Genomic DNA, 227,031 nt, shown 5'->3' with positions numbered 1-227,031 from the left:
CGCCGCTGAACATCTCTCCGGGAACAGGCGAGCGGCTGCGCGTCGTGGCGACCAGCATGTCGACGCGATCGGCGCGAGGAGCAGTCTCTGCGACCGGGGTCAGCACGCCTTTCGGATGCCCACCGCAGCCTGACAGGCACATCATTGCAACGCAGATCAGAAGCCGTCGCAGCGTCTGCCGAAAAGCGGCCTGACTGCCGCGCATGTTGCTTATGTTCACACTGCTCCCCACCCTGACGCATGCTGCCGGATCGACCCGGTCCTGCATGGAAGAGATTGGGCCAAAGACGAAGCCGCAGGCATGTATGATCCTGTATGTTACAGGTAACAGCACCCTGCGCTTCGTTTGGCCGATGGCGAGGACAGCCGGTCGCACACCGCCGTCAATTCGCCGGCCGGTCGTTTGGAACGGGCAGGCCGGCAGCCTCCAATCCGGCAAAAAAACGTTCCTGGTCCTCGATCCTTGCCAGCCGCCGGACGACCTCACGCCGGACATTAAGGATCAAGGCGGGCGATCGGGCCTCGATCCAGTCGATTTGCTCCTTTGCCTCCGCCGATTTTCCGAGGGTGCCGAGGATCGAAAGCAGGACGAGGCGATGCATCGGATTGTAGTTGAGGTCCGACATGCGGGACCATAATTCGGCAGCCTGGGTATCGCCCCGCATGAAGGCACAAAGCGCCATCCCAACTTCATAATACCCTTGCGGTCCCGCATTCTTGCTGACCGCCTGCGAAATCAGCTCGCAGCCCCTTTCCCAATTCCCCGACATTGCCAGGCGCAGGCCGTATTCGCCGGCAACTTCCGTGTCGTTCGAATTGCTGGCGTAGGCCGCTTCACCGGCTCGGAGGGCCTCGGTCGGGTCATTGCCGAAAAAATTGGCAAGCATCAACGCCTGCAGAGCTCGGGCATTCTTCGGATCGAGCCGCACGGCTCGTTCGGCTAGCTCCTTGGCAGTTGCCAGCGTGGCAGCGGTCGGTTTCGTGTCCAGCTGATATGGAAAGCGGAATTCGTCGAGATAGGTGAGCGAAAGAAAAGCCGCGATATTGGAATCATCGGGCATCTTTTCGGCAGCATGCTTCAGGCATGATTTTGCCGTTTCCTGCGCCTGCGGGGTCATTTCGCTCCGGTAGCTGTAGTAGGACAGGATGCAGGAAAACGCGTCTGCGTTTCCTGCGATGCTGGCGGTGTCCGCCTGAAATATCACGCCGAACGGGCGCGCAACTGCCGTCGCAATGTCCTCGGCAAGACTTGCCTGCGTTTGCAGGAGACCCTGGACTTTCATGTCGGCGTCGTAATTATTGGCCCAGATGACGGTCCCATCGCCTCGCCGCACAAGCCTGGCCGTCGAGCGCAGCGTTTCGCCTTCCAGCCTGATACTGCCCTGCAAGGCATAGATCGGTTGCGACGACAACTGACCATCGCGATTGCGCGGCAGAACGGCGGCGACGATGATATCGTTGAAGGGAACCAGTTTCTCGATGATGTCGTCGGTGATGCCCTGGGAGATGTCGGATGCTACCCCGCTGCCGGAGGCGCTTTCGAAGCGCTCGACGACGATGATTGGGCGGCCGACAGCTCCGGACGGCATCTCTTTCCCGGTATCGAACAGCCTCACATGCTGAAGCGCCGCGGCAGCGGCGGCAAACACGACCACCGCGCCTGCGGCAAGCCAATATCGGGGCCATGACACACGCCGGTCCGCCTTGTCCCGGCGGCGCCCATCCGCTGCCGGAGGGACCTGCTGCGTATAGTCTGGGGAGGGCCGCAGCTCAGCGGACTGTCCCATTTGCAGCCTTTCTGCAGGCTCGGCTCCTCGCCTTACCTCGAAGATGGGCGCATAGCCGCCTCTGGGAATTGTGATGATAACCCGGTCGCTGGCTCCGGCGGTCAGGTAATAATGTTCCAGTTCCCTGCGCAGTCGTCCTGCTTCGATACGGACACACGGATCCTGCTGAGCATCGAAACTTGCATCTCGGCCGAAAACGGCCTGTGCGATGGTAAATGCCTTCAGGTAGTCGCGATGGCCGGCAAGCGTCTCGGTCACCACGAATTCAAGGAATCTTCCTGCCCGCTCCGGAAGACGAAACTCCGGACTGGACAGAATACGCTCAAGTTGCTGCTGCACCTCTTCGGGTGAAGAAATGTCGCTGCCTGCCCTGTCAGCGCCTGCATTTTGCATCGGCTCCCCCAAGACTCCGATTGCGATCAACCTGCAGTATTAGCCATCGACGATAGACCCGAGTCGGCATAACGGCAATGCGATTTGCAAGAATGTGCTAATTAAGGATCACCTTAGTCGATGGTCGCCAATAGCCAATGCAGGCCAGTATAACCCGTATCAGCGTAGGATACCGTATCCTACCGGCGCGGACATGTATTTTACTGCCATCGTCACTCCGTGCGCTCTATCATCGCCTAAACATTCTGGAGGAGGCGACGATGACATCACCCGAAGCGTCCACATCATCCATGACGAGCGCCGAGGACTTGCGCAAACGCGCTTTGGAACTACAGCTTCTGGAAATCGAGCGCAGCGAAAAGATCAAGTCGCGCGAAGCGAAGAAGCATGCTGACTTCGTCGAGGATTTCTTCCGCAAGCAGATCGGAGAAGCGGAACGCGCTGTCATCAAACGCCTCGTGATGAAGGCGGCCGCGGACGGCAAATACGAGGCGCTGATCTACAGCTTTCCATCGACGTTCTGCACGGACAGCGGCCGGGCCATCAACAATAACCTTCCTGGGTGGCAGAAGACGTTACAGGGAAAGGCGAAGGAACTGCATGGACTGTTCGAGGAGGTCGCCAAGCCGCAAGGCTACGGGCTCAAGGCGATGATCATCAATTTCCCCGACGGCATGCCCGGCGACGTCGGCTTCTTCCTCACCTGGGAACCCCCCGTCGAGTAACGGCAAAGAGCAGGCGTGAGCAAGGAAATATCCTATTGAAAGCGATAGAGATCGAGCGAAAGTTCCTGGTCCGGGACGACAGTTGGCGCGCTTGCGCCGACGAGCCGCACGTTCTGCAGCAGGCCTATCTCTGCCTCGATCAGAACTGCATACGCGTCCGCCTGATCGACGGGCATTCCGCGCGCCTGACGATCAAATTCCGCTCGCCAGGCCTCGCTCGCGAGGAATTTGAGTATGACATTCCGGTCGAGGAGGCACGCGACCTCCTGCTCCATGCAGGTCATGTCCTTGAAAAGACGCGATACCGCGTCCTGCATGACGGCCGGAGCTGGGAGGTGGACGTATTCGCCGGCGCTTACCAGGGATTAACGCTCGCCGAAATCGAAATGGCGAGCGAGAATGACCGGTTCAATCTGCCGCAATGGCTGGGGCGCGAGGTCACGGGCGAGAAGCGATACTCAAACCGCGCCATGGCAGCTGCTCCCCGTACTCAGCTGGCGGCGCAGGGCACTGCTGGCTGGCCTCTCAATCCTTTACCACAGTCCAGCTTGCGTCCGGATTGAAATTCTTGATCGCCGCGGCACGCTCTTCCGTTGTCGGACCCAGATCGCGCTGGTAGATGACGCTCATCCCGTTGACCATGAACGTCTGCACGCCGGTGACCCTGTATTTGACCGGCCAGGCGATCAGTGCAAAGCCGCCGGTCATATAGCCGTTGATGATATAACTTTGCTTGCCGCCAAGCACGTTGTCGCCCTGGGATGTCAGAATGCGGTAGCGATATCCGTAATAGCCCTCGCCGCGTTTGGCGGCTCCGAAAGCGGCCGTTTCGACCAGCGCGCTTGCCGGGCTTTCCTCGGGGTATACGCTGGGATCCCAGTAAAGACCATCGAGCTTGCCGGGGCTGCTGATCAATTTCTTCGCGAACTCGTAGATGCCGTCGCCGTCACGATCCTCGGATGCGAACCAGTACTGGGCAGCCACATATTCACGCATGGTATCGATGGTGGCGAGCTCGTTCTCGCCGACGCGGCGATTGATGATTTCTTCAAGGCCACGCTGAGTATCGAAGAACCATTTGCCATCCTTGTCTTCGGTCAGCGGAAACGGCAGCGGCCAAAGCCGATCGCCGATCGCAGCGACCTTCAGATTGCCGAGATCCTTCAGAACCACTTGGCGCTCTGCGCCCTCGCGGATCAATCCGTATGCGATCATCGCCTCGTTGCTTGAACGGAGCTTGTCGGCGTTGAGGCCCAGCAAGGCGGCAAGATCGTCGATGTTGTTGGAAGCCAGCACCGACTTCAGTTTGTCGATCGCAAGCTGCGCACTGTCGAACTTGGGCGAGGACGTCGCCGCCTTGTAGGCGGAGAGATCCGCCTGCGCCAGTGAGAGCGTCGGCGTTGCCGAAAAAGTGCAGAGCGCTGCTGCGAACATGAGCGAAATTACAGTCGATTGGCGTCTCATGATGTCACTCCCTGAGCTGAAACAGGTGTTACCGCCGTCCACCGCCGCCACGGCCACCGCCGCCACGACCACCGCCACCGCCACCGCGGCCACCGCCGCCGCCTGGTGGGCGGCGATACTGAGGTGGACGGGCCGAAGGACGCTGGCCCATGCTCTGCGAGCCGCGGTGTGAGGAGACGGCCTCCCGGCGACCCGACTGCGGGTTGCCGAGAGCGCTTGGCTGGCGTCCGCGATTGTCTGGTCTCGCAGCCATTTGCGGCTTGTTGGCTTTCTTGACGGATTTCTGGGCCGGTTTGGCCGGGCGATTGGCGGCCTTCTGAGGACGGGCTTCGGGCCGGGAGGCGGCCTGCCGATTGCTCGCCGCCGGTCGATTGGCGGCGGGCTTGGCCTTCAAACCTTGCGCCGTGTTTCTGCGGATGTCTTCAGCGCGTGCGGCGTTACCGCGATTGCCGGGCCTCTGGCTTGCCTGGATATCGTTGGCCCTGTTGCGCAGCTGGTTGCGATTGTCGCTCTGGAGACTGGATTTGATCGACGACCGGTCCAGCTTCGAAAACTGGTCCTTGCCTATACTCAGTTTGCTGCGATCGACATTGCTCCAGTCGACGTCGTTAAGCTTGAGCTTCCCATTGAAATTGCGGTCGTTCAGGCAATTGTTGCAGTCGATGTCGATATCGCCGCCGTCCCAACGGCCGCCCCAGACGCCCCAGTCGTCCCAGTTGACGATGGCCGCCCACGTCAACCCGGTTACCGCAGCCGCAAAAAACCCCGCCCCGGGGTAATAGTAGCTGTCGTAATAATCCGGATAGTAGGAGATAGGCTCCGAGGCATAACCCGGTTCGTAGAGCATTTCCGGTGGATATTGCGGGATATAGATCTTCTCGGGATCGGTCGGCCGGATGATGATATTCTCGTTCTCGGTAACGACGGTCACCTTGTCATCCGTCTTGATGATGTTCTTTTCCACCGCTTCGTCGCGAAGCTGCTGGATGGCAATCAGAACATCCTTTTGCTGATTGGTGAGCGCATCCGCCAGCGATTGCGTCCAGTCGAGGTCCTCGCTCATCATCTTGACGATGTCGGGATAGTTGAGCAGCGAAATGACGCTGCCGTCCCAATCGCTCTTCGGCTTGAGATCGGAATTCTTCTTTTTTGCCTCCAGGAAACGCTGTGCCTCGATGATCTGCAGCGGAAAGAGCGAGGCAGCCGAAATTGCTGCGACCAACTCGTCTGGATAAAGGGCAATGCGCGCCACGAGCACTTCCAGTTCATCGTCCGACAGAAGCGCCGAAGCAGGCTGTTCGGCAGCAGTCTGTGTCGGCGCGGCCGCTGGTGCAGGCGCCTGGGCGCGCGCGGGCAAGGCCGGCTGCAGCGCGATGATCGCGACAGCCGACAATCCAGCAATGACTTGGCCGGCGATGAGTTGGCCAAGTGGGAATCGGCCCCCAAACACTTTGCAGGAAATGGCTTTCATCGCATCGACCTCCCTTGGATCAGACAATGACGGATGCCTTTATGAAGACTTCGGAGCGATGAGAGGCGGTCGCCCCAGCACGACGACTTTCGATTGGGCGATTGCCTCCCCCATCTCTTTCAGCAGAGCCTCGACCAGTCCCGCATATTCTTGCCGCCGCGCCTCGCGAACCGCCTCCGGCAGACCTTCGACATGGGCCAGAGCCTGGGCGGCGGCCGCGAGATCCTCACACATGCTGTGAAAGGCCTCGTTAACGTAGAAAAGCCGCTGTACAAGCCGCGTCTGGTTGGGAAAATAAGTCTCGGCCGTCTCAAGGGCGGATAGATATGTCGAACCTTTATCTCCCGACGCCATCTCCGCCCCCGCCGCCGACTGCGCTCAGCAGATGTCAAAACTATACAACAGCCGCACCCGTGGCTGACGTAAAATACGCGATCCTCTACGGTAGCCGGCTTTTGAGTCACCGGGGGAATTCGAGGCTACGGCCGAATGGCAGGAATCTAGACGATCGAGTCGCGCCGCTCCTCAGGCGCTGACGATCACCGCAAGGGCCTGGCGGCTAGCGATCCGATAGAGATTACACGATGCTACGAGCCTCCACGCCGAAACGGGCCTAATATCGACCGTTGATAGAGATAAAGGGTGAGCCAGACCGGTCGGAAGGAGCGGCCGTGTTTCGACTATCTTGCCTTGAGCCTCCCTGTTTTCGTCGTCACCATCCTTGTCTGAGACGTGATGGCGATCGGCGTTCAGATCTGATTGCTAACGTATCAAACCACCCTCATCAGCACGCCGCGAACGCTGCCAAACGGGCGGTTTCAATTCGCGGTCTTGCGATTTGGCTATCGTAGTTGACGCCACCGTGCGGCCAAGCAGCGCGATGATCGGGAAGAACAACGGTAAGAGCATAGGAGCCAGCGGTGATAGGTAGCATTCCGATGTTGCGAGGCCTGAGCGGTTTCAGCTGGGATTGGCTTCGCAGCGATATCCCGGCCGGGCTGTCGGTCGCTGCCGTCGGCCTGCCAAGCGCCATCGCCTACCCGGCGATCGCCGGTCTGCCGCCGGAAACCGGCATCTATGCCAGCATTCTTGCGCCGATTGCTTATGCGATTTTCGGGCCGTCGCGGTTGCTGATCGTCGGGCCGGATGCCGCGACGATGACGGTGCTTGCCGCTGCCATGGGCGCCATCATCGCGGCCTTGCATGCCGGTACCGCTGTCGATCGGGTCGCGATCGCTTCGGCGCTTGCCATCGGTGTCGGCCTCTTCTGCATCGCTGCGAAACTATTGAGGCTCGGCGTTCTCGCAAGCTTCCTGTCCCGGCCAATTCTGGTCGGGTTTTTCGCCGGGGTGTCGCTTTCGATCCTGGTCGGACAGATCGGCCGCTTCACCGGAGTTAAGATCGAATCCGACGGGCTGATCGCGCCGCTCGTCGAAATGCTCGCCAAGAGCGGCCTGATCCATTGGCCTTCGCTCATCCTCGGCCTTGCGATGTTTGCGCTGCTATGGATCGTCCGGGCGCTGCACTTGAAGGTTCCCGGCCCGGTTCTCGTCGTAGTGGTGTCTGTCGTTCTGTCGGCCATCTTCGATTTCCGCGGGCAGGGCATCGCCGTGGTCGGCGACTTGCCAAGCGGCCTGCCGGCCCTCTCCCTGCCCGCGTTTCATCAGATGCCTCTCGACAAGATCGTGCTCGGTTCAGCCGCGATTTTTCTCGTCAGCTTCGGTGCGGGCATAGTGGCGGCGCGCAGCTTCGGCTCGCGCACCGGCGAGGAAGTCGATGCAAACCAGGAATTGATCGGACTTGGCGCCGCCAATATCGCACCTGGTCTTTTCGGTTCGTTTCCGATTAGCGTGTCGGATTCCCGCACAGCCATAAACCTGTCGACGGGAGGTGTCTCTCAACTTGCAGGTCTGGTCTCTGCCGCGACGCTGGTTGCGGCGCTGGTCTTCCTGAATGATGCGCTGCGCATTCTCCCGATCCCGGCGCTGGCGGCCATCCTTGCAACGGCGGCGATCAGCCTCATCGATGTCGATGAACTCAGGAAGATCTGGCGCATCAGCCGCATCGAATTCATCTTCGCGCTGATCGCGATGTGGGGCGCGATCAGCTTCGGCGTCCTCAATGGGGTGATTGTCGCTATCGCGGCGACCTTCGCCTATCTCCTGCGTCAGACCATGTTTCCGCGCGACGGCCTTCTTGGCCGCATCGAAGGGCGGCACGGCTTCTTCGATCTGCAGCGCTTTCCGGAAGCCCGTCCCATCGATGGCGCGGCCGTCTTTGCAGTCCAGGGCAGCATCCTGTTCTACAACGCCGATTATGTGCGCTTGCGCATAATTTCGGTGATAAAGGGGCTGGCCGCCGAGACCAGATGCCTGGTCCTCGATGCAAGCGCCATCACATATATCGACAGCACCGGGGCAACCGCGCTCGAGGCCGTGGCTGAACTGCTTGCCAAACGCAACATCATCTTCGCGATTGCCGATCTCAGCGATGAAAGCCGCGCCATTCTTACCCGCGCCGGGGTCATCGAGACGATCGGCGCCGACAATCTCTTCAACGGCAGGGAAGAAGCCTTGCGGGCGCTGATCGGCGATATCCCCCAGCCCGACCGCACCGTTCAGGCCAGCAATATATCTCAGTGACAGAAGGAGGGAGAGCCATGGACGAAAATTATGAGCCGAGAGAGGCCGACGCAGAGCCAACCCGCAGCGGCAAGGATAAAAATAAAAAGAAATCTTGGGATTATGAGAAGGAGATCAACCGGCTGCAGGTGGAACTGGCGCATCTTCAGGCCTGGGTGAAAAAGTCGGGCGCAAGGATCGTCATCATCTTCGAGGGGCGGGACGCCGCCGGCAAGGGCGGCATGATCAAGCGGATAACGGAGAGGGTCAGTCCTCGGGTTTTCCGCGTCGTGGCGCTGCCCGCGCCCACCGACCGCGAGAAGTCGCAGATCTACATGCAGCGTTATATCGCTCATCTGCCGGCGGCCGGTGAAATCGTGATATTCGATCGCAGCTGGTATAACCGGGCCGGCGTCGACCGTGTCATGGGCTTCACCAGCGAGAAGAAGGCGCAGCGCTTTCTCGAGCTTGCCCCTCGCTTCGAAGCGGCGATCGTCGAGAGCGGCGTCATTCTGCTCAAATATTTCCTGACGGTCAGCGAGGAGGAACAGGAGCGCCGCTTCAGGCGCCGGATCGACGATCCCCTGCGGCAATGGAAGCTCAGCCCGATGGATGTCGAATCCTACCAGCGCTGGTGGGATTATACGCGCGCCTATGACGATATGCTGCGGATGACCGACTCCAAACACGCTCCGTGGTGGATCGTGCCTTCCGACGACAAGAAGCGCGCCCGGATCAACTGCATCTCGCACATCCTGCAGTCCATTCCTTATGAACGGCTGAAGTTCGACGAGCCCGACCTGGGCAAACGGCAAAAACGGCCGGCCGATTTCACTGAGGATCGCAGCGTCCGCCATGTCGTGCCTGACATGACATCGTAGGGCATGACGGTCCGGCCTGTAACCCGACGGATGCGACGATGGAGCAGACAGCCGATACGACAACGCAAGGGACCGGCGCAGGTCAGATTTCGATAGAGGCGAGAGTAAGCGATCTCGTCCGTCTGGGCATTATCGGCCTTTTCGCTTATTGGACGATGACGCTGATTGCTCCTTTCGCGCTTATTCTCATCTGGGCCGCCATCCTCGCCGTCGCTCTCTTTCCGATGTTTGCGACGCTCTCGCGGCTGATCGGAAACCGGCCGGTGATCGCCGCCATCGTCATCGTCGCCGGTTGCCTCGTCCTGATCATCGCGCCGCTCGCCCTTGTCGCGGTCAATTTCGCCGACACCGCAGAGGCGTTGATCGGCAAGTTACGAACGGGAGAATTTACCCTGCCGGCAGCGCCTGACGCCATCAGGGATTGGCCGGTTGTCGGTGAGCGGCTCCATGACATTTGGAACCGCCTTGCCGGCGATCTGGCTTCGACGATCATCAAGTTTCAGGCGCCCATCCGTGAGGTCATGGGCGCAGTGGTCACAAAGCTTGCCTCGATCGGCGGCGGTGTATTGAGTTTCGTCGTCTCTATAATGCTCTCCGGCCTGTTCCTCACCCAGTCAACGCGCCTGGCGGCAGCGATACAGATTCTGGCAAGCCGGGTCGCGGGCGACAAGGGCGTCGGTTTCGCCCGGCTGTCGGGAACCACGGTCCGGAATGTCTCACGCGGTGTCATCGGTGTGGCTTTCCTGCAGACTCTGCTTTGCGGATTGTGTTTTGCCATCTTCGACGTTCCAGCGCGTGGAGCGCTCACCTTCGTCGTCTTCATCCTGTGCGTCATGCAACTCGGGCCAGCGCTGGTGCTCCTTCCCCTCGTCATCTGGGCGTGGTTCTCCTGGTCATTCGCCAGTGCCTTTGCCTTTACCTGCCTCGCCGTGCCGATCTCGATCGTCGACAACATCCTGAAACCCATCCTGATGGCGAGAGGCCTCTCGACTCCCATGCCCGTCATCCTGATCGGCGTGATCGGCGGCACTCTGTCCCACGGGCTGCTGGGGCTTTTTCTGGGGCCGGTAGTGCTCAGCGTCTTCTACGAGCTGCTGAGAGCCTGGGCCTGGCCTGCGGCAATGACGGAAGGATCAGAACATGATCGCGCGCCGGCCCTTGAGGTCGAGCGCGCCGGATAGTCTTCTTCGGCGTATCTACCTGCTGGTACAGTAGACCACGACCTCCTGCTCTATGTCGCGACAGAGCTCCTCATATTCCGCAATGAGCCTGTCTTCTCTCGGGCTCTGGGTCCGGAACCGATCCAGCGCATCGACTGCAAGATCGTAGGCCTCGAACAGTTCTCCGAGGGTCTCGTTGGTTATGTCCGCCAGCAGATGGCGGATATCCGGAAGCCGCAACATCAGTTTTCTGCGGCCGCGTTCTTGGCTCATGAACTAGCTCCGCATTGGTACCGCGTCCTGCAATTGGTACGAAGTCACAAAGGTGCCGGATTGTTCCCGAGGTAACATTGACTGTATCAGACCGGAAGACAACATTGCCAGATTAGTTCGGTACCGGACAATCGGCGCCGCTCATCCGCGCCAAGAACGGTCCGCGCCCAAATTTGTGGCGTTCTGCGCGAATCCCAAAGCAAAACTTGCAACCAAGGGCAGGCGCGGTATGATGTATTAGAACGGGCTTAGATAATTGCGTGACTTGTCGTGGGGCGATCATGAGGTACGCAAAAGTCAATGTTTTGGGCAGTCTCGAGCCGACGGTTGATGAAATCTGCCGTCAGGTCGAACGAATTCTCGCAAGCGAGGAATTTCATGCGCCGAAGCGGGGGCGGGATTTCCTCGAGTTCGTCGTCAACGAGACGCTCGCCGGCCGATCGGGGTTCCTGAAAGCTTTTACGATCGCGAATGTTGTTTTTGGCCGCGAGGCTTCATTTGACCCGCAGAATGATCCTGTCGTCCGGATCGAGGCCGGTCGGATCAGAAAGGCGCTCGAGCGTTATTACCTCGTCGCAGGCCGCACGGACGAGGTCGTCATTACCGTGCCGAAAGGCGGATATGTGCCGCATTTCGAATATGCCCAGGAAGTCCCGCCTCCGTCTTCGATAAATCCGGAAGAACCTCAGGCTGCAGAGCTCAACGTCCATGACAGCCCTCGTAGCACGATGCGTGCTCCGACGCTGTCGGCAGCTCGAGGCTTCGGGATCGTCATATCAGTGGGGTTTGGGGTCTTCGCCTTGGCCCTTGCAATTGCGCTGTCTGTTTGGAACGGGCGACCGACTGCGACGCTGCCGCTGGCGAGCGCCCATCCGAAGGTGCTCGTCGAATTCTTTTCCGAAAGCGGCTCCGCCGGCGCCGGTTCGGACATCGCTCGCGGCCTGAGGGACGATGTAATCGGTCAGCTTGCCCGGATCGACGACATCATCGTCGTTGCCGATCCGCTACGCGGCGGGCGGGCCGCCGTTGCCGACTACTCGCTCCACGGCAATGTCCAGCTCGACAAAAGCAGGTTGCGCGCCTCAGCGAGGCTCGTGCGCCAATCGGATGGCGCGGTCATCTGGGCCAGAAATTTCGATGCCGATCTTCAAGCCGAGAACAAGCTCGTCATCCAAGCCAACATCTCCCGGCAGATTTCCACCGCTATCGCGCATCCTAATGGCGCCATCCTTCAAACCGAGACGGATAAGATCGTCGGACCAGCGCAGAATGGCGACCAGGATGACTATGCCTGCACGCGCGCCTATTACAGCTACCGTCAGGCCATGACCGCGCAAAGCCACGCTGCCGCACTGGAATGCCTCCGGCAGGCGACACAGCGTTTCCCCGATAACGTTGCTTCCTGGACATTGCTTTCCATGGTCTATCTTGATGAGGTGCGGTTTCGCTACAAGCTCAGCACCCCCTCTTCGGTTCGATCGCTCGAAATGGCAAACGCTGCGGTGGAGAGGGCGGCATCACTCGCGCCCGGCGATCCCCGGGTTCTGCAGGCGCTGATGTTGGTGGGCTTCTTCCAGGGAGATGTCGACAAGGCGCTGAAGGCTGGCACGGCGGCCTACGCCGCCAATCCCGGCGACGTCGAAGTCGCGGGCGAATATGGCTATCGACTGGCGCTTTCCGGAAAATGGCAGTCAGGCTGCGAACTACTCTCGATCGCCCTCAACAGAGGCGTCGGTCCCAGCGGATATTATGAAGCCGGCATGGCGCTCTGTGCATTCATCAAAGGCGATCTCGAACAGGCGGAGCGCTGGTCGCGAAAATCCGATCTCGGCTCGAACCCTGTCCATCGTCTCGTCCTGCTATCCATTCTCGGGGCCGCCGGCAAGACCGAGGAAGCCGAAGCGGAAAAGCGCTGGCTTTATACCCATGCGCCGGCATTGATGGTCAATATCCGCGAGGAAGTTTCGCTGCGCTTGCAACGGCCTGAAGATCAGGAGCGCTTGCTGAACGGATTGCGTGCCTCGGGGCTTGATATCGACGCCACCGCGGCAAGATAAGGCGCTTATCGATCAGGCGGTGTGGTGCTCTGCTTGCGGCTTTCCGAAATTTCCAGAGCGATTTGCATGGCGATCTCGTCCTCGATATCGAGAATGGTTCGGCCTTGGAGCTCGCGATCATATCGATTTGCCCATATGACCGTGCCGTCGGCGCCATTGATCAGGCGGACATGCAGATGAAGGGCCGATCCCTCGATAACCACGCTTCCCTGCAGATTGAACTGTGGAACGATCGGTTGGGCACCCGGCCGATCGGGCCCGAGCACGACAAGATTTTCCGCTTTCATCAGCTTCGTCAGCAGCTGGTCTGCTAAGCCTTTCGCAAAATTTAAGCCTTCGGAGCTGCCGCCGAGAGCCGCGAAGGGCTCGACGACGATGCTGGCCTTGCTTGCAAGCGTCGACGCGGCGGGCGCCGGCGGCGCCTTTGGCCTTGAAAAATAATCTTCCAACGGGCGGATGACAGCCAGAATCGCGATCACGCCCAAGAGCGCCGGTAGGCCAATCGGCAGCAGAAGATCGCGATAGGCGATCGGCCGATCAAGACCGCCCTGCTTGTTTCCGGGGTTTTGCGAATTCATTCCAACAACGCCGGAATTCGCGGTGCCATTGGTGCTTGAAAAATGCGGCGAATAGCCTCCTTTGGGGATGGTTATCCCGATCGGATCGCTTCTTCCGCTGACGAGGTAATATCGCTCGAGCGCGCGGCGAATCCGCCCCGCCTCGATGCGCACGACCGGGTCATTCTGCGCATCGAACGAGGCGTCGCGCCCGAAAACCGCCTGCGCAATCGTATAGGCCTTGAGCTGTTCGCCGCGTCCTTCCAGCATCTCCTCGACGATATATTGCAGGAAACGCCTCCCACGCTCGGGAGCATGAAATTCGGGACTGGCGAGGATGCGATCGAGCTGCTCGCGAACGGCTGCGGGATCGTAATGTGCGGGGCTGGTTCTTCCCTCATCCGATACCATCGAGCCCTCCCGCGACGCTACCTGTTGCCTTATACACCCGCTGATGGCTCTGGACTTCCGTAGCAATACGTAACTGAGCGGCACTCCCGGGCGCGTCTTGCGCAATGATTGAGAACTAAGTCCGGCCGCCGGCGACGCCGTTGCAATAGCGCAGCAGAGCAGGAATCAAGGCTCCTGGTCGTCCGCATTCAGAGCTTTCACCGTAACGGCCGCGACGACGCCGGTCAGCACGATGCCCGCAAAGCCGATCACCAGCGCCAAAATCCGCGACGTAATATGTTTGGGGGTAAAATCGCCGTAGCCGATCGTCAGGCCGGTGACGAAAGTGAAATACATCGCTTCGTCAATGCGCCAGTTTTCGATACGCCAGATTGCAAGCCCGGATCCGACCATCAGGGAGACGATCCCTGACACGATTGGCCAGATCACACGAAGCTGCGTTGCGAGCGCGATGAAAAACAGGCGCCGCATCCGTCTATGGCTCGACTTTCGGCCAGCTCTTACCGACACCTTCCGGCCTTCCTGCAGTTGGATCAGGGCATTGGTCAGACTTACGCAGCATTATCGCCGGCAACCGAGCCTCACGTCGATCTCGCGCATTTGCCAAGCCATTATGCGGCCTCAAGAGCCCCGATCGGGCAAAACATACAAAGTCGTGGCGAAGATCATGTAAACCATCAGCACCAATATGCCGACGAACCACGCTGAACGCCCGCTGTTGGTGACGAACATCGCCGTCATGGTCGCCAGCAAAACCATGACGACCACGCCCGGAGAAAACTGCAGATCCATCGGCGTCGGCCCGATGACGTAGCTCAACAGCACCAGCACGGGCGCCACGAAAAGGGCTATCTGCGAGGCGCTTCCAAGCGCTATGCCCACGCTCAGGTCGAGGCGGTTCTTGCGTGCACCGGAAAATGCCGAAGCCATTTCGGCTGCGCCGCCCACCAGTGCTACGACGATGAAACCGACAAAGGCGGACGTCATTCCAAAAACCTTGGCAGCCTCCTGCACCGACTCGACGAAGATTTCGCTGACCAGGGCGACCAGTATCGTCACACCGGCGAGTGTGGTCAGCGCCACCCCGATCGGCCACGGGGTTTCGTCGGTCTCGGCGTGCTCGGCGGCAGCAAAAAACTCCCGATGCGTCTTGAGGGTGAACAGCAGTCCCAGCGCGTATCCGACGATAAGCAGGACCGCCAAGCCTAAGCTGAGCTTGTTGATCACTTCCGTAGCCGAGGTCGAATCCATTGACGCAACCGCCGATGGCATCAGCAGGCCGATCGTGGCGAGGAAGAGCAGACCGGCCTGAAGACGCGCATTGGCTCGGTTGAATTCCTGGCTGTGATGTTTGAGGCCGCCGAGCAAAAACGATGCCCCCAGCATGAACAAGGTGTTGGTGACGATCGCACCGGCAACCGATGATTTTACCAGCGTATATTGGCCTGCACTTAAGGCCGTCAGCGCGATGACGAGCTCCGTCAGATTGCCAAGCGTGGCATTGAGCAGCCCGCCAGCGGCGTCGCCGGTTTTCGCCGCAACGGATTCGGTAGCGTGACTGAGGAGCCCAGCCAGGGGTATCACGGCAAGCACCGACAGGATGAAGAGCACCGTATGAGCCTCGGGGGCAACGCCCGCAGCGACGAAGACCACCGGCACCGCGGCGAGCAGCCACAGCATGGGATTGTGACGGATTTCTTTCCAGAGAAGACTCACCCCGTCGCTCCCGTTCAGTTGCTTCAGCCGTTCAGCGGGTTTGCAGATCAATATGGCCCGCTCCGGAGCACGCCACGTGTTTGGCGGCTCGATCCGTCGCAGTGCTATTCCGGCAGCGCTGTTTGCTGGAAAAATGTCACGGTCCCTTCGTCCGGCGGCCCGAACCAGGTTGTGAAGAATGTCCGGAAATCCGGCCCGGCATAGGCCTGGCTGAGCGCGCGATCGACGGCAAGGCGGAAGTCCTCATCGCCGCGCGCGAGCTCAAGGCCGAGCGGTTCGTAGGTGAAATGGCGCTGCAGGACGATCAGATTGCCGGAATTGTCACTGCGGGCGGCGGCATCCATCAGGATCGGCATGTCGCCGAAGAGCACCGCCGAACTGCCATCTACGACGCGCTCGATCCCCTGCTGGTAATTGTCGACCGGCGCAGCCGTCGCAGCGAGTTGAAAAGTCTTGATCCTGTCGCTTAGCCAGCCTTCGCTCGTCGTGCCGGCAATTGAGGAGAAGGTCTTGTGCTCGAGGATCGTGCGCGCCGGTGAACCGCGCCAGACGGGGCGGGTCGAAGGTTCGCCATACTGCAGCACTTCCCGCAAGGCCAGCGGCGAGCTGGCGCTCAGGAGCGCGCCGGTGCCGCTCGGGAAGATCGGGATGGAAAACGACACCTGCTGCCGGCGCGTCAATGTCACCGGCTCCGCACCGCAGACAATATCAGCGGTACCGCTCTCTATCGCTCGTGTCTTGACGTCGCCTGAAAGCGAAACCCATTCGACATCGAGCTTCGGCAGGTTCAGCTGTGCCCTCAGGCTATCGGCAATCTTGTTGCAGAGGGCGACGGCATAGCCATCCGGCCGTCCCTGTTCGCCATTGAACGAAAAGGGCCTCGCATCCGGATCGTAGCCGAGCTTCAGCGCGCTGCTTGTTCTGACGCGATCGAGCGTCTGAGCCTGCGTGGGCGTGCTGAGGGCAAACAAAGCCGTTGCGGCGAGGGCAGAGGCTGTGATACCCGCCCACCGAGCATTTTCTCGTGACATGTCTGATCCTCCTCTGTTACTCGGCCGGAAGCCGGTTCGTGCCGCTGGCGAAACGCGGGGCGATCAAGCCGTAGATGATGAAGCCGATGCCTGTGACGATCATGCCGCCGAGCACCGCATCCTTTCCGGAGGCATAGATGGCGAAGAGGCTGTAGGCCATCCCGACCAGGGCGATGGTCGCATTCAGCCGGTATTTCGGCTGTGGCACGCGGGCAGCCTTCATCATGACGAACAGCGACGAAAGCGCGATGATATAGGGCAGTACGTTGGTGACGACGGCGAGGTTGACGAGCGCTGAGAACTGTTCGCTCAAAGTCGGCGATATGGTCATTAAGGCAAGGCATGTCTGCACGATGCCAAGAATGATCATGCCGGCCATGGGAGCCCCCATCTCGTTCACCCGCGAGAATATGGATGGGAACATTCTCTCATCGGCGGCGGTTTTCGCCGTCTGCGCGATCGTAAACTGCCATCCGAGTAGCGAGCCCAGGCATGCCAGCACGGCAAGCGCCATGACGATGGAGCCAATGGTGGAATTGAACATGGTGGCATAGGCGAGTGCGAAAGGTCCCGTTGAGGTAGCAAGATCCGCATTCGGCACGATGCCTTGAATGACCGTCGTCGACAGGATGTAGATGACGGCGGCGCCCAGCGTGCCGAACATGCAGGCGAGCGGTACGTCACGCTTGGGATTTTCGACGGCATCGGAATTCTGCGCCGCGGACTCCATGCCGAGGAAAGCCCAGAGGGTAAGCGAGATGCTCGATCCCATTCCCTGCCCAAGTGTCAAGCCTTGCGGGTTCCAGGCGGCGGCGAAGGTACTGGAGCTGAACCAGAGCCAGCCGAGGATCGACAGCAGGCCGACGGGAAGGATGACGCCCCAGACAGTGACCGAGCCGATGCGGCCGGTAATGCGCGGTCCACCGAAATTGGCGGCCGTGGTCAGCCACAAGAGCACGATCAGCGCCAGGCAGGTCATGATCGGCGTCGAGGTCAGCACCGGAAAGAAACCGGCAAAGTACCCGACGGCCGAGATGCCGATCGCCACATTGCCGACGGCAAGCGACAGGAAATACAGGAAGAACACCATGAAGTAGCCGTCCTTCCCATAGGCATCCTCCGCATAGGCGGACATGCCACCGGGGCGCTGGTTGAACAGCCCGGCCTGGGCGAAGCCATAGGCGATCGCCATCGAGCCGATGGCGGTCACGAGCCAGGAGAGCAGCGAGATCGCCCCGACCTGCGCCATATTGGCAGGCAGCATAATGATCCCCGACCCCATCATGTTGACGGCGACGATAAAGGTGAGCTGCACCAGGTTCATCTTTTTCTTGGTTGTGGCCTCGGCCGCAAGATGCATCGTGTTGTCGGTCATGACGAAATCCTCCCTAAAGCGCGTTGCGATCCTGCAGGTTGGCTTGGCTCACGCTTTAACTCTCTGTTTTCACACATGTCGTTTCCGCAAAAACCGCTTCGCACTTTTCATGACTGCTCCAGCCCTACTCGCGCACGACATATGTGTGGAACTTGATCCGCCCATCGATCCGCTCCTGGAACACGCCTTGGACCTCGTAATTGAAGCCGGGGAAGCGGTTGAAGGATTCTTCGAAGGCGAGGAAATAGTCCCGCATCGGCCGCGCCCTCTCGTCCCAGCGTTCTCCAGGCACGATCACGCCGATACCGGGCGGATAGATCAGCGCCAAGGTTGCCGAGATGCGGCCGGCGGCTTCCGTCAGCGGCACATAGTCGACATTGTTGGCGACGAGTGCCTCATAGGCCTGTTTGGGTGCGATTGCCGGTTCCGGGAAGCTTTCGGAGCGGAAGCACAGGCGCTGCAGCTCCTTGACACCCGCGTCGCGATAGAAGGAATGCATCTCCCTGCAGACCTGGCGGACGCTGTAGCCGGCATAACGCTCGCGATTGGCCGCAAAGACGGTCGGCAGCACTTCTGGCAAGGGTGCGTCGCGATCCCACAGGTTTTTGAACTTGACGAGCTTGGCGACCAGCGTGTTCAGCTTGCTCTCGTCTTCAGCCGGCGTCAGCAAAAAGAGCAGGCTGTTCAAGTCGCATTTTTCCGCCACGACCCGCTGCTCGCGCAGATAGTTGGCGACGACGGTCGCCGGAATGCCGAACTCGCGATATTCGCCGGTCTTCCGGTCGATGCCGGGTGTCAGTATTGCAAGCTTGTTGGGGTCGACCATGGTGTAGCCGGGCGCGTAACCTGAATAACCGTGCCAGCTCGCCTCTGGATCGAACCGCCAGCATTGCTGCTCGCGTTTCAGCACCTCCGTCGGGACATCTTCCCACTTGGCGGCGGCAAGATCGCCGGTGTGCTTCGAGCGCGAAACCGTCACCCTGTCCGGCACGAAAGGATCGAAGAACCACTGCTCTTCCGGGTGCGCGGCCTTGGTTTCGTAATGCTCCACGAAACCGCGCAGCTTCTTGCGAACCTCGATCCCGAGTTCGATGCAGCGGTCCCAGAGCATCTCGCCAGCCTTGCCCTCATGCACCTTGGCATTGACATCGAGCGAGGCGAACAGCGGGTAGAAGGGAGACGTCGACACATGCATCAGCAGCGATTCATTGAAGCGCTTATGTTCGACGAAGCGGCGCTGGCCGCTGATATGTTCGTCGCGTTTGTGGATCTGCGATGCCTGCGAGAAGCCGGCGCCCTGCTTGTGCACCGATTGCGTGGAGAACAGCCCGGGCATGTCAGCCCTGAGATCCTTGAGACGCATCGGGCTGTGCCCCTCGAAGAGCGGGTGGAAGGCGTTGTAGCCGATCCAGGCCTCGTCCCAGAGGACGTAGTCGCAGAGATGGCCGAGCTTCTCCATCACTTGGGCGACATTGTAGATCGTGCCGTCATAGGTCGCGAGCTGGATGCAGGCCAGACGGAATGGCCTCTCCGCCTGCGCACGGCTCTTGTCCGTGACGAGCGGGTGTTCCTCGATCTTTTGCCGTAGCCAGGCTTCGTCCCAGGCTGCCCAGTCGACAGCGCCGATCATGCCGAAGGAATTGCGGGCGGTCGGCAGAAAAATCGGGATCGCCCCGGCCTGTACGAGGGCGCCCTGGTGCAGCGACTTGTGATTGTTGCGATCGAAGAGCACGAGATCGCCGCTACGCAACACTGCGTTCGCCACCACCTTGTTGGAGGTGCTCGTACCGTTCAGGATGAAATAGGTGCGGTCGGCGCCGAAGACGCGCGCGGCCGCTTTCTGAGCTTCGACGGCTGGCCCTTCATGGATGAGCAGATCGCCGAGGTCCACATCTGCATTGCAGAGGTCGTTGCGGAAAATGCTTTCGCCGAAATATTTGAAGAAGAGCTGGCCGGCCGGTGACTTTCGATAGAACTGGCCGCCCTGGTGCCCTGGGCAATCGAAGGCGATATTGGCTTCCCCATCATAGGCCATCATGCCGCCGAAGAATGGCGGGAGCAGCGATTTGCCGTAGTTGATGGCGCTGGACACGATCTGCTTGGCATAGAAGACTGGTGTCTGCTGACCGAGATAGACGAACCCATCCACTTCGCCAGCCATTTCCACGACATCCATATCCGCGATGGTCAGCGTATCGGCCATCGCCCAGATCGGCGTGCGAAAACCGATCTCCCTGACGCAGCGAAGGAAGCTGCGTGCCGAGAGCAGCCGCCCGTCCTCGACCGAGCCGATATAAGCGCCGACGTCGGCATCCTCGGATACATCGGCTGAATAGTCGCCCCGCACTTCCACCTCGAAGCCCTGGGCGGTGATCTGCGCCACGAGCTCCTGCGCCTGGGGATTGTCGCGGTCGACGACGGCGACGATTTTCAGCAGCTTGTGGAACGGTATGGCGACCGTTGGAGACTTCACATCGCGCGGGATCATTCTGGCGCCTCCTCTGCAATGCAATCGACGAGATAGCGGCGTCCGCCGTCGCCGGGAGCGAAGCGAAGACCATGGATATCGGTTTCGAAACCGGGGAACTTGCGATCGAAATCGCGGGCGTAGAGCAGGTAATCCTGAATCGATTTCGTCGATTGGGTGATCCTCTCGCCGGGCATGATCAGCGGAATTCCCGGCGGATAGGGAACGATCATCACGGCGAGGATGCGGTTCATGAGATTGTTAATCTCGACGCTCTCGATCCTGCCTTTGACCAGCCGGTCATAGGCGTCCGCCGGACGCAATGCCATTTCGGGCAGGACAGTGTACATCTCGCGCTGCGCCTTCGGGACGTCATCTTTGCGGTAGATCGCATGGATCTGCGCGCAGAGATCCTTCAACCCCATGCCGGCATAGGCTTCCTGATGCGCGGCGGCGAGCGCGGGCAGCGCTCGCGTCAACGGCGCGTTGGCATCATAGAGATCCTTGAAATTGAGGAGCTCAGTGATCAGCGTGCTCCATTTGCCGCGGGTAATACCCATCGAGAAAAGCACGAGGAAGGAATAGAGACCGGTTTTCTCGATCTCAATGCGCCGCGACGACAGGAACTTGGTGATAACGGCAGCCGGTATGCCGTGCTCATCCATCACTCCGCTCGCCGACAGGCCCGGCGACAGGATTGTGACCTTGATCGGGTCGACCATGACATGGTTTTCGGCAAGGCCGGCAAAACCATGCCAGGCATCATCCGGCTTCAGGACCCAATCGGCACGGGTATCGCTCGGCGTCTGTCCGGCAGCCGTCGGCTCCCAGACGTCAAACCACCAGGTGCCTTCCGTCTGTTTCCTCACCGCGTTCATCGCCCGGCGGAAGCTGATCGCCTCATCGATCGTCTCCTGCACCAGGGCGCGGCCGGCTGGCTGTTCCATCATGGCGGCCGCGACATCGCAGGAGGCGATGATGCCATATTGCGGCGAGGTCGAGGTATGCATCATGAAGGCTTCGTTGAAGCGGGTGATGTCGAGACGCTTGGTCTCGGCATGCTGGATATGGATCATCGATGCCTGGGAAAGGGCGGCCAGCAGCTTGTGCGTCGAGTGCGTGGCAAAGGTGATGGCGTTCTTCGACCGTGCCGGCTGGTTTGACGATATCCCGTGGAAACCGTCGTAGAATTCGTGGAAGTTGCCATAGGCGTACCAGGCTTCGTCGAAATGCAGCACCTCCACCGCGTCGCCGAGCGACGCCTTGATCGCATCGACATTGTAGCAGAGGCCATCATAGGTCGAGTTGGTGATGACCATCAGCCGGACTTTGCCGCTGGTCTGTCCGGCAAAAGGGCTGGCGGCGATCTTGCCGGCGATGGCTTCAGGCGTGAACTGATCCTTGGAAATCGGACCGATGATGCCGAGCCCGTTGCGCGACGGCGTCAGATAAATTGGCGTGGCGCCCGTCATGATGAGGGAATGCAGGATTGATTTGTGACAGTTACGGTCGCACAGGACGAGATCGCCGCGCCCGACCATGCCGTGCCAGATGATCTTGTTGGCAGTCGACGTGCCGCCGACGACGAAGAGGGTTTTATCGGTGCCGAAGATGCGCGCGGCATTGCGCTCGCCCTCGGCGATTGGCCCGACATGATCGAGAAGCGAACCGATGCTGCCGACCGATACGGAAATATCCGATCGCAGCGTATTTTCGCCGAAGAACGTGTAGAAGAGCTGGCCCACCGGACTCTTGCGAAACGCAATGCCGCCGCCATGGCCGGGCGTATGCCATGAATAAGCGCCTTCCAGCGTATAATCCATCAACGCCTTGAACATCGGCGGCGGTAGCCGGTCGAGATAGTTGCGGGCAGCCTGCGCGATGGCGCGCGCCATGAATTCGGCCGAATCCTCGAACAGCCGAAAGAAGGCATTGGCATGGCGCAATACCGGCGTCGGCACGTCTTCCGCCGTCGTGTCGTCGCCGAAGAGGAAGATCGGCAGGCGGTCGTTCCTCTGCCGCTTCGCGGCGAGCACCTCTCCCAGCACCTGCCAGCGCGTTGTCTTGTCTTCGGTGCCGTCGACGGAGACCAGCCAGCAGGACTCTGTGTTGAAGACATGGACGAGACGGCGGGCATCTTCATAGGAAACGCCGGAAACGATCCGGAACCCTTCCCTTTCGATGGCGGCAGCGAGGTCGCGCATACCGCGTCCGGCAGCGCTCTTGCCGTCAAAATCCTCGTCGATAACGGCTATCGGAAATGCCATCTGGAATTCCATGCGTTCCTCCAGAACCGGACGTCAAAGGCTGCGGCCGCCATGCAGCCCGCGTGCATCTCAGGTTGGAGGATCGTACATGACGGGTCGTGCAGCGTCCTTGATTGCAATCAAGGTGACCCGAAGCATTTCGACGTCGTCGGGGGAACTTGGATTTTGATTAGGCTATTCGGCCCACTCCGCATCGGCGGTGAAGGCGATCGTCAGCCAGCGATTGGCGCTTTCGTCGCCGATCGCGTTCCCTATCTCGTCGCGGAGCGCGTCCCACTCCTCCACGGTCTTTGCAGGAAGCCCTTGAGGGACGATGAAATAAAGTTCGATCTGCATCGCGCGGCCGACCCGGGCAACATAGGAGCGGTGGTAGAGGAAGCCGAGGCGGCGGACCGTTTCCGAGGCGACACGATCGACGTGCTCCTGGAGGTCGACAGGGGCGATCAGCAGGATCTCCGTCAACGACCTCCAAACGACGCCAATCGGAAGCGGAATCATGATGAGGCAAACCAGCGCCAGAACCGCCGGGTCCATATAGCTAGCAAGCCAGGCAGCCGGGGTCGCCTGCACGGCCATGCCAATTAGGAATGCAATGAGCAGGGCAAGCGCAATGCCGCCCGACATGATCCAGGCCTTGATGTCGAGCGAGATGAAATCGGATTTGGTGTGGGCATTCACTCTGACGCCGAGGAAGGCCATGGCGGCGCAAACGAGCAGGGTCGCCGCAGAATAGGCGATCGCCACGCCGAAGCGCAGTTCGTGACCGCCGTTTAAGATGCTGATGATCGCGCTGATCAGCGCATAGATGCCAACCGTCATCAACAGGCAGCCGTTGAGCATCAGCACGATGGGCTCGAGATGCCAGAATCCCATGGTGAAGCGGTTCCGGATTCTGCCGGATCGAGCGTCGCTCTGCGTCGACTTCAGGATCAGGCTGGAAACCCAGAGCGCCAGTCCGGTCATCGCCGCATCAGCCAGCGAATAAACGCCGTCGAAGGCGATCGAGAAGGAGCCGGAAAAAATGCCGAAGACGACGCCAAGCGTGGCGACCACGACGGTCGCTGCAATCGATGTCCGGAGAAACCCTTGCTCGCTTAACACTTGCCCCGCCTCGACATCCGCAGCCCCAATACTCAATCTAAGCATCGGCCCGAAAACCGGAAGCGATTTTCGAGCCGAGCGCTAGTACTTACGCTGGTCGCTGAGGCGCGGTTTGAAACGGTGGGGTCGACAAGGAGGCCGTGTGGCCTGCTGCAGCCTGAAGTTAGCCTGGCGGAGACCGGTCATTTTGTGTAGAAAGTCATGTTGCCATTGCGGGCCCGCGAAACCCATTCGATGTCGTTCGCAGTGAGTTTCTTCGTCTTGAGCTGCGCTACGAGCCATTTGTTCGAGCGAATCGCGTCTCTTATGGCTTTGACATGCTCTTCGCTTCCCGGTGTAGGATGTGAGCCGGTCTCTGAAAAATCTGCAACTCGATAACTGACGATCGTGAATCGCCTGTCGTGGTAAGCTCGCACCGCGTCAGGCAGGTTCTCGCTCCAGTTCATCCTCCGATATTCACGTCGAGTCTGTTGAGCCTCGACCGGCGCAATCCCAGCGGCGGCAGTTACTACGGCAAGTCCAATTATCATGGCCATCTTCATCACTCTAACTCCCGAGGACTGATTGATGTTCGGTTGCGGAAGATAGCTCATGCGCAGGAGCTCGGCATTGAGTAGGATCAATGATCCTCCAACAACTGGGCTACGGACAGCAACCAGATTTTCCGAAAGCGCGACGCCTGACGTCAACGCAACTGTTCAGGCGGTCGCCCCACTACGCATTGAACCGGATTGCGGCGCCCATCCTTTGAGTGGAAGATTGTCACCGAGAGCCGATGTCCGAGGCGACATCGGCACCGGAAAGGGCATCTCTCGGAGGGAACCATGACAACCTCGCCAAATGGCAAGAGCCTCGGACTTGCTGCCTGCACCGCCATTGTCGTCGGCAATATGGTGGGATCGGGCTTTTATCTTTCACCGGCCGCGGTTGCGCCCTATGGCAACCTTGCGATTGTCGTCTGGATCATCATGGGCGCCGGCGCGATTTGCCTGGGTCTGACCTTCGCGCGTCTGGCGAGCCTCGTGCCCGCTGTCGGCGGCCCCTACGCCTATACCAGACTCGCCTATGGCGATTTCGCCGGCTTTCTGATCGCCTGGGGTTACTGGATCTCGATATGGACATCTCTGCCCGTCATCGCGATTGCCTTTGCCGGCGTGATGGTCGATCTCTTCCCTGCTCTCGCCAACCGCTTCGCCGCGACCGTGTTGACGCTCGGTGTGATCTGGGCGATCGTGCTGGTCAATCTTCGCGGCGTTCACGCGGCGGGTGTCTTCGCGCAGGTCACGACTTACGCCAAGCTGCTGCCGTTCGGCGCCGTTGCCATTATCGGCCTTCTCTACATCGATACGTCGCATTTCGCCGAATTCAATCCGAGCGGTCAGCCGCTACTGCAGTCCTTTGCGACACTGGCGCCCCTCACCATGTTTGCTTATCTGGGGCTGGAATCGGCGACCGTTCCAGCCGGCGACGTGGAGAACGCGGAGCGGACAATCCCGCGATCCACCGTGCTCGGCATTTCCATCGCCGCTGCCCTCTATGTGCTCGGCACGATCGTGGTGATGGGCCTCGTACCGCGAGAACAGCTCGCTCAGTCTGTCGCGCCATTTTCCCAGGCGGCGGGGATCATGTGGGGACGCACCGGCGAGTTGGCGATCTCGCTTGCAGTTCTGGTCTCCTCGATCGGCGCGCTCAACGGCTGGACCCTGCTGATGGGGCAGGTTCCGATGGCTGCCGCCCGCGACGGACTGTTTCCGCCGCTGTTTGCCCGGCTCTCCCCACGAGGCGTGCCGGCGTGGGGCATGATCATCTCGGCCTCGTTCGCAACGCTCCTCGTGCTCGTCCAGGCGCTCGGTTCCGAAGGCTTTGCCGCCGTCTATCGGCTGATGGTCGGGCTCAGCACCATGGCCGCCGTCGTTCCCTATGCTTTCTGCGCGCTTGCCGGAAGCCTTGTCGCGGGCATGACTGATGGGCGAATGCCGCGAGTGAGCGTGATCGAACTCATCGCGTTCCTCTTTGCGATCTTCACCCTTTACGGCTCCGGCGCCGAACCGGTGCTCTACGGCCTCGTGCTGCTGATGCTCGGCATCCCCGTCTATGTCTGGCAAAGACGCAATGCGGCTGGCGCGACAGACAAGGAGACGGCAGCGAGCGCCGTAACGCAACCGCTGCCGTCTCAGGATAAGTTTGCCTGATCGACCGGGCCCTCAGGCATGCCAGCTCAGGGTGTCAAAACGCTCGTTGATGATCGTCCCGCGGTCGCCGCGCACCATCCCGGCGATTTCGGCAAGAGAGCCGATTGCGGCCGTCTTGCCGTTTGCCCGGGCAAAATGGCAGGCAGCATCGACCTTCGGGCCCATAGAGCCGGCCGGGAAGGAGAACTGGGCGAGATCGTCAGGACGAGCGCGGTGGATCGCCTTCTGTGACGGCTTGCCCCAATCGATGCACACAGCCTCGGCATCCGTCGCCATGATCAAAAGATCGGCCTGGAGTTCTCGCGCCAGCAGTTCCGAGCACAGATCCTTGTCGATCACGGCCTCGACGCCGATCAGTTTTCGATCGGCGCCCTTTTCGTACATCGTTGGAATTCCGCCGCCGCCGGCACAGATGACGATGGTGCGCTGCTCCAGAAGCCAGCGCACGGGCCGGATCTCGAAGATGCGCTTCGGCGCCGGCGAGGCGACGACACGTCGCCATTTTTCGCCATCCTGCTTGAACACCCAACCCTTCTCCGTGCGGATCCGATCCGCCTCGCCCTTGTCGTAGACCGGCCCGACGAATTTGGTAGGGTTCTGGAAACCGGGATCCTCGGCGTCGACTTCAACCATGGTGAGAAGCGTTGCCAAGGGCTGCTCGAACGGCAGGAGATTGCCCAGCTCCTGCTCCAGCATATAGCCGATCATGCCCTCGGTCTCGGCGCCGAGAACATCGAGCGGATAGGCCTCTTCTGGTTTGTAGGCCGCCCCCTGGAGCGCGAGCAGCCCGACCTGCGGCCCGTTGCCGTGGGTTACGACGATCTCGTGTTCGGCCGCCAGGGGCGCGATCGCCTCAGCGGCGATGCGCGCGTTCCGCCTCTGGGTATCGGCGGTCATCGCTTCCCCGCGCCGGAGAAGCGCGTTGCCGCCAAGCGCAATGACCACACGCATGCTAATCTCCCAAGGTTGCAACGAGTAGGGCCTTGATCGTGTGCAGGCGGTTTTCTGCCTGTTCGAAGGCGACGTTGGCTTCGGATTCGAAGACGTCGTTGGTCACCTCGAGCCCGTTCTCCATGCCGTAATCTTCGGCAATCTGCTTGCCGAGCGTTGTCTCGGTGTCGTGGAATGCCGGCAGGCAATGCATGAACTTGGTCTGCGGATTGCCGGTCGCCTTCATCAGGTCCTGATTGACTTGGTAAGGGGTGAGCAGCTTGATGCGTTCGCGCCAGACGTCCTTCGGCTCGCCCATCGAGACCCAGACGTCGGTGTGGATGAAATCAACGTCCTTGACCGCCTCTCTCGGATCTTCGGTAACCAGGAGCCGCGCGCCCGAGGCCTGCTGCAAATCCCTGGCGATCTTCATGTATTCTTCCGAAGGCCACAGCGATCTCGGGCCGCAGATGCGCACATCCATGCCGAGTAGGCAGCCCACGATTAGCAGGGAATGCCCCATATTCGAGCGGGTGTCGCCGACATAGGCATATTTGATCTCAGCGATCGGCTTGTCGCTGTGCTCGCGCATGGTCATGACGTCTGCGATCATCTGCGTCGGATGATACTCATCGGTCAGGCCATTATAGACCGGGACGCCGGCGTATTTTGCCAGCGTCTCCACTCCCTTCTGGGCGGAGCCGCGATATTCGATCGCATCATACATGCGCCCCAGCACCCGCGCCGTGTCCTCAAAGGATTCCTTGTGGCCGATCTGTGAGCCGGACGGATCGAGATAGGTCACGTTGGCGCCCTGGTCCGAGCAGGCGACTTCGAAGGCGCATCTCGTTCTTGTCGAGGTTTTCTCGAAGATCAGGCAGATTTCCTTGCCCTTCAGATGCTCCTGCTCGGTGCGGGCGTATTTGGCCCGCTTCAGATCGCGGGCGAGATCGAGGAGATAGCGGAATTCCCGCGGCGTATAGTCCTGCACGGTCAGAAGCGATCGATTGCGCAGATTGAAACTCATGGTCTTGCTCCGTCGTCTGGTTCGTGGATGGAAGGTCAGTAAGCGGGGTCGCGCCAGATTGGGCACGTCATGCAGTGCCCGCCACCACGGCCACGTCCGAGTTCGGAGCCGCGAATGGTGATGACCTCGACACCCGCCTTGCGCAGCAGCGTATTCGTGTAGGTGTTTCGGTCGTAGGCGACGACAACGCCGGGTTCGAGTGCAACGACATTGTTGCCGTCGTCCCATTGTTCGCGTTCGGCCTGATAGGAATTGCCGCCGGTCTCGACGGTTCGTAGCTTCGACAGGTCGAGCGCTCCGGCGACGACATCGAGCATCGGCGTATTTTCGGGATGGATCTCGAATGTGCCGTCGTCGTCCTTGGGATGCATGCTGTAGCAGCGGATCTGGTCGACCACCTCGGCAAACAGCGTAACGACGTCGCGGTCGCAGAAGCTGAAAACCGTATCGAGATGCATTGCCGCGCGGCTCTTCGGCATCAGGCAGCCGATCACCCGTTTCGCCGCCTTGCTTCTGAAAAGGGCCTGAGCCACCTGGCCGACGGCCTGATAGGTGGTGCGCTCGCCCATGCCGATCAGCACCGTGCCGTTGCCGATCGGCATGACGTCGCCGCCTTCCATCGAGGCGTTGGCGAATTGATGGTCGGCATCACCCCACCAGATCTGGAAACCGCCGCCCTGGAAGATTGGATGAAATTTGTAGATGGCACGCTGAACCAATGTCTCGGCACGCCGCGCGGGCCAAAACATTGGATTGCAGGTCACACCGTTGTAAATCCAGCAGGAGGGGTCGCGTTGGAACAGCGTGTTGGGGATTGGTGGGATGACGAAATCGCTTTCCGGCAAGGCGCTGAGCATCAATGCCTTGGCCTTGACATCGGGGAGGTCGGAGATTGCGATGCCGCCGATCATGAATGCGGCAAGCTGTGTGGCCGGCATTTCGTCGAGCCATGGCCGCATCGCCTCGGCAACCTGCGAGCCAAGCACGTTCGGGGTTATCCGCCGATCGAGAATGAAATCGCGCGCCTGCTTGTTTGAGAGCGTCTGACCAAGCAGATCGTGGAGCTCGAGAACCTCGACACCTCTTTCCTGCATCTTCAAGACGAAATCGTAGTGGTCCTTCTGCGCCTCATGGACCCAGAGAACATCGTCAAAAAGAAGATCATGGCAGTTTGCAGGCGTCAGGCGCTGATGAGCCAGGGATGGTCGACAGACCATGACTGTTCTCAGCTTTCCGACCTCAGAATGAACACCGAAACCACGCATGTAGTCCTCCTTCCAGCCATAGGGGATAGCGGCCGCGCGGCCGGCTCTTTGAACCGCATCAGAATATTTTGGCCGGTCCACTCATGTCATTGATTGCAGACAAGGTGCGGTGCAGCATTTGAGCCCGGCGCCGCCCAGCACCTGGAAGCGCTCAGTGAAGATCGGACAGATCATTTCGCGGTATCTGCCATGGGCGCCAATGGGTGGGATGAACGTCCAGGATCTCGCCCGTCAGGGCATTGGCCCATCCGCTTGTGAAGCGCTGGCAGGGAAAAACCAGGGCATGGATACCATCGCCGTCTATGACGGCGAGCTCGATATCCTCGTCGAAGGGCGCTTCGACCACCAACCGCCACATCACCGATCCCTCCCCGATGATGCACGAGCGTCGATCGGATACGGTGCTATTCTTAGGCAACCCGGTTGCTCGTCCGGAACAGCTTTTCCAGCTGGCGTTTTGCGGGCGGCGGCGTAACAACATCATCATCCCGCCCTTCCGATCTTCCTGCTCATTGGTGGCCGTGTACCAATCGCCTATAAGAGTAGCGGAAGAATGAGGCCGCGGCATTGAGCCGGATCAATGCAAGCAGCCGATCAAAACCGAGGCAGGTCAGGCCTTTCGACCGGTCATTTGCACGGAGATACCCATAGAGGCTACGCGATACTACACCGACCCTTTTTCCAAAAGTGGTAATCTCAAGTCTTGTGAGAGGCAAAAAGCCCGTCAAGGGGCTGACCGGGTCAAAGGGCGGAGGAAACCATCGTGACTATCAAGATGGAGGCGCCGCATGTTGACGAATGCGATAGCACTGAACCGGACGTCGCGGGAAGGACCTCGTTCATAGAATCTCGCATGACGCGCCGCGACGGGCCAGGCGCTTTGCGCGAGGAGGATGACGGACCGTCGACGGACTGGATCCGGCAATTCTATCAACAGCTGCCTGACGCGGTATTCTTCGTCACCGATTGCCACCGAATTTCGGCCTGCAACAGGGCTGCTGTGGCGTTGTTCGGTTATGAGGAAGACGAATTGCTGGGTCAGAGGATCGACCTTGTCTGGTATCCGACGCCGGATGTACCGTTGAAGGGACGTTGGGCGGACCGCGGAGTGGTGCGGGCCGGTATGGCGATGACCAGAAGCGGCGTTCAATTTCCAAGCGTCCTGACGATCATCAGAGAGCAGGGTGGCAAAGGACACTTCTCTGCGGTGATCTTCGAGGACTTCCGCACCGAGCGCGAGACTTTGCAGCGTGTTCAGGAGCTTCAGCGTGAGCTTGCCCGTATCGCCAGAATAGTTGCGCTCGGGGAGATGACATCGACGCTGGCTCACGAACTTGCCCAGCCGCTGACATCGATCGCGGCATACGCGCAAGGTTGCGAGCTGCTTGTGAGGAAGGATCGTCGTAGCCACGGCGAAGAACTCCGTGAGGCCTTGTCCGAGATTACGCAGCACGCCCTGTGGGCGGGAAAGATCGTACAGAACATCGCGGAATTCGCGAAGCGCGGCGCCGAAGAGAGAAAGATTGAGGCGATGCACGCGCTCATCCATGAGGCGACGGCTTTCGCGCTTGCCGGATCACAGCGAAACGGCCTTTGCGCCGATTTTCGGCTCGAAGCGGAGCGGGACGTCGTGCTTGCCGACCGTGTCCAGATCGTGCAGGTGCTGACGAACCTTGTTCGCAACGCCGTGGAGGCTACCGACGGTATTGCGCGGCCGCATATCACCATCCGAACCAGAACCGACGATTTATCCCGTCTCATTGTCGACGTGTCCGACAACGGCTGCGGAATTGCGGCCGATATCGAAGAGGCGCTGTTTCATCCCTTCGTAACCAGCAAACCGCGCGGCCTCGGCATGGGTCTGGCACTGTCCAAGCGCATCATCGAGGCGCATGGCGGCCGTATAAGCGCGCAAAATCAAAGGGATGGCGGTTCCATCCTTTCGTTTTCCCTTCCGCTGCTGGAGACAACAACCAATGGCAAACGACCTTACGATCCATCTCGTCGATGACGAGGAGTCGCTCAGGCGATCTTTGACGTTTCTGTTGGTATCGGCAGGTTTCGCCGTTCGGACGCATAGTTCTGCCAAAGCCTTTCTGGAACTGTTGCCGCTTTCGAGACGAAGCTGCCTCGTGACGGACCTGCGCATGCCCGAAATTGATGGCATCGAGCTGCTCCAGCGCCTGCGCCGTTTGAGACTGAACGTTCCGGTCATTGTCATTACCGCTCAGGGCGACATCGCCGCCGCCGTCCGGGCAATGAAGGCCGGCGCATCGGATTTCCTTGAAAAACCCCTCAGAGAAGAGGCGCTGATAGCGGCGATCAACGCGGCGGTAGGACAGAAGCGCTCGGGTGGGATCATCGCAGATTCTGAGAGCGTTGCAGCACGGCTTCGCCAGCTCACGGAACGCGAACACCAGGTTCTGGCCGGCGTTCTTGACGGCTTGCAGAACAAGATGATCGCGTATCAGCTTGGTATCAGTGCACGCACCGTCGAAGTCCACCGCGCCAATGTGATGGCGAAAATGGGCGCCCGTAATCTGGCGGAACTCATGCGAATGGCCATTGCGGTAGCGCAGCCTATCGAAAACGCCAAGGCCCTTTCCGGCCACGGTGCTTGGGCGCCTGCCCGATAGGCCAGGCGCCGCGGCAGAGAGCTGTCGGTGACCAGGCTTCCGTAGCGATACTTAAGGGGTTTCTCGAATATCGGGGCAGGCGGCGATTGGTTATGTTGCCAAGCGGATTTGGGGGGCAACGCATATGCTTCAACACCACGCGACCATAAGGCAAACGGCAATTCCGGCCAGTCGACACGGAACAGCTGTCGGAACAACCAAAGATCAGTCGATCAAGCTCAAGGCCAACGAGACAATCTACAGCGAAGGCGAACATGCACTTGCGATCTATCAGGTCGAAACCGGTGCGGTGCGAATTTATCGCCTGATGGCCAGTGGACAGCGATATATCCTAGCATTTTGCGGCGAGGGCGAATGGTTCGGCCTTGAAACGAATGTTCGAACCGACTTCGCGGAAGCCGTCTGCGAGACCTCCATCAAGCCCTTTCGAACCAATCAGAACGCAGTCGTTCCTGTCGATCTTCTTCACATCGCGCTGACGAACCTCGCAAAGGCGCAGCACAAGCAGCTCGTCATCACTGAGCAAAGTGCGCTGAAGCGGGTCGCGGCTTTCGTTTGTGAAATGGCCGACCGTCATCCGAAAGATCTGGAATTCGACATGATGATGTCGCGCAGCGATGTCGCCGACTATCTCGGGCTGACAGTCGAGACGGTTGCCCGCTGCTTCACGAAACTCCGCGAAAAAGGCGTCCTTTGCCTGAAAGGCAAGCTGCAGCGTGTCGTTCGCCTTCTGGATCGTGATGCGCTCATCGCGCTCACCACCTGACGCATTTCGCCCGGACGTCGGGGGCGCTTCGGGAACAAGGTAATGCAGAAGCACGGAAGCAAAAGCCGCGATGGATTGATCGTTCAAAGAGGGGTTAAACAATGAGATATTTATTCGGCCGGAGATCGAATGCCGCGGTCACTACATGCGTTGCGGGTCTGCTGTGGCTGGTGACCTTTCTACTCGCCGTACAGGCGCAGGACGATCTGTTTGAGCAATTTCCTTTGGTCATCCAGTGCAAGTACAATGAAACCTACCACACCTTCTACTTGTCACGCATCTCGCAGGATGGCGTTGCAACCTATCAGGCGTCCGAACGCATCGCCGGCACGATCACCCTTGACGGCAAGGCCAAGGCGATCGGCGGCGAAGGTGGAGGCACCTGCGTCGGCAAAACCTTGGCGGAGCTTCGCGCATCCCATCAAACATATGATCTGAAACGCTAGGCTATGGAGACATCCTTGATGGGCTTCGTCAGACTCCAGGAAAGGCCGATCCCTCGATAACCACGCTTCCCTGCAGATCGAACTGTGGAACGATTGGTTGGGCACCCGGCCGATCGGGTCCGAGCACGACAAGATTTTCCGCTTTCATCAGCTGGTCTGCTAAGCCTTTCGCAAAATTTAAGCCTGCGTGCACCGGAAAATGCCGATGCCATTTCGGCTGCGCCGCCCACCAGTGCGACGACGATGAAACCGACAAAGGCGGGCGTCATCCCAAAAACCTTGGCAGCCTCCTGCACCGACTCGACGAAGATTTCGCTGACCAGGGCGACCAGTATCGTCACACCGGCGAGTGTGGTCAGCGCCACCCCGATCGGCCACCGGGTTTCGTCGGTCTCGGCGTGCTCGGCGGCAGCAAAAAACTCCCGATGCGTCTTGAGGGTGAACAGCAGTCCCAGCGCGTATCCGACGGTAAGCAGGATTGCCAGGCCCAGGCTGAGCTTGTTGATCACTTCCGTAGCCGAGGTCGAATCCATCGACGCAGCCCATATAGCTGTCGCAAATCGACGGCTCCTCAAAGCCCGGAAAATTTGGCTGCATGGGAGAAAGTTTTCAGCTACGCGGCAGGCGGCGCATCGCCTCGTCGATCAGCAGATTGGCGATCATCATGCGCCTGTTGGCATTGTCGCGGAAAGGCGCTGCGACACCATCAGGATGATTGGCCTTGGCAAAGGCGCGCCGCTTCTCGTTCAGCGTCTGTTGCGTATCGGCGGCAGCGATCGCCAGTTCGATGGCGATCTCTTCGGGGGCAATGCGGGCGAGATGGTTTGGCATGACGGGCTCCGGCTGCGGCGGGGGAGCCTCCTCGGCCGCAGGCCCGCTTGCCAGATAATCGAAATAGGCTTCGCCAATCCGCTGCGAGGCGACCGAGATGCCTTGCATGACATCGAATGCGAGGCCGGTGGCAAGCCCGGATACGCGGTGGGCAGCCGGCGCTTGCGTCTCTTCGGCCGGTTCTTCTTCCGCCCTCAGCCGCTCGAGCACTGATTGAAATACCGATTGTCCGAACAGCATGCGCCTTCCTCTCGAAGACATTAGATCCTGGCAAGATGGCGCAGGGCTTGCCGGGTTAAACTCGGTGGAGCATCTGTCGTCCGAGAACCGCGGCCCGGCGCCGGGATCTAACCGCCCTGCTTGCGGCTCTCCTCGATGATGATGTTATAGAGCAGCTTGGCGCTCGGCGGCAGGGCCCGTTCTCTCGCGGTGATCAGGCTGTAGGGCTTGACGTTGATGTCGAAATCGATCGGCAGCATGCGCACATCGGACGCCCTCGCGCCTTGGCTTGCGAGGAAATGGGCAACGTCGACGGCGACGGGGGCGATCGCATCGGTTTCGCAGACGATGGCGCAGGTGAGCAACAGTGACGAGGTGTTGACGATGTTCTCCGGCAGTGCCACGTCGTGTGACAGGAAGATGTCCTCGATCGTGCGGCGTAGCAGCGTGCCCGGCGGCTGGAACACCCAGTCGTAATCCCGGACATCGATAAGGCTGCTCGTCTTCTTCCTTTTCAAGAGCGGATGGCGGTTGCGCACGATCAGGCAGGCCCGTTCGATGCCGATCTCTTTCACCTCGAACAGGCGCGGGTTGAGGTCGTCGGGAATGCGGCCGATGATGAAGTCGTGACGGGCGGCAAGCAACTCGCGGGCGAGCACGTTGCTCGTCTCCACCTGGATGTTGATCTCGATTCCAGGATAGGCCTTGCGCACCCTGTCGATCGCCGGCACGACGAGGCTCATGGCCGGCGCCGTCACCGCACCGATGAAGACCGAGCCGCCCTTGCCGCTCTTCAATTCGCCGATCTCGCGGCTCGCCTCTCGCAACTCCAGAAGGATCTTGCGGGCGCGTCTGGCAAGCGCCGCGCCGAAGGTCGTCAGCACCACGCCGCGGGCGACGCGCTCATAGAGCGATGTCTTGGTAATCGCCTCCATTTCCGACAGCATGCGCGATGCGGCGGGCTGTGAGATGTTGAGAACTTCTGCGGCCGCGGAAATCTGTCCACTATCTTCGATTGCGACGATAATGCGCAGGTGATTCAGCTTAAGTCCCGAACGGAGAAAGCTGTCGTCGCCAAAATTGTCGCTGTGGATATCGACGTGATCCATCAAAACGGGCTCTGAAACGATCGTCATGGTTGCAGCCTCCCCACTGCGCTCCATCAAAAGTAATACTTTTTAACGATATACCAAAATTGTTATGCACATTACCACTTATTCTATTTGACAGTTATAGGAATCCATACCAGTTTGCCGCCGTGTGCTGGTTGGCACTCAACACGTGTGAGATCGTGGAGGAGACCTACTTCGTTTCTCACCATCTGAAGTAACTATCCAATACGGAACCTGCCACAGTTTCGGGGCGGGCGATTTTTCGTCCGCTGCTCTATTAACAAGGGAGAGAGAAATGAAATCCATTATCTCATTGATGGCTGCGGCTGCCTTCGGCGTCGCTTCATTCGTTGCACCGGCGATGGCCGCGGACAAGGGCACCGTCGGCATTGCAATGCCGACCAAGGCTTCGGCTCGCTGGATCGACGACGGCAACAACATTGTCAAGCAGCTGCAGGCCGCCGGTTACGGCACCGACCTGCAGTATGGCGACGACGACATTCCGAACCAGCTGTCGCAGATCGAAAACATGGTGACCAAGGGCGTCAAGGTCCTCGTCATCGCTTCGATCGACGGCACGACGCTTTCCGACGTTCTCCAGAAGGCCCATGATGCCGGCATCAAGGTCATCGCTTATGACCGCCTGATCCGCGATTCGGCCAACGTCGACTACTACGCCACCTTCGACAACTTCCAGGTCGGCGTTCTTCAGGCCAACTCCATCGTTGACGGTCTCGGCCTCAAGGACGGCAAGGGCCCGTTCAACATCGAACTCTTCGGCGGTTCGCCGGATGATAACAACGCCTTCTTCTTCTATGATGGCGCCATGTCCGTCCTGCAGCCCTACATCGACTCGGGCAAGCTCGTCGTGAAGTCCGGCCAGACCGGCATGGACAAGGTCGGCACGCTGCGTTGGGATCCGGCAACGGCCCAGGCCCGCATGGACAACCTGCTCTCGGCCAACTACACCGACGCCAAGGTCGACGCCGTCCTGTCTCCCTATGACGGCCTCTCGATTGGCATCATCTCCTCGCTGAAGGGCGTTGGTTACGGCACTGCCAGCCAGCCGCTGCCAATCGTCACCGGCCAGGACGCTGAAATCCCGTCGGTCAAGTCGATCATCGCCGGCGAACAGTACTCGACGATCTTCAAGGACACCCGCGAACTCGCCAAGGTCACGGTTTCCATGGTCGATGCCGTCATGTCCGGCAAGGAGCCCGAGGTCAACGACACCAAGACCTACGACAACGGCGTCAAGGTCGTACCGTCCTATCTGCTGAAGCCGGTTGCCGTCGACAAGACCAACTACAAGCAGGTCCTGATCGACAGCGGTTACTACACCGAAGACAAGCTGAAGTAAGTTAAGCTGGAGGCCGGAGCCTGCGCTTGCGGGTTCCGGCCTTCGATTTTATGATTACCCACCCATTGACGGGCTGGGGACGCTGGAAATTTGACTATGGACAATACCATCCTCGAAATGCGGAGCATCACCAAGACGTTCCCGGGCGTCAAGGCGCTGGAGAACGTGAACCTCAAGGTTCGCAAGGGTGAAATTCACGCATTGGTAGGCGAAAACGGGGCCGGCAAATCGACCCTGATGAAAGTGCTATCGGGTGTTTATCCCACCGGAAGTTATGACGGCGATATCGTCTATGAAGGCGAGACGCGTCACTTCAAGGCGCTGAGGGACTCCGAAGAAATCGGCATCGTCATCATCCACCAGGAACTGGCGCTCGTGCCGCTGCTGTCGATCGGCGAAAACATCTTTCTCGGCAACGAGAACGCCAAGAATGGCGTCATCAGCTGGGATGAGACCTTCAACCGCACCAAGCAGTTGCTCAAGAAGGTCGGCCTGTCCGAATCTCCGAACACGCTGGTGACCGACATCGGTGTCGGCAAGCAGCAGCTCGTCGAGATCGCGAAGGCGCTGTCGAAGAGCGTCAAGCTGCTCATCCTCGACGAGCCGACGGCCTCGCTCAATGAAAGCGATTCCGATGCGCTGCTCATGCTGCTGATGGAGTTCCGCAAGCAGGGCATCACCTCGATCATCATTTCCCACAAGCTGAACGAAATCCGCAAGGTCGCCGACCAGATCACGGTCCTGCGCGACGGCATGACCGTCAAGACGCTAGACTGTCACGCCGACGAGATCAGCGAAGACATCATCATCCGCAACATGGTCGGCCGCGATCTCGAAGACCGCTATCCCCCGCGTTCGGTGCCGATCGGCGAAACCATTCTCGAAGTGAAGAACTGGAACGCCTATCACCAGCAGCACCGCGACCGTCAGGTCCTGCACAATATCAACATTACGGTCCGCAAGGGCGAGGTCGTCGGTATCGCCGGGCTGATGGGGGCAGGGCGCACCGAATTCGCCATGAGCCTGTTCGGCAAGTCCTATGGCCACAAGATCTCGGGCGAAGCATTGATGCACGGCAAGCCGGTCGATGTCAGCACCGTGCGCAAGGCGATCGACGCCGGTCTCGCCTATGTCACCGAAGACCGCAAGCAACTGGGCCTGGTGCTCAACGACACGATCCTGCACAATACGACCCTCGTCAATCTGAAGGCTGTGTCGAATGCCTCGGTCATCGACAGCGTCAAGGAATCGCGCGTTGCGGCCGACTATCGGTCGAAGCTGCGCATCCGCTCCTCCAGCATCTTCCAGGAGACGGTCAATCTTTCCGGCGGCAACCAGCAGAAGGTGGTGCTGTCGAAGTGGCTGTTCTCCGGCCCCGATGTCCTGATCCTGGACGAGCCGACGCGCGGCATCGATGTCGGCGCGAAATACGAAATCTATACTATCATCAACCAGCTTGCCGCCGATGGGAAAGGCGTTCTGATGATCTCGTCGGAAATGCCCGAACTGCTTGGCACTTGTGACCGCATCTACGTGATGAACGAAGGACGCATCGTCGCTGAACTGCCGAAGGGAGAAGCAAGCCAGGAAACCATCATGCGCGCTATCATGCGCTCAGGGGAGAAGAAACAATGACGCCGATCAATCAACCCATCGCTGAGCAGGGGCGTGTCGTCTCGATCGGAGACTACATTCGCGGCAACATCCGCGAATACGGCATGTTCATCGCACTCATCGCGATCATGGTGTTCTTCCAGTTCTCGACCGGCGGCGTTCTCTTCAGGCCGCTCAACCTGACCAACATCATCCTGCAGAACTCGTTCATCGTCATCATGGCGCTCGGCATGCTGCTCGTCATCGTCGCCGGCCATATCGATCTGTCGGTCGGCTCCGTCGTCGGCTTCATCGGCGCCATCGCCGGCGTGATGACGGTGCAGTGGCACATGAATTATGTCCTGGCAGGCGTCGTCTGCCTGGCGCTCGGCGCGCTGGTCGGCGGTCTGCAGGGCTATTTCGTCGCCTATCACAAGATCCCGTCCTTCATCGTCACACTCGCCGGCATGCTGGTTTTCCGCGGTCTGACGCTGTTCGTGATGACGGCATCGGGCACCGGCACCAGCATCGGTCCGTTCCCGCCGGAGTTCCAGCTGATCAGCATCGGCTTCCTGCCCAACCTCTTCGATATGGGCGGCATCAACTCGACCTCGATCATCCTGACCGTCGTCGGCGCCGTCACCCTGTTCTACTTGGCCTGGCGCAAGCGCCTGTCGAACGAGAAGCACGGCAATGACGTCGAGCCGATGGGCTTCTTCCTCGCCCAGAACATTATTGTCTCGCTCGCGATCCTGGGGCTCGGCTACCAACTGTCGATCTATCGCGGCTTCCCGAACGTGCTGGTCGTCATGCTCGTTCTCGTCGCCGCCTATGCCTTCATTACCCGCCGTACGACGATCGGCCGCCGCATCTACGCCATGGGCGGCAACGAGAAGGCGACGAAGCTTTCCGGTATCAATACCGAGCGGCTGACCTTCCTGACCTTCGCCAATATGGGCCTGCTTGCCGGTCTTGCCGGCCTCATCGTAGCGCTGCGCCTCAACTCGGCGACGGCCAAGGGCGGTTTCGGTCTCGAACTCGACGTCATCGCCGCCTGCTTCATCGGCGGCGCGTCGGCCCAGGGCGGCGTCGGCAAGGTGACGGGTGCGGTGATCGGCGCGCTTATCATGGGTATCATGAACAACGGCATGTCGATCCACGGTCTCGGCACCGACTCGCAGCAGATGGTCAAGGGTGCGGTGCTTCTCGCCGCCGTGTTCTTCGACGTCTACAACAAGAACAAGGGCTGAGCGCCTAAGCGCAGTCCAGGCATTCGCAGTCATATGAATGATGGATTCCGGCTCCCGTGGGAGCCGGACAGGCGGAGCTTTTTCTCAAGACTCGCCGAAACGAGAAGGATTGAAGTCGTGCTTATTTCCCAGATCAAGGGTGCCAACGGAGAGATCGTCGTCGCCGTGCGCGAGCAGGGCGGTGCGGCAAGGTCGGTCATAAATGCCGGCAGTGTCTATGCGCTGGCGATGGAAGCCGCCGACGGCGGCATGTCGCTTGCCACGGTTATCGAGGCTCATGGTTACGGCGATGCCGTCGATCTCGAAAAGGCCTATGCGGAAGGCCGCTTCCTGCCGCCGATCACCCATCCCGACGCCGCCCACCTGCATCTGACCGGCACTGGCCTGACCCATCTCGGCTCCGCCGCTACGCGCGATTCGATGCACAAGAAGACCAGCGAGGCGGCCGAGGAAACGCTGACCGACTCGATGAAGATGTTCAAGATGGGCCTGGAGAACGGCAAGCCGAAATCCGGTGAAAAAGGCGTGCAGCCCGAATGGTTCTACAAGGGCAACGGCTATGGCACGGCTGCCCCCGGCGCTCCGCTCATCTCGCCCTCCTTCGCGCTCGATGGCGGCGAAGAGCCTGAAATGGCCGGCATTTACGTCATCGCCAAGGACGGTACGCCGTTCCGCATCGGCTTTGCGCTGTCGAACGAGTTTTCGGACCACGTCACCGAACGGATCAACTATCTCTATCTGGCCCACTCGAAACTGCGCCCGGCCGCCTATGGTCCGGAAATCCGCATCGGCGCCGCACCCGACGATATCCGCGGCACTTCGCGCATCAAGCGCGGCGACAAGGTGATCTTCGAAAAGCCCTTCCTGTCGGGCGAGGCGAACATGTCGCACACCTTCGCGAACCTCGAATATCACCATTTCAAATATGGCCTCTTCCGTGTTCCCGGCGATGTCCATGTCCATATGTTCGGCACGGCGACCCTGTCCTTTGCCGACGGCATTAAGACGGAAGAGGGCGACGTCTTCGAGATCGAAGTCGCCGAATTCGGCCTGCCGCTCAGGAATCCGCTGAAGATCGCGGCCGAAGAAGAAATCGCCGTCAAGCAGCTCTGATTTTTGAGATCCGGCCGCCTGGTGGCCGGATCGTGATGTAAACGGTAAAGGAGGCTTGTTCAGCCCATGACCATTTATCAAAACCTGATCGCCGGCGAATGGGTCGGCACGAACGCGACGAAGAACATCAATCCGTCGGATACGAACGAGGTCGTCGGCCTCTATGCCGACGGCAGCGCGGAAGATACGAGAAACGCCATCGCCGCCGCCAAGGCCGCATTTCCGGCCTGGTCGCGCTCGGGCATCTGGGAACGCCACGTCATCCTGAAGAAGACTGGCGACGAGATCATGGCGCGCAAGGACGAGCTCGGCGCGCTGCTTGCCCGCGAAGAGGGCAAGACCTTGCCGGAAGCGACCGGCGAAGTCATCCGCGCCTCGCAGATTTTCGAATTCTTCGCTGGCGAGGCCCTTCGGCTGGCCGGCGAGGTCATCCCGTCGGTTCGCCCGAACATCGGTGTCGAGATCACCCGGGAGGCGCTCGGCGTCATCGGCATCATCACGCCGTGGAACTTCCCGATTGCCATTCCCGCCTGGAAGATCGCGCCGGCGCTCTGCTATGGCAACACGATTGTCTTCAAGCCGGCCGAGCTGGTGCCGGCCTGCTCCTGGGCGATCGTCGATATCCTCAACCGGGCAGGGCTGCCGAAGGGCGTCCTGAACCTCGTCATGGGCAAGGGCTCGGTCGTCGGCCAGGCCATGCTCGAAAGCCCCGACGTTCACGGCATCACCTTTACCGGTTCCACCGGCACCGGCCGGCGCGTCGCCGCCGCCTCCATCGAGCATAACCGCAAGTTCCAGCTCGAGATGGGCGGCAAGAACCCGATGGTCGTGCTCGACGACGCCGACCTCAACGTCGCCGTCGAAGCCGCCGCCAATTCCGGCTTCTTCTCCACCGGCCAGCGCTGCACGGCTTCGTCGCGCCTGATCGTCACCGAGGGCATTCATGACAAGTTCGTCGCGGCTCTGACCGACAAGCTGAAGACGCTCGTCGTCGACAATGCGCTCAAGGCCGGTACCCATATCGGTCCCGTCGTCGACGAACGGCAGCTGAAGACCGATACCGACTATATCGAGATCGGCAAGAAGGAAGGCGCCAAGCTCGCCTTTGGCGGCGAGGTCATCTCGCGCGAAACACCCGGCTTCTACCTTCAGCCGACGCTGTTTACCGAAGCGACCAACCAGATGCGCATTTCGCGTGAGGAAATCTTCGGGCCTGTGGTCTCGGTGATCCGGGCGAAGGACTACGACGAGGCGCTTGCCATCGCCAATGACACGCCGTTCGGCCTTTCCGCCGGCATCGCCACGACCAGCCTGAAACATGCGACGCATTTCAAGCGCAATTCCGAAGCCGGCATGGTCATGGTCAACCTGCCGACGGCAGGCGTCGATTTTCACGTTCCGTTCGGCGGCCGCAAGGGCTCGTCCTATGGCCCGCGTGAGCAGGGCAAGTATGCGAGCGAATTCTTTACTGTGGTCAAGACGGCCTACACACTGGCTTGAGAGATATCCGATGACCCGGGCCGTACGAGGCGGCCCGGCAATCACCTGAAGGACAGAGATTATGAAGAAGAAAGCGGAATGGCCGCGCAGGCTGAGGTCGCAGGAATGGTACGGCGGCACGAGCCGCGACGTGATTTATCATCGCGGCTGGCTTAAGAACCAGGGTTATCCGCACGATCTGTTCGACGGACGGCCGGTCATCGGCATCCTCAACACCTGGTCGGATATGACCCCCTGCAACGGTCATCTGAGAGAACTCGCCGAAAAGGTGAAGGCGGGTGTGTGGGAGGCCGGCGGCTTCCCGCTCGAGGTGCCGGTGTTCTCCGCGTCCGAAAACACCTTCCGCCCGACTGCGATGATGTATCGCAACCTCGCCGCGCTGGCGGTAGAAGAGGCGATCCGCGGTCAGCCGATGGATGGCTGCGTGCTGCTCGTCGGCTGCGACAAGACCACGCCGTCGCTGCTGATGGGCGCTGCCTCCTGCGACCTGCCGTCGATCGTCGTCACCGGCGGACCGATGCTCAACGGCTATTTCCGCGGTGAACGCGTCGGCTCCGGCACGCATCTCTGGAAGTTCTCCGAGATGGTGAAGGCCGGTGAGATGACGCAGGCCGAATTCCTCGAAGCGGAAGCGTCGATGAGCCGTTCGTCGGGCACTTGCAATACGATGGGCACGGCCTCGACGATGGCGTCGATGGCCGAGGCGCTCGGCATGGCGCTGTCAGGCAATGCCGCGATCCCGGGCGTCGATTCCCGCCGCAAGGTCATGGCGCAGTTGACCGGCCGCCGTATTGTGCAGATGGTCAAGGACGATCTGAAGCCTTCAGAGATCATGACGAAGCAGGCCTTCGAGAACGCTATCCGCACCAATGCGGCGATCGGTGGATCGACCAATGCCGTCATCCATCTGCTCGCCATTGCCGGCCGCGTCGGCATCGATCTGACGCTCGACGACTGGGACCGCTGTGGCCGCGACGTTCCGACGATCGTCAACCTGATGCCGTCGGGCAAGTACCTGATGGAAGAGTTCTTCTATGCGGGCGGCCTGCCTGTCGTGCTGAAGCGCCTCGGCGAAGCCGGCCTTCTGCACAAGGACGCGCTGACGGTCTCCGGCGAAACCGTCTGGGACGAAGTCAAGGATGTCGTCAACTGGAATGAGGAGGTCATCCTGCCCACCGAGAAGGCGCTGACGTCGTCCGGCGGCATCGTCGTGCTGCGCGGCAACCTCGCGCCCAAGGGCGCAGTGCTGAAGCCCTCGGCGGCTTCGCCGCATCTTCTGGTGCACCGGGGCAGGGCGGTCGTGTTTGAGGACATCGACGACTACAAGGCCAAGATCAACGACGACAATCTCGACATCGACGAGAATTGCGTCATGGTGATGAAGAATTGCGGGCCCAAGGGTTATCCCGGTATGGCCGAGGTCGGCAATATGGGGCTGCCGCCGAAGGTGCTGAAGAAAGGCATCCTCGACATGGTGCGCATTTCCGACGCTCGCATGTCCGGAACGGCCTACGGAACCGTCGTGCTGCACACCTCGCCGGAAGCGGCAGTCGGCGGCCCGCTCGCAGTCGTGAAGAACGGCGACATGATCGAGCTCGACGTCCCGAACCGCCGCCTGCATCTCGACATCTCAGACGAGGAACTGGCGCGCCGTCTTGCCGAATGGCAGCCGAACCATGATCTGCCGACCTCGGGGTATGCCTTCCTGCACCAGCAGCATGTCGAAGGAGCCGATACCGGCGCCGATCTCGACTTCCTCAAGGGATGTCGCGGAAATGCTGTCGGCAAGGACAGCCACTGAGCGAAAACGCATTCAGAGATTGGAATCTTTGAAAGGGCGGGGTGAGAGCCCCGCCTTTTTGTTGCTGACAAGTCGCGAAGTAAGCCCACGGTGAAGGCCGTCTTGCGATAGAGGGCTTCTGACTGCCAGTCCTAGTGGTAACACTAGGAGTAGTCATATGACGAAGCATCCAATTGAGGTGATCACGTCTGTAGAGCGCCGTCGGCGCTGGTCACGCGAAGATAAAGAGCGCCTTGTCGCTGCGTGCTTTGAGCCAGACGCGGTCATCTCCGAGATTGCCCGCGCGGCCGGCATCCATGTCAGCCAGTTGTTCCGTTGGCGCAAAGAGCTTTGCCGGATCGAGGAGCCAAGGTCTGATACGGCGACTTTGGTGCCGGTGATCGTATCCGAGGCCGCTTCGACAGTCTCTCCCGTTCAACCGGAATCGCCCACCACATCCCACCCTCGTCGGAAGCGTAGCGATGTGACAATCGAGCTTGGACGGGGTCGGCGCGTGCGCGTGGATAGCGACATCGATACGGATGCCCTTGGCCGGATTCTCGATTGCGTGCTGGGGCTGCGATGATTCCGGTTCCGAGTGGCGTGAAGGTCTGGCTGGCGACAGGCCACACCGATATGCGAAAGGGCTTCCCCGGTTTGTCGTTGATGGTGCAGGAGGCGCTGAAGCGCGACCCGATGTGTGGACACCTGTTCGTATTCCGCGGCCGCGGTGGCGGTCTGATCAAGGTGATCTGGCATGACGGCCAGGGCGCTTGCCTGTTCACGAAGAAGCTGGAGCGCGGCCGCTTCATCTGGCCATCAGCGGCCGATGGCACGGTGGTGATCACGCCTGCGCAGCTCGGTTATCTGCTGGAAGGTATCGACTGGCGGATGCCGCAAAAGACCTGGCGGCCGACGTCGGCCGGATAAGCAAAAACACTGGAATGACAGGGTCGAATATGATTCCATCCTGTCATGAGCAATGCGACCGAAGAGCTTCCGGACGACCTTGCCAGTGCGCTTGCACTGCTGGCCCAGGAACGCGCTCGACGTGTCGCAGCCGAAGCAGAAGCAGCGACCTCCAAGGCAGAAGCCGCCAGCGCAAAGGCACTCGTATCGCATTCCGAGGCGCTGATCGCGCGGCTGAAGCTGGAGATCGACAAGGTTCGCCGTGCACTCTACGGCAGCCGGTCCGAGCGCAAGGCGCGGCTCCTGGAGCAGATGGAACTGCAGCTCGAGGAGTTGGAAGCGGACGCCGGTGAAGATGAACTGGCGGCGGAGATCGCAGCCAAAGCTTCAGCCGTCAAAGCCTTCGAGCGCAAGCGTCCGTCACGCAAGCCCTTTCCCGAACACCTGCCGCGTGAGCGCGTCGTAATCGCCGCTCCCACGAATTGCGCCTGTTGTGGATCGGTTAAACTGTCGAAGCTTGGCGAAGACATTACCGAGACCTTGGAAGTCATCCCGCGTCAGTGGAAGGTCATCCAGACGGTGCGGGAGAAGTTCACCTGCCGCGAGTGTGAGAAGATCACGCAGTCACCCGCACCCTTCCATGTGACACCCCGCGGTTTTGCCGGGCCGAACCTGCTGGCGATGATCCTGTTTGAGAAGTTCGCCCAGCACCAGCCGCTCAATCGCCAGAGCGAGCGCTACGCCCGCGAGGGCGTCGACCTCAGCTTGTCGACGCTGGCCGATCAGGTTGGAGCATGTGCCGCGGCGTTGAAGCCCATTCACTCCCTGATCGAGGCGCATGTCCTTGCTGCCGAACGTCTGCACGGCGACGACACGACCGTGCCGATCCTGGCCAAGGGAAAGACCGATACGGGCCGCATCTGGACCTATGTCCGGGACGATCGGCCGTTCGGAGGGCTCTCTCCGCCGGCGGCCCTTTACTATGCCTCGCGGGACCGACGGCAGGAGCATCCGGAGCGCCACCTGAAGACCTTCAACGGCATTCTGCAGGCGGACGCCTATGGCGGCTACAATCCGCTGTTCAAGGTTGATCGCGATCCAAATCCTCTAAGGCAGGCGTTTTGTTGGGCACACTCGCGGCGTAAGTTCTTCGTGCTCGCCGACATCGCCGCAAATGCCAAGCGTGGAAAGAATGCCGCGCCGATCTCGCCTATGGCGCTCGAAGCCGTCAAACGGATCGACGGCCTGTTCGATATTGAGCGCGAGATCAACGGGCTTACGGCCGATCAACGCCTGGAGCGTCGCCGGAGAGACTGTCTGCCACTCGTCGATGATCTGCAGGTCTGGCTTCAAACCGAGCGGGCAAAGCTCTCACGCAGTTCTCCGGTGGCGGAGGCGATCGACTACATGCTCAAGCGCTGGGATGGCTTCACATCATTTCTGCAGGACGGCCGGATTTGCCTGACGAATAATGCGGCAGAGCGAGCGCTCAGAGGCTTTGCGCTCGGCAGAAAATCCTGGCTCTTCGCCGGATCAGACCGCGGTGCAGATCGTGCGGCCTTCATGGCCACATTGATTATGACGGCAAAACTCAACGACATCGATCCGCAGGTGTGGCTGGCCGACGTTCTTGCCCGCATCGCTGATACGTCGATTACCAGGCTGGAGCAGTTGCTTCCGTGGAATTGGACGCCGCCGACCGTCAACGCTCAAGCGGCCTGACCTGCGGCCTTCACCGGAGGCTTACGTCGCGAACGCCTCTTTCGTCATGCTCGGGCCTATCCCGAGCATCTGCCTCCGTTCGATAGGGCAGCAGATCCTCGGCACAAGGCAGCTCAAGGCCGAGGATGACTTTGAGTGAAGAGCTGAAGGCGGGTGAGAGCCGCCTTCCCCGTCGCAGTGTTCGATAAGGATATGGTGGCGACGATATCAGGCGATGGATCGACAGACCGCTGTCGTTGCCTGGCTTCAGCTCGCGCCCATCGAGCCTTCCATCGCGATGGACAGCGGCCGGCTAACCTGGCGAGTTTCATACCCCGCCGACCGCATCATTGCCGCTACGGCCCGGTTTCATCGCGTACCGTTGCTGATCGCCGCTTCTAGCCAAGTTTCCGGAATGGCTGGCTATGGGCTGTGAGATGCCGCTCAGCTTTGGCTCTGGCTCTGCATCTGTCCACCGTCCTCGACCTTCACGGTGACCGACAGCGTTTCGCCCGGTGTACCGATGCGCATGCCTGAAATCGGGGCAGCGTCGCGGTAGCAGAGGCCCGAGGCGATGCGGACATATCGTTCATCCGGGCAGATCTCGTTGGCCGGATCGAAGCCGACCCAGCCGAGGCCGGGAATATGGGCTTCGGCCCAGGCATGGGTCGCCGCCTGTTCGACCTTTTCTTCCATCATCAGATAGCCGGAGACATACCGCGCCGGCACCTGCAGGGCGCGGGCGGCGGCAACGAAGATATGCGCGTGATCCTGACAGACACCGCTCTTCTTCTCCAGCGCCTGTTCGGCCGTCGTCGCAGCGTCGCTGGTTCCTGGCCTGTAGATGACGGTCTCGTGAATGGCTGCCATCAGCGCATGCATGCGGGCGAGCTCGTTATCGCCGTTGACGGTTCTGATCAGTTCCTTCACCAGCTTGCCGCTCCTGGTGAGCGGCGTTTCGCGCAGGAAGAGCCAGAGTGGACAGAAACCGGTATGCGGCCCGGTGACGCCGTTCTGATCCATGGTTTCAACCTCGCCTTCGGCGAGAATGCGCGTCACCTGCTGCTCGCCTTCCAGCGAGACCAGATTGACGTGGTTGCCGAACTGGTCGTCATATTCGACTTCGGGCGTCGCACCCTCGACCTTCAGCGACCAGCCGAGCACAGTCTGGCCATTGTTTGTCGGCGGTGTCAGTCTCAGCCGTTGCAGGGAGAATTTCGCCGGATCGTCGTAGCGGTATTCGGTGAGGTGGCTGATCTTCAGTCTCATATTCTGATCCGCTTAAACGTAGAACCGGTAGCCGTCGGAAATTTCCATGCCGAGCTGGTTGTTGCGCGCGACGAAATCCTCGAGGAACTCATGCAGGCCTTGATCCATGATGTCGCGGATCGCCCGCGTCTGCAGGGTGGTGCGGATCGCGTCCGCCGTATCGTGGGCGGGAAGCCTTTCCTCGTAATCCTGGGCGAGATAGCCGAGATTGCTGACGATCTTCTCGTAGCAATAAGCCAGCGAGCGGGGCATCTGCACATTCAGGGTGAGGAAGTCGGCGATGTTCATCGCCCGGTACTCGCCGTCATAGGCCCAGCTATAGGCGCGGTGCGCGGAGACCGAGCGCAGGATCGATTCCCACTGCACGTTGTCGAGTGAGGAGCCGACGGCCGAAACCGAGGGCAGCAGCACGTAATATTTGACGTCGAGGATGCGGCTCGTATTGTCCGCCCGCTCGATGAAAGTGCCGATGCGGGCAAAGTTATAGAGTTCGTTGCGTAGCGTCGAACCGTGGAAGGCGCCGCGGATGAGGCCAGCGCGGCGCTTGATGACGTCGATCACCTCCGGCATGTCGGCGGCTTTCACGCGCTTTTCGAGCAAAGATTTCAGATCGATCCAGCATTCGTTGGTTGCTTCCCAGGTCTCCCGCGTCAGCGCGGTGCGCACCATGCGGGCATTGTTGCGGCCCGAGTCGATGCAGGACATGACGCTTGACGGGTTAGAGCGATCGCGCAGGAGATAATCGATCGCATCGGCATTGGTCAGCTTGGCGTGGCCCTCGTCATAGGCCTCGCGCACGCCGGCACTTTGCAGCACGCCATCCCAGTTGTCGTCGCCGGCGCTGCTGCGGGTCAACGACATGCGCAGCCCGGCGTCGATCAGGCGGGCGATATTTTCGGCGCGCTCGATGTAACGGAACATCCAGTAGAGGCCGTTTGCAGTTCTTCCGAGCATCAGTCCTCCAGTACCCAGGTGTCTTTGGTGCCGCCGCCCTGACTGGAGTTGACCACCAGCGAGCCCTGCTTCAACGCCACGCGGGTGAGACCGCCCGGAATGATCTGGACCTTGTCGGAAACGAGTACATAGGGACGAAGGTCGACATGGCGCGGCGCGATCCCTTTGTTGACGAGGATCGGCACGGTGGAGAGCGACAGGGTCGGCTGGGCGATGTAATTGTTCGGTTTGGCCTTCAGCTTTTCGGCGAAATCTGCGCGTTCCTTCTTCGATGCCGTCGGTCCCACAAGCATGCCGTAGCCGCCGGAGCCGTGCACTTCCTTGACGACGAGCTCCTCCAAGTGCTCCAGCACGTATTTCAGGCTTGATGCTTCCGAGCAGCGCCAGGTCGGGACGTTTTCCAGAAGCGCCTTGCGGCCGGTATAGAATTCGACGATCTCCGGCATGTAGGAATAGATGGCCTTGTCGTCCGATATGCCGGTGCCCGGCGCATTGGCGATGGTGATGTTGCCGGAGCGGTAGACATCCATGATGCCGGGAATGCCAAGGGCGGAATCGGCCCGGAATGTCAGCGGATCGAGGAAATCGTCGTCGACGCGGCGATAGAGCACGTCGATCGCCTCGTAGCCACGGGTCGTGCGCATCTTCACCTTGCCGTCAATGACGCGCAGGTCCGAGCCCTCGACCAGTTCGACGCCCATCATGTCGGCCAGGAACGAATGTTCGTAGTACGCAGAATTGTAGATGCCGGGGGTCAGCACCGCGACGCGCGGCTTGCCGGTACAGCCGGGGGGCGCAAGCGACGCAAGGCTCTGGCGCAAGAGATAGGGGTAATCCTCGACGCGCTGCACCTTGTTCTCATGGAAGAGCTCCGGGAACATCTGCATCATGGTTTCCCGGTTTTCCAGCATGTAGCTGACACCGGAAGGCGTGCGGGCATTGTCCTCCAGCACGTAAAACTGGTCTTCGCCTGTTCGTACGATGTCGGTGCCGACGATATGGGTGTAGACGCCGCCAGGCGGCCGGAAGCCGATCATCTCGGAAAGGAAGGCGACGTTGTTTTCGATCAGTTCACGCGGGATGCGACCGGCACGGATGATCTCCTGCTTGTGATAGATATCATCCAGAAAGGCGTTGAGCGCGATCACCCGCTGCTCGATGCCCTGGGCCAGCTTGCGCCATTCGCGGGCGGAGATGATGCGGGGGATGATATCGAAGGGGATGAGCTTTTCGGAACTGTCGGCATGGCCGTAAACGGCGAAGGTGATGCCGGTCTTCCGGAAGATGTTTTCCGCGTCGCGGGACTTGGCAATCAGATGCGACCGGTCTTGGCTGTTGTACCACTCGAAATATTTTTCATAAGGCGGGCGGGGGCTTTCGTCCCCGGTAATCATTTCATCAAATGCCAAAGGTGCGGCTCCCCTTTTTTTGTTCATTTGAATACAACGCAAATTGCAATGCAAGAACCATGCGCAGTTCGGGGAAAAGATTTTGCGCTGCGAGAAAACGGTAAAAATCCGGGCATTCGGAGTGAGGTGGCGCGGCGGAGAGGGTGGTCAGTCTGCCGGGGCTGCGCAAAATCCAGGCAGGTGATGGTTTTTCGGTCAAGCGGTTTAAAGGGTGCATGCGCTTCCTCCCTCATTCCTGTGCCGGTCACAGCAATCCAGCCACCGCGCGTCTGCGGGTGAATGACTCTGTGACGATGATGAGAGTCTCCCGCGCCCAAGGACTTGGGGCGCACTGGATTCCTGTGACGAGCACAGGAATGAGGGAGATTGGGAAAGTGCCGGTGATTCTTCGCCGTGGTGGCATGGCCCCGCCTGTCGCCCGCAACATCAGCGAAATTTCACGTAAGCATCAACGCTTCGCCTTTGACTGCGGTGCCCGGGTGCCGTTATCAGCACGGCGAATCTTTCTTGCGAGCCCCCATGTCCCTCGATCGCCTTGCCCCCGCTCTCTTCGTTCTGCTCTGGTCCACGGGATGGGTGGTGGCGAGATATGCGGCGCTGCATTCCGAGCCCTTCACCTTTCTTTCGATACGCTACGCGCTGTCGGCCCTGGCATTCCTGGTGCTCTGCCTGTTGATGCGGGCGCAATGGCCGACAAGCCGGGCGACGTGGCTGCGCGCCATCTATTCCGGCTTCTTCCTGCATGGTTTCTATCTCGCCGGCCTCTGGTGGGCGATTGCCAATGGCGTGCCGGCCGGCATATCGGGGATCATCGCGGCGCTGCAGCCGCTGCTGACCGCAATGGCGGCGCCCTTTCTCGTCGGCGAGCGGTTGCAACAGACACAGAAGCTCGGCCTCGGGCTCGGTTTCATCGGTATCGCCATCGCGATTTCGCCGAAGCTCTTCGATCCGGCGACGGCCGATCTCAGCCATGCGGCGCTGCCGCTGGCGATCAACCTCATCGCCATGGGCTCCGTCACTTACGGCACGCTTTACCAAAAGAAACACTTGCAGTCGGGTGATCTCAGAAGCATCGCGACGCTGCAGTATGTCGGTGCGTTAATCCTCACCCTGCCGTTGTCGCTGATCTTCGAAAACCAGCATTTCGATGGCACCGCGCAGGCCTGGGGCGCGCTTCTCTGGTCGGTCTTCGGCCTCTCGATGGGCGGTGTCGGGCTGCTGCTTTACCTCATCCGCCGCGGACAGGTCTCGCGCGCCGCCTCGCTCATCTACCTGATGCCGCCGGCGGTGGCGTTGGAGGCCTTCGTTGCCTTCGGGGAACCGCTGACGCTGCCGTTGATCATCGGCACCGCGATCGTAGTGATGGGCGTATATATGACAAACCGCAGGGTCGTTCAGCAAGCGCAGGCGAGCGTATAGGCTGATGGCTGGGCCAAGGTCGAACAATCGGATGGCTTGAACCTCAACTGAGCGAGGTCGCCGGCGATTGCCGACGACCTCATATCTAGAGCGTCGTAGAGTGCTACTCGGCCCATCAAGCAGCAAGCGACGATCAGCTGCGGGGCTGCAGCAGCGCCAAGGCAACCGTCGACGCCGCCAGGAGAGCGGTGAGCGTCAATGGTCCCGCAGCGCCGTAGTGGTCGACGATATAGCCGCCAAAAATCGCGCCGCTACTGATGGCCACCTGAAAGGAGACGACCATCAGGCTGCCCGCCGCCTCCAGAGCGTCGGCGGCCGCGCGGGAAAGATTGGTCGGCAGCACTACCGGCGCCATGCCGAAGGCAAAGCCCCAAAGCGCAACGAGCGCAAACGCGACGGCGGTATGAGCGCCCCAAAGCAACAGAGCGAGTGCGGCAAAAGCCATCAACACCGCCGTGACTGCGAGCGCTATGCGGATGCTCGCGTCGGCCATCCGGCCACCGGCAAGATTGCCGATCACCGAGGCGATGCCAAACCCGAGCAGTGCCAGGGCGATCGATCTGGTTTCAAGGAGCGTCACTTGTTCAAGGAAGGGACGCACATAAACCGATCCGGCAAAATGTCCGGTCATCAGCAAAAGGATAGCAAGCATTCCCAGTTGAACACCGCGCCGTCGTGTCAGCCGGAAAACATCAGCGAGACTGTTGCTTGTGTTTGCCGGGAGCGTCGGCAAGCTGAGCACCTGCAGCAGCATGGCAAGCGCGGCAAGCCCGGCTGTCATCGCCATGGCGCTGCGCCATCCCAGCCAATCGCTGATCAAAGCACCCATTGATGGTGCAGCTATCGTGGCGAGCGAAACGCCGAGGGTGACGATAGCCATGCCCCGACCTGTCGCGTTGGCGCCGACCAGCCTCGCCACGACCGCCACGGAAAGCGCCCAAAAGCCGCTCAACGCGATGCCCAGCCCAGCCCGGCCCAACAACAACAGCCAAAAATCGGTTGCTAAAGATGCGAGTATATTGGAGCCGACCGCCAACGCACTGAGACCGACCAGCACCACCTTGCGGTTCAGTCTGCCGATAAGAACATTGCTCAAAAGGGCCGTCACAGCGCCGACGGAAGCGGTGGCGGTGACGACCTGTCCGGCCGTTCCCTCGGAAATGCCGAGATCGCGCGCCATTGGCGTCAACAGTCCCGCCGGCAGGAACTCAGCAGATACCAGTGCAAAGCTGGTGGCCGCCATCGAAACAACGGCAAACCAAGTCGCCGCGCTCCACGCGGATGGTTCAGCCGTCTCCAGGCCAATTGCAGCCTCGTCGAATTGTGATGTTGTGTCCGTCATAGATGGATCTCCTGTGTTCGGAGATTTCATAGACGAAGTTTTCAGGATGATATGTGTCTTAAAATCCGAAATCCATGTCCGTTCGTCCGGAATTTGTGCGACGCACAATCCCCGGTGAAAGGTTGGTGACCCGCTTGAAGGCACGCGCGAAAGACGCCTCGGACTCATAGCCCAATCGTGAGGCTACCTCGGCGACCGACATGCCGTTCTGCGCCAACAAATCGCGGGCAAGCTGCATACGCAGACGGGCGAGATAATGTGCCGCGCCTTCTCCCAAGATAGCGCTGAAGCGCTCGGCGAAGATCGAGCGCGACTGGCCTGCCACACCAGCGAGGCTTTCAAGGGTCCAGTTATGGCCGGGATCTCGGTGCATGGCCGCCAGCACACGACCGATCTGGGGATCGCGGATGGCAGCGAGCCAGCCGGTGGTCGAGGCTCCGCTGCAGTTGACCCAGCAACGGATAAGCCGCGCAGCGAGCAAGTCCGCCATACGTGACAAGACCGTCGCACTTCCCATCTGGGGTTGTGTCGCCTCCGCCGACATAGCGGCCAGCAGGGGGCCTACGATCGGGTCGTTGCCGGCCACATCGCAGCCCTTGATGATTGGGGGCATCAAGGCGATTAAGGGATTAAGCGCATGGGCGCCCAAAGCCATGGAGCCGCAGAAAAGGGTGCTGGTGGCGCCCGTTCCTTCCCGCACGACGTCGCAGACGTTGCTGCCCAATTTTGTAATCTGGCAACTTTTAAGCGAGTCGCCCTCAACATCAGGCGCGCTCGCCAACCGGTGTGCGTTACCTTGCGGCAGCAGCACCAGATCGCCATCGTTCAACGCCTGCCATCCGTGGGTTTCGGTATGGATCCAGCATGGACCCTGGCTGACGAAGTGAAAACGAAGCAGCTGTTGTTGCGGAAAGGCGATGCTCCATGGATGCCTGAGCTCGCAGCGTCCATAATTGACTCCACTCAAGCGAAAGTCTTGCAGGACTTCGCTCAGGGCGTCCATTGGGATAGTTGGCGGCGACAATGGCCGGGACGGATGGTCAAGCATGGAGCCAATTTAGGTCTCAAACGTCCGGGACGCAAGCGGTCCGGCTTCGCGGCGCGGTTCTTTGCGGCGTCACGCTGCCCGTCGACGGCGGGTTCACAGCGCATTGATACCGCAAGGCTCCCGCCGGCGCTGCGAAGGGCTTCGATCTCGTCAACTGCGTGCGTTCAGAAACCGGGAAACGTGACCGAGTACTGCCGTCGCAGTGGTGTCGTCACTACAATGAGAAAGGCCGGGCATCCCACCAGATGCTCCGGCCTCCTAATATTCAAGGCCGAAGGTCCGGCCTCTTCTCCTTTGAATCAATTGGCGCTCAGGCGCGTTCGCGGCGCTGGCCGCCGCCATTGCGAGAGCCCGAGCCGCCGCGGCGGTTGCCGCCATTGCCGTCGCGGCGCTGTTCGCCGCCCTGAGCCTGATGCGGTCCACGGTCTTCGCCGTGCTTGCGGGCCGGGCGGCCGTGAGCGTGGCGGCCGTTGCCGCGGTGATGGCCGCTCGGTTCGCCATTGGCATGATGGCCATTGGGGCCGTTATGCGCAGGGCGCTGCGGCTTTGCCGGGCGGAAATCGGAGGTCGAGGCAAGATCGTTGTCGGGGCCGAAATCCGGGGCTGCTTCGCCGCGGCGCTGACCGCGGAAGTCCTCGTTACGGCCTGAGCGTTCGGGACGAGGACGGCGCTCGCGGCGCTCCTCGCCGCCGGCGCGGATTTCGCTGCCTTCGCCTTCGCGGCGCGGGCGGCGTTCCTGGCGGCTGCCGCGATGCTCCGAGCGGTTGGCATCGCCGCGGCCTTCGCCGCGCCCCTGGCTGCCGCCCCGATTGCGGTTGTTGCCATTGCCGTTGCCTCGGCGCGGGCCGCCGGCGCTGATATGTGCCGGCGGTTCACCGCTGGCAACTGATATGTCGATGCCCATCAGGCGCTCGATATCTCGCAGCAGCTTGGCTTCGTCAGGGGCGCAGAAGGCGATGGCAATGCCGTCGCGGCCTGCGCGCGCCGTGCGGCCGATGCGATGGACATAGGCATCCGGCACTTCGGGCAGGTCGTAGTTGTAGACGTGGCTGACGGCCGGGATGTCGATGCCGCGGGCGGCGACGTCTGTCGCGATCAGCGTCTTGATGCTGCCCTCGCGGAAGGCCTTCAGCGCCCGCTCGCGCTGACCCTGGCTCTTGTTGCCGTGGATCGAGGCGACGGAATAGCCGATATTGTCGAGGTGCTTCATCAGCTTCTCCGCACCATGCTTGGTGCGCAGGAAGACGATGGCGCGGCCGTCCGGATTTTCGGTCAGCGATCTACGTAGCAGTTCCGTCTTGTCGTTCTTGCCGCCGACGAAATGGACATACTGCTCGACCTTGTCGGCAGCCTTGCCGGGAGGCGTGACTTCGACCTTGACGGGATCGACGAGATAGTCGCCGGCGAGATCGGCGATCGCCTTCGGCATGGTGGCCGAAAACAGCATGGTCTGACGCTTCTTCGGCACCAGTTTGGCGATCTTGCGCAGGTCGTGCACGAAGCCGAGGTCGAGCATCTGGTCGGCCTCGTCGAGCACGAGATAGCGCACCGTCGTCAGCGTGATGGCGCGGCGGTTGACGAGATCGAGCAGGCGACCGGGGGTCGCGACCAGGATGTCGGTTCCCTTTTCGAGCTGCAGCTGCTGCTTGTTGATCGACACACCGCCGACGACGACGTTGATGCGCAGCGGCGACTTGCGGATGAACTTCTTCAGGTTCTCGGCGATCTGGTTCACCAGCTCGCGGGTCGGCGCCAGGATCAACGTCCGCGTCGTGCGGTTGTCGGGGCGGCGCTCGTCAGCGAGCAGCTTTTCGATGAGCGGCAGGCCGAAGGCGGCGGTCTTTCCGGTGCCGGTCTGGGCAAGGCCGATCAGATCGCGGCCTGAAATGAGGAGGGGAATGGCCTGTTCCTGGATCGGCGTCGGCGTTTCGATGCCGAGCTGGAACAAGGTGGCGACGATCGGCTTGGAGACACCAAGCGATTCAAAATTAGTCAAGGCATAACCTTTCGGGGCGCCACAACGACTAGCGCCGGAACGCACCATGCGATCCGGTTTCATTCTGGCGTCAAGAACCCCGCGTGAAGTGGGAACTTGCAAGTTGGAAAAAGCTTTCCAGCGCTTCTGGCCGCTCTTGAGAGTGCGGCGCTCTGTCGAAATGCGCTTTTGTCCCTTCTTCCTGCGTTTCGTATTTTCGAGCAGGGGCACGCTCACGCGGCGGCCGGAAGGGTGAAAGCTGAGCCGCATTTGGGCTAGTTTGCGTGGAAAGTCAAGTGCAGCGCACAAAAAGGCATTGGCCCGGGTCAGGCGACGGCATTCTGAGGACGAAACTTTCCGATGCGCTTTCGGCGCCATTGACGAGCACGGCGATGCGGTGCTCGCCGGGATAATAGCGCCGCGTCGTGATCGGCCGCATGGCATGGCGGCGCTCGATTGCGTGGCTCTGCCCCGGCGCGAGCGTGAGCGTCTTGCATTTGAAGACTTTGGGCGAGAGCGAGCCGTCGGCCTTGATGTGGTGAATGGCGTAGTCGATCATTAGTGAGTGCGCGGTTTCGCCTGAATTGGTCAGGCGGATTTCAAAATCCAGCCCTTCGCCGAACGCCACTTCGCCGTTCTGAAGGCGCAGCTCGCATGTCAGCGCGGTTGCCGGGTCGAAACCGAAATTGGCAAGCGCCTGCGCATGGCCTTTCTTGAGCATCGTGCGAGAGGCGTGTTTCAGCAGCCGGCGGCGCTCGGCGGACGCGCCGTCGATATGGCCGGCGATAAAGGCGGCGACCAGATCTGGATGATCCTTGGCGATGTCGTTCAAGCTGTTGGCGACGGAGCGGCGCACATAATCCTCCGGATCATCCATCAGCGCGGTCAGGATCGGCAGGATCGGTGCGGGGTCTTTCACAAGTTGCGGCAGGCGCATGGCCCAAGGCAGGCGCGGCCGCGTTCCCTCGCTCGCCAGCCGGCGCTCATGCTGGTCGGGATCGCCGACCCAGGTGGAAATGGTGGCGAGCGCACGTTGCTGGTCGCGATGGATGAATTGCCGGATGCCGAATTCGCCGGTGAAATGCGGCGTCAGCGCCTTGAGGAGGTCGAGGCCGAGATCGAAATGATCGGTGCCGCGGGCGGCGATGAACTGATTGACCGGCAGCAGCATCCAGCCGGAGAGTCCCGGCGTGTCGGCGGCCGGCAGGCTTGCCTTGAGGATAGAGGCTGCTTTAGGAAAATCTCCGGGAAGCGTGGCAAGCAGCGCGTCACGGATCAATGCGGAGCGCTCCATCAGTTCCAGGGCTACAAGGCCATCGGTCGCCAGAGTTACGAAACGTTCCCGGTCGAAGGCGGGCGCATGGGCCGCAACGTGATCGGCCATATCACCGACGAGCTCTTCATGCAGCAGTTTCTTGAGCGGTTCCGGCATGCTGATCCTCCTGCGGGAGGATTGGACCAGCGCCGCCGGGAGGTCAAGCGGCGCCGGATGCGGTCTTGCTATTCCGGGCAGACTTTCACGCGGTAGGACTCGCCCCAGCGGTCGTAACGCCATTCGAGGTGGCAATAGTGCGGCCGGTAATAGGTCCGATAGACGGGGTAGGGACGGTAGACAGGGTAAGCCGGATAGACGGGGTAGGCGGGGCGGGCGGCCTCCGACAGCAGGGCGCCGCCGACGACGCCGGCCGCAAGGCCGCCCCAGAAGGCATCGCGCGGACGGGCATCGGCGGTGGTGGCAGTGGCGAGCGAGGCGCCGGCAAAGGTCAGCGCGATCAGGCCCGTCGCCATGGTCTTATGAAGAACGGACATGGTAACTTCCTTATCTAGACTGGCTTCTATAAAAGCCATGGCCAGACTCCGCCCGGATCGCGGCGGAGCGATGGCCGCACAAGGGCGGCCCGCATTAAATTTTAGTCATGATTTCAATGGCCAGCCAAGAGTAAAGAGCGGATTGCGGCCGGCCGCAGTTCTGCAGTCATCCCTTCGGTTTCGTGCAGCATACGGCGCTTCTCCGGTCTGTACGCCGATTGTAAAATTCCGCCTTCGAAATTTATGGTTAAAACCTTGTTAAAAGCCTTGGCGTTATAGTCTTTGTCGTTGATATTCCACTCATTGCGGGAGCGACGATTTCTTGAAATCATCCGGGGACATTCTCGAATTGGCTTGCCGCCGGATCGCCGATCTGGACACCCCGGCCTATGTCAAGAATAGCGAGCTGCGCTATGTCGCCGTCAACGAGGCCTATGCCAATTTCCTGGGCCGCGAGATTTCCGATTTCATCGGCAGGCGCAGCCGCGAACTCTTTGACCGCCCCGAAGAAGAGGATCGCGAGGATAGGGAACGCCGCGCGCTGGTGTTCGGCACCGAGGAAAACGCCATCTGCTTCGATGCCGCAGGCCAGGGCCATGAGCGCGTCCAGATCGAAAGCTTCTCGCCGTCGCCGGACCGAATCTATGTGCTCGGCATCTTCGAAGCCCGCGAGCGCCGCGCCGTTGCCCTTGGGGGGGGTGCCGGCAAACCCGGGATTGCCGGCAGCTCTAAGACTGTAAACGATTTCGGAAGTGCCGCCGATCTCGCCCAAGTGCGCGAGGCACTGGAGAACCTTGATCACCCAATCGGCATCTTTGCAGCCGACGGACGCCCGCTGGTCGTCAACGCAGCCTATCGCAACGGCGCGACGCCTGTGGTCGCCGGGGAATCGGCCTGGGGAGAGAGTGTCAATGAACTCGACGTACTCCGCACCGTCTTGGAGGATCTGCCTGTGGCGGTCTTCGTCCGCGACGACAAGCATCGCCTGGTCTATGCCAACAAATATTATGAAACCTTCAGTGGCCGCGCCCGCTCCGAATATCTGGGAATGACCGAACACGAAATGTTCGGGCCAGAAGGTGCTGAGGCGATCTACCAGGAAAACCTGCTGGCGCTCAGGGACGGCATTTCGGTGGAGCTCGAAAGCGAGATGCCGAGCAATAGCGGCCATGTCTATCCCGTCATTTCGCGCGTCAATCGCGTGGTGACGGCGGATGGGCGAACCTATGTCGTCGGCTCCTTTTCCGACATCTCGCCGCTCAAGGAACGCGAGAAGGCGCTGATTGAATCGCGCAAACAGCAAGAAATACTACATCGGGACATCGAGAGCATTCTGCGATCGCTGCCAATCGGCGTGCTGATCCTCGATAATGACCACCGGATTCTCTACGCCAACGACGAATTCTACAGCATCTGGGAACTGCCGCTCGACGATCGCTTCGACGGCCGCCCGTTCATCGACGTCATCCGCCGTAATGACGAGCTCGGCCGCTATGACGGGACGAAGACGCCGGAAGAGATCTACGCCTTCCGCAAACATCTGTTCGAAGCCGAGGAGCCCGAGCCGATCGAGCTTGGCTGGGCGGGCGGCAAATCCGTGATCTTCGACAGCCGCCGCATCTCCAACGAGCGCATTCTGCTCACCTATGCCGATATTTCGGCGGTGCGCGAACGGGAAAAGGAAATCCACGAGACGCGCGCAGCCCTCGAGCGGCTCGGCGAAATGATGCGGGATGCGACGCATGCCATGTCGCAGGGCATTGCCATCGTCCAGGACGGCATCATCAAAATGTCCAATGAGGCGATGGCCGAGATCCTGCAGATCCCGCCGCACTATATCGAGGCCGGCCAGGGCTGGCTCGGCATGTTCGAATTCTGCGCGGCACGCGGCGATTTCCACGATGCGGTGGATGAGATCCTGCAGGAGTGGCGGGCGAATATCGCAGCCAGGCAGCCAATTTCCGCCGTCTTCCATGTCGGCGGCGAGCGCTGGGTGAATATGGATGCGACCCTCAGCCGGGGACAGCATTGGGTGGCGCTGTTCACCGACGTCACCGAGCTCAAGCGCCGCGAGGAGGAACTGCGCCAGCTCCTGTCGCGCGCCGAAGCCGCCGACCGCGCCAAATCCGAATTCCTTGCCAATATGAGCCACGAGATCCGCACGCCGATGAACGGTGTGCTCGGCATGGCAGAACTGCTGGCCAAGACCAATCTCGACACGCGCCAGAAAACCTTCATCGACATTATCGTCAAGTCGGGAAATGCGCTGCTGACTATTATCAACGACATCCTCGACTTTTCGAAGATCGATGCCGGACAGATGAAACTGCGCAAAGCCGCCTTCGATATCACCGAAGCGGTGGAGGACGTGGCGACACTCCTCTCCTCGCATGCCGCCGAGAAGAACATTGAACTGCTGGTGCGGGCTGCACCCGATCTGCCGGCCGCGGTGATCGGAGACGCCGGGCGTTTCCGCCAGATCGTCACCAATCTCGTCGGCAACGCCGTCAAGTTCACCGAGCGCGGCCATGTCTTCGTCGATGTCGGCTTCGAGACGATCGCCGGCGGGGAGATCATGGCGATCATCCGCATCGAGGATACCGGTATTGGCATTCCCCGAGAAAAGCTCGAATCGGTCTTCGACAAGTTTTCGCAGGTCGACACCTCGTCGACGCGCCGGCATGAGGGAACGGGGCTCGGCCTCGCGATCACCGCCGGCCTCGTCGATCTCTTCGGCGGCTATATCAATGTCGAGAGCGAATGGGGCAAGGGCTCGGTCTTCACCCTGAACCTGCCTTTTGCGGTGGCGGCCGCCCACCTTGAACCGAAGCCGCTGCCGATCAATGTGCAGGGCGCGCGCATCCTCGTCGTAGACGACAATGAAGTGAACCGGCGCATCCTGACTGAGCAGCTCTCGCTCTGGGGCTTCGACGGAGTGGCTGCCGAAGGTGGCGGCACCGGTCTGGCGATCCTCGAGGCAGCGGCCGATCTCGGTGTCACCGTCGACGCCGTCGTGCTCGACTATCACATGCCCGACATGAACGGCGCCGACGTCGCGCGCCGGCTGCGCGCCGATCCCCGCTTCGTCGAGCTGCCGATCATCTTCCTGACGTCGATGGATATTTCGGGCACGGAAAAGGAATTCGCCGCGCTGAATGGCCATGCGCATCTGATGAAGCCGGCACGCGCGAACGTGCTGCGCAATACTGTCGTCGAGGTCGTCCGCGCCCGCCGCGTCAAACAGGCCTCTGAAGCCGATATCGCCCGGCTGCGGGCGGAAGCGGTCGGACCGGCGCCTGCACTTGCAACTGCGCCCGAGCCGCAAGAGCGGGCGGCCGAGTTCGTCGACGTGCTGGTTGCCGAAGACAACGAGGTCAACCAGATCGTCTTCACCCAGATCCTGCAGTCGACGCGGCTTTCCTTCCTGGTCGTCGACAACGGGCAGGAGGCTGTCGCCGCCTGGGAAAGCCACACGCCGCGCATCATCATGATGGACGTCTCGATGCCCGTCATGAACGGCCATGAAGCGACCCGGACGATCCGCGAAAGGGAAAAGGGGCAGGGCCACCGGGTGCCGATCATCGGCGTTACCGCCCATGCCCTTGAAAGCGACCGCGAAGCCTGCCTCGACGCCGGCATGGACGATTACATGTCGAAGCCGATCAGCCCTGAACTTCTGGAGGAGAAGATCCGGCAATGGCTCGGCAAGGATGAGCTGCAGCCGGAGCGCACGAGTTACTGATCTCCATCGAGTAGCAGTCGTAGGGCTTACCGAGCAGGTGCCTTAATGCCGCAGAGCATTTCGCGCTTGCCGGCGAAGCCCCGGCGGCGTTCGACTGCAAAGCCGGCGGCGATGAGGTTGCGGCGAACGAAGCCGGCCGCGGCGTAAGTTGCGAAGGTGCCGCCGGCCACAGTCTTTTCGTTGACCTCACGCAGCAGTTCCTCCGACCACATGTCGCCGTTGCGCGAGGGCGCGAAACCGTCGAGATACCAGGCGTTGAAGCCCGGCTTTGCCGCTGCGACGCCGTCGAGTGCCGCACCGCAGACGACGCTGAGCCGCGTTTGGGCATCGAGATCGAGCGAGACGGTTCCGGCTGGCGTTTGCGGCCAGGCCGCCGTCAGCGCCTCGCATTCCGCGTCGATCTCCGGCCAATGCGACAGCGCCCGGCCGATCTCTTCGCCGCGCATCGGATGGAGTTCGAAGGAGATGAAATGCAGGTGCTGGCCGTGTTCACGGTGAAGCTTCCATTGCCGCCAGGTCTCGGCGAAATTCAGGCCGGTGCCGAAGCCGAGTTCCCCGATCATGAATTCCTGCCTGCCGGCCCAGCGCTCCGGCAGGCCGTTGCCGGCGAGGAAGACATGGCCGCATTCCAGCCGGCCATCGGTCTGGCAATAAAAATGATCGCCAAAGACGGTGGAATAGGGCATATCGCCGTCGCGCCATTCGAGCGGCTGCGGCGCGCCCGCGCCAATCTGATCGGGGTTCACGTCTCTCATGGAAAAAGCCGATAGTCCTCAGCCGACGTCCGGTCAATCTTCTTGCGACTTGCTGATCGTCGGCGGCGGCATCATGGGTCTCTGGGCGGCCATTCATGCCGAACGCCGCGGTATCAGCACCGTCCTCGCCGACGGCGGCAGATTGGGCGGAGGCGCGAGCGGCGGACTGCTAGGCGCGCTGATGCCGCATATGCCGGACCGGTGGTCGGAGAAAAAGCAATTCCAGTTCGATGCGCTGGTCTCGCTCGAAACCGAAATTGCGGCGCTTGAAGCAGAAACCGGGCTGTCGGCCGGCTACAACAGGTCGGGGCGGCTGATCCCGTTGCCGAAACCGCATCTCAAGCGCATCGCCCGCGGCCATTCCGAAGATGCGGAGCGCCATTGGCGGACCGGCGAACGCCGCTTCCACTGGCATGTCATCGACAGGCCGCCGGTCGATGGTTGGCCTGACGCATCTGCCGGCGAAAGTGGCTTCGTGCACGATACGCTCGCCGCCCGTGTTGCGCCCCGCTCCTTGATCTCAGCGCTCATCGCATTGCTGCGGCGGGCAAAACATGTGCGCATCATGGAAAATGCTGTTGTCTCCGATCTCAATCCCGATCGCGGGACGGCCGAGATCGGCGGCGAAATCATCACGTACGGCCGCTGCATCCTGGCCGCCGGCCATCAGTCCTTTCCCGCGCTGCAGCGGCTGACGCCGGGCTTGAAGCAGCCGCTCGGCCAGCCGGTGAAAGGGCAGGCGGCGCTGTTGAAAGCAGATGTCGACCCGGCGTTGCCGACGATCTTCCTCGATGGACTCTATATCGTCGCGCATGAGGGGGGGCATGCGGCGGTCGGCAGCACCAGCGAGAACCGTTTCGACGACCCCCTCTCGACCGATGCACAGCTCGACGCGTTAATCGCGGCGGCGCGGGCGATCGTGCCGGCGCTCCGCAGCGCCCCTGTCATCGAACGTTGGGCGGGGCTTCGCCCGAAAGCCATCGACCGCGATCCAATGATCGGCCGCCATCCCATCCATCCCCGACTGATCGCACTGACCGGCGGTTTCAAGGTCAGCTTCGGGCTGGCCCATCGGCTGGCGGAGGCTGCGGTTTGTATGGCAGGCGACACAGATTGCGAATTTTCGCTGCCGGAAAGCTTCGCGATATCAAGCCATATCGCTGTCGCTTCACGTTAAACGTGAATTAGATACAGCTGCGTTTCGTTATTCTGTCATGCAAATCACCTATCTGCTTGCGCATCGGCAGCGCCGGATTTTCCCGGCGCTCACTTCCTTCATGGAGGAAATTGCATGCGCTATGCCATTTGCTTCACGCCTCCGGCGAGCGACCCCTTGTCGCTCGTGGCCGCTAATTGGCTTGGCCGAAACGTGTTTTCAGGCGATATGGTGGAGCCTCCGGCCGTCCGCGGCCTCGGCATTCATGAGATCGCCTTTTATACTGCGGTGCCGCGGCGCTATGGTTTTCACGGCGTTCTGAAAGCGCCTTTTCGCCTCTCCGCCGAGACGTCCGAATCGCAACTCCTGCGCGATCTCATGCGTTTTGCCGGAACATATGCTCCCTTCCAGATCCCAGGTCTCGAAATCGCCCGGCTCGGCAATTTCTACAGCCTGGTGCCGAGCGCCCCCTGTGAGCGGATCCAGTATCTGGCTTCGGCGATCGTTCAGGAGTTCGATCGTTTCCGGGCGCCGCTGAGTGAAGCCGATATCGAACGCAGCGATCCCGACGGATTGTCGGCGGCGCAATTCGCTAATCTGCATCGTTGGGGCAATCCCTATGTGATGGAGGAGTTCCGCTTCCATATGCCGGTGACAGGCCCCATCCACACGATCGACATGCCCCGCATCGAGCCAGTGCTGGGAACGATCTTCGAGCCCGTCTTGAGGGAGCCGGTGATCGTTTCGAATGTCGCTTTGATGATCGAGGAGGGCACTGGCGGTCCCTTCCGCGTTCACTCGCTCCACCCGATGGGCAAGGTCAGCGCGCGCAGGATCGCCTGAGCAGATGTCGATCTAACCGGTTGTTTTAAAAAGAGAAATGCTCCTGTGCAGTTTCCGTCTCGACATTCCGGCTGCGGATGATACCGTTCCTTCGTCTTTTCAGAAGGTGATTTGATGGTATCCGAGACCTACCCGCGCAATCTCGTCGGCTACGGGCGTCAGACGCCCGATCCGAAGTGGCCGGGCGACGCCCGCGTCGCCGTGCAGTTCGTCATCAATTACGAGGAGGGCGGCGAAAGCTGCATCCTCGAAGGCGATCCGGCTTCCGAAAACCTGCTGTCGGAGATTGTCGGTGCGGCGGCCTGGCCGGGGCAGCGCAATCTCAACATGGAATCGATCTACGAGTATGGTTCGCGCGCCGGGTTCTGGCGGCTCTGGCGGATGTTCACGGGTCTCAAGGTGCAGGCGACCGTCTATGGCGTGACGCTGGCGATGGCGCGCAACCCCGAAGCCGTCGCGGCCATGAAGGAGGCCGGTTGGGAGATCGCCAGCCACGGTTATCGCTGGCTGGAATACAAGGATTTCCCCGAGGATCTCGAGCGCAAGCATATCCTCGAAGCCGTGCGCCTGCACACCGAACTCACCGGCGAGCGGCCTTTCGGGATGTATCAGGGAAAGCCTTCCGACAACACGCTGCGACTGGTGCAGGAAGAGGGCGGTTTCCTCTATTCCTCCGATTCCTATGCCGACGACCTGCCTTATTGGGTGAAGGGCGTCGACGGGAAACCCTTCCTGATCATCCCCTATACGCTCGAAACCAATGACATGCGATTTGCCACACCGCAGGGTTTCAATGCCGGCGACCAGTTCTTCACCTATCTCAAGGACGCTTTCGACACGCTTTACGAGGAAGGCAAGGACGGCAGCCCGAAGATGATGTCGGTCGGCCTGCATTGCCGCCTCGTCGGGCGTCCGGGCCGGGCAGCCTCTCTGAAGCGCTTCATCGAATATGTGTTGAAGCATGACAAGGTCTGGATTCCGCGCCGCATCGAAATCGCCGAGCACTGGCACAAGAATCATCAGCCGGATGCGCTCTGATGTTGTCGCGCGAGGATTTCGTTTCCCGCTTCGGCGGCGTCTTCGAGCATTCGCCTTTCATCGCCGAACGCGCCTATGACGCCGGGGGTCTGAGGGAGCCTTTGACGGCATCAGGCGTGCATGCGGCTCTTGCCGCCGTCTTCCGTGCAGCGAGCCGGGAGGAGCGTCTCGGCGTGCTGCGTGCCCATCCCGATCTTGCCGGGCGTCTGGCGATAGCGGGCGAACTCACGGAGGACAGCCGCAAGGAGCAGGCCGGCGCCGGTCTCGATCGGTTGAGCCCGGCCGAACATGCCCGCTTCACCGAACTTAATGCAGCCTATGTCGAAAAATTCGGCTTTCCCTTCATCATCGCCGTCAGAGGGCTCGACAAGGACGATATCCTTTCGGCCTTCGAAAGGCGGATCGGCAATGACCTGGATGAAGAATTCGCGACCGCCACGACACAGGTCGAACGGATCGCGCTGCTGCGCCTGACATCGATGTTGCCGGAGGGCAAATGAGCGAGCCTCGTGCTATCGACTATCTCAATGAAATGCAGAAGGCGGCAGCCGAAGCACTATACTTCGTGGGCGGAATGGATGAGGCGGCCTTCGCCGAGGATAATCTCACCTTCAAGGCGGTCGCCTTCTGCCACTTCACTATCGGCGCGGCTGCTTCCCGACTGCTCGTAGCCCATCCGGAATTCGCAACCGAGCATCCCACTCTGCCGTGGACGAAAATCTGCGGAACCGGCAACCGTATCCTGGAAGACGTCTTCGCTCTCGATCCCTCGGACATCTGGGATGCAACCTATCGCACGCTGCCGGAACTTCTCGTCGAGATCGACGCTATTCGTCACTGGCACGCCGAAGGTGAGTGAACCCGTTGGCTGATTTTCTCGATATCCGCCCGCTTACCAGATCGGCCTTTGCTCCTTTCGGCGAAGTGATCGAAGCCGATCCAGCCTCGATGCGGCTCATCAACGGCGGCACGACCGAACGCTTCCATGCGCTGGCCACGGCGGAGGCGGCGGGCGAGGGCGCGCGCGTCATCATCAATCTCTTTCGCGGCCAGCCGCGCAGCTTCCCTTATAACGTCGACATGATGGAACGCCATCCCTTCGGGAGCCAGAGTTTCTCGCCGATCTCCGGCCGCCCATTCCTCGTCGTCGTCTCCGAGGACGAGGGCGGACGTCCGGGCAGGCCGCAGGTGTTTTTCGCGCGCGGAGACCAGGGTGTGAACTACCGCCGCAATGTCTGGCATCATCCGCTGATGGCGCTCGGCCAAACCTCCGATTTCCTGGTCGTCGACCGCGACGGCCCTGGCAATAATCTGGAGGAATTCTTCTTCGACCCCCCCTATGTCATCAAAGAGCCAGGCCCATGACCGGACTGACGACACATGTGCTCGACACCGCCCTTGGCAAGCCCGCCAATGGGCTCAGGATCGATCTTTTCCAGCTCGACGGCGAGATCCGCAGACATCTGAAAACGGTGGAGACCAATGCGGACGGCCGAGTCGACGGTGGCCCGATCCTTGCGGGCGAAAATTTTCACGTAGGCATCTACGAGCTGGTCTTCCACGCCGGCGAGTATCTCAGGGCCTGCGGCACGCCGCTGCCGCATCCGGCCTTCCTGGATCTCGTGCCGATCCGCTTCGGCATCGCCGATGTCACGGCGCATTACCATGTGCCGCTCCTGCTTTCGCCTTACGGCTATTCAACCTATCGCGGCAGCTAAATGAGGTTTGCTGCGATCGCCGATATTCACGGCAACCATCTTGCACTCGAGGCGGTGCTTGCAGATATCCGGGCTCAGGGCATCGAGGACGTCGTCAATCTCGGCGATTTCTTCAGCGGGCCGCTGGAGGCAGGCCGAACGGCTGACCTGCTGACGCCTCTCGGGCTGACCTCGGTTCGGGGCAATCACGACCGCTATCTGATCGAGCAGTATCCCGCCTCTATGCATGCCTCGGATGCTGCCGCCTACCGGCAGCTGACGCCGTCCCACCTCGAGTGGCTGCGGGCTCTACCGTTCGATGCTGTCTATCGCGGCGAGGCCTATCTCTGCCACGCGACGCCGAAAGACGACAATCTCTATTGGCTGGAGTCGGTCTCGCCGCAGGGGCAAGTCTTCTTGAAGCCGATCGAAGCGATAGAGGCGCTCGCCGAAGGCATCGACCTGCCGCTGATCCTCTGCGGACACAGCCACATTCCCCACGCCGTCCGCCTCTCGGACGGCCGGCTGATCGTCAATCCCGGAAGTGTCGGCTGTCCGGCCTATGACGATGTGCTGCCCTACTACCACAAGGTAGAAGCCGGCCATCCGCTGTCGAGCTATGCCATTTTGGAAAAGACGGCGGCCGGATGGATGTGGCAGTTCCGGACCGTCGCCTACAACCATATGGCGATGTCGGCACTGGCCGCCGAAAGGGGTCGTGCCGACTGGGCGAGCGCGCTGGCGACAGGCTGGGTGCGATAGCCCGGACCTGCCTGCGCTGCGATCAATCCTTCTCGGGTGCCTGAGGGGCGATCGTCTTTGCAGGAGCCGCGGCCGGTGCCGCCGGTTTTGCCGGAGTGGCAGGCGGGATTGCCTGCTTTGCCGGCGCCGCTGCTGAAATTACCGGTTTTTGCGCCATCAAAATTTCGAAGGAGGATGAGATGGTGTTGTCGTCGTCAAAAGGCGGCCTCTGAGCTCAAGTCCGTTCGACTGGAGGTCGGCGCCGACGGTTTCCTGCACGGCCTTGACGAAGCCCATGCGCTGTTCCTGCAGCTTCCCGTCACGCACAAGTGAGAGAACCGGCAGTGGATCATATCCGCGTCTATCGGGCGGCCGTTTGCGCCTCGCGAATACCGGCGCTGATACGGTTGACGATGGTCCAGATAAGAAGAAGAGCCACCACCGCCCAAAACCACGAGGTCCATCCCGCAAACCCACCGCCAACTCCAACATAGGTGCCGAGCGAGCCGAAAAGCACCGCACGGTCGCTCTTGCCCAGCGGCCCGTCATAACGCCGGCTTGCCCCAACCGTTTGACCCAGGATGCCGGCAAATTCCGTCAGTGCCGAGAGGAATATGACAGCCATGACCGGCATCAGATCGTTCGGATCGATGAGCGCAAACGGGAAATAAAGGGCGGCATCCGACACGACGTCACCGATCTCGTTGAGATAGGCGCCCAAAATGCTCTTTTGCCCATGTTCGCGCGCGAGCATGCCGTCAATGGCATTGAGGCCCATGCGCAGTAGAAACCATACAGGCACCAGCAGGAACCAATGCGGAAGCGGGGCGACGCTCAGGAAAAGCCCAAGTGCAACCGAGACGGCGGCAGCAACTGAAGTCACCTGATTGGCGGTAACACCTCGTGCTGCAAGCGAGCGCACCAGGGGGCGAAGAATATTCTGAAACCGGGACTTCAATTGATAAACAGACATGCTACCTCAGTGGAATTTCGCGGCAATTGAACAGTCTATCCCGGCTGGGTCCGTGCGGATCATCGTAGCTGTGGGAAAGCCCGCACTTCAAATCGGCTCACCCAAAGGACTTATCATTTGCAGCTAGACTTTTGCAATGAAAGCAACTCACTGTTGCCCGCAATAGATGCAACCTATCCAGTGATCAGAATTGGAGACGACCGTGCTGCAGACTACCGACAGCGAGCAACCCTCCTCGACGACCAGACCCATGCATGAATCCGAATTCGCATCGCATGACGGGACTCGACTGTTTTATCGGACGTGGCCTGCGACCGGTGCTTCACCGAAGGGCGCCATCATTCTTCTCCATCGCGGCCACGAGCATAGCGGCCGCGTCGCCCATCTCGCCACCGAGCTCGGCCTCGATGATTTTGCCTTCTACGCCTGGGACGCGCGCGGTCACGGACGTTCGCCGGGAGAGCGCGGTTATTCGCCATCCTTCGCTGCCTCGGCGCGTGATCTCGATTGCTTCGTCCGCCATGTCAGCGAGACCAGCGGTACTGCGGTCGAAGACATCGCCGTCATTGCGCAGAGCGTCGGCGCCGTCCTTGCCGCCACCTGGGTGCACGACTATGCGCCGCCGATCCGCGCGCTGGTGCTGGCCTCACCGGCCTTCAGCGTCAAGCTCTATGTGCCTTTCGCCAAGGAAGGCATTGCGCTCTGGGAAAAGTTCAAGGGGACATTCTTCGTCAATTCTTACGTCAAGGCGAAGTTTCTGACGCATGATCCCGAGCGCATTGCCTCTTTTGAATCCGATCCGTTGATCACGCGGCCGATTGCCTCCAACATTCTGCTGCAGCTCTACGAGGCGGCGGCCCGCATCGTCAACGACGCCCGCGCCATCACCGTGCCGACCCAGCTGCTGATCTCCGGCAGCGACTGGGTGGTACGGCACGCGCCGCAGCATCGGTTTTACGAAAACCTCGGCAGCCGCATCAAGGAACGGCACGTGTTTGCCGGCTTCTACCACGACACGCTCGGCGAAAAGGACCGCGCGATTGCGCTCGCCGAAATCCGCCGCTTTATCGATGCGCGTTTCGCTGAGCCGCGGGCGCCTGCCGACCTGCGCACCGCCCATATCCAGGGCTATACCAAGGACGAAGCCGACCGGCTCGCGAGCCCGTTGGATGCGACATCCGCACGCGGCATCTACTGGGCGCTCAGCCGCCTTAACATCCGGATCGGGGCGCTGGTGTCCGCAGGCATAAGGACCGGGGCGAAGACCGGTTTCGATTCCGGCTCGACGCTCGATTACGTCTACGAAAACAAGCCCCGCGGGCTCGGTCCCGGCGGGCGGTTGATCGACCGGGTGTTCCTCGAGGCGGTCGGCTGGCGCGGTATCAGGCAGCGCAAGCTGCATTTGCAGGAACTGATCGACCACGGGCTGCAGCGCCTGAAAGCCGCCGGCCGCAGCACTCATATGCTCGACATAGCGGCCGGGCACGGGCGATATGTCCTTGATGCTATCGAGACCGCTGCAGTGCGTCCCGATAGCGTGCGGCTGCAGGATTATTCCCTCATCAACGTCGAGGCCGGCCGCAACAGCATCGCCGCGCGCGGCCTCAGTGATTTTGTGAGCTTCCGCCAGCAGGATGCCTTTGACGGCGAGGGGCTGGCCGCAATCAGGCCGGCTCCGGACCTCGCGATCGTCTCCGGCCTGTATGAGCTGTTTTCCGACAATCAGATGATCGCCGCTTCGCTCGAGGGGATCGCCCGCGCGATGCAGCCCGGCGGTCTGCTCGTCTACACCAACCAGCCATGGCATCCACAGCTGGAGATGATTGCCCGCGCGCTCACCTCTCATCGCGGCGGTCAGGCATGGGTGATGCGGCGGCGCACGCAAGAGGAAATGGACCAGCTGGTCGCCGCAGCCGGTTTCCGCAAGATCGAACAGCGCATTGACCAGTGGGGCATTTTCACCGTCTCGCTGGCGGAGAGAGTTTGAGGGCAACGCCGTTGGGGCAGGCACATTCTCCACTTTCCCGAACAGCGCCGGTCATGAAGCGGGCGGCGTGCTGGCTCGCCTTCCTGGCGCCGTTCTTCTATCTGACCTATGGCGGCGCCAACTGGCTGGCGTCGCAACGCGCTGATGTGCCGAACATTGCCTTCGCATGGGAAAGCGCCATTCCGTTCTTGGGATGGACGATCATTCCATATTGGTCGATCAATCTGTTCTACGGGCTCTGCCTGTTCATCAACACGACGCCGCGCGATGTGGATATGCTGGCAAGGCGTTATCTGACGATCCAGTTAATCGCAGTCGCCTGTTTTATCGCGTTTCCGCTCGAAGCAATCTTCGTGCGGCCGGCCACGAGCGGCCTGCCCGGTTTCATGTTTGCTGTCCTCGGTGGCTTCGACAAGCCGTTCAACCAGGCGCCGTCGCTGCATATCGCGCTGCTGGTGGTGATCTGGGACCATCTGCGCGGCCGGCTGCCGCGCAGGGCCCGGCTTGTCTGGCACTGCTGGTGCTTCCTCATCGGCGCCTCCGTGCTGACGACGTGGCAGCATCACGTCATGGACATACCGACCGGCGTGCTGCTCGGTCTGTTTGCCGCCTGGCTTTTCCCACGCGATGCCGGTTCGCCTCTTGCCAATTTTGCGTTGAGCGACGACCCGAAGTCGCGCCGTCTCGGCATCTATTATCTGTGCGGTGCTCTCGCATTTCTCGGCCTTGCAGCGCTCTTTACTCCTCTGTCGGCCGCAGCGCTTCTGTTGCTCTGGCCGGCGGTTGCGCTGGCGATCGTCGCAGCCGGATATCTCGGCGCCGGCCCGCAGATATTCCTGAAACGCGCCGATGGCCGGGCCGCACTTGCCAGCCGCTGGCTACTGGCGCCCTACCGGCTCGGCGTCGTCGTCAATGTTTGGCTCTGGACACGCAAAATACCGGCATCCGTGATGATCGTTGACGGTGTCCATCTCGGCCGTTTTCCGCGCCGCCACGAGGCCGACCATTTCGCCACGGTGATCGACATCACCGGCGAGTTTCAGCGCCCAAGCGGGACATCAAGGCGCTGGTGCAGTTTTCCCACCCTCGATCTGACAGGCCCCGACGAGATCCAGACGCGAGCCGCGGCGAACCTCATCGAGATTGCGCGCCACCAGGGACCGGTCCTCGTCTGCTGTGCGCTCGGTTTCCAGCGGAGCGCCGGCGTCATCGTGCGGTGGCTGCTCGTCAGCCGACGTTGCGAAACTCCAGCAGAAGCGCTGCGGCTGATCGAAAGGGCAGGGCGGCGTGTTCATCTGCCCGAGGAAAGCATCCATGCCGTGACGGAGGGCTTGCAATGACGCAATGGAATGCCAAGGCCTCGGCGGCTGCGCGAAATCTCGGCCGCAATTCAATCGTCTGTGGGCTGACAGCGCTGTTGCCGCTGATTTTCGGCCCGATCACTCAGGGATATCGAGGTTTCGCTCCAGCATTCGGCTGGCTCTTGATGCTCGTCTTCTGCGGGATCGTGCTCGCGCTGGCGATCCATCTCCTTTTCGATGCGCTGTTGTTTCGCCTCGCGTCGAGCCATGAGACAGAGGCCGCCGGTCTTGCCGCCGTCGACGACCTGCTCTCCCGAATGCAGCTGCGCAAGCCTGACGGGACATCGCCTGGCCTCGAGAGGCGGATTGCCGGATCGCGCCGCATCGTGGTGGCGGCAGCGTTTGGCTCTCGCCATCTGTCTCGCGATTTTTGCGATCCTGCTTTTCACCGCGGGTGACGGCCGGCCGCTGTGCTGAATCGCATGCCGTTGCGCAGATCGAAGATCTTGCCGACCCATCGGGGCGTTCAGCCAGTGCCGACTTCTCTCAGCCGCGCTCCGATATGATCGACGCATCCACGTCGTTGATGTCGCGCTTGCCGCAGAGGGCCATCGTGATGTCCATCTCTTTGCGGATGATGTCGAGCGCCAGCGTGACGCCTTCCTTGCCCATGGCGCCAAGCCCGTAGAGGAAGGGGCGGCCGATATAGGTGCCCTTCGCGCCGAGCGCCACGGCCTTCAGCACGTCCTGGCCAGAGCGGATGCCGCCGTCGAGATGAACCTCGATGCGGTCGCCCACGGCGTCGACGATCGAAGACAGCATGCTGATCGAGGAGGGGGCGCCGTCGAGCTGACGGCCGCCATGATTGGAAACGATGATCGCATCGGCGCCGGTATCGGCGGCGGCCTTCGCGTCTTCGGGATCGAGGATGCCTTTGATGATCAGCGGGCCGCCCCATTGCTCCTTGATCCAGGCGATATCAGCCCAGGACAGCCGTGGATCGAATTGCTCGTTCGCAAACTTGGGCACGGAGGCAACGTTGGCGACGTTCTTGGCATGGCCGACGATATTGCCGAAGTACCGGCGCTTCGTCTGCAGCATATCAAGGCACCAGAGGGGCCGGGTTGCCATCTGCCAGATATGTTTCGCGGTCAATTTCGGTGGGGCCGAGAGACCGTTGCGCAGGTCCTTATGGCGCTGGCCGAGGATCTGCAGGTCGGCGGTCAGCACCAGCGCGGAGCATTTCGCCGCCTTGGCGCGACGGATGAGGTCGAGGACGAAATCCTTGTCCCTCATCACGTAGAGCTGGAACCAGAAGGGACGTGTGGTCACTGAGGCAACATCCTCGATCGAGCAGATGCTCATCGTCGAGAGCGTGAAGGGAACACCGAATTCTTCCGCCGCCCGCGCCGCCAGCATTTCGCCATCGGCATGCTGCATCCCGGTCATGCCGGTCGGTGCGAGCGCTACCGGCATCGATACTTTCTGGCCGATCATCGTCGTTTCGAGCGTGCGGTCGCTCATGTCGACCAGCACGCGCTGGCGCAGCTTGATCTGACCGAAATCGCTTTCATTCGCCCGATAGGTGGATTCCGTCCAGGCGCCTGAATCCGCATAGTCGAAAAACATTTTCGGCACGCGGCGCTGCGCGAGTTTTTTCAGATCGTCGATGGTGAGCGGAGTTGCCATGAATCGAACCTTCTACAGGTTTAAATGCGACCATCGCCCATAACATGAATCCCAAAAGAAGGGTTACGGGAAACGTCCGCCTCAGACGGTCTTCACTGTACCTCGTTGGGGGGAACCGATATCGTCAAAGCCCTGTTTTCAAGGCAATGCCGGAAACGTAGGTCTCGGCGATCGCTCTGTCGTCGCCCATCGTCTGAAGCAGGAAGAGTTCCTCGGGCAGGGTCTTTACCGTTTCCATCTTCAGCGCCATGGCCGGGGTCGCGGCCGCGTCGAGGACGACGAGGTCCGCTTCGGTGCCGGGGTCCAGCGTGCCGATCCGGTCGGCGAGCGACAGCGCCTCGGCATTGCCGCGCGTCATCAGGTAATAGCTTTCCAGCGGGTTCAGCCGCTCGCCGAGCAGCTGCTGGATCTTGTAGGCCTCGTCCATTGTTTTCAGCATCGAATAGCTGGAGCCGCCGCCGATATCGGTTGCGACACCGATGCGGACCGGGTTTTGGCGCCGCGTCAGCGCCTTCAGCGGAAAGAGACCGGAGCCGAGGAAGAGGTTTGAGGTCGGGCAATGGACGGCGACGGCGCCGGCGTCGCTCATGACATCGGCCTCGCGTTCGGACAGGTGGATGGCGTGGCCGAAGAGACTCTTCGGCCCGAGCAGACCGTAGCGGGCGTAAATGTCGGTATAGTCGATCGCCTCGGGATAGAGCTCGCAGGTGAATTTAATCTCGTCGGGGTTTTCCGAAAGATGCGTCTGGATGTGAAGATCGGGAAATTCGCGGGCGAGCGCCGACGTAGCCTCCATCTGCGCCGGCGTCGACGTGATGGCGAAGCGCGGGGTGATGGCGACGTGGTTGCGGCCCTTGCCGTGCCAGTCCGCTATCACCTGGCGGGTCTCGTCATAACCCATCTCAGGCGTGTCGAGCAGGCCCTGGGGGGCGTTGCGGTCCATCATCACCTTGCCGCCGACCATGCGCATATTGCGCTTCATCGCCTCGGCGAAGAAGGCGTCGGCCGAGGTCTTGTGCACGGAGCAATAGGCGACCGCCGTCGTCGTGCCGTGGCGTATCAGCTCGTCGTAGAAATGTGTGGCGATCCTTTGCGCATGCGCACTTTCGACGAAGCGGCATTCCTCGGGGAAAGTGTAGGTATTCAGCCATTCGAGCAGGTTGGCTGCATAGGAGGCGATCACCTGCATCTGCGGAAAATGCAGATGCATGTCGATGAAGCCGGGCAGGATCAGATGCGGACGATGGTCGATCTCGGCCACACCAGCGGCTGCCTTTGCCTTGATGTCGGTATAGGAGCCGACTGCGGCGATCAGCCCGTCCTCGATCAGCAGGCCACCGTCTTCCTCGTAGAGATAACTCTGGCTGTCGGCGAGACTCAGCGGCGCGCGATGGAAAGAGAGGAGGCGGCCGCGGAGAAGTGTCGTCGTCATTGTTTCTTGCCTTCGACTGCGCTTTCGAACCAGGCGACGAGCAGCCTGCGTTCGTCCGGGGTAATATCGGTAACGTTGCCGGGCGGCATGGCATGGCTGCGGCCTGCCTGTATATAGATTTCTCGGGCATGGGCGGCAATTTCCTCGTCGTTTTCGAGCATCACGCCTTTCGGCGGCCGCACGACGCCTTCATAGGCGGGCTCGGCCGCATGGCACATGGAACAGCGTGTCGAGACCAGTTGCTTGACGGCCGGAAAATGCGGATCTCCGGCGAATTTCTGGAAGGCCGGCGCCACTGCCGTCGCATGCGCATCTGTCTCGCCGGTCAGCAGCTTTGGCGCCGTCGAAAGCCACATGATCAGGATGAAGAGGATGACGGTAACGATCCAGGTCCAGGTTGGGCGGCCTTTCCTCGCATGGGTGGTGTTGAACCAGTGGCGGATGGTGACGCCCATCAGGAAGACCAGCGCCGCAATCACCCAGTTGAACGCCGTGCCGAAGGCCAGCGGATAATGGTTCGACAGCATGAAGAAGATGACGGGCAGCGTCAGGTAGTTGTTGTGGAGCGAGCGCTGCTTGGCGATCTGCCCGTATTTCGGATCGGGCGTGCGCCCGGCGATGAGGTCGGCGACGACGATCTTCTGGTTCGGGATGATGATCATGAAGACGTTCGCCGACATGATCGTCGCGGTAAAGGCGCCGAGATGCAGGAAGGCGGCGCGCCCCGTGAAGAGCTGCGTATAACCCCAGGCCATGAAGACCAGCACCACATAGAGCACTGCCATCAGCCCCCAGGTGTTGCGGCCAAGCGGGGATTTGCACAGCAGGTCATAGACGATCCAGCCGAAGGCCAGCGACGCCAACGAGATCAGGATCGCGACGGGCGGACTGATATCGAGGACGTGGCGATCGATGAGAAACAGGTCGGCGCCGCCATAATAGACGATGCAGAGCATGAGGAAGCCGGAGATCCAGGTGAAATAGCTCTCATATTTGAACCATGTCAGGTGTTCCGGCATCTGAGCGGGCGCCACCAGATATTTCTGGATATGATAGAAGCCGCCGCCATGAACCTGCCATTCCTCGCCATAGGCGCCGGGCGGCAGATGCGGGCGTTTCACCAGTCCCAGATCGAGTGCGATGAAATAGAAGGATGATCCAATCCAGGCGATCGCGGTGACGACATGGAACCAGCGGGCCGCGAAGGCGAGCCATTCCCATGCTATGGCATATTCATACATCGAGTTCCCCTATCTTCCTCCGACTCGCGACATTGCGGAAATTTTGGCGGGGAGGAAAGAGGAGAATGATGAACCGCACAGGCCCTTCGCAAGGCGGCGGGCCGGGGCGGGGCGCTGGCAGTCGCCATTGGTTTCGCCTATGTCGGCGACCGCTGACGCATCGCCGATCTGTCGTCCCGTGCCTAAAAGCTGCCGAGAAGGCCATGCATTATGACTGTCTCATACTGGATTGGCAAAGATTTGCCGATCTTGAAACTATGATGAGCAGATACAGTTAGGTTTGCAGGCCGCCGGCATGAAATAAAAAGAAACGTTAGATATCGGCGGCGCATTCATCGACGGAGAGATGCCCATGCGCAGCATTCTGACGTGTGTGATGATGGCATACGCATCGTTGGCGACGGCTCACGACGCACCTTCGGGGTGGAGTTATGACCCCTATTGTTGCAATGGCGACAGTCATAATGGCGATTGCCAGATGATTCCGTCGAAAAGCGTGGCGGTGACACCAAACGGATATCGTGTGACGCTGATGCCGGGCGACCACCGGCTGGTCACGCATGCTCACGTCTTTCTGCTGCCGATGACGAAGGCAATGCAGTCCGGCGATGGTGATTATCACCTCTGTCTGTTTCCCAACGAGAACACGCCGCGCTGCTTCTATGCGCCGGAAATGGGGTTTTGAAGCCGAACCTAGCAAGGCCTATTCAGCCTGATTGGATCTGATCTGTTTGCCGGATCAGTTTCCGGCGGCTTTCATCTCTTCCAGGATCCAGTTGCGGAAGGCCTTGATCTTCGGCACGTTGCGGCGATTTTCGGGATAGGCGAGCCAGTAGGCCTTGCCGTCGCTGCGGGTCAGGTCGAAAGGCTGATAGAGCCGGCCGAGCGCGATCTCCGCCTCATAGAAGGCGGGGTGGAGGATGGCGACGCCGTGACCGGCGATCGCCGCGTCGGCTTCCATCGCCTGAGAGCCCAACTGATTGCGCGGGCGCCGATCGAGATCCGTATCGGTAACGCCGGCAGCTTCGAACCATTGCTTCCACCAGATGTCGCCGGCGTCGAAAAGGTCGAATTTCAGGAGATCGCGCGGCTCCTTAATGCCGCCTGCCGATTCCGCCAGCTTCGGGCTCAGCATCGGCGTGAACTCCAGGCCCATCAACCGGTGCAGCGCGAGCCCCGGCCAGTTGCCGTCGCCCCAGCGGATGCCGACGTCGATCTGTTCGCGGGCGAAGTCGATGATGTCGGAGGTCGCCTGAAACCGCACCGCGATCGCCGGATGCTTCAAATGGAAGGAGCCGAGGCGGGGCGCCAGCCATTTCGAGGCGAAGGTATGGGTCGAGCTGATGGCGAGCGTGCCTTCGACGCTGTCGCGCGCCGTTGCCATCGCATCATGCAGCATGGCAAAGGCCTCGGTCACCTTCGGGGCCAGCCGCTCGCCGGTCTCCGTCAGCGCGATCTGGCGGGGACGGCGCAGGAAGAGCGGCTCGCCGACATTCTCCTCCAGGAGCTTGATCTGATAGCTGACGGCCGTCTGCGTCATGCCGAGCTCATCACCTGCCCTGGTGAAGCTGCCGAGCCGGGCTGCGGCTTCGAAGACGCGCAGCGCATTCAGCGGAAATTGCTTCGACAGTTTCATGGATAAGTTCTCTTGATGCAGGCAGACGATCGTTCGATTGGAATAGCAGCATTTTTAGCGGCAAGCTGCAACTCATACCATCAATCTGATGAGGTGACGTCATGGATTGCCAAGCTATCGAAGAGAGCCGGCCGCAACGGAATAGCAGTTTTTTCCTGCGTCTTGCCAGTTGGCTGGCGGGAAGCGCCAATCGCTTCTGCCGTTTGCCGCGGCTCGACCTTTCCGCCACGCCAGACCGCGTCAAGCGCGACCTTGGTTTCCTCGACGGCCGCGATCCCTATTATGAAGACGAGCGCATGCGGTAGGCTGCGAGTGCCGTCAGGATTTCGGCGGCCGTCATCGCGGCGATCACTTCCGGGCGCTTATCCCTGACGGCCGAACCGCCGATCGGCAGCGTCAGCCGCTCTATCCAGGCGTGGTCGCCGCCGGCCTCACGGGAAAGCCAGCTTGCGAAGGTGGCGCGTTTGGTCGCCGAGCCGATCATGCCGATATAGGCGAGGTCGGTTCTCTCAAGCGCCTCGCGGGCGATGAGGAAATCCAGCGCGTGGTCGTGGGTGAGGATGACGACCGCTCCGCCGGCGGAAATATCCTTCACCAACGCTTCCGGCATTGGCACGAGCCGGGTGTTGATTTCATCCGGAAGGTTAGCGAGCTCTTCCTGCCTCGTTTCGACGACAGTCACGGACAGCGGCAGCGGCGCAAGGGCCGACGCCAGCGCCCGGCCGACGTGGCCGGCGCCGAAGAGAAAGACCTCCGGCAGCCTGTCGATCTCGCCGGCAAGCCTTGCCTCGAGCTCATCCTTCAGCGCCTGCGTCAAGCGCCGAAACCGCAGTTGCGTGCGCCCGCCGCAACATTGGCCGATTTCGGGGCCGAGCGGGATGTCCATGGTAATCGCTCCGCCGGTTCCAGCCAGAATCTCACGCGCATTTGCAATTGCCATGAACTCGAACTGCCCGCCGCCGATCGTGCCCCAGAGGGCGTTCACCGAAACGAGCATGAAAGCGCTGGCCTCGCGCGGAGTGGAGCCTTGCGTGCCGGTGATGTCGACGAGGATTGCGTCGGGGTGGGCAGTGAGAAAGGTCGAGAGGTCAGTCATCAGGGATGGACCTCGCGACCTTGGGAGTATGCCGCGAAGACCCCCTCATCCAACCCTTCGGGCCACCTTGTCCCCGCTGGGGAGAAGAGGGAGATCGCCGCTTCGCCGTTGATCCCATCATCCGTTCTAAAAGGGCGCTCTCCGGTGCAACCGTTCGGACGGGCAGTGCGCGAGCGGCTTGCTCCCTCTTCTCCCCGGCGGGGAGAAGGTGGCCCGAAGGGTCGGATGAGGGGGCCTGATTCAAGTGCATTACGTTTTCACACCCTCGGAACGAACGATCGCAGGATAGAAGCGAAAGGATATCATTTCGCTGGAATATTCGCCCTTCAAGTGCCGTAAGGATCGTGTCGAGGACTGCTCTTCGCTCTCGGGTTATTTCGTGATTCCAAAATCGGAGGATCTGGTTTTGCCACAAGGTGCAAGCCATGTCAGACATATTGTCGGCATGTTGAAATCCATCGATTTCGACAATCAGTCGCTCTTCGCGACAGAGAAAATCGGCGATGTAGGTCGTCCCGAGCGGAGCTTGTCGCGTAAACTTATATCCGTTCAGCCGTCGATTTCGCAGATCGCCCCAAAGCCGATACTCCACTTCCGTTTCGGTTTGACGCAGTTTGAGGGCCTGACGAGTTTTGCCTGGACGTCTCTTCCTAATATCTTCGGGATCGGACACCTCAGCCGTCATCTACACCCGCTTCATCCGCTCCACCGCCATCAGCACCCGTTCCGGTGTCGCCGGCGCATCGAGTCTGGGGCAGACCTTATAATCGGCGACGCTAGCGGCCGCCATCGACAGGGCTTCCAGAACCGAGATCGCTAGCATGAAGGGCGGTTCGCCGACGGCCTTGGAGCGGCCGATCGTCGCTTCGGCATTCTCCGACCATTCGGCAAGCCGCACGTTGAAGATCTTCGGGCGGTCGGAGGCGAGCGGGATCTTATAGGTCGACGGGGCATGGGTGCGCAGCCGGCCCTTATCGTCCCACCAAAGTTCTTCTGTCGTCAGCCAGCCCAGGCCCTGCACGAATCCGCCCTCGACTTGGCCCATGTCGATCGCCGGATTCAGCGAACGGCCGACATCGTGGAGAATGTCAGTGCGGTCGATCAAATATTCGCCGGTCAGCGTATCGATCGAGACCTCGGTGCAGGCGGCGCCATAGGCGAAATAGTAGAAGGGGGTGCCGCGGCCGGCCTTGCGGTCCCAGTGGATCTTCGGCGTCTTGTAGAAGCCGGCGGCGGAAAGCTGGACACGGGCGAAATAGGCCTGCTTGATGAAATCTGGGAAGGGAATCTCGCTCTCGCCGACGCGCACGCGGTTCGGCAGGAAGACGATCTCGGAAGGCGCCACTTCCCATTTCTCCGCAGCGAAGCCTACCAGACGTTCCTTGATCTGGCGGGCGGCATCGAAGGCGGCCATGCCGTTCAGATCCGAGCCGGAAGAGGCGGCGGTGGCCGAGGTATTCGGCACTTTCGCCGTTGTCGTCGCTGTGATCTTCACGCGGTCGATGTCGACCTGGAAACTGTCGGCCAGCACCTGCGCCACCTTGGTATAGAGGCCCTGGCCCATTTCGGTCCCGCCATGGTTCAGGTGGATCGAGCCGTCCTGATAGACATGGACGAGGGCGCCGGCCTGGTTGAAGGCGGTCATCGTAAAGGAGATGCCGAATTTAACCGGCGTCAGCGCGATGCCTTTTCTGATGTAGCGGCTGTCGCGGTTGAAGCCGATGATGGCGTTGCGCCGCGCCCGGTAGTCGGCCGTTTCCTCCAGCTCTTCGACGACGCGGGCGATGATATTGTCCTCGACCTCCTGATGGTAGGGGGTCAGCGTGCGCCCGGAACCCGGCTGTCCGTAGAAATTCAGCTTGCGGATATCGAGCGGATCCTTGCCGAGGGCATAGGCTACCTCCTCGATGATGCGTTCGGCGCCGAGCATGCCCTGTGGCCCGCCGAACCCGCGGAAGGCGGTGTTGGAGACCGTGTGCGTCTTCAAGGGTTTCGACTGCAGATGCACATGCGGATAGAAATAGCTGGAATCGGCGTGGAAAAGAGCTCTGTCGGTCACCGGGCCCGAGAGATCGGAGGAAAAGCCGCAGCGGGCCGCATAAGTCGCATCGACGGCGTGGATACGACCTTCGGCGTCGAAGCCCACCTCGTAATCAACGAGGAAATCGTGGCGCTTGCCGGTGGCGCTCATATCTTCGTCGCGATCCGGACGGAATTTGACGGCGCGACCGAGCTTCTTGGCGGCGATCGCCGCGAGTGCGGCGAACTGGTTGCCTTGGGTTTCCTTGCCGCCGAAGCCGCCGCCCATGCGGCGCACATTGACGGTAACGGCGTTAGACGGGATATCCAGCACATGGCCAACGATGTGCTGGATCTCGCTCGGATGCTGTGTCGAGGACCAGACGGTGACCTCGTCATCTTCGCCGGGGATCGCCACGGCGATATGGCCTTCGAGATAAAAATGCTCCTGGCCGCCGATGCGCATCTGGCCCTTTAGCCGCATCGCGGCGTTCGACATTTCCGTTTCCGGCTCGCCGCGCTGCAGCGTCATCGGCGTAGTGACCAGCGGGCTGCCATTGGCAAGCGCGCCGTCGATATCGTGCCAGTGCGGCAGGTCACGATAGTCGATCTTGGCGAGCCGCGCGGCGCGGCGGGCGGCGTCGCGCGTTTCGGCGATGACGGCAAAGATCGGCTGGCCGTGGAACTGAACCAAAGTTTCGGCCAGCAGCGGTTCATCATGGCTGCCGTTGGAGCTGGTGTCGTTGACGCCGGGCACTTCCTTGCCGGTGAAGACCAAGACGACGCCGGGATAGGCGGCGACCGCGGAAAGATCGATGCTGAGGATTTCGGCATGCGCCCGGTCGGAGAGGCCGAGCGCGCCGTGCAGCAGGCCGGCGGGTTCGGGAATATCGTCGATGTAGTCGGCGGTTCCGGTGACGTGTTTGTGCGCGGAATCATGGCGCAGCGAGCCGTGCATGGGGCCGGAGATGACGACTTTAGGGTCCTCGAAGGTGGACTTGTCCATTAGATCAGTCCTCCGTGACCAGCCCTGTTCGCGCGGTGGCCCCTTATCCGGCTGCCGCCACCTTCTCCCCGTTCTGACGGGGAGAAGGGATATGCCGCACCGCCTCTTGCTCTCGCAAACATTGCGCGAGGCACGTTCCCTCTCCCCGCAAGCGGGGAGAGGGTTAGGGCGAGGGGCCAATTTGCGAAACAACCCATCATGCCACCTCCTCGAACCGCTTCAGTTCGGCCGGCGCCCCTACCGTTTCCAGATAGAACCGCGTCAACAAATTCTTCGCCGTCAGCTGGCGATATTCCGCCGTGGCGCGCCAGTCGGTGAGCGGCTGGAAATCGGCGTCGAAGGCGGGGCGGGTCGCCTCGATCGTTGCTTCCGTCCAAGGTTTGCCGATCAGTTCTCCCTCCACCGTACGAGCGCGTTTCGGCGTTGCAGCCATGCCACCGAAGGCGACACGGATGTCGGTGACCGTCTCGGCATCGTCAAGGGTCAGCAGGAAGGCGCCGAGCACGGCGGTGATGTCCTCGTCGCGGCGCTTGGTGATCTTGTAAGCCGCAAAGCGGCTGGCCTTGGGATAGGGCACGAAGACGCTTTCGACGAACTCGCCTGGCCTGCGGTCTTGTTTGCCATAGGCGATAAAGAAATCCTCGATCGGCATTTTGCGCTGGCCTTCCAGGGAGCGCAGCGTCAGCGTCGCACCGAGCGCGATCAGCGGCGGCGGGCTGTCGCCGATCGGCGAGCCGTTGGCGATGTTGCCGCCGATCGTGCCCATGTTGCGCACCTGCTCGCCACCGATACGGTCGATCAGCCGTCCGAGCGCCGGGATCTTTTTCGCGATCGCCGCAAAGGCGCCGGTATAGCTGACGCCGGCGCCAATGGTGACACCGTCCTCGTTTTCCGTGACCGACTGCAATTCGCTCAAGTGATTGATGAAAACGACGGGGCTCAGCCGGCGCATCTGCTTGGTCACCCAGAGGCCGACATCGGTCGAGCCGGCGACCACGATCGCATCAGGTTCCTGCGAGAGAACTTCAGCCAGCGCCTGGACCGAAGCAGGTACGATCAACCGGTCTTCGCCCTTGGCAATGCGGACGGTGTCGCTCGCCTGCATGGCCCAGAGCCGCGCGATGATTTCCGAACGCGCGCGCTCCAGCGGATCGAACAGCGCGCTCGGCCGCATCAGGCTCACCTGCTCGGCGGCCTTGACGATCGGCTCATAGCCAGTGCAGCGACAGAGATTGCCTTGCAATGCCTTTTCGATCTCGCGGCGGCTTGGTTTTTCCTTGGTCAGCCATAACCCGTAGAGCGACATGACGAAGCCCGGGGTGCAGAAGCCGCATTGCGAGCCGTGGCAATCGACCAGCGCCTGCTGCACCGGATGCAACGCGCCGTCCCGACCGGCCAGATGCTCGACCGTCACCACGTGCGTGGCGTGCAGCGAGCCGGTGAAACGGATGCAGGCATTGACGGATTCATAGGCAAGCTTGCCGTCGACGAGCCGGCCGACGAGCACGGTGCAGGCGCCGCAGTCGCCTTCCGCGCATCCCTCCTTGGTGCCGGTGAGGCGCCGCTTCAACCGCAGAAAATCGAGAAGCGTCTCGGTCGGCCCGACATCGGTGAGTTCGATGTCCTCGCCATTCAGGATGAAGCGAATGCTGTCGTTCATGGTATTCCCGGTTGTCTTTTCCAAATGGTTAGGCCGCCGTCCAGCCACCGTCAATCGAGATGTGGGTTCCCGTCACCTGGCGGGCGGCGTCACTGGCGAGGTAGAGCGACAGCGCGCCGATCTCCTCGGCCTTGACGAATTCACGCGTCGGCTGCGCCTTGAGGATGACTTCGCTTTTCACCTGCTCCTCGGTTATGCCGCGGGCCTTGGCGGTATCGGGTATCTGCTTTTCGACGAGCGGCGTCAGCACATAGCCCGGGCAGATGGCGTTGACCGTCACGCCGAATTCGGCAAGTTCCAGCGCCGCTGTCTTCGTCAGTCCTAATATACCATGTTTTGCCGCCACATAGGCGGATTTGAACGGGGAGGCGACGAGGGCGTGAGCCGAGGCGATGTTGATGATGCGGCCATGCTTCTTTGCCTTCATCAGCGGAATGGCGGCGCGCATGGTGTGAAAGGAGCTCGACAGGTTGATGGCGATGATCTGGTCCCATTTTTCGATCGGGAAATCCTCGATCTTCTCGACATGCTGAATGCCTGCATTGTTGACGAGGACATCGACGCTGCCGAAGGTTTTTGCGGCCGTTTCGATCAGGTCGGCGATCTCGGGGGGCTTGGTCATGTCGGCCGGATGATAGATCGCCCGGCCTTTCGATACCGATTCAAGTCGCTCGACGATCGCCTTGATTTCATCGGCATTTCCAAACCCGTTGATGACGACGTTGTCGCCGGTTTCGGCGAAGGCGGTGGCGATCGCAAGGCCGATGCCGCTGGTGGAACCGGTGACGACGACTGATCTGCTCATGCTGTTTCTCCCTGAATGCCGATGCTGCGTCGCAGCGTTAGCCGCGAGGTTATTCCCAAAGCCGGCTGGCTGGCAATTCCGCTTTATTGGCTTTTCTCGCCCGCATCCGTCTCCTTGTCATGATAATCAGCCTGGAGCAGTTCCGTTTTCTCCGAATCGCGGAAATGCTCTATTTCATTGTTCCACGCAATTCCGGGCGCAAAACCGCTGCGCACTTTTGCTGGAATTGCTCTAGGGAGAAGGATTTCATGAGCGGATATGTTCTGGCGATTGATCAGGGAACGACGTCGACACGGGCTATCGTTTTTGATGGCGACATGCTGGTCGTCGGCAAGGGCCAGAAGGAATTCACTCAGATCTATCCGCGATCCGGCTGGGTGGAGCATGATCCCGAGGAGATCTGGGACTCGGTCGTCACCACCGTCACGATGGCGCTGAGCGAAGCGAAGCTGACGGCGAAGGACATCGCCGCGCTTGGCATCACGAACCAGCGCGAGACCGTGGTGGTCTGGGAGCGCGAGACCGGCCGGCCGATCCAGAACGCCATCGTCTGGCAGGACCGGCGCACGGCAAGCTATTGCGACAACCTGAAACGGCAGGATCTGGAGCGGGTTTTCACAAAAAGGACCGGACTCATCCTCGATCCCTATTTCTCAGGCACCAAGCTCTCCTGGATGCTCGCCAATGTGAAGGGGGCGCGGACGCGCGCGGCCAGAGGCGATCTCTGCTTCGGTACGATCGACACCTTCCTGATCTGGCGGCTGACCGGCGGCAAGAGCTTCGTGACCGATGCCACCAACGCTTCACGCACACTGATGTACAACATTGCCGAAAATGCATGGGACGAGGATCTGCTCGACATTCTGAGAGTGCCGGCCGCTATGCTGCCGGAGGTCAAGGACTGCGCTGCCGATTTCGGCACGGTCGATCCGGAGATTTTCGGCGCGGCTATCCCGATCCTCGGCGTCGCCGGTGATCAGCAGGCGGCAACTATCGGTCAGGCCTGCTTTGCGCCCGGCATGCTGAAATCGACCTACGGCACCGGCTGTTTCGCGCTGCTCAATACCGGCGCCGATATGGTGCGTTCGAAAAACCGGCTGCTGACCACCATTGCCTACCGCCTGAACGGCGAGACGACCTATGCGCTCGAAGGTTCGATCTTCATCGCGGGTGCTGCCGTGCAATGGCTGCGGGACGGGCTTCGCATCATCGATAGTGCTGCCGAGACCAATGCGCTTGCCGAAAAGGCCGATCCCACGCAGGAGGTCTATCTCGTCCCGGCCTTCACCGGGCTTGGCGCGCCATATTGGGATGCCCAGGCGCGCGGCGCGATTTTCGGGCTGACGCGCAACAGCGGCCCTGCGGAGCTTTCCCGGGCGGCGCTCGAAGCCGTCTGTTACCAGACTCGGGACCTGCTCGATGCCATGCAGAAGGACTGGAAGAATGGTGCTGAGGATACGGTGCTCCGCGTCGACGGCGGCATGGTCGCCTCCGATTGGACGATGCAGCGCCTCGCCGACCTGCTCGACGCTCCTGTCGACCGCCCGGTGATCCTGGAGACCACCGCCTTGGGTGCGGCCTGGCTCGCCGGCAGCCGGGCGGGGGTGTGGCCGGATAGGGATGGGTTTTCGGCAACTTGGAAACGCGACTGGCGGTTCGAGCCCGACATGGACGAGAAGGTGCGGACGGCAAAGATCAAGGGCTGGAAGAATGCAGTCAGGCGGACATTGAGCGAAGGCTAGCCTTCGGTAAGAGCCGTGGTTCCTGCAATCGCCGCTGAGCTGGATATTTTTTTGATGCGGCCTGTCGGGTAAGCGGTTACTCCTTCGTCATTCGGAAAGAGGAGTGACCGATGCTTTATGCAATCCTTTGTTACGCCCATGAGGAAACCGTCTTCGCCTGGAGCAAGGAGGAGGAGGCTGCCGTCATGGAGAAGCTTTACGCTGTGCAGGAGCCGCTTGCCAAAGCCGGCAAGCTGGGCCCCGTCGGCCGGCTCATGCCGACGACGGCGGCGACGACCGTGCGCAAGGGCAAGGACGAAGCTCTGGTGATTGACGGGCCGTTCGCGGAAACGAAAGAGGCGCTTCTCGGCTTTTACGTGGTTGACTTCGATACGCTCGACGAGGCGGTCGCCTTCTCGAAACAGCTATCCTCGGTCAATCCCGGCTCCACCTCTTACGAAATTCGGCCTTTCTACGTGTTCCGGCCGGGAGATGCTGCATCATGACCGACATTGCCTGGATCGACCTCGCGCTTGCCTCTGCCCGGCCGAAGGCGCTCGGCGCGCTGCTACGCTATTTCCGCGATCTCGACACCGCGGAAGAGGCGTTCCAGGAGGCGTGCCTGAGGGCGATCCGGACCTGGCCGGAGAAAGGGCCGCCGCGCGATCCGACGGCCTGGCTCATCTTCGTCGGGCGCAACAGCGGTATCGATGCGGTGCGCAAACGCTCGAAGCTGCAGGCGCTGCCGGACGAGGACGTCATTTCCGATACCGAGGATGCCGAAAGCGACATTGTCGAGCGGCTGGATGATGCCAATTATCGCGACGATATCCTGCGGCTTCTCTTCATCTGCTGCCATCCCGATCTGCCGGCGACCCAGCAGATCGCGCTGGCGCTGCGCATCGTCTCCGGCCTTTCGGTGACACAGATCGCGCGCGCATTCCTTGTCTCCGAAAGCGCCATGGAGCAGCGCATCACCCGGGCCAAGGCGCGTGTCGCGAAGGCGGGGGTGCCTTTCGAAACGCCGAGCCCTGAGGAGAGGGCCGAGCGTCTTTCGATCGTCAGCACGATGATCTATCTCATCTTCAACGAGGGCTACAGTCAGGCGGATCCCGAACATGAGGCGGCCGCCTTCAGCGACGAGGCGATCCGGTTGGGACGGCTGATGCTGCACATCTTTCCGTCGGAACCGGAGTTGATGGGGTTGCTTGCGCTCATGCTTCTGCAGATATCGCGCCGCCCGGCGCGCTTCAGCGCCGGAGGAGAGATCGTGCTGCTCGAGGATCAGGACCGCTCTCTCTGGAATCAGCTTTTCATCAATGAGGCCCTGGCGCTCCTCGACAAGGCGCTGCGCCACCGCCAACCTGGCCCCTACCAGCTTCAGGCTGCCATCGCCGCCGTCCATTCCCGCGCGAAACGGGCCGAAGACACCGACTGGACGGAAATCGATCTGCTTTACCGCGCGCTGGAGCGTGTTCAGCCGTCGCCTGTCGTAACGCTTAATCGCGCGGTCGTCGTTTCCAAGCTGCAAGGGCCGCAGGCGGCGCTGGATCTCATCGATCCGCTCGGCGAGAAGCTCGGGGGCTATTTCTATTATCACGGTCTGCGGGGCGGGCTGCTGAAGCAGCTTGGCTTGACCAGCCAAGCGCGCGAAGCCTTCGACCATGCCATCGCGCTTGCCCATTCGGCGGCGGAAGCCGCCCATATCCGCCGGCAGATCGACAAGATGCAGGAAGAGGCGGCGCAGCCGATTGCAAATTAATTTCGGCGTGCTGTCGGAACGGCGAAGTTTGACACGTCCTCATAACAACCTGATACGAAACGGGTTTCACTCAAACGGAGAGATGTTGAAATGACCGCCAGCACGCAACATGAACTCGTCCTTGTTCGCGAATTCGACGCTTCGCGCGAGAAGATTTACAAAGCCTGGACCGATCCGGACCTGCTGAAGCAATGGTTCGTGCCGCGCCCCTGGGGTGTGGCGGAAGCAACGCTCGACGTGCGGCCCGGCGGCTCCAGCGTCGTCGTCATGCAGGATCCCGAGGGCAATCAGTATCCGAACCGCGGCGTCTATCTGGAGGTGGTCGAGAACGAGAAGATCGTCTTCACCGACGCCTATAGCAGCGCCTGGGTGCCGGCTGACAAGCCTTTCTTCACCGGCGTCATCCTGCTGGAAGACCTCGGCAACGGCAGGACGAAATATACGGCCAGGGCGCTGCACTGGCGCGCCGAGGACAAGGAAGCGCACGAGAAGATGGGCTTCCATGAGGGATGGGGCAAGGCCGCGGACCAGCTGGCGGAACTGCTGGCGACGATGTGATTGCTGCGGACGGCGAGGGGTAGGCCTCGCCTTCCCGACGCTTCAAGTGCGGCGTGAGGTTGCTTGGAAGATGATTCCGCTGGGGCTTGGAAGTCGTTGAATTCAGATTCGAAATGGGGATTCGGGCGCGTCGGTGTCTCTGTCGACTTGGGATCTATCCTGTGCCAATCTGCTGTTATGAAAGGGTACGTCTATATCCTCGCATCCGCAGGCAACGGCACGCTCTATACCGGCGTGACGCGTTGCCGGCCGGCTATACGAGCATCAGAATGAGCTGACGCCGGGTTTTATGTCGAAGTAGGGTGTCAAGACGCTGGTGTGGTTCGAAGAACATGACCTGCTGACGACAGCGATCACCCGTGAAAAGACGGTTAAGAAATTGCCGCGACTGTGAAAGCTCAATCTGATCGAGCGGGAGAATCCCGAATGGGAGTACATTTCATTTCATATCTTGGGCCTGGAGAGGATGAGTCTCCTGTCGCGCGGACAACGACTGCTGGATTCCTGTGACAAGCACAGGAATCCAGCAGCGTCGTGTCTACGGCGCAATGACTCTTTAAATCGTCCTGTCTTCACCCAATCATACCGCGCAGTTGGTGCCCGTCGAGCCCGTGAAAACTAACGCCTATCAAGATTCTCGAACGATCCGTTCCACAATTTGTGTTTGCGCTCCATCACCTCCATCCTTATCTCCGGATCGAGTTCAACACGATGCCGATGATGGAACTGGGGCTTTACACATTCGCCGATGTCAATCCTAATCCCTCCCGCAGTAAGGGAGCTGAGGGGGCCGAGCGGCTGAAGCATCTGATCGAGGAGATCGAGCTTGCCGATCAAGTGGGGCTCGACGTCTTCGGACTCGGCGAACATCATCGGCCGGATTATGCGGTATCGGCCCCCGCCGTGGCGTTGGCGGCTGCGGCCGTCAAAACCAAAAACATCCGGCTGACCAGCGCCGTGACGGTGCTCTCCTCCGACGATCCGGTGCGGGTGTTCCAGCAGTTTTCGACACTTGATCTCATTTCCAACGGCCGTGCCGAGATCATGGCAGGGCGTGGCTCTTTCATCGAGTCCTTCCCGCTGTTCGGCTACAATCTCGAGGATTACGACCAGCTGTTCGAGGAGAAGCTCGATCTGCTGCTGGCGTTGCGCGACGACGAGACTGTCACGTGGAAGGGGGAGCTTCGCGCGGCGATCAACGGACGCGGTGTCTATCCGAGGCCGCTGCAGGATCCGCTGCCGCTGTGGATCGCGGTTGGCGGCACACCGCAGTCGGTGGCGCGCGCCGGCGCACTCGGACTGCCGGTGGCGCTCGCGATCATCGGCGGCGAGCCGCGCCGGTTTGCGCCGCTGTTCGATCTCTACCGCGAGGCGGCGCGCCGGGCGGGGCAGGATCAGGCGAAACTGAAGACCAGCATCAATGTCCATGGCTTCATCGCCGACACGACCGAGAGAGCGGCTGACCAGTTCTACGGTCCTCAGGCCGAGGTAATGAACCGTATCGGCCGCGAGCGCGGCTGGGGACCGACGAGCCGTGCGCATTTCGATCTGTCGCGCGGGCCGAACGGCGCGCTCTTCGTCGGCGGCCCCGAAGCGGTTGCGGAAAAGATTATCGCCCATCACGCGATATTCAAGAACGACCGCTTCCTGCTGCAGATGGCGATCGGCTTGATGCCGCATGATCAGATCATGCACGGCATCGAGCTCTACGGGACAAAAGTCGCGCCGATCGTCAGAAAGGCATTGACTGAAAGGGGCGAAGGGGCGAAAGCCACGGCTTGATTAGCGCAATTCCTCAGCGCGTCCTGCCGGACGCGTGCTCTAAGGCGGCCGCGGCCGTCGCGTGCAGGCCGGATGAGACGAATGGTAATCGCAAACGACGATGAACTGACAAAGCTCAAAGAGATCGGCCGGATCTGCGCCAACGCCATCCAGGTGATGGCGGCGGCGATGGAGCCGGGCATGACGACGCTGGAGCTCGACCGGATCGGCCGCAAGGTGCTCGAGGATTCCGGCGCGCGCTCGGCGCCGGAGTTCTGTTACCAGTTTCCCGGTGCCACCTGTATCAGCGTCAACGAAGAAATCGCCCACGGCATTCCAGGTGCGCGTGTCATCCAAGCCGGCGACCTGATCAATATCGACGTCTCGGCGGAAAAGGACGGCTTCTTCGCAGATACCGGCGCTTCCTTTGCGATGCCGCCGGTCAAGCCGAAGATCGAACGCCTCTGCCGCGACGGCAAGCGGGCGCTCTGGGTGGGGCTCAATCAGGTGAAAGCGGGCGAACCTCTGGCAAAGATCGGCACCGCCGTCGGCGCTTTCGCGCAGAAGAACCGCTATACGCTGGTCGCCAATCTGGCGAGCCACGGAGTCGGCCGCTCGCTGCACGAGGAGCCGGCCGAGCTCTCGACCTGGCCGGATCCGTCGGAAAAGCGAGTGACGACAGATGGCCTCGTCTTCACCGTCGAGCCGTTTCTTTCGCTCGGCGCGACCTGGGCCGAAGGCGGCGACGATGCGTGGACGCTTTATGCCGATCCGAAGGCGCCGACTGTGCAATTCGAGCACACGGTGGTTGCGACGCGGAATGGGCCGGTGATTTTGACGCTGCCGGATGGGCGGGTGTAGGGTTTCATCGTCAGCGCGCCCGCCTCGTCCTTCGAGGCCCCTGCGGGCGCCTCAGGATGAGACTCTCTTGGAGGCTGTGCCCATATTCCTGCGCCCGCGGTCATAAGCGCGGCATCCTCCCAAGCCGCTCATGCTGAGGTGCGCAGCCCATAGGGCGAAGCCTCGAAGCACGCCGTAACGCCGCTCCTTGCATCCATCGAACTCGGAGCGCTCACCTCATCCATCGACTTTCGCAGAATTGATCAATCAATCAGAAATAGTCGTTTGCGATGCCGGTGCTGCAGGGCGATAAGCGCTGCATGCTTTCTCGCCCACCCCATTCTTTACCAAACTTAGTTTCGACGGCCGCCGCTGGCGCCGTAGCCATGGCGGCGGCCATGGGCTTCGGGCGCTTCTCCTACACACCGATCCTGCCCGGCATGATGAGCGGCGTGCCGCTTTCTGCGGCCGATGCCGGTTTTATCGCGTCGGCGAATTTCGTCGGCTATCTCGTCGGCGCCGTGCTGGCGGCCTATGGCTGGGCGACGGGCCGCGAACGGCTGGTGGCGCTTGCGGCATTGCTGGCCAACGCAATCCTGCTCGCCGCAATGGCCGCCACCGATTCCGTTGCGGTCTTTGCCGTCATCCGGTTCTTCGCCGGTCTCGCCAGCGCTTTTGCGATGGTCTTCACTTCGTCGATCGTGCTGAGCCACGGTGCTGCTGCCGGCAATGACCATGTGCAGGCGGCGCATTTCGGCGGGCCTGGAGCGGGCATTGCGCTTTCGTCGGTCATGGTGCTCCTGATTGGTCTTGGCTTTCACGATGAGCCGGGCGGCTGGCGCGCCGATTGGATCGGCGGAGCGCTCTATTGCGCGGCAAGTCTCGCCGTCGTCTGGTGGCTCTTGCCCACGGCGCCGGCACAAACAGCGCGAACGGGCAAGGAACCGGCGCTCAACTGGAGCCGGCCGATGTTGCTTGTCACGCTCTCCTACGGCCTGTTCGGCTTCGGCTACGTCATCACGGCGACCTTCCTAGTCACCATCGCCCGCATGGCGGCGACGGGAGCTTTCGTCGAATTTCTCTGCTGGTTCATTGCCGGTGTGACAGCGGCGGTGGCACTGTTTGCCTGGAAGCCGCTTGTCAGGCCGATCGGGCTCGGCGGCGTCTATGTCGCGGCGCTTCTCATCGAGGCCGCCGGTGTGCTCGCCACCGTAGCGCTGCCGCCCTCGGTCGCGCCGCTGATCGGCGGGGCGCTGTTCGGGGCGACGTTCCTTGCGATCACTGCCTACGGGCTGCAGATCGGCCGCAAGCTTTCCCCGGAGAGTCCGCGGCGGATCCTGGCGATGATGACGGCGGCCTTCGGCGTCGGCCAGATCGTCGGGCCGATTGTTGCCGGCTGGATTGCCGAACGCTCGGGCAGCTTTACCCTGCCGACGGTGATCGCTGCCGCAGCACTTCTTGTCTGCGCGGCGCTCGTAATGCCCGTCGTCAGGAAAATCGCCTAACCGGTTACATCTGCGTAACAATCGGCCAAACCCATTGCTGCTTCCTTCGAACTGCCGTAGTTTCCGGCACAATCAGTGTTCCGACACTCCCGAGACTCTCAGTTCAGGAAAGCAAAGCCCCCCGTGTTTCATTCCTTCTTTCCCCAGCCGAAACCTTTCTTCATTTCGCTTGTCGTCTGGACGCTGATTTCAATATTGGGCTGGTATTTCTTCGCGGCCGGTCTCGGCGCGTCGCTTGGCTTTGCGCCGGTTCCCGAAGAGCAGCAGCCGATTGATCTTTCCTTCTTCTTGCTGCCCGAAAATGTCTGGTTCTACAGCTATTTCTTTCTCTCAGCGCTGATCTTCTGCGGCGCCTGGCATCTGATAGCGCGCAATCATCCCTGGAAGCTGTGGTCGATCTGGGGTTCGGCGCTCATCATTTTCGTGACCTATTTCGGCGTGCAGATCACGGTCGTGATCAACAATTGGCGCCGGCCGTTCGGCGATCTTCTGCAGAACGCCTTGTCGAAGCAGCCGGGCATTTCAGTGGATAATTTCTACAGCCTGATGTGGGTCTTCTGTCAGATCGCGTTCCTGAGCATGTTCGTGTCGATCATGACCGACTTCTTCACGAGCCACTACATCTTCCGCTGGCGCGCCGCGATGAACGATTTCTATATGTCGAAGTGGGAAAAGCTGCGTCACATCGAAGGCGCTTCACAGCGCGTGCAGGAAGACACTATGCGTTTTTCGAGTACGCTCGAAGGTCTCGGCATCAGCCTCATCAATTCGGTGATGACGCTTGTGGTCTTCCTTCCGATCCTTCTGGCGCTGTCGCATTATGTGACCGAACTACCGGTCATCGGACCGCTGGCGAATTCGCTCTTCTGGTTGGCGCTCTTCTGGTCGGCATTCGGCACGTTGCTTCTGGCGGTCGCCGGTATCAAGCTGCCGGGCCTGAACTTCCGCAATCAGCGCGTCGAAGCCGCCTATCGCAAGGAACTCGTCTACGGCGAGGATCATGCGGACCGGGCGCAGCCGCTGACGGTGAGGGAGCTTTTCAACAACGTACGGCGCAACTATTTCCGCATGTATTTCCACTACATGTATTTCAATGTCGCCCGCTATTTCTACATTCAGGCGGACGCGCTCTTCGTGATCTTCATGCTGGTGCCGACGATCGTGGCCGGGACGATCACTTACGGTATCTTCCAGCAAATCTCGACGGCCTTCGGCCAAGTCAGCAACTCGTTCCAGTATCTGGTCAATTCTTGGACGACGATCATCGAGCTGCTCTCCATTCACAAGCGCCTCAAGGCATTCGAGGCGGCCATCGACGACGAGCCGTTGCCGGCCATCGATCGGCACTATCTGGAACGCGAGGCGGGTGTCGTGCATGCGGATGGTTGATGGGTAGAGCCTGCCCCTGATCGAAACGTCGGCGTGTGCGGCCCCCTCATCCGCCTGCCGGCACCTTCTCCCCGGGGGAGAAGGGACTCGAGGCAGCCCCTCGTGATTATCCATTTCTTGAGAACATATCCGGCGACATCTCGATACCCCCTTCTCCCCAGCGGGGAGCAACCATGTTTAATTCTTGCGGTGTTGTGGCGTCCATTCGGTCTTGCGAAAGAGGATTGTGTTGGCGAGAACGATGAGTTTTCGGGCGACGGCTATAACGGCGCGCAGGTGCTCCTTTCCGCTCTGACGCAAGCGCGTGTAGAAAGCGGCGAGATCCGGATTGTGCCGGGTTGCCGTGAATGCGCACATGAACAGGCTCTTTCGCAGGCGTTCGCGACCACCCGGGATGCGGCGTCTGCCGTGATATTTTCCGCTATCGTCGTCATAGGGTGCGACGCCGGCAAGGGCGGCGATCTCGGCGCGGCTGGCATGGCCGAGTTCGGGTAGCCGAATGATCAAGCACAGGGCGCTGCGCAGCCCGATCCCCTTGATGGAGATCAGCAGATCGAGCCGTTGCGCCAGGTCGCAATCGTCGCGAACCGTCTTTTCGAGCCGCAGCAGATGGGCCTTGCGGCAGGTTTCGAGGCGGGCGACCTCGCGCAGGTGGCGGCGTTTGATCGCCTCCGACAAGGCGGTCTCGGCAGAGGTCTTGACCAGCGCGATCTGCTGCTCGATCTGTTCCAGATAGGTCAGTTCGGCGGCCAACTTGTCGAAGCGTGCGTCCGGCAGCGCCGGCAACTGCTCCAGACTTGCCGTGAACAACGCAATCAGCACGGCATCGAGCCGATCGTTCTTGGCCCGCTTGAGCCGGCTCTTGGCAAAGAAGCGCAACTGCGCCGGCTGCAGACGCGCCGCCGGCCGCTTGCCGGCCCGCAGATGCGCCAGCAGCCGCCATTCATAGCCGCCGGAGGCTTCGAGGCCGATGCGGCTGACGTCATGCTCTCGAAGAAAGGCGTCAAGCGCCTTCAGGCCAGCGGTGTCGTACGTGACCCTCAGCCTTGCCTTACCGGGATGGAGGGCAATGTCGAGATGGCTTTTGCCGACATCGATTCCGGCACAAATCATGCTATTATCGGTCATCTTCGTCGTCCCTGTCTTGGATACGAACCCCAAGGTTCCTGCAACCACACGGGCCAGATGAAGAGCCGGTTGCGATCCTGCTCCCCACAGCCCAAAACGGCTAAGAAGGTGACGATCCGACAACCAGCTGCCGGGCGGGCGGCCACCCGCCCGGCAAGCATCAATATCCTACATTTTTCTTATCCAAGAAGGTGCCGGCAGGCGGATGAGGGGGTTACACGGCACCCCCGGTCGTTCTCAAAAGGCGCCCATCAGAGCCCTGACGTCTGCTGCAGTTTCCCGCGTGCTTCGATCATCGGGATCGCTTCCGAATAGCTGACGCAGGCCACGTCCGCCCGGTGGCAGATGTCGCTGACCAGGCGGTCAAGCGCGCGCCAGTAGGCGCCGCCGTTCATTTCGACGAAATGGAAGCCGAGCTGGAGGGGGATGCGGTCGCCGTTATACTGGCGGTCGAAAACCTGGGAGAAGGCGGCGTAGGCGCGGTCCTCGAATGCCTTCGTATCCGCGCTGTCCTCCTGACCCTTGGAATGGCGAACGAAGAGGTTGTAGTCCATGCCGATGACCGGCTTTTCGCTGGGGCCTTCGGGAATCAGGGGGAGGCCGAAGCGGAGGATGCCGTCTTCCTCGACAGGCATCGCCGGGCCTTTGGTCACGAGGCTTGCGTCATAGGTGAAGCCCGCCTTCTTTTCGGCGGCGATCATGTCGGCGCCCGCCGTCGCCGAGAGATAGGGGGCGCGAAAGCCTTTGATGCCATGGTCGACCAGATCCTGCCAGCCGGCGGGTTCTTCGAGGCCGACGCTCTTCCAGGCATTTTGCAACGTAGCATGGAAGGTCGCGTATTCGGCTGACCAGTCGGCTGCGCTCCAGAGGCGGCCGTCAAAATGGCCGCAGGCATGGCTTGCTATGTCGTGCCCTTCAAGATGTGCATGCCAGATATTGCCGAGGCGCTCGCGGATCTCGTCGTCACTCTGGGCAAAACCGACATTGGATTTTCCGCGTTTCTGGTGCGGCGCCTGGTAGGCTCTCTTCGCCGCCTCGTTCATCAGGAAGGTGCAGGAAAGGAAATAGGTGAAGTGGGCGCCGTTCTTCGCCGCCATCTCGCGGCTCTTCAGCCAGAGCGCGTTGTCATGGGCGCCGTCGAAAGAGATGATGACGAGTTGCTTCGGCCGGTCGGCCGCGTTTGCCGCCGCGGGAAGAACGAGGGAGGCGACCAGACAGGTGGCGAGGAGAGGACGAGACATGGGCACCGCGACAATTTGTTCGCGGTTTCCCTCCGATAGAATTGCGGCGAAGCTGCGGTCACAACTGGCATTTTTTCCCGCCAGCCGCTAAGCAATGTCAAACTGCACGGAAGGGACCGCAATGGTACTGCTTATCATCGGCATCATACTTTTTCTCGGTGTGCATCTGGTGCGGGTGGTGGCTCCTGGCCTGCGCCGCTCGATGATCGCAAGCCTCGGCGAGAAGGGTTGGCGGGCCGGGTATTCGATCGCGAGCATTCTCACGCTGATCCTCCTGATCTACGGTTTCGGCCAGGCGCGGCAGGTGACCGGCATGCTTTACAATCCGCCAGTGTGGACGGCGCATATCGCCATCACGCTGATGCTGATCGCGATGATCTGTCTCGTCGCCTCGCTGCTGCCGGCGGGGCATATAGCTACCAAGACCAAACATCCGATGGTGCTGTCGTTGAAGATCTGGGCGCTGGCGCATCTGCTCGCCAATGGCGAGACGTCGTCGGTCCTGCTGTTTGGGGCGTTTCTTGCCTGGGGCGTGATCGTGCGCATTTCGCTCAAGCGCCGCGAGCGGGCGGGCGAAATCACGCTTCGGCCCTTCGTCTCGGCCAAGTACGACCTCTATGCTGCCGTCATCGGTATCCTCGTCTGGGCGCTGATCATCTGGAAGCTGCACGAATGGCTGATCGGCGTTTCACCGCTCGCTACGTGACGAATCTTTCACATCCCCCTTACAACGGCGGCAAAATGGAGTAGAAGGCCGGGCAATGCGCATTTTGCGCAAAGTTATGGGTATTTCCGCGGCCGGAGACGAGAATGGCATTTAACGACGACAGCTTCATCCGTGAGGTCAATGAGGAATTGCGGTCCGACCAGATGAAGGGCGCCTGGCGCCGGTTCGGCCGCTATATTATTGTCGTCGCAATCCTGATCGTCGCCGGCACCGCCGGCAAGGTTCTCTACGAATATTGGGATGATACCCGCTCCTCCGGCGCCGGCGACCAGTTTTTGGCAGCGATGAAGCTTGCCGACGAGAACAAGAACGACGAGGCGCTGGCCGCGCTTGAAAAGCTGGAAAAGGAAGGCCATGGCGCCTATCCGGTGCTGGCGCGCATGCGGGCCGCGACCGTCCAGGCGCAGAAGGGCGATGCTGCTGCTGCAATCGCCGCCTTCAACGAGATCGGCAAAGACAACGGCGTGCCGGCTGCCGTGCGCGATGTCGCCAAAATGCGCGCGGGCTGGCTGCTGATCGAGAACGGTTCCTATGAGCAGGTTTCAGCCGCGATCGAAGAAATGGCCGTGCCGAGTAACGCCTTCCGTCATTCGGCGCGCGAAGCACTCGGTCTGGCCGCCTACAAGGCCGGCAACATGGCGCAAGCGCGGCAATGGTTCCAATCGATTGTCGACGACACCGGCAGCCCGCGTCCTGTTGCCAATCGGGCTCAGATGATGCTTGATCTCATTACCGCATCCGGCAAGGCGCCCGCCGCGCAGGGCTGAGTTTTAAGGAAAAAGAATGAGTTTCACGGTCGCCATCGTCGGTCGTCCGAATGTCGGCAAGTCGACGCTTTTCAACCGTCTGGTGGGCAAGAAGCTTGCGCTCGTCGATGATACACCCGGCGTGACGCGCGACCGCCGGCCGGGTGATGCGCGGCTGATGGGGCTGACCTTTACGATTATTGACACGGCCGGTCTGGAAGAAGCCGACGAGGAGAGCCTGCAGGGCCGCATGCGCGCGCAGACCGAAGCGGCAATCGACGAGGCCGATCTTTCGCTTTTCGTCGTCGACGCCAAGAACGGGCTGACACCGGTCGATACGGCGCTTGCCGAAATGCTGCGCCGGCGCGGCAAGCCGGTCGTGCTCGTCGCCAACAAATCCGAAGCGCGCGGCTCCGACAGCGGCTTCTATGACGCCTATACACTGGGGCTGGGCGAGCCGACGCCGATTTCGGCCGAGCACGGGCAAGGCATGCTCGATTTGCGCGACGCGATCGTCGAGGCGATTGGCAAGGACAGGGCCTATGCCAAGGAGGATATTGCCGTCACGGACGTCGATATTCCCCACTCGGCTGATGAGGGTGAGGACGAGGACGAAGAGCCAGCTTATGACGAGACCAAGCCGCTGCGAGTGGCAATCGTCGGCCGGCCAAATGCGGGCAAATCGACGCTGATCAATCGCTTTCTCGGCGAGGATCGGCTTTTGACCGGCCCGGAAGCAGGCATCACCCGCGATTCCATCTCGGTCGAATGGGACTGGCGCGGCCGCACCATCAAGATGTTCGATACAGCTGGCATGCGCCGCAAAGCGCGGGTGACGGAGAAGTTGGAAAAACTTTCCGTCGCCGATGCGCTGCGCGCCATCCGTTTTGCCGAAACAGTCGTCATCGTTTTCGATGCGACAATCCCGTTCGAGAAGCAGGACCTGCAGATTGTCGACCTGGTGCTGCGTGAGGGCCGCGCGGCCGTGCTTGCCTTCAACAAATGGGACATGATCGAGGACCGCCAGGCGGTGCTTGCGGATCTCCGCGAAAAGACCGACCGGTTGCTGCCGCAGGCGCGCGGCATTCGCGCCGTGCCGATCTCCGGCCAGACCGGCTGGGGACTCGACAAGCTGATGCAGTCGATCATTGATACGGACAGGGTCTGGAACAAGCGGATCTCGACGGCGCGGCTCAATCGCTGGCTGGAGACGCAGCAGATCCAGCATCCGCCACCGGCTGTTTCCGGCCGCCGCATCAAGCTGAAATACATGACACAGGTCAAGGCCCGTCCGCCGGCCTTCATGATTTCCTGCACCCGCTCGGACGCGCTGCCGGAATCCTATACGCGCTACCTGATCAACGGGTTACGCGCCGATTTCGACATGCCGAGCGTGCCGATCCGCATCCATTTCCGTTCGCCTGATAATCCGTACGAATCGAAGAAGAGGCGGACGTAGGGCGCGCTTGCAATGATTGGTGGCCCATTAGGGGTGCGCCATGCGGCAGCCATCTGCAGGTGCTAACACGCTTCTATTCAGCGCCTCGCTCAGCGCTAAGATCTCGGATAGCAGCCCGCTGAAATCGACTGCATCAGGGCCGATCTCGGCGGCGATGCAGTCGGGGATGATGGTTTTTTCTTGTAGGCGCTTGCCTTCCCCGTCGGCCGAAGCGCGACCACGCGTTGGTCATCCTCGCGTCTGATGTAGCCGGCGCTTTTCCAGGCGTTCGAGCAATGGGGTCCGGGGGTCCGATTCCAGGAGGAGCTTTTCGCAGAGGCTGCCGACGCTCTGGCCTTCCTCGCCTCACAGCGCGACCCTGACGCCGGCCGTCCGCAGCACGATTGTGGTCGCGAACGATACGCTTCTAGACCTGCACAAAAGGGAACGATCAATCTCCAGAAGGGAGAGGCCCGGCGTTTTCGCCGGGCTTTCTGCTTCTTGGAAGCGACTTGGCAAATTGCCACGCCTTCTTCCATTTCGGCGTGATCACGCCGTTGGCGGCGCGAATGTTGTTGATGAACTGCTGCGTCGCCGCTTCCCAGGAATATTGCATGGCGAGCGCATGCGCCTTCTCGCGCGAAGCCGAGAGGGCAGCAAGGCAGGCGGCGCGCAGGTCCGTGTCGAGCGCGCCGACTTCGCTGTCTTCGCCGATGATGTCGAGAGGGCCGGTCACCGGGTAGGCGGCGACCGGCACGCCCGAGGCCAACGCTTCGAGAATGGTGTTGCCGAAGGTGTCGGTGAGCGAGGGGAAGACGAAGACGTCGGCCTGGGCATAGGCTTGCGCCAGCTCCTCGCCGAACCTTACGCCGGCGAAGAAAACATCGGGATATTGCTTTTCGAGCTCGGCGCGCGCCGGCCCATCGCCGACGACTACCTTCGAGCCCGGCAGATCGAGATCAAGGAAGGCCGGCAGATTCTTTTCTAATGCCACGCGACCGACGGTCATGAAGATCGGGCGCGCCAAGCCGAACGGCCTTTCCTCGAGCGCCATAGGGCGGAACTGCGCGGCGTCGATGCCGCGGCTCCAGGGCATGAGATTGCGGATGCCTTTTTCCGACAGTTCACGCGCAAGGCTCGGTGTCGCCACCATGCAGCCGGCGCCGCCATTGTGGAACCAGCGGATGAAGGAATAGAGCCAGCTCTTCGGGATCGGCAGGCGGGCCGCGACATATTCCGGGAAGCGGGTGTGGTAGCTCGTCGAAAACGGCATGCGGTTCTTCAGGCACCAGCGGCGGGCAGTGAGCCCCAGCGGCCCTTCGGTGGCGATATGCACGTAGGAGGGATTTTGCTTTGCGATCTCCCGGGCAATGCGGCGATAACTGGCGATCGACAGACGGATCTCGGGATAGGTGGGGCAGGGGATGCTGTTGAAACGCTCCGGCGTCACCATCCCAACCTCGACGCCCATCTTTGCCAGTTCGCGATTGGTGTTCTCGATCGAGCGCACCACGCCGTTCACCTGCGGATGCCAGGCATCGGTGACGATCACCAGCCGTTCCGGCAGTTTGCCGGCAGAGGTGGCATTGGCCCAGCTCTCGCCGCTGTAAGTGTTTGCCGGACGTTGCAGCATGTCGCGATTTCCATCCGCGTTGCAGTGATCTGTCAACGCTCAACCCCAAAGCGGGGTTCCGGAACGGCGATTCCCGCTTGCCTATTTTGAGGCATGACCATGATGGAAATATTACAGCCGCTTGCCAGTCTTTTCAGGCGTTTAGCGGTCCGATCGGCGCGAATATGTCAGCGGCCGATCATCATTTCAGGCAGAAAGAATGACGGCGCCGGTCGAGGACCGGCGCCGCTTGGGAGGTTAGGCGGCAGCGGAAGCCGAACCGGCGAGCGGAACTTCCGAGATCGTCTTCAGAACCTGGGAAGCGATCTGGTAGGGGCAGCCCTGCGAGTTCGGGCGGCGATCTTCCAGATAGCCCTTGTAGTCGTTCTTGATGAAGGAGTGCGGCACGCGGATCGAAGCGCCACGATCGGCAACGCCGTAGGAGAACTTGTTCCACGGAGCCGTCTCGTGCTTGCCGGTCAGGCGCTTGTCGTTGTCAGGACCGTAAACGTTGATGTGGTCCATCAGGTTCTTTTCGAACTGCGCCATCAGCGCTTCGAAGTAGGCCTTGCCGCCGACTTCGCGCATGTACTTAGTCGAGAAGTTGCAGTGCATGCCCGAGCCATTCCAGTCGGTGTCGCCGAGGGGCTTGCAGTGATACTCGATGTCGATGCCGTATTTTTCGGTCAGACGCTGCAGCAGGTAGCGTGCCATCCAGATCTGGTCGGCAGCCTTCTTGGAGCCCTTGCCGAAAATCTGGAATTCCCACTGGCCCTTGGCCACTTCGGCGTTGATGCCTTCGTGGTTGATGCCCGCAGCGAGGCAGAGATCGAGATGCTCTTCGACGATTTCACGGGCGACGTCGCCGACATTCGAATAGCCGACGCCGGTGTAGTAGGGGCCCTGCGGAGCCGGATAGCCCTGCTCGGGGAAGCCGAGCGGGCGGCCGTTCTGGTAGAAGAAATATTCCTGCTCGAAGCCGAACCAGGCGTCTTCGTCGTCGAGGATGGTGGCACGGGCGTTGCTCGGGTGCGGCGTGACGCCATCGGGCATCATGACTTCGCACATGACGAGAACGCCGTTGGTGCGGGCCGGGTCGGGATAGATGGCGACGGGCTTCAGCACGCAATCGGAGCTGCGGCCTTCGGCCTGCATCGTCGACGATCCGTCAAAGCCCCAGAGCGGAAGCTGTTCCAGCGTCGGGAAGGCGTCGAATTCCTTGATCTGCGTCTTGCCACGCAGGTTCGGTACCGGGGTGTACCCATCGAGCCAAATATACTCGAGCTTATATTTTGTCATCGTGACTCTCTCAATACGACGAAGGTGAGCAAACCCGGAGACGATCTGGGCGCGCAAACGCATCCGACCGCCAGGGGATGCACCTATTGAAGCACGTAGCGTGCCAGTTTGATCGCGGGCGAAAGAAAAATTGTAAATCAGCCGGTCAATCCGCGCTTTTCCTTTCTCGAAGGAAGCCCGTTTGAACGATCGAAGATTGATTCATCAGGAGGATAGAGAGGTTTTCTGCCTCGGAACCGGATGAAAAATTGGGCGTTAATCTGAAACGGTGAAGTGTTGAACAAATAGGCGGAAGCTTCAGCCATAGACAGCATATGGATCAATCATTAGTTAGATCATGCATTTATTTTGTGCAATTTGCATAAACGATGTGCATCATGCTATGGTCGCGGTCCTGATGTCGATGCGCCGAACGGAATGGAGGCGAGTCTCATGCCCACCGGTTTCCATCGTGAATCCGCGACGATTTACCAGTTTCCCGTCAAGCCGACGCGGGCCGCAAGCCGGTTCGAACGCGCCAGGCTGATGGAGCGCGAGGCGGCTGATGTCTGCGACGCCGCGCTCGATAGCTGCTGGTATCATGACGAGGCCGTTCGCGAGGCAGATCGGCCGACGAAGTCCTGATTTTCATCCCTTAGGGGGAGGCATGCCGACAAGGCGGGGAGCGCCCGCGCATGGCATATGTACGGTCGTGCGCGGGCTTCAGGCGCCGCTCAACCCGAGCTTCTCTCTTGCAATCAACGCCCCATGCTCACTGACGACGCGAGCCGCAACGCCTGCGGCGAAGCGCGCAGCGGCCGGCGCGTCTTGACTCTCGAGATATCGTGCGAGAAAGGCACCATTGAAACTGTCGCCGGCGCTGGTGGTGTCGACGACGTTCTCGACCTTTTCGGCCGGCACGAAGGTCTCCTCGCCGCCGAAATTCAAGGTAACGCCGTCTGCGCCATTTTTGACCACGACATCGAGAGCGCCCAGCGCGCGGTAGCGATGGATGGTCGCCTCGATGGAATCGTCGCCGAAATGGGCGGCCTCGTCGTCAAAGCTCGGCATGACGAACACGGAGGAGCGGGCGCCTTCGCTAATCGTCGCATGCATCACGTCGTAGCTCGACCAGAGGCGTGGACGGATGTTGGGGTCGAAAACCACGAGCTTGCCGGCTGCCTTGGCGCGACGGATTTCGGCGAGCAGCGTTGCGGCATCCTCCTGCGGCAGGATGGCAAGGGTGATGCCGGAGAAATAAACGACGTCAGCGCTTTCCACCGCCTCGCGTAGATGATCCGGATCGGCAGCCAGGCTGCGGGCGGCCGAACTGTCGCGCCAATAGCTGAAGGAGCGTTCGCCGTTCTTCAGATTGATCATGTAGAGGCCCGGCGTCTTGCCCTTGACGCGGCGGATGAGGTTCGTGCCGATACCCGCTCCGGCGATAAAAGCAGCCATCTCGTCCGACATGGCGTCGTCTCCGAGCGCGGTGAAATAATCGACTGACCAACCGGGGCCGAGGCAAGCGCGGGCATACCATGCGGTATTGAAGGTATCGCCGGCAAAACCCTTGCGCAGCAGGCCGTCGCCGGCCTGCGAGAGCTCCACCATGCATTCACCGATCGACAGAAACCGTCTTCCGTTCACCTTGTCCTCCCGGCATCGGAGCGCCGTTGATGCAACAGGCCGCTCTATCGCTTCGAATTAACGCTTCATCCGCTGATACGCGGAGCCGGGCGGAGTGACAAGCGTCGATATTGCAAGCGCCATTGCGACAAGGAACCGAAAGCCGCCTTCGCGGGCAAGCGAAGGCGGCAAGCGCGAAAGGTGTTTATTCGTGGATGGTGTAGCTGCCGAGCGCGCAAAGATCCTGCGTGTCTTCGGTGGTGTCGAGGTCCGAGTCTTCGTCGAATTCGAAGCGCATGTCGTATTTGCAGACGGTACGGCCGTCGGCGATGGTGATGTTCACGGTCTCGCCTGGATTGAGGACATCCTCGCCGAACACGTCTTCTTCCCAGCTGTTGACGCCTGTCGGCGAACTGTAGAAGCGTGTCAGGACGGACTTGGTCCCGTTGGTGAGCTGGAATTTCAGATCTTCGGCATGTGACGATACGGCGGAGGTGGCGATGATCGCAGCGGCAAGCGCGATCAATCCTGATAGTTTCGATTTCATATTGCGTTCCCCAAGCCCATGATTGGGCGGAGGCAGGGATAACATGCGCGCATCTAAATCTTTGTTATCGGAGATTATAGATTCCGACGCATGTGTGTTTTGGCCGATTCACCGCAAAGGGGACGTGACAAGTGTTACGAGTGAAGGCCGCTTCATGCGGCCTCCACTCACGGCCGGTCCATATGATAGCAGGCCGCCTTCTGACCGGGACGAACCTCTTCGGTCGGCGGCATTTCCGTGCGGCAGATGTCGGTCGCCTTCCAGCAGCGGGGAGAGAAGACGCAGCCTTTCGGCGGGTTGAGCGGCGAGGGCGGATCGCCCTGCAGGCGGATGCGGGTGCGCAGGCGCGCAAGCTTCGGATCCGGGATCGGTGCGGCGGAAAACAGCGCCTGTGTATAGGGGTGAGCGGGATGATCGAAGACAGTGGCGCAGTCGCCTGATTCCACCACGCGGCCGAGATAGAGTACCAGCACATCATCGGAGATCAGGCGCACGACCGAGAGGTCGTGGCTGATGAAGATCAGCGTCAGGCCGAACTCCCTACGCAGCCTGCGCAGAAGCGTGATGACCTGGCCCTGGATTGAAACGTCGAGGGCCGAAACGGGCTCGTCACAGACAATGAGCTTCGGTTTGGTGATGATCGCACGCGCAATGCCGATGCGTTGCGCCTGGCCGCCGGAGAATTCGTGCGGATAGCGGTTGATCATCTCCGGCACCAGGCCGACGGCGCCCATGATTTCGCGCACGCGCTGGGTACGCTCGGCCTTCGAAAGCTTCGGTTCGAAGACAGTGAGCGGTTCGGCGATGATGTCTCCAACCGTCATGCGCGGGTCGAGCGAGGCGATCGGATCCTGGAAGATGATCTGCATGTCGCGGCGAGCGACACGCATTTCCTCCTCCGTGAGGTCGAGAAGATTGCGGCCCTGCCAGAGGATGCGGCCCTTCTGCGATTTCAAGAGCCGCAGAATGGACCGGCCGAGTGTGGATTTGCCGCAGCCGGATTCGCCGACAACACCGAGCGTGCGGCCTTCGGCGAGATCGAAGCTGACATTGTTGACGGCGGTAAGGAAGACCGGCGGCTTGAAGAGGCCTTTCGCCGGCAGTTCGAACTGGGTGGTGAGGTTCTCGACCCTGAGCAGCGAGCGATCAGCCATGGTTCAGCAACTCCTCACGGCGCGGAAACGGATGGTAACAGGCCGCACAGTGGCGCGGCGCCAACGGTTCGAGGGAAGGCGGACGGTCGATGCAATCGTCCTGGACCTGCGAACAGCGCGGCGAAAAATTGCAGCCCTTCGGCAGGTGCTGCAGGTTCGGTGGGCGGCCGGGGATGACGACGAGATCATCGACATCCTGGTCTGGGCGCGGGATCGAGGCATGCAGCGCGGCCGTATAAGGATGGGCGGGACTATCGAAGAGTTCGTCGACCGGCGCCTCCTCGACGATGCGGCCGGCATACATTACGGCGACGCGGTCGGCGAGACCGGCAACGACGCCAAGATCGTGGGTGATCATGATAAGCGCCGTGTTCATCTCCGCCGTCAGATCGTTGAAAAGGTCGAGGATCTGCGCCTGGATGGTCACGTCGAGCGCCGTCGTCGGCTCGTCGGCGATCAGGAGCTTCGGCTTGGTGAGCAGCGCCATGGCGATGACGATGCGCTGACGCATGCCGCCTGACAGTTCGTGCGGATAGAGGTGGAAGCGCCGCGTCGGGTCGGGGATGCCGACGCGTTTCAGCATGTCGAGGGCAGCGTCCGAAGCGGCGCGCGACGTCAGGCCGCGGTGAACCTCCAACTGTTCCGTCAGCTGCCGCGAAATCTTCAGCGACGGGTTCAGCGCTGTCATCGGGTCCTGAAAGACCATGGCCATGTCCTTGCCGCGGATCTGGTCGAGCTCGCGCGGTTTCAGCGACAGCACGTCCTTGCCTTCGAGCAGCGCCTGTCCCGCCGTCCGGCCGTTCTTGGCAAGCAGGCCCATGATGCCGAGGAAGGTCTGGCTCTTGCCGGAGCCGGACTCGCCGACGATGGCGATGCGCTCGCCGCGCCGCACCGTGAGGTTCATGTTGGAGACCGCCTTCACCTCGCCGTCGGGCGTTGCGAAGGTGATCGAGTAATCCTTGAGTTCGAGCAGGATGTCTTTTTCTTGGAGCATTCTATCGATCCTTCGGGTCGAACGCGTCGCGCAGGCCGTCTCCGATGAAGAGCAGGCTGAGCAGCAGGGCGACGAGGAAGCTTGCCGGGAAGATCAGCAGCCAGGGCATGCTTTCCATCGCATCGGTCCCTTCCGCGATCAGCGTGCCGAGCGAGGTCAGCGGTTCCTGCACGCCGAAGCCGAGATAGGAAAGGAAGCTTTCCGTGGCGATGATCTCGGGCACTGTCAGCGCCGCAAAAATGACCACCGGCCCGACGAGGTTCGGGATGATGTGCTTGACGATGATCTTGAACGGCCGCTGCCCGGATGCGCGGGCCGCTTCGATGAATTCGCGATGCTTGATCGACAGCGTCTGGCCACGCACGATGCGGGCCATTGTCAGCCATTCCAGCGCGCCGATCGCGGCAAAGAGCAGATAGACGTTGCGGCCGAAGATCACCATCAGCAGGATGACGAAGAGGATGTAGGGAAGCGCGTACATGATGTCGACGAAGCGCATCATGATTGCATCCAGCCTCCCGCCGATATAGCCCGATATCGCGCCATAGAGTACGCCGATGACGACCGAGACGACAGTCGCCGTCAGCGCTACGGCCAGCGAGACGCGGGTGCCGTAGAGCACGCGGGCGAGAAGGTCGCGGCCGTTCGGGTCAGTGCCGAAATAATGGCCGGTCTCGATCGAGGGCGGGATGCGGAACGCGGCCCAATCCGGGTCCTCGTAGTTGAAGGGAATGAACCAGGGACCGAGGAAGGCGGCGAGGATCAGGAGCCCGAGGACGGCGATCGACAGAACGGCCGCCTTGTTGCGCCCGAGGCGGCGAAGCGCATCCCTGGTGAGCGAACGGCCTTCGGGCGCCAGGCCTTCGGCCTGCAGAAGCTCCTCTGCGAGCAGCTCGCGTTTTGCGGGATTGAGGATCATCGGTTTCTCACTTTCGGATCGAGCCACGCATAGGCGATATCGACGAGAAGGTTCAGGAACACGATCAGCACCATGTAGAAGATGACCGTTCCGAGAACCATGCCGTAGTCGCGGTTCAACGCCGCATTGACGAAATAGCGGCCGATGCCGGGCAATCCGAAAATGCTCTCGACAACCAGCGAGCCGGTGAGAAGGTAGCTTGCCGCCGGTCCGAGATAGGAGACGACCGGCATCATGGCGGGCTTCAGCGCGTGGCGCATCACCGTCAGCCGCGGGCCGATGCCCTTGGCCTTGGCGGTGCGGATGAAGTTCTGGTTCATCACTTCGATCATCGAGCCGCGGGTTATGCGCGAGATGCGCCCGGCATGGGGAAGGGCTAGAACGACGATCGGCAGGACAAGGAATTTGAGCGAGCCGTCACCCCAGCCGCCGACCGGAAACCAGGCAAGATGGATGCCGAAGATCAATTGCAGAATCGGCGCGATCAGGAAGTTCGGCAGCACGACGCCGATCAGGATCAGGCTACCGAGAATGTAGTCCGGCGTCTTGTTCTGATAAAGCGCCCCGAGACAGCCGACGGTCACGCCGACGATGATGGCGAGCAGGAAAGCAGCCGTGCCGATCGTGAAGGTATAGGGCAGACCGATCATGATCTGCTGAGCGACGCTGAAATCCTCACTGGAGAAGGAGGGGCCGAGATCGCCCTTGAGCAGATCTCCGACGTAGAGCAGGTATTGCTGGATCAGCGGCTTGTCGAGATTGTAGTGGGCCGCAAGATTCTTGAGGATGACCGGCGGCAATGGCCTTTCGCCATCGAAGGGGCCGCCGGGAGCAAGGCGCAGGACGAAAAACGAGGCTGTCACGGCGATCCACATGACGGGGATCGTCGACAGCAGGCGACGGAGAGCGTATTTGATCATGGTCGTGGGCCGGTCCTTCCCGCAGTGTGCGGGAAGGACCGTTTTCCCTTACTCTTTCATCGACAGCCAGCGCGTGCGGTGGATGTCCTGGATGTTGTCGACGAAGCCTTCGATCTTTGGCGAAACGACATTCTTCGAGACGTAATAGTAGATCGGCAGGGCGGCGGATTCATCAAGCGCCAGTTGCTCGGCCTTCTTGAAGATTTCGGCGCGCTTGGTGAGGTCCGTCTGAGCATTGCCGTCCTTGATCAGCTTGTCATATTCAGGATTGGACCAGCGGCCGTAATTCATCTGCACGCCCGTCACCAGGAGGTTCAGGAAATTGTCCGGATCGTTGTAATCGGCAAGCCAGCCCGCACGGCCGATTTCCACCTGGCCGCGCTGCATCTGGTCGTAATGCACCTTGGTTTCGGCGTTGACGAGCTCGACATCAACGCCCAGCGGCTTCCACATCGAAGCGATCGCGACGGCGATGCGCTTGTGGTTGTCATTGGTATTGTAGCTGAGGACCGCGTGGAGCGGCTTATCTGGGCCGAATCCGGCGTCGGCAAGCAGTTTCTTGGCCTCGGCGACCTTGTCCTTGTAAGGCAGGTCCTTCCAGCTGACATAGGCCGGCTCGCCGTAATTGGCAGTGCCTGGCGGAACCCAGGAATAGGCCGGAAGCTCGCCTGTGCCGAGGATCTGCGGGCCGATCACTTCGCGGTTGATCGCCATGGAGAGAGCCTGGCGGACGCGCTTGTCGCTGAAAGGAGGCTTCTGCGAGTTGACGACGTAATAATAGAGGCCGGAGAAGGGGGCGACATGCGCCTGGCCCGGCAGGTTCTTCTTCATCCATTCGTACTGGTCTGTGGGAAAGTCGGTGAGGATGTCGAATTCGCCGGCGCGGTAGCGTTTCAGCGCCGCTTCCTGGTCTTCGAGCACGAAGAACTTGGCGCCGTCGATCTTCAGCTCTTTGGTGCCATACCACTGGTCGTTCTTGACTGTTGTGACGTGTGAGCCGGGAACCCATTCGACCGGCTTATATGGACCGTTGGTGACGATGTTGCCGATTTTAACCCAATCCTGGCCCTTCGCCTCGACGACATGCTTCGGCAGCGGATAGGCCGTGTAGTGCATCAGCGCATTGAGGAAATAGGGAGTCGGATTTTCCAGGGTGATTTCGAGTGTCTTGTCGTCGATCGCCTTGACGCCAAGCTGGCTGAGATCGGTGATCTCGCCCTTATTGATCTTTTCGGCGTTCTTGATGGTGAACTGCAGATAGGCGTAGTCGGCGGCGTTCTTCGGATCGACGAGGCGCTGGAAGGCGAAGACGAAGTCTCCTGCCGTTACCGGCCGGCCATCGGACCACTTAATGCCGTCGCGGAGCTTGAAGGTGTAGACCTTGCCGTCAGGCGAAATGGTCCAGCTTTCGGCCTGGCCAGGGACCGGATTGTCCTTGGCGTCTTCGGTGACGAGGCCTTCGAAAATGTCGCCGGCAATACGATTCTCCCAGTCGCCGGAAAGTTTCTGCGGATCGAGCGACTGCGGATCGCCACCATTGTGGATGTTGAGCGTCGCCGCGTGCGCCGAAAACGCCAGCAATGTGCCAAGCATTGCGGAGGCGAGAAATTTTTTCGTGAACTTGTTCATCGTGGGTCCACCTTTCTAGGCTTTGCGCCTTTATTAGACATCTGTTCCCGGTTTTCGACCTCTTACGTGCAGGTCAGTGCGCACCTTATCGCAAAGGCTTTGCGTTGCAACCCCAAATCCGGAGGCTGGTTTGCGGTTGTGGACAAGCCTATATACGTCTCCCTCTTGCGGGATCGCGACGAAGCGTCGCGGCGGTTTCGGCTCCATTCATAACGGCTTCACATGGTTGTCTTTTGTTTCGTCCGCTTTAGTGTGGCGAGCGCGAACAAGGCGGGAGACGTAGCCGATGGCATTGCAGGCAGGCGGGAATGCGGACTGGTGGCGCGGAGCGGTGATCTATCAGGTCTACCCGCGCTCGTTTCAGGACACCAACAGCGATGGGCTCGGCGATCTCAAGGGGATCACCCGCCGGCTACCGCATATCGCCAGCCTCGGTGTCGATGCGATCTGGCTTTCGCCCTTCTTCAAGTCTCCGATGGCCGACATGGGTTACGACGTTTCCGATTATTGCGACGTTGACCCGATCTTCGGCACGCTCGCCGATTTCGACGAGATGATGGCCGAGGCGCACAGGCTCGGCATCAAAGTGATCATCGACCAGGTGATCTCGCACACCTCCGACCGACATCCCTGGTTCGTCGAGAGCCGGGCGAGCCGGAGCAATCCGAAGGCGGATTGGTATGTCTGGGCCGATCCGAAGCCCGATGGGACGGCGCCGAACAACTGGCTGTCGATCTTCGGCGGCCCGGGCTGGGAATGGGACGGCGTGCGCCGGCAATATTACCAACACAATTTCCTGACTTCGCAGCCTGACCTCAATTTCCACAGCGAAGAGGTGCAGGAGGCGGTGCTGGAGACGGTGAAGTTCTGGCTCGACCGCGGCGTCGACGGTTTCCGGCTGGACACGGTCAACTATTATTTCTGCGATAAGCAGCTCCGAAGCAATCCGCCGCATGAGCCCGATACCAGTGACGGGGGCCTCGATGCGCCCGACACCAATCCTTACGGCATGCAGAACCACCTCTACGACAAGACGCAGCCGGAAAATATCAGCTTTCTCAAGCGCTTTCGTGCGCTGCTCGACCGCTATGAAGATCGCACGACCGTCGGCGAAGTCGGCGACGGCGCTCGCTCGCTGAAGACGGTGGCCGCCTATACGAGTGGCGACGACAAGCTGCACATGTGCTACACCTTCGATCTGCTGGGGCCTGATTTCACCGCCGCGCATATCCGCGGCTGCGTCGAAGCCTTCCAGAAATCGGTGACCGACGGTTGGGTCTGCTGGGCTTTCTCCAATCATGACGTGATGCGACATGTCAGCCGGTTCGCGCTGACGGAGGAGGAGCGGCCTGTTATCGCCAAGCTCGCGCTCTCCGTACTTGCGGCGCTGCGCGGTTCGATTTGCCTTTATCAAGGCGAGGAGCTCGGATTGCCGGAGGCGGAGCTTGCCTTCGAGGATCTGCGCGATCCCTACGGCATCCGCTTCTGGCCGGCCTTCAAGGGCCGCGACGGATGCCGCACGCCGATGCCATGGGAAGCCGGAAAGGCGCATGCGGGCTTCACCTCGGCCGAGAAGAGCTGGCTGCCGGTGCCTTACGAGCAGGCGGCGCTTTCCGTGGATACACAGGAGGACAGCGACAACTCGGTGCTGCACCACTACCGCCGGACGCTCGCCTTCCGGAAGAGCCATCCTGCGCTTGTTGACGGCGAGATGACCTTCATCGGCACCAATCAGGACCTGCTCGCCTTCACCCGCGAAAAGGACGGAGAGAAACTGCTGTTCGTTTTCAACCTGACGCGCAAGCCGGCGGAATTCCGCGTGCCTGACGGCATGGTATTCGGAGAGCCCTTGGCCATGCCGGGCTACGAGGCTGTGGACGGTGCCGGGACGGTGACGGTTGCGGCGCTGGACGGATTTTGTGCGCGGGTTGGCGGCCTCTCGAAGCTGCTCGGGAAGGTGCCCGTTGCGAAACCTGTTGAGGGTGAATTGCCGGAGGCCTGGCAGTAAGCACTCCCAACCCGGCGCTACTCACCCGATCAGCGCGAACTTGTCCACGTCGACCATGCCACGGTCGGAAATCTTCAGATGCGGGATGACGGGCAGCGGCAGGAAGGCCAGTTGGAGGAAGGGCTCCTCCAGCGTGGCGCCGAGTGCCAAGGCGGCCTGGCGCAGATGGTGCAGCGTGTCGCGCACTGTCTCGTAAGGCTCGATGCTCATCAGGCCGGCGACGGGGAGCGCGATTTCGCCGGTGATCTTGCCATCCTCAACAACGACGAAGCCGCCCTTGATCTCTCCGAGGCGATTTGCGGCGAGCGCCATGTCGTCCTCATCGACCCCGACGACGCAGATATTGTGGCTGTCATGGCCGACGGTGGAGGCGATCGCACCCTTCTTCAGGCCGAAGCCCTGGACGAAGCCATTGGCATGATTTCCGTTCTTGCCGTGGCGCTCGATGACCGCGACCTTGATGATGTCGTTGGTTAGATCGACCGTCGCCTCGTTGCCCTTGGCCGGCAGGCGGTAGCGGCGATGCTCGGTGATGATCTTGCCCGGCATGACGCCGATGACCGATGTTTCGCCCTCGGTGACCGGTACTCCAAAATGGGCGGCATTGACCCGCCGGGCCTTGACGCTGTCGAGGCCGATCGGGGCGACCGGCTTGCGCGTGGCAAAAAGTGCGTCGGTGACGCGGCGGCCGGCGGAAAAAACCATCTCTGCACGGCAGCTTTGCAGGCTGTCGAGAACCACGAGATCGGCGCGCCAGCCCGGGGCCACCAGGCCGCGGTCTCTAAGGCCGAAGGCCTGTGCGGCAGAGATCGAGGCGGCGCGGTAGATGGCGAGCGGCTCGACGCCGCTCGCGATCGCAGTGCGGATCATATGATCGAGATGGCCCTGTTCGGCGATATCGAGCGGATTGCGGTCGTCGGTGCAGAGCGCGAGGTAGGGTGAAAGCCGCTCGGTGATGATGGGGATCAGCGCGGCGAGGTCTTTGGAGACAGAGCCCTCGCGCACCAGGATGTGCATGCCCTTGCGAATCTTTTCCAGCGCCTCGGCGGCGCTCGTGCACTCATGCTCGGTGCGGATGCCGGCCGCGAGATAGCCGTTGAGGTCGTTGCCGGAAAGAAGCGGCGCGTGGCCATCGATATGGCCCCCCTGGAAGGCGTCGAGCTTAGTCATGCAGATGGGATCCTTGTGGATCACCCCGGGGAAATTCATGAATTCGGCAAGACCGATCACCTTGGGATGGTCGCGGAAGTGCAGCAGGCTTCCGATCGGCAGGTCAGCGCCCGCAGTTTCGAGATGCGTGGCCGGCACGCAGGAGGAGAGCTGGACGCGAATGTCCATGATCGTCTCCAGCGCGGATTTAAGGAAGAATTCGATGCCCTCGGCGCCGAGCACATTAGCGATCTCGTGCGGATCGCAGATAGCGGTCGTGACGCCATAGGGCAGGACGCAGCGGTCGAATTCATGCGGCGTCACCAGCGAGGATTCGATGTGCAGATGCGTGTCGATGAAGCCCGGAACGACTATTCTGCCCGAGATGTCGATCTCGGTCTCGCCCGCATAATCGCCCGCAGTGCCAACAATGCGGTCAGCGCCGATGGCGATGTCGGAGCGGACGATTTCGCCGGTGACGAGATCGAAGAAGCTGCCGCCCTTCAGCACGATGTCGGCGGGGATACGGCCCACACCCTGGTCGATGAGACGTTCGAGTCTGTTGGTCATGGCACCGCTCACATTGCAAACCGATTCCGGAACTTATAACCGATCTGCTGCGACATGCGATGCCACAAACGAAACCGGGCGCTTATAGCGCCCGGTCGCAATCTGCAAATCCGGGATTATTCCGCAGCGACTATCTTCCCGCCTTCCCACTTATAGAGCGAGAAGCTCTGCGAGGTCAGGTCGCCGGTCTCGCCGTAGGTGAGCTTGCCGATGGCGGTCGGAACCTCCATGCCGCCCTTCAGTGCAGCCGCGACGGCTTCCGCATCCTCAGCGCTGCCGGCCTTTTCGATACCGGCTTTCAGGACTTCGACAGCGGCGTAGGCATTGAGCGTAAACGCCTCGGCCGGAATGTTCTTAGCGGTAAGTGCTTCGGCGGCAGCCTTTGAGTCCGGGTTCTTTGTGGCGTCGGAAGCATTGGTGAACAGCGTGCCTCCCGCCGCATCGGTTCCGATCGCCCAGAATTCCGTATTGGAGAGGCCGTCGCCGCCGATGATCATCGCGTTGGCGGAGAGATCGTGCAGCTGGCGGGCGAGCAGGCCGCCTTCCGGGTGATAGCCGCCAAAATAGACGATGTCGACCTTTTCGGCCTTGATGCGGGTGGTGAGGGCGCTGAAATCCTTGTCGCCTGGTGTGATTGCGTCATTGACGACTTCGGTGACGCCGCCGGCATTCAGCGTCGCCTTGAAGGCGTCGGCAAGACCCTTGCCGTAGGCGCCCTTGTCGTTGACGATGGCAATGCGTTTGTCCTTGAAATTCTTCAGCACGTATTTGGCGGCGACTTCGGCCTGCTGATCGTCGCGGCCGCAGGTGCGCAGCACGTTGGCGAGGCCGCGCTTGGTGAGGTCGGGAGCTGTCGCGGTCGGGGTGACCATCAGCACGCCGTTTTCAGCCAAAACGTCCGACACGGGGATCGCTACGCCCGATGTCACCGGGCCGACGACGAAGCGGATGCCGTCGCCGACAAGCTTGTTGGCGGCGGAAACGCCCTGCTTCGGTTCGCCGGCATCGTCGGCCAGTTCCAGCACGACTTTTTCACCGAGAATGCCGCCCTTCTTGTTGATCTCATCGACGGCAGTCTGAGCGCCGTTCTTCACCTGATCGCCATAGGCGGCGACGGGACCGGTCAGGGGCGCGATCAGGCCGATGGTGATATCGGCATGAGCAAGGGGCGCAAAGGCGAGTGACGCGACGAGGGTCGCCGTCAATGTCTTGAGGGTCATTGTCTGTCTCCTTGGATGGGGTCGTCGACCCGCGATGATGTGCCGCGCCGGCTTTCCCGATCATTCAACAGCCTTCAGAGGCTGTGCCAAGGACGACCGGTAACGGTGCGATCAGCGAACCCGCCGGCCATGTTTGACTCGGTGAGGGCTCATGGCGAGATTTCTAGAAATTTTGATGAGATTGCGCAAGTTCATAACAAAATGGAAAGAAAATTCGGCCGATCCGGCCGAGAATTCAGTCGAAGCCGATCACTTCCTTCGATTTTCCATTGTTTTCAGAGGCGAGGCGGCGAATGGTCACGACCTGCCTCCGGACAAAATCACCCCCATAAGGTTGTCTTTAACTTTCCTATTAACCGTTAGTTTGGCCAAGGGCAGTAGTATCCAGGAGACCCCGAATACCGCCGCATTGAAAAAGAGTACTGTACAATATCGGGAAACAGAGATCTGATGCTCAAGCGTATCGACGCCGATCAGGTGTGTATCGGAATGTTTGTGGAGGTTGTCGAGGGCCTGTGGCAGGATCCATTTTTGTCCAGGCGCAGATTTTCCCTGCGACGCGAAGTTGATGCTGCAAAAATTCGTAAATGCGGCACTGCCGGCGTCGTCATCAATACCAGCAAGGGGCTCGATACCAACGGCCTGCCGGGCCGTGACGTCGAGATCGACATTCAGGCCGCGCGCGACACCGTCCAGAGATCCATGCCGTTGTTGGAACAGGCTTTCGCAAAGCTGCGGAACGGCGATGGAGTCAGCATAGATCATGTGGCGCCGGTGATCTCGTCCGTCTCCAAGTCGATGGACGAGAACCCTGCGGTGTTCCTGAGCGTCACCCGCCTGAAATCAAAGGACGAGATAACCTTCCTGCATTCCATTTCGGTGAGCGCGCTGATGATCCTTTTCGGCCGCCATCTCGCACTCGACGAGCATACGATTCAGATGCTCGGCACTGCGGGTTTGCTGCACGATGTCGGTAAGCTTGAAGTTCCAATTGAGGTGCTGAACAAGGCAGGGCCCCTGGAAAAGGATGAGATCGGCTTGCTTCGGGGCCATCCGGAGAAGGGGCACGCGATCCTGTCGCGGCAGGAGGGCATGTCGGACATCGTTCTCGACGTTTGCCTCAATCATCACGAACGCGTCGACGGCAAGGGCTATCCGCGCAGCTTGCCCGCCAGCGAGGTGAGCCTCCACGCGCGGATGGCCACGATCTGCGATGTTTATGACGCCATTACCTCTGTGCGGCCATACAAGGCGCCTTGGAGTGCCAGCCAGGCACTGAAATGGATGTTCGGTGCCGAGGGGCATTTCGATCGTCAGCTCCTGAAAAAGTTCGCCCTCTGCCTCTCCGTCGCCTCTGTGAGCTGAGGTCTGCATTTTCAGACGAAAAGACCCGCGAGAACATTGCCCATCGCGGGTCTTTGGCACCGACCTTCGTGAGCCTCTTCAGATGTTGTTCTGAAGGATGGTCCTCAGCTTGCCGAAGAGCTCGTCGATATGCTGCTTCTCGATGATCAGCGGTGGTGAGAGCGCGATGATGTCACCGGTGGTGCGGATCAGAAGCCCGCTCTCATAGGCCTTCAGGAAGGCGGTGAAGGCGCGCTTCGTCGGCTCGCCGGCGATCGGGTCAAGTTCGATTGCGCCGATCAGGCCGGTGTTCCTGATGTCGATGACGTTGGGGCAGTCCCTGAGCGAATGCAGCGCATCGGCCCAATAATCGGAAAGCTCAGCCGCGCGGGTGAGCAGACCTTCTTCCTTGTAGGTGTCGAGCGTGGCGAGGGCTGCGGCGGAAGCGATCGGGTTCCCGGAATAGGTATAGCCGTGGAAGAACTCAATCATGTGCTCCGGGCCGTTCATGAAGGCGTCATGGATCTCGGAGGTGACGAAGACGGCGCCCATCGGAATGACGCCGTTGGTCAGCCCCTTGGCGGTGGTGATCATGTCGGGCTTGACGTCGTAATATTCCGCGGCGAAGGGGGCGCCGAGACGGCCGAAGCCGGTGATGACTTCGTCGAAGATCAGAAGGATGCCGTGTTTGGTGCAGATTTCGCGCAGCTTCTGCAGGTAGCCCTTCGGCGGAATCAGGACGCCCGTGGAGCCGGCCACCGGCTCGACAATGACGGCGGCGATGGTGGAGGCATCATGCAGCGTGACGATGCGCTCGAGTTCGGTGGCGATGTCGCCGCCATGCTCAGGTTCGCCGCGGGTGAAGTTGTTCTTGCCGGGCTGGTGGGTGTGCGGCATGTGATCGACACCGGTCAGGAGCGTGCCGAACATCTTTCGGTTGGCGACGATGCCGCCGACGGAGATGCCGCCGAAATTGACGCCGTGATAGCCGCGCTCGCGGCCGATCAGGCGGAAACGAGAACCGTTACCCTTCACGCGGTGATAGGCAAGCGCGACTTTGAGGGCAGTCTCGACGGATTCGGAACCGGAATTGGTGTAGAGGACGTGGTTCATGCCTTCCGGAGCGATATCGACCAGGCGGTTCGCCAGTTCGAACGCCTTGGGATGGCCGAGCTGGAAAGCCGGCGCGTAATCGAGTTCGCCCGCCTGCTGGCGGATCGCTTCGGTGATCTTCGGGCGGCAGTGGCCGGCGTTGACGCACCAGAGGCCAGCCGTGCCGTCCAACACCTGACGACCGTCATGGGTGGTATAATACATGTCCTTGGCGCCCACGAATAACCGCGGCTCCTTCTTGAACTGGCGATTGGCCGTAAAGGGCATCCAGAAGGCACGAAGATCATTCGGTGCATTGAGGCGGTTGGACATGCTGTTCTCCTGGCCGTTGGCGGCCCGTTCCCGAGGGGTTTGTCGTCCGAATTTTTACTGCCCGGTCAAATTATCAGCGCTTCCCAACGCGTCAACGAGAAAAGTCCCAACGCTTCCTTCTGTCAGCATCCGAAGTTGCGTCGCCGGCAAGAAGTCGCGGGTTGGGCTGATGTCAGGCATCAGACGAAGGTCACACAGAATCCGAAAAAACGACCGGCAAATCGCGTGATTTGCCGGTCGTGTCTTTAAGGTTTAGGTGCTGAAATACGTTGCCGATGCTCCCAGGGTATTCCCATGCGGCGCGGCACCGGTGCACTGTTATGTCAGCGCTATCATCAGGCTGCGGATCTATTTCGGCTCGGAACGAGGTAGATATCTTCGAGCGTCGCCAGGATCTTCATGACAGGCTCGGATGTGCTCGAATAGTAGATGGTCTGGGCGTCGCGGCGGGTCTTGACAAGCTTCTGCGCGCGCAGTTTCGAAAGGTGCTGTGAAAGCGCCGACTGGCTGAGGCCGACTTGTGTGGCAAGTACGCCGACGGCGACTTCGCCCTTCACCAGGCTGCACAGGATCAGCAATCTTTTGGGGTTGGCCATGGCTGACAATAGTGCTGCCGCCACATTCGTGTGGTCAGCCAAATCAGGGGTTTCCATATTCTTATCTTCCTAATGCGAAACGTACGTCATCTATCTGGTAAGGGCTGTCTGCCGGAGCCCGCGGCAAAATTAGCAACTGGGCTCGAAGATTGTATATACCTAAAATTAAGGTATCGAGTATGCTATTTTAGATATGTTTGAACAAATGTGATCGGAATCCACAGCGGGCGTTTCGAATTCGTATCGCAGCAAAAAGTCGCCGGAAATGATTTCAAAGCCCGCCGGATCGATGCCGCAGATGCGCCAAGAAGCCGATTTCGGGGCTTTTAAGCGCGCTGCAAGGGTTTCCGCCACATCGGGATGGCGCTCTACTAAATCTCGCACTGTTTCGGCCGCTTTGGCGGCAATCTCTTCGATTGCCGGCGATTGGATGATGAGATCCCCGCCGTCGAGATGGTAGGCGCGGCCGAAGCCGGCGTTGAGGCTCGCCTGCTCCGGTTTGAGACGGAAGAAGAGAAAATCGGGGAAATCGATATAGAGATTTGCCTTGGGATGGCGATCGAGAAAACGCGTGCGAATGCGCTCGTGGAACCGATGACCATGCTCAATCGGCTCCGCCGTGCATTGGGTCGTCAGCCGGCTATGGGCAAGCGGATCGCCCTTGCCCGGCTCACCGGTCAGCAACGAGGCGCGCGGGTCTCGTACTAGCGCTTTCGTGTGAGCCGAAAGCTTCGAAACGAGGATAACGGGCGCGCCGTCGACATCGGTAGCGAGAAGGACACGGCTGGCAAAGGGAAAACCAGTGTCGGGATCGAGAACGGCAATTGCCGCGTGCCGTGCGGAGCGCAGCAGCACGCGGGCGAGCCTACGGGCCTCGTCGTCGGTTTCGCGTAAGGGCGAGGGCTGATCTTTCATGTCCGCTTTGTGGCAAAGCGGATCGAAAACATCAAGCGTCCTCCTTGCGGCGATGGCGCGTGAGGCCGGCGACGATATCCTGGGCGGTGATGGTGCCGATGACGGTGCCGTTTTCCACGATGCCGATGCTGCCCGGCTGGCGGGCGAGTACGTCGAGGACATCGACGAGCGGGGTCGCGGCGCGGGCCGTGGCGCTGACGCTCATACCGGCAGCGGTCTGGCCGAGGCCGGGCTGCATAACGTCGGCGGCCGTCAGCATGTTGATGGGGTTGAGGTTTTGCACGAAGTCGGCGACATACTGGTCCGCGGGGTTCTTGACGATGTCGTGCGGCGTTCCGCACTGAATGATCCGACCGCCCTCCATGATGGCGATGCGGTTGCCTATGCGGAAGGCCTCGTCGAGATCGTGGCTGACGAAGAGAATGGTCTTCTTCAGCCGCCGCTGGAACTCCAGGAGTTCGTCCTGGAGGCGGGTGCGGATCAGCGGGTCGAGCGCAGAGAAGGGCTCATCCATGAGCAGGATAGGGGCGCCGGTGGCAAAGGCTCGGGCAAGGCCGACACGCTGCTGCATGCCGCCTGACAGCTCGTTGACCTTACGGTTCGCCCATTTCGTCAGGTTGACGAGTTCGAGCTGCTCGCCGACGCGGGCCTTGCGTTCGGCCTCCGGCATGCCGGCGAGTTCGAGACCGAAGCCGACATTTTCGGCGACGGTGCGCCAGGGCAGGAGGGCGAACTGCTGGAACACCATGGAGACGGTGTGGGTGCGCAGTTCGCGCAGCGCCTTGGCATTGCATTTGTAAGGGTTGACGAGGCCGGTGGTCGTGGAGACCGCGACGTCGCCGCGCACCACGGGAGCGAGCCCGTTGACGGCGCGCAGCAAAGTCGACTTGCCCGAACCGGAAAGGCCCATCAGCACGAGGATCTCGCCTTCCTCGATCGTCAGCGAGGCATTGGCGACGCCCAGCACCAGGCCGGTCGCGGCGCCGATCTCGTCGCGCGTTTTGCCCTGGTCGGCCATGGCAAGGGCGGCTTCCGGCCGATCGCCGAAGATAATGCTGACATCCTTGAAGCTTACCGCGGTCATGCGCCCTCTCCTTCACCCGCCGTGCGGAACATGCGGTCGAGAATGATCGCCAGGATGACGATACAGAGACCGGCTTCGAAGCCTTTTGCGACATTGACAGTGTTCAGCGCACGCACGACGGGCACGCCGAGACCATCGGCGCCGACGAGTGCGGCGATGACCACCATCGACAGCGACAGCATGATGGTCTGGGTGAGACCCGCCATAATCTGCGGCGCGGCGAAGGGAAGCTCGACCTTGCGCAGCACCTGCATCGGCCGCGCGCCGAAGGCGACCGCGGCTTCGACGAGGGAAGGTGGCGTCGAGATGATACCGAGACGCGTCAATCGGATGGGAGCGGGGATCGCAAAGATGACAGTCGCGATCAAGCCCGGAACCATTCCGAGGCCGAACAGGATCAGCGCCGGGATCAGGTAGACGAATGTCGGAATGGTCTGCATCAAATCGAGGACCGGGCGCATGGCTGCATAGACCCAGGCGCGGCGGGCGGCCGCGATACCCAGTGGAATACCGATCACCATGCTGACGAAGGTGGAGGCGAGCACAAGCGCGAGCGTCTCCGTAGTCTCCTTCCAGTATCCTTGATTCATGATGAGCAGCAGCCCAACACAGGTGAAGAGCGTAATCGCGATCGACCGCCGCAGCCAAAAAGCGAGGGCGGAAATGACCGCAATGACGATCAGCGGATGCGGCTTTTGCAACACGAAGAGCAGGCCGTCGATGACGTGCGACAGCAGAAAGGCAAGCTGGTTGAAGAACCATTCGCCATTCGAGGTCAGCCAGTCCACGAAGGATTTGGCCAATGGGCCGATGGGAATCTTAGAGTCGGTGATCCAATTCAAGAGCGCGCCTATCCCGAAAAAATTAACAATCGGACAAAAATGAAACGGGGCGGCGAGCCGCCCCGTTCATGTGATCAAAGGCCCAGGCTGGTCTTGGCGGCCGCCAACGCGTCGCCCTTGCCGTCGCGGGTCTTGACGCCGGCGAGCCAGGGCTCGAGCGCCGACGGGTTGGCCTTCAGCCATTCGGTAGCCGCAGCTTCCGGCTCCTTGCCGTCATCGAGGATCTTACCCATGATCTGGTTCTCCATGTCGAGGGAGAACGTCAGGTTCTTCAGCATGGAGCCGACATTCGGGCATTCGCCGAGGTAACCGGCGCGGACATTTGTGTAGACCTTGGCACCGCCGAAGTCGGGACCGAAGACGTCGTCGCCGCCTGTGAGGTAGGTCAGTTTGAAGTTGGTGTTCATCGGATGGGGTTCCCAGCCGAGGAAGACGACGGGCTTGCCTGCTTTCTCGGCCCGAGCGACCTGGGCGAGCATCCCCTGTTCGGAGGATTCGACGACTTCCATATCCTTCATTCCGAAGGTGTTCTTTTCGATCAGATCCATGACGAGGCGGTTGCCGTCATTGCCGGGCTCGATGCCGTAGATCTTGCCGTCGAGATCGTCCTTGTGGGCGGCGATATCCTTGAAATCCTTGATACCGAGCTCTGCACCCTTGGCGTTGGTGGCGAGCGTGTACTTGGCGCCGACGAGGTTCGGGCCGAAGGATTCGACCGACTTGTCATCGATGTAGGGGCGAACGTCCTTTTCCTGCGTCGGCATCCAGTTGCCGAGGAAGATGTCGATATCCTTGTTCTTCAGCGAGGTATAGGTGACCGGCACCGAGAGAACCTTGATGTCGGTCTGGTAGCCGATGCTTTTCAGGACGACGGAAGCGGTCGCCGTCGTGGCGGTGATATCAGTCCAGCCGACGTCGGAGAAGCGGACGGTGGAGCAGCTGTCGGGATCGGCGGCGAAGGCGGCGGTCGCAACGGAGAGGGCGGCGACGGCAGTTGCAGTGACGAGTTTGAATGTGCTTGTTGTTTTCATTTTAGACTCCCAGTCTTTAGGTCCCCAAGCCAATCACCAATAACCCAGTTTGACAAGCGACCTCAGTGCGTTTGCGTCGTATCGGAGGGTGCGATTGCGACGTTTGCGGTTTTTCTGATGTGCCCAGTTTTCGAGGCTTGCGACGGAGTCCAGACGGCGATTCCTGTGATTATTGCCCTTGCGGGGCTTTTCTTTGCCACTCCGAGCTTTCAATAACCGATCAAGGAGACTCTGATGGCAAAGCTCTATTTCAACTATTCGACGATGAATGCCGGCAAATCGACGATGCTGCTGCAGGCCGCCTATAATTACCAGGAGCGCGGCATGCGCACGGTGCAGCTGATCGCCGCCTTCGACGAGCGCGCCGGCCGGGGCGTGATCGGCTCGCGGATCGGGCTGGAGGCGAGCGCCATTCCCTTCGAACCGGACGAGGATCTGTTCCGACTGGTCATGACGCTGAGCGGTGAAGGGGCGCCGATCTCCTGCGTCTTCGTCGACGAGGCGCATTTCATGACGCCTCTCCATGTCTGGCAGCTTGCCCGCATCGTCGACCGGCTCGGCATCCCCGTCATGGTCTACGGGTTGAGGACGGATTTTCAAGGCAAGCTGTTTCCGGCCTCACAGGAGCTTTTGGCGATTGCCGACGAAATGCGCGAGGTGCGGACGATCTGTCACTGCGGGCGTAAGGCGACGATGGTGGTGCGGCTGGACGCGCAGGGAAAGGTGCTGCACGAAGGCGCGCAGATCGATGTCGGCGGCAATGAGAAATATGTCTCGCTCTGCCGCAGGCACTGGGACGACGAAGTGAACGGGGCATGGACGGCCGAACCGGTCTGAGACCGTCTAGGAAGAGAGCGCCCTGGAGCTCGAATTCGTTAGACGGGAATGCGTCGAAGGCAAGCTAGCGGGGAACCTACGGAGGTCGACCCCGTGGCGTTCCTTGAGGAGCTGAAAGCCGAGCGGCGTTCCGAGCGCGTCCAGTTAGAAGCTCCCTCGATCCTAACCGCTCACACTTTTCGGCGTTATGCTCTAGCTTGAGGCAGAAGATTCCCTGGAGAGATTAGGTGCGCAGAGCCCCGCCATTCGATAGCCTGTACGAAGCCGCAGGCGGCCTTGCCGAAAAGATTTCGGCCGAGGGAGCCTATTGCGAAGCCTGCATCCGCGGCTTTGACAGCGACGAAACGCGGTCGGCCGACGAGGGTTTTCTCGAACAGAACGCGCGCTTCCAGGCCCATATTGCCGATGGCACGGCGCTCGATGCGTTGCTTGCCGAACTGGTCTTCACATTGGACCGAATGACGGCGGAGGTTTCGGCCGATCTCGATAGTTTCCGCGGATTGACGCTGCGCGAGAAAATGGCCGGCTGGACGTCGCGCCAGAGAATGTGGCGCATGTATACCGAACGCGTGCGCGAGGCACCGGTCATCGAGCGGCTGCTCGATCTCCTGGCGAAATCGGACGCGCTCGCCAGGCTGATCGTGAGCCAGCGCACCTCGATCATCGAACGCCACAAGATAGCCGAACACGGGCTCGTGGGCATTGTCGAGCAACGGCGCCGGCTGGTCGATTCCATCGATATCGCCCGCCTGAAGATGAAGGAGCTCAACGCCAAAGCACTGACGACGCAGGGTCGTATCGGCGTCTATGGCAACAGGGCGCACTGGGAGCAGATGGAGGCAGAGCGGCGGGCGTTGAAGGCAGAGGCCGAACGAATTTCGGCCGAGGAGCACGAGATGCGGGACGACAGCCAGCGGCGCGAGCGCTTCATCGGCCTGTTCCAGGCTTTCGTCGATTCGCTGAATGGCCGGATCGGTGCCTGCAACGTCTTGCTGCGCAAGCTGATGATCGATGTCGAGGAGCGGCTGATCATCTATCAGGCGCAGGTCGATACCGACCGGCCGGGCATGAAGGTCAGGATCAAGCCGGAACTGTTCCCCGATATTGCAACCCCGATCAGGCTGTTCGAGAAAGATATGTTGGTCGCCCAGGATCTGGAGCGGCGCAAGAGCCGGGCCGACCTCGACGTCGCCGGAAAATTTCCGGCTTACGCCGAGCTGGCACCGGAAACGTCGGGAGCGCCGCTCATCGATACGGCGCGCAGATCCTTCCGCTTCAGGTTGCCGTTCCTGCGTTCCTGAGCCGTGACGCGCGCGGTTCGCGCTGCTTTCATTCGTAAAAATCAAGGGCTCTTGTTGTGCTCGGGCTGGCGAGCGCATATGTGGATGCAGCGGGGCGGCGATGTCCTCCTGCATAATTCCTTAGATTGGAACCATTTAAGGAATTATGCAGTGACTCAAAGTGCTACAGCGTCCTTAGCGCTTCTAAAACGCGCGGCGCGGTAGTGTTCGCCTCGCCTGACAGGAGACGACGATGCTTGACCGGATTGCCGGTTTTTTCTGGCGGATCGGCCAGACGATCGCCCGTTGGGCCCGCTTGTTTTCCGCCTGGGCCTTTTGGCCCTTTCTTGCCGCGCATGGCTGGTACCAGCGCCGGAGCTGGTTGATCCGGCTGCCGATCATCGCATTCGTGGCGCTCTTCGCCGTACTTTACGGCTATTTCTTCTGGCAGACGCAGGTCTGGTCGAACTTCAACACTGCCTTCGTCGACCAATACCGCTTTTCGGAACGCAAGATTGCCGCCGGGCAGGAACTGCCGTCCGCCGAGGGCGCGAGCGGCGCGGCCACCAAGACCTGTCAGCGCTCAGCCATTGTCGATGTCACGGCTGACCTTGCCGATTTCAACGTCAACCAGAACGCATGGATTTCTTCCATGCTGCTCTACAAAATGGGCTTCTTCGGGATCGACTGGGATCACACGCCCTTCCTCGACAACAAGGCCTCGTTCCAGCGTGGCATCAACCAGGCAGTCCGGCGTACCTCGGCGGAGCTTGTCGATACACTCGGGCGCGTGCGCGGCACGTCTGGCATCAACAACGATCTGCAGAGCGCGCGCGGCAATCTGCAGTTCGACGAATATAGCTGGTATTTCGGGCTCAATCCGTTCGGGCCTAAAACGCCAACGCCTTCCTACTACCGCTCGGCGATCGGCAGCCTGCGCAAGTTCAATACTGATCTGTCCGCCTGCAACGTTATTTTCGACGGCCGCGCCGACAATCTGATGCAGTTCATCGACCGCATCGCCAACGATCTCGGCGCCACTTCCGACATGCTCGCCGAGCGCTCGGAACACCATAATCGCGGCTGGTTCGACACGCGTGCCGACGACCGGTTCTGGTTCGCCTACGGCCAGCTTTATGCCTATTACGCCATCCTGACGGCTGCACAGGCGGATTTCTCGCAGGTGGTGCAGGAACGCAATCTCGGCGCGATTTGGAGCGGCACTACGCGGCAGTTCCAGGCGGCACTGCGCATCCAGCCCTCGATCATCTCGAACGGGCGCGAAGATGGCTGGATCATGCCGAGCCACCTCGCGACCATGGGCTTCTATATTCTGAGGGTGCGCTCGAACCTCGTCGAGATCCGGTCGGTGCTCGATCGTTAGAGCGTTGCGCGTCAGCGGCGCCCCGTATGATCCTCGAAGCCAACGACGCGCAGCCTCTCGACGAATTCATAGGTGACGCCGACGATGCCGCCGCCGCTGGCATCGTCACGGAAGCGGCCGATGCTGCGCACCAACTTGTAACCGCCGAGTTGTCGACGCGATAGACGAAATGGTAGCCGATGCCGTGACGGCTTGCCTCCTCGGAGGTCTGGGCGATCAGGCTGCGGTCTTCGGCGTGAATTCGAGACATCAGTTCGGCCAGATTGACCGGCCCGTAGGGAAGATCGAAGATCGTGTGCACATCCTCGCTTGCAAAGAAATGTCCGGTTTCGATGTCGATGCGCCAGAAGCCGAAAAGGCGATAGGCCGCAACCATCTGGACGATTTCCGCATCGGTGATGCCGATATGGACGTGGGACTGTGCTATCTTGTCGACGACAGGCTGTTCGAAACGAAGAGACACGATCCTCCCAATCACGGGACAACGTGCTGACCCTCTTCTGATTTTTCAGCTGATCAGCTTCAATCGAATTGCTTTTGCTACCAACTGGGTGCGATTGACGCAATCGAGTTTCTTGATCGCGTTGGTCATGTAGGCGTTTACCGTGTGATCGGAGAGCGCCAGGATCTGGCCGATTTCGATCGAAGTCTTGCCCTGTGCCGTCCAGCGCACGACTTCAAGTTCACGCGCCGACAGCGCATTGTGCGCGTTTTCCTCATTACGCCTGACGGCATTGTATGCGTCGAGGGCATGCAGGATGATGATCGCCAGCTCGTTGACCTCGCTCTGGCCGAGCGCCGCACGCTCGCCGCAGAACCAGAAGACCAGGCGCTGCCCATCGAGTGCAATCGTCGGCATGGCAACACCCGCAGGTATCGCATGGCGCAGCATCAAGGCGCGCAGTTCGGCTGGAAAGGCCTGTCCATTGACGGTATCGTCGAGGTGCCAGGCCTGCGGCACGGCCGACTCCCTCAGCCGTACGCCGAAAGGGCAACCGCGCATCATGTTGGCGCGATCGAAGTCTCTGATATAGGCCGCGGGAAGCGAGCTTTCGATCAGTAGCGGTTTCAGGAGGAGGTCTTCTGGCGAGGGAGCGTGCATCAGCGTCGCATAGGACAGTCCGAAAGCCGCAGAGACCCTGCCGAGCCCTTGTGCAAACAGGCCGCGCGTTCCTGCAACAGCTAGTTCCGCCGCAAGCAACGACTGTCTTTCAGAGGTGGTCATATAAGACATTTGTACGCCTCCGGCAGCCCCAATGTTAACGCTATCAAATACACAAACACTGCTGGATGCTAGTCCCAATTGCCTTATCTCAAGCCGATTAGTACGAAACGCGCAGAAATAGTCACGACTGCGCGCGCCCCGGTTGAGTTGGGGCTTGTGCAAATAGCGTTGTGGTATCTTTGACTTCTTCCGCGGCGGGCTAGCTGCGAATCTCGCCTGCTCCGGGAGCGACGAGAATCACGCCGGAAGAGCTTGGGCAGCGAGAGGTGTCGAAATCTGGCTTGCTGCGGCACGATGCAATTGATAGGCGTATTATCATGTATAACTGAGGCGATTTAATCGTGCGCTTTGCACCTGCTCTGCATTTTAAGCATCTGTTTTCTCTGGCACTACTTGTTTTTCTTTTGTTGAACTTGTCGATCGGTGCCGCGCCTTCGCAGGCGGCTGGGCAGAGGAAGCCGGCAGGGCAGCCCCCGATGCGTTTCATCATCGTACACAGCCTCCTCTGTATAGAAGACTGTCCTGAATGGATATCGGCGGAGGGCCGCATAACCGCCGATACTCCCGCCCAGCTTAGAAGAGTTCTGAAGAAAATCGGGGACCGGAAACTGCCCGTCGTCTTCCAGTCGGAAGGCGGTGAGGTGGATGCTGCCTATGCGATGGGCCGGATGATCCGCAAGGCAGGCCTGGAAACAGCCATAGGCGGCACGCGATTGAAGGATTGCCCGGAGGATGATGCGCGTTGCGCCGCAGCTATCGCCAAGGATGGCAGCTCGGTCGGCGTCACCTATTCGGATGGTGCATACTGCTTTTCCGCATGTCCGCTGGCCTTCGCCGGCGGCATCTCACGCGTCTCGTCGCAATGGGCCTTCATTGGCGTCCACCAGATCACGACCGTCTACAACAGGGTGCGTATCTCCTATCGCATCGAATATAAGATCGTGAACGGCAAGAAGACGGAAATTTCCCGCAAAGAGGTTGGACGCAAGGCGGTGGGACAGAGCAGCTCCACCAAGCTCGGCAAGAAGGCGACTGCTGCGCTGACGACCTATTTGAAGGAGATGGGCGTTAGCGGCGATCTGATCGCCTTGATGATGAGTACGGCTCCTGATCGTATCACGATCATACCGCCCGCAGATGCACTTCGCATGGGGCTGAACACCGACATGCTGGCCTACAATGAGTGGCCGGGCATGCCGCAATGCCGGCTGGGTGCAGCCGCCGATGCCGTCTGCCACGGCCATTCGGCGGTCGAAGCGGCTGGGGCGCTTGCGCAGGCTGCAGTCGCGGACCCAAGCGAGAAAGTGCCGACAACCCAGCCGATGGACTTTCTGCTGATGCATCATGGCAATTGTCAGGAGGAGTGCACGCAGTGGATTTCTGCGGAAGGAGACATCACGCAGGATACCCCGGTTCGGCTGAAGGCGATCTTGGAGACGCTCGGCGAAAGAAAGCTGCCGGTCGTGCTTCAGTCCAATGGCGGGGACATGGATGCGGCTTTCGCGATGGGACGTATAATCCGTGCTGCAGGCCTGGAGACCTCGGTTGGCAGAACGCGGTTGCCGAACTGCCCGACGCTAAATCCGCGTTGCAAGGCGAGCATGGCCAAAAGCGGCCCAACTGAGGGGGAGGTCTCCGCCGGCGGGGCATACTGCCTTTCGACCTGTGCTCTCGTCTTGATGAGCGGAACGCCGCGAATTGTCGGATACTCCGATATCGGCCTCGTGAGACCCACCACGGCTGAATCTGCAAAATTCTTCGCCTATTTCGACGAGATGGGTGTCAATTCCGAGTCTTTCGAGGCGATGATGATCGCGACCTCGATTGAGCGAAAAGAAATTCCTCGTGCTCAGGCGCTCGAGCTTGGGATCGTCAATGGCATCATCCCTTATGGCGATGAGCCCGGCGACCGCCTGTGTGGACCCGATGCCAAGGAAAGTCTTCGATGCCCCAAAAAAGCTGAGGCAGAGATCATTCCTGCTGCTGGGGCCTCGAACTGACGCGGAAAGGAAGGCCTTGACTGACGGCTTGCCCGCGCATCGACCTGACAAGCGGTTCGTCGTCCCTCTATCCCTCGTCCTTCAAATCGTTCTTCGACGTCACACTCATCAGCTTCTCCAGGAAGCCGAGCATGACGGCGGAGGCGACGAAGGTGAGGTGCATGAGCGTCAGCCACATGATCTTGGCGTCTTCGTATTGGTCGGCATTGAGGAAGACCTGCAGCAGATGAATAGAGGAGATGGCGACGATCGAGGAGGCGACCTTGATCTTGAGGCTGCCTGAATCGAGCTTGCCGAGGAAAGAGACCTCGTTGTCGGCGCCGTCGGCTTCATCGAAGCGGCTGACAAAATTCTCGTAGCCTGAAATCATCACCATGACGATCAGGCTTGCGACGAGGGCCGCATCGATCAGGCTGAGCATGGCAAGGATCATCCCCGCCTCGTCGAGAATGAAGACGTTGGCGGTGATCTTCAAGAGCTTATAGCCGAAGGAAACGGCATAGGCGGCGAGCGCCAACACCAAGCCCATGTAGAAGGCGACGAGGAGCCAGCGGCTCGACAGGATGATACGCTCGACGAGGAGTTCCAATGCTTTCATGTCTTCACCTTCAAAAGCCGCGACGGTTGAGCGCCCCATAACCATCCAGCGTGGCGGCTGCAAGGCGAGCGCTATTCACAGCTTGGCGATATTTCGATATCCCACTGACGAGGGAAACGCCTTCGCGCCCGCGCAGGCCGCAATGGGGAGCATCCATGCCAGCAATCAAGTCGGATATCGAGATTGCGCGTGCCGCGGCCAAGAGGCCGATCTTTGAGATAGCGGCAAAGCTCGGCATCGGGGCCGAGCAGCTCGTCCCCTATGGTCACGACAAGGCAAAGGTCAGCGCCGAGTTCATCGCGGCGCAGGCGGGCAAGAAGGACGGCAAGCTGATCCTTGTCACGGCGATCAATCCGACCCCGGCCGGCGAAGGCAAGACGACGACGACTGTCGGCCTAGGCGACGGTCTGAATCGGATCGGCAAGAAGGCGATCGTCTGCATACGCGAGGCTTCTCTCGGCCCCTGCTTCGGCGTCAAGGGCGGTGCGGCCGGCGGCGGTTATGCGCAGGTCGTGCCGATGGAAGATATCAATCTGCATTTCACCGGCGATTTCCATGCGATCACCTCGGCGCACAATCTGCTGGCGGCGATGATCGACAACCACATCTACTGGGGCAACGAAGAGAATATCGACATTCGCCGCATCACCTGGCGGCGTGTCATGGATATGAACGACCGGGCGCTCAGGAGCATGGTCTCTTCGCTCGGCGGCGTTGCCAACGGTTTCCCGCGCCAGGGCGGCTTTGACATCACCGTCGCCTCGGAAGTGATGGCGATCCTCTGCCTTGCTACCGACCTCAAGGATCTGGAGCGGCGGCTCGGCGACATCATCATCGGCTACCGCTTTGATAGGACGACGGTGCGTGCGCGCGACCTGAAAGCCGATGGCGCGATGGCGGTGCTGCTCAAGGATGCGATGCAGCCGAACCTCGTACAGACGCTGGAGAACAATCCGGCCTTCGTGCATGGCGGCCCTTTCGCCAATATCGCCCATGGCTGCAATTCGGTGACGGCGACGAAGACGGCGCTGAAGCTCGGCGACTATGTGGTGACGGAAGCGGGATTCGGGGCCGATCTCGGGGCTGAAAAATTCTTCGACATCAAATGCCGCAAGGCCGGGCTGAAACCGGACGCGGCCGTTATCGTCGCGACCATCCGGGCGCTGAAGATGAATGGCGGCGTGAAGAAGGAGAATCTCGGCACGGAGGACGTCGCGGCGCTGAAGAAGGGCTGCGCCAATCTCGGCCGGCACGTTGCCAATGTGCGCCGCTTCGGCGTGCCCGTCGTCGTCGCGATCAATCATTTCGTCATGGATACCCATGCGGAGATCGCGGCGGTGAAGGAATTCGTCTCGCGGCTCGGCGCCGAAGCGATCCTCTGCCAGCACTGGGCCAAAGGTTCGGCCGGCATCGAGGAACTGGCGCATAAGGTGGTGGAGCTGGCCGAATCGGGCCAGGCGAAATTCCAGCCGCTCTACGGCGACGACATTTCGCTGTTCGAGAAGATCGAGATCGTCGCCTCGAAGATCTACCATGCCGGCGAGGTGACCGCCGACAAGGCGGTGCGCGATCAGCTGCAGACATGGGAGGAGCAGGGCTACGGCAAGCTGCCGGTCTGCATGGCGAAGACGCAGTATTCCTTCTCTACCGATCCGAACCTGCGCGGCGCGCCGGAAGGCCATATCGTCTCTGTGCGGGAGGTGCGGCTTTCAGCCGGAGCCGGCTTCGTCGTCGCCATCACCGGCGAGATCATGACGATGCCCGGCCTGCCGAAATCGCCGTCGGCGGAGCGGATTTTTTTGAATGAGCAGGGTTATATTGAAGGGTTGTTCTGATCGGAGGCAGACTTCCCGAAACGCTCGACCAGACGGTGTTTCCGACGCTTTTCAAAGTCTGGATCGATAAACAACCGGATAAGGCTTTGCATCGTGCCGAGGAACAACGGTCCGATGGCAAAGGCTCAATGGAATTCACCGGTAAATATGAAGTCGACAGCGATGATCAGGAAACTGCTTCATCAGTGACAATAGCGATAGCCGCCCTTCCTTTCAATGACGTCGAGATGAAAATGGGTCTCGTGGGCGGCATCACTTTCGGGGTCGAGGACAGTGGTGAAATAGAGACAGCCGGCGGCGCTGACGGTTCGCTGAAAGGCGCCGGTCAGTGTGGAGTCCTCGCGGCGGGAGCGGACGGCGACGTCCTCGCCTTTCTCGAAATGGAAGCTTGCAATGTCGATAGCGTTGCCGCGAGCATGTTCGGAGATCTTGCCGGTTCCGGCGCCGTTGCGCAGGCGGCACATATAGGACGTTGCCTGGTTAACTGATGTGATGCGGCCCTGTCCCGGCAGGGCAGCGGCGGCGGCGGGGATGACGCTCTCCTTTATCCAGCGGGCAAGCGCGAGGGCGGCCGGGCAGCGCATTGTCGCTTCCGGCTTGAGCGCAATGCCGGGCAGGGCTTCGGAGACGATGATCGGCTTGTCGATGCCGCAGCCATTGCCGTCGTCGATGCGCGGCGCTTCCTTGAAGACAACGCCCAGAGCCTGAAGGGCGGCGGTGCATTCTGCATGTTCAGCATCGCTCTCCGGCTCGATTGTCAGTTGCTGCTCTTCGAGCGTCTGCTCGCCCTGCGGCCTGGTTTCTTCCGGCGCATGGGGGCGACCGGCAGTACCCGGCGGCAGCGGCGGACCTTGCATCGGTTCCGTCGGCTCCGGTTTTGCCGGGGCGGCCTGCGGCGCGGGCGTCTGGCTGGATGCCGGCGCCTCCGGCTCCTTCACGTCCGGTTTCGGCTGAGGGGCGGGAACTTCCCCCGGTGCGGGCGGTTCCGCCTTTTCCGCTGGCGGGGCAGACGGGCTGGCCGTCTGTCCGGTATCGGGCCGAGGTTCTGGCAAGGGGCCCTGCGCAGGCAGGCGGGCGCCGGCAAGAAAGACGCTAGCGGCGAAAAGGATCGCCAGTGTCGAAAGTTTCCTCAATGGGCAGAGATCCTAGTATCGTCGCGGGTAACAACGCATGAGGGCGTTTTTCGTTGCAATTGTGCAACGTCCTACGAGATCGTCAAAACTTGATTTCAACATAAGGCACCCACTTATGTTGACAATAGTTCTCATGTTTTTTATGCGGCGAAAAGAGGGCGGAATTCTGCTTCGTCTTCATCCAAAAAAGCCCAGCCAGCCCCTCGAGCGTTCGACGCGCCACGACCAGCCAGCCCGGTAATCACCATCAGAGGGTAGGTTATGATCATCCGGTATTGGCGCTCGGTTCTATCGGTCTGCACGGCAGCCGCAGTTATTCTTCCTGTTTCGCAGTCTTTCGCACAAAGCGTTCCGGCCAGCACGCCGGAAGCCGCGTCGGAGGACAGCACCGTGTTGCAGAAGATCGTCGTCAAGGGCAAGCGCGTGGCGCCGGGCAGTGTTGCCGATACGCCGCTCGCGACCGAGATCACTCAGAAGCAGCTGGAAGAGAAGCAGGTCACTAATTACGACGACATCGGCCGCAGCGTCGATGCAGGCGTGAACTATTCGCGTGCCGATGCGGGCTTCAACCTGCGCGGTCTTTCCGGTGCTCGCATCTTGACGACGATCGACGGCATTCCGCTCCCTTACATCTCAAATAGCTCGCGCCAGGGTGCTTTTGCTCCTGCCAACGCCAATGGCGGCGGCGATATGTTCGATTTCGATTCGCTGTCCTCGCTCGATATCGTGCGCGGCGCGGATTCGAGCAAGGGCGGTTCGGGCATGCTCGGCGGCGCCATCGTCCTCAATACGCTGGAGCCGGAGGATCTGATCCCCGAAGGCCGCGATTGGGGCGCGATCCTGAAATCGACCTATGACAGCGAAGACCGCAGCCTCTCCGGCTCGGCCGCCGCCGCCAAGAAGATCGGCGGCACCTCGATCCTGTTCCAGGGCGGTTACCGCAAAGGCCATGAGCGGGCGAACATGGGCAACAATGACGTTTACGGTGCTCTCCGCACCGAGGCGAACCCGGCTGATTTCGACCAACACAACCTGCTCTTCAAACTGCGCCAGGAGCTGGAAGGCGGTCATCGCATCGGCTTGACGGCGGAACGCTTCCGCCGCGACCTGGAAACCGACCTGCACCATCTTCAAGGAGGAACCAGCCCTCGCAACTTCATGATCGAAAATTATGACGGCCGCGAACAGCGTGACCGCGATCGCGTATCGCTCGACTACGATTATGAAGCGCAGTCTTCCGACGCGGTCTTCAGCAGTGCGCGCGCCACGCTTTATTGGCAGGATTTGAAGAAGGAGGCCGGCAGCGGGGGCCGTACGACCGCCAATGTTGCCTATGGCCGCAACAACGAGGTCGAAAACGAAACCTGGGGCTTCAGCGGCACCGCGACGAAGGATTTCGAATATTCCGGTCTCAGCCACTCCCTTCGCGTCGGCCTTGACGTCGGCGTCTCCAGCTGGAGCCAGTACAGCTGGGCTCTGTGCCCGACATTGACGACGTGCCCGGCGCTGAACAACCAGGCGGAAGTGCCGAATGTGGACAGTCAGAACCTTGGGCTTGTTGTCGAAGACAAGATCGAGATCGGCAACACCGGTTTCACGCTGACGCCCGGCTTCCGCTTTGACTGGTTCAACTACGATCCCTCGACCGGCGGCGGTTTTGCCAACAATACTGGCCTTACCCGTTTCGGCGATCTTCGCGACCGAACGGAAGCCGCCATGTCGCCGAAGATCCTTGCCACATTCGACCTGACGCCTGATGTAGAGCTCTATATGCAGCTGGCGGTCGGCTTCCGCGCGCCAACCATCGACGAACTCTACAGCCGCTTCTATAACCCCACCGGCCGCTACGCCCAGCTCGGCAATCCTGATCTGGAACCGGAAATCGGCCGCGGCATCGAAGTCGGCGCCAATTTCGACACGGGCGATTTTACCGGCAGGGTCGCGGCTTTCCATACCCGTTATCAGAACTTCATCGAGACGGTGACGAGCGTCGACGCGACAGGCTTTACTGAGTTCAATTACACGAACGTGGCTGCGGCGACGATCTCGGGTATTGAAGCCAGCACCGTCAAGACCTTCAATAACGGCATCAATCTGCATGCTTCGCTGGCCTATGCCTATGGCAGGAACGAAGAGACCACCCAGCGCCTGCGCTCGGTGGCGCCGTTCAAGGCGATCATCGGCGGCGGCTGGAGCAATGCGACCTTCGGCTTCGACCTTTCCTCGACGCTTGCGGCCGGCATGCTCACGGACCATCTCAATACACCGGTCACGAACACCAACGACACGACCTTTGATGCGCCCGGTTACGCAATCGTCGACTTGACCGGCTGGTGGACGCCGGAACAGTTGCCGGGCCTGCGCGTCCAAGCTGGTGTCTACAATATCTTCGACCAGGAGCACTACAACGCGCTCGCCGTGCGCGACGTCAATCTCAGCTCGGCGACGGCGTCGCAGCCGCGGGAGTGGTATTCCGAGCCGGGTCGCACATTCAAGGTCTCGCTCACCAAGACTTTCTGAGCCAGTCATGCCTTCAAGGCTGGGGAGGGGCGGCTTTCGGGCCGCCCTTTTCATTCGTGCGATCGCCTCTTGCGTGGCGGCTGATCTCAGGCTAACAATTTTCGCATGATCAAGTCTTTGAACATTGCTGTTTGGTGGTGGGCTCGCTGAGGCGGCCTCGACCAATCGTGTCCAAAGACGACGACGAGTGAGCCGCCCGAAACTTCGAGGCGGCTTTTTTGTTTTATCGCCGCCTGTCGTCCGGGCCCCGATAACGGAGTGGAACTATGGTAACGATCCTGCGGGATGATGGTGCGGAAATCTACGAGACCAAGGGCGGCATCACCGTCACCCGGCAGCGGCGGGCGATCCCCTATGCCGACGCGGTCTCTTCCTATGTCGACAAGCTCGACGAGCGCCGCGGCGCGGTCTTCTCGTCGAACTACGAATATCCGGGCCGTTATACGCGCTGGGATACCGCCGTCGTCGATCCGCCGCTCGGCATCTCCTCCTTCGGCCGCGACGTCTGGATCGAGGCCTATAATGAGCGCGGGGAGGTGCTTCTCGGCTTTGTGACCGAGCGGCTGAAGACGGTGCCCGAGCTTGTGATCGGCGCCTCCTCCGGCCGCCGTCTCGACCTTTCCGTCAAGGCGCCGGATCGGGTGTTTACCGAGGAAGAGCGTTCGAAGATGCCGACGGTTTTCACGGTGCTGCGCGCCGTGACCGACCTTTTCTATTCGCAGGCGGATGCGAGCCTCGGCCTCTACGGCGCCTTCGGCTACGACATCGCCTTCCAGTTCGACGCGATCGAATTGAAGCTGACGCGGCCCTCTGATCAGCGCGACATGGTGCTCTACCTGCCGGACGAGATCCTGGTCGTCGATAACTATGCCGCGAAAGCCTGGATCGACCGCTACGATTTCGAGAAAGGCGGCGTGACGACCGAGGGCAAGGCTGAGCAGATCGCGCCGGAACCCTTCAAGCAGACGGATGCCATTCCGCCGAAGAGCGACCATCGACCGGGCGAGTATGCCGAACTCGTCGTCAAGGCGAAGGAGAGCTTCCGCAAGGGCGATCTGTTTGAAGTCGTGCCCGGGCAGAAATTCATGGAGCGCTGCGACAGCAAGCCTTCCGACATTTCCAAGCGGCTGAAGGCAATTAATCCATCGCCCTATTCCTTCTTTATCAATCTCGGCAATCAGGAATATCTGGTCGGCGCCTCGCCCGAGATGTTCGTGCGCGTCTCCGGCCGGCGCATCGAGACCTGCCCGATCTCGGGCACGATCAAGCGCGGCGACGATCCGATCGCCGACAGCGAACAGATCCTGAAGCTCCTGAACTCCAAAAAGGACGAATCCGAACTTACGATGTGCTCGGATGTCGACCGCAACGACAAGAGCCGCGTCTGCGAGCCTGGCTCGGTCAAGGTGATCGGCCGCCGGCAGATCGAGATGTATTCGCGCCTCATCCATACGGTCGACCACATCGAGGGGCGGCTGCGCGACGACATGGACGCCTTTGACGGGTTCCTCAGCCACGCCTGGGCCGTGACCGTCACCGGTGCGCCGAAGCTCTGGGCGATGCGCTTCATCGAGAGCCATGAAAAGAGCCCGCGTGCATGGTATGGTGGAGCGATCGGCATGGTCGGCTTCAATGGCGACATGAATACCGGCCTGACGCTGCGCACCGTGCGCATCAAGGACGGCATCGCCGAAGTGCGCGCCGGGGCGACGCTGCTCAACGATTCCATTCCTGAGGAAGAAGAAGCCGAAACCGAATTGAAGGCCTCTGCCATGCTTTCCGCCATCCGAGACGCCAAGACCGGCAATTCCGGCAAGATCCAGCGCGACGTTGCCAGCGTCGGCAAGGGAGTCAACATCCTGCTCATCGATCATGAGGACAGCTTCGTCCACACGCTGGCCAATTATTTCCGCCAAACCGGGGCAACGGTTTCAACCGTGCGCACGCCGGTGCCGGAAGAAATCTTCGACCGGTTGAACCCGGATCTAGTCGTGCTGTCGCCAGGTCCCGGCAATCCCAAGGATTTCGATTGCAAGGCGACGATCAAGAAGGCACGGGCGCGCAGCCTGCCGATCTTCGGCGTCTGCCTTGGCCTGCAGGCGCTCGCCGAAGCCTATGGCGGGGAATTGCGCCATCTGGCGCTGCCGATGCACGGCAAGCCTTCGCGCATCCGCGTGCTGGAACCCGGCATCGTCTTCTCCGGCCTTTCGAGGGAAGTGACGGTCGGCCGCTACCACTCGATCTTTGCCGATCCCTCGACGCTGCCGCGGGAGTTCATCATCACGGCGGAAAGCGAGGACGGCACGATCATGGGCATCGAACATGCCAAGGAGCCGATCGCTGCGGTGCAGTTCCATCCCGAATCGATCATGACGCTCGGCGGCGATGCCGGCATGCGGATGATCGAGAATGTCGTGGCGCATCTGGCGCGCAAGGTGAAGACGAAGGCGGCCTGAGCCTAGCTCTATCCCGCCCCTTTCCATGTGCGGATAGGGGCGAGGGTTGACTCCGTTAGGCAAATCAGAACATTTCCGGAACGATCAACCGGGAATTATCGCCGTGGCCAGTGCCGAGAAGTTCATCGTCCTTCCCTACCGCAAGAACCGCGGCAGTCTCGTGCCTGGCGAAATGCGTCAGGCCTCGAACGCCGTCAGCGCGGAAAAGATCGCTTCGGCGATGGCCGAGCGTTTCGTCGGCGTTGCGGCCTATGCGGTCATGGTCGACGAGGAGACCGGCGACATGACCTCGCCGCGACTGCTCGCACGATATGGCGAGATTGCCGATCTCAACGCCGCCTGAGGCGCGATTTTCTGATGGAGACATCGCTCTATCTGCCGGTCAAAGCCTTCCTGGAAGCGGCCGGTTATGTGGTCAAGGGTGAGGTCGGCGGATGCGATCTCGTCGGGTTGAGCGATGGCGAGCCGCCGGTCGTGGTGATCTGCGAGCTCAAGCTCTCCTTCAATCTGGAACTGCTGCTTCAGGCGGTCGACCGGGCTGCCGTGAGCGACGAAGTCTGGATCGCGGCGCGCGTTTCGGCCAAGGGGCGCGGGCGGGAGACGGACAAGCGCTACCGCGACCTCTGTCGGCGCCTCGGCATCGGTATGCTCGGCGTCTCGGATGGCGGCGAGGTCAACGTCATCGTCAGTTCGATCTCGCCGATGCCGCGCACCAATCCCAAGCGGCGCTCACGCCTCGTCAAGGAGCATCAGCGCCGTCGCGGCGATCCTGCCGTCGGCGGCGGCTCGCGGGCGCCGGTCATGACGGCCTATCGCCAGCAGGCGCTGCTCTGCGCGGCCGCACTCGACCGCGGAATTGTGCGTCCGCGAGATATGAAGGCGCTGACGCCAAAGGCCGGTCCGATCCTGCGCGACAACGTCTATGGATGGTTCGAGCGCCGGGAAAAGGGCGTCTACGCCCTGACGACGGCAGGCCAGGCCGCGCTTCTGCGGTGGCCGCAATCTCTCGGGTAAGATTCCGCTCCCCCGGCGCTGTAGAGGATCGCGTATCGGGTGCCGGCACTGCTTCCCATCGGGAAGCGACCACTGGCTGTGAAGCGACCCCTCATTCTCTTTGACAAATCCTCCATCATCGCCCATATCAGCCGCAACTGGGCCGCCTGCGCGACATTCGCGTGGGCGGTTTTGCATTTCAATGGCTTGGACCCTGCAATTCATTCGCAACCGCAGGAGGACGATATGAGCGACAACGGCGATCTTACTGTTCAAAAGCTGGCGATATGGGGTATTCCGCTGTCCCTCGGCGTCATGGGCCTGAAGATGGTGGCCTGGTGGGTGACCGGATCGGTGGCGTTGCTGTCGGACGGGCTCGAATCGACGGTCAACGTCGTGGCCGCCTTCATCGCCTTCTTCGTCATCCGCTACGCGCAGAAGCCGGCCGATCACGACCATCCTTTCGGCCATCACAAGGCGGAATATCTCTCCGCCGTGACCGAAGGCGTGCTGATCGTCGTCGCCGCGCTGCTGATCGTCAAGGAGGCGATCAGTTATCTCGCGGAACCGCGCATGCTCGATGCGCCGGTGCTCGGTCTTGCGATCAATATTGCCGCCGGCCTCATCAATGCGGTCTGGGCGCGGCTGTTGATTCGGACCGGACGCAAACATCGCTCGGCGGCGCTGGCGGCGGATGGGCAGCATATCATGTCGGATGTGGTGACATCCGTCGGCGTGCTCGTCGGCCTGCTGCTGGCGCTGGCGACGGGTTATGCGATCTTCGACCCGGTTCTTGCCATTCTGGTTGCCATCAACATTCTCTATCAAGGCTGGAAAGTGATCTCGCAATCGATCAGCGGTCTGATGGATCAGGCGGTCGAGCCGCAGGAAGAGGAAGCGATCAAGCAGGCTATCGCGACCCATGCGGCGGGTTCGATCGGCGTGCATGACCTGAAGACGAGGCGCGCTGGCACCGTCACCTTCATCGATTTTCACATGGTGGTGCCCGGCACTATGTCCGTGCGGCAGGCGCATGATATATGCGACCGCCTTGAGGATGCCATCAGAGCGGTGCATGAGGGCGCCAAAATAGCCATTCATGTGGAGCCGGAGGGCGAAAAGGCCCATGGCATCCGCGTTAAAGTCATCAAGGAGGCATGATGCCGAATACCGATGTTTCCAGCCTGTCGATGCTGGGTCAGCAAACCGAAACTGCGAAATCGCCGGAAGAGGCGGTGCTGGAGAAAGTGCCGGCCAATCATGCCGGCACCGACTATGTCGTGCGCTTCACCGCGCCGGAGTTCACCTCTCTCTGCCCGATGACGGGGCAGCCGGATTTCGCCCATATCGTCATCGACTACATCCCAGGCGAATGGCTGGTGGAATCGAAGTCGCTGAAACTCTTCCTGTTTTCCTTCCGCAATCACGGCGCCTTCCACGAGGATTGCTCGATCTACATCGCCAAGCGCATCGTCGAATTGCTCGACCCCAAGTGGCTGAGGATCGGCGCTTACTGGTATCCGCGCGGCGGCATTCCGATCGACGTCTTCTGGCAGACGGGCAAGCCACCGGAAGGTGTGTGGCTGCCGGAGCAGGGTGTTGCCACCTATCGTGGACGTGGGTGAGGAGCGGTCGGGCAAAGCCCGAGCAATCGATCCAGTGAATCGATTGCAGCGACGAACGCCCTGAGCTTAAAGCGAAGGGCGGGGATACGGTGCGGCAATTGATTACAAACTGCCGCTCATTTCTGCTCGTTAGACCTCAAACATCCGTCACGTCGTCGCCGGACGAATCATCACTATAATCATCGCCGTCATCGTAATCGGCCTGCTGCAGGTTGTCGTCATTGTCATTGCCGGCAATATCCGCGGCCTGACGGACGTCGTCATTGCCGTAATAATTGTTGATGATGGTTTCCTCGGTCGGGGCGGCTGCATTGCCGAAGGGGTTGGCGCCGAAGGGTGAGCCCCAGCCGTGCGAGGACATGTGGTTGCCGAAAATGCCGCTCAGGGAGTTGGCAAGCAGCATGCCGCCGGCAACGCCCGCGGCCGTGCCGAGTGCACCTCGCAGAAAGCTGCCGCCGGCAGACGGCGCGTAGGCCTGCTGACTCCAGGGGCCGGTGGGCTGCTGCGGCGTCTGGCGATCGTAGCCGCGCGGCTCGTCATAGGCGCGGGACGGTTGCCCCCAGGGGCCGGGGTTGGAGGGGACAGGCGCGGGCTGCTGCGTCTGGGTATTGCCGAAGATTGAGCTCAGGAAACCGCCGCCCTGTTCGGCCTGTCGGTGCTCGCTGGCTCCGGCTTCAAACTGCCGGACGCGCTCCTCAAGTTCCTTGATGTGGTTGGCGGCCGCTTCCAGCCCCTTTTCCTGCACGATGACGGCCTGGGCGAGATAATAAGTGGCGGACGGCTGCTCGCGCGTCGCCTGGTCGATCAGAGCTTCGGCCTCGCGGTCGCGCGGCTGGGCTTGCGCGGTGCGCACGCGATCGAAGAGGGCGGTCAGCAATTGGCGTTCTTCCGGTGACATGTCCGGTCTCCTGTTGATCTCTTTTGGCGATTGCCATGTGAGAGGTGAGGTAGGAACCGATTCCGGCTTTTCAAAGCCTTCCACCGTTACATTTCAGTAAGGCTTGCGGAACAGTGCGCGGCTTCTTAAGGATATCTCCACCGCTTCGGTGCCTTGTGTTTTTCTCGCATTGTTTTAGGCATTGAGTCGCACTATGTGCGAGGAACCCGAATTCATCTCCGAGAGGTTCGAATGAACGACGAAGAACAGGACGACAAGACGAAGGAACTGCCGCTCGGCAAGGAAACGGAGGCGAATCTTTTCAAGTCGCGTTCGATCTTCATCTATGGACCGATCAACCAGGAACTGGCGCAGAAGGTCTGCTCGCAACTCGTTGCACTTGCTGCGGCCAGCGACGAAGACATTCGCATCTATGTCAATTCGCCCGGCGGTCACGTCGAATCCGGCGATTCCATCCATGACATGGTCAAGTTCATCAAGCCGAAGGTCTGGATGATCGGCACCGGCTGGGTCGCTTCGGCCGGCGCGCTGATCTATGTCGCGGCTCCCAGGGAGAGACGCCTGTGCCTGCCGAACACGCGCTTCCTGCTGCACCAACCGTCGGGCGGCACACGCGGCATGGCATCCGACATCGAGATCCAGGCACGCGAGATCATCAAGATGAACGAGCGCCTGAACAAGATCATGGCGGAGGCCACCGGCCAGCCGCTCGAGAAAATTGCCAAGGACACGGATCGCGACTACTGGCTCTCAGCCGAAGAGGCGAAGGACTATGGCCTTGTCTCGCGCATCGTGACGTCGCAAGCCGACATCTGAGTTTCTCGACCGAAACCTTCGAAACGCCCTTGCCTGCCGACCGCAGGTGAGGGCGTCTTGATTTCGGTTATGCTTGCGGTCATTGACCGGTAGGGCTGGACGGAAAGCCCTCCATCTGGACTTGCGCGGGCGCCAACCATCATGCTCCATGCGCCATTCCAGCAGCTCAGAGTCCGCCATGCTCAAAGATTTTTCCGTCCAGCCCCTGTTCATGGGTCTGCTTACCGCTTTCGTCGGCTCCGCCAGTTCCTTCGCCGTCGTGCTGCATGGGCTGCAGGCGGTGGGTGCGACGGATGCGCAGGCCGCTTCGGGGCTGATGGCGTTGTCGATCTCCATGGGCGTCTGCGCGATCGTGCTCAGCGCCGTGACTCGACTGCCGATCAGCATCGCCTGGTCGACGCCGGGGGCGGCGCTGCTCGCAAGCACTGGCGCAATCGAGGGCGGCTTCAATGCAGCGGTCGGCGCATTCCTGATCTGCGCCGTGCTGATCATCATTGCCGGGTTGTTCAAGCCGCTCGGCCGGGCGGTCGCCGCCATTCCCGCGCCGCTCGCGAATGCGATGCTATCAGGTGTGCTGATCGGCCTCTGCTTTGCGCCGGTAAAGGCGATCGGCTTCAATCCGCTGCTCGGTCTGCCGATCGTCATTTGCTGGATCGTCGTCGGCGCCTTCAAGCGGCTCTGGGCGGTGCCGGCCGCACTCGCCGCCTTCGTGCTGGTGCTCGCCTTCGGCGTCGACATTCCCGACGGCGCTTTCGCCTCGCTCGAACGATCGCTGGTGCCGACGGCGGAACTCGTGCGGCCGGTATTCACCCTGGCGGCCTTCATCTCGATCGCGCTGCCGCTTTTCATCGTCACCATGGCCTCGCAGAACATTCCCGGCATCGCCGTCCTAAAAGTCAATCACTATGATCCGAAGCCGGGTCCGCTCTTCGCCGTCACCGGCTTCTTTTCGTTGCTGTCGGCGCCTTTCGGCGGCCATGCCGTCAACTTGGCGGCGATCACCGCGGCAATGTGCGCCGGGCATGACGCGCATGCCGATCCCAAGCGACGCTATTGGGCATCGCTGATCGCCGGCGTCGGTTACGTGATCCTCGGGCTGCTCGCCGGCGCGGTCACGGCCTTCGTCGCCTTGGCGCCGCCCATTCTGATCGAGGCGGTGGCGGGGCTGGCGCTGGTCGGGGCCTTCTCATCCTCGGCGATGTCGGCCTTCCAGGCGCAGGAATCGCGCGAGGCGGCGGCGATCACCTTCCTCGTCACTGCATCCGGCGTTTCCTTCGCCGGCATCTCGGGTGCCTTTTGGGGACTGATCGCCGGCGGGCTGATGCTGGCGCTGTCGCGGCTGGTGAAGATGTCGAAAGATCGCGCTCGGCAGAAGTAACGGAAAGCCGGCAGGCTGAGAGGGCTTGCCAGGTTCACCGCCCAACGCTATAAGCGCGGCCATGAAGACCTCTGGCGCCAAGATTTCTGATACGATTGCACGCGGCCGCATCGCCCTGCGTGACGTCTCGAGCGCCGTGACCTCGCTTCTTCTCCTCGGCCTTACGCGCGGTTGCCGGGTCCGTTGAGGAGCGCCCGGCGGCCGAAAGCCCGCCCGGCATCGCTCCTCGCGATTCACTTTCAAAATTGACCTAACGACCGACGAAGGTCCGCATTTGTTTATCGCCAAGGCCGATGCGATCGGCTAAGAGGCGGGGCAAATGCCGGGACGAGGAGACAAGATAATGGATAACACCACCGGCCGATCCTCCGCAAAAGGCATGCCTGATGCCGCGGTGAAATACCGGCCCTATCCGCAGGTAAACATTCCCGACCGCACCTGGCCGACGAAGACTATCACCAAGGCGCCGGTCTGGTGCTCGGTGGACCTGCGCGACGGCAATCAGGCATTGGTCGACCCGATGGGCCACGACCGCAAGGCCCGCATGTTCCATCTGCTGCTCGAGATGGGCTTCAAGGAAATCGAGATCGGTTTCCCTTCCGCCTCGCAGACGGATTTCGATTTCGCCCGCTGGTGCGTGGAAGAGGGCAACGTGCCCGCCGACGTGTCGCTGCAGGTGCTGGTACAGTGCCGCCCGGAGCTCATCACCCGCACCTTCGAAGCGTTGGAAGGCGCAAACCGGCCGATCGTGCATTTCTATAACTCGACCAGCGAGCTGCAGCGTCGTGTCGTTTTCGCCAAGGATGTGCAGGGCATCAAACAGATCGCCGTCGATGCCGCCAAGATGATCACCGACATGGCGGCCAAGGCCGGCGGCGGCTACCGTTTCGAATATTCGCCCGAGAGCTTCACCGGCACGGAGCTGGAAGTGGCGCTGGAGATCTGCAACGCCGTCATCGAGGTGGTGAAGCCGACGCCGGACAACAAGCTCATCATCAACCTGCCGTCCACCGTCGAGATGGCCACGCCGAACGTCTATGCCGACCAGATCGAATGGATGTGCCGCAATCTCGACAATCGCGAGAACCTGATCGTCTCGCTGCATCCGCATAACGACCGCGGCACCGGCATCGCCGCCGCTGAACTGGCCTTGCTGGCAGGCGCCGACCGCGTCGAAGGCACGTTGTTCGGGAATGGCGAGCGCACCGGCAATGTCGACGTCGTCACGATGGCGCTCAACATGTTCACGCAGGGCGTCGATCCGGGGATCGACTGCTCGAACATCGAGCGCATCAAGGAAGTGTTCGAATATTCGAACCAGATGACGATTGCCGAGCGTCACCCTTATGTCGGCGAGCTGGTCTATACGGCGTTCTCCGGCTCGCATCAGGATGCGATCAACAAGGGCATGAAGGCGGCACAGGTCGCCAACCATCCGGTCTGGGAGGTGCCGTACCTGCCGATCGATCCGCGCGACGTCGGCCGTTCCTACGAGGCGATCATCCGCATCAACTCGCAGTCGGGCAAGGGCGGCATCGCCTATATCCTGCAGCAGGATTACGGGCTCAACCTGCCGCGCAACCTGCAGGTCGAATTTCGGGAGGATATCCAGCGCATCACCGACGTGGAGGGCAAGGAGCTTCCCTCGAAGCGCATCTACGACCGCTTCATCGAGCGCTACGTGACGCAGCCCGAGGCGCGCCTCAAGTTCGTCGACCACCACACCTATCCCGACACCGAGCGCAAGGGCCAGCGGATCGTTGCAGCTGAAATCACCGACAATGGCGAGATCAAGCGCATCGAAGGGCGCGGCAACGGTCCGATCGACGGCTTCATCAACGCACTGTCGCATTATCTCGGCATCGAGATGTCGGTCGAAGATTATTCCGAGCATTCGCTACAGCACGGCTCGAATGCGGCGGCGATCTCCTATGTCGAGACCTCCTATCCCGGCGGCAAGCTCTTCGGCGCCGGCATCAATACCAACATCGTCGCGGCATCGCTGGAGGCGATCGTGTCGGCTGCGAACCGGGTGCTCGAAGTGAAGGCTGGCAGGGCTTGATCTGCGAAGGGTTCAGGCCGCGATCGTTTTGGTACGGCGCGGCCTGACGATTCGGTTGATTTCGTTGCGTCTTCGCTAAGCGAAAGCAGCGAATAGCCGTGTGGCCCCCTCATCCGCCCTACGGGCACATTCTCCCCGCTGGGGAGAAGAGGGAGCGAGTGGCGGCCTAACGTCCTTCGGCGCCCTCTTACGAATGAGAGGGAGCGAGACGTTGCGGGATATCCCTTCTCCCCAGCGGAGAAGGTGCCGGCAGGCGGATGAGGGGCGGCTGATGCTGATGGTCGATTTTGCCATTTACCGCCTCAGCTCCGCTGGCAGTCGTTCACCTCATACGACAGGCGGCAATCAAATCGCCGTGGCAATCTTCATGGCGAGCTGGCCGAGGGTGGCTTCGGCGGAGGGGCCGGCGAGAACGTAGGAGGTGCCGGCATTGTGCCAGGTGACCAGGCCAATCTCGTCCTTGATCGTTTCCTTGAAGTCGTCGGTCTCAGGCGGCTGCGCGTCCTTCCGGAAGCAGATGGAGATTATATCGCCGTCGCTGTTGGAATAGACGAGCTGACCGACGGGGCGATTGTCGCCGAGAATTATGCGGGCACCCTGGAAGGTCCAGGATTCGGCGCTGAGATCCGGCACACGGAAAGGCACGCCGATGACGGTCGTCAGCCAGCTGGAGATTTCTTCGGCCTGCGATGCCGGCACTTCGACGAGGTGACGGGGTTGGCGGATCAGCAGGCGTTGATAGGCTGTGACGTCGCCGAGCCAGTTGTTGTTATTGGCGGGCGCCGTGGCGGTCGTGGTGGCGATCTCGTCGGCATCCGGGGTGGCGCCGGCAAAATAGCCGATGCCGCAACCGACGACGAAGAGGATAAGAGCCGCTGCCAGCGCCTGCGGGCCGCTCGGGGCCAGTTTCACCTGGGGGCGCATGGCGCGCTGGGCGATCGGCGTCTTTGGCGGCTGCGTGCTCTTGATCGAGCGGACGAGGGCGAGCGGCACTGGCTCCTTCAGGACATCGTCCAGGCGGCGGCGGCCGAAATCGGCGCCATGACGCAGCTTTTCATGCAGACGGCGCGCATTCTCGTCGGTTGCCAGGCGCTGCTCCAATTCGTGCCGTTGTTCGGGAGAGACCTCGCTGTCGAGAAGGGCGGTGAGCTGGGCTTCGAGCGGCAATTTCCTAAGATCGAGCAATTCAGTACCTGTGGATGGGGTGGGTGCCGGCAAGCCCGGCGAAATGCAGCCTTGCGGTGGCAAGCTGGGAGACGACGCTTGCCGTCGAAATGCCCATGATCTCGGCCGCCTGCTGATAGCTGTGGCCTTCGACATCGACGAGCAGGAAGATCGAGGAAACACCGTCCGGCATTTCGGCGATCATGCGATGGATGGCGTGGGGATCGACCGAGGCCGAGCGTTCACGGGCAGCCTCTCTGATGTCGGTGACGTTGCCGCGTGCCGACGCCTTCGGCTTCCGCTTGCGGCTGTCCTCCGTCCACTGCTGGCGGGCAAGCGTATATACCCAGCTTTCCAGTCGGCCCTCGCCACTCCACTGATGCCCCTTGGCAATGGCACGCAGACAAACGGCTTGGACAAGTTCATCGGCCACGCCAGCCTCGCCCGCGAGCGTGATCGCGAAGCGGCGAAGGTGGGGCAGAAGGCCGACGAGATCACGCCGGAGGTCGATGGTGGTTGCGGGCTGACGCATTGTCTATCCAAGAAGCATTCACAATGGTTTCGCGGACGAAAGCTTCGGCATCGGACGCGAAACCGGCTTTGTCGGCACCGGAGATGCAGGCTCTTTATGAAGCAAATCCACTGCACTTCGCAAGCATCCGGTCATCTTATCCCCTTTCCCAAGGGGTTTTCCTAATCTAGCCCGCAGAGCTTGCGTCAATATGTCCTGTAACCGTTCAAGCTTTGCAGCAGAGCGCGGTAGGCCCAGGTGTCTTCGCCGCCGCGGTCGCGAATTTCGACGAGCTGGACGCGAGCCCCCTGGATGTCTCCTTGTTCCACCAGCGCCATACCCATGTAGGAGCGGGCGAGAATATAATTCTCATCCGCCTGCAATGCCTTGCGGTAATAGGACATGCCGAGCTCCATGCGACCGGCTTTGCGGTTCGCATAGCCGAGATAATTCAGAATGCGCGGGTCGTTCTGGTTACGGGCAAGATTGAGCACGGTGATGGCGTTCTCATACTGGCCGGCATAGGCAAACTCGCGGGCGAACTTATAGAGATCGTCGTCGTTGAAGCTGTTCTTCTTCGGAGTGACGCATTCCTTCTTCTGCTTATCCCAGACCTTGCCGCCGGTGCAGGTTTTGGTCGTCTGGGTCTTCGGCGGCGGATTGGTGTCGTCGTTGCTGTCGCCGACCGCGAAGGCGGCGCTCGCCATGCCGAGTACAAAGCCGGCGGCAAGTGTTGTTCTGCACAGGCGATGGAAGGGGGAAGTCATTGGCGGCTCCGTTCTGAGGCGATGCAGTCGGCCGGATTGTACGCTTACCGGTAAAAATACCAAGAGGGTAGGCCGCCTCCATGACAAATGTTGCGACGGTTGCGAAGCGCTTTCCGAGATTGATTCAAGTGCCGCATAAAAAGAGTCGGAAGTCAGCGCTAAGGTGCGAAAATATCGACGCTTTCCGACATCATCGCATCGCCTGTCCTGTTCAGGCTGAAGCGCTCGCCGGTGAGTTCCCAGGCGCCCGGAGAGCCGTCGATGGAGAAGAGGTTGTAGGCGGCCGGCGGCTTAATGCTGCCCGGTCCCTGCGAGGCCGACGCGATGCCGACGACCGGCACCGGCTGCACCTGGCCGCGCAGCCAGTGGAGCGTGTTCAGATGCGTGTGGCCGTGCAACACGAGCTCGGCGCCGCCGGTCGAAATCACGGCCGCGAAGCGACGGATGCCGATCATGCGTTTGTGAAAGGCGGTGGCGCCGCGGATCGGCGGATGATGGATCATGACGACGCGGAAGAGACCGGCTTCGCCGGCCGCGCGCAGCATGTTCACCGTATCGCGGGCCTGGCGAGCGCTGAAAAAGCCGGAGGCGGCGAAAGGGGGCGTGGCGACTGCCGTGGAGCAGCCGACGATCGCAACTTTATCGCGGACACGTAGATAGGGAAAGATGCGGCGGTCTTCCTGCCATTGCGGCGAGGCGAGGTCGCCGCGGACATAATCGTACCAGGCGCGCATCGATTTCTCATAGGCACCCGGCACATAGGCGTCGTGATTGCCTGGAACGACCGAGGTGTCGGCGGGATCGCCGAGCGCACGCAGCCAGGCGGCGGCGGCGCGGATCTCGATGTGGCTCGCCAGGTTGACGAGGTCGCCGGTGACGGCCAAATGATCGGCCTGTTGGGCGCGGATGTCATCGAGCAGCACATCGAGAGTGCCGCCGAAAAGGTGCTTGCGTCGATTTCGATGCCAGTTCACAAAGCCGGTTATGCGTTTTGAAAACAGCTCCTGTATGGAAAGACGGGGCAGCGGTCCAAGATGGACATCGGAAATATGCGCGAGCTTGAACATGCTACGAGACATAGACCAGCTTATTGACAAATCAAACACATCCGGCGCGATGAAGAGCCGAAACGGAACGATGGTGGATAAAGAGAAGCGGCCCCCTCACATCAGGCTGGCCCTGCGCCTCCTGCATGTCTATTTCTCCTTCGCCCGCGGCATGACCATGGGTGTCAGGGCCGCCTGCTTCGATAAGGATGGGCGGATTTTCCTCGTGCGCCACAGCTATGTCGGTGGTTGGCATATGCCCGGCGGCGGGCTGGAGCGCAATGAGACGGCCGAAGAAGCGTTGGTCAAGGAACTGCGCGAGGAGGGCAACCTCAGAATCATCGGAAAACCGCAGCTGGTCCAAGTCTATTTCAACACCACGACCACCCGGCGCGACCACGTCGTATTCTATCGCGTAACCGTCGAGCAGACGGCGCCGCGGCCGCCGGATTGGGAGATTTCCGACAGCGGGTTCTTCTCGCTCGACAGCCTGCCCGAGGGCACGACCGAGGCGACGTATCGCCGCCTCGCCGAGCTTCGGGGCGAGCAGGAGCCTGACCATCGCTGGTGAGAAGCTTCAAGCTGCATTCAGCCCGCCGCACAATTTCTTAAATCGGAATCGATTTAAGAGTAAATTATGCAGCAATTTAAAGTTCTACAGCGTCCTTTGCGCGTCTAAAAAGACGCGCGGCGCTATAGCGCGGTCATGCGGGCTGTCGAGATCGAGCGCCGGGCCGGCGGGGACGATGCCGGTCGGGTTGATCGTCTTGTGACTGCGGTAGTAGTGCTGCTTGATGTGCTGCAGGTTTACCGTCTCGGCAACGGCTGCCGTTTGATAGAGATCCCTGAGATAGCCGGGCAGATTGCGATAATCGGCGATGCGGCGGATGTTGCACTTGAAGTGGCCAACATAGACCGGATCGAAACGCACCAGCGTGGTGAAGAGGCGCCAATCGGCCTCGGTCAATCTGTCGCCGAAAAGGTAACGACCCCTGCCCAGGCGTTCGTCGAGAATGTCGAGTGTTTCGAACAATTTGACGACATTTTCCTCGTAAGCTTCTTGAGTTGTGGCAAAGCCCGCCTTGTAGACGCCGTTATTGACCGTGTCGTAGACGGTGGCGTTCAGCGCGTCGATCTCGGCACGCAGATCCTCCGGGTAGAAATCGGCCTTCGAGCCCGTCAGCCCGTCGAAGGCGCTGTTGAACATGCGGATGATCTCGGCCGACTCGTTGTTGACGATCGTGCCGGTCTGCGTGTCCCAGAGGACGGGAACCGTGACACGGCCGGAATAATGTGGATCGGCCTTGGCATAGATTTGCCAGAGGGTGGCCGCGCCGTAGAGGTGATCGCCGGTAGCTCCGTCGCCCACTTTGAATTCCCAACCGTTTTCGGCCATTAGTGGGTCGACGACAGAAACCGAGACCAGGTCCTCCAGTTTCTTCAGCTTGCGGAAGATCAGGGTGCGATGCGCCCAGGGGCAGGCGAGAGAGACATAAAGATGATACCGCCCGGCCTCGGCCCTGAAGCCGCCGCTTCCGGAAGGTCCAGCCTCGCCGTCTGCCGTCACCCAGTTGCGAAATTGCGAGGGCTGACGTTTGAAGTGGCCCTTGCTTTCCTTCGTGTCGTACCAGACGTCATGCCAGACGCCGTCCACAAGCATTCCCATGATTCATTCCCTGGTTGCCATGTTGGAATTGATGTTAGCTGAGATAGTGGGGCTTTGCAGGCGGTAAAGATCGAACAGTGCGTCACGCCCCCGACGCCAGCAGGCTCGGGTGTGCATTTTGCGTTGGACGTCGGAAATTTTTCCTGCTATCGGCCTTTTCACGATTTGAGGAACACCTGCCTGATGTTCATTTCCAGAAACCTGCGACGACGCTGATGCTCCGAACGCCAAGAGCGTGTTCGAGACCCATCAATCTGTCCAACCGGTTTCTGTCATCATGTACAAGCACGATCTCGTCTACCTCACCGAAGACGCGTCCCACGACGCCGCCATCGAACACATCAATGAAGAAGCCTTCGGTCCGGGCCGCTTCGCGCGGGCTGCCGCGCGTATCCGCGAGCAGGGGCCACATGACCTGTCGCTCTCCTTCATCTGTGCTGACGACGGCGAGACGATCGCCTCCGTGCGCATGACGCCGGTGCTGGCCGGCACGGTAAAGGGGCATCTTCTTGGCCCGCTTGCCGTTCGACCCTCGCACAAAAATATAGGTATCGGCAGGGAACTGGTGCGGATCGCGGTGGAAGCTGCGCGGCGCAAGGGTTCGGAAGCCGTCATCCTCGTCGGCGATCCGCCCTATTACGGTCCGCTTGGCTTCGAGAAGGTGGCCTATAACGCGCTTGCCTTTCCAGGCCCCGTCGATCCGGGCCGGGTGCTGGTCGTTCCGATGGCCGAGGGCGTGCACGAGCGGCTGAAAGGTATGATCGCCTGGCGCGGATGATCAGAGCTTTTTCCGGAGGAAGCTGCGGGTGCGACCTTCCGGGAAATTTTCAAGCTCGCCGAAGACTTCATAACCCTGGCGCAGATAGGCGCGGAGAGCCTGCGGGTTGAAGGTATCGATCCAGGCGCCACGGCATCCTCGCGTCTTGGCCTCGTCTTCCGCTTTTGCGAGAATCTTGCCGGCTATGCCCGTTGCGCGTAGCGTATCGGGGATATAAAGCAACTGGATGAAGAGCCAGCCCCAGGCGGTAAAGCCCGACAGGCCGCCGGTCACCTTGCCGTCGGAATCGCGGATGAGGACGGCGAGCGGCTGGCGGTCCGAAGGGCCGACATCGCTGTTATTGAAGGCCGAGAGCGCATCGGTGATTGCCGCGAGTTCCACAGCCGAAGGCGATGCCGTGAGCTCGAACTCCGGCATGCGGCTATCGCCCTTCGCGCCACCACATGGCGCCGAAAGCGAGCAGCAGGATGCCGACGCCGGCGAAACCGGCAAAGAGCGGCAGCGTGTTGATTCCCTTCAGGACCGTTTCGTTGGTCATGCGGATCATCATTCGCTCGTTATCGGAGACGCGGACCTGGCCGCGCACCGGCAGGATCGGCGGAACGCTGATTGCGCCCTTTTCGCTTGCGACGCGGGTCACGAGACCTTTGCTTCTGTCGACGACAGGCTTCAGCACATCGGTCGTCGAGATCATCGCCTTGAATTCCGGCGCATCGACAGCGCCGATGTGCACAAGCGTCGATAACTTGCCATTACGGATTTCGAAGAGGCCAACCTCGTTCATGCGTTTCTCGGCCTTGTAAAGCCCGGGTTCTGTCTGGGTGAGCGGCAAGGTTTCGGTCTTGCCCGAGGGATAACGCACGGTGGCGTTACCAGGATTGTCGCCGATTGTCTGGCGGGTGACCTCAAGGGTTCGGCCGGACGCGCGCGCCGTCAACGCTTCTTCCTCGAGCGCTGGTTCCTTCATCAGCCAATGAGCGATGCGGCGATACAGCGAGACATTTGGACCGCCGCCTTCGAAGCCGCGCGCCCAGAGCCAGCCCTGATCGGAAAGCAGCATGGCGACGCGGCCCTGGCCGGCGCGGTTCAGCACCAGCAGCGGATGGTTGTCGGCGCCAACCATGATCGTTTCGCCCTGCGGCCGTTCGACATCGACGCTGCGGAACCAGCGGCCCCAATGCGGCGGGTCCTCGCCGGAGCCGTCCAAGCCGCGCGTGACCGGATGCTTACGCCCTTCCTCGGAGAGTCGAGGATAGAAGGCCTTCTCGATCATCCGGCCCGTCGGCTCTGCCGGCAGCACGGAGGCGAGCGGCGTCATCGCGATCGACTCTGGGCTCGCATGTTCCGGGCCGGCGGCAATCAGCAGCGCGCCGCCGTTCTCCACGTATTGGGCGATGTTGTCATAGTAAAGCATCGGCAGCACGTTGGCGCGATCCTGATAGCGATCGAAGATGATCAGGTCGAAATCCTTGATCTTGTCGATGAAGAGTTCACGCGTCGGGAAGGCGATCAGCGACAGCTCGTTGATCGGCGTGCCGTCCTGCTTTTCCGGCGGACGCAGGATGGTGAAGTGAACGAGATCGACCGAGGCGTCGGATTTCAGGAGGTTGCGCCAGGCGCGCTCGCCGGCATGCGGCTCGCCGGACACCAGCAGAACGCGCAGATTCTGGCGGATGCCATCGATGACATGAACGGCACGGTTGTTGGCGGCGGTGACTTCGCCGGAAAGCTCGGCGACGGAAAATTCGAGCACATTGCTGCCGCCACCCGGAACCTTGAAGGAGAAGGGCGTATCCTGACCGGGCGTTGCCTGCAAGGTAGCGATCTCGTCGCCGTTCAGCTTCACCGTGACGTCGGCCGTGCCGCCGGGGCTCGGACCATCGTCAAAGACGCGCAGGACGACCTGCTGCTCCTCGTTGACGATGCCGAAGCGCGGTCCCTTGATGACTTCGATGCGACGGTCGAATTCCTTGGGCTTGCCGGTGACGAGACCATGGATCGGCGCATCGAAGCCAAGCGCCTGATTGGCGGCCGGGACATCATGGACTTCGCCGTCTGTCAGTATGATGGCGCCGCCGATGCGGGCGGAAGGGACGTCAGCGATGTTGGCTGCCAGCGCCTCGAACAGGCGGGTGGACGGAACGTCGGAATTGATGTCGCCTTCGACATCGACGAAGCGGGGTTCTATCTGGGGGAAGCGGGCAAGCTGCGCTTTCAATGCCGCAAGCGCGTCATCGGTCATCTTCGTGCGCTCGGGCGTCTGCTGGCTCTGGCTCCGGTCGATGATGACGGGGACGATCGTCGACAGCTGATCCCGATCCTCCTGCAGCAGTACGGGATTGGCAAGGGCGGTCAGCAGGGCGAGGGCGGCCAGTGTCCTGATCCAGGCGCCGCGAATGCCGCGCCAGATCGCAAAGGCGGCGATGAGAGCGCTGACGGCGGCCAGTGCGGCCAGAACAGGCCAGGGCAGGAAGGGTGAAAAATCGAAGGTCATCTCATTGCCCTAACCGTTCGAGGAGGTCGGGAACGTGGACCTGGTCGGTCTTGTAGTTGCCGGTCAGCATGTACATCATGATATTGACGCCGGCTCGGTAGGCATATTCACGCTGCCCTTCATCCGAGGGCACGGTCGGCAACATCGGCGTGCCGTTTTCGTCAACTGCCCAGGCGCCGGCGAAATCGTTGCCGGTGATCAGGATCGGCGAAACCCCGTCGGCCGTCGCCGCCGATTTTTCGGTCGTTTCGCGGCCACCTTGCCGGGCCTCGATCCAAAGCGGGCTGCCGGCATAGCGGCCGGGAAAGCTCGACAGGAGATAGAAGGATTTGGTCAGCACGTGATCTGAGGGTACCGGTTCGAGCGGCGGGATATCGAGATTGGCGAGGATTTCCTGCAGCCGCTGACCGTTGGCGCCGACATTGCCGCCATTGTCCAAGGCGCTTATCTGGTCGCGCGTATCGAAGAGCACGGTGCCGCCGTTGCGCATATAGGCGTCGATGCGGCTGATGGCGGCCGATGACGGCATCGGCGCCGTTGCCGAAACCGGCCAATAGATGATCGGATAGAAGGTGAGCTCGTCCTTGGTGAGGTCGAGCCCGACGGGCGGCGCCGGCTCCAGCGTCGTGCGGAAGGTCAGGAACTGGGTCAAGCCCTCAAGGCCGCGCTCGGATATATTGTCGACTTCCTGCTCGCCGGTGACGACATAGGCGAGATGCGTGTTGTCAAGCCGCTCCAGAATGAGGTCGTCGCCGGGCCGGGAGTCGTTGGCGTGAAGTGTGCCGGGCTGCACCAGGAAGCCGGCGCCGACCGCGACTGCGATCACGCCCAGGGTGCTGGCGGCCGGGCGCAATCGCGAAAAAGCGCCGTTCATGAAGAGAACGACCACGCTGTCGGCGAGCAGCAGCAGAAAGGCGACCGGGAAAAGAACCGGCTTTGCCGACCAGCTTTCGCCGCCAATCAAGCCTTCGCGCATGGCATTGGTTCCAGCGGTATCGAGCGGCTTCAGTTCGGCATTCTCGGGCAGCACGTTCAATGAGGTGAAACCGTCTTCCGAACCGTAGAGGCCAGGCGGATTGTCGAAATTCGCCGTCGGTTCGGCTCCGGCCCTGGGGATCAGAGGTCGTGCCGAGCCAGTCTCGGAGACGAGCACACCCTTGGCCGTCAGTATGCGGTAGGGCGGAAGGGTCTCGGAGACACGCGCGCTGCTGCGCGCCTCAGACGTCACACCGCCTGAGCGCGATATCTGCAGGAGGTGACGCAGCATATCGACGAAAGTGCCCGAGATCGGCAGATCGGACCAGGTCGCTTCCGCGGTGACGTGGAAGAGGACGATCTGGCCGGATGCCAGCTGCTTCATCGTCACCAGCGGCGTGCCGTCGGCGAGGCTTGCCCAGGTACGTTCGGCAAGGTCGGGTGTCGGCTCGGCAAGCACCTGCCGTCTGACGACCACATCGGCGGGACGCGGTATGCCCGCGAAAGGCCCGATGCTCGGAAATTCGGCCAGTGACTGCGGTTCGCTCCAGGACAAGGTGCCGCCCAGCGCCCGTTCTCCCTGGCGCAGGATGACGGGAATGAGCGGATCGTCGGCAGGTGCCGCCGCCATGCGCGGGCCGGCGAAACGCAGGAGCATGCCACCGTTCGATATCCAGCGTGTCAGAGGTTCGTAGGTCTCCTCCGGCAGGCGGCCGATATCTGCCATGATGATGATCGAAGGATTGCTGGCGAGAAGCTTCGGTATGGCCACGGCCAGATCGGAGTCGGTGGGCTGGATGATATCCGCATAGGGCTGCAGCGCCCGCTGGATGTAGTAGAGCGGCGAGAGCAGCGGCTGGAATTCATCGGCTCCGGTACCGGACAGCAGGACGACCCGGCGGCGCTTGAACGCATCGTCGAGAAGGTGGACCGCGCCTGCCGTCGCGCCGTCGTCGACGCTGATGCGGGCGAAATCGTTGCGCATCTCGAAGGGAGCGGTGATCGAACTCGTGGCGACGCTCTGGCCGGGACGGAAATCCACCCTGCCGTTGGCAATCGAGCGGCCCTGGGCATCGACGGCGTTCAGCGCCACGGATGCGGGGCGCGAACTGTCGAGCCGCGTGACCTTGACGGTCATGGCATCGGCCGCATTGCTGGCCGCGGTGACGGCAACCGTCTTCGTGGCATCGCCCTCGATCAGGCGCAGATCAGCGGGCTGGAGCTCGGCGAGCCTGCGCACCGTCGGATCATCGGCTTTGGCGGCGGCACCGTCGGTCAGGAAGGCGAGGGTGCCGGGCTTGACGCCGTTGAGCGCCGCGCGCAGCGCCTGGAAGGCGCGCTCGCGATCGGGGACCAGCGGCCGCGGCTCGGCAGCCCGCAGCTTGTCGCGGGCACTCGCTGCCGTGCCGGGCACCGCATCATTGGTCGGATCGGCGGTGAAGGCGATCGCTACCGGCGTGCCGGCGGATTCGGCATCGTCCACCAGCGCGTTAGCGGTCTGGACGCGCCGCTCCCAATCGGGCGATGCCGCCCAGCTGTTGTCGACGAAGAGGACGAGCGGGCCGCCCGATGCCAGAGAATTGGTGCGCGGGTTGAAGACCGGATCAGCAATCGCAAGGATAATGATGGCGGCGAGCAGCATACGCAGCAGCGTCAGCCACCAGGGGCTTTGCGCCGGCGTTTCCTCGCGTTTCAGCACCGACGCAAGGATTTTCAGCGGTGGAAAGACCTCCGTTTTCGGACGTGGTGGTGTCAGCCGCAACAGCCACCAGATGACCGGCAGGGCGATCAGGGCGCCGAGAATGGCGGGATAGGCGAAAGCGAAGGGAAGGGCGTTCATAGCAGCCCTCCATGCGTTGCCTTGGCCGGCATGCCGGACAGGTACATGTGGACCGCAACCAGCGCCTCCGAGGCAAGTTTATCGGTGCGGTGGGTCGTAAAGGTCCAGCCGAGATGCCGCAGCGACTGACCGAGGCTCTCCCTGCGGGCGAGGTAGGCGTTGCGATAGGTCTCGCGGATGTGTTCGGCGCGGCCGGAGATGAGCTTGGCGCCGGTCTCCGGGTCGATGAATTCGGTGCGGCCGCTATAGGGAAAGATCTCTTCAGCGGGATCTGCTATCTCGACCACATGGCCGTGCAGGCCGCGGCGGGCAAGCGGGCCGAGCCGCTCCATGATATCAGGAGCGTCGTCGAGGAAATCGCCGATGAGCACGAGGTCGCTCCAACCGCGGATCATTCCGGTTTCCGGCAGTCCGCCGGTCAGCGGCGCGTGCATGAGCGCGGCTGCGAGGCGTTCGGCGGCATTGCGGGTGGAGGCGGGTTCCATGATGCCGGGGCAGCCGATGCGTTCGCCGGAGCGGGCGAGGATTTCGGCAAGCGCCAGCATTACGACCAGCGCCCGGCTTTCCTTGGAAACGCTGCCGTAGCTCGACTTGTACATCATCGAGGGCGACATGTCGCACCAGAGCCAGATCGTGTGCGCCGCCTCCCATTCGCGCTCACGCACATAGGTATGGTCGTCGCGGGCGGAGCGGCGCCAATCGATGCGCGACAGGCTTTCACCTTCGGCATAGGGACGAAACTGCCAGAAATTCTCGCCGATGCCGCGCTTGCGGCGGCCGTGCCAGCCGGCAATCACCGTATTGGCGATGCGCTTGGCTTCCACCAGGCAGTCCGGCATCAGGGAGGCCCGCTGCCTGGCGCGGGAAAGGGCATCGCTGCCTGACGTCGGGTTGACGGTCTGTCCGATAGATGCCACGCGTCCGGCTTCCTTATCCCTTTGCCTGCCTGACCAGCCCGGCGATGACGTCGCGCACCGACATGCCTTCGGCGCGGGCGGCGAAAGTCAGCGCCATGCGGTGCTGGAGAATGGGTTCGGCAAGCGCGAAGATATCATCGAGGGACGGGGCGAGGCGGCCCTCGTAGAGCGCGCGGGCACGCGCGCAGAGCATCATCGCCTGGCCGGCGCGCGGGCCCGGACCCCAGGCGACGTTCTTGTCGGTCGAGGCATTCCCCTGGCCGGGGCGGGCGGATCGCACCAGCGAAAGGATGGCGTCGACGACCGTCTCGCTCACCGGCATCTGACGCACCAGGGTCTGGATTTCGATCAGCCGCTGCGCATCGATGATGGCTTCTGGCCGGGCTTCGCCGAGACCTGTGGTCTCGAGCAGGATCTGTCGCTCGGCGGCGAGCTCGGGATAGTTGACGTCGACCTGCAGCAGGAAGCGGTCGAGCTGGGCCTCGGGCAGGGGATAGGTGCCTTCCTGCTCCAGCGGATTCTGGGTGGCGAGCACGTGGAAGGGAGCCGGCAGATCATAGCGCTGGCCGGCGATGGTGATGTGATATTCCTGCATCGCCTGCAGAAGCGCCGACTGGGTGCGCGGCGAGGCGCGGTTGATTTCGTCGGCCATCAGGAGCTGGGCGAAGACCGGGCCTTTGATGAAACGGAAGGAACGGCGGCCGCTGTCGTCCTGATCCATCACCTCGGAGCCGAGAATATCCGAAGGCATCAGGTCGGGCGTGAACTGGATGCGGTTGGCGGCAAGGCCCAGCACCTCGCCGAGCGTGGTCACCAGCCTGGTCTTGGCAAGGCCGGGAACGCCGACGAGCAGGGCATGGCCGCCTGACAGCACAGCGAGGACGGTGTTCTCGACGACGCTCTCTTGACCGAAGATCACTTTCGAGACTTCCCCGCGGATGGCGGCGATATCGGAGAGCGCCCTTTCAGCGGCGGCGACGATCGCCTTTTCATCGAGGCTGGCTTCGGTCTTCATCATACCCACGTGCATCTCCAACGGCTGAAATCATTCGGCAGCGAATCGGCGGACTTATACATCTGCCTCATACTCGATAGAGTTATGGAGATGCGACGGGCTGACAAGTTCGTTACGAATGACTATCTCGTGACTTCACTTCGTTAAGGATAAACCGGGACGGAAGAATGGCAGCCGAAGAAATCAGCGGACAGGCGGATGCGGCGGGGCTTGCCGCGCTGATCTCGCGCGCCTCTGCTGAAAACAGCGGTAAAAAACGCGGGTTACCACCGGTCGAGCGGTGGAATCCGCCTTTCTGCGGTGATATCGACATGGAGATCAGGGCCGACGGCACCTGGTTCTACATGGGTACGCCGATCGGCCGGCCGGCGCTGGTGCGGCTGTTTTCGACGGTCCTGCGCAAAGAGGAGGACGAAAAGACTTACCTCGTAACTCCTGTGGAAAAGATCGGGATCAGGGTAATCGACGCGCCGTTCATCGCTGTGGAGATGAGCGTGACTATGCGCGAGGGCCGCCAGGTGCTCACATTCCGCACCAATGTCGGTGATGTGATCGAGGCGGGAGGAGAGCATCGGCTGCGCTTTTCCATTGCGGGCGAGAATGCCGAACTGAAACCCTACCTGCATGTGCGCGGGCGGCTGGAGGCGCTGGTGTCACGCGCGGTGATGTATGAACTGGTCGCGCTCGGCGAGACGGTCGAAGTGGAAGGGCAGACGATGTTTGCAATCTGCTCCGCCGGCGAGGTCTTCCCCGTCATGCCGGCCGATGAATTGGATGCGCTTTGCCGATGAACGATGCGATCACCCAACGTTATCCGCTGTTTTCAGCAGCCGAATTCCGCCGCCGTGCGATCAATCAGAATGGCGGGCCGGTGGACCATGCCTGGCGCGATCATGGCGACCATGTTCTCAATCCGGATATCGTGGAGGAGGTGGCGACCTTCAAGCTGCGCGACGCCGCCGTGCTCGTGCCTGTTATCGACGACGGCGAGGAAGCGCGTGTGATCTTCACCAAGCGCACGGCGACGCTGCGCAAACATTCCGGCCAGATCGCCTTTCCCGGCGGCTCGATCGATCCGGCCGATATCTCGCCCGAGATGGCGGCGATCCGCGAGACGGAGGAGGAGATCGGCTTGGCCGGTTCTTTCGTCGAAACCGTCGGTAGGTTGCCGAACTATCTCGCCTCGACCGGTTTCCGCATTACTCCCGTGCTCGGCGTCGTCGAGCGGGGTTTCGCGCTGAGGCTCAACCCGGCCGAGGTGGACGACGTGTTCGAGGTTCCGCTTTCCTTCCTGATGAACCCGGCCAATCACCGCCGCGATAGGCGCGTGATCGACGGCATCGACCGGCATTTCTACCGCATGCCCTATGAAACCCGGATGATTTGGGGCATCACCGCCGGCATCGTCCGTACACTCTATGAAAGGCTTTATGCATGACCGGCGTTGCCGACCAGGCATGGTTCCGCGATCCGGCTCTCGCCCGGGTCCTTGCGCTTCTCAATGCCGATAAGGGGGAAGGTCGAGTGGTCGGCGGTGCGGTGCGCAACAGCCTGATGGGCCTGCCGGTCAGCGATATCGACATCGCTACGACGCTGACGCCTGGGATCGTCATGGAGCGGGCGGCGGCGGCCGGCATCAAGGCGGTGCCGACAGGACTGCAGCACGGCACGGTGACGCTCGTCGTCGATGGCAAGCCTTTCGAGGTGACGACGCTGCGTACCGATGTGGAGACCGACGGGCGCCACGCCAAAGTTGCCTTCAGCACCGACTGGAAGGCCGATGCCGAACGCCGGGACCTGACAATCAACGCGCTCTATGTAGATGCCGAGGGCGAAGTGGTCGATCTCGTCGGCGGACTGGCCGATATCGAAACGCGCAACATCCGCTTCATCGGCGATGCGGCAAGGCGTATTGCCGAGGACCATCTGCGTATTCTGCGCTTCTTCCGTTTTTTTGCCTATTACGGCTCCGGGCGGCCCGACGCGGAGGGTCTGAGGGCCTGTGCGGCCGCGCGTTCGAAACTGAAGACGCTGTCGGCCGAACGCGTCTGGTCGGAGCTCAGAAAACTGCTCGGTGCTGCCGATCCCGGCCGGGCACTTCTCTGGATGCGGCAGGTGGCGGTGTTGACGGAAATTCTGCCGGAATCGGAACGTTGGGGGATCGATGCCATCCCTTCGCTTGTCGCCACCGAGAGGGCGCTCGGCTGGGCGCCTGATCCGCTGCTGCGCCTGATGGCGATCGTACCGCCCGATGCGGCGCGGCTGGAGGCGCTTGCGGCCCGGCTGAAACTCTCCAATGCGGAAGCGGCCACTCTCAAGGCCTGGGCGATGGCGGCGCCGGTCAACGATGAAATTTCGCCGGCTGCTTTCGAAAGGCTGCTTTACCGCAACGGCCTCGACGGCATCGTGACCCGGTTGAAGCTCGCCCTTGCTGTTGCGCGTGGCAAGGCTGAGGGCGATCTAGCCGAGATGGCGCGTTCAGCGCGGCTCGGCAGGCTCATGGATCAGGCCGCGAACTGGAAGAAGCCGCAGTTTCCTCTGAATGGCGGCGACGTGCTCGCGGCGGGCGTCGCCTCCGGCCCTCGCGTCGGCGAACTGCTTGCGGTGCTGGAAAACCAGTGGGTGGAAGAAAATTTTGCGTCCGACCGAACGGCCCTGCTCGCCCGGCTGAAGGAAAGCGCGCAATAGCCGACATCGCGCCGCATCGGATGGATGCGGCGCAGCTTCGATGATTGTTGCCAGGGCTCGCTCACCGGCCGTCAGGCGGCGGTGGCTTCGTCACGGATGCGTGCCTTGATGTTATCAACCATGTTTTCGCGTATGATCGTTTCGCCGTGAGCAGTCTTCAAGTGCTCAACGGCGCGGCGAACCACTTCTGCGTCATTATCCGCCCGGGTGTGCCAGGCGCAGCCGGGAACGAGCGTGCCGCATTCGAACAGTCGCATGGTTTTCTCCTCTGTCTGGAACGCAACGGCCATCGCGCTTTCACGCGATTGATGAAATGTACGTGCGAAGAGAAGGTTCCGGCCGGCAGGAGGTGGCGACCGGACAAGGTGGTTCAGTCGGGCATCGCCCAGGCTTTGTAGGTCTCCGAGAGATGGCCGGGCGTGTTGCTGTTGGCTGCGTCCTTCTGCAGATCCTCCGGCGACTTTCCGCCGGCCAGTTGCAACTTGACCTGCTCGATGAAGCAGCACAGCGGCAGATCGGAGCCACTCTTGGCCCGCAGTTTCTCGGCAATGCGGACAAGGAACTCGGGTGTGTCGATGGCACGGAATGTTTCCTGGGCATCCGTGGACGCAGGCGAGCCGCTTTCTGTCGTCATGACAATCCTCCTCCGATTGTTACGCACGTACATATAAAGTTAGGACTCACTGAATTTTTATGAAGGTCCCTCAGCTCGAATAATCGATGAGATTTTACAGTCTCACGGCCATCGCACGACAGGCGGCAGCGACGAGAGAATGGATTCCACGTTGCCACCGGTCTTCAGGCCGAAGATGGTGCCGCGATCATACAGCAGGTTGAATTCGACGTAACGGCCTCGGCGGATCAACTGTTCGTCACGATCGGCTTCCGTCCATAGCTTGTTGAAGTTGGAGCGAACGATCTTCGGATAGACCATGGCGAAAGCCCTGCCGACATCGCGTGTGAAGGCGAAATCGGCGTCCCAGCCGCCGGCTTCCTCGCTCGAATGCAGCCAGTCATAGAAGATGCCGCCGATGCCGCGGGGCTCGTTGCGGTGCTTGAGGAAGAAGTAGTCGTCGCACCAAGCCTTGTAGGCGCCGTAATCGGCGACTGCGTGATTGCGGCAGGCGATCTCCAGGGCCTTATGGAAGAGCTGGCTGTCCTCGTCCTCCTGGGTGCGGCGGCGCGACAGCACCGGCGTCAGGTCGGCCCCTCCGCCGAACCAGCGGCTTGTCGTGACCACCATGCGGGTGTTCATATGGACAGCCGGAACGTTGGGGTTGACGGGATGGGCGATCAGAGAGATGCCCGAGGCCCAGAAACGCGGATCGTCCTTGGCGCCCGGAATCTGGGCCCGGAACTCCGGAGAGAATTCGCCATGGACCGTTGATGTATGGACACCGACCTTTTCAAAGACGCGGCCTTCCATCATCGACATGCGACCACCGCCGCCGGCGCCGTTTTCACGCGACCAGTCTTTGGCAACGAAGCGGCCTGGTTCCTGATCGGATAGGGGGCCTTGCAATTCGTCTTCGAGAGCTTCGAAGGAGGCGCATATCGTATCGCGCAGCGCTTCAAACCACCTGCGCGCGGTCTCCTTCTTTTCCACTATATCGTCAGGCAAGCCGATCGGCAGTTCGGGTCTTTCCATGTCACGCCTCCGCGGTCGGCATCCTGTGTGGGCACGACTCGCTCGATTCCTCGTTGCCCTCCCATCTAGCAGGCGGCGGCGCCCGCCGCCAAGCCGAGGCGGGTTCTGGCGCCGCATTCAAGATTCGACTCGCAAATCAACTATTTCGATACTACCTTTTCCAAAGAGGTAGGTTTGATGGCAAAAATTCCAGGACCTCCGTCATTCGACGGCCTGAAGCGCAGAATGGCGAGACACCGGGCGGAAAATCCCCCCCGTAAGAAAGATCATTTCGTGCGGGAGACATATTGCCTCGGCCTGATTGATGCCCGCGCCAAGGCGCGTGAATGGTTCGACGAATATCCGAAAGCCGCCTATTGGACGGAAGTGGAAAGCTGGCGCCAGCTGGACGGTGACCGGATCGAATTCACCATGCGCCGCCTGCCTTCGGCGGACTGACCGTCACTCCGCGACGGCGCGCACGCGGCTTTCGATCAGAAGGCCGCTTTCATCCAGGATCGGATGCGCCACCGAGACAATGTGGGCGTTGATCCTCTTCAGGTCGCGCAGCATATCGAGATGCAGCGAGCTTGTCTGCAGACTGTCGGCGCGTCCGTCGCGCAGGCGTTCCAGATGGTGTTCGGCCGACTGTTTCTCCATGCGCCGGACCTCCACCTTTGTCTCCATCATCTGACGCGCAAGATTGAAATCGCGAGTGACGAAGATCGTCTGGGCAACACGAAGATTGTCGATCGTCAGGTCGAACAGCTTGCGCAGTTCCTGATGACCATCGTCGGAAAATCTGAGCCCGAGGGAGATCTTCTTCCTCACCTGTTCCAGCAGGCCCTTTTCGATGATGTCGCCCATGTGTTCGAGGTTGATGGCATAGTCAATGATGACGATCGAGCGGCGGGCATTTTCGTCGCTGAGCCCCTCGCGGCCGAGCTTCGACAGATAGACCTTCACCGCCTGCTGCAGCTTGTCGACGCGCTCTTCGAGGGTCGCGATTTCGGAAAGCTTGGAAGAGTCATTGCCTTCGAAGGCCTCGGAGACCCGGATCAGCATGCGCTCGATGAGGTCGCCGATGCCGAGCACTTCGCGGGTGGCGCTGGTTAGAGCAATGACCGGCGTCGAAAGCTCATGCGCGTCCAGATATTTCGGCGCGGTGTCCGGCTCGGCCTGGTCCGGGACCAGCCGGGTCATCAGGGTGGCGAGCGGTCGGGAGAAGGGCCAGGCGAGTGCGGCGAGCAGAAGATTGAAGAGCAGATGCGCGTCGACGGGCAGCTTGGACGGGCCGAAGGGCAACATCTGAATGAGCTCCGCACCGTAGCCCGCAAGCGGCAGGGCGATGACGCAGCCGAGCGTGCGGACGGCGAGATTGCCGAGAGTGACGCGCCGCGCGGAGGCCGGGCCGGACATCGTCGCGACGACGGGCGGTATCGCGCCGCCGAGATTGGCGCCGAGCACGAGCACGATGACCAGTTCGGCAGAGATCAGACCGGCCGAGGCAAGCGACAGGATGAGCACCACCACCGCCAGGCTTGACGATGAGACGAAGGCGAGCGCTGCCGAGAAAAGGAGAGCCACGGGCAAAGCGCCATCGAGCAGGCTGATGAAAGCGGCGAGAGCGGGGGAGGCGCGCATCGGCTCCGTCGCAAAGCTCAGGAGATGCAGCGACAACAACATCAGGCCGATGCCGATCAGCGCTGCGCCGCCGCCCTGCCGGGTGCTGGAACGGCCGCGGTAAAGCACGATGCCGCAGAGGATCAGGAGTGGGGAGAACCATTCGATGCCGGTCGCAACGATCCACGCAGTAATCGCTGTGCCGACATTGGCGCCGAGGAGGACGATCTGGGCCATGCGCGGTCTTATCAGATCACGTTCGACGAAAGAGGCGGTCATCAGCGCCGTCGCCGTGGAGCTCTGCAGCGCGATGGTCGCGACCAGTCCCGACAGGAATGAGCGAAGGCCCCCGCGCGTCCCGGTCGCCAGCCCGGTTCTCAGCCGCGCGCCGAAGGCTCTGGATACGCCGTCCTTAACCTGCGCGAGGCCGAACAGCAGCAGCGCCACGGCTCCGAACAGGTTGATCATGATGATCGTAGAATCCATCTTCTTGTTTTAGTCTGCTTTCATCGGTTTGGAGGGGTCTTGGCCTGAGGACTCATCTTCTCAAGCTATTGAAATTGTGCCAATCCTTCGATATTTTTGATTGCCCGGCTAATAGATATACTCCGGTTTGAAGGATTCACAATGTTCGATTTCCGACACTTCAGCAATATATCAGACAATCTTTTCCAAGCCGGGGCTGATCAAGTCCAGCCGGTCTGCCGCATCGCCTCGCCGACGATCATAGCTGCCGAAATTGCGACATTGATCGAGCGCTGACCCTCGACCATCGGGATGAGGATACGGGCGTCAGCTCTTTCGTGCACGTGATCCGGCACACCGGCGCTTTCGCGGCCGAAAAGCAGCACATCGTCCGGCCGGAAGGCGAAGTCGGTATAGTGATCGGCAGCCTTGGTGGAGGCGAGGATCAGGCGCCGGTCGGTCGTGGCGCGCCAGGCCTCGAAGCGGTCCCAGTTGACGTGGCGGGTCAGCGCGGCGGCGGCGACATAATCCATGCCCGATCGTTTCAGGTTACGATGGGAGACGTCGAAGCCGGCGGGCTCGATCAGATCCACGGTGAAGCCGAGGCAGGCGGCAAGGCGCAGGATCGTGCCTGTATTGCCGGGAATGTCCGGCTGGTAGAGTGCCAGTCTGAGATTCGTCATTCAGGCGCCGCCCGTTCGTTTCGACGCGGGAGGCCTAATACAACTGTGATTTCAGCGCAACAGGGCGCAGTTTGGCCCAGAAACGTTCTATTCGCGCCAGTTCGGACTGGAAATTTCGCAGTTTTCGCGTTATGCATGCACATCTTCGAACGCCAGCAGGGAGGGCCTCATGAATATTTTGCTCATTATGCGCTTTCCCGCCGTGATGCCGACCAAGGCGACATGGCGCCGCTAGAGCGGGCTTCCTTCTAAAACTTCCCTTTTGATCGATCGTGCGGCTGTTTCAGCCTCGCCCCTTGAACGTCCGGTTCCCATATGTGCTTGCATAGCGCCGGGATGGCGCGAAGCCGGGGAGCCGGAATGCTGATGTTTCGGAGCAATTTCATGTTTGGCTGGTTCGAACAGCGACTCAATCCCTTTCCGAGCGAGGAGCCCGTCGCGCCCCCGAAAGGTCTCTTTGCCTTCTGCTGGCATTACAGCAAACCGGCAGCGCCGTGGCTCGGCCTGATGGCCCTACTAACGGCGTCGATTGCCGTTGGCGAAGTGGCGCTCTTCCAGTTCCTCGGCGATATCGTCGACTGGCTGACCAATGCCGACCGCGCCACCTTCCTGCAGACGGAAGGCCACAAGCTGTTCTGGATGGCGGCGCTGGTGCTGGTCGGCTTGCCGCTGGCGGCCGGTCTCGATTCCCTCATCATGCACCAGATGCTGCTCGGCAACTATCCGATGATGGCGCGCTGGCAGATGCACCGCTTCCTGCTACGCCACAGCATGACATTCTTCGCCAATGAGTTTGCCGGGCGCGTCGCGACCAAGGTGATGCAGACCTCCCTTGCCGTGCGCGAAACTGTCATGAAGATCCTCGACGTCTTCGTCTATGTCGTCAGCTATTTCCTGACGATGATCATCGTGATTGCCGCTGCCGACTGGCGGCTGATGATCCCGATCCTCATCTGGCTCGCCATCTATATCGGCATCGTGTCGTACTTCGTGCCGCGGCTTCGCAAGGTCGCGGCCCAGCAGGCGGATGCGCGTTCGATGATGACGGGCCGCGTAGTCGACAGCTATACGAACATCGCCACCGTCAAGCTGTTCTCGCATGCGGGACGTGAGGAGATCTATGCCAAACAGGGCATGGACGAGTTCCTGCAGACCGTGCACAAGCAGATGCGCAAGGTGACGCTGTTCCATATCAGCGTCTACCTGAACAACTGCGTCGCGCTCTTCGTCGTCTCGGGCCTGTCGATCTGGTTTTGGCTGAATGGGGCGATCTCGGTCGGCGCGATCGCTATCGCCATCGGTCTTGCCATGCGCGTCAACGGCATGTCGCAATGGATCATGTGGGAAGTCTCGGCGCTATTCGAGAATATCGGCACCGTCTATGACGGCATGGAGATGATGAGCAAGCAGCACGACATCATCGACAAGCCGAATGCGCCAGACATGACGGCGAAGAAGGGGGCGATCCATTACGATCGCATCCGCTTCCACTATGGCCAGGGCAAGGGTGTCATCGACAATCTGTCGCTCGACATCAAGGCAGGTGAGAAAGTCGGTCTGGTCGGTCGTTCCGGCGCCGGCAAGACGACGCTGATGAACCTGCTCTTACGCTTCTACGATCTGGAAGCCGGCCGCATCACCATCGACGGGCAGGATATATCAGGCGTCTCGCAGGAGAGCCTGCGTTCACTGATCGGCGTCGTGACACAGGATACGTCGCTGCTGCATCGCTCGATCCGCGACAACATCGCCTACGGCCGGCCGGAGGCGACTGACGCCGAGGTGATCGAAGCCGCCAAGCGGGCCAATGCCTGGGAGTTCATCGAAGGGCTCGTCGACATGCAGGGGCGCCAGGGGCTTGACGCGCAGGTCGGCGAACGCGGCGTCAAGCTCTCCGGCGGCCAGCGCCAGCGCATTGCGATCGCTCGCGTCTTCCTGAAGGATGCGCCGATCCTGGTGCTCGACGAGGCGACCTCGGCGCTCGATTCGGAAGTGGAAGCGGCGATCCAGGAAAACCTCTTCGCCCTGATGGAAGGCAAGACCGTGATCGCGATCGCCCACCGGCTTTCGACGCTGACGGAGATGGACCGGTTGATCGTGCTCGACAAGGGCCGGATCGTCGAGGCCGGTTCGCACGGCGAACTGATCGAAAGCGGCGGCATTTATGCCGACCTCTGGAACCGCCAGTCCGGCGGCTTCCTCTCCGATCACGCCGAGGAGGCGGAAGAGGCCGCGGAATAAAAATCGACCCTCCCGGCGTGAGCGGGGAGGGCATTTTCGTGATTGCGATGATTTGACCTCGCAAGGCGATTGTCGAAGACCGGCTGCGGTCGGGCGTGCTTTCAAAGACTGTCGGCCCAGTCGATCACGCGGTCCTGTTCGACGACAACGATGGTGTTGGCGGCTGCGATCGTGCGCAGTGCCACGATGCGGCGGCGTTCCTCGCTGTCGAGCCAGGCGGCGATAGCCTCGATGACGATCTCGTCGCGCGGCAGCGCCAGGTCGAGAGCCAGGGCATCCAACCTTTCTGCAAGCGGAAGCGGAATATGCGCATTGAGCATTTTCGTTTCCATGACCTTCTCTCCGGTGAAGCGCGATTCTAGCGTCAGATTGCGACGGGTTCGGGGGCAATCAATGGCGATGCCGCCGATGTTATCGTTTATTACCAAAATATTAGGTTGCGTCCGCTTTCCATTCCCTTTGCCGCTCCCCTCAATCCGCCTATATCGCTTCCATGTTTCTGCGACCCGTCTTCCGCCTGTTCGAAACCTGGATCGATCCGTTCCGTCCGCGCGACGACTTGCAGCCGCCACGCGCGACGATCGGTTTCATCTGGTTCTACATCGGCCAGGCGAAGATGCCGTTCATCGCCATGCTCATTCTCGGCGGCACGTCGGCGGCAATCGAGGCTGCGCTCTTCTGGTTCGTCGGACGCCTCGTCGATATTCTCGCTAGTATTACGCCGGGCGCCGGCTGGAGCGGTCTTATCGCGGCCCATGGCGGCGAGCTGTTCGGCATGCTCGCTCTCATCGGGCTCGTGCGCTTCGTCGTCGCCTTCCTGATTGCCCTCATCGATCAGCAGGTGATCACGCCGGGCTTCTACAATCTAGCACGTTGGCAATCTTATCTCCACGTCTCAAGGCAATCATTGTCGTTCTTTCAGAGCGATTTCTCCGGGCGTATCGTCACCAAGGTCTGGTCTGCCGGCCAGGCAACCGGCGATCTCGTCACGTCTCTGATGGAAAGCGTCTGGTTTGTCGGCATTTATGCGGTAACGACGCTCGTGCTCGTCGCCAGGCTGGACTTTACACTCGCCGCCGTCGTGCTGTTCTGGCTTGGCGCCTTCAGCCTGCTTGCCCGCCACTTCGTCCCGCGGATCCGCCATCACTCCCGCGAAACGGCGGAGGCCGGGTCGATGCTGAACGGCCGGATGGTCGACTCCTACAGCAATATGCAGACGCTGAAGCTGTTCGCACGCGATGAAGAGAGCGATCGCTACATGCGCCAAGGTTTCGATATCTATCAGGACACGGTGCTGCGCTTCACGCGGTTCATCACTGGCGTGCGGGCCTCCATGGCCCTGCTCTCCGGCCTGATGATCGTGACGATGGCGGGCTTGAGCGTCGATCTCTGGCTGCGCGGCTTGATCACTTCCGGCGCGGTGGCATTTTCGCTGGCGCTGGTGCTCCGGCTGAATTTCCTGCTCGGCAGGCTGATGACGCAGTTCAACGGCATCATGCGCAATCTCGGCACCATCCAGAACTCCGCGGAACTGATTTCACAACCGCTCGGGCTCGTCGATCGGCCCGATGCGAAGAGCCTGGTGATCCGCCATCCCGGCATTTGCTTCGAGAATGTCTCCTTTCGCTACGGCAAGGGTCAGCAGCCCGTCGTCGAGAATTTCTCCCTGACCATCCGCCCGGGCGAGAAGGTCGGGATCGTCGGGCGTTCGGGCGCCGGCAAATCAACACTGATCAACCTGCTGCTGCGTCTCTATGACATCCAGGATGGCCGTATCCTGGTCGATGGTCAGGATATATCGGCGGTGACCCAGGAATCACTCAGGATGCAGATCGGCGTCGTCAGCCAGGATACGTCGCTGCTGCATCGTTCCGTGCGCGACAATATACTCTTCGGACGACCGGATGCCGGCGAGGGGCGGCTGATTGAGGCGGCCCGGCGCGCCGAAGCCTTCGACTTCATCGCCCGCCTGCAGGATCAGCAGGGCCGTAGAGGTTTCGATGCGCATGTCGGCGAACGCGGCGTCAAACTGTCGGGCGGGCAGCGGCAGCGCATTGCTATTGCACGGGTCATGCTGAAGGACGCGCCGATCCTGGTTCTCGATGAAGCGACGTCGGCGCTCGATTCCGAAGTGGAGGAAGCGATCCAGTCCAACCTCCATCGGATCATGGAGGGCAAGACGGTGCTCGCCATCGCCCATCGGCTGTCGACGATCGCCGCGCTCGACCGGCTGATTGTCGTCGACCTCGGCCGGATCATCGAGGAGGGCAGCCACGACGAGCTGCTTCGCCGCGGCGGGCTCTATGCCGAGCTTTGGGCTCGTCAATCCGGCGGCTTCCTCGCGACCGACGAGGATGCAGGCTCACGGATCGAGGACGAATTCCGCCATGAGGCCAAAATGGTTTGATCCGAAATTGTTTTCGATGCGGCGGACCGATTTCAGCCGCAGGGGCGCTTTGCTGAAGACGTGATCGATCGAAATGCCGAAGGGGCCGGCGGCGATCGGCCATGTCGCAGGCTCCAGCGATGCTGTGCCCAAGCCCTGGCTGCGCATGAGATACTGCACATCCGGCGCCAGAATCGACGTATTGAAATCACCGGCAAGCACGAGCGGTCCCGGCAGCGAAGGGATAATCTCGGCGAGATCTTCGACTTCCAGGCCGTGGAATTCGTCATAATAAGGTTTGGTCAGGTGCGCGGCGAGGAAGTTGATCTTCTGGCCGTCGAAATCGATCGTCGAGATCGTCAGCCGATTGCGCCACAGCAGGCCGAGGCTGCGGATGCGAGGCTCGATCAGCGGGCGCTTCGACAGGACGAGCGTATCGCATTGCTCCATGCCGACGCCGCAGCCGACGTAATAGGGGTAGGTCTTCAGCAGTCGCGGCAATTCGGACAATACCGGTTCGGCCTCGAGGATGTTGACGACATCGGCGCCCGAGCCGATCGCCATGTCGGCAATATCAGCGCCATTTGCGAAATTGTCGTTCTCTATATTGAAGGACATCAGCTTGAAGAGAGCAGGACGGCTCTCGTTTACCGCAGGCTCGACGAATTCACGCGTCATGACGATCCCGTGGACAACGAGAACCATCGATGCGCCGAGTGTCAGCAACGCGTACCAATGCCGCTTAAAGAGGAGGGCTATGCCGGAGGCCACTGCTGCGGCCGCGGCCAGATGGACCTGGAAGCTGTAAAAAAGAGAAAGCAGATAGAAATCTTTGACATAGCGCAGCGAGATAATGGCGAGGACGAGGGTTGTGAGAACGCTCACTACGCAAAAGATCGTGTCTCTCATCCGCTCGGGTCCGGCTGGCTGGCATCGTTGCGGTTGCGCCTAACACGGTCGCTTTTTTGTTGCAATGCAACATACGGGCAAGCGGGTGTTTGCCGTAAAAAATTCATCTGAAATTTCCCGCGACATTGTGCCCTCATCCCCCTGTCAAGGCTGGACATAATTTGCGATCAAGCTTAGAACGCGCCGGATTGCCGGGGAATCTATGGCCGAAATGTGTCCAGATCGATTCGCCAGCAGAGGGGGCGGGGCGGAATTCCGCGATAACTGCGCAGAGGATGGTTAAGCCGTGAGCGAACACGTAACGACAAGCGAGGCTTCAGCAGAGCCCACTCGCCGTGATTTCCTTTATCTCACCACTGGTATGGCGGGCGCTGTCGGCGCCGTTGCTGTCGCATGGCCGTTCATCGACCAGATGCGTCCGGATGCGTCGACGCTGGCGCTTGCCTCCATCGAAGTCGACGTTGCGAGCCTCGAGCCCGGCATGTCACTGACGGTCAAGTGGCGCGGCAAGCCGATCTTCATCCGCAACCGCACGCCGGAGGAAGTGAAGGCGGCTGCCGATGTTCCGCTGGCGGATCTCAAGGATCCGATCGCGCGCAACGCGAACCTTCCGCCTGAAGCGCAGGCAACCGGTGTTGACCGTTCGGGCGGCAAGGACAAGGAAAACTGGATCGTCATGATCGGCACGTGCACCCATCTCGGTTGCGTTCCGCTCGGTCAGGCCGGTGAGTACAATGGTTGGTTCTGTCCCTGCCATGGCTCGGTCTACGACACGGCCGGCCGCATTCGCAAAGGCCCTGCGCCGCAGAACCTGGCGATTCCGACCTTTTCATTTGTGTCCGATACCAAAATCAAGATCGGTTGAGGGGAGACTGATTTATGAGTGGCCATTCCAGCTACGAACCATCAACCGGCTTCGAAAAATGGGTCGATGCGCGCCTGCCGCTGCCGCGCATGGTCTATGACAGCTTCGTGGCATATCCGGTTCCCAGAAACCTGAACTATGCCTATACCTTCGGCGCGATGCTTTCCGTCATGCTGATCGTGCAGATCCTGACGGGTGTCGTGCTCGCCATGCACTATGCCGCCGACACGACGATCGCTTTCAACTCTGTTGAAAAGATCATGCGCGACGTCAACCACGGCTGGCTGCTGCGTTACCTGCATGCCAACGGCGCCTCCTTCTTCTTCGTCGCCGTCTACCTGCACATTGCCCGGGGCCTCTACTATGGCTCCTACAAGGCGCCGCGCGAAATCCTCTGGATCCTCGGCGTGGTCATCTACCTGCTGATGATGGCGACGGGCTTCATGGGCTACGTCCTGCCCTGGGGGCAGATGTCTTTCTGGGGCGCGACCGTCATCACCGGCTTCTTTTCGGCCTTCCCGCTGGTCGGCGAATGGGTGCAGCAGTTCCTGCTCGGCGGCTTTGCCGTCGATCAGCCGACGCTGAACCGCTTCTTCTCGCTGCACTACCTGCTGCCTTTCATGATTGCAGGCGTCGTCGTCCTGCATATCTGGGCGCTGCATGTGACCGGCCAGACCAACCCGACTGGCGTCGAGGTCAAGACGAAGACCGACACCGTGCGTTTCACGCCCTATGCAACGATGAAGGATGCCCTCGGCGTCTCCGTCTTCCTGCTCGTTTACGCCTATTTCGTCTTCTACCTGCCGAACTTCCTCGGTCACGCCGATAACTACATCCCGGCCGATCCGTTGAAGACGCCCGCCCACATCGTTCCTGAATGGTACTTCCTGCCGTTCTACGCGATGTTGCGTTCGATCACCTTCAACATCGGCCCGATCGACTCCAAACTCGGCGGCGTGCTCGTGATGTTCGGCGCGATCATCGTGCTCTTCTTCCTGCCGTGGCTTGACACCTCGAAGGTCCGCTCGGCGGTCTACCGTCCCTGGTACAAGCTGTTCTTCTGGCTGTTCGTGCTCAACGCGATCATCCTAGGCTGGCTCGGTTCGCAGCCGGCGGAAGGCAGCTACGTCATCGTGTCGCAGATCTGCACGCTTCTCTACTTCGCCTTCTTCCTGGTCGCGATGCCAGTTCTGGGTCTGGTGGAAACGCCGCGCCGCATCCCGAACTCGATCACTGAGGCGGTGCTTGAAAAGCGCAACAAGACCACTGGCGCCGCCGCGGCGGCCAATGCGTAAGCGAGCGACGGAAGGGAATAGAACTATGAAAACGCTTGTTGCAAGCATTCTGCCGCTTGCCGTCGCCGCTCTGCTTGGCAGCGCCGCTTTCGCCGAGGAAGCGACGCCCGCGAATGGTGCAGCTCCCGCGCATCACGAGGAAGGCGCGACGCCGCACTATCCGCTAAAGGAGCCAAAGGAGCAGGAATGGAGCTTTGCCGGCCCCTTCGGCCACTACGACAAGGCTCAGCTCCAGCGCGGCCTCAAGGTCTACACGGAAGTCTGTTCTGCCTGCCATTCGATGAGCCTCGTGCCTTTCCGCACGCTCGACGAACTCGGTTATTCCGAGGCACAGGTGAAGGCATTCGCTGCCAATTACGAAGTTCAGGACGGGCCGGACTCGGCCGGCGAAATGTTCACCCGCAAGGCAGTCCCTTCGGATCATTTCCCATCGCCCTTCGCCAATGCTGAAGCCGCGGCTGCGTCCAACAACGGTGCGGCTCCGCCCGATTTTTCGCTGATCGCCAAGGCCCGTGAAGTCGAGCGCGGCTTCCCGCAATTCGTCTTCGACATCTTTACGCAGTATCAGGAAAGCGGCCCGGACTACATCTACTCGCTGCTGACCGGCTATGAAGAGCCGCCAGCCGGCTTCCAGGTGGCGCAGGGCGCGCATTATAACCCGTATTTCCATGCTGCCGCCGTTCTCGCTATGCCGAAGCCGCTTTCCGACGGCCAGGTAACCTATGACGACGGCGCGCCGGCGACCGTCGACCAATACGCCAAGGACGTTTCCGCCTTCCTGATGTGGGCCGCCGAACCGCATCTCGAGGAGCGCAAGCGCACCGGCTTCATGGTGATGGTGTTCCTGGCGATCTTTACCGTGCTCATCTACCTGACGAAGCGCTCGGTTTACGCCAACAAGGAACATTAAGCGTTCCGTGCCTGAATTCGAAAAGGCGGCTTGCAAGCCGCCTTTTTTGTTGGTTCCACCCTCGGCAATTGATAGGGTGCGGCCGATTTTATGCGCTCGCAGATACGGACGTTCCATGGGCAATACAATTTCGGAGCTCGCAGCCAGCATTCGCTCCATCCCCGACTATCCCAATCCCGGCATCATCTTCCGCGACATCACCACGCTGCTCGGCAACCCCCGTGCTTTCCGCCGGGCGGTCGACGAGTTGGTGCAACCCTACGCCGGCACGAAGGTCGACAAGATCGCCGGCATGGAGGCGCGCGGCTTCATCCTCGGCGGTGCGGTGGCGCATCAGCTTTCCTCGGGCTTCGTGCCGATCCGCAAGAAGGGCAAGTTGCCGCACGACACCGTGCGCATCGCCTACAGCCTGGAATATGGCGTCGATGAAATGGAGATGCATCGTGATGCGGTCCAGCCCGGCGAGAAGGTGATCCTGGTCGACGATCTCATCGCCACCGGCGGCACGGCCGTGGGCGCGACGCAGCTTCTGCGCCAGATCGGCGCGGAGGTGGTCGGCGCCTGCTTCGTCATCGACCTGCCCGACCTTGGCGGCCGCAGGAAGCTGGAAGAACTCGGCGTCGTCGTACACACGCTGGTCGAATTCTCCGGGCATTGAGCCCGTATTGCGGCGGCGTCAGTCGAATTCCAGCACACCGCTTTCAAAGCGCATGACGGGATCGCCGTTCTGATTGACGCCCTCGCAGAGGATGGTGTTGAGATGCCAGCCCGGCCGTGATGCGAGCGGTCGGCTGGAGAGCAGGGCGACGGAATAGGTCACGACGTCACCCGCAAAGACCGGCCGCAGCCATTGCAGCTTCTGAAAGCCGGGTGAGGGGCCGAGGTTCGGCGCCGTCAGGCCCTGCTCGGCGAGTGCGACGCGCTGCCTTTCCCAGAAGGCGAGGAAGGTTCGCATCCAGGCGGCCGTGGTGTGCCAGCCCGAGGCGCAAAGCCCGCCGAAGAGCGTGTCTTTCGCGGCTTCCTTGTCGACGTGAAAAAGCTGCGGATCGTGGCGGGTTGCGAAGCGGATGATGTTTTCCTCGGTGAAGGTGTAGGTGCCGATCTCGGCTTTCTGACCGACGGCGCAAAGCTCGGACATTCTCATGCTGACGGCTCCGAGCTCACGTTGGCATCCTCCTGAGTGGGGCGCATGCGGATCATCACGGAATTCTCCGAGAGGCAGACGAGTTCGCCGCGCTGGTTTTCCACCGCGTGGCGGAATTTGACGATGCCCATGCCGGGGCGCGAGCGCATCGGCCGGGCTTCGAGAACGGTCGAATGGCCCTGCAGCGTATCGCCTGCAAGCACCGGCTTTCGCCATTCCATCAGATCGATGCCCGGCGCACCCTCGCAAAGCGCGTCCAGCACGTAGCTGTCTGCCATCATGCGCATGAGCATTGCGGAGGTATGCCAGCCGGAGGCGGCAAGCCCGCCGAGGATGCTGGCGCGACCGGCCGCTTCGTCGAGATGCATCGGCTGCGGGTCGAATTCGCTGGCGAACTCGATGATTTCTTCGGTGAGCACCGGTTTCGGGCCGAGGGCGAAACGGCGGCCGGGTTCAAAATCCTCGAAAGACAGCTTTTCTGCCGGCATTCTCTCCTCCGCCATATCAAGCGCCTAGAACAGGATGTTTTTAGGCCGGTCGGCCTAAAATCTGAATCCTGTTCAACATTAAAGAGTTAGAGCATGATGTCGTCCGAAAACCGCTTACACTTTTCGGCATCATGCTCTAGTGCTTATAATAGCATCTGCGCGGGCTCAATGATTCCCGGGAGATAAACCGGTATGACGGAACTGAGGTCGATACTAGACGAGGCGGCGCGCCAGGGGCTGATTTCGTCGGAAGCGGGCGGGCGGCTTCTGCCATTTCTGACCGAGCGTGGCGTGTCTGTTGTTGAGACGCAGAAGGCAATCGCAGCCGAGGAGCGGGCCTGGTCGGACACCGAGACGCCGCGCTTCGTGCGCGGCTTTCACGACGTGCTGATCACCGTCGGTGTTATCGTCGCGCTCGTCGGCCTCTGGGGCCTGGCGCCGCTTTACGCCGTGCCGGTCGCTATCATCGTGCTTTCGGAAATCCTGGTGCGCCGCCAGCGGCTCGCCTTGCCGGCTGTCAGCCTGACAATCGCGCTGTTCTGCTGGACATTTTTGCTGATGTCCCGCGTCTTCACGCCATGGACCTCCGAAATCGGGGCGGATCTGACCCAGTTCGTCGCCGGCTTTCCGATCCTGCTCGGCGTCTATTATGCCCGTTATCGCGTGCCCCTGTCGCTGGCGCTCACTATCATGTCGACGCTTGCCTTGGTGCTCACGCTGCTTTTGCGCCTGGTGCAATGGCTCAGCGGCAATCCCACGTTTTTCGTCGATCATCTTGGCGTGCTGGCCGCGGTCGCTTTCGTCTGCGCGCTCGGCCTGTTCGCGACGGCGCTATATTTCGATCTCGGCGACCGGCTGCGACGGACGACGCGTTCGGATATCGCCTTCTGGCTGCATCTCGGCGCAGCGCCGGCGCTGCTCTACAGTGCCGTCTCCCTACTGTCGTTCGGGGAAGCCGGCCGTATCTTCGATCCGGCGAACATGTCGGCCCGGACTCCCGTGGTCGTCGCGACCGTGGCGGCGCTGATGCTGATCGGCCTGGTCATCGATCGTCGCGCCTTCGTCACGTCGGGGCTGCTGTCTCTCGGCGTTGCGATCTTCAGCGTCGTTCGCAAGGGGCATGCGACCGTCGATACCTACATCTTCACGACGCTGATCGTTGTCGGCGCGATCGTGCTCATTATCGGAACGGGTTGGATGCCGCTTCGGCGGCTGGTGCTCAGGGCACTGCCGCCGGCAATCGCAAACAGGCTGCCGCCGGGTTAAGGCGGCAGCTATTTTATCAGGTATTGAAACGGAAGTGGATGACGTCGCCGTCCTGGACGACGTATTCTTTGCCTTCGTCGCGCGCCTTGCCGGCATCCTTGGCGCCAACTTCGCCGTTGTACTTGATGTAATCGTCGTAGGCGATGGTGTTGGCACGGATGAAACCGCGTTCGAAATCCGAGTGGATGACGCCGGCTGCCTGCGGCGCCTTGGTGCCGCGCTCGATCGTCCAAGCGCGCGTTTCCTTCGGGCCGACGGTGAAATAGGTGATGAGGTCGAGCAGCTTGTAGCCGGCGCGGATCAGCCGGTCCAGGCCCGCCTCGTCAAGGCCGAGGGCAGAGAGGAATTCCTTGGCTTCCTCTTCGGCAAGCTGGGCGACCTCAGCTTCGATCGCCGCCGAGATAATGACGGTTTCGGCGCCCTGCTCCTTCGCCATGGCGGCGACGGCGGCGGTGAATTCGTTGCCGGTCGAGGCATCGCCTTCGGCGACGTTGCAGACATAGAGCACCGGATGCGAGGTGAGAAGGTTGAGCCCCTTGAGGATGGCGATCTCCTCGGCATCGAGCTTCGACAGCAGCGTGCGCACCGGCTTGCCTTCGTTGAGTAGCTTCAGCGAGGCTTCCATGATCGGCAGCATCGCCATCGACTCCTTGTCCTTGCCGGTGGCGCGCTTGCGCGTCTGCTCGGTTCGGCGCTCCAGGCTCTCGAGATCGGCGAGCATCAGCTCGGTCTCGATCGTCTCGGCATCGGCGACCGGATTGATGCGGCCCTCGACATGGGTGATGTCGCTGTCTTCGAAGCAGCGCAGCACATGCACGATCGCATCGACTTCGCGGATATTGGCGAGGAACTGGTTGCCGAGGCCTTCACCCTTCGAGGCACCGCGCACCAGGCCGGCGATATCGACGAAAGAAATGCGGGTCGGGATCAGTTCCTTGGATTTGGCGATGTCGGCCAGCTTGCGCATGCGCGGATCGGGCACGGCGACTTCGCCGGTGTTCGGCTCGATGGTGCAGAAGGGGTAGTTCGCCGCCTGTGCAGCCGCCGTCTTGGTGAGCGCATTGAAGAGGGTCGATTTGCCGACGTTCGGCAGACCGACGATGCCGCATTTGAAGCCCATGGCTTGATCCATATCTATTGGTAACTTTGCCCTGCCTATGCGGGAATGGCCGGCTCGGGTCAAGGGTTTGCGGCACGAATCGAAAAAGCAAGGCCAGCCGGCTTGAAGGTAAGGCGGTTTAGCCTTACCTTTTGGCGGAAAGGATACAGCTGACATGGCAACCCTGACAGTGACGGCAAAAGGACAGGTCACCTTGAGAAAAGAAGTGCTTCGGCACCTCGGGATCAAGCCCGGCGACAAAATCGACGTTGATCTCCTGCCTGGTGGCAAGCTTGAGGTCGTTGCGGTCAAAACGCAGCCGGCCAGCGGTTCCATCGAGAATTTCTTCGGAAGTCTCGAGAACAAGGGCAATATTCATGCGACGCTCAGGGAGATCGATGAGGCCATAAAGGCGGGCTGGGCTGGCGAGGTCGGCATCGCTGATGATCGTTGATACGAACGTGCTCGTGCGGGCGGCCGTGGATGACGATCCGAAGCAAACGGAACGTGCAAGGATATTGATGCGCGAGGCTGAAAGGCTGTTCGTCTCCAACCTGACGCTCTGCGAGTTCGTCTGGGTCGTCGGCCGGATTTATCGTAAAAGCGCCTCCGAGATCGCTGCGACCATCCGGCTGCTGATAACCGACAGGAAGGTCGTCTACGACAGAGCAGCTGTCGAGGCTGGATTGTCCTTCCTCGATGCCGGCGGTGATTTCGCCGATGGCGTCATTGTCTTCGAAGGCCGCAGGCTTGGCGGGGAAGTATTCGCGACCTTCGACAGGAAGGCTGCCGCCATCGTCGAAAGCGCCGGGCGAGCCTGCCTGCTGCTCTCGTCGGAGTGATATCCGTCATTGAACTGCCGTGCTGACGATGCAATATAGTCCGGCGGATGTTTCTTCCGCCTTTTCATGTCATCAACGGGTGGATTTTCCGATGACTGACAATGACGTTGCCCTGAAACCGAAGACCAAGGTAAAGCCGAAGCTGGACAAGCCGAAGCTCTACAAGGTCATTCTTGTCAACGACGATTACACGCCGCGCGAATTCGTCATTGTGATCCTGAAGGTCGTCTTCCGTATGAGCGAGGAGACGGGTTACCGAGTGATGATGACGGCGCACAAGCTCGGCTCCTGCGTGGTCGTGGTCTGCGCCAAGGACATTGCCGAGACCAAGGCCAAGGAGGGTATCGACCTTGCCAAAGAGATGGGTTTCCCGCTGATGTTCACCACAGAGCCCGAGGAATAGCCTTTCAGCTCACGGCCGGCGGATCTGATAGCCGGTCTTGTCCTGCAGGAAGCCGCAATTTTCGTAGAACCGCAGCGTCGCCGGGTTCTTCGAGCCGGTGAGCAACATCACCTTATAGCAGCCGGCCTTCCAGGCCTCATTCACCGCATGGCCGACGACGGCGGCGGCATAGCCGCGCCGGCGGTGCTCGGCGTGGGTGACGACGTTTTCGATCAGCGCATAAGAGGCGCCGCCGCGCGTCAAGTTCGGCACGATGATCAGCGTGACGGTGGCGGCGGCGTGAGGGCCGGCAAAGCCGATGAATACGGTCATGCCGGGCTGGGCGAGAATGGCGGAAAAGCGCTCCTCGGCCATGGTCCCGTCGAGAATGGGATCGGTCGGATTCAGATGCCGGTAGAGGACGGTCAACCCCTTGAGATCGTCGGGAGCGGCACTGCGGATGGTAAAATCCCGGTCTGGCACCGGCCTCATTCCCCCTTGTTGCCGAACATCTTTTTCAGCATCTCTGCCATCGGGCCGCTGGTCGGCAGCTTCGGCTGATTGCTGTTGCGGGCCTGGCGGATATGCGACTGGCCGGCCGGCTTCTTGTCGCTGTCCTTGCTTTCCTTTTGCGGCTTCTCTTCCTCGGCCTTGCCACCCAACGCCAGGGCGATCTTGTTCATCAGCTGTGAATCCTCGTTTCGCACCAGCATGTCGGCATTGTCGGCCAGCGTTTCGAGAAGCGGCTCCAGCCACGCCCTGTCGGCCTTGGCGAAATCGCCGAGCACGTGGTTCTGCACCATCTCCTTGACGCCGGGATGGCCGATGCCGAGGCGCAGCCGCCGGTATTCCTTGCCGCAATGGGCGTCCAGCGACCTGATGCCGTTGTGGCCGCCATGGCCACCGCCGGTTTTCAGCCGCGCCTTGCCAGGGGGCAGGTCGAGTTCGTCATAGATCGCGACGAGCTCGGTGGGCTGGAGCTTATAAAAGCGCATCGCCTCGCCGACGGCCTCGCCGGAGAGGTTCATGTAGGTCTGCGGCTTGATCAGCAGGACCTTGTCGCCGCCAAGTTCTCCCTCGGCGATCTCGGCCTTGAACTTCTTTGACCAGGGAGAAAAGCTGTGGCGCCGATGAATGGCGTCGACGGCCATGAAGCCGATATTGTGGCGGTTACCGGCGTATTTGCTGCCGGGATTGCCGAGACCTGCAATGATCAGCATGGCCTGTCATCCTCGCTTGGGCGTTTCTCGACGTTCACCACCCGGAAACGACAGTAAAGTCAAGCGGAAACGGCGAGCTCGGCGGCAGCATCATTCCGAAAGGTTCATGCCGTATTTCAGGAAGATCTGCTTCTGGTTGCCATCAGCAATCAGTTTGTCGAGGGCAGCCTGCATCTTGGCGAGCAGATCGTCGGGAAAACTCTTCTCGCAGGCGATGCCCATGGGCTGGGAGGAGAGCACGGTTACGATCTCCACCGGCTGATCGGCCTTCAGCTTTTCGAAATAGAGTTCGGAGATCGGCATCATGTCGATGCGACCGCTGAGCAGCTTGCGCAGCGTGGCGTTGAAGTCACTGGCGACGTCCAGCTTGGTGAAACCCTTCTCCTTCAGGATCGTCTCGGTGTAGTCCTCGCGCTGGGTGCCGATCGTATATTTCTTTGCTTCTTCGAGATTGCTGGCGGTGACGCCCGAACCCTTGCGGGTGATCAGGATGTTGCGATCGATGAGCAGCGGCTCGACCCATTTGAACAGCGGATCGCGCGCGCTATTGTGGGCGGTGGCGAAAACACATGTCATCGGCGCAGTGCGGGCAAGGCCGAAAGCACGCGCCCAAGGCATGACTTCGATCGTATAGTCGACGCCGATCGCGGCCATCACCTTTTCGACCTGCTCGACCGTCGCGCCTTTGATCTCTTTGCCTTCGCGATAGTTGAAGGGGGCGTAATCCTCGGTCGTGAAAGCAACCGTCTGTGCGTGGGCGGCGCAAGGCAGCGCCAGCCATGCGAGAAGCAGGAGCTTTTTCATCGTCTCGTCTCCTTCGTTCTTCGTTTACGAGGCGCGTGCGACGGCTGATTGCGGGGCCATCAGTTCCTCGATGAGTGCGGCTGCGTGCTGTGGACGATGGAAGAGATAGCCCTGGCCATAGTCCAGACCCATCTGGTGAAGCGTGCGGCATTCCTCTTCCGTCTCGATGCCCTCGGCGATGACGGTGCAGTTCATCTTGTGGGACAAGGTGGTGATGCCTTCGATCAGCATGCGGCTCTTCTGGCGGACGTCGTCATCGCCGTCGTTGATCGCGCGGGTGAAGGACTGGTCGATCTTGATGATATCGACAGGGAAACGGTTGAGGTAGCTGAGCGACGAGTAGCCGGTGCCGAAATCGTCGAGCGCGATGCGGCAGCCGAAGCGGCGAAGCTCGGTGACGATCATGCGAATCTGCGGGTTGTCGTGCATCAGCACGGCTTCCGTGATCTCGACCACGATGCGCTCGGGGCGGATGCCGTGGCGACCGACGATCGCGGCTAGACGGGCCGGCAGTGCCGGCTCGAACTGCAGCGGCGAGAAGTTGATGGCCAGGTAGGTATCCTGCATCCCCGATATGCGAGAGATTTTCGCGAGATTGGAAATCGCCTTTTCCATGATGACGTTGCCGACGCGGACGATCTTGCCCGTCTCCTCGGCGACGCTGATAATTTCGGCTGGCGGCATCAGACCTTTCTGCGGATGGTTAAGGCGCATCAGCGCCTCGAAACCGGCAATGCCGCGGCGGTTGAGATTGACGATCGGCTGCAGGAAGGCTTCAAACCAATTGTCGACGAGGCCGGCTTCGATATTGGCCTCGATTTCGGCGCGGCTGCGGGCGCGGTCGAGCATGGCTTTGTCGAAGAGCTGTGCGCCGTTCTTGCCGTCCCGTTTCTTCGCATACATCGCCATGTCGGATTTCTGCAGCAGCTCGGCCGCGGTCGCGGCGTGATGTGGGTAGATGGCGATGCCGATGGACGCGCTCAGATGCATGTCCGGGGCAAATGGCGTTTCGAAGATTGAGGCGATCTGCTCGCACACCGCCTTTGCGCGCGTTTCGGCGTCCTTCGCAGGCAGCAGGATAGCGAACTCGTCGCCGCCGAGACGGGCCGCCTCGTCGGAGGGGGCAAGATGGGTCTTCAGGCGCTCGACGAGTTCGATCAGCGCCGTGTCGCCGGCAGCGTGCCCCATATTGTCGTTGATCCACTTGAAGCGGTCGAGATCGACGAAGAGGCAGGCGAGTTCCTGGCCGGCGGCGTCTGCGGCAGCGATCTTGTTATCAAGCACCGCCTCGAAGCCTTGGCGGTTGAGAAGCCCGGTCAGATGGTCGGTGATTGCCTGGCGATGGTTGCGGTCCTCCGAAGCCTTGAGCTCGGTCACATCCGTCATGACGGACAGCGAGAGGCGATCGTGAGCGCCGGCGGCCGCTTCCGATTCCATGATGAGGACGTCCATGGTGCGGCCGTCGCGGCAGACGAATTTGACGGTGACCGTCATGCCGTTTTCAGCGTAGCGGCGCTTGACGAATTTATTGCGGCTGTTCGGCGTGACCAGATCTGCAAAATTGCGGCCAATGACGTCCGCGCGACTATAACCGGTGGCGAGCAGCCAATAGTCGCTGACGGCAGTGATGCGGTCTTCCTCATCGAGCGAGAAGAGCATGGCGGGCGTCAGATTGTAGATGTCGGTGGCGCGGCGATGGGCGAGCTTCAGCTCCTTCTCCTCGCTTTCCAGCTTGGTTTGCATCTCGTTGAAGCTGTGGGCAAGCCGTCCCATCTCGTCGTTCGACTGCCAGTCGACATGATGGCGCGAGCCGAGCTGCCGGGTGGCCTCGATTGCCGCCGTCAGACGCATCAGCGGCTGGATGACGAAGAACCGGTTGCCGATCAACGCTGTGCCGAAAACGGTCAGAACCGCGAAGATGAAGATCGAAATGAAGACGACCTCTTCCTGCTTCAGACCGGAAAACAGCCCGAGGGCGGGATAATAGACGCTGATGCTGCCGAGGTTCTTCGGACCGTCGACGGTGTTGTAGATGATGGCACGCGACACCTGCTCGAGCTTGCCGTCAAAGGAACGCGGAATGGTGGATTGGCTGACGTCGAGCTGACCCGACTGATCCCGCACCTCGACCTTGACGATGGCGCCCTGGGAAACGACCGTCGCGCTGATCTGGGTGACGCTTTCCTCATCGAGGTCCCAGAGCGGTTTTGCCAGGGCTTGAGCATTGGCGACAAGAAGAACAGAGATATGGTCGCGTATTTCTTTATCGGCGCGTTCCGAGGAAAGAAAAAGGAAAAGAACAAAAAGCGGAGCGACAAAAACAAGCAGCGCTCCGCAAACAATCCCAAAAAACCTGTTCTCAACGGAATTGTTCATGGTTCCGTCTACTCCCCCAGGCCGGCATATTTGCTGTCGCGCGTTCAGGCCGGCTTCTTCGCAGCTGACGGCCCATGCTTTCATGAATATGTTAAATGTTGCTGAAACGGAGGCTTGGCAGGCAATGAAAAGCCCGCCTTCCCCGTGAACTGGTTCTCGAAAGTTGGATGACGACCTTCGGGAGCCACTTCGCCAGGGATGGCGGGCCATATGCTTTGCAACTGGTCGAAGCGATCAGGCTTCGGCTTCGCCTTCAGCTTCCGCGGCGCTCTCATCGACGCCGGCAGCCGGAGCGACGATGGTCGCGACCGTGAAGTCGCGGTCGATGACCGGGCTGACGCCCTTCGGCAGGGTGACTTCCGAAATATGGATGCTGTCGCCGATCTTCTTGCCGCTGAGGTCGATGTTGAAGAATTCCGGGATCGCATCGGCCGGGCAGTGAACTTCAACTGCGTGGCGGACGATGTTCAGAACGCCGCCGACCTTGAGGCCCGGAGACTTCGCTTCATTGATGAAGTGAACCGGGATTTCGACGGTCACCTGGGTGTTGCCGGAGACGCGCAGGAAATCGACATGCAGCGTGAAGTCGCGGACCGGATCGAGCTGGTAGTCTTTCGGCAGAACCTTGTACTTCTTGCCGTCGACTTCGATGGTCGCCACGGTGGTCATGAAGCCACCGGCGTGAATGCGCTTCGTCACCTCATTGGTGTTGAGAGCGATGGCAATGGGGGCCTGCTTGTCACCATAGATGACAGCGGGAATCAAACCGTTGCGGCGAAGTTCACGGGCGGACCCCTTACCAACCCGTTCGCGCGCCTCGGCCTTGAGCTCGTAAGTTTCCTGGCTCATGGCTATTCCTTTCGAGGTTATTTGGAGAGTTCGGCGGCAGGCAAAAGCCTAGTTCCGTCAAACCGGAGGCGGGTTTTCCCATCCTCATCCGCGTTGCCTCCAAGGGTGTCTACGCGGACCGGTGGCCTATAGTATAAGTCGCCCGGAAACGCAAGTTGCCGATTGCGCCGGTTTTTCGGCGATGGAGGGGCTTTCGCCGGGGCGCTTCATCATCGGAGAGAGCGAACTCGCCCAGATTGCATCCGCACCCATCCCAATGCGAGAACCTTGTTGAAATCACTCGCGATCTGCACCTGGTCAAACGCAAAATTGCCAGTGCTTATCGCCACTTGGCTTGACATTGCCGCGCTTCGCATCTTTGGATGGCCGCAATCAAAAAGTGGCTGAGGAGAAAACCAGACCATGCGTCTCAAACTTGTCACGGCAACGAGTATTCTTGCCCTTTGCCTTTTCACCGGGGCCGAGGGCGCGGAGATCAACCAGGAGGGCGCCAACGCGGTCAAGGAGACCCTGACGAAGCTGCTTCCGCAGGATTTGGCAAAAAGCGGCTTCATCACCGTCAATCCGGCCGGCACGCGCTATGAGGTCATCTACGATCTGGCGAAGCTGCTTACCAAGGCGGATCCGGCGACGTTTACGATCACAGGGTTGACACCGTTTTCGATGTTCGCCACGCCGCTCGACAGTGGCCTCTGGAACATCGAAGGCGACAACAGGCTCAACGTCTCGGGCCATTTCAAGGGTCCAGACCAGAAGCCGACGGATTTCACCTATTCTATCGTGTCGCTTGTTTATTCCGGCGTCTTCGACCCGGCGATCAGCTATCTGCGCTCCGGCACCTTCGCGGCCAAAGACATCAAGGTGGCCAGCAAGACCGAAACGGAGGAGGTCCATGCCAGCATCGCCAGCATGGATCAGAAGCTGAGTTCGACCGACAGCGCAGGCGGCCATGGACGTATCGATTTCGCCGGCAGCGGCTCGATGTCCGATTTCGTCGAGCAGGTTTCCGGCCTGAAAATGCCGCCCATCGAACTTCGTGCCGGCTCGATCAATGTCGAGGCCAAGGTGAATGGCCTACCGGCCAAGCAGATTCGCGAGATGGTCTTCTTCGTGCTTGACCATGTCGATGAGAAGGAATTGAGCCCGGAAAACAGCGACAAGATAAAGGGAATAGTGAAGGAAGCCTTCCCGCTTCTGACCTTGTTCAGCGAGACGATCGGGGTCAACGACCTGACCGTCAGCAGCGAGATGGGCAAGGGCGGCGCCAAGGCATTCGGCTACAACCTCGCCATCGACGGGCCGAGCGACGCCATGCGTTTCGGCTTCGGCATGAATGCGCAGGAGATCAGCCTCGACACGCCGCTAATGCCGGCCGACTATTCGGCCTTCATGCCGAGCAACTTCGATTTCCAGCTCGCGCTTCCGAATCTGAATTTCGCAAGCTTCGGCGACGCCCTCATGGCGATGGATTTCAAAGATTCGGCGTCCGAGAAGACCGGCGAGGAAATGGCGAAGAAGCTCTTCCGCGATGGCCGGCTTGCCGTCGAGTTTCCGAAGATCAGTGCCAAATCGCAGGTCTATGACGTCGATATAACCGGCAGGATCGAAGGTCGCGTCGATACCGAGAAGGACTATTCGATGGAGGCGACGATCCTTGCCCGCGATCTCGACAAGACGATCGCGGCGGTTCAGGAGCTTGCCAAGGCGGACCCCGACCTCAACCAGGTCTCCTTCGGCATCATGATGGTGAAGGGCTTTGCCAAGACCGATCCGGATGGCCGTTCGCGCTGGGACGTCAGCATCAGCCGCGACGGTTCCGTGGCGGTCAATGGCCAGCAGATCAAGGGACCGGATGGTCCGGATCAGGAGCAGGATCAGGGGCTGGAGTCGGACGAGCAGCAGGAACCGGATCAAGGTCAGGACGTAGCCCCTGCGCCGCCGCAGCAGCCTTGAACGTTCTCGATTGGAATTGAACAAGAAAGAGGCCGGCTTGTGCCGGCCTTCAGGCTGCTGACAAACCACTGCAAAAGCCGTGACGCCATCCTCGGCCTTGTACCGAGGATCTGCGCCGGCCGATTAAATATCTGAAAATAATGCTTTCCTGCTAAGGAATTGCAGAGGTCAGATGCTCGGCACAAGGCTCGGCATGACGGAGGAGGCTTTTTAATCGAAGAGGCTGGAGACGGACTCTTCCTGGCTCGTGCGGCTGATGGCTTCGCCGATCAGCGGGGCCGTCGTCACGACGCGGATATTGTGCGCTGAAAGCACCGCCGTTGTCGGCTGGATCGAATCGGTGATGACGAGCTCACGCAGCTTCGAGGAGGTGACGCGGGTGACCGCGCCGCCCGAGAGAACGCCGTGCGTGATATAGGCGGTGACGCTGGAGGCACCCTGGGCGAGCAGTGCGTCGGCCGCATTGCAGAGGGTGCCGCCGGAATCGACGATGTCGTCGATCAGCAGGCAGTCCTTGCCGGTGACGTCGCCGATGATGTTCATGACTTCGGATTCACCTGGCCGATCGCGACGCTTGTCGACGATGGCCAGAAGACAGTCCAGCCGTTTGGCGAGCGCGCGGGCGCGCACCACGCCGCCGACGTCCGGCGAGACGACCATGACATTGCTGAGGTCATAATGGCTCTTGATGTCGCGCGTCAGCACGGGCAGGGCGAAGAGGTTGTCCGTCGGTATATCGAAGAAGCCTTGGATCTGACCGGCATGGAGATCGAGCGTCATGACGCGATCGGCCCCGGCTTCGGTAATCAGGTTGGCAACCAGCTTGGCGGAGATCGGCGTGCGGCCGGATGCGCGGCGGTCCTGACGGGCATAGCCGAAATAGGGAAGAACTGCGGTGATGCGGCGTGCCGACGAACGACGCATGGCGTCGATCATGATCAGCAGTTCCATCAGGTGGTCGTTGGCGGGAAAGGCGGTGGGCTGCACGAGAAAAACGTCCTCGCCGCGCACGTTTTCCTGGATTTCCACGAAGATTTCCTGGTCGGCAAACCTTCGGACACTGGCTCTTCCCAAAGGAACATTGAGATAGTTGCAGATCGCTTCGGCGAGTTGCCGGTTCGAATTGCCTGCGAAAACCTTCATTTTGGTCCGCCTGTTATGCGCTGATAGCCGCGCTTTTTAGTCAGCTTCCCAGTGAATGCAAGGGCAAAGGCGCCACAGACTTTCATATTTGCAAAAAGTTTGTGACTAACCGCCCTGAGTTTGCCGCCAGGAGGTGAATTCCGCGATGGTTTTCGAGGCGATCTGCTGCATCACCGAAGCCGGGACACCCGCCCAAGGGTCGGCGGCGCCCGTCGGTACGCTTTCCTGCCCCTGGATGCGGTGCAGGCGCGCGCCGCCACCGTCGAGAATGTCCCAGACGTAGACCACGGTGACCTTGCCGTCGTCACTGAAGGCAGAGAGATAACCTTTGAGAATGTAATCGCTGCTCGTGTCGTTCGAGCTCTTGATGGAAAGGCCATGGGCGCGCGCCTCGGCGCCGAGCTGGCGCGAGAGCGGAGTCACGGCTTGCACCGGCGCCCCGATGATCGGCAGGAAGCGCACCGTATTGCCGCGCGCGGATGATGTCCCGGGGGTGAGGGCGGCGGTCTGCTGCGGTTGCTGCGCGTCAAGCCGCTGGCCGGGCTGTGTTGGCGATCCGGCGCCGGCGGCAGCCGGCGGCAGCGCCTGTCCCTTGATTGGAGCGGAGGCGGCGGGCGAGGAGCCGTTCCTCGACAGCGCGTCTGCCTGCTCCTGCATCGTCGTCGGGGGCGCGCCGCTGCCGGATCGATAGGTTCTTTGCGATTGATCATAGGCCGGATGATAGCCACTCGGCTGTGTGCTCCCGGCAAAAACCGGCTGGCGGGTGCCGGCCAGACGTTCTGCCTCGCCCTGCGTCACCGGACTTGACGGCGGAGTTCCGGAGGATTCGCCAATTCCGACTTGCGGCGTCAGCGCGTCGGTGGTGTTGCAGGCGGTCAGCAGAGCCATGACGAACAGGAGCGTGGGCACAGTCGCAGCTCGCGTCATCCCGTGATCCGTCCTTCCCACAATCGTATCAGCCCGCCCGGATTTATGCGGGCGGGGATGGTCCTCTGTCAATTCCGGATTCTCACCGGTCAGTCCCGGTCTTCAAAGGCCGATGAAATCGAGCGAATGACGGGAAAGTGTGCGCGGCGCATCCGCCGTCGTCAGGTAGGTCTGTCCGAGCGTCATTGCCGTGCCGGTATCGGAATCGGCAATGATCATGTGCACGAAGAGCGACATGTTCGGCTCGATCGGCTGCGGATTGCCGACATGGAACATCTGGTGCTCCATCCAGGAGGGCGAGAAGCGGGCGCCGAGCGAATAACCGCAAGCATTCAGCCGGTGTCGGGCAAGGCCACGCTCGTCCATGATCCTGGCATGGATGTCGAAGACGTCGCCGAAGGTGTGGCCGGGCTTCAGCACGGTCTCGATCGCCTCAATGGTTTCGCGGCAGGCATTGTAGAGCTCTCGATGGCGTTGCATCGGCTCGCCGATGACGATCGTGCGCATCATGGCGGCATGATAATGCGCATAGGTGCCGGCCCATTCCAGCGTCAGCTGGTCGTTGGCGTCGAGCTTGCGGCGGCCGGCCTTGTAGCGGCAGAGCAGGGCGTCGGCAGAGGAGCCGATGATGAACTCGTTGGCGGGATAATCGCCGCCGCCGGAAAAGACCGCACCCTGCATGGCGGCGAGGATATCGGCCTCGTCGGAGCCCGGTTTCGTTAGCCGGATTGCGGCGTCGAGCGCGTCGTCCGCGAGAGCGGCAGCGCGCTCGACATAGGCGACCTCCGTCGGGCTCTTGACGAGACGAAGACGGCTGACGAGATAGGAGGCGTCGACGATCTGGCCGAAAGTGGTCAACTGCGCGTCGAGCAGGCGGGCAATGCGGCCGGTCATGCCGTGCGTATCATATTCCACGCCGATGCGGGCGCCGAGCAGATCCATCTCGACTAGGAGGTTCTTCAGGTCGAGCGTCGGATCGGCATTGACCCTGTCGACCCAGATGTGGATGTCTTCGAGGATCGAGGTGTGTTTGGCCTGGCGGAGATCGGCCGAGCGGGTGATCAGCGCCATCGTGCCGTCGCTCTTGACGACCAGCGTCTGGAAAAAGCAGTAGCCGAAGGTGTCATAGCCGGTCAGCCAATACATGCTTTCCTGGGCGAAGAGCAGCAGGGCATCGAGCTTTTCTTCCTTCATCTTCTCGGTGAGGCGTGCCAGCCGGCTTGCGAACTCGGCCTTTTCGAAATGCAGTGCCATTCTGCTCAAGTCTCCCTGATTGATATCGCTGAAATCTGGCGGCCGTAGTCCGGCTCGTTGCGATGTGTCGTCCTGCGATAGGAAAAGAAGCGCTCGCTATCCGGATAGGTGCAGAGCCCGAGGTTTTCGGCCTGCACACCAGCCCGCGTCAGCCTGTCGATCGTCAGCGCCGGTAGATCGAACATGGCGCGGCCCGGCGTTGCGGACGGCTTGAAAAAGCGTTCGTAGCCCGGATTTTCGGCGACGAAGCGATCGACGAATTCCGGCCCGACCTCGTAACTCGCCTGACTGATCGAGGGGCCGAGGCAGGCCAGTATGCTGGCGCGATCGGCCCCCAGGGCTTCCATGGCCGCAATGGTGTTTTCAAGAACACCGGTCAGCGCGCCCTTCCAGCCGGCATGGGCGGCGCCGATGACGCGATTTTCGGGGTCGGCAAAGAGGACCGGACCGCAATCGGCGGCCAGCACGCCAAGCGCAATGCCGGGAACTGCCGTCACCAGCGCGTCCGCGTCGGGGCGGGCGCCGTCGTAATCGGCGCCAATCGTCACGACGTCGGGCGAATGCACCTGATGAACAGTTGCCAGCCGCTCGAGCGGCAGGTCGAACCAAGCGGCGACGCGGCGGCGGTTTTCCATGACGTTCCCGCGCTCGTCGTTGGAGCCGAGGCCGACATTGAGACCGCGATAGATCCCTTCGGAAACACCGCCGGCCCGGGTGAAATAACCGTGGCGGATGGTGCCGCCCGTCGCTTCGTTCAGCAGCGGGCTTTGGATCGGTGCGGGAGAGGCCGCGTCCTGCATCTGTAATTCCGGGTTTTCGAGGGGTTTGTTTTATCCCGAGCGCATCGCGTCTGCGGCGCGCTTCAAGTTCCTGTTTCGCGCGGATGTTGGCTCAGCCGCGTGCGCCCTGTCAATCCACCGGGCGAAAGGGCATGAGATCGACGGCAGGATGGGAGACCGCCATCACCTTGAAGAGTTCACCCATCCGGCCCTCACCGGCGCCGGCAAGCCTGTCGACCGCCGATTGAATGACCTGCTGGGTCTGCGGCTCGCGGTCACGCCCGAGGGCTGCGGCGCGTTCGAGAATGCCGAGGCCGGTCAGAAAGTCACCCTGGTGCAGGGCGCCGTTCAGGTGGAGGCCGGCCGTCAGTGCCGTCTCGGCGAGCTGCTGGAAATCGACATGGCTCGTCAGGTCAGCTTCGCCGGGATGGGCGAGCGGCGGGTCGAATTCATGCATGCGCACCGCCTGCAGCGTATCGCCGAAGCCGGTGACGAGATGGCCGTAGTCGACGACCAGCGCCGTGCCGCCGAAGGCGCGCAGCCGCTCGCAGATCGCCATCATCACGGCCTGGCGGGCGGGTGAGATCTCGAAGAGCGTGCCGAGCGGCAGGTTCTGCGCCGGTTCCGGCAGTAGGGCAGGATCGAGGCCCGCGACACCTGCGGCAAAGGTCAGTTCGCCATCGGCGTCAAGCCCGACCATGCGCTCGCGGAAACCCGTTTGCGTGCGGACGAACTGCCGGATCGGGATCGCGTCGAACAATTCGTTGGCGGCAATCAGCGTGAAGCCGGGCGGGACCTCATCGAAGCCACCGTGCCACGCGATCCTTTCGCCATAAGCTTCGAGTGTCTGGCTCTGGACGTCGCGCAGGCGCTCGCTGGTTTCGACGAGATGCACGCTCATCGTGTCAAAGAGCGGCGGGGCGATGCGGGCGATGACACGCAGCATATCCGCCATCATCGTGCCGCGGCCAGGCCCGATCTCTACAAGGCGCACATCTGCCGGCGTGCCGTGGCGCTGCCAGGCATGGACGACGAAGACGCCGATCATCTCTCCGAAGATCTGGCTGACTTCGGGCGCGGTGACAAAATCGCCGGACCGGCCGAAGGGTTCGCGGGTGCGGTAATAGCCGTGCTCGGGATCGGCGAGGCAGAGCGAGAAATAGTCGGTGACGCTGATCGGGCCGTTGGCCTGGATGATCGCCTTGATCTTTTCGCCTAGAGCGGTGGTCATGTCGCGCGTCCTGCCGGTTTAGAGCTGCGGCGCGGCCTGGCGGCGGGCCCGCAGGATCGCCCAGAGGCCGAGCAGGATCATCGGGGAGGAGAGGACCATACCCATGGTCAGCCAGTTCGTGCCGAGGAGGTAACCGAGCTGGGCGTCCGGCTCTCGGAAGAACTCGACGAAGATGCGCGACAGTGCATAACCGCAGACGAAGACGCCCGTGATGAAGCCAGGGCTTTTCAGCGCACGCATGCCGTAGACGAGGGCGGCAAGCACCAGGAGCAGAACAATGCCCTCAAGGCCGGCCTCGTAGAGCTGGCTCGGATGGCGGGCGAAGGGGCCGCCGGTCGGGAAAACAACGGCCCAGGGGACGTCGGTCAGCCGGCCCCAGAGCTCACCGTTGATGAAATTGGCGATGCGGCCGAAGAACAGGCCGAAGGGAACGACGGCGGCGACGATATCGAACAGGCTCCAGATCGGAATGGCATTGCGGCGAGCAAAGATGATCATGGCAATCGTCGTGCCGGTCAGGCCGCCGTGGAAGGACATGCCGCCGTTCCAGATTTCGACTGCGCGGATGGGATCGCGCAGGACAGCGGTGAGGTCATAGAAGAAGATATAGCCGACACGGCCGCCGAGCACGACGCCGAGGGCGGCCCAGACGATGAAATCGTCGAGCTGCGTCTTCGTCATCGGCGGTCTATTGCCCGGCCAGAGACTGTCGTTGGCGGCGAGGCGGCGCGCATAGGCCCAGCCAAGCAGGATGCCCGCGACGTATGCCAGGCCGTACCAGTGAATCGCCAACGGACCGATCGAAAAAGCGATCGGATCGATGTCCGGGAAAGGCATGATCGCAAGGAGATTGGCTGCTGTCGGCAAGGTTTTCCCATCCGTTGAGGTCGGCGGAACATGCCGCCGCGATCCCGGACGGTCAAGTGCATTGTTCGTGATCGCGCCTCGGCTGCCCGCTTCAGGATAAGGCTATCCCGCGCAAAGCGCTTGCATCGCGGGTGGCGAAGCCCTACCTCAATCTTGGAGGCCCCGAAGGGCTGAATTCACCTTATACGAAGGGAGAAAAACGCCATGACGACCGGAACGAACCGCATCATGGACGAGTTCGCCAAGCTGATGACCGATGCGGCAGGTGCCGCGCAGGGCGTCCGCAAGGAGATCGAGACGGCTTTCAACGCCCAAGCCGAGCGTTGGCTGAACAGCATGGACGTCGTCAAGCGCGAGGAATTCGAGGCCGTCCGAGAGATGGCGATCAAGGCGCGCGATGAAAACGAGGCGCTTGCCGCCCGTATCGCGGCGTTGGAGGCCAAGCTCGCCAGCGAGGGCCACTAAATCCAGCTAGGTGCAGATGCGGCGTTGCCTTCATGCCACACGCCGCATCTGTCACAAAAAATTCCAGGTGAATTTTCCACCTGTGGACACTGCCAAAAAAGCCAATACGCAGAGTCGCTTATTCTCCCTTCTGAATTGAGTTTCGAAGTGCTTTCCACAGCAGGCCTGCCCTATTTTCCCTTCTGGGGGCTGGCAGGTGGCAAGGGTCATTATACACTGATTTTAAATGATGATTCGAAGCGACTTGGTAAGCTCCGGGCAGGTTATCTGCGTTAAGTCTGGCAGCGGTTCAACGATCATCCGATGGTGGTTTCCGGTATTGCGTGTGTCTTTCTTGTGTTCGTATCCCAAGCTAAGCCGCATTCGTTCCGGTCAAGAAGGTGCTGCATGAACCTGATGGAATTGGAAGTCGAGCGTCAGTCGAACCCGGTCGATATGATCGAGTACGTGGCCTCCAACAACGACTGGTCGTTCGAGCGGTCCGGCGAGGACGAGATCGCGATGACGGTCGAGGGACGCTGGGCGGACTATCATGTTTCCTTTTCCTGGATGGAGGAATTCGAGGCGCTGCATCTTGGCTGCGCTTTCGATATCAAAGTCCCCGACATCAGGGTCAACGAGGTGGTCAAACTGCTCTCGGCGATCAACGGGCAGGTCCTGATGGGTCATTTCGATCTCTGGCGTCAGGAAGATGTCGTCATCTTCAGGCAGTCGCTGCTGCTTGCAGGCGGCGCGGAGCCGACCAATCGCCAGGTAGAGGTGCTGCTTTCCAGTGCGCTCGACACATGCGAAGCCTATTTCCAGGCATTCCAGTTCGTTGTCTGGTCCGGCATGGACGCGGCTAAGGCGATGGAAGCCGTGCTGTTCGAAACGGTAGGCGAGGCATAAGATGCCGGCGAAGGCGTTCTCCCCGGCAAATCCCGTCGTACTGATCGGCGCCGGAAACATGGGCGGAGCCATGCTCTCCGGCTGGCTGAAGAGCGGCGTTCCGGGCTCCGCCGTCATTGTTGTGGATCCAGGCCCTTCATCGGCGATGCTGGCGACGATCAAGGAAGCCGGCGCGACGCATCTGACCGCGATCCCTACGGAATTGAAGGCGAGCGTTTTGTTTCTCGCAGTCAAGCCGCAGGTGATGGAGACGGTGTTGCCCGATGTGAAGAGCGCCGTCGGGCCGGCGACGGTCGTCGTCTCGGTGGCAGCCGGCAAGACGCTCGGTTTTCTCGAAAAACATCTCGGCAAAGCCGCCATGGTGCGAGCCATGCCGAACACGCCGGCTATGGTCGGCCGCGGTGTGACGGGGGCCTTTGCCAATTCAGGAGTCAGCGATCCGCAGCGCAAACGCGTCCATGCCCTTCTCAGCGTCTCCGGCCCCGTCGAATGGGTGCCTGCGGAGGCCGATATCGATGCCGTGACGGCGCTGTCCGGCAGTGGTCCGGCTTATGTATTCTATCTCGTCGAATGTATGGCGGAGGCAGGTCGAAAGCTCGGCCTGCAGGCGGACCTCGCCATGCGTCTTGCGCGGGAAACGGTCGCGGGGGCTGGTGAACTCTTGCACCAGTCCCCCGACGATGCTTCGCGGCTGCGGCAGAATGTGACGTCTCCCGGCGGCACGACGGCGGCGGCGCTCGCCGTGCTGATGGCGGAGAACGGCATGCAGCCCCTGTTCGATAAGGCGCTTGCGGCAGCGCGCAAGCGGGCCGAGGAACTGGCCGGCTGACGGAGATCCACATGGCGGAAGAGATCAGCTACGCCGATTTCGAGCGTGTCGACATCCGTGTCGGTACGATCATCGAAGCCAGCCCTTTTCCGGAGGCGCGCAAGCCGGCTTTCAAGCTGCTCATCGATTTTGGCCCTCAGATCGGTATCAAGAAATCCTCGGCGCAGATCACCGTGCATTATACGCCGGAAACCCTGATCGGCCGGCAGGTGTTCGGCGTCGTCAATTTCCCGCCCCGGCAGATCGGTCCGTTCCGTTCGGAAGTGCTGACGCTGGGATTCGAGGACGAGAATGGCGCGATCGTGCTTGCGGCGGTCGAACAGCCGGTGCCGAACGGCAGGAAGATGATGTGAGAATGGGCTCACACCATTTTTCCGGGTGCCTGATGTGTCTGCATCGGATGCTCAACAAGGCCTGATCTCCTGCAGATACGGATTGCTTCGCCGTTCGTCACCGATGCGGCTGCCAGGCCCATGGCCGCAGATAAAGCCCACGTCGTCGCCAAGCGGCAGGACCTTCTCGCGGATCGAATCCAACAGCTGCTGATGATTGCCGCCCGGCAGGTCGGTGCGGCCGATCGAGCCATTGAAGAGCACGTCGCCGAGATGGGCGAAATTCTGTGCGCGGTTGAAATAGATCACGTGGCCGGGGGCATGGCCGGGCGTGTGATAGACCTCGAATTCGTGGGCGCCGAAGGAGACCTTGTCGCCGTTCTTCAGCCAGCGGTCCGGCAGAACATTGCGCAATCCTGATATGCCGTACGTCGCGGCCTGGGTCTCGATGCGCTGCAGCAGCGGCAGGTCATCCTGATGCGGGCCGACTATGTCGACGCCGAGGGCTTCCTTCAACTCCCCGGCGCCGCCGGCATGGTCGAGATGACCGTGCGTCAGCCAGATTTCCTTGATGGTCAGGCCGCTTTTCTCAATCGCCTGAAGGATGAGCGGCACGTCGCCGCCTGGATCGACGACAACGCCTTCCTGGGTATCGGGATCGAAGAAGACCGTGCAGTTCTGCTGAAAGGGTGTCACCGGAATGATGCCGGCCTGGAGCATGCCCATAAGTGCCTCGCTTGGGTGTCTTGGGTGCTCAGGGTATAGTCCGAAACGGCGGCGAGGGCAGCCCAAATCTTCTGCTTTGACGCGTGTTTCACGGCAGCAAGACCGACTGCAACACAAGTTTATAGGTCTCTTCCGCCGTTCGACGCGTCGACGAAATCAAATTTTATTCTAACTTTTCAATTGATTGGGAGGGCGTATCTGTAGGGGGCGTTTTGCCCCGGCGGGGCGCGTCGGAACATCGTGGAACGCCGCGCGTTGTCCGGCCATCGAAACCAAGGAGACGCTCACATGACCTTGAAGAGAAACATCCTGTTGGCTGGAGCCGTGCTCCTGGCGAGCGGCGGTCTGGCGCAGGCGGAGATGGTGGCGACCACGGTCAACGATCTCAACGTCCGCGCAGGTCCAGGCCCGCAATATCCCGCAGTCGGCCTTGCCACCCGCGGTTCGACCGCGGTGCTCGACGGCTGCATCGAAGGTAGCCGCTGGTGCCGTGTCGACGTCAACGGCATGCGCGGCTGGGTCTATGCGGATTATCTGCAGATGGACTACGGCGGCAACCAGGTTATCGTCGAGCAGCATCGCGCCGAGATCGGCGTTCCCGTGGTGACCTACGAGTCGACCGCCAGCGTTGTCCCGGCCGACCCGCAACCGGCGCCGGGCGATGAATTGATCGGGCCGGTTGGAGCCGTCGAAACGATCACTCCGCCGGAGACGGTGCGGACCTATATCGAGACCAATCCGACCGAGACGGTGCGGCTTGGCGGCGATGTGGTCGTCGGCGCGGAAGTGCCTGCCGACGTGACTTTCCAGACCATTCCGGATTACGAATATCGCTACACAAGGATCAACGACCGGCCCGTCCTCGTCGATCCAGGTACGCGTCGGATTGTCTACGTCTATCAATAAGATCATCGGCAACTATGAAAGGAGGCGGTCGGCAGGCCGCCTCGTTCGCGCAATCCTCCTCCCGCCTTTGAAGCCATTCCAAATCTCCGCCGGGGCTTCACTCGCCATGCCTGTTGATTGTTGTCCCCATTACGTTTTATCCAAGACGTCGGGGGAGTTGCTTATTGCGTCAGAAGTTCCGGGCGGGCCTTGGTTACCCAAGAAATATCAGGGAAATTGCGAAATAAGCTCGGGCTCCCACGAAGTTCGGTGAAGCTGGCAGCCGCGTAAATTTATGTCAACAATACTGACCTATGTATGCGGAAGTTTCCCGCAACGCGCGCAATGAGAAAGGAAATGTGGAGTGTCACGACAGACCGGTCCCAAAGCAGGCAAGCCGGAGCCGTTGGCCACGCCAATGGAGGATACAGGTGGTATCGATTTCGAGATGATCGAACTATTCTTCTTCGCCTATCGCGACTTCGTTTCTGATCCTGACGCCATCCTCGAAAAGAGCGGCTTCGGACGGGCGCATCACCGCGTCGTGCATTTCGTCAACCGCAATCCCGGCATGACGGTTGCAGATCTTCTCGACACACTGAAGATCACCAAGCAGAGTCTTGCAAGGGTGCTGAAACAGCTGATCGATTCGGGCTATATTCGCCAGGTGGCCGGTCCTGAGGATCGGCGGCAGCGCAAGCTTTATCCGACGAAATCGGGGCGCGAGCTGGCGCTTGCCCTTGCAGAGCCGCAATCGCGCCGCATTGAGCGGGCATTCGAAGGAGCCTCTGCGCAGGTGCGGGAGGGCGTGAAAGCCTTCCTTGGAGGCATGCGGGATAGAAAGAAGGCGGATTGAATGGCGGTCAAGACAGGTATTTCCGACGATGCGGCGCATCTGCTGGTGGTCGACGATGACTCCCGTATCCGCGCGCTGCTCAATCGTTATCTCGCGGAGAACGGCTTTCGCGTCACTGTCGCGGCCGACGGCGCCGAGGCGCAGCGCAAACTTGCCGGTCTCGATTTCGATCTCATCATCATGGATGTGATGATGCCGGGCGAATCCGGCATCGACGTCACCCGCGGGCTTCGCGCCATCAAGAACGTGCCGATTATCATGCTGACGGCGCTGGCGGAATCGGGCAATCGCATTGAAGGCCTTGAGGCCGGCGCCGACGATTATCTCTCCAAACCCTTCGATCCGCGCGAGTTGGTCCTGCGCATCAACAATATCCTGCGCCGCAATGCCAACGGTGAGGGGCTGAAGATCGAACAGGTCATGTTTGGGCCCTACACTTTCTCCCTGACCCGCAAGGAGCTGAAGAAAGCCAGCGAGGTGATCCGGCTTACCGATCGCGAACAGGAAATCATGCTGCTCTTTGCGCGGCGCGCCGGTGACACCATCCCCCGTCACGAATTGATCGGCAATGACACAGAGGTCGGCGAGCGGACGATCGACGTGCAGATCAACCGGCTCAGGCGCAAGATCGAGGAGGATCCGGCCAATCCCGTCTGGCTGCAGACGGTGCGCGGTATCGGATACAGGCTGAGCATCGACTAGATTTGAGAAGTGGAGCATGATGCGGAGGACGGTTCACACTTTCCGTATCGCGCTCTGAACGGCCGGGACCGACGATGGTGACAATGGACAGTTTGCGGCGGGAAGACCGCGCTCCGGCGGCGGGCTGGCGCTGGATCGTCCGCTGGCTGCGGCGCCGATTGCCCACCGGGCTCTACGCGCGCTCGCTGCTGATCATCATCATCCCGATGGTGCTGCTGCAATCCGTCGTCGCCGCCGTCTTCATGGAGCGTCACTGGCAAATGGTGACCGAGCGCCTGTCGCTCGCCGTCACCCGCGACATCGCCGCCATCATCGAGATCGTCGAGACCTATCCGCAGAATTCCGACTATAGCGAGATCATCCGCATCGCGCGCGATCAGCTTAACCTGCAGATTTCGATTGAGCCGGACGGCGATCTGCCGCCGCCGCGCGTCAAGCCCTTCTTCTCGATCCTTGACGGCATCCTCAGCGATGAGATCACCGACGAGATTCACCGGCCTTTCTGGATCGACACGGTTGGCAACTCGAACCTCGTCGAAATCCGGATCAAGCTCGAGAACAAGATCCTGCGGGTGCTGGCCAAGCGCAGTCAGACCTATGCCTCCAACACCCACATCTTCATCGTCTGGATGGTCGGCACGTCGCTGGTGCTGATCGGCATTTCGATTCTCTTCCTGCGCGGGCAGATCCGGCCGATCCTGATGCTGGCGCGGGCTGCCGAAAGCTTCGGCAAAGGGCAGAAGCCCGACAATTTCTATCCGCGAGGCGCCGACGAAGTCAGGCGCGCCGGCCTTGCCTTCATTCTGATGCGTGAACGCATCGAGCGGCAGATCGAGCAGCGTACGGCGATGCTTTCCGGCGTCAGCCATGATCTGCGCACCATTCTCACCCGCTTCAAGCTGCAACTGGCGCTCGCCGGCGACAATCCCGACCTGCATGGCCTGAACGACGACGTCAATGATATGCAGACGATGCTGGAGGCCTACATGGCCTTCGCCCGCGGCGAGGTCGAAGAGGATGTCGGCGAGCTGAAGCTCAGCGAGATCTTCGCCAAGCTGGAGTCCGATTTCGTCCTGCATCGTAAGCAGTTCAGCTATTCGATCGAAGGCGACGACGACATTTCCGTCAGGCCGAATGCGTTCACGCGTCTCGTCACCAACCTTGCCTCGAACGCGCGCCGTTATGCCAATAGGCTCGACATCGAGGCCAAGCACAATGCCAAGTGGCTGACTGTTATCTTCGACGATGACGGGCCGGGCATTCCGGAAAAGAATCGCGAGGACGTGTTCAAGCCGTTCTTCCGGCTGGACGCAGCCCGCAACCTGGATGCATCCGGCACCGGCCTCGGTCTTGCGATTGCCCGCGATATTGCCCGCAGCCATGGCGGCAACGTCACGCTGGGCGACAGCCCGCTCGGGGGCTTACGGGCAACGATCCGTATTCCGGCCTAATTGTCCGTTGCCGTCAGCTTCACGGCCTTGCGCGAATCGAACTCATCCAGGCGCTCCACGATCCAACGCCAGAGAGTGACGACCTGCATGAGGAGGTCGCGGCCAAGCGGCGTCAATTCATATTCAACGCGCGGTGGAATCTCGGGATAGAGGGTGCGAATAATGAGGCCGTCGCTTTCGAGGGTGCGCAGCGTCTGCGTCAGCACTTTCTGGCTGATGCCCTCGATCCGCTCCATGAGGCGCGAGAAGCGTAAGGGTGCGCCGGCATCCGATAGTGCGTGCAGGATGCGCAGTGGCCATTTCGCCGCCGCCCGTTCTATCAAGGCGCGCGCTCGTGCATCCTGCTCTTCAGTCATGTTGCAGCAGAAATCGAATATGTCGCCGGCCACTTCAGTTACCTCGAGGTGTGTATAGATCATTCTGGTACCTTCTTTCGATCGGGAACAATAGGACCTACATGCTCGTGGAACCAATCAAGGAGAGGTTTCCGATGTCGAAGGTGTGGTTGATTACAGGCTGTTCGCGTGGTCTCGGCCGGGCGCTGGCGGAGGCGGTTCTGGCCGCCGGCGATAATCTGGTGGCGACGGCGCGCGATCCTGCCCGGCTTGCGGATCTTTCCGAACAATATGGCAATCAGGTGCTGACGCTGGCGCTCGACGTGACCGACGAGGAAGCGGCAGCTGCCGCGGTGGAAGCTGGCGTGAAGCGGTTCGGCCGTATCGACGTGCTTGTCAACAATGCCGGCTACGGCAATGTCAGTCCGATCGAGGATACCAGCCTCGCCAATTTCCGAGCCCAGGTCGAGACCAACCTCTTCGGTACTGTTATCATGACCAAGGCGGTGATCGCCCTGATGCGCGAACAGCGTGCGGGCCATATCATCCAGTTCTCATCCGTCGGCGGCCGTATCGGACCCGCCGGACGTGGCGCCTATTCGGCAGCCAAATTTGCAGTCGAGGGCTTTTCGGAGGTGTTGTCGAAGGAAGTCGCGCCATTCGGCATCAAGGTGACAGTGGTCGAACCCGGCGGTTTCAGAACTGATTTTGCCGGTGCCTCGACGGTGCTGGCCGAGGGGCGCGCGGACTATGCGGAAACGGTCGGCGCCACGGTGCGCTTCCAACGTGAATATGACGGCCGTCAACCTGGCGATCCTGCCAAAGCGGCCGCCGTCGTCATTCACATTGCCGGTCTCGATCAGCCGCCGCTCCGGTTGCTGCTCGGCAGCGATGCTGTGCGCAATGTCGAGAAGGCGGATGCGGCACGCATCGAGGCCGATCGGGCATGGCGCGCGGTCAGCGTCTCGACCGATTTCGAGCCGGATGCCGAGATGCGGGCGATGCCCTGGGAGAAGAAGGCGGGCTGAACGAGGCAAAAACAAAAGCGCCGCTGGAGAGCGGCGCTTCGCGATGACGTGTTGGCAGATCAGCCGGCGGTGCAGAAGTGACTGCGGCCATCATTGCCGATATAGGTGCCGCTGCGCGGATCGAAGGAGCGGTAGCGGTAGGAGCAATAACGCTCCCATTGCGGTGACCAGGGCTCTACCGACGCGCGCGCAGGCGCATAATATCTAGGCTGTTCAACATATTGCGGCTGCTCGACATAGACGCGGCGCGGAGCGCGATAGACCGGAGCCGGCTCGTAATATTCTGGCTCGTACGGCGGGTCGATGTAGCGGGGTTCGTCATAAACAGGGCCATTATTGGCGTTGGCGATAGCCGAGCCGACAATCAACCCGGTGGCGAGACCGACAGCGCCACCGACGAGGGCATCGTTGTTGTGATGATGGCGCCAGTGGTGGTCACCGGCCGAGGCCTCGCCGATGACGGAGAGAGAAAGCGCGGCAGCCGTTGCCGTCAGCAGAAGAGTTTTGGCGAGCCTGTTCATAAGCATCAAGTCCTAATCTCGGAAACCGAACGCCGGTTCCTTCTCGATGGTGTCAGTCCTAAAGATTCCTGGCTGAACGAAGGCTGAACGACAAAACCCGGCATTGCTGCCGGGCTTCAACTCGAATTCGACAGCCTTGTTAAGGGCTCAGCCGGCAATCTGCAGATTGACGGCCTTGGGGCCCTTGCCGCGGCGATCCGGCTCCGTGTCGAAGCTTACCTTCTGGTTTTCCGTCAAACCGGCCAGCCCGGAGGCCTGTACGGCAGAAATGTGAACGAAGATATCGGCGCCGCCCCGGTCCGGCTTGATGAAGCCGAAGCCCTTGTCGGTATTGAAGAATTTTACAGTGCCAGTCTCGGCCATGCGTCAGGTCCTTTTCTCTCTGCCCGCCATCCACACGGGCAGCATCATAGCATTGCCTCCTTGCGGGAGGCGTTGGCAGGCAAGTCTTGAAATTTGAGAAAAAGGTCCCCTCTACCTCGGCCTGCTCCAAGCAGGACTTTCGCCTGCTTTGTTTGGAACCGGCTGACCGGAATATTAGCGTTCCCGGCGCGCAAATACTTAAGGACTTCCCATGCTCGCAAAATGCCCGAACGCGCTGAGAGTGCTGCGTTTAAGGGATTTTGGCAAGCAAAAGTTTTTTAACGTGTCCTTCCGGGCACACTGCTGCCCACGTCTGGTTTGCACAAAAACGCAAAATTTCCGTCGCGAATGGGAGATGATTAACGATTTATAGTCGCCCGCAATGTAAGTTTCGGGCAGATTTTGCCAAAAATACAACGTAAACGGGCTAGCGAGCTCCCTAAAAATTTTTTGAATCCGGCGTCCATCCATATTTGGACGCATGTTCAGGCGGCTGACAACCGGCGGCGAGCAAAGCCGGGCACGATCTCGACTACAAGCATAGCGATAAACATTAGCGCACAACCTGTATATCCGGTGGCCGGCATCGACTCACCGAGAATCAGGGCTGCGAGCGATGCGCCGAAGAGCGCTTCGGACGAAAGGAAGATCGCCGCCTGCGACGGAGTCGTGTAGCGCTGGGCAATCACCTGCAGCACGAAGGCCAAGCCGGACGAGAAGATGCCGACATAAAGGATCTCAGGTCCTGCGGCCCAAATCGCCGAAAGGCTGATCGGTTCGACCGCTGCGGCAACGGCCAACGCGCAGGCCGTGGTGACGGCAAATTGCGTGGCGGCCAGCGCGAGCGGCCTTCCGCTCTCGGAGACGGTCATGCCGGCAAGGGTGATCTGGATCGCCCAGAAGGCGGCGCAGGCCACGGTCAGGAGATCGCCTGAGGTGAGCGCCGAGAGATGACCGCCGGACAGGAGATAGATGCCGGCGAGCGCCATCAGCGCGCCCGGCCAGATGATCCAATGCGGGGCACGGCGCAGGAAAAACACGGCAATGAGCGGCACGAAGACGACATAGAGGCCAGTGATGAAGCTGGAATTCGTCACCGTCGTCGTCTGCAGGCCGACCTGCTGGGTGGCGGCGCCGCTGAAAAGGGCAAGGCCGGTGAGGATATAGAGCTTGGCATGGCGCGCGCTGGTTTTCACCTCTGCCTTGCGCGCTTCCAGAAGAACGAAAGGCAAGACGGCCAATGTGGCGACGGCAAAACGTAAGGCGATGAACCAGAAGGGGCCGATCGCCTTCATCGCCGTCGACTGCGCGACGAAGCCGCCGCCCCAGATGGCGGCTGCAAGCAACAGGAGGAGGTTCGCCTGAATGCGCGTCATGTCGTCCTCGATGAGGAAGGGAGATCTGTTCGAGCGGTTAGCAGTTGCCTTTCCTCTAGGCAAGGGCGAAGACTTGGCGCTGATGGCGGAGGTGGAGGCATGCAACGCGAAAAACAGACGCCGGCGAGCGGTATGGCGGTATCCGGAATGGCAGGCTATTCCGGTGCGCCGCTGGCCAGGAAGCTCGGGCTTGCGCATGGGCAGGCTGCCGCTCTTCTCGGTGTTCCCGAAACGATCGACGACATCAATGGTTTCGGCGGTTTTGCTTCGGTCATCCGCCTGCTTCCCGAGACTCTTTTGCGGGCGCTCGATTATGTCCATCTATTTGTGACTGACCGCGTAGTGTTGGAAGCGGCGGCGCCGACGCTGTTCCGGGTCCTGAAGCCCGACGGCATGATCTGGATCTCCTGGCCGAAGAAGAGCTCACGCGTGCCCACCGATATCACCGAGGATGTGCTGCGGGAGATCCTGCTGCCAACGGGCCTGGTCGATGTGAAGGTCTGCGCAGTCGACGAGATCTGGTCCGGGCTGAAATTCGTCATTCGCAAGGAATTGCGCGGCGCGCTGTGACCGCTCAACCGTTGTTGGCCTGAGCGCGCGAGACCCTGAGCAGCGCGCCGTCGTCCTCGTCCGTCAGCATCAGCAGCGCGCCGTCGGGCGCTACAATGACGTCGCGGATGCGGCCGTAGTCGCCCTCGAACAAGCGCTCCTCGGCGATGAACGCGCCGCTCTCGTCGCGCTGCATGCGCGAGAGCAGCTGGAATTTCAGCGCCGCGACGAGGAAGTCGCCGTCCCATTCCGGGAACATGGCGCCGCGATAGACAGCGAGCGCGCCGGGCGCGATCGAAGGATCCCAATAGTGCAGCGGCTGCTCCAGCCCTTTTTTGGCGGTGCCTTCGCCGATCTCGGCGCCTGAATAGTCACGGCCGTAGGTGATGATCGGCCAACCATAATTCTTGCCCGCTTCGATCTGATTGATCTCGTCGCCGCCGCGTGCGCCATGTTCGACGGTGTAGAGCTTGCCGTTCTTCGCATCGAAGGTGATGCCTTGCGGGTTGCGGTGGCCCTTCGACCAGATCTCCGGCAGCGCCTTGCCGCCGTCCTTGAACGGATTGTCGGCGGGGATGCTGCCGTCGGCATTGATATGGACGATCGAGCCGGCATCGTCCTGCCAATCCTGCGAGCGGTCGCGGTCGCCGCGGTCGCCGACGCTGATGAACAGCGTGCCATCGCGGGCGATTGCGATGCGCGCGCCATATTGGATGTTGCCTAACGTGAAGCGCCGCATGGTGAAGATGGGCGTGACCGCCTGAAGCCTCTTTTCGTCGGGAGACAGCGTTGCGCTGAAGGCCTCGGTGCCGGAGCCCTGCCTGTTGGCGATGGCGGCGGTGAAATAGAGTTTTCTGCTCTTGGCAAAATCCGGGGCAAGCGCCACGTCCATAAGACCGCCCTGGCCGCGGGCATTGACCTTGGGCACGTTGCCGATCGGCTCGGAAAGCTTGCCATTGCGGATGATACGTATGCGGCCCGGCCGCTCGGTGACGAGATAGGCGCCGTCGGGCAATACTTCGACCGCCCAGGGGTGTTCGAGACCATCGGCCAGTTTTTCGACGCGAACCGTAGGACCCTGCGTGTTGACGCTATTGGCCGCATTGGCCGATGTGGCGCCAAACAGAATCAGCGTCGCTGCGAAATGGAAGGCGGATATTCTCGTCATTTGCTTCCCCTCGTCTCTCCATCCGGAACGTGGAGTGGGCAGGGCAGAGCTTCAAGCCTCAGTCTGTCTGTAATAACGGCTTTGTGTTTGCCGGGTGAACGGAGCCGGTCGCGTTACCATCGACCAGTTCGGCTTCGAGGATGTAGCGCAGCGGCCCGCGTTCGGTCGCATCGAAGGGCCAGCAGGTGGCTAGTACGAGGCGTCGACCATCGGAGGCGGGGTCGATGCCGCTCGCGTCCCAGGGGGCAATGCGGCCTTGGCCGGCCTTGAAGGTCAATAGCTTACCGTCGCGGCGGATAACTTCGATCGTATCGCCCGGCCTTATATACTGCAGCCAGCGAAAATGGGTGTCGCGATGGGCGGCGATGACGGAGGTGCCCTCGTCACCCGGCTGCGGTGTATTGGCGAGCCAGGCCGGGCCGAAGGCGAGGGCCTCGCCGGATGCGCCGGAAAGCACGATCGCGTCCTTGCCGAGGCGCGGCGCACGCACCCTGGCCATCGTGGTGAAATCGGCCCAGGGCCAGGGTTTCGTCTCCTTGCCGCTCAGTTCGGCGGCAAAAGCACGCTTCAGCAGGATTTGCGAGATTTCCGCCTTCGCCTTCAGCAGGAAGCCGTCGCCGATCAGCGCCAAGCCGTAAAAGGCAAGACCGGCAATGGCGAAGGCGATCGTCTTTTCGATCGGCGAAAGGCGCCAGAGGAAGAAACCCTTTCTCCTCCGTGCCTTCGGCATGTCGTGGGCCGTGGCGGCGGCCATGGCGAGTTCCAGATAGGTCGGAAGCGGCTCGAATTCGACCGCTTCCTGATTGTTTCTAGAAACCATTGCGCTTGGCTCCGGCCATGATGAGACCCTTCAGGCGGCGGCGCCAGATGGCGAGCCCGCTCGCCGCCACCAGGGCCAGCAGCAGCATGGTCAGCCCGCGCATGATCTGCTCGTCGGCGCGCGTCGCCGTCTGCGGCAGGTTCACGGTCGAACTCTTCAGTGCGATCAGCGTGGCGGCTTTCGCCGTTGGTGCAGCAGCCATCAGGTTCGCGATCTCGGGCGACGCGGCGAAAGCCTGTGTTGCGGCTGCGGCCTGTTGCGGTTCGGCGCTTCCATCAGGCGCAGCCGCGCCGTGGCGCTCTGCGCCGCCGGGTGGGACAGAATTTTCGCCGAAAACCTTCCTGAAGTCCCAGCCCTCGGGCAGGTTGAGCGGCAGCTTCGCCGAGCCGAGCGGCTCGTTTGCCGGACGCGACGGCGTGACGTCCACGGCGACCAGGCTGGTGACGCGCGAGACGAGGTGGTGGGCAAGCGCCACCGTTTCGATGTCCTTGTCGAGCGCGGCGGGATCCTGGCGCTCATAGGCGCGGGCCTCGAAATCGTCGATCTTGCGTCGCGCCCAGAGCTTGGAAATGCCGTTGCCGTCTGCGGCATTGGCGATATCCATCTCGACGCGCCAGGGCTGGTTGGCTGTCTTGCCGACGATCTGCAGCTTTCCGGCAGCCTTGTCCTGCGGCAGTTCCGCTGTCAGAACCACAGGCTCGCCGCTATAGAGGTCGGGCATCGGGTTCGGCGTGATATCCTCGGCTTCGATGCCTTGGAAGGTCGCGGCGATATCGGTCATGGCGGGGTTCTGCAGCTTGGCGAAGAGTTCGCTCATGCGGCTTGCCACCTGATCGGTCGAGCCGATCTGGGTGAAGGTGCCGCGGCCGACCTCGGCGGCTTTGGTCATGAAATAGGTGTTCGGCGCCGAGCCGATGCCGACGGTGAAGACGCGGGCATCGCCGCGGCTCGCGGTGATTTCCTGGAAGAGCTGCTGTTCGTTGCCTATCGCGCCATCCGTCAGGAATACGACCTGGCGCAGCGCTCCGCTTGCGATCGGGCCTTGGTTGCGCAGCGCGTCCTCGAGCGCCGGCAGCATTTCCGTGCCGCCATCGGCGTTCAGGCTCCTGATATAAGCGATGGCCTTTTCGCGGTTATCGGGGGTGGCGGCGACGAGGCCGTTGAAATAGTCGGTCATCGTATCGTCGAAACGGATGACGTTGAAGCGGTCCTCGGGGTTGAGCCTGGAGATGGCAAGCGCCAGGCTCTGTCTTGCCTGTTCGATCGACTGGCCGGACATCGAGCCGGAATTGTCGATGACGAAGACCACCTCGCGTTTTGACGGTACTGGAGCATCCGGCGCGGTGGGCGGAGTGATGAAGGCAAGCAGGTAGGTCTTGCCATCAATCGCTTCACGGAACAGGCCGGCGCTTGGCGTCTTGCCGGGAGCGGCTTTCCAGGTGAGCTCGAAATCCTTGTCGGCAGGAACCGCGTCTCCTTTTAGGCTGATCGTTCTCGCCTGGTCGCCGTCCTGTCCGATATCGACGTCGTGGAATGAGGATTTGACTTCACCGAGCGGGAAGCCGGCCTCAAGGTTGATGGTCAGCGAGACGGGGTTGATCCTGGCATTCTCGCGAGGGTCGAGCACCGGAGCTTCGATCTTCTCCCGATTTTCCACCGGGTCGCTCGGCGTTGCGAAGCCGGCGCCGTTGTTGAACTCGACAGTTTGGACGATCGGCGCCGGATTATAGCGCGGCGCGACGACCATCGGGAAACGCAGCGAGAATTCACCGCCGGACTGATGGACCGTTTGCTGATATTCGATCTGCACGACGATCTCTTCACCGGGGCCGATATTGGCAACCTGATTGGTGAAGATGTTCGGCCGCTGCTGTTCGAGCAGCGCCGTCTTCTTGCCCTCGGCCTTGGCCTGCTCATAGATCTCGCGGGCTTCCCGGCGCGGCTTGATCTGGCCTTCGATGAAGCGTTCGCCGATCTGCATCTTCAGCGCGTCAACGGCCGAATTGTCGGGCAGCGGGAAGACGTAGGTGCCCTCGACCCGGCCCTGGCTCGGGTTCTGGAAGCGCTGGGTCACCTTCACCCTGGCGATCGGGCCGGAGACATCGATTGCAACGTCGGTCTTCAGCCGCGGCGCTTCGACATAAAAGCCCGGTTCCTTCGAAGGAAAGAGCAGCGAACCGCTATTGACGTCGTTCGGCCGCACAAAGGCCGCGAGCTGACCGGATGCCTGCGGCGTCTCGGCGCGGGCGGCGGAGGCAAGTCCCAGCATCGCGGCGATGCAGGCGACAAAAACGGTGATGGCGACAAGACATGAAATGGAGATCCGGCGCATGCGCATGCGCCCGATGGCGAACTCATCTTCCAGAAACATTGGCCTACCCTCAATAACCAATTTTGGATGAGGGAATGATGCAGCTTCGATCTCGGCGCCCTCGCGACCGAATTGCGGCGGCGGGTTGCATTTGTTACGGCTTATTCGTGGCGGCAGGATCGCCGTACCGAGGCTCAGGTAGTTGCGGCGAGCGATGTCCTGGCCTGTCGTCTGCTACTGATATTGCCGAGCTTCGGCCTGGTTCAATTCCCGGACGTCCGTCATTTCTAACCGTACCCTCCCTGACGCCCGATACGCGCCGGCATCGGATCGGGAGGAGGATTAGGCTGAGCTAAATCCCGCCGCAAGCGTGCTTGGCTGCGGAGCGCTTCGACCGTGCGCCGCAAGCCGCGCCGAAATGGAGAGCGGGTCGGTTTGCCAGTGCGGCAAAACGATCAATAAGAATCATTGCCGCCATCACGCCTTTGCGCTTGAAATGCCGTCATACATTGGACATAGAGCTAACCGCAGAACTCCGGTCCCGGCTTTCTGCCCGTTTCAACCAATAGGACCGATATCATGGCCTTCCTTGCCGATGCTCTTTCCCGTGTGAAGCCTTCAGCCACCATCGCCGTCTCCCAGAAAGCGCGTGAGCTGAAAGCGAAAGGACGCGACGTCATTGGCCTCGGCGCAGGCGAGCCGGATTTCGATACGCCAGACAATATCAAGGCAGCTGCCATCGACGCGATCAACCGTGGCGAGACGAAGTATACGCCGGTTTCCGGCATCCCTGAGCTGCGCAAGGCGATCGCCGCCAAGTTCAAGCGCGAGAACGGCCTTGAATATTCCTGGGAACAGACGATCGTTGGCACCGGCGGCAAGCAGATCCTGTTCAACGCCTTCATGGCGACTCTGAACCCGGGCGATGAGGTCGTCATTCCGGCGCCCTACTGGGTGTCCTATCCGGAGATGGTGGCGCTCTGCGGCGGCACGCCGGTGTTCGTTTCGGCTACCCAGGAGCATAACTTCAAACTCCAGCCTGCCGATCTCGAAAAGGCGATCACCCCGAAGACGAAGTGGTTCATTTTCAACTCGCCATCGAACCCGACGGGCGCGGCCTATACGCATGCCGAGCTGAAGGCGCTGACCGATGTGCTGATGAAGCATCCGCATGTCTGGGTGCTGACCGACGATATGTACGAGCACCTGACCTATGGCGACTTCAAATTCGTCACGCCCGTGGAGGTCGAGCCCAGCCTGTATGACCGCACGCTGACAATGAACGGCGTCTCCAAGGCCTATGCGATGACCGGCTGGCGTATCGGCTATGCCGCAGGCCCGCTCCAGCTCATCAAGGCCATGGACATGATCCAGGGTCAGCAGACCTCGGGTGCCACGTCGATCGCCCAGTGGGCGGCTGTCGAAGCGCTGAACGGCACCCAGGACTTCATCCCGGCGAACAAGAAGATCTTCGAAGGTCGCCGCGACCTCGTCGTCTCCATGCTGAACCAGGCCAAGGGTATCGTCTGCCCAGTGCCGGAAGGCGCCTTCTACGTCTATCCGTCCTGCGCCGGCCTGATCGGCAAAACGGCGCCGTCGGGCAAGGTCATCGAGACGGACGAAGATTTCGTTTCCGAGCTTCTGGAGTCGGAAGGCGTCGCCGTCGTTCACGGCTCCGCCTTCGGCCTAGGCCCGAATTTCCGCATCTCCTATGCGACATCGGAAGATCTGCTCGAGGAAGCCTGCCGCCGCATCCAGCGCTTCTGCGCGGCCTGCAAGTAACACGGACGGCGATAACATCGATTCAAGGCCTGCCGGTGACGGCGGGCCTTTTTTTGCCTGCAGCATTGGCAAATATTGGAAACGAATTTCGGGCTGATGCGTTGGCTGCGGTTATAGCTCACATCCCGATTCAACGCGTTGCCGCATAGATTCAGCTTCGCCTCGCAAGTTGTTGAATTCCGATTCAAAAGGTGACGCGGAGTGCCGGTAGGTCGGGTGATCTGCGGTTGCGGGCGGACGCCAAACCAACTAGATATCCGGCATCAAGTTCAATTTGCCGCTTCGGGGGGCCGGATTTTGCAGCAGAGTGCCGTCATCGTCTGTTCTGACGTTAACATGCTCCCGGCCGCCTGCTGCACTCTGCTTTCCGTCAAGCGCAATCTTACGAATGCCGGTGTAGAGTTCCTGCTTCTCGGCATCGACCTCAAGCCGCACGAGGTCGCCGAGGTCGATAATTTTGGGCGGCTTCACGATATGGCGATCAGGGTGTTGCCCTATAAGACGCCAGATCCCGGCCTCCAGGCGCGAGGCCGCTGGTCCGCCGCCACGCTGGCGCGGCTCTATATGGATCGGGATATACCAGGCCATGTCGAGCGCCTGCTTTATCTCGATGCCGACGTGCTGGCGGTTGCGCCGGTCGATGAACTCTTCACCCTTGATTTTCAAGGCAAGGCGCTTGCCGCCGTTGACGACTATGTCATGGCCTTTCCCGAGAAATCAGGCGCGCGCCAGCGCAAGATCGGCATGGGCGAGGGCGGCCGCTACTTCAATGCCGGCGTATTGCTGTTCGACTGGTCGGCTTGCCGAGCGAGGGGGCTCTTCCCCAGAACCCGGGAAATCTTCGAGCAGCGGTCGCACCTGTTCGAGAACAATGACCAGGATGCGCTGAACGTCACTTTCGACGGCGACTGGTTGGTGCTCCATCCGCGCTGGAATACGCAGACGGGCCTGCTGCCTTTCGTTGATCGGCCGGCCATCTTTCATTTTACCGGCCGCAAGAAGCCGTGGCAGGCGAGCGTTCCCTGGGTGCACCGGCGGATGGCCAATCGTTATGCCGAAGATCTTCGCAACACAGCCTGGACGTCCTTCTGCAGGCAACCGTCGACGACGGACCGAGTGGCGGGCTTCCTCTCGCATGTGGGAAAGCAGATCGGCGGCCTGACGCGGCTTGCCCGGATGCGCGCCTATTTCAACAACAGCTAGTCGGGCGGGCCGAGCGCATCGTCTTTGGAAAATGCATGTGAGCCGATATGGAATCAATCCCCAGCGATAACAAGGCTACGACCGCTCCGGATGGCGGCTTCGATTTCCTGACGCCGGACGCTTGGAAGGCGCTGTTGTCGGGCTACTCCCATATCGTGCTGATAGCAAACAGCGAGGCGGTCGATCTCGAACGGCTGCGGAGCGAATTGCCGGAGACGGCGCTCTACGTCTTCTTCAACAAGGTCTATAAGGTGCTCGACGCACCCTTCGTCGGCCATTCCATGCTGGTTGCCCGCAGCGACGTGATGGGCGCCCATATCGTCCATCGGCGCGAAACGGGGGATGTCTTGCGCTTCTTTGGCGGCGACGATTTCCTCGGCGTCGTCAATATCCGGGTCTCCGTCGAGGAAAATTTCAGCGAAAAGAGCCGCTTCGAAGGCGCTAAGGCCCGTCACCTCGATCTGACGCAAATGCTCGCCGATCTCTATCCGATCGGCAAGATCGCGACGAGCGGCTTTGCGGTAGCGTTGTGGCTCGCCGATCTGCAGTTGCCGGGCAAGATCCTGCTTGCCGGCTTTTCGGCGAAGCGGAGCGAGAAGTGGAAGGTGTTCGACGTTCACGATTGGACGTTCGAGCAGATTTTCCTGCGTCTCTTTGCGCGCATGGGTTCGATCTCGATGATGGGCGGCGTCGATGCCAGCCCCTATTCAGCGCTTGCCAAACGGTTTCCCGGGGTGCCGCCGATCGAGATCGCGATGACCGCGGCTGAAGTCTTGTCGGAGCGGCTCGATAATACGAACAGCCAGATCGACAGGCTGATGTCCGTCACTAAATTCATCCGCGCCGTCGATAATTTCTTTCGGCGGTTCAAACCGAAAACCCGCAAGCAGCGTTTTCTCGAAAAGTCGAAGGGATGACTATCGCAGGCCTTAGCTAACAGGCGTGGGTGGCGAAGAAAGCTGTTGCCGATGCTGGCGATCAAGGTGGACAATGGAACAACAGAACGTCCGAATATTTGTGGGATTCGATCCCAAGGAAGTGGTCGCCTACCACGTTCTCGTGCAGAGCATCATCGAGAAGTCGTCGATCCCGGTCGAGTTCTCGCCCATTGCGCTCTCCAATCTTGGCAGGATTTTCACTCGCCAGCGCAACGCGCTGCAATCCACTGAGTTCTCCTTCTCGCGTTTCCTGACGCCCTATCTCAGTGGTTATGAGGGCTGGAGCATCTTCATGGATTGCGACATGCTGATGCGTGCCGATATCGCCGAGCTTTGGGCATTGCGCGACGAGCGTTACGCCGTCATGTGCGTCAAACACGATTACCGGCCGAAGATCGACATCAAGTTCCTCGGCCAGACGCAGACCAAGTACGAAAAGAAGAACTGGTCGAGCCTCATGCTCTTCAACAATGACGAATGCCGCGCGCTGACGCCGGAATACGTCAATACCGCGACCGGGCTGCAACTGCATCAGTTCAAGTGGCTGGAGAATGAAGACCTCATCGGCGAATTACCGGTGACGTGGAATTACCTCGTCAATGAATACGACTACCGCGAAGATGCCAAGAACGTCCATTTCACCGATGGCGGGCCGTATTTCGAAGAATACAAGAACGACGATTACGCCGAGGAATGGTTCGCAGCCCGTGAACGCCTGCTCTTCGCCCAACAGCCCGCCTAAACAGCCTGTTCTTTCCCCTCCTCCGCGGGGAGGAGCCCTCAGAGCCCCAGCGCCGTCAGCATGACGAAGGTGGCGAAGAGGATGAAATGTGTCATGCCCTCGATGGCGTTTGTCTCGCCGTCGTTGAGGTTGATCGCGGCGGCAATCAAGGTGATCGTCACCATCACCGTCTGCACCGGGGTCATCGCCATGATGAAGGGCTGGCCGGTATAGAGTGCGATCGCCTCCATCACGGGCACCGTCAGGATCACCGTCGATAGCGAGGCGCCCATGGCGATGTTGACGGTCGCCTGCATTCGATTCTTGAGCGCCGCCCGCAAGGCGGTCAGGATTTCGGGGGCGGCCGAAATTGCCGCGACGACGACCGCCGTCACCGCGATCGGCGTGCCGCTGTCGCGCAGGCCTTCGGTCATGAAGGCCGACATAAATTCCGCCAGCAGGCCGATAATGACGACTCCGACGAGAATGGTGGCGATCGAGACGGCCGCCGGTCCGTCGGCGCCGTGTCCGTGGTGACTTTCCTTCTTCCGCTCGGAGCGCGGGTAGCTGTAGCTGAAGAAATAGCTGTGCTGGCCGACCTGCATGCGCAGGAAGAGGCCGTAGAGAGCGATCATCGCGATGATGGTAAAGGCGGAATAATAGTGCCACTTATCGCTCGGCACGAATTCCGGCACGATCATCGAAATGCCCATGGCGGTGAGGATCATCACGCCGTAGGTCTTGCCCGAATTGTCGTTGTAGGGCTGCTCCCCATGCTTGAGGCCGCCGAGGAGAGCTGCGAGACCGAGGATGCCGTTGATATCCAACATCAGGGCTGAGTAGATCGTGTTGCGCACGAGGGTTGGCGAGCTCTCGCCCCTCATCATGATAGCGAGAATGATGACTTCGACGGCGAGGGCCGAAAGTGTCAGGATCATCGTGCCGTAGGGATCACCGACCTTGACGGCGAGCAGTTCGGCATGATGGGCGACGCGGATCGAGGCGAGTACGATGGTGGCGACGAGTGCTGCGGCGGCGACGAGCGCCAAGCCGCGCCCCATCTCCTTAACCGCATGCTCCAGAAGGTGGGCGGTCAGCGCGACGACGAGTGCGGTGACCAGGAACTTCTCCTCTTTAAGGCGTGACGCGATGCCCAAATCTCAGCTCCCGTTGCGATTCACGCTTTTAAGTAAGTCACTGATTTCGGATGGGAAGCAAGCGGCGGCACTCTGCTATTTGCAGTCTTGGGCGTTTAATGGAATACTGACGCCCTCGGGGCCGGAAAGCAGATCGCGGCGTCCTCGAATTCTCGTCACGCGGCCGCGATGATCCGGACCCTGTCCGGAAGCATGCGAATGCGCAACAAGATGATGAGGAGACGGATGCATGATCAAGGTGGTCTATGAAGTCGTGCCACATGACGGCGGTTGGGCCTACAGGCTGGGAGGCGTCTATTCCGAGGCATTCCCGACCCATGCCGAGGCGCTCGAAGCTGCGCGCATCGTCGCGGCCGAACAGCAGGTCGGGGGCGATTCCGCCGAGATCAGCTGGCAGGACGAAAACGGCAAATGGCATGAGGAATATGCCGAGGGTGGCGACCGACCGGAAACCGAGGTGGTCGACGGATTATGGCAGGAGCGTATGGCCGGAGCCTCGCAGAGCGCGGGACGTCAACCCTAAAGCGCGTCGCGATCTTTCAAATTCGCTTGCTGCGTTTTGGGCCTTTGTTTCGCGCATGCCGTTATCGCAAAATCGCGCACACTTTTGCGCGACATGATCTATCCCTTCAATGCCCGCGTGACGATCGTGTCGACAAATTCGCGCTTTTCAGCGGTATAACGATCGCCGTCCATTCTGAATTCGGCTGCCAGCCTGCGTTTGAGCGCGGCATAATCGGCCGCCGCCTCCGGATGTGCGATGAGATAATCCCGGAAAGCCAGCCTGTTTCGATGCGTGCCGTTGCCGGCCGGGCAAAGGTAGACCCGCTCCGCCGGCGACGAATCTCTCGACAAAAATGCCCAAACCTCGTCGTCGTAGCGATTGCCGCGCGGCTCGTAATTTTCCGAGAGAAGCACCTGCGTCGCAGGTTCGATATGCTCCAGACCGGGAAGAACGATGTCGATATCGATGAGCGACTTGGCGGTCATATCAGGTATGGCGGTGCTGCCGACGTGATCAATGGCGAGCGCCTGCGGCAGCAAGGCCAGCAGCCTGGCTCGGATGCGCTGGAAAGCTTCCGGCCATTCCCTGTCATAACTCACGAGTTCAACCGGCTTGTGCATCGTCATCTCCATAGGAGCTGCGAGATTGCCCATGATTCTCACCAAAAATCGATCTCGTTTTTCTACTTACGCGCCGGTCGAGTGATGATGGTAGGCTCGGAGGCCCTTTACCAGCGCGTCGAACGTGGCGCGGCAGCGCGGTGAGGTCTTCAAGCTTTCGTGCATGACCACCCATGTGCCGAGCGGAATTTCGAACGCATCGGGAAGGACATGCACGAGGTCGGGGTTTCCCCGTGCCAGTCCGATCTGGCAGAGACCGATGCCGACGCCAGCGCGGATTGCAGAGAGCTGGGCAAGATTGCTGTCAGTCCTGTAGGCGAATTTAATGACTTCGGGCGCCGGATAGCGTTTCATCACCATGCGGACGTAGGCCGTCTGCCGGTCGAAGCCGATGAGCCGGTGAGTGGCGAGGTCCGCCATGGTTTGCGGAATGCCATGCCGTTCGAGATACCGTCGGTGGGCGTGGAAGCCGATCGGGATGTCGCCGATGCGGCGCACGATGAGAGTACGCTGCTGTGGCTCGGCCATGCGCACGGCGATATCGGCCTCGCGATTTACCAGATCTTCAATCGCATCGGATGCCGAGAGCTCGATGTGGAGTTCGGGATAGGCTTCCTGCAGCGGCCCGAGAATCCGAGGCAAGACTTCGACGGCGACGACCTCGCTGGCGCTGACTCTGACCGTTCCGGCTACCTTCTCTCGCTCACCGGATGCCGTGCGCAAAAGGGCAGCGACGGTTGCCGACAGCGTTTCGGCATAGGGTTTCAGCGCCTGTGCGGCGTCGGTCGGCAGGAGGCCGTTCGGCGACCGGATGAAGAGCTCGGCGCCGATCGCCTGTTCCAGAGCATTGACATGACGGCCTATGGTCGGCTGGGTCAGCCCCAGTTCGCGCGCAGCCGCCGAAAGCGACCCCTGCTGGAGCACGGTCAGGAAACTGCGGTAGAAATCCCAGCTTGGTTCGAGCGTCATATGTTTTTGTATATCTAAGCCAAGTATTTCGTCAATTTTGTTTATCTGGAAGCAGGAGCATAGTCATCTCATGCAATTGAAGGAGATGATTGCGATGAATGGAGAGACGAAGATCACCGCACTGGTTCTCGGCGCGACCGGCGGCATCGGCGGCGCGATCGCGCGCAAGCTTCTGGCCCGTGGCTGGCGCATCAGGGCGCTCAACCGTGACGCCGCCAAGGCGTCGAAGAACGAGCCGGCATTCGAATGGGTGCAGGGCGACGCGATGAATGCCGGCGACGTGCTGGAGGCGGCTGAAGGTGTTGGCCTGATTGTCCACGCGGTCAATCCGCCCGGCTATCGCGATTGGGAAAGGCTGGTGCTGCCGATGCTCGACAATACGATCGCTGCCGCTCGCATCGCCGGTGTCCGCATCGTGCTGCCGGGCAACGTCTATAATTTCGGTCCCGATGCCCTGCAGTCGCCGACGGAGGAAAGCCCGCAGCGTCCCCTTACAAAGAAGGGAGCGATCCGGGTCGAGATGGAAAAGAGACTGAAGGCGGCTGCGCAATCGGGCACCGGTGCCATCATCGTCCGTGCCGGCGATTTCTTCGGTCCGGGCGCAACGGCCAATAGCTGGTTCTCATCGGGGCTGGTGACGCCGGGCAAGCCGATCGGCACCATCAAGAATCCGGGGCGACGCGGCATCGGCCATCAGTGGACCTATCTGCCGGATATGGCGGAAACCATCGCCCAACTCATCGAGCGGGCCGATCGGCTGCCGTCCTTCACCATCTATCACATGGATGGCTTCTGGGATGCGGATGGCATGCAGATGGCAGAAGCGATCAAGCGTGTCGCCGGCGGCAAGGCGAAGATCAGGCGGTTTCCCTGGTGGATCGTGCCGCTCGCCGCGCCCTTTATTCCGTTGATGCGGGAGATCAACGAGATGCGCTACCTCTGGAAAGTGCCGCTCAGGATGAACAACGCGAAGCTTGTGGCCGAACTTGGCGAGGAGCCGCGCACACCGATCGACGAGGCGGTAAGAGCCTCACTCGTGGCGCTCGGCTGCCTGCCCGAAGCGCATCGTGACACCGCGGCCGCCTTTATCGGGCATACACTGCAGAAGGCGCCTTAGGCCGCCAGCTCGGCCAGCGCGATGCGCGCGACCGTCAAGGCAGTCTCCGCCTGTTCGATATTGGGGTCGCCAAGAAACCAGGCGGCGGAAAGGCCGGAATAGGCGGCGATCCATTGCAGCAGCCGCTTCGGCTCCAGCCCCGCCTCCGCAGAGACGATGGCGAGCTGGCGGCGAAAGCGGGCGGGGTCGGTGATCGACGGCAATTCCTCGTTGGCGAAGATATTGGCGAAATCGAAACCGCGCTCGCCGTGGAGCCGTTTCGGATCGATCGCCAGCCAACCGCGCTCCTCGAAATCGAGAATGTTGCCGTGGTGGATATCGCCGTGGAGGACGGCGAGATCGCGCGGATTGGCAAGGAGGGCGTTGGCGATCGCAGAGCAATCGGCAAGCGTGCCGCCATGTTTGCCGGCGGCCGGCTCGAGATCACGGAACCAGCGGGTGAGGGGAATGGGATCGGGGAGCGGTCTTTCGCGCGGCGCATGCAGCCGCGCGGCGGTGCGGCAGAGAATGCGGCTCGCTTCGTCGTCTTCTCCGTCCATCGCCATGACAAGCAGGGAGCGTTTCCCGGTTGCCCTTTCCAGCAACACAGCGTCGCCTTCGTGTGCGTAGGCATGAGCCGCGCCGTCGCCCTCCCACCACTGCATCAACAGTGCGCCGTATCGTTCGTCGATATCTGTCGCCACTTTCAGCATGGCGGGTCTCTCCTGCCAGAGGACCGGCAGCAGACGGCTCGAATGGGTGATGATGGGCTCGCCGTCCGATATGAGCGACCAGCGATCGAGGTAGGGAGCAAACATGCATCCCATATAGGGATATTGAACGCAGAAATTCCACCTATCGCTGGGATTTCTGCGTTTGGACAAAGTCTCCTCCGCCATGCCAGGCCTTGGGCCGAGCATCTAACCACGGCAATTGCCTGGGAGGAAAACATTTATTTTCAGTCGCTTAATTGGATCGGCTGAGACCCTCGGCACAAGGCCGAGGTGACGTGCCGGGGTTGGAGCAGTTTGTTTCACCATCCTGAGAAATCCCGCCTCTCGGCGGAATTTCTCGATTCGTACTCAGGCAGCCTCAGGCAACCTTTTCGAGGGCGGGATAGTCGAGATAGCCCTTGGCGGTGCCGCCGTAGAAGGTCGATTGGTCGGGCGTGTTGAGCGGCAGGTTCTTTGCTAGCCTTTCGACGAGATCGGGATTGGCGATGAAGGGTTTGCCGAAGGCGATCAGATCGGCGCGGCCGCTTTCGGCGGCGTACATTGCGAGATCGCGGTCATAGCCGTTATTGACCATCCAGCTGGCCTTGCCGCCGGCCTTCTCATAAGCCTGGCGCAGCGCCTTGTAATCGAAGGAGGGGTTGTCGCCCTGCCGGTAATCACGGTCGCCGCCGGTCTGGCCTTCGATGACGTGGATATAGGCGAGGCCGTATCTGGCCAGCCCCTCGACGACATGGGTGAAGGTCGCCTGCGGATTGGAATCGTAGCTTTCGCCAGAGGGCGTTACCGGCGAAATGCGGATTGCGGTGCGGCCTGCGCCGATTTCCTTCACGATCGCATCGACGACCTCGAAGGTGAGGCGGGTGCGGTTTTCGATCGAGCCGCCATATTGGTCGGTGCGGTCGTTGACGCCATCGCGGATGAACTGATCGAGCAGATAACCATTGGCGCCATGGATCTCGACACCGTCGAAGCCGGCGTCGATGGCGGCGCGGGCCGCCCTTCGGTAATCCTCGATGATGCCGGGAATTTCGGACGTTTCGAGCGCGCGCGGCTCAGAGGTATCGGCAAAGCTGCCGCTGCCGTCGGCATTGACCAGATAGGTCTTGGCCTTGGCGATACGATTGGTCGAGGAGACCGGCTTGCCGCCGTCCGGCTGCAGCGTCGTGTGCGAGATGCGGCCGACATGCCACATCTGGACGACGATCCTGCCGCCGGCTGCGTGGACGGCGTCGGTCACCCGCTTCCAGCCGTCGAGCGCTTCCTTGCTGTAAAGGCCAGGCACGTCGGCGTAACCCTGGCCCTGATGAGTGATCGCGGTCGCTTCGGTGATGATCAGACCCGCGGTGGCGCGTTGGCGGTAATATTCGACATTGAGGTCATTGGGGATAGCACCCGGCGAGCGGTTGCGGGTGAGCGGCGCCATGACGATGCGGTTCTTGACTGAGATGTCGCCGACCTTGGTGGGTTCAAAAAGCTTGGCCATGATGGTCCTTTCTTTTGCGGGAGGATCACTCTGCGGGGCGAGGGCGGCCCGGCCCTTAGCGGAGAGATAGGTGAACGCCGTCGCACCCAGGCTGATGAGGGCCATCAGGGCTGCGGCGAGTGGAACGCGGGTGACGAGAAGGGCATTCTAGAGATCCTGTGTCAGCTGCTTGAGGAAAGCAGCGATCGCTTCTTCGTTGCGCTTGTAGAAGATCCACTGGCCGACGCGTCTGGTGGTGACGAGGCCGGCGCGCTGCAGGGTTCCGAGATGAGCCGAGACGGTGGATTGAGATAGGCCGCAGCGCTCGAACTGGCTGGCGCAGACGCCCATTTCAAAGGGATGCTCCTGCGTAGGGAAATGTTCCTCGGGATTCTTCAGCCAGCTCAGAATGTCCATCCGGGTGGGGTGGGCGAGGGCCTTGATAATCTCGTCTCTGTCCATCGTTGTTTGCCGAACTATAAATCGTGTTTGAACGATATATTGATCGTTGAATGCCGATATGCAAATCACGGAGACGTGAGGCGGCGGCTTTTGTCGATTGAGCAAATTTTGGGCAAAAAAAGAGGGCCACCGGAAAACCAGGGCCCTTTGAATTGTGAAGGTCAATAACCTCCAGAGGGGAACAGCTAATGCGGTGGAACTGGGAGAGAAACCACGAAATGCATCAGCTGAGTTGGATATGGTGCTTCCTTAGGCAGGTTTCAATGCTTTTTTGTGCATGCCTGCTATGCGCCGCACAAATTTTTTGCGGCGCGGCATTTGTCGAGGCGGCAAGGCAAAAAAAGAGGGCCGCTGGAAAACCAGGGCCCTTATAAGTGTGAAGGTTCAAAAACCTCCAGAGGGGAACAGCTAATGCGGTGGAACTGGGAGGAAAAGCCACCATGTGCATCAGCTATGTGCGATATGGTGGTTTAATGGGCAAACGGCAACCCTCATTTGTGCATGCCAGTCATGCGCCCACCGCATAGTATCGAAATCATTCCATAAATCTGGCTTAAAAATTCCAGTTTCTGGCTTTGCTGACAATGAAATCGCGGAAAGCTTTCAGCTTGGCGGCATTCTTGATTTCGTCAGGATAGCAAAAATACGTGTCGAACGACGGTACGTCGGCATTGATCGGCAGCTGAATAAGTCCAGGATCGCGGCCAACGATATAGTCCGGCAGGCAGGCAACGCCGATTCCGAGCAGGCAGGCGCGCTTGATCGAAGTCTGGCTGTTGATTTGGAGATGCGGGATCCGTTTGTTGTCGGACGAACGGCCAGCCACTTCGAGCCAGTTGACATCGAGCAGGTAACTCGGCGCCGGTTCGCCGAAGGTGATAATGCGGTGATTGTCGAGGTCCTCGATCTTCTGAGGTTCGCCATGGCGGTTGATGTAGGAAGGTGCCGCATAGACGTGCATGTGCACGGTGAAGAGCTTGCGCTGGATGAGGTCGGACTGCTGCGGCTGACGAAGGCGGATTGCGCAGTCGGCGTGGCGCATGTTCACATCCACTTCCTCATTGTCGAGGATGAGCTGGATCTGCACATCGGGATAAAGCTGCAGGAATTCCTGGATCTTGTCGGTCAGCCAGCCCTGGCCGAGGCCGACAGTCGTGGTGACGCGCAGCTTGCCGGACGGCGTCTCGGTCGTCTCGGTCAACTGCATCTTGACGGTTTCGAGCTTCAGCAGCACGTCATGCGCGGTGCGGTAGAGCAGTTCGCCCTGTTCCGTCAGGATCAGGCCGCGCGCATGGCGGTGAAACAGCTTGGTGCCGACATCCTGCTCCAGCGCGCTCACCTGGCGGCTGATGGCGGATTGGGACAGATGCAGTTTATCAGCCGCATGCGTGAACGAACCCGCCTCGGCAGCTGCGTGGAAGATACGCAGCTTGTCCCAATCCAATGGCATTCCCCCACCCCTCATGCCGGTTTTACTCCGCGGCCACGGCGACGGGCATGTGGCCCGTCAGGTAGCGCTCGGCTTCGAGTGCTGCCATGCATCCCATGCCGGCGGCGGTAATCGCCTGGCGGAACGTATCGTCGGTCACGTCGCCGGCGGCATAGACCCCTTCCAGGCTGGTCGCGGTCGAATCAGGCGCCGTCCAGAGATAGCCATTGTCCTTGAGCTTCAGCTTGCCCTTGAACAGCTCGGTTGCCGGGGCATGACCTATGGCGACGAAGACGCCGTCGACCGGCATTTCGGCGATCGCGCCGGTCCTGACGTCGCGCAGGCGAGCGCCGGATACGGATTGCGGCATCGGTGGCTTGGCCGGCGTGCCAGTGATCTCGGCCACTTCGGTGTTCCACAACACCTTGACGTTTTCTTTCGCGAACAGGCGCTCCTGCAGGATCTTTTCGGCGCGGAAAGAATCGCGGCGGTGAACGACGGTTACCGACTTGGCGATGTTGGAGAGGTACAGCGCCTCTTCGACGGCGCTGTTGCCGCCGCCGACCACGATGACATCCTTGTTGCGATAGAAGAAGCCGTCGCAGGTGGCGCAGGCCGAAACGCCGAAGCCCTGGAAATGCTGTTCGCTCTCGATGCCGAGCCACTTTGCCTTGGCGCCGGTGGCGACGATCAGCGTATCGGCGGTCCAGACCTGGCCGCTGTCGGTGCGGGCGAGGAAGGGGCGCTGGTTGGTGTCGACTTCGGTCACTAGATCGTTGACGATCTCGGCGCCGACATGTTTTGCCTGCTGCAGCATCTGGTCCATCAGCCACGGACCCTGGATCGGATCGGCAAAGCCGGGATAGTTCTCGACATCGGTGGTGATCATCAACTGGCCGCCCTGTTCGAGGCCGGCGATCAGAACCGGCTTCAGCATGGCGCGCGCGGCATAGACCGCGGCAGTATAGCCCGCAGGTCCGGAACCGATGATGAGCACCTTTGTGTGGCGGGCGGGCATGTCATTTCCTTTCGACTGGCAGGAGGGCGGCGGCTAAAGTGCGATTACGGCCGTTTCGCGGTCCATGCGCCATTTATGAACGTCCAATGCTTTTATTCAAGGGCAGCCTTGCATTACCAACAAGGCAATCGCCTTGCTGTGCAAGAATCCGTCATCGGCTTGAAACTTTCTTGCGTATTCCGCCGCTTTATATAGAAGGTCGCCGCGAAGAATTAAAGAAAGGCCATGATGTGGGTCGCACGGAACTCGACGTCATCGACATAAAGATCCTCCGGGAGCTGCAGGCCGACGGCCGCATGACCAATGTCGAACTCGCCGACCGTGTCGGCATATCGGCGCCGCCCTGCCTGCGCCGGGTGCGCAAGCTCGAAGAAGCCGGCATCATCGAGGGCTATCACGCCATGCTGAATAGCCCGAAGCTCGGCTTCGATCTGGTTGCTTTCTGTATGGTCGGCCTCAAACACCAGTCGGAAGGCAACCTCAAGGCGTTTGCCGCCGCCACCACCGAATGGCCGCTGGTGCGCCAGGCCTGGATGGTCTCGGGCGACAGCGATTTTCTGCTGCATTGCGTGGCGGAAAATCTCACCCATTTCCAGGATTTCGTCATCGAGATTCTGACGGCGAACGAACATGTCGACACCGTACGCACCATGCTGACGATCCGGCAGGTGAAGAAGCTGGGACTGGTCGAAGTCTGACACGGTCTATTTGCGCGAGGCATAGCCCCCCCGGTTGATGCCGTGGCGCTGCAGCTTGTCGTAAAAGGTCTTTCTCGGAATGCCGAGCGCTTCGATGGTGCGGCGCACGTCGCCGTCATTCGCCGAAAGCGCGTCGCGGATGATCTCCGCCTCGTAGCGTTCCAGCCGTTCGGGCAACGTGCCGCCGGTCGGCTGCGGGGGAACGAGCGTCGCTCCGCCGCCCTCAACGCCCAGCACCACCCGTTCGGCATAGTGGGAGAGCTCGCGGACGTTGCCCGGCCATGTGTGGGTGACAAGATGCCGCCGAACATACTCTGAAAGCTGCGGGACATCGCGGCGGAAGCGCTCGGCCGCGCGGGCGGCGAAATGGGAAAACAGCAGCGGAATATCGTCGCGGCGCTCCCTCAGCGGCGGAATGGAAATCGTCACGACATTCAGCCGGTAATAGAGATCCTCGCGAAAATCGCCGCGCACCTCGGGATCGCCGAGGTCGATCTTGGCGGCTGCGACGACGCGCAGATCCACCGGGCGCACCTCGTTGGTGCCGAGCGGGGTGATTTCGCGCATCTCCAGCACTCTCAGCATCTTGACCTGCGTGGCCAGAGGCATGCTCTCGATCTCGTCGAGGAAAAGCGTGCCGCCGCTTGCATGTTCGATTCGGCCGGTGCGGCGCTTCTGCGCGCCGGTAAAGGCGCCGGCCTCGTGGCCGAACAGCTCGCTTTCGATGACCGTTTCGGGTAGCGCCCCACAGTTCAGCGCCACGAAATTGCCTTTCCGGCGGTGGCTCCACTGATGCAGGATCTGCGCGACCACTTCCTTGCCGCTGCCGGTCTCGCCGGCAACGAGCACGTCGACGTCGGTATCGGCAATGTGGCGAAGAATCTTTCTGAGATTCTCCATGACGGGCGTCTGGCCGATCAGCGGCAAAGTCTCTTGCGCATCTTCGGCTGCTTTGCGCAGCATGCGGTTTTCCAGAACGAGCCGACGTTTTTCGCTGGCGCGGCGCACGCTCTGGACGAGCCTGTCGGCAGGGAAGGGCTTGGCGATGAAATCATAGGCGCCATCCTGAATGGCCTGTACGGCCATCGGAATATCGCCGTGGCCGGTCATCAATATCACCGGCAGGTCGGCATCCATGCCTTGCAGCATGGCGAAGAGTTGCAGCCCGTCGATCTCGGGCATGCGAATATCGGTGACGACGGGGCCGGCGAAGTCCGCCGGCAGGTCCGCCAGCGCCGCCTTGGCGCCATCATAGGTGAAAACGGAGAAGCCGGCGAGCTCCAGCGTCTGGGCTGTGGCGCGGCGCAGGTCCCTGTCGTCGTCGATCAGCGCAACCGGGCTCCGTGTGTCCATGACCTAAGCCTTCCTCAGATGAACGATGAACCGGCTTCCTTCGCCATTGCTCTCAACCTCCATCCGGCCGCCGTAATCGCCGACAATATCCTTGGAGATGACGAGCCCGAGGCCGAGACCACTCTCCTTCGATGTGTTGAACGGCGTGAACAGGCCCTTGCGGATTTCAGGCGAAATGCCGGGGCCGTTGTCGACGACCGTCAGGGTCACCATGTCCGCATCGGTTGATGTTCTGACCTCGACGCACCCCGCCTCAGCCTTCGGCGCCACTGCCTCCAGGGCGTTCTGAAGCAAATTGATGAGCACCTGCTCGAGGCGGATCCGGTTTCCCATGACCTGCAACGCGGCCGGCGGCAGCTCGATGTCAAGCGTATCCATGCGGCCGGCAAAGCGGCTGCGCAACAGCATCACCGCCCCCTCGATGACTTCCCTCAGGCCAGTCGGCTCGGCACTGCTGCGGCCCTTGCGGGCGAAGGTCTTCAGCTCCTCGGTGATCGTGCCGATGCGCTCCGTCAGCGCTGCGATGTTCTGAAGATTTTCGCCGGCACGCGCGGTTTGACCGCGCTCGAGGAAGGTGCGGGCATTGTCGGCATAGGCGCGGATGGTCGCCACCGGCTGGTTGATCTCGTGGGCGACGCCGGCGGCCACCTGGCCCAGGATTGCCAGCCGGTTGGCCTGCACCAGATCCTGCTGTACCGCCTGGAGCTTCTGCTCCGTGCTGCGGTGACCGGTGATCTCGGCCTGCAGGCGATCCCGGGCCTGGCTGAGATCGAGCGTCCGCTCGGCTACGCGCCGTTCCAGTTCTTCGCGCGCCTGCTGTTCGCTGAAGATCCTGAGCGTGATCGTCTGGCGGCGGCGCAGGAGGAAGGCGGCGCCTGCCAGAAGCGGCAAAAGCAAGAGCAGCGCCAGCATGCGCGTTTCGCGGACCGCCGCATCGAGGGACGGCCCCAGCGCTACAAGATGCTGCAGATGCCACCTGGTTGCGGGGACTGGCATCGCGACCCCAAGGAAGCTGGTTTTTCCGGCGCCGCCGGGCATGACGATCTCGACGACGTCAAGCCGGTCGCCCACATGTCGGACGATATCGAGCGGCAATGGCTGAAGCGGCGCATCACCAAATTGCACGCTCTCGCGGATCGCCGTCAGCCGATCCTCGGCGATCCGGCCGATCGTCATGAACCGCCATGAGGGAACGCTTGTTATGAGGACGATGCCGCGATCGTCGATGACGTAGGACGGTGCGCCCGAGGCATTCCAATCCGCCTCAACATCGTCGAATTCCACCTTGACGACGACGACGCCCAGAAGACCGCTGCTGCCTGATATCCGCTGGGAAATATAAAGGCCCGGCTTCTTGCTGACCGTCCCGAGCGCGAAATGTTCGGCCTGTCCTTCGGTGACCGCGCCCTGGAAGTATTCGCGAAAACGATAGTCATTGCCGACGAAGCTCGTCGGTTCGCGCCAATTGCTGGCCGAAACCGCGATGCCGTTCTTGTCTATGACGTAGATGACGGCAGCCTTCGTGCCGGCAGCCAGCGTCTCCAGCTTCCGGCTGAGCTCATCGAACGTGGCGGCGTCGCGCCCCGCCAAGGCGGCGCCGAGCGCGGTATCCTGCGACAGCACGAAGGGCAGCGCCCGGTATTTTTCGAGGACCGTGCGCAGCAGCGCTACATTCATCCTCGCATCGGTGCGTGCTTGTTCCTCCAGGGCCGCCTCTGCCCGCCGCCGGCCGATCTCGCCGCTGACCCAGAGGCTTGCGAGGACGGCCGAGAGGGCGAGCACTGCATAGGCCCACCACATCCGGCGGATGCGGTGCTGCAAGGGCAAGGAGGGCCAAGGCCTTTGCGAGACTGACAAGGACATGGGGGATTTGTGCATCTTTCCGCACGAGACGCAAATAGATTTGTGTGGTTTTTCGCATCTCCTTAAAGACCCAAGGGCCTATGGAAAGTTTTTATGCAGGAAATACAACGCTCTAGAAAGGCTACTCGAAACTGGCACGGCGCTTGCGAAAGAGATGGCAACAACGGCTGAGCTGTTGGAGTGAAGCGAACGGCTCGGGAGGCCGGAGTTCGTTCCGGACGAGCCTTTAGGAGGACATCATGATCGCAGCACCATTCGATGCAGTCGCGGACAGCAAGCGCAGAAAACCCTTTTATGCCCATCTTTACGTTCAGGTTCTCGCCGCCATCGCCGCGGGTATCCTGCTCGGCCATTTCTACCCCGAACTCGGCACGCAGCTGAAGCCGCTCGGCGATGCCTTCATCAAACTCGTCAAGATGATCATCGCGCCGGTCATCTTCCTGACGGTTGCGACCGGTATTGCCGGCATGAGCGACTTGAAGAAGGTCGGCCGCGTCGCCGGCAAGGCAATGCTCTACTTCCTAACCTTCTCGACCTTGGCGCTCGTCATCGGCATGGTCGTCGCCAATGTCATTCAGCCCGGCGCGGGCATGAATATCGATCCGGCTTCGCTCGACCCGAAGGCCGTCGCAACCTTTGCCGAGAAGGCGCATGAGCAGAGCATCGTCGGCTTCCTCACGAACATCATCCCCACGACGATTGTCGGCGCCTTTGCCGATGGCGATATTCTGCAGGTATTGTTCTTCTCGGTGCTGTTCGGCATTGCGCTCGCCATGGTC

General features: G+C 61.0%; 213 protein-coding genes and 6 pseudogenes (2 of these 219 cut by a window edge). 101 read left to right on the top strand and 118 right to left on the bottom strand.

Annotation, left to right across the window (positions count from 1 at the left end):
• Both NXC14_RS16460 and NXC14_RS16455 read right to left on the bottom strand, forming a co-directional pair.
• Positions 1–205, bottom strand: partial view of an alpha/beta hydrolase gene (locus NXC14_RS16460; protein ID WP_085779048.1) — the start only. Its footprint begins 1,070 nt before the window's first position; only the first 205 of its 1,275 coding nucleotides appear in the window; it begins with the start codon at positions 203–205; its stop codon lies beyond the left edge, outside the window.
• 178 nt (positions 206–383) lie between these two features.
• The gene (locus NXC14_RS16455; protein ID WP_085779047.1) at positions 384–2,180 is read right to left on the bottom strand and encodes a hypothetical protein; all 1,797 of its coding nucleotides are present in this window, start codon (positions 2,178–2,180) and stop codon (positions 384–386) included.
• A 260-nt stretch (positions 2,181–2,440) separates the two neighbouring features.
• On the opposite strand from NXC14_RS16455, the gene NXC14_RS16450 reads away from it, so the two are divergent.
• Complete coding sequence (locus NXC14_RS16450) at positions 2,441–2,905, top strand: hypothetical protein (protein ID WP_085779046.1); 465 nt, start codon at positions 2,441–2,443, stop codon at positions 2,903–2,905.
• A gap of 35 nt (positions 2,906–2,940) precedes the next feature.
• Positions 2,941–3,468, top strand: coding sequence for a CYTH domain-containing protein (locus NXC14_RS16445; protein ID WP_085779045.1), 528 nt, complete (start codon positions 2,941–2,943; stop codon positions 3,466–3,468).
• Here the strand turns inward: NXC14_RS16445 and NXC14_RS16440 are convergent.
• From NXC14_RS16440 to NXC14_RS16430, 3 genes are all read right to left on the bottom strand, one after another.
• Positions 3,431–4,369, bottom strand: coding sequence for a DUF2950 family protein (locus NXC14_RS16440; protein ID WP_085780155.1), 939 nt, complete (start codon positions 4,367–4,369; stop codon positions 3,431–3,433). The two genes, NXC14_RS16445 and NXC14_RS16440, sit on opposite strands and share 38 nt — an antisense overlap.
• 28 nt (positions 4,370–4,397) lie before the next feature.
• A complete protein-coding gene (locus NXC14_RS16435; RefSeq protein WP_245362161.1) occupies positions 4,398–5,762 on the bottom strand; it encodes a DUF3300 domain-containing protein in 1,365 nt (454 codons plus the stop codon).
• Between the two features lie 117 nt (positions 5,763–5,879).
• The gene (locus NXC14_RS16430; RefSeq protein ID WP_085779043.1) at positions 5,880–6,194 is read right to left on the bottom strand and encodes a hypothetical protein; all 315 of its coding nucleotides are present in this window, start codon (positions 6,192–6,194) and stop codon (positions 5,880–5,882) included.
• A 566-nt stretch (positions 6,195–6,760) separates the two neighbouring features.
• On the opposite strand from NXC14_RS16430, the gene NXC14_RS16425 reads away from it, so the two are divergent.
• The 3 genes from NXC14_RS16425 to NXC14_RS16415 are packed head-to-tail and all read left to right on the top strand — an operon-like array spanning position 6,761 to position 10,523.
• Positions 6,761–8,482, top strand: a complete 1,722-nt coding sequence (locus tag NXC14_RS16425; RefSeq protein ID WP_085779042.1) for a SulP family inorganic anion transporter — start codon at positions 6,761–6,763, stop codon at positions 8,480–8,482.
• Positions 8,483–8,499: 17 nt separating this feature from the next.
• Positions 8,500–9,342, top strand: a complete 843-nt coding sequence (ppk2, locus tag NXC14_RS16420; protein WP_085779041.1) for a polyphosphate kinase 2 — start codon at positions 8,500–8,502, stop codon at positions 9,340–9,342.
• A 38-nt stretch (positions 9,343–9,380) separates the two neighbouring features.
• Positions 9,381–10,523: an AI-2E family transporter gene (locus tag NXC14_RS16415; protein ID WP_085779040.1), complete on the top strand. Its 1,143-nt coding sequence runs from the start codon at positions 9,381–9,383 to the stop codon at positions 10,521–10,523.
• Positions 10,524–10,538: 15 nt separating this feature from the next.
• Here NXC14_RS16415 and NXC14_RS16410 read toward each other — a convergent pair whose 3' ends face one another.
• A complete protein-coding gene (locus tag NXC14_RS16410; RefSeq protein ID WP_085779039.1) occupies positions 10,539–10,775 on the bottom strand; it encodes a hypothetical protein in 237 nt (78 codons plus the stop codon).
• A 281-nt stretch (positions 10,776–11,056) separates the two neighbouring features.
• On the opposite strand from NXC14_RS16410, the gene NXC14_RS16405 reads away from it, so the two are divergent.
• Positions 11,057–12,832 (top strand): hypothetical protein, encoded by a 1,776-nt coding sequence (locus NXC14_RS16405; RefSeq protein ID WP_085779038.1) that lies wholly within the window; start codon positions 11,057–11,059, stop codon positions 12,830–12,832.
• Between the two features lie 5 nt (positions 12,833–12,837).
• On the opposite strand, the gene NXC14_RS16400 is transcribed toward NXC14_RS16405, so the two are convergent.
• From NXC14_RS16400 to NXC14_RS16360, 9 genes are all read right to left on the bottom strand, one after another.
• Entirely contained in the window at positions 12,838–13,800 is a 963-nt protein-coding gene (locus NXC14_RS16400) for a hypothetical protein (RefSeq protein WP_085779037.1), read from the bottom strand.
• Positions 13,801–13,965: 165 nt separating this feature from the next.
• Entirely contained in the window at positions 13,966–14,271 is a 306-nt protein-coding gene (locus NXC14_RS16395) for a potassium channel family protein (protein ID WP_085779036.1), read from the bottom strand.
• A gap of 150 nt (positions 14,272–14,421) precedes the next feature.
• The gene (gene cax / locus NXC14_RS16390; protein ID WP_085780154.1) at positions 14,422–15,516 is read right to left on the bottom strand and encodes a calcium/proton exchanger; all 1,095 of its coding nucleotides are present in this window, start codon (positions 15,514–15,516) and stop codon (positions 14,422–14,424) included.
• Between the two features lie 104 nt (positions 15,517–15,620).
• On the bottom strand, positions 15,621–16,547 hold the full coding sequence (locus NXC14_RS16385; protein ID WP_085779035.1) for an amino acid ABC transporter substrate-binding protein: 927 nt from the start codon (positions 16,545–16,547) through the stop codon (positions 15,621–15,623).
• A gap of 16 nt (positions 16,548–16,563) precedes the next feature.
• The gene (gene potE, locus NXC14_RS16380; protein ID WP_085779034.1) at positions 16,564–17,922 is read right to left on the bottom strand and encodes a putrescine-ornithine antiporter; all 1,359 of its coding nucleotides are present in this window, start codon (positions 17,920–17,922) and stop codon (positions 16,564–16,566) included.
• A 124-nt stretch (positions 17,923–18,046) separates the two neighbouring features.
• Positions 18,047–20,410, bottom strand: coding sequence for an ornithine decarboxylase (gene speC / locus NXC14_RS16375; protein ID WP_085779033.1), 2,364 nt, complete (start codon positions 20,408–20,410; stop codon positions 18,047–18,049).
• Complete coding sequence (locus NXC14_RS16370) at positions 20,407–22,668, bottom strand: Orn/Lys/Arg decarboxylase N-terminal domain-containing protein (protein WP_085779032.1); 2,262 nt, start codon at positions 22,666–22,668, stop codon at positions 20,407–20,409. The genes speC and NXC14_RS16370 overlap by 4 nt, the downstream gene beginning before the upstream one ends.
• A gap of 162 nt (positions 22,669–22,830) precedes the next feature.
• Positions 22,831–23,757 (bottom strand): cation transporter, encoded by a 927-nt coding sequence (locus NXC14_RS16365; RefSeq protein WP_085779031.1) that lies wholly within the window; start codon positions 23,755–23,757, stop codon positions 22,831–22,833.
• 182 nt (positions 23,758–23,939) lie between these two features.
• Entirely contained in the window at positions 23,940–24,287 is a 348-nt protein-coding gene (locus tag NXC14_RS16360) for a hypothetical protein (protein WP_085780153.1), read from the bottom strand.
• A 294-nt stretch (positions 24,288–24,581) separates the two neighbouring features.
• Here NXC14_RS16360 and NXC14_RS16355 point away from each other — a divergent pair, with 294 nt between their 5' ends.
• Complete coding sequence (locus NXC14_RS16355; protein WP_085779030.1) at positions 24,582–25,949, top strand: amino acid permease; 1,368 nt, start codon at positions 24,582–24,584, stop codon at positions 25,947–25,949.
• Positions 25,950–25,961: 12 nt separating this feature from the next.
• Here the strand turns inward: NXC14_RS16355 and arcC are convergent, their stop codons facing one another.
• From arcC to NXC14_RS16335, 4 genes are all read right to left on the bottom strand, one after another.
• Positions 25,962–26,900, bottom strand: coding sequence for a carbamate kinase (arcC, locus tag NXC14_RS16350; RefSeq protein ID WP_085779029.1), 939 nt, complete (start codon positions 26,898–26,900; stop codon positions 25,962–25,964).
• 1 nt (position 26,901) lies between these two features.
• Entirely contained in the window at positions 26,902–27,906 is a 1,005-nt protein-coding gene (locus NXC14_RS16345) for an ornithine carbamoyltransferase (RefSeq protein ID WP_085779028.1), read from the bottom strand.
• 35 nt (positions 27,907–27,941) lie between these two features.
• Complete coding sequence (gene arcA / locus NXC14_RS16340) at positions 27,942–29,171, bottom strand: arginine deiminase (RefSeq protein ID WP_085779027.1); 1,230 nt, start codon at positions 29,169–29,171, stop codon at positions 27,942–27,944.
• Positions 29,172–29,322: 151 nt separating this feature from the next.
• Complete coding sequence (locus tag NXC14_RS16335) at positions 29,323–29,529, bottom strand: hypothetical protein (RefSeq protein ID WP_085779026.1); 207 nt, start codon at positions 29,527–29,529, stop codon at positions 29,323–29,325.
• Positions 29,530–29,934: 405 nt separating this feature from the next.
• Between NXC14_RS16335 and NXC14_RS16330 the strand changes: the two genes are divergently transcribed.
• From NXC14_RS16330 to NXC14_RS16315, 4 genes are all read left to right on the top strand, one after another.
• Positions 29,935–31,182 (top strand): ATP-binding protein, encoded by a 1,248-nt coding sequence (locus NXC14_RS16330; protein WP_085779025.1) that lies wholly within the window; start codon positions 29,935–29,937, stop codon positions 31,180–31,182.
• Positions 31,148–31,807, top strand: a complete 660-nt coding sequence (gene fixJ / locus NXC14_RS16325) for a response regulator FixJ (protein WP_085779024.1) — start codon at positions 31,148–31,150, stop codon at positions 31,805–31,807. The genes NXC14_RS16330 and fixJ overlap by 35 nt, the downstream gene beginning before the upstream one ends.
• 124 nt (positions 31,808–31,931) lie before the next feature.
• The gene (locus tag NXC14_RS16320; protein WP_085779023.1) at positions 31,932–32,573 is read left to right on the top strand and encodes a helix-turn-helix domain-containing protein; all 642 of its coding nucleotides are present in this window, start codon (positions 31,932–31,934) and stop codon (positions 32,571–32,573) included.
• Positions 32,574–32,674: 101 nt separating this feature from the next.
• A complete protein-coding gene (locus NXC14_RS16315; RefSeq protein WP_085779022.1) occupies positions 32,675–33,019 on the top strand; it encodes a hypothetical protein in 345 nt (114 codons plus the stop codon).
• Positions 33,020–33,201: 182 nt separating this feature from the next.
• On the opposite strand, the pseudogene NXC14_RS32475 reads toward NXC14_RS16315, so the two are convergent.
• The 3 genes and pseudogenes from NXC14_RS32475 to NXC14_RS16300 form a co-directional block, all read right to left on the bottom strand.
• Positions 33,202–33,516 (bottom strand): annotated as a pseudogene (locus NXC14_RS32475) (calcium/proton exchanger); the annotation flags it as partial.
• A 112-nt stretch (positions 33,517–33,628) separates the two neighbouring features.
• Positions 33,629–34,090 carry a hypothetical protein gene (locus NXC14_RS16305; protein WP_085779020.1) on the bottom strand — a complete coding sequence of 154 codons (462 nt, stop codon included), beginning with the start codon at positions 34,088–34,090 and terminating at the stop codon, positions 33,629–33,631.
• Between the two features lie 107 nt (positions 34,091–34,197).
• Positions 34,198–35,205, bottom strand: a complete 1,008-nt coding sequence (locus tag NXC14_RS16300) for a LysR family transcriptional regulator (protein ID WP_085779019.1) — start codon at positions 35,203–35,205, stop codon at positions 34,198–34,200.
• A 271-nt stretch (positions 35,206–35,476) separates the two neighbouring features.
• Between NXC14_RS16300 and chvE the strand changes: the two genes are divergently transcribed.
• The 9 genes from chvE to NXC14_RS16255 all read left to right on the top strand — a co-directional run bounded on the left by chvE (position 35,477) and on the right by NXC14_RS16255 (position 46,408).
• Entirely contained in the window at positions 35,477–36,541 is a 1,065-nt protein-coding gene (gene chvE / locus NXC14_RS16295) for a multiple monosaccharide ABC transporter substrate-binding protein (RefSeq protein WP_085779018.1), read from the top strand.
• 96 nt (positions 36,542–36,637) lie between these two features.
• Positions 36,638–38,176, top strand: a complete 1,539-nt coding sequence (gene mmsA / locus NXC14_RS16290) for a multiple monosaccharide ABC transporter ATP-binding protein (RefSeq protein WP_085779017.1) — start codon at positions 36,638–36,640, stop codon at positions 38,174–38,176.
• Positions 38,173–39,384 (top strand): multiple monosaccharide ABC transporter permease, encoded by a 1,212-nt coding sequence (gene mmsB / locus NXC14_RS16285; RefSeq protein ID WP_085779016.1) that lies wholly within the window; start codon positions 38,173–38,175, stop codon positions 39,382–39,384. Before mmsA ends, mmsB begins: the two co-directional genes overlap by 4 nt.
• Positions 39,385–39,501: 117 nt before the next feature.
• Complete coding sequence (araD1, locus tag NXC14_RS16280) at positions 39,502–40,497, top strand: AraD1 family protein (RefSeq protein ID WP_085779015.1); 996 nt, start codon at positions 39,502–39,504, stop codon at positions 40,495–40,497.
• 66 nt (positions 40,498–40,563) lie between these two features.
• Entirely contained in the window at positions 40,564–41,997 is a 1,434-nt protein-coding gene (locus tag NXC14_RS16275; protein ID WP_085779014.1) for an aldehyde dehydrogenase family protein, read from the top strand.
• Positions 41,998–42,058: 61 nt separating this feature from the next.
• A complete protein-coding gene (gene araD, locus NXC14_RS16270; RefSeq protein WP_085779013.1) occupies positions 42,059–43,798 on the top strand; it encodes an L-arabinonate dehydratase in 1,740 nt (579 codons plus the stop codon).
• A 157-nt stretch (positions 43,799–43,955) separates the two neighbouring features.
• Positions 43,956–44,363 (top strand): transposase, encoded by a 408-nt coding sequence (locus tag NXC14_RS16265; protein WP_004675073.1) that lies wholly within the window; start codon positions 43,956–43,958, stop codon positions 44,361–44,363.
• Positions 44,360–44,707, top strand: coding sequence for an IS66 family insertion sequence element accessory protein TnpB (gene tnpB / locus NXC14_RS16260; RefSeq protein WP_008536653.1), 348 nt, complete (start codon positions 44,360–44,362; stop codon positions 44,705–44,707). The genes NXC14_RS16265 and tnpB overlap by 4 nt, the downstream gene beginning before the upstream one ends.
• Before the next feature lie 45 nt (positions 44,708–44,752).
• Positions 44,753–46,408, top strand: coding sequence for an IS66 family transposase (locus NXC14_RS16255; RefSeq protein ID WP_085779012.1), 1,656 nt, complete (start codon positions 44,753–44,755; stop codon positions 46,406–46,408).
• A gap of 423 nt (positions 46,409–46,831) precedes the next feature.
• Here NXC14_RS16255 and NXC14_RS16250 read toward each other — a convergent pair whose 3' ends face one another.
• From NXC14_RS16250 to NXC14_RS32470, 4 genes are read right to left on the bottom strand one after another with little or no spacing between them, the layout of a single operon-like run.
• Positions 46,832–47,656, bottom strand: coding sequence for a transglutaminase family protein (locus NXC14_RS16250; RefSeq protein WP_085779011.1), 825 nt, complete (start codon positions 47,654–47,656; stop codon positions 46,832–46,834).
• A gap of 12 nt (positions 47,657–47,668) precedes the next feature.
• Entirely contained in the window at positions 47,669–48,610 is a 942-nt protein-coding gene (locus tag NXC14_RS16245; RefSeq protein WP_085779010.1) for an alpha-E domain-containing protein, read from the bottom strand.
• On the bottom strand, positions 48,610–50,019 hold the full coding sequence (locus NXC14_RS16240; RefSeq protein ID WP_041678724.1) for a circularly permuted type 2 ATP-grasp protein: 1,410 nt from the start codon (positions 50,017–50,019) through the stop codon (positions 48,610–48,612). Before NXC14_RS16240 ends, NXC14_RS16245 begins: the two co-directional genes overlap by 1 nt.
• Positions 50,009–50,236, bottom strand: coding sequence for a hypothetical protein (locus NXC14_RS32470; RefSeq protein ID WP_157131417.1), 228 nt, complete (start codon positions 50,234–50,236; stop codon positions 50,009–50,011). The genes NXC14_RS16240 and NXC14_RS32470 overlap by 11 nt, the downstream gene beginning before the upstream one ends.
• Positions 50,237–50,538: 302 nt before the next feature.
• Here NXC14_RS32470 and NXC14_RS16235 point away from each other — a divergent pair, with 302 nt between their 5' ends.
• Positions 50,539–51,438 carry a DMT family transporter gene (locus NXC14_RS16235; RefSeq protein ID WP_085779009.1) on the top strand — a complete coding sequence of 300 codons (900 nt, stop codon included), beginning with the start codon at positions 50,539–50,541 and terminating at the stop codon, positions 51,436–51,438.
• A gap of 133 nt (positions 51,439–51,571) precedes the next feature.
• On the opposite strand, the gene NXC14_RS16230 is transcribed toward NXC14_RS16235, so the two are convergent.
• From NXC14_RS16230 to NXC14_RS32465, 6 genes are all read right to left on the bottom strand, one after another.
• Positions 51,572–52,780: an MFS transporter gene (locus NXC14_RS16230; RefSeq protein WP_085779008.1), complete on the bottom strand. Its 1,209-nt coding sequence runs from the start codon at positions 52,778–52,780 to the stop codon at positions 51,572–51,574.
• Positions 52,781–52,838: 58 nt separating this feature from the next.
• Positions 52,839–53,828: an AraC family transcriptional regulator gene (locus NXC14_RS16225; protein ID WP_085779007.1), complete on the bottom strand. Its 990-nt coding sequence runs from the start codon at positions 53,826–53,828 to the stop codon at positions 52,839–52,841.
• A gap of 310 nt (positions 53,829–54,138) precedes the next feature.
• Positions 54,139–55,872: a DEAD/DEAH box helicase gene (locus NXC14_RS16220; RefSeq protein WP_085780152.1), complete on the bottom strand. Its 1,734-nt coding sequence runs from the start codon at positions 55,870–55,872 to the stop codon at positions 54,139–54,141.
• Positions 55,873–56,095: 223 nt separating this feature from the next.
• A complete protein-coding gene (locus NXC14_RS16215; RefSeq protein WP_085779006.1) occupies positions 56,096–57,235 on the bottom strand; it encodes a DNA alkylation repair protein in 1,140 nt (379 codons plus the stop codon).
• A gap of 68 nt (positions 57,236–57,303) precedes the next feature.
• A complete protein-coding gene (locus NXC14_RS16210) occupies positions 57,304–57,612 on the bottom strand; it encodes a hypothetical protein (protein ID WP_085779005.1) in 309 nt (102 codons plus the stop codon).
• A gap of 113 nt (positions 57,613–57,725) precedes the next feature.
• Positions 57,726–57,944, bottom strand: coding sequence for a hypothetical protein (locus NXC14_RS32465; protein WP_157131416.1), 219 nt, complete (start codon positions 57,942–57,944; stop codon positions 57,726–57,728).
• Between NXC14_RS32465 and NXC14_RS16205 the strand changes: the two genes are divergently transcribed.
• Positions 57,935–61,354, top strand: coding sequence for a response regulator (locus NXC14_RS16205; RefSeq protein ID WP_085779004.1), 3,420 nt, complete (start codon positions 57,935–57,937; stop codon positions 61,352–61,354). The two genes, NXC14_RS32465 and NXC14_RS16205, sit on opposite strands and share 10 nt — an antisense overlap.
• Before the next feature lie 26 nt (positions 61,355–61,380).
• Here the strand turns inward: NXC14_RS16205 and mnmD are convergent, their stop codons facing one another.
• Positions 61,381–62,109, bottom strand: coding sequence for a tRNA (5-methylaminomethyl-2-thiouridine)(34)-methyltransferase MnmD (mnmD, locus tag NXC14_RS16200; RefSeq protein ID WP_085779003.1), 729 nt, complete (start codon positions 62,107–62,109; stop codon positions 61,381–61,383).
• On the opposite strand from mnmD, the gene NXC14_RS16195 reads away from it, so the two are divergent.
• The 9 genes from NXC14_RS16195 to NXC14_RS33035 all read left to right on the top strand — a co-directional run bounded on the left by NXC14_RS16195 (position 62,108) and on the right by NXC14_RS33035 (position 67,917).
• Positions 62,108–63,286: an FAD-binding oxidoreductase gene (locus tag NXC14_RS16195; protein ID WP_085779002.1), complete on the top strand. Its 1,179-nt coding sequence runs from the start codon at positions 62,108–62,110 to the stop codon at positions 63,284–63,286. The genes mnmD and NXC14_RS16195 overlap by 2 nt on opposite strands.
• 114 nt (positions 63,287–63,400) lie before the next feature.
• Positions 63,401–64,108: a DUF1045 domain-containing protein gene (locus NXC14_RS16190; protein ID WP_085779001.1), complete on the top strand. Its 708-nt coding sequence runs from the start codon at positions 63,401–63,403 to the stop codon at positions 64,106–64,108.
• A 114-nt stretch (positions 64,109–64,222) separates the two neighbouring features.
• Positions 64,223–65,146 (top strand): allantoinase PuuE, encoded by a 924-nt coding sequence (gene puuE, locus NXC14_RS16185; RefSeq protein WP_085779000.1) that lies wholly within the window; start codon positions 64,223–64,225, stop codon positions 65,144–65,146.
• On the top strand, positions 65,146–65,646 hold the full coding sequence (gene uraD, locus NXC14_RS16180) for a 2-oxo-4-hydroxy-4-carboxy-5-ureidoimidazoline decarboxylase (RefSeq protein ID WP_085778999.1): 501 nt from the start codon (positions 65,146–65,148) through the stop codon (positions 65,644–65,646). The genes puuE and uraD overlap by 1 nt, the downstream gene beginning before the upstream one ends.
• Positions 65,643–66,005: a HepT-like ribonuclease domain-containing protein gene (locus NXC14_RS16175; protein WP_085778998.1), complete on the top strand. Its 363-nt coding sequence runs from the start codon at positions 65,643–65,645 to the stop codon at positions 66,003–66,005. The genes uraD and NXC14_RS16175 overlap by 4 nt, the downstream gene beginning before the upstream one ends.
• 5 nt (positions 66,006–66,010) lie before the next feature.
• Positions 66,011–66,511: an ureidoglycolate lyase gene (locus NXC14_RS16170; protein WP_085780151.1), complete on the top strand. Its 501-nt coding sequence runs from the start codon at positions 66,011–66,013 to the stop codon at positions 66,509–66,511.
• Positions 66,508–66,864 (top strand): hydroxyisourate hydrolase, encoded by a 357-nt coding sequence (gene uraH, locus NXC14_RS16165; RefSeq protein WP_085778997.1) that lies wholly within the window; start codon positions 66,508–66,510, stop codon positions 66,862–66,864. The genes NXC14_RS16170 and uraH overlap by 4 nt, the downstream gene beginning before the upstream one ends.
• Positions 66,865–67,605: a metallophosphoesterase family protein gene (locus NXC14_RS16160; protein WP_085778996.1), complete on the top strand. Its 741-nt coding sequence runs from the start codon at positions 66,865–66,867 to the stop codon at positions 67,603–67,605.
• Positions 67,606–67,662: 57 nt separating this feature from the next.
• Positions 67,663–67,917, top strand: a complete 255-nt coding sequence (locus NXC14_RS33035; protein WP_198175458.1) for a hypothetical protein — start codon at positions 67,663–67,665, stop codon at positions 67,915–67,917.
• Positions 67,918–67,945: 28 nt separating this feature from the next.
• Here NXC14_RS33035 and NXC14_RS16155 read toward each other — a convergent pair whose 3' ends face one another.
• Complete coding sequence (locus NXC14_RS16155) at positions 67,946–68,557, bottom strand: CDP-alcohol phosphatidyltransferase family protein (protein ID WP_085778995.1); 612 nt, start codon at positions 68,555–68,557, stop codon at positions 67,946–67,948.
• Positions 68,558–68,759: 202 nt separating this feature from the next.
• On the opposite strand from NXC14_RS16155, the gene NXC14_RS16150 reads away from it, so the two are divergent.
• The 3 genes and pseudogenes from NXC14_RS16150 to NXC14_RS16140 all read left to right on the top strand — a co-directional run bounded on the left by NXC14_RS16150 (position 68,760) and on the right by NXC14_RS16140 (position 72,322).
• Complete coding sequence (locus NXC14_RS16150) at positions 68,760–70,544, top strand: bifunctional alpha/beta hydrolase/class I SAM-dependent methyltransferase (RefSeq protein WP_085778994.1); 1,785 nt, start codon at positions 68,760–68,762, stop codon at positions 70,542–70,544.
• 53 nt (positions 70,545–70,597) lie between these two features.
• Positions 70,598–71,884: a phosphatase PAP2/dual specificity phosphatase family protein gene (locus tag NXC14_RS16145; RefSeq protein ID WP_157131414.1), complete on the top strand. Its 1,287-nt coding sequence runs from the start codon at positions 70,598–70,600 to the stop codon at positions 71,882–71,884.
• Positions 71,881–72,322 (top strand): annotated as a pseudogene (locus NXC14_RS16140) (hypothetical protein). Before NXC14_RS16145 ends, NXC14_RS16140 begins: the two are co-directional and overlap by 4 nt.
• Before the next feature lie 69 nt (positions 72,323–72,391).
• Here NXC14_RS16140 and NXC14_RS16135 read toward each other — a convergent pair.
• The 3 genes from NXC14_RS16135 to NXC14_RS16125 form a co-directional block, all read right to left on the bottom strand.
• A complete protein-coding gene (locus tag NXC14_RS16135; RefSeq protein WP_085778992.1) occupies positions 72,392–73,534 on the bottom strand; it encodes an alpha-hydroxy acid oxidase in 1,143 nt (380 codons plus the stop codon).
• Between the two features lie 124 nt (positions 73,535–73,658).
• Positions 73,659–74,966 (bottom strand): guanine deaminase, encoded by a 1,308-nt coding sequence (gene guaD, locus NXC14_RS16130; RefSeq protein WP_085778991.1) that lies wholly within the window; start codon positions 74,964–74,966, stop codon positions 73,659–73,661.
• Positions 74,963–76,207: a urate hydroxylase PuuD gene (locus NXC14_RS16125; RefSeq protein ID WP_085778990.1), complete on the bottom strand. Its 1,245-nt coding sequence runs from the start codon at positions 76,205–76,207 to the stop codon at positions 74,963–74,965. Before NXC14_RS16125 ends, guaD begins: the two co-directional genes overlap by 4 nt.
• Before the next feature lie 352 nt (positions 76,208–76,559).
• Between NXC14_RS16125 and NXC14_RS16120 the strand changes: the two genes are divergently transcribed.
• Positions 76,560–76,892 (top strand): hypothetical protein, encoded by a 333-nt coding sequence (locus NXC14_RS16120; protein ID WP_085778989.1) that lies wholly within the window; start codon positions 76,560–76,562, stop codon positions 76,890–76,892.
• Positions 76,893–76,946: 54 nt separating this feature from the next.
• Here NXC14_RS16120 and gcvA read toward each other — a convergent pair whose 3' ends face one another.
• Positions 76,947–77,843 (bottom strand): transcriptional regulator GcvA, encoded by an 897-nt coding sequence (gene gcvA / locus NXC14_RS16115; RefSeq protein WP_085778988.1) that lies wholly within the window; start codon positions 77,841–77,843, stop codon positions 76,947–76,949.
• 101 nt (positions 77,844–77,944) lie between these two features.
• Here gcvA and NXC14_RS16110 point away from each other — a divergent pair, with 101 nt between their 5' ends.
• Positions 77,945–78,148 (top strand): hypothetical protein, encoded by a 204-nt coding sequence (locus tag NXC14_RS16110; RefSeq protein ID WP_085778987.1) that lies wholly within the window; start codon positions 77,945–77,947, stop codon positions 78,146–78,148.
• On the opposite strand, the gene xdhC is transcribed toward NXC14_RS16110, so the two are convergent.
• The 5 genes and pseudogenes from xdhC to NXC14_RS16085 all read right to left on the bottom strand — a co-directional run bounded on the left by xdhC (position 78,124) and on the right by NXC14_RS16085 (position 84,429).
• Positions 78,124–78,939, bottom strand: coding sequence for a xanthine dehydrogenase accessory protein XdhC (gene xdhC, locus NXC14_RS16105; RefSeq protein WP_085778986.1), 816 nt, complete (start codon positions 78,937–78,939; stop codon positions 78,124–78,126). The genes NXC14_RS16110 and xdhC overlap by 25 nt on opposite strands.
• Positions 78,940–79,234: 295 nt before the next feature.
• Positions 79,235–79,600: pseudogene (locus tag NXC14_RS16100) on the bottom strand (DUF559 domain-containing protein); the annotation flags it as partial.
• 24 nt (positions 79,601–79,624) lie between these two features.
• The gene (gene xdhB, locus NXC14_RS16095; RefSeq protein ID WP_085780150.1) at positions 79,625–81,964 is read right to left on the bottom strand and encodes a xanthine dehydrogenase molybdopterin binding subunit; all 2,340 of its coding nucleotides are present in this window, start codon (positions 81,962–81,964) and stop codon (positions 79,625–79,627) included.
• A gap of 196 nt (positions 81,965–82,160) precedes the next feature.
• Positions 82,161–83,624 carry a xanthine dehydrogenase small subunit gene (gene xdhA, locus NXC14_RS16090; protein WP_085778985.1) on the bottom strand — a complete coding sequence of 488 codons (1,464 nt, stop codon included), beginning with the start codon at positions 83,622–83,624 and terminating at the stop codon, positions 82,161–82,163.
• Positions 83,625–83,652: 28 nt separating this feature from the next.
• The gene (locus NXC14_RS16085; RefSeq protein WP_085778984.1) at positions 83,653–84,429 is read right to left on the bottom strand and encodes a 3-hydroxybutyrate dehydrogenase; all 777 of its coding nucleotides are present in this window, start codon (positions 84,427–84,429) and stop codon (positions 83,653–83,655) included.
• Positions 84,430–84,677: 248 nt separating this feature from the next.
• On the opposite strand from NXC14_RS16085, the gene glpK reads away from it, so the two are divergent.
• The 9 genes and pseudogenes from glpK (at position 84,678) to sbmA (ending at position 93,965) form a co-directional block, all read left to right on the top strand.
• Positions 84,678–86,171, top strand: coding sequence for a glycerol kinase GlpK (gene glpK / locus NXC14_RS16080; protein WP_085778983.1), 1,494 nt, complete (start codon positions 84,678–84,680; stop codon positions 86,169–86,171).
• Positions 86,172–86,281: 110 nt separating this feature from the next.
• The gene (locus NXC14_RS16075) at positions 86,282–86,656 is read left to right on the top strand and encodes a YciI family protein (RefSeq protein ID WP_008530596.1); all 375 of its coding nucleotides are present in this window, start codon (positions 86,282–86,284) and stop codon (positions 86,654–86,656) included.
• On the top strand, positions 86,653–87,912 hold the full coding sequence (locus NXC14_RS16070) for an RNA polymerase sigma factor (protein WP_085778982.1): 1,260 nt from the start codon (positions 86,653–86,655) through the stop codon (positions 87,910–87,912). Before NXC14_RS16075 ends, NXC14_RS16070 begins: the two co-directional genes overlap by 4 nt.
• Before the next feature lie 90 nt (positions 87,913–88,002).
• Entirely contained in the window at positions 88,003–88,470 is a 468-nt protein-coding gene (locus NXC14_RS16065; protein ID WP_085778981.1) for an SRPBCC family protein, read from the top strand.
• A 177-nt stretch (positions 88,471–88,647) separates the two neighbouring features.
• Positions 88,648–88,930: pseudogene (locus NXC14_RS33400) on the top strand (GIY-YIG nuclease family protein); the annotation flags it as partial.
• Between the two features lie 260 nt (positions 88,931–89,190).
• Positions 89,191–90,252, top strand: a complete 1,062-nt coding sequence (locus tag NXC14_RS16055) for an LLM class flavin-dependent oxidoreductase (RefSeq protein WP_085780149.1) — start codon at positions 89,191–89,193, stop codon at positions 90,250–90,252.
• An 81-nt stretch (positions 90,253–90,333) separates the two neighbouring features.
• Positions 90,334–91,092, top strand: coding sequence for a type I methionyl aminopeptidase (gene map / locus NXC14_RS16050; protein WP_085778980.1), 759 nt, complete (start codon positions 90,334–90,336; stop codon positions 91,090–91,092).
• A gap of 269 nt (positions 91,093–91,361) precedes the next feature.
• Entirely contained in the window at positions 91,362–92,576 is a 1,215-nt protein-coding gene (locus tag NXC14_RS16045) for a YbfB/YjiJ family MFS transporter (RefSeq protein ID WP_085778979.1), read from the top strand.
• Between the two features lie 123 nt (positions 92,577–92,699).
• Complete coding sequence (sbmA, locus tag NXC14_RS16040) at positions 92,700–93,965, top strand: peptide antibiotic transporter SbmA (protein WP_085778978.1); 1,266 nt, start codon at positions 92,700–92,702, stop codon at positions 93,963–93,965.
• 177 nt (positions 93,966–94,142) lie between these two features.
• On the opposite strand, the gene NXC14_RS16035 is transcribed toward sbmA, so the two are convergent.
• Positions 94,143–95,093 (bottom strand): IS110 family transposase, encoded by a 951-nt coding sequence (locus NXC14_RS16035; protein ID WP_085778977.1) that lies wholly within the window; start codon positions 95,091–95,093, stop codon positions 94,143–94,145.
• A gap of 251 nt (positions 95,094–95,344) precedes the next feature.
• Positions 95,345–96,334, bottom strand: coding sequence for a polysaccharide deacetylase (locus NXC14_RS16030; protein WP_085778976.1), 990 nt, complete (start codon positions 96,332–96,334; stop codon positions 95,345–95,347).
• Between the two features lie 121 nt (positions 96,335–96,455).
• Here NXC14_RS16030 and NXC14_RS16025 point away from each other — a divergent pair, with 121 nt between their 5' ends.
• The 3 genes from NXC14_RS16025 (at position 96,456) to der (ending at position 99,266) form a co-directional block, all read left to right on the top strand.
• Positions 96,456–97,040, top strand: a complete 585-nt coding sequence (locus NXC14_RS16025; RefSeq protein ID WP_085778975.1) for an NnrU family protein — start codon at positions 96,456–96,458, stop codon at positions 97,038–97,040.
• A gap of 104 nt (positions 97,041–97,144) precedes the next feature.
• Positions 97,145–97,828: a tetratricopeptide repeat protein gene (locus NXC14_RS16020; protein ID WP_085778974.1), complete on the top strand. Its 684-nt coding sequence runs from the start codon at positions 97,145–97,147 to the stop codon at positions 97,826–97,828.
• A 16-nt stretch (positions 97,829–97,844) separates the two neighbouring features.
• Positions 97,845–99,266: a ribosome biogenesis GTPase Der gene (gene der / locus NXC14_RS16015; RefSeq protein ID WP_085778973.1), complete on the top strand. Its 1,422-nt coding sequence runs from the start codon at positions 97,845–97,847 to the stop codon at positions 99,264–99,266.
• A gap of 27 nt (positions 99,267–99,293) precedes the next feature.
• Here the strand turns inward: der and NXC14_RS33950 are convergent.
• The 3 genes and pseudogenes from NXC14_RS33950 to NXC14_RS16000 all read right to left on the bottom strand — a co-directional run.
• Positions 99,294–99,623 (bottom strand): annotated as a pseudogene (locus NXC14_RS33950) (hypothetical protein); the annotation flags it as partial.
• A gap of 73 nt (positions 99,624–99,696) precedes the next feature.
• Positions 99,697–100,878 (bottom strand): glycosyltransferase family 1 protein, encoded by a 1,182-nt coding sequence (locus NXC14_RS16005; RefSeq protein WP_085778972.1) that lies wholly within the window; start codon positions 100,876–100,878, stop codon positions 99,697–99,699.
• 237 nt (positions 100,879–101,115) lie between these two features.
• The gene (locus tag NXC14_RS16000) at positions 101,116–102,156 is read right to left on the bottom strand and encodes a glutamine synthetase beta-grasp domain-containing protein (protein WP_011426340.1); all 1,041 of its coding nucleotides are present in this window, start codon (positions 102,154–102,156) and stop codon (positions 101,116–101,118) included.
• A gap of 432 nt (positions 102,157–102,588) precedes the next feature.
• Here NXC14_RS16000 and gstI point away from each other — a divergent pair, with 432 nt between their 5' ends.
• The gene (gene gstI, locus NXC14_RS15995) at positions 102,589–102,780 is read left to right on the top strand and encodes a glutamine synthetase translation inhibitor GstI (RefSeq protein WP_085780148.1); all 192 of its coding nucleotides are present in this window, start codon (positions 102,589–102,591) and stop codon (positions 102,778–102,780) included.
• 78 nt (positions 102,781–102,858) lie between these two features.
• Here gstI and NXC14_RS15990 read toward each other — a convergent pair whose 3' ends face one another.
• The 7 genes from NXC14_RS15990 to NXC14_RS15960 form a co-directional block, all read right to left on the bottom strand.
• A complete protein-coding gene (locus NXC14_RS15990) occupies positions 102,859–103,746 on the bottom strand; it encodes a sugar kinase (RefSeq protein ID WP_245362160.1) in 888 nt (295 codons plus the stop codon).
• 220 nt (positions 103,747–103,966) lie between these two features.
• On the bottom strand, positions 103,967–104,308 hold the full coding sequence (locus tag NXC14_RS15985) for a hypothetical protein (protein ID WP_011426337.1): 342 nt from the start codon (positions 104,306–104,308) through the stop codon (positions 103,967–103,969).
• A gap of 167 nt (positions 104,309–104,475) precedes the next feature.
• Positions 104,476–105,462, bottom strand: coding sequence for an oligopeptide/dipeptide ABC transporter ATP-binding protein (locus NXC14_RS15980; RefSeq protein ID WP_085778970.1), 987 nt, complete (start codon positions 105,460–105,462; stop codon positions 104,476–104,478).
• A complete protein-coding gene (locus tag NXC14_RS15975) occupies positions 105,455–106,456 on the bottom strand; it encodes an ABC transporter ATP-binding protein (protein WP_085778969.1) in 1,002 nt (333 codons plus the stop codon). Before NXC14_RS15975 ends, NXC14_RS15980 begins: the two co-directional genes overlap by 8 nt.
• 1 nt (position 106,457) lies before the next feature.
• Positions 106,458–107,375: an ABC transporter permease subunit gene (locus NXC14_RS15970; RefSeq protein WP_085778968.1), complete on the bottom strand. Its 918-nt coding sequence runs from the start codon at positions 107,373–107,375 to the stop codon at positions 106,458–106,460.
• Positions 107,372–108,295: an oligopeptide ABC transporter permease OppB gene (gene oppB, locus NXC14_RS15965; RefSeq protein ID WP_085778967.1), complete on the bottom strand. Its 924-nt coding sequence runs from the start codon at positions 108,293–108,295 to the stop codon at positions 107,372–107,374. Before oppB ends, NXC14_RS15970 begins: the two co-directional genes overlap by 4 nt.
• A 48-nt stretch (positions 108,296–108,343) precedes the next feature.
• Complete coding sequence (locus NXC14_RS15960; RefSeq protein WP_085778966.1) at positions 108,344–109,924, bottom strand: peptide ABC transporter substrate-binding protein; 1,581 nt, start codon at positions 109,922–109,924, stop codon at positions 108,344–108,346.
• A gap of 286 nt (positions 109,925–110,210) precedes the next feature.
• Here NXC14_RS15960 and NXC14_RS15955 point away from each other — a divergent pair, with 286 nt between their 5' ends.
• A complete protein-coding gene (locus NXC14_RS15955; RefSeq protein WP_085778965.1) occupies positions 110,211–111,932 on the top strand; it encodes an alpha-glucosidase family protein in 1,722 nt (573 codons plus the stop codon).
• Positions 111,933–111,953: 21 nt separating this feature from the next.
• Here the strand turns inward: NXC14_RS15955 and ade are convergent, their stop codons facing one another.
• A complete protein-coding gene (ade, locus tag NXC14_RS15950; protein ID WP_085778964.1) occupies positions 111,954–113,651 on the bottom strand; it encodes an adenine deaminase in 1,698 nt (565 codons plus the stop codon).
• A 116-nt stretch (positions 113,652–113,767) separates the two neighbouring features.
• Complete coding sequence (locus tag NXC14_RS15945; protein WP_085778963.1) at positions 113,768–114,871, bottom strand: branched-chain amino acid ABC transporter substrate-binding protein; 1,104 nt, start codon at positions 114,869–114,871, stop codon at positions 113,768–113,770.
• A gap of 151 nt (positions 114,872–115,022) precedes the next feature.
• On the opposite strand from NXC14_RS15945, the gene NXC14_RS15940 reads away from it, so the two are divergent.
• The gene (locus NXC14_RS15940; RefSeq protein ID WP_085778962.1) at positions 115,023–115,322 is read left to right on the top strand and encodes a hypothetical protein; all 300 of its coding nucleotides are present in this window, start codon (positions 115,023–115,025) and stop codon (positions 115,320–115,322) included.
• Positions 115,322–116,236 carry an HD-GYP domain-containing protein gene (locus NXC14_RS15935; RefSeq protein WP_085778961.1) on the top strand — a complete coding sequence of 305 codons (915 nt, stop codon included), beginning with the start codon at positions 115,322–115,324 and terminating at the stop codon, positions 116,234–116,236. The genes NXC14_RS15940 and NXC14_RS15935 overlap by 1 nt, the downstream gene beginning before the upstream one ends.
• A 78-nt stretch (positions 116,237–116,314) precedes the next feature.
• On the opposite strand, the gene NXC14_RS15930 is transcribed toward NXC14_RS15935, so the two are convergent.
• The 6 genes from NXC14_RS15930 to NXC14_RS15905 all read right to left on the bottom strand — a co-directional run bounded on the left by NXC14_RS15930 (position 116,315) and on the right by NXC14_RS15905 (position 122,108).
• Positions 116,315–117,640 carry an aspartate aminotransferase family protein gene (locus NXC14_RS15930; RefSeq protein WP_085778960.1) on the bottom strand — a complete coding sequence of 442 codons (1,326 nt, stop codon included), beginning with the start codon at positions 117,638–117,640 and terminating at the stop codon, positions 116,315–116,317.
• Between the two features lie 335 nt (positions 117,641–117,975).
• Entirely contained in the window at positions 117,976–118,293 is a 318-nt protein-coding gene (locus NXC14_RS15925; protein WP_085778959.1) for a metalloregulator ArsR/SmtB family transcription factor, read from the bottom strand.
• Positions 118,294–118,401: 108 nt separating this feature from the next.
• Positions 118,402–119,151: a pyridoxamine 5'-phosphate oxidase family protein gene (locus tag NXC14_RS15920; RefSeq protein ID WP_085778958.1), complete on the bottom strand. Its 750-nt coding sequence runs from the start codon at positions 119,149–119,151 to the stop codon at positions 118,402–118,404.
• A gap of 31 nt (positions 119,152–119,182) precedes the next feature.
• Positions 119,183–120,235, bottom strand: coding sequence for a choline ABC transporter ATP-binding protein (gene choV / locus NXC14_RS15915; protein WP_064804161.1), 1,053 nt, complete (start codon positions 120,233–120,235; stop codon positions 119,183–119,185).
• Positions 120,232–121,077, bottom strand: coding sequence for a choline ABC transporter permease subunit (gene choW / locus NXC14_RS15910; RefSeq protein ID WP_085778957.1), 846 nt, complete (start codon positions 121,075–121,077; stop codon positions 120,232–120,234). The genes choV and choW overlap by 4 nt, the downstream gene beginning before the upstream one ends.
• A 74-nt stretch (positions 121,078–121,151) precedes the next feature.
• Positions 121,152–122,108, bottom strand: coding sequence for a choline ABC transporter substrate-binding protein (locus NXC14_RS15905; RefSeq protein WP_085778956.1), 957 nt, complete (start codon positions 122,106–122,108; stop codon positions 121,152–121,154).
• Between the two features lie 234 nt (positions 122,109–122,342).
• Between NXC14_RS15905 and NXC14_RS15900 the strand changes: the two genes are divergently transcribed.
• The 3 genes from NXC14_RS15900 to NXC14_RS15890 all read left to right on the top strand — a co-directional run bounded on the left by NXC14_RS15900 (position 122,343) and on the right by NXC14_RS15890 (position 125,609).
• Positions 122,343–122,945, top strand: a complete 603-nt coding sequence (locus NXC14_RS15900; protein ID WP_085778955.1) for a thymidine kinase — start codon at positions 122,343–122,345, stop codon at positions 122,943–122,945.
• 227 nt (positions 122,946–123,172) lie between these two features.
• Positions 123,173–124,246 (top strand): hypothetical protein, encoded by a 1,074-nt coding sequence (locus NXC14_RS15895; protein ID WP_085778954.1) that lies wholly within the window; start codon positions 123,173–123,175, stop codon positions 124,244–124,246.
• A gap of 232 nt (positions 124,247–124,478) precedes the next feature.
• Entirely contained in the window at positions 124,479–125,609 is a 1,131-nt protein-coding gene (locus NXC14_RS15890) for a DUF2333 family protein (protein ID WP_085778953.1), read from the top strand.
• An 11-nt stretch (positions 125,610–125,620) separates the two neighbouring features.
• On the opposite strand, the pseudogene NXC14_RS15885 reads toward NXC14_RS15890, so the two are convergent.
• Positions 125,621–126,072: pseudogene (locus NXC14_RS15885) on the bottom strand (diguanylate cyclase).
• 45 nt (positions 126,073–126,117) lie between these two features.
• Positions 126,118–126,843 (bottom strand): LuxR family transcriptional regulator, encoded by a 726-nt coding sequence (locus NXC14_RS15880; protein ID WP_085778952.1) that lies wholly within the window; start codon positions 126,841–126,843, stop codon positions 126,118–126,120.
• A 332-nt stretch (positions 126,844–127,175) separates the two neighbouring features.
• Between NXC14_RS15880 and NXC14_RS15875 the strand changes: the two genes are divergently transcribed.
• Entirely contained in the window at positions 127,176–128,834 is a 1,659-nt protein-coding gene (locus tag NXC14_RS15875; RefSeq protein ID WP_085778951.1) for a hypothetical protein, read from the top strand.
• Between the two features lie 67 nt (positions 128,835–128,901).
• Here the strand turns inward: NXC14_RS15875 and NXC14_RS15870 are convergent, their stop codons facing one another.
• Positions 128,902–129,432, bottom strand: a complete 531-nt coding sequence (locus tag NXC14_RS15870; protein ID WP_085780147.1) for a TIGR00645 family protein — start codon at positions 129,430–129,432, stop codon at positions 128,902–128,904.
• 155 nt (positions 129,433–129,587) lie between these two features.
• Here NXC14_RS15870 and NXC14_RS15865 point away from each other — a divergent pair, with 155 nt between their 5' ends.
• Entirely contained in the window at positions 129,588–131,267 is a 1,680-nt protein-coding gene (locus NXC14_RS15865; protein ID WP_085778950.1) for a formate--tetrahydrofolate ligase, read from the top strand.
• A gap of 182 nt (positions 131,268–131,449) precedes the next feature.
• Here NXC14_RS15865 and NXC14_RS15855 read toward each other — a convergent pair whose 3' ends face one another.
• Both NXC14_RS15855 and NXC14_RS33395 read right to left on the bottom strand, forming a co-directional pair.
• Positions 131,450–132,400, bottom strand: a complete 951-nt coding sequence (locus NXC14_RS15855; RefSeq protein WP_085778949.1) for an extensin family protein — start codon at positions 132,398–132,400, stop codon at positions 131,450–131,452.
• Positions 132,401–132,540: 140 nt separating this feature from the next.
• Entirely contained in the window at positions 132,541–132,813 is a 273-nt protein-coding gene (locus NXC14_RS33395; RefSeq protein WP_245362172.1) for a hypothetical protein, read from the bottom strand.
• Here NXC14_RS33395 and NXC14_RS15850 point away from each other — a divergent pair.
• From NXC14_RS15850 to queF, 6 genes are all read left to right on the top strand, one after another.
• Positions 132,716–134,920 carry a TonB-dependent hemoglobin/transferrin/lactoferrin family receptor gene (locus NXC14_RS15850; RefSeq protein WP_245362159.1) on the top strand — a complete coding sequence of 735 codons (2,205 nt, stop codon included), beginning with the start codon at positions 132,716–132,718 and terminating at the stop codon, positions 134,918–134,920. The two genes, NXC14_RS33395 and NXC14_RS15850, sit on opposite strands and share 98 nt — an antisense overlap.
• A gap of 266 nt (positions 134,921–135,186) precedes the next feature.
• Positions 135,187–137,376, top strand: coding sequence for an anthranilate synthase (locus NXC14_RS15845; RefSeq protein ID WP_085778947.1), 2,190 nt, complete (start codon positions 135,187–135,189; stop codon positions 137,374–137,376).
• 103 nt (positions 137,377–137,479) lie between these two features.
• A complete protein-coding gene (locus tag NXC14_RS15840) occupies positions 137,480–137,719 on the top strand; it encodes a hypothetical protein (protein ID WP_085778946.1) in 240 nt (79 codons plus the stop codon).
• 14 nt (positions 137,720–137,733) lie between these two features.
• On the top strand, positions 137,734–138,390 hold the full coding sequence (locus tag NXC14_RS15835; RefSeq protein ID WP_085778945.1) for a DUF2161 family putative PD-(D/E)XK-type phosphodiesterase: 657 nt from the start codon (positions 137,734–137,736) through the stop codon (positions 138,388–138,390).
• A gap of 225 nt (positions 138,391–138,615) precedes the next feature.
• Positions 138,616–139,530 (top strand): CDF family cation efflux transporter EmfA, encoded by a 915-nt coding sequence (gene emfA, locus NXC14_RS15830; RefSeq protein WP_085780146.1) that lies wholly within the window; start codon positions 138,616–138,618, stop codon positions 139,528–139,530.
• Positions 139,530–139,994 (top strand): preQ(1) synthase, encoded by a 465-nt coding sequence (queF, locus tag NXC14_RS15825; protein WP_085778944.1) that lies wholly within the window; start codon positions 139,530–139,532, stop codon positions 139,992–139,994. The genes emfA and queF overlap by 1 nt, the downstream gene beginning before the upstream one ends.
• A 136-nt stretch (positions 139,995–140,130) precedes the next feature.
• On the opposite strand, the gene NXC14_RS15820 is transcribed toward queF, so the two are convergent.
• Positions 140,131–140,892 carry a DUF2076 domain-containing protein gene (locus tag NXC14_RS15820; protein ID WP_085778943.1) on the bottom strand — a complete coding sequence of 254 codons (762 nt, stop codon included), beginning with the start codon at positions 140,890–140,892 and terminating at the stop codon, positions 140,131–140,133.
• Positions 140,893–141,123: 231 nt separating this feature from the next.
• On the opposite strand from NXC14_RS15820, the gene NXC14_RS15815 reads away from it, so the two are divergent.
• From NXC14_RS15815 to leuA, 3 genes are all read left to right on the top strand, one after another.
• A complete protein-coding gene (locus NXC14_RS15815; RefSeq protein WP_011426306.1) occupies positions 141,124–141,708 on the top strand; it encodes an ATP-dependent Clp protease proteolytic subunit in 585 nt (194 codons plus the stop codon).
• Positions 141,709–141,856: 148 nt separating this feature from the next.
• Positions 141,857–143,086 carry a benzoate/H(+) symporter BenE family transporter gene (locus tag NXC14_RS15810; RefSeq protein WP_198175457.1) on the top strand — a complete coding sequence of 410 codons (1,230 nt, stop codon included), beginning with the start codon at positions 141,857–141,859 and terminating at the stop codon, positions 143,084–143,086.
• A gap of 343 nt (positions 143,087–143,429) precedes the next feature.
• Positions 143,430–145,148, top strand: a complete 1,719-nt coding sequence (gene leuA / locus NXC14_RS15805; protein WP_157131413.1) for a 2-isopropylmalate synthase — start codon at positions 143,430–143,432, stop codon at positions 145,146–145,148.
• 345 nt (positions 145,149–145,493) lie between these two features.
• On the opposite strand, the gene NXC14_RS15800 is transcribed toward leuA, so the two are convergent.
• The 4 genes from NXC14_RS15800 to NXC14_RS15785 all read right to left on the bottom strand — a co-directional run bounded on the left by NXC14_RS15800 (position 145,494) and on the right by NXC14_RS15785 (position 148,657).
• Positions 145,494–146,333 (bottom strand): anti-sigma factor, encoded by an 840-nt coding sequence (locus NXC14_RS15800; protein ID WP_085778940.1) that lies wholly within the window; start codon positions 146,331–146,333, stop codon positions 145,494–145,496.
• Between the two features lies 1 nt (position 146,334).
• Positions 146,335–146,844, bottom strand: coding sequence for an RNA polymerase sigma factor (locus tag NXC14_RS15795; protein ID WP_085778939.1), 510 nt, complete (start codon positions 146,842–146,844; stop codon positions 146,335–146,337).
• Positions 146,845–147,029: 185 nt separating this feature from the next.
• Positions 147,030–147,590 carry a hypothetical protein gene (locus tag NXC14_RS15790; RefSeq protein ID WP_085778938.1) on the bottom strand — a complete coding sequence of 187 codons (561 nt, stop codon included), beginning with the start codon at positions 147,588–147,590 and terminating at the stop codon, positions 147,030–147,032.
• A 158-nt stretch (positions 147,591–147,748) separates the two neighbouring features.
• Positions 147,749–148,657, bottom strand: coding sequence for a metallophosphoesterase (locus tag NXC14_RS15785; RefSeq protein ID WP_085778937.1), 909 nt, complete (start codon positions 148,655–148,657; stop codon positions 147,749–147,751).
• 70 nt (positions 148,658–148,727) lie between these two features.
• Here NXC14_RS15785 and NXC14_RS15780 point away from each other — a divergent pair, with 70 nt between their 5' ends.
• The gene (locus NXC14_RS15780) at positions 148,728–149,207 is read left to right on the top strand and encodes an NUDIX domain-containing protein (RefSeq protein ID WP_085778936.1); all 480 of its coding nucleotides are present in this window, start codon (positions 148,728–148,730) and stop codon (positions 149,205–149,207) included.
• Between the two features lie 84 nt (positions 149,208–149,291).
• Here NXC14_RS15780 and NXC14_RS15775 read toward each other — a convergent pair whose 3' ends face one another.
• The gene (locus NXC14_RS15775) at positions 149,292–150,302 is read right to left on the bottom strand and encodes a glutathione S-transferase family protein (RefSeq protein ID WP_085778935.1); all 1,011 of its coding nucleotides are present in this window, start codon (positions 150,300–150,302) and stop codon (positions 149,292–149,294) included.
• Positions 150,303–150,579: 277 nt separating this feature from the next.
• Here NXC14_RS15775 and NXC14_RS15770 point away from each other — a divergent pair, with 277 nt between their 5' ends.
• Positions 150,580–151,080, top strand: coding sequence for an N-acetyltransferase (locus NXC14_RS15770; protein WP_245362099.1), 501 nt, complete (start codon positions 150,580–150,582; stop codon positions 151,078–151,080).
• On the opposite strand, the gene NXC14_RS15765 is transcribed toward NXC14_RS15770, so the two are convergent.
• From NXC14_RS15765 to NXC14_RS15745, 5 genes are read right to left on the bottom strand one after another with little or no spacing between them, the layout of a single operon-like run.
• A complete protein-coding gene (locus tag NXC14_RS15765) occupies positions 151,081–151,497 on the bottom strand; it encodes a GNAT family N-acetyltransferase (RefSeq protein ID WP_085778933.1) in 417 nt (138 codons plus the stop codon).
• 4 nt (positions 151,498–151,501) lie between these two features.
• A complete protein-coding gene (locus NXC14_RS15760; protein ID WP_085778932.1) occupies positions 151,502–153,574 on the bottom strand; it encodes a hypothetical protein in 2,073 nt (690 codons plus the stop codon).
• 1 nt (position 153,575) lies between these two features.
• Positions 153,576–156,389 carry a DUF4159 domain-containing protein gene (locus NXC14_RS15755; RefSeq protein ID WP_085778931.1) on the bottom strand — a complete coding sequence of 938 codons (2,814 nt, stop codon included), beginning with the start codon at positions 156,387–156,389 and terminating at the stop codon, positions 153,576–153,578.
• Positions 156,386–157,306: a DUF58 domain-containing protein gene (locus tag NXC14_RS15750; protein ID WP_085778930.1), complete on the bottom strand. Its 921-nt coding sequence runs from the start codon at positions 157,304–157,306 to the stop codon at positions 156,386–156,388. The genes NXC14_RS15755 and NXC14_RS15750 overlap by 4 nt, the downstream gene beginning before the upstream one ends.
• Positions 157,307–157,319: 13 nt before the next feature.
• Positions 157,320–158,330, bottom strand: coding sequence for a MoxR family ATPase (locus NXC14_RS15745; RefSeq protein ID WP_085778929.1), 1,011 nt, complete (start codon positions 158,328–158,330; stop codon positions 157,320–157,322).
• Between the two features lie 158 nt (positions 158,331–158,488).
• Between NXC14_RS15745 and NXC14_RS15740 the strand changes: the two genes are divergently transcribed.
• From NXC14_RS15740 to NXC14_RS15730, 3 genes are read left to right on the top strand one after another with little or no spacing between them, the layout of a single operon-like run.
• Positions 158,489–159,112 (top strand): DUF1285 domain-containing protein, encoded by a 624-nt coding sequence (locus tag NXC14_RS15740; RefSeq protein ID WP_085778928.1) that lies wholly within the window; start codon positions 158,489–158,491, stop codon positions 159,110–159,112.
• Positions 159,109–159,759 (top strand): CoA pyrophosphatase, encoded by a 651-nt coding sequence (locus NXC14_RS15735; protein WP_085778927.1) that lies wholly within the window; start codon positions 159,109–159,111, stop codon positions 159,757–159,759. The genes NXC14_RS15740 and NXC14_RS15735 overlap by 4 nt, the downstream gene beginning before the upstream one ends.
• The gene (locus tag NXC14_RS15730) at positions 159,756–161,009 is read left to right on the top strand and encodes a CCA tRNA nucleotidyltransferase (RefSeq protein ID WP_085778926.1); all 1,254 of its coding nucleotides are present in this window, start codon (positions 159,756–159,758) and stop codon (positions 161,007–161,009) included. The genes NXC14_RS15735 and NXC14_RS15730 overlap by 4 nt, the downstream gene beginning before the upstream one ends.
• 71 nt (positions 161,010–161,080) lie before the next feature.
• On the opposite strand, the gene NXC14_RS15725 is transcribed toward NXC14_RS15730, so the two are convergent.
• The 3 genes from NXC14_RS15725 to hemF all read right to left on the bottom strand — a co-directional run bounded on the left by NXC14_RS15725 (position 161,081) and on the right by hemF (position 162,657).
• Positions 161,081–161,266, bottom strand: a complete 186-nt coding sequence (locus NXC14_RS15725) for a DUF1059 domain-containing protein (RefSeq protein WP_064806262.1) — start codon at positions 161,264–161,266, stop codon at positions 161,081–161,083.
• A gap of 113 nt (positions 161,267–161,379) precedes the next feature.
• Positions 161,380–161,643: a hypothetical protein gene (locus tag NXC14_RS15720; RefSeq protein WP_085778925.1), complete on the bottom strand. Its 264-nt coding sequence runs from the start codon at positions 161,641–161,643 to the stop codon at positions 161,380–161,382.
• A gap of 102 nt (positions 161,644–161,745) precedes the next feature.
• Positions 161,746–162,657, bottom strand: a complete 912-nt coding sequence (gene hemF, locus NXC14_RS15715) for an oxygen-dependent coproporphyrinogen oxidase (protein ID WP_085778924.1) — start codon at positions 162,655–162,657, stop codon at positions 161,746–161,748.
• 177 nt (positions 162,658–162,834) lie between these two features.
• On the opposite strand from hemF, the gene NXC14_RS15710 reads away from it, so the two are divergent.
• Entirely contained in the window at positions 162,835–163,095 is a 261-nt protein-coding gene (locus NXC14_RS15710) for a hypothetical protein (RefSeq protein WP_085778923.1), read from the top strand.
• Positions 163,096–163,098: 3 nt separating this feature from the next.
• On the opposite strand, the gene NXC14_RS15705 is transcribed toward NXC14_RS15710, so the two are convergent.
• Both NXC14_RS15705 and NXC14_RS15700 read right to left on the bottom strand, forming a co-directional pair.
• A complete protein-coding gene (locus tag NXC14_RS15705) occupies positions 163,099–164,745 on the bottom strand; it encodes a Na/Pi cotransporter family protein (RefSeq protein WP_085778922.1) in 1,647 nt (548 codons plus the stop codon).
• Positions 164,746–164,945: 200 nt separating this feature from the next.
• Positions 164,946–165,407, bottom strand: a complete 462-nt coding sequence (locus NXC14_RS15700; RefSeq protein ID WP_085778921.1) for a tRNA (cytidine(34)-2'-O)-methyltransferase — start codon at positions 165,405–165,407, stop codon at positions 164,946–164,948.
• 384 nt (positions 165,408–165,791) lie between these two features.
• On the opposite strand from NXC14_RS15700, the gene NXC14_RS15695 reads away from it, so the two are divergent.
• Positions 165,792–167,648, top strand: a complete 1,857-nt coding sequence (locus NXC14_RS15695; protein WP_085780145.1) for an ABC transporter ATP-binding protein — start codon at positions 165,792–165,794, stop codon at positions 167,646–167,648.
• Positions 167,649–167,749: 101 nt separating this feature from the next.
• On the opposite strand, the gene NXC14_RS15690 is transcribed toward NXC14_RS15695, so the two are convergent.
• Entirely contained in the window at positions 167,750–167,980 is a 231-nt protein-coding gene (locus NXC14_RS15690; protein WP_085778920.1) for a CopG family transcriptional regulator, read from the bottom strand.
• A gap of 161 nt (positions 167,981–168,141) precedes the next feature.
• On the opposite strand from NXC14_RS15690, the gene NXC14_RS15685 reads away from it, so the two are divergent.
• Positions 168,142–170,055 (top strand): ABC transporter ATP-binding protein, encoded by a 1,914-nt coding sequence (locus NXC14_RS15685; RefSeq protein WP_085778919.1) that lies wholly within the window; start codon positions 168,142–168,144, stop codon positions 170,053–170,055.
• Here NXC14_RS15685 and NXC14_RS15680 read toward each other — a convergent pair.
• Entirely contained in the window at positions 170,011–170,943 is a 933-nt protein-coding gene (locus NXC14_RS15680) for an endonuclease/exonuclease/phosphatase family protein (RefSeq protein WP_085778918.1), read from the bottom strand. The two genes, NXC14_RS15685 and NXC14_RS15680, sit on opposite strands and share 45 nt — an antisense overlap.
• 286 nt (positions 170,944–171,229) lie before the next feature.
• Between NXC14_RS15680 and petA the strand changes: the two genes are divergently transcribed.
• From petA to NXC14_RS15660, 4 genes are all read left to right on the top strand, one after another.
• Positions 171,230–171,808 (top strand): ubiquinol-cytochrome c reductase iron-sulfur subunit, encoded by a 579-nt coding sequence (gene petA / locus NXC14_RS15675; protein ID WP_011426278.1) that lies wholly within the window; start codon positions 171,230–171,232, stop codon positions 171,806–171,808.
• A 14-nt stretch (positions 171,809–171,822) separates the two neighbouring features.
• Positions 171,823–173,103 (top strand): cytochrome b N-terminal domain-containing protein, encoded by a 1,281-nt coding sequence (locus NXC14_RS15670; protein WP_085778917.1) that lies wholly within the window; start codon positions 171,823–171,825, stop codon positions 173,101–173,103.
• Positions 173,104–173,128: 25 nt separating this feature from the next.
• Positions 173,129–174,013, top strand: a complete 885-nt coding sequence (locus NXC14_RS15665) for a cytochrome c1 (protein WP_020921913.1) — start codon at positions 173,129–173,131, stop codon at positions 174,011–174,013.
• A 115-nt stretch (positions 174,014–174,128) separates the two neighbouring features.
• Positions 174,129–174,671, top strand: coding sequence for an adenine phosphoribosyltransferase (locus tag NXC14_RS15660; RefSeq protein WP_020921912.1), 543 nt, complete (start codon positions 174,129–174,131; stop codon positions 174,669–174,671).
• 18 nt (positions 174,672–174,689) lie between these two features.
• On the opposite strand, the gene NXC14_RS15655 is transcribed toward NXC14_RS15660, so the two are convergent.
• Positions 174,690–175,157 (bottom strand): MaoC family dehydratase, encoded by a 468-nt coding sequence (locus NXC14_RS15655; RefSeq protein WP_085778916.1) that lies wholly within the window; start codon positions 175,155–175,157, stop codon positions 174,690–174,692.
• A complete protein-coding gene (locus tag NXC14_RS15650) occupies positions 175,154–175,645 on the bottom strand; it encodes a MaoC family dehydratase (RefSeq protein ID WP_085778915.1) in 492 nt (163 codons plus the stop codon). The genes NXC14_RS15655 and NXC14_RS15650 overlap by 4 nt, the downstream gene beginning before the upstream one ends.
• 192 nt (positions 175,646–175,837) lie before the next feature.
• On the opposite strand from NXC14_RS15650, the gene NXC14_RS15645 reads away from it, so the two are divergent.
• Complete coding sequence (locus tag NXC14_RS15645) at positions 175,838–176,911, top strand: hypothetical protein (RefSeq protein ID WP_085778914.1); 1,074 nt, start codon at positions 175,838–175,840, stop codon at positions 176,909–176,911.
• A gap of 16 nt (positions 176,912–176,927) precedes the next feature.
• Here the strand turns inward: NXC14_RS15645 and ychF are convergent, their stop codons facing one another.
• Entirely contained in the window at positions 176,928–178,031 is a 1,104-nt protein-coding gene (ychF, locus tag NXC14_RS15640; RefSeq protein ID WP_020921909.1) for a redox-regulated ATPase YchF, read from the bottom strand.
• A 154-nt stretch (positions 178,032–178,185) separates the two neighbouring features.
• Here ychF and NXC14_RS15635 point away from each other — a divergent pair, with 154 nt between their 5' ends.
• The 3 genes from NXC14_RS15635 (at position 178,186) to clpS (ending at position 179,255) form a co-directional block, all read left to right on the top strand.
• A complete protein-coding gene (locus tag NXC14_RS15635; RefSeq protein ID WP_085778913.1) occupies positions 178,186–178,464 on the top strand; it encodes an AbrB/MazE/SpoVT family DNA-binding domain-containing protein in 279 nt (92 codons plus the stop codon).
• Positions 178,454–178,852: a type II toxin-antitoxin system VapC family toxin gene (locus tag NXC14_RS15630; RefSeq protein ID WP_085778912.1), complete on the top strand. Its 399-nt coding sequence runs from the start codon at positions 178,454–178,456 to the stop codon at positions 178,850–178,852. Before NXC14_RS15635 ends, NXC14_RS15630 begins: the two co-directional genes overlap by 11 nt.
• A 91-nt stretch (positions 178,853–178,943) precedes the next feature.
• A complete protein-coding gene (gene clpS / locus NXC14_RS15625) occupies positions 178,944–179,255 on the top strand; it encodes an ATP-dependent Clp protease adapter ClpS (protein ID WP_085780144.1) in 312 nt (103 codons plus the stop codon).
• Between the two features lie 9 nt (positions 179,256–179,264).
• Here the strand turns inward: clpS and NXC14_RS15620 are convergent, their stop codons facing one another.
• From NXC14_RS15620 to NXC14_RS15600, 5 genes are all read right to left on the bottom strand, one after another.
• On the bottom strand, positions 179,265–179,726 hold the full coding sequence (locus tag NXC14_RS15620) for a GNAT family N-acetyltransferase (RefSeq protein WP_085778911.1): 462 nt from the start codon (positions 179,724–179,726) through the stop codon (positions 179,265–179,267).
• Positions 179,723–180,454 carry an aminoacyl-tRNA hydrolase gene (gene pth / locus NXC14_RS15615; protein WP_085778910.1) on the bottom strand — a complete coding sequence of 244 codons (732 nt, stop codon included), beginning with the start codon at positions 180,452–180,454 and terminating at the stop codon, positions 179,723–179,725. The genes NXC14_RS15620 and pth overlap by 4 nt, the downstream gene beginning before the upstream one ends.
• 90 nt (positions 180,455–180,544) lie before the next feature.
• On the bottom strand, positions 180,545–181,258 hold the full coding sequence (locus tag NXC14_RS15610; protein ID WP_085778909.1) for a transporter substrate-binding domain-containing protein: 714 nt from the start codon (positions 181,256–181,258) through the stop codon (positions 180,545–180,547).
• Positions 181,259–181,282: 24 nt separating this feature from the next.
• A complete protein-coding gene (locus NXC14_RS15605; RefSeq protein ID WP_085778908.1) occupies positions 181,283–183,634 on the bottom strand; it encodes an EAL domain-containing protein in 2,352 nt (783 codons plus the stop codon).
• A gap of 234 nt (positions 183,635–183,868) precedes the next feature.
• A complete protein-coding gene (locus NXC14_RS15600; protein WP_085778907.1) occupies positions 183,869–184,483 on the bottom strand; it encodes a 50S ribosomal protein L25/general stress protein Ctc in 615 nt (204 codons plus the stop codon).
• Between the two features lie 402 nt (positions 184,484–184,885).
• Here NXC14_RS15600 and NXC14_RS15595 point away from each other — a divergent pair, with 402 nt between their 5' ends.
• Positions 184,886–186,436, top strand: a complete 1,551-nt coding sequence (locus NXC14_RS15595; RefSeq protein WP_085778906.1) for a hypothetical protein — start codon at positions 184,886–184,888, stop codon at positions 186,434–186,436.
• A 210-nt stretch (positions 186,437–186,646) separates the two neighbouring features.
• Here the strand turns inward: NXC14_RS15595 and NXC14_RS15590 are convergent, their stop codons facing one another.
• From NXC14_RS15590 to lgt, 6 genes are all read right to left on the bottom strand, one after another.
• The gene (locus NXC14_RS15590) at positions 186,647–187,579 is read right to left on the bottom strand and encodes a ribose-phosphate pyrophosphokinase (RefSeq protein WP_011426263.1); all 933 of its coding nucleotides are present in this window, start codon (positions 187,577–187,579) and stop codon (positions 186,647–186,649) included.
• A gap of 105 nt (positions 187,580–187,684) precedes the next feature.
• Positions 187,685–188,506, bottom strand: a complete 822-nt coding sequence (locus NXC14_RS15585) for a hypothetical protein (protein WP_085778905.1) — start codon at positions 188,504–188,506, stop codon at positions 187,685–187,687.
• A gap of 102 nt (positions 188,507–188,608) precedes the next feature.
• Positions 188,609–189,760: a Xaa-Pro peptidase family protein gene (locus tag NXC14_RS15580; RefSeq protein WP_085778904.1), complete on the bottom strand. Its 1,152-nt coding sequence runs from the start codon at positions 189,758–189,760 to the stop codon at positions 188,609–188,611.
• Between the two features lie 5 nt (positions 189,761–189,765).
• Entirely contained in the window at positions 189,766–190,560 is a 795-nt protein-coding gene (gene pgeF / locus NXC14_RS15575; RefSeq protein WP_085778903.1) for a peptidoglycan editing factor PgeF, read from the bottom strand.
• 109 nt (positions 190,561–190,669) lie between these two features.
• A complete protein-coding gene (locus tag NXC14_RS15570; protein WP_085778902.1) occupies positions 190,670–191,770 on the bottom strand; it encodes a class I SAM-dependent methyltransferase in 1,101 nt (366 codons plus the stop codon).
• Between the two features lie 18 nt (positions 191,771–191,788).
• On the bottom strand, positions 191,789–192,637 hold the full coding sequence (lgt, locus tag NXC14_RS15565; protein ID WP_085778901.1) for a prolipoprotein diacylglyceryl transferase: 849 nt from the start codon (positions 192,635–192,637) through the stop codon (positions 191,789–191,791).
• 204 nt (positions 192,638–192,841) lie between these two features.
• Here lgt and NXC14_RS15560 point away from each other — a divergent pair, with 204 nt between their 5' ends.
• From NXC14_RS15560 to NXC14_RS15545, 4 genes are all read left to right on the top strand, one after another.
• Positions 192,842–193,102, top strand: coding sequence for an accessory factor UbiK family protein (locus tag NXC14_RS15560; protein ID WP_085778900.1), 261 nt, complete (start codon positions 192,842–192,844; stop codon positions 193,100–193,102).
• A 387-nt stretch (positions 193,103–193,489) separates the two neighbouring features.
• A complete protein-coding gene (locus tag NXC14_RS15555) occupies positions 193,490–193,990 on the top strand; it encodes a YbjN domain-containing protein (protein WP_004680153.1) in 501 nt (166 codons plus the stop codon).
• A 1-nt stretch (position 193,991) separates the two neighbouring features.
• Complete coding sequence (gene proC / locus NXC14_RS15550; protein WP_085778899.1) at positions 193,992–194,819, top strand: pyrroline-5-carboxylate reductase; 828 nt, start codon at positions 193,992–193,994, stop codon at positions 194,817–194,819.
• Between the two features lie 11 nt (positions 194,820–194,830).
• A complete protein-coding gene (locus tag NXC14_RS15545; protein ID WP_085778898.1) occupies positions 194,831–195,172 on the top strand; it encodes a tRNA-binding protein in 342 nt (113 codons plus the stop codon).
• Positions 195,173–195,223: 51 nt separating this feature from the next.
• Here the strand turns inward: NXC14_RS15545 and NXC14_RS15540 are convergent, their stop codons facing one another.
• A complete protein-coding gene (locus NXC14_RS15540) occupies positions 195,224–195,877 on the bottom strand; it encodes an MBL fold metallo-hydrolase (RefSeq protein ID WP_085778897.1) in 654 nt (217 codons plus the stop codon).
• A gap of 288 nt (positions 195,878–196,165) precedes the next feature.
• Here NXC14_RS15540 and NXC14_RS15535 point away from each other — a divergent pair, with 288 nt between their 5' ends.
• From NXC14_RS15535 to NXC14_RS15520, 4 genes are all read left to right on the top strand, one after another.
• On the top strand, positions 196,166–196,783 hold the full coding sequence (locus NXC14_RS15535) for a DUF1236 domain-containing protein (protein ID WP_011426253.1): 618 nt from the start codon (positions 196,166–196,168) through the stop codon (positions 196,781–196,783).
• A 343-nt stretch (positions 196,784–197,126) separates the two neighbouring features.
• A complete protein-coding gene (locus NXC14_RS15530) occupies positions 197,127–197,618 on the top strand; it encodes a MarR family transcriptional regulator (protein WP_085778896.1) in 492 nt (163 codons plus the stop codon).
• The gene (locus tag NXC14_RS15525; protein WP_011426251.1) at positions 197,619–198,320 is read left to right on the top strand and encodes a response regulator transcription factor; all 702 of its coding nucleotides are present in this window, start codon (positions 197,619–197,621) and stop codon (positions 198,318–198,320) included.
• Positions 198,321–198,394: 74 nt separating this feature from the next.
• Positions 198,395–199,771: an ATP-binding protein gene (locus NXC14_RS15520; protein WP_085778895.1), complete on the top strand. Its 1,377-nt coding sequence runs from the start codon at positions 198,395–198,397 to the stop codon at positions 199,769–199,771.
• Here NXC14_RS15520 and NXC14_RS15515 read toward each other — a convergent pair.
• Positions 199,768–200,190 carry a helix-turn-helix domain-containing protein gene (locus NXC14_RS15515; protein WP_085778894.1) on the bottom strand — a complete coding sequence of 141 codons (423 nt, stop codon included), beginning with the start codon at positions 200,188–200,190 and terminating at the stop codon, positions 199,768–199,770. The genes NXC14_RS15520 and NXC14_RS15515 overlap by 4 nt on opposite strands.
• A gap of 71 nt (positions 200,191–200,261) precedes the next feature.
• On the opposite strand from NXC14_RS15515, the gene NXC14_RS15510 reads away from it, so the two are divergent.
• A complete protein-coding gene (locus NXC14_RS15510; protein WP_085780143.1) occupies positions 200,262–201,134 on the top strand; it encodes an oxidoreductase in 873 nt (290 codons plus the stop codon).
• Between the two features lie 59 nt (positions 201,135–201,193).
• Here NXC14_RS15510 and NXC14_RS15505 read toward each other — a convergent pair whose 3' ends face one another.
• From NXC14_RS15505 to NXC14_RS15495, 3 genes are all read right to left on the bottom strand, one after another.
• A complete protein-coding gene (locus NXC14_RS15505) occupies positions 201,194–201,655 on the bottom strand; it encodes a BA14K family protein (protein ID WP_085780142.1) in 462 nt (153 codons plus the stop codon).
• 147 nt (positions 201,656–201,802) lie between these two features.
• Positions 201,803–202,018 (bottom strand): cold-shock protein, encoded by a 216-nt coding sequence (locus NXC14_RS15500; RefSeq protein WP_003561293.1) that lies wholly within the window; start codon positions 202,016–202,018, stop codon positions 201,803–201,805.
• 485 nt (positions 202,019–202,503) lie between these two features.
• The gene (locus NXC14_RS15495) at positions 202,504–203,394 is read right to left on the bottom strand and encodes a DMT family transporter (protein WP_085778893.1); all 891 of its coding nucleotides are present in this window, start codon (positions 203,392–203,394) and stop codon (positions 202,504–202,506) included.
• A gap of 99 nt (positions 203,395–203,493) precedes the next feature.
• On the opposite strand from NXC14_RS15495, the gene NXC14_RS15490 reads away from it, so the two are divergent.
• Positions 203,494–203,964, top strand: a complete 471-nt coding sequence (locus tag NXC14_RS15490) for a DUF3052 domain-containing protein (protein ID WP_085778892.1) — start codon at positions 203,494–203,496, stop codon at positions 203,962–203,964.
• Positions 203,965–203,968: 4 nt separating this feature from the next.
• On the opposite strand, the gene NXC14_RS15485 is transcribed toward NXC14_RS15490, so the two are convergent.
• The 3 genes from NXC14_RS15485 to NXC14_RS15475 are packed head-to-tail and all read right to left on the bottom strand — an operon-like array spanning position 203,969 to position 208,302.
• Positions 203,969–205,111: a PQQ-dependent sugar dehydrogenase gene (locus NXC14_RS15485; protein WP_085778891.1), complete on the bottom strand. Its 1,143-nt coding sequence runs from the start codon at positions 205,109–205,111 to the stop codon at positions 203,969–203,971.
• Positions 205,112–205,169: 58 nt separating this feature from the next.
• A complete protein-coding gene (locus NXC14_RS15480; protein WP_085778890.1) occupies positions 205,170–205,931 on the bottom strand; it encodes a class GN sortase in 762 nt (253 codons plus the stop codon).
• Positions 205,921–208,302 (bottom strand): marine proteobacterial sortase target protein, encoded by a 2,382-nt coding sequence (locus NXC14_RS15475; protein WP_085778889.1) that lies wholly within the window; start codon positions 208,300–208,302, stop codon positions 205,921–205,923. Before NXC14_RS15475 ends, NXC14_RS15480 begins: the two co-directional genes overlap by 11 nt.
• A gap of 519 nt (positions 208,303–208,821) precedes the next feature.
• Between NXC14_RS15475 and NXC14_RS15470 the strand changes: the two genes are divergently transcribed.
• The 4 genes from NXC14_RS15470 to NXC14_RS15455 all read left to right on the top strand — a co-directional run bounded on the left by NXC14_RS15470 (position 208,822) and on the right by NXC14_RS15455 (position 212,907).
• A complete protein-coding gene (locus NXC14_RS15470; RefSeq protein ID WP_085778888.1) occupies positions 208,822–210,024 on the top strand; it encodes a pyridoxal phosphate-dependent aminotransferase in 1,203 nt (400 codons plus the stop codon).
• A 297-nt stretch (positions 210,025–210,321) separates the two neighbouring features.
• Complete coding sequence (locus tag NXC14_RS15465; protein ID WP_085778887.1) at positions 210,322–211,227, top strand: glycosyltransferase family 8 protein; 906 nt, start codon at positions 210,322–210,324, stop codon at positions 211,225–211,227.
• A gap of 47 nt (positions 211,228–211,274) precedes the next feature.
• Entirely contained in the window at positions 211,275–212,144 is an 870-nt protein-coding gene (locus tag NXC14_RS15460; RefSeq protein WP_085778886.1) for a 3-deoxy-manno-octulosonate cytidylyltransferase, read from the top strand.
• Positions 212,145–212,217: 73 nt separating this feature from the next.
• Complete coding sequence (locus tag NXC14_RS15455) at positions 212,218–212,907, top strand: glycosyltransferase (protein ID WP_085778885.1); 690 nt, start codon at positions 212,218–212,220, stop codon at positions 212,905–212,907.
• Positions 212,908–212,945: 38 nt separating this feature from the next.
• Here the strand turns inward: NXC14_RS15455 and NXC14_RS15450 are convergent, their stop codons facing one another.
• Positions 212,946–214,043, bottom strand: coding sequence for a calcium:proton antiporter (locus NXC14_RS15450; protein ID WP_085778884.1), 1,098 nt, complete (start codon positions 214,041–214,043; stop codon positions 212,946–212,948).
• 229 nt (positions 214,044–214,272) lie between these two features.
• On the opposite strand from NXC14_RS15450, the gene NXC14_RS15445 reads away from it, so the two are divergent.
• Entirely contained in the window at positions 214,273–214,566 is a 294-nt protein-coding gene (locus NXC14_RS15445) for a DUF2188 domain-containing protein (RefSeq protein WP_085778883.1), read from the top strand.
• A gap of 98 nt (positions 214,567–214,664) precedes the next feature.
• On the opposite strand, the gene NXC14_RS15440 is transcribed toward NXC14_RS15445, so the two are convergent.
• Together NXC14_RS15440 and NXC14_RS15435 are read right to left on the bottom strand one after the other, a co-directional pair.
• Positions 214,665–215,174, bottom strand: coding sequence for a GrpB family protein (locus NXC14_RS15440; protein ID WP_085780141.1), 510 nt, complete (start codon positions 215,172–215,174; stop codon positions 214,665–214,667).
• Positions 215,175–215,234: 60 nt separating this feature from the next.
• Positions 215,235–216,137, bottom strand: coding sequence for a LysR family transcriptional regulator (locus tag NXC14_RS15435; RefSeq protein ID WP_085778882.1), 903 nt, complete (start codon positions 216,135–216,137; stop codon positions 215,235–215,237).
• 94 nt (positions 216,138–216,231) lie between these two features.
• Here NXC14_RS15435 and NXC14_RS15430 point away from each other — a divergent pair, with 94 nt between their 5' ends.
• Positions 216,232–217,254 (top strand): NAD(P)H-binding protein, encoded by a 1,023-nt coding sequence (locus tag NXC14_RS15430; protein WP_085780140.1) that lies wholly within the window; start codon positions 216,232–216,234, stop codon positions 217,252–217,254.
• Here NXC14_RS15430 and NXC14_RS15425 read toward each other — a convergent pair.
• From NXC14_RS15425 to trxB, 5 genes are all read right to left on the bottom strand, one after another.
• Positions 217,251–218,051: an aminoglycoside phosphotransferase family protein gene (locus NXC14_RS15425; RefSeq protein ID WP_085778881.1), complete on the bottom strand. Its 801-nt coding sequence runs from the start codon at positions 218,049–218,051 to the stop codon at positions 217,251–217,253. The genes NXC14_RS15430 and NXC14_RS15425 overlap by 4 nt on opposite strands.
• Before the next feature lie 274 nt (positions 218,052–218,325).
• Positions 218,326–219,450, bottom strand: coding sequence for an alkene reductase (locus tag NXC14_RS15420; protein ID WP_085780139.1), 1,125 nt, complete (start codon positions 219,448–219,450; stop codon positions 218,326–218,328).
• A 147-nt stretch (positions 219,451–219,597) separates the two neighbouring features.
• A complete protein-coding gene (locus NXC14_RS15415; RefSeq protein WP_085778880.1) occupies positions 219,598–219,891 on the bottom strand; it encodes a metalloregulator ArsR/SmtB family transcription factor in 294 nt (97 codons plus the stop codon).
• A 553-nt stretch (positions 219,892–220,444) separates the two neighbouring features.
• Positions 220,445–221,341: a LysR family transcriptional regulator VtlR gene (locus NXC14_RS15410; RefSeq protein WP_085778879.1), complete on the bottom strand. Its 897-nt coding sequence runs from the start codon at positions 221,339–221,341 to the stop codon at positions 220,445–220,447.
• Between the two features lie 22 nt (positions 221,342–221,363).
• Positions 221,364–222,338 (bottom strand): thioredoxin-disulfide reductase, encoded by a 975-nt coding sequence (trxB, locus tag NXC14_RS15405; protein WP_085778878.1) that lies wholly within the window; start codon positions 222,336–222,338, stop codon positions 221,364–221,366.
• A 230-nt stretch (positions 222,339–222,568) separates the two neighbouring features.
• On the opposite strand from trxB, the gene NXC14_RS15400 reads away from it, so the two are divergent.
• On the top strand, positions 222,569–223,036 hold the full coding sequence (locus NXC14_RS15400) for an Lrp/AsnC family transcriptional regulator (RefSeq protein ID WP_064695956.1): 468 nt from the start codon (positions 222,569–222,571) through the stop codon (positions 223,034–223,036).
• A gap of 6 nt (positions 223,037–223,042) precedes the next feature.
• Here the strand turns inward: NXC14_RS15400 and NXC14_RS15395 are convergent, their stop codons facing one another.
• Both NXC14_RS15395 and NXC14_RS15390 read right to left on the bottom strand, forming a co-directional pair.
• A complete protein-coding gene (locus NXC14_RS15395; protein WP_085778877.1) occupies positions 223,043–224,389 on the bottom strand; it encodes a sigma-54 dependent transcriptional regulator in 1,347 nt (448 codons plus the stop codon).
• Between the two features lie 3 nt (positions 224,390–224,392).
• A complete protein-coding gene (locus tag NXC14_RS15390; RefSeq protein WP_085778876.1) occupies positions 224,393–226,267 on the bottom strand; it encodes an ATP-binding protein in 1,875 nt (624 codons plus the stop codon).
• Positions 226,268–226,491: 224 nt separating this feature from the next.
• Between NXC14_RS15390 and NXC14_RS15385 the strand changes: the two genes are divergently transcribed.
• Positions 226,492–227,031, top strand: the start of a protein-coding gene (locus NXC14_RS15385) for a dicarboxylate/amino acid:cation symporter (protein WP_085778875.1). 795 nt of this gene lie beyond the right edge of the window; the window shows 540 of its 1,335 coding nt (coding positions 1–540); its start codon is at positions 226,492–226,494; its stop codon lies off the right edge, out of view.

Origin of the sequence: Rhizobium sp. NXC14 (assembly GCF_002117485.1) — a bacterium.
Classification (GTDB): domain Bacteria; phylum Pseudomonadota; class Alphaproteobacteria; order Rhizobiales; family Rhizobiaceae; genus Rhizobium.
The sequence above is the reverse complement of the archived record's forward strand: the minus strand, read 5'-3'. Positions and strand labels throughout refer to the sequence as shown.

Excerpts from the sequence above, each read along its gene's own strand:
- NXC14_RS16455 (WP_085779047.1), bottom strand. The coding sequence starts at position 2,180 with ATGCAAAATGCAGGCGCTGACAGGGCAGGCAGCGACATTTCTTCACCC.
- NXC14_RS16450 (WP_085779046.1), top strand. The coding sequence starts at position 2,441 with ATGACATCACCCGAAGCGTCCACATCATCCATGACGAGCGCCGAGGAC.
- NXC14_RS16440 (WP_085780155.1), bottom strand. The coding sequence starts at position 4,369 with ATGAGACGCCAATCGACTGTAATTTCGCTCATGTTCGCAGCAGCGCTC.
- NXC14_RS16430 (WP_085779043.1), bottom strand. The coding sequence starts at position 6,194 with ATGGCGTCGGGAGATAAAGGTTCGACATATCTATCCGCCCTTGAGACG.
- ppk2 (WP_085779041.1), top strand. The coding sequence starts at position 8,500 with ATGGACGAAAATTATGAGCCGAGAGAGGCCGACGCAGAGCCAACCCGC.
- NXC14_RS16415 (WP_085779040.1), top strand. The coding sequence starts at position 9,381 with ATGGAGCAGACAGCCGATACGACAACGCAAGGGACCGGCGCAGGTCAG.
- NXC14_RS16410 (WP_085779039.1), bottom strand. The coding sequence starts at position 10,775 with ATGAGCCAAGAACGCGGCCGCAGAAAACTGATGTTGCGGCTTCCGGAT.
- NXC14_RS16405 (WP_085779038.1), top strand. The coding sequence starts at position 11,057 with ATGAGGTACGCAAAAGTCAATGTTTTGGGCAGTCTCGAGCCGACGGTT.
- NXC14_RS16400 (WP_085779037.1), bottom strand. The coding sequence starts at position 13,800 with ATGGTATCGGATGAGGGAAGAACCAGCCCCGCACATTACGATCCCGCA.
- NXC14_RS16395 (WP_085779036.1), bottom strand. The coding sequence starts at position 14,271 with ATGCGGCGCCTGTTTTTCATCGCGCTCGCAACGCAGCTTCGTGTGATC.
- NXC14_RS16385 (WP_085779035.1), bottom strand. The coding sequence starts at position 16,547 with ATGTCACGAGAAAATGCTCGGTGGGCGGGTATCACAGCCTCTGCCCTC.
- potE (WP_085779034.1), bottom strand. The coding sequence starts at position 17,922 with ATGACCGACAACACGATGCATCTTGCGGCCGAGGCCACAACCAAGAAA.
- speC (WP_085779033.1), bottom strand. The coding sequence starts at position 20,410 with ATGATCCCGCGCGATGTGAAGTCTCCAACGGTCGCCATACCGTTCCAC.
- NXC14_RS16370 (WP_085779032.1), bottom strand. The coding sequence starts at position 22,668 with ATGGAATTCCAGATGGCATTTCCGATAGCCGTTATCGACGAGGATTTT.
- NXC14_RS16360 (WP_085780153.1), bottom strand. The coding sequence starts at position 24,287 with ATGATAATTGGACTTGCCGTAGTAACTGCCGCCGCTGGGATTGCGCCG.
- NXC14_RS16355 (WP_085779030.1), top strand. The coding sequence starts at position 24,582 with ATGACAACCTCGCCAAATGGCAAGAGCCTCGGACTTGCTGCCTGCACC.
- arcC (WP_085779029.1), bottom strand. The coding sequence starts at position 26,900 with ATGCGTGTGGTCATTGCGCTTGGCGGCAACGCGCTTCTCCGGCGCGGG.
- NXC14_RS16345 (WP_085779028.1), bottom strand. The coding sequence starts at position 27,906 with ATGAGTTTCAATCTGCGCAATCGATCGCTTCTGACCGTGCAGGACTAT.
- arcA (WP_085779027.1), bottom strand. The coding sequence starts at position 29,171 with ATGCGTGGTTTCGGTGTTCATTCTGAGGTCGGAAAGCTGAGAACAGTC.
- NXC14_RS16335 (WP_085779026.1), bottom strand. The coding sequence starts at position 29,529 with ATGTGGCGGTTGGTGGTCGAAGCGCCCTTCGACGAGGATATCGAGCTC.
- fixJ (WP_085779024.1), top strand. The coding sequence starts at position 31,148 with ATGGCAAACGACCTTACGATCCATCTCGTCGATGACGAGGAGTCGCTC.
- NXC14_RS16320 (WP_085779023.1), top strand. The coding sequence starts at position 31,932 with ATGCTTCAACACCACGCGACCATAAGGCAAACGGCAATTCCGGCCAGT.
- NXC14_RS16315 (WP_085779022.1), top strand. The coding sequence starts at position 32,675 with ATGAGATATTTATTCGGCCGGAGATCGAATGCCGCGGTCACTACATGC.
- NXC14_RS16305 (WP_085779020.1), bottom strand. The coding sequence starts at position 34,090 with ATGCTGTTCGGACAATCGGTATTTCAATCAGTGCTCGAGCGGCTGAGG.
- NXC14_RS16300 (WP_085779019.1), bottom strand. The coding sequence starts at position 35,205 with ATGACGATCGTTTCAGAGCCCGTTTTGATGGATCACGTCGATATCCAC.
- chvE (WP_085779018.1), top strand. The coding sequence starts at position 35,477 with ATGAAATCCATTATCTCATTGATGGCTGCGGCTGCCTTCGGCGTCGCT.
- mmsA (WP_085779017.1), top strand. The coding sequence starts at position 36,638 with ATGGACAATACCATCCTCGAAATGCGGAGCATCACCAAGACGTTCCCG.
- mmsB (WP_085779016.1), top strand. The coding sequence starts at position 38,173 with ATGACGCCGATCAATCAACCCATCGCTGAGCAGGGGCGTGTCGTCTCG.
- NXC14_RS16275 (WP_085779014.1), top strand. The coding sequence starts at position 40,564 with ATGACCATTTATCAAAACCTGATCGCCGGCGAATGGGTCGGCACGAAC.
- araD (WP_085779013.1), top strand. The coding sequence starts at position 42,059 with ATGAAGAAGAAAGCGGAATGGCCGCGCAGGCTGAGGTCGCAGGAATGG.
- NXC14_RS16265 (WP_004675073.1), top strand. The coding sequence starts at position 43,956 with ATGACGAAGCATCCAATTGAGGTGATCACGTCTGTAGAGCGCCGTCGG.
- tnpB (WP_008536653.1), top strand. The coding sequence starts at position 44,360 with ATGATTCCGGTTCCGAGTGGCGTGAAGGTCTGGCTGGCGACAGGCCAC.
- NXC14_RS16255 (WP_085779012.1), top strand. The coding sequence starts at position 44,753 with ATGAGCAATGCGACCGAAGAGCTTCCGGACGACCTTGCCAGTGCGCTT.
- NXC14_RS16250 (WP_085779011.1), bottom strand. The coding sequence starts at position 47,656 with ATGAGACTGAAGATCAGCCACCTCACCGAATACCGCTACGACGATCCG.
- NXC14_RS16245 (WP_085779010.1), bottom strand. The coding sequence starts at position 48,610 with ATGCTCGGAAGAACTGCAAACGGCCTCTACTGGATGTTCCGTTACATC.
- NXC14_RS32470 (WP_157131417.1), bottom strand. The coding sequence starts at position 50,236 with ATGCACCCTTTAAACCGCTTGACCGAAAAACCATCACCTGCCTGGATT.
- NXC14_RS16235 (WP_085779009.1), top strand. The coding sequence starts at position 50,539 with ATGTCCCTCGATCGCCTTGCCCCCGCTCTCTTCGTTCTGCTCTGGTCC.
- NXC14_RS16230 (WP_085779008.1), bottom strand. The coding sequence starts at position 52,780 with ATGACGGACACAACATCACAATTCGACGAGGCTGCAATTGGCCTGGAG.
- NXC14_RS16225 (WP_085779007.1), bottom strand. The coding sequence starts at position 53,828 with ATGCTTGACCATCCGTCCCGGCCATTGTCGCCGCCAACTATCCCAATG.
- NXC14_RS16220 (WP_085780152.1), bottom strand. The coding sequence starts at position 55,872 with ATGGTGCGTTCCGGCGCTAGTCGTTGTGGCGCCCCGAAAGGTTATGCC.
- NXC14_RS16215 (WP_085779006.1), bottom strand. The coding sequence starts at position 57,235 with ATGCCGGAACCGCTCAAGAAACTGCTGCATGAAGAGCTCGTCGGTGAT.
- NXC14_RS16210 (WP_085779005.1), bottom strand. The coding sequence starts at position 57,612 with ATGTCCGTTCTTCATAAGACCATGGCGACGGGCCTGATCGCGCTGACC.
- NXC14_RS32465 (WP_157131416.1), bottom strand. The coding sequence starts at position 57,944 with ATGATTTCAAGAAATCGTCGCTCCCGCAATGAGTGGAATATCAACGAC.
- NXC14_RS16195 (WP_085779002.1), top strand. The coding sequence starts at position 62,108 with ATGGAAAAAGCCGATAGTCCTCAGCCGACGTCCGGTCAATCTTCTTGC.
- mnmD (WP_085779003.1), bottom strand. The coding sequence starts at position 62,109 with ATGAGAGACGTGAACCCCGATCAGATTGGCGCGGGCGCGCCGCAGCCG.
- NXC14_RS16190 (WP_085779001.1), top strand. The coding sequence starts at position 63,401 with ATGCGCTATGCCATTTGCTTCACGCCTCCGGCGAGCGACCCCTTGTCG.
- puuE (WP_085779000.1), top strand. The coding sequence starts at position 64,223 with ATGGTATCCGAGACCTACCCGCGCAATCTCGTCGGCTACGGGCGTCAG.
- uraD (WP_085778999.1), top strand. The coding sequence starts at position 65,146 with ATGTTGTCGCGCGAGGATTTCGTTTCCCGCTTCGGCGGCGTCTTCGAG.
- NXC14_RS16175 (WP_085778998.1), top strand. The coding sequence starts at position 65,643 with ATGAGCGAGCCTCGTGCTATCGACTATCTCAATGAAATGCAGAAGGCG.
- uraH (WP_085778997.1), top strand. The coding sequence starts at position 66,508 with ATGACCGGACTGACGACACATGTGCTCGACACCGCCCTTGGCAAGCCC.
- NXC14_RS16160 (WP_085778996.1), top strand. The coding sequence starts at position 66,865 with ATGAGGTTTGCTGCGATCGCCGATATTCACGGCAACCATCTTGCACTC.
- NXC14_RS16155 (WP_085778995.1), bottom strand. The coding sequence starts at position 68,557 with ATGTCTGTTTATCAATTGAAGTCCCGGTTTCAGAATATTCTTCGCCCC.
- NXC14_RS16145 (WP_157131414.1), top strand. The coding sequence starts at position 70,598 with ATGAAGCGGGCGGCGTGCTGGCTCGCCTTCCTGGCGCCGTTCTTCTAT.
- NXC14_RS16135 (WP_085778992.1), bottom strand. The coding sequence starts at position 73,534 with ATGGCAACTCCGCTCACCATCGACGATCTGAAAAAACTCGCGCAGCGC.
- guaD (WP_085778991.1), bottom strand. The coding sequence starts at position 74,966 with ATGACGACGACACTTCTCCGCGGCCGCCTCCTCTCTTTCCATCGCGCG.
- NXC14_RS16125 (WP_085778990.1), bottom strand. The coding sequence starts at position 76,207 with ATGTATGAATATGCCATAGCATGGGAATGGCTCGCCTTCGCGGCCCGC.
- NXC14_RS16120 (WP_085778989.1), top strand. The coding sequence starts at position 76,560 with ATGCGCAGCATTCTGACGTGTGTGATGATGGCATACGCATCGTTGGCG.
- gcvA (WP_085778988.1), bottom strand. The coding sequence starts at position 77,843 with ATGAAACTGTCGAAGCAATTTCCGCTGAATGCGCTGCGCGTCTTCGAA.
- NXC14_RS16110 (WP_085778987.1), top strand. The coding sequence starts at position 77,945 with ATGGATTGCCAAGCTATCGAAGAGAGCCGGCCGCAACGGAATAGCAGT.
- xdhC (WP_085778986.1), bottom strand. The coding sequence starts at position 78,939 with ATGACTGACCTCTCGACCTTTCTCACTGCCCACCCCGACGCAATCCTC.
- xdhB (WP_085780150.1), bottom strand. The coding sequence starts at position 81,964 with ATGGACAAGTCCACCTTCGAGGACCCTAAAGTCGTCATCTCCGGCCCC.
- xdhA (WP_085778985.1), bottom strand. The coding sequence starts at position 83,624 with ATGAACGACAGCATTCGCTTCATCCTGAATGGCGAGGACATCGAACTC.
- NXC14_RS16085 (WP_085778984.1), bottom strand. The coding sequence starts at position 84,429 with ATGAGCAGATCAGTCGTCGTCACCGGTTCCACCAGCGGCATCGGCCTT.
- glpK (WP_085778983.1), top strand. The coding sequence starts at position 84,678 with ATGAGCGGATATGTTCTGGCGATTGATCAGGGAACGACGTCGACACGG.
- NXC14_RS16075 (WP_008530596.1), top strand. The coding sequence starts at position 86,282 with ATGCTTTATGCAATCCTTTGTTACGCCCATGAGGAAACCGTCTTCGCC.
- NXC14_RS16070 (WP_085778982.1), top strand. The coding sequence starts at position 86,653 with ATGACCGACATTGCCTGGATCGACCTCGCGCTTGCCTCTGCCCGGCCG.
- NXC14_RS16065 (WP_085778981.1), top strand. The coding sequence starts at position 88,003 with ATGACCGCCAGCACGCAACATGAACTCGTCCTTGTTCGCGAATTCGAC.
- NXC14_RS16055 (WP_085780149.1), top strand. The coding sequence starts at position 89,191 with ATGGAACTGGGGCTTTACACATTCGCCGATGTCAATCCTAATCCCTCC.
- map (WP_085778980.1), top strand. The coding sequence starts at position 90,334 with ATGGTAATCGCAAACGACGATGAACTGACAAAGCTCAAAGAGATCGGC.
- NXC14_RS16045 (WP_085778979.1), top strand. The coding sequence starts at position 91,362 with ATGCCGGTGCTGCAGGGCGATAAGCGCTGCATGCTTTCTCGCCCACCC.
- NXC14_RS16035 (WP_085778977.1), bottom strand. The coding sequence starts at position 95,093 with ATGACCGATAATAGCATGATTTGTGCCGGAATCGATGTCGGCAAAAGC.
- NXC14_RS16030 (WP_085778976.1), bottom strand. The coding sequence starts at position 96,334 with ATGTCTCGTCCTCTCCTCGCCACCTGTCTGGTCGCCTCCCTCGTTCTT.
- NXC14_RS16025 (WP_085778975.1), top strand. The coding sequence starts at position 96,456 with ATGGTACTGCTTATCATCGGCATCATACTTTTTCTCGGTGTGCATCTG.
- NXC14_RS16020 (WP_085778974.1), top strand. The coding sequence starts at position 97,145 with ATGGCATTTAACGACGACAGCTTCATCCGTGAGGTCAATGAGGAATTG.
- der (WP_085778973.1), top strand. The coding sequence starts at position 97,845 with ATGAGTTTCACGGTCGCCATCGTCGGTCGTCCGAATGTCGGCAAGTCG.
- NXC14_RS16005 (WP_085778972.1), bottom strand. The coding sequence starts at position 100,878 with ATGCTGCAACGTCCGGCAAACACTTACAGCGGCGAGAGCTGGGCCAAT.
- NXC14_RS16000 (WP_011426340.1), bottom strand. The coding sequence starts at position 102,156 with ATGACAAAATATAAGCTCGAGTATATTTGGCTCGATGGGTACACCCCG.
- gstI (WP_085780148.1), top strand. The coding sequence starts at position 102,589 with ATGCCCACCGGTTTCCATCGTGAATCCGCGACGATTTACCAGTTTCCC.
- NXC14_RS15990 (WP_245362160.1), bottom strand. The coding sequence starts at position 103,746 with ATGGTGGAGCTCTCGCAGGCCGGCGACGGCCTGCTGCGCAAGGGTTTT.
- NXC14_RS15985 (WP_011426337.1), bottom strand. The coding sequence starts at position 104,308 with ATGAAATCGAAACTATCAGGATTGATCGCGCTTGCCGCTGCGATCATC.
- NXC14_RS15980 (WP_085778970.1), bottom strand. The coding sequence starts at position 105,462 with ATGGCTGATCGCTCGCTGCTCAGGGTCGAGAACCTCACCACCCAGTTC.
- NXC14_RS15975 (WP_085778969.1), bottom strand. The coding sequence starts at position 106,456 with ATGCTCCAAGAAAAAGACATCCTGCTCGAACTCAAGGATTACTCGATC.
- NXC14_RS15970 (WP_085778968.1), bottom strand. The coding sequence starts at position 107,375 with ATGATCCTCAATCCCGCAAAACGCGAGCTGCTCGCAGAGGAGCTTCTG.
- oppB (WP_085778967.1), bottom strand. The coding sequence starts at position 108,295 with ATGATCAAATACGCTCTCCGTCGCCTGCTGTCGACGATCCCCGTCATG.
- NXC14_RS15960 (WP_085778966.1), bottom strand. The coding sequence starts at position 109,924 with ATGAACAAGTTCACGAAAAAATTTCTCGCCTCCGCAATGCTTGGCACA.
- NXC14_RS15955 (WP_085778965.1), top strand. The coding sequence starts at position 110,211 with ATGGCATTGCAGGCAGGCGGGAATGCGGACTGGTGGCGCGGAGCGGTG.
- ade (WP_085778964.1), bottom strand. The coding sequence starts at position 113,651 with ATGACCAACAGACTCGAACGTCTCATCGACCAGGGTGTGGGCCGTATC.
- NXC14_RS15945 (WP_085778963.1), bottom strand. The coding sequence starts at position 114,871 with ATGACCCTCAAGACATTGACGGCGACCCTCGTCGCGTCACTCGCCTTT.
- NXC14_RS15940 (WP_085778962.1), top strand. The coding sequence starts at position 115,023 with ATGGCGAGATTTCTAGAAATTTTGATGAGATTGCGCAAGTTCATAACA.
- NXC14_RS15935 (WP_085778961.1), top strand. The coding sequence starts at position 115,322 with ATGCTCAAGCGTATCGACGCCGATCAGGTGTGTATCGGAATGTTTGTG.
- NXC14_RS15930 (WP_085778960.1), bottom strand. The coding sequence starts at position 117,640 with ATGTCCAACCGCCTCAATGCACCGAATGATCTTCGTGCCTTCTGGATG.
- NXC14_RS15925 (WP_085778959.1), bottom strand. The coding sequence starts at position 118,293 with ATGGAAACCCCTGATTTGGCTGACCACACGAATGTGGCGGCAGCACTA.
- NXC14_RS15920 (WP_085778958.1), bottom strand. The coding sequence starts at position 119,151 with ATGAAAGATCAGCCCTCGCCCTTACGCGAAACCGACGACGAGGCCCGT.
- choV (WP_064804161.1), bottom strand. The coding sequence starts at position 120,235 with ATGACCGCGGTAAGCTTCAAGGATGTCAGCATTATCTTCGGCGATCGG.
- NXC14_RS15905 (WP_085778956.1), bottom strand. The coding sequence starts at position 122,108 with ATGAAAACAACAAGCACATTCAAACTCGTCACTGCAACTGCCGTCGCC.
- NXC14_RS15900 (WP_085778955.1), top strand. The coding sequence starts at position 122,343 with ATGGCAAAGCTCTATTTCAACTATTCGACGATGAATGCCGGCAAATCG.
- NXC14_RS15890 (WP_085778953.1), top strand. The coding sequence starts at position 124,479 with ATGCTTGACCGGATTGCCGGTTTTTTCTGGCGGATCGGCCAGACGATC.
- NXC14_RS15880 (WP_085778952.1), bottom strand. The coding sequence starts at position 126,843 with ATGTCTTATATGACCACCTCTGAAAGACAGTCGTTGCTTGCGGCGGAA.
- NXC14_RS15870 (WP_085780147.1), bottom strand. The coding sequence starts at position 129,432 with ATGAAAGCATTGGAACTCCTCGTCGAGCGTATCATCCTGTCGAGCCGC.
- NXC14_RS15865 (WP_085778950.1), top strand. The coding sequence starts at position 129,588 with ATGCCAGCAATCAAGTCGGATATCGAGATTGCGCGTGCCGCGGCCAAG.
- NXC14_RS15845 (WP_085778947.1), top strand. The coding sequence starts at position 135,187 with ATGGTAACGATCCTGCGGGATGATGGTGCGGAAATCTACGAGACCAAG.
- NXC14_RS15835 (WP_085778945.1), top strand. The coding sequence starts at position 137,734 with ATGGAGACATCGCTCTATCTGCCGGTCAAAGCCTTCCTGGAAGCGGCC.
- emfA (WP_085780146.1), top strand. The coding sequence starts at position 138,616 with ATGAGCGACAACGGCGATCTTACTGTTCAAAAGCTGGCGATATGGGGT.
- queF (WP_085778944.1), top strand. The coding sequence starts at position 139,530 with ATGCCGAATACCGATGTTTCCAGCCTGTCGATGCTGGGTCAGCAAACC.
- NXC14_RS15820 (WP_085778943.1), bottom strand. The coding sequence starts at position 140,892 with ATGTCACCGGAAGAACGCCAATTGCTGACCGCCCTCTTCGATCGCGTG.
- NXC14_RS15815 (WP_011426306.1), top strand. The coding sequence starts at position 141,124 with ATGAACGACGAAGAACAGGACGACAAGACGAAGGAACTGCCGCTCGGC.
- NXC14_RS15810 (WP_198175457.1), top strand. The coding sequence starts at position 141,857 with ATGCGCCATTCCAGCAGCTCAGAGTCCGCCATGCTCAAAGATTTTTCC.
- leuA (WP_157131413.1), top strand. The coding sequence starts at position 143,430 with ATGGATAACACCACCGGCCGATCCTCCGCAAAAGGCATGCCTGATGCC.
- NXC14_RS15795 (WP_085778939.1), bottom strand. The coding sequence starts at position 146,844 with ATGCGTCAGCCCGCAACCACCATCGACCTCCGGCGTGATCTCGTCGGC.
- NXC14_RS15790 (WP_085778938.1), bottom strand. The coding sequence starts at position 147,590 with ATGACTTCCCCCTTCCATCGCCTGTGCAGAACAACACTTGCCGCCGGC.
- NXC14_RS15785 (WP_085778937.1), bottom strand. The coding sequence starts at position 148,657 with ATGTTCAAGCTCGCGCATATTTCCGATGTCCATCTTGGACCGCTGCCC.
- NXC14_RS15780 (WP_085778936.1), top strand. The coding sequence starts at position 148,728 with ATGGTGGATAAAGAGAAGCGGCCCCCTCACATCAGGCTGGCCCTGCGC.
- NXC14_RS15775 (WP_085778935.1), bottom strand. The coding sequence starts at position 150,302 with ATGGGAATGCTTGTGGACGGCGTCTGGCATGACGTCTGGTACGACACG.
- NXC14_RS15770 (WP_245362099.1), top strand. The coding sequence starts at position 150,580 with ATGTACAAGCACGATCTCGTCTACCTCACCGAAGACGCGTCCCACGAC.
- NXC14_RS15765 (WP_085778933.1), bottom strand. The coding sequence starts at position 151,497 with ATGCCGGAGTTCGAGCTCACGGCATCGCCTTCGGCTGTGGAACTCGCG.
- NXC14_RS15760 (WP_085778932.1), bottom strand. The coding sequence starts at position 153,574 with ATGACCTTCGATTTTTCACCCTTCCTGCCCTGGCCTGTTCTGGCCGCA.
- NXC14_RS15755 (WP_085778931.1), bottom strand. The coding sequence starts at position 156,389 with ATGAACGCCCTTCCCTTCGCTTTCGCCTATCCCGCCATTCTCGGCGCC.
- NXC14_RS15740 (WP_085778928.1), top strand. The coding sequence starts at position 158,489 with ATGGCAGCCGAAGAAATCAGCGGACAGGCGGATGCGGCGGGGCTTGCC.
- NXC14_RS15735 (WP_085778927.1), top strand. The coding sequence starts at position 159,109 with ATGAACGATGCGATCACCCAACGTTATCCGCTGTTTTCAGCAGCCGAA.
- NXC14_RS15730 (WP_085778926.1), top strand. The coding sequence starts at position 159,756 with ATGACCGGCGTTGCCGACCAGGCATGGTTCCGCGATCCGGCTCTCGCC.
- NXC14_RS15725 (WP_064806262.1), bottom strand. The coding sequence starts at position 161,266 with ATGCGACTGTTCGAATGCGGCACGCTCGTTCCCGGCTGCGCCTGGCAC.
- NXC14_RS15720 (WP_085778925.1), bottom strand. The coding sequence starts at position 161,643 with ATGACGACAGAAAGCGGCTCGCCTGCGTCCACGGATGCCCAGGAAACA.
- hemF (WP_085778924.1), bottom strand. The coding sequence starts at position 162,657 with ATGGAAAGACCCGAACTGCCGATCGGCTTGCCTGACGATATAGTGGAA.
- NXC14_RS15710 (WP_085778923.1), top strand. The coding sequence starts at position 162,835 with ATGGCAAAAATTCCAGGACCTCCGTCATTCGACGGCCTGAAGCGCAGA.
- NXC14_RS15705 (WP_085778922.1), bottom strand. The coding sequence starts at position 164,745 with ATGGATTCTACGATCATCATGATCAACCTGTTCGGAGCCGTGGCGCTG.
- NXC14_RS15700 (WP_085778921.1), bottom strand. The coding sequence starts at position 165,407 with ATGACGAATCTCAGACTGGCACTCTACCAGCCGGACATTCCCGGCAAT.
- NXC14_RS15695 (WP_085780145.1), top strand. The coding sequence starts at position 165,792 with ATGTTTGGCTGGTTCGAACAGCGACTCAATCCCTTTCCGAGCGAGGAG.
- NXC14_RS15690 (WP_085778920.1), bottom strand. The coding sequence starts at position 167,980 with ATGGAAACGAAAATGCTCAATGCGCATATTCCGCTTCCGCTTGCAGAA.
- NXC14_RS15685 (WP_085778919.1), top strand. The coding sequence starts at position 168,142 with ATGTTTCTGCGACCCGTCTTCCGCCTGTTCGAAACCTGGATCGATCCG.
- NXC14_RS15680 (WP_085778918.1), bottom strand. The coding sequence starts at position 170,943 with ATGAGAGACACGATCTTTTGCGTAGTGAGCGTTCTCACAACCCTCGTC.
- NXC14_RS15670 (WP_085778917.1), top strand. The coding sequence starts at position 171,823 with ATGAGTGGCCATTCCAGCTACGAACCATCAACCGGCTTCGAAAAATGG.
- NXC14_RS15665 (WP_020921913.1), top strand. The coding sequence starts at position 173,129 with ATGAAAACGCTTGTTGCAAGCATTCTGCCGCTTGCCGTCGCCGCTCTG.
- NXC14_RS15660 (WP_020921912.1), top strand. The coding sequence starts at position 174,129 with ATGGGCAATACAATTTCGGAGCTCGCAGCCAGCATTCGCTCCATCCCC.
- NXC14_RS15655 (WP_085778916.1), bottom strand. The coding sequence starts at position 175,157 with ATGAGAATGTCCGAGCTTTGCGCCGTCGGTCAGAAAGCCGAGATCGGC.
- NXC14_RS15650 (WP_085778915.1), bottom strand. The coding sequence starts at position 175,645 with ATGCCGGCAGAAAAGCTGTCTTTCGAGGATTTTGAACCCGGCCGCCGT.
- NXC14_RS15645 (WP_085778914.1), top strand. The coding sequence starts at position 175,838 with ATGACGGAACTGAGGTCGATACTAGACGAGGCGGCGCGCCAGGGGCTG.
- ychF (WP_020921909.1), bottom strand. The coding sequence starts at position 178,031 with ATGGGCTTCAAATGCGGCATCGTCGGTCTGCCGAACGTCGGCAAATCG.
- NXC14_RS15635 (WP_085778913.1), top strand. The coding sequence starts at position 178,186 with ATGGCAACCCTGACAGTGACGGCAAAAGGACAGGTCACCTTGAGAAAA.
- NXC14_RS15630 (WP_085778912.1), top strand. The coding sequence starts at position 178,454 with ATGATCGTTGATACGAACGTGCTCGTGCGGGCGGCCGTGGATGACGAT.
- clpS (WP_085780144.1), top strand. The coding sequence starts at position 178,944 with ATGACTGACAATGACGTTGCCCTGAAACCGAAGACCAAGGTAAAGCCG.
- NXC14_RS15620 (WP_085778911.1), bottom strand. The coding sequence starts at position 179,726 with ATGAGGCCGGTGCCAGACCGGGATTTTACCATCCGCAGTGCCGCTCCC.
- pth (WP_085778910.1), bottom strand. The coding sequence starts at position 180,454 with ATGCTGATCATTGCAGGTCTCGGCAATCCCGGCAGCAAATACGCCGGT.
- NXC14_RS15610 (WP_085778909.1), bottom strand. The coding sequence starts at position 181,258 with ATGAAAAAGCTCCTGCTTCTCGCATGGCTGGCGCTGCCTTGCGCCGCC.
- NXC14_RS15605 (WP_085778908.1), bottom strand. The coding sequence starts at position 183,634 with ATGAACAATTCCGTTGAGAACAGGTTTTTTGGGATTGTTTGCGGAGCG.
- NXC14_RS15600 (WP_085778907.1), bottom strand. The coding sequence starts at position 184,483 with ATGAGCCAGGAAACTTACGAGCTCAAGGCCGAGGCGCGCGAACGGGTT.
- NXC14_RS15595 (WP_085778906.1), top strand. The coding sequence starts at position 184,886 with ATGCGTCTCAAACTTGTCACGGCAACGAGTATTCTTGCCCTTTGCCTT.
- NXC14_RS15590 (WP_011426263.1), bottom strand. The coding sequence starts at position 187,579 with ATGAAGGTTTTCGCAGGCAATTCGAACCGGCAACTCGCCGAAGCGATC.
- NXC14_RS15585 (WP_085778905.1), bottom strand. The coding sequence starts at position 188,506 with ATGACGCGAGCTGCGACTGTGCCCACGCTCCTGTTCGTCATGGCTCTG.
- NXC14_RS15580 (WP_085778904.1), bottom strand. The coding sequence starts at position 189,760 with ATGGCACTGCATTTCGAAAAGGCCGAGTTCGCAAGCCGGCTGGCACGC.
- pgeF (WP_085778903.1), bottom strand. The coding sequence starts at position 190,560 with ATGCAGGACGCGGCCTCTCCCGCACCGATCCAAAGCCCGCTGCTGAAC.
- NXC14_RS15570 (WP_085778902.1), bottom strand. The coding sequence starts at position 191,770 with ATGACCACCGCTCTAGGCGAAAAGATCAAGGCGATCATCCAGGCCAAC.
- NXC14_RS15560 (WP_085778900.1), top strand. The coding sequence starts at position 192,842 with ATGACGACCGGAACGAACCGCATCATGGACGAGTTCGCCAAGCTGATG.
- NXC14_RS15555 (WP_004680153.1), top strand. The coding sequence starts at position 193,490 with ATGAACCTGATGGAATTGGAAGTCGAGCGTCAGTCGAACCCGGTCGAT.
- proC (WP_085778899.1), top strand. The coding sequence starts at position 193,992 with ATGCCGGCGAAGGCGTTCTCCCCGGCAAATCCCGTCGTACTGATCGGC.
- NXC14_RS15545 (WP_085778898.1), top strand. The coding sequence starts at position 194,831 with ATGGCGGAAGAGATCAGCTACGCCGATTTCGAGCGTGTCGACATCCGT.
- NXC14_RS15540 (WP_085778897.1), bottom strand. The coding sequence starts at position 195,877 with ATGGGCATGCTCCAGGCCGGCATCATTCCGGTGACACCCTTTCAGCAG.
- NXC14_RS15535 (WP_011426253.1), top strand. The coding sequence starts at position 196,166 with ATGACCTTGAAGAGAAACATCCTGTTGGCTGGAGCCGTGCTCCTGGCG.
- NXC14_RS15525 (WP_011426251.1), top strand. The coding sequence starts at position 197,619 with ATGGCGGTCAAGACAGGTATTTCCGACGATGCGGCGCATCTGCTGGTG.
- NXC14_RS15520 (WP_085778895.1), top strand. The coding sequence starts at position 198,395 with ATGGTGACAATGGACAGTTTGCGGCGGGAAGACCGCGCTCCGGCGGCG.
- NXC14_RS15515 (WP_085778894.1), bottom strand. The coding sequence starts at position 200,190 with ATGATCTATACACACCTCGAGGTAACTGAAGTGGCCGGCGACATATTC.
- NXC14_RS15510 (WP_085780143.1), top strand. The coding sequence starts at position 200,262 with ATGTCGAAGGTGTGGTTGATTACAGGCTGTTCGCGTGGTCTCGGCCGG.
- NXC14_RS15505 (WP_085780142.1), bottom strand. The coding sequence starts at position 201,655 with ATGAACAGGCTCGCCAAAACTCTTCTGCTGACGGCAACGGCTGCCGCG.
- NXC14_RS15500 (WP_003561293.1), bottom strand. The coding sequence starts at position 202,018 with ATGGCCGAGACTGGCACTGTAAAATTCTTCAATACCGACAAGGGCTTC.
- NXC14_RS15495 (WP_085778893.1), bottom strand. The coding sequence starts at position 203,394 with ATGACGCGCATTCAGGCGAACCTCCTCCTGTTGCTTGCAGCCGCCATC.
- NXC14_RS15490 (WP_085778892.1), top strand. The coding sequence starts at position 203,494 with ATGCAACGCGAAAAACAGACGCCGGCGAGCGGTATGGCGGTATCCGGA.
- NXC14_RS15485 (WP_085778891.1), bottom strand. The coding sequence starts at position 205,111 with ATGACGAGAATATCCGCCTTCCATTTCGCAGCGACGCTGATTCTGTTT.
- NXC14_RS15480 (WP_085778890.1), bottom strand. The coding sequence starts at position 205,931 with ATGGTTTCTAGAAACAATCAGGAAGCGGTCGAATTCGAGCCGCTTCCG.
- NXC14_RS15475 (WP_085778889.1), bottom strand. The coding sequence starts at position 208,302 with ATGTTTCTGGAAGATGAGTTCGCCATCGGGCGCATGCGCATGCGCCGG.
- NXC14_RS15470 (WP_085778888.1), top strand. The coding sequence starts at position 208,822 with ATGGCCTTCCTTGCCGATGCTCTTTCCCGTGTGAAGCCTTCAGCCACC.
- NXC14_RS15460 (WP_085778886.1), top strand. The coding sequence starts at position 211,275 with ATGGAATCAATCCCCAGCGATAACAAGGCTACGACCGCTCCGGATGGC.
- NXC14_RS15455 (WP_085778885.1), top strand. The coding sequence starts at position 212,218 with ATGGAACAACAGAACGTCCGAATATTTGTGGGATTCGATCCCAAGGAA.
- NXC14_RS15445 (WP_085778883.1), top strand. The coding sequence starts at position 214,273 with ATGATCAAGGTGGTCTATGAAGTCGTGCCACATGACGGCGGTTGGGCC.
- NXC14_RS15440 (WP_085780141.1), bottom strand. The coding sequence starts at position 215,174 with ATGACGATGCACAAGCCGGTTGAACTCGTGAGTTATGACAGGGAATGG.
- NXC14_RS15435 (WP_085778882.1), bottom strand. The coding sequence starts at position 216,137 with ATGACGCTCGAACCAAGCTGGGATTTCTACCGCAGTTTCCTGACCGTG.
- NXC14_RS15430 (WP_085780140.1), top strand. The coding sequence starts at position 216,232 with ATGAATGGAGAGACGAAGATCACCGCACTGGTTCTCGGCGCGACCGGC.
- NXC14_RS15425 (WP_085778881.1), bottom strand. The coding sequence starts at position 218,051 with ATGTTTGCTCCCTACCTCGATCGCTGGTCGCTCATATCGGACGGCGAG.
- NXC14_RS15420 (WP_085780139.1), bottom strand. The coding sequence starts at position 219,450 with ATGGCCAAGCTTTTTGAACCCACCAAGGTCGGCGACATCTCAGTCAAG.
- NXC14_RS15415 (WP_085778880.1), bottom strand. The coding sequence starts at position 219,891 with ATGGACAGAGACGAGATTATCAAGGCCCTCGCCCACCCCACCCGGATG.
- NXC14_RS15410 (WP_085778879.1), bottom strand. The coding sequence starts at position 221,341 with ATGCCATTGGATTGGGACAAGCTGCGTATCTTCCACGCAGCTGCCGAG.
- trxB (WP_085778878.1), bottom strand. The coding sequence starts at position 222,338 with ATGCCCGCCCGCCACACAAAGGTGCTCATCATCGGTTCCGGACCTGCG.
- NXC14_RS15395 (WP_085778877.1), bottom strand. The coding sequence starts at position 224,389 with ATGGACACACGGAGCCCGGTTGCGCTGATCGACGACGACAGGGACCTG.
- NXC14_RS15390 (WP_085778876.1), bottom strand. The coding sequence starts at position 226,267 with ATGCACAAATCCCCCATGTCCTTGTCAGTCTCGCAAAGGCCTTGGCCC.